Here is a 222,910-nt window from a genome sequence, read left to right as displayed (position 1 = left end):
AGTAGTTTCAAAACGTGGCTCACCCGTCGCGTGACGCCGCCGGCGAACTGCTGGACGCTGATCCGCCACGGCGTTCGCTTCCCTTCGACGGTCGTCCGGCCGTCGGCGATCGCCTCGAGGATGGCGTCGGCGGAGCGCTCGTCGGCGTCGACCCGGGTGACCGCCTGCCCGACCATCTCGCTGATGTGGGCGTCGCTGCCCGCGGTCATCGGTAGGTCGCGGGATTTGGCGTACCGTTCGGCCTGACGGTTCGCCCGGCCGGTGAACAGCCGGGAGTTGTAGACCTCGATCGCGTCGCCCAGCGCGAGCTGATCGCGGGTAATGCGGGCCATCACGCCGTGGCGCGACTCCTGAAAGGGATGGGGAACCACGGCCAGCCCGCCCTGGTCGTGGATCGCCTCGAGCGTCGATTCGAACGAGAGTCCCGGCGGGACGGCCTCCTCGAGCCCGAGCCCGAGCACGTGCCCCGCCTTGCTCGAGATCTCCATCCCGGGAATCCCGACCAGCCCGTAGTCGGGGGCGCGCTCGACGGCCTCGAGGCTCGCGTCGATCTCGTCGTGGTCCGTCACCGCGATCGCGTCGAGGCCGACGGCCTCGGCCTGCTCGAGGATGAGCTCGATCGGGTCCCGGCCGTCGTAGGACAGCGACGAATGCGTGTGAAGTTCGACCGACAGCACGAGCGCACGTTTAGGCGGCCTGATCAAAAACGACTCGGTCCGCATGCCGGGGGTGCGACGTCGCGGTTTGAGTCCCCTCGAGAGGCATTACTGTTGATCCGTCCAGGGATCGTCCGAGTGGCTGTCTATCTCGTACGTCTCCGTCGCCCGTTCCCGTCGAATCCGTTCGTCGACCAGGTCCGGTCGGAGGTCGTTCTGGTCGATTTCGAAACGCCACCCGGCGAAGAGGACGAAACCGGCAGCGAGTCCACCGAGAAGTCCGCTTCCGGTCAGGATGCCGTATCCCACCACGACGGCCACTACGATTCCAAGCAGCAGCCGTCGCATCTGCCGCCGCTTGCGGAACTCGTCCTCGTGAACGGCGACAATCTGCTTTCCGTCTCCCGCCGGAACCGATCGATAGCTGGGACCGTCCGCGGTCTCGTATCGAAGCACGTCGACCAGTTCCGGGTATTCGACGCTGTCGTCGACCATTCGTCCCTCGGGTCACACTGCGCGATAGTAAACGTTTCCGACAGGACTGTCGCGTCGTCTCGCGACGGCGAGCACCGGCGATCAATGCACGACCGTGTATATGGAAACCCCTTTACTGTCCGACTTCCACCACCGACATGAATGAGTCTTGCCGATTCGGACCGCGAACTCGTCGTCTCCGAGCTGGACCGGGAACCGACTCGAGCGGAGGCGGCGCTGTTCGAGAACCTCTGGAGCGAGCACTGCGCGTACCGCTCCTCGCGACCGCTGTTGTCGGCCTTCGACAGCGAGGGCGAGCAGGTCGTCGTCGGGCCGGGCGACGACGCGGCGGTCGTCGCGCTGGACGATGAGACGTATATTACGATGGGGATCGAGAGCCACAACCACCCCTCCTACGTGGATCCGTTCGACGGCGCTGCGACGGGCGTGGGCGGCATCGTCCGGGACACGCTCTCGATGGGCGCCTACCCGGTCGCGCTCGCGGACTCGCTGTACTTCGGCGAGTTCGACGACGAGCACTCGAAGTACCTCTTCGAGGGCGTCGTCGAGGGAATCAGCCACTACGGGAACTGTATCGGCGTCCCCACGGTCGCGGGGAGCGTCGACTTCCACCCGGATTACGAGGGGAATCCGCTAGTCAACGTCGCCTGCGTCGGTCTGACGAACGAGGACCGCCTCGTCACCGCCGAGGCTCAGGAACCCGGCAACAAACTCGTGCTGGTCGGGAACGGCACGGGTCGAGACGGACTCGGCGGCGCGAGCTTCGCCAGCGAGGACCTCGCGGAGGACGCCGAGACCGAGGACCGACCGGCGGTCCAGGTGGGCGATCCCTACGCCGAGAAGCTCCTCATCGAGGCCAACGAGCAACTCGTCGACGAGGGACTGATCGAATCGGCGCGGGACCTCGGTGCCGCCGGCCTCGGCGGTGCCTCGAGCGAGATGGTCGCCAAGGCCGACCTCGGGGCACACATCGAACTCGAGCGGGTCCACCAGCGCGAGCCGAACATGAACGCGCTCGAGATCCTCCTCGCGGAATCCCAGGAGCGGATGTGTTACGAGGTCGAGCCGGACAACGTCGACCGCGTGCGCGAGATCGTCGAGCGGTTCGATCTCGGCTGTTCGGTCATCGGCGAGGTCACGGACGGGAACTACGTCTGCACCTTTGATGGTGAATCCGTCGTCGACGTCGACGCCTACTTCCTCGGGGAAGGCGCGCCGATGAACGACCTCGCGTCCGAGGAGCCCGCCCAGCCCGAGACTGACCTCCCCGAAGTCGATCTCCAGGAGGCGTTCGAAACGATCGTCTCGAGTCCGAACACCGCCTCGAAGCGCTGGGTCTACCGGCAGTACGACCACGAGGTCGGCGTGCGCACGAGCGTCGGACCCGGCGACGACGCGGCCATCATCGCGGTTCGGGAGGCCGAACAGGGTCTCGCCCTCTCCTCCGGTGCCGCACCGAACTGGACCGACGTCGCACCGTACGAGGGCGCTCGCGCGATCGCGCTCGAGAACGCGACGAACATCGCGGCAAAGGGCGCGACCCCGCTCGCCGCAGTCGATTGTCTCAACGGCGGGAACCCGGAAAAGCCGGACGTGTACGGCGGGTTCGAGGGGATCGTCGACGGACTCGCCGAGATGTGCGAAACCCTCTCGACGCCGGTCGTCGGCGGGAACGTTTCCCTGTACAACGACTCCGTCGCGGGACCGATCCCGCCGACGCCGACGCTGGCGATGGTCGGTTCGAAGGACGGCTACGACGCGCCGCCGCTGTCCGTCGAACCTGACGGTGCTCTCCTCCTCGTCGGTGATCTCGGACTCGAAACTGGCTCTCCTCGCCTCGGCGGTTCCGAGTACCTCGCCCGGTTCGACGGCAGCGACGCCTTCCCCGAACTACCGGCGGATCCGGCGGCCGTTGTCGAGACCCTCGCTGCGGTCGCGAACGACGACGCGACGCTCGCGGTTCACGACGTCAGCCACGGCGGGCTCGCCGTCTCGCTCGCCGAAATGGTCACCGAGGACGCCGGTCTCGAGGTGGCGATTCCGAGCGACGATCCGGCGGGCGCGCTGTTCCACGAACAGCCGGGGCGCGCGCTCGTCCAGACGGAGTCGCCCGAAGCGGTCCGCGAGGCGTTCGACGGCGTCGCACCGGTCGTCGAACTCGGCTCGGGGACTGACGACGGCCGGCTCACGATCGACGGCGGTCGGACGCTGACGGCCGATGCAGCCGAGATCCGCGAGCGTCGCGCGACGATCGAACGGGAACTCGAGTAACTGTGAGATTCGTTCGGAGTAGTGTCGTCCGGACCGCAGTCGGGGTCGACCGGCCTAGTGGTTCATCAGTGTGTCTCGAACCGGACCGGTCCCGGCACGCGGTTCTCGAGCGACTGTCCGGTATATTGATATACGACGGGGCTAATTCGTCCAACGAACAGACACCCCTGGAGGAAGTTCGATGACTACCGACACCCCGTCCGTCCTGATCGTCGAAGACGAGCCCGACCTCGCGAACCTGTACGCCGCCTGGCTCGATGACGAATGCGACGTCGAGACGGCCTACGACGGCAACGAAGCGCTGGACGCTATCGACGAAACGATCGACGTCGTCCTCCTCGATCGGCGGATGCCGGGCCTCTCGGGGGATACCGTTCTCGATACGATTCGAGACCGGGCGCTCGACTGCCGGGTTGCGATGGTGACGGCCGTCGAACCCGATTTCGACATCATCGAAATGGGATTCGACGATTACCTCGTCAAACCGGTCTCGAACGACGAATTGGTCGAAATTATCGACCAACTGCTCCTTCGGGGGACGTACGACGAACAGTTACAGGAATTCTTCGCGCTCGCGTCGAAGAAGGCGTTGCTGGACGATCAGAAAACCGAACCCGAGCGCAAGTCGAGTCAGGAGTACGCCGAACTCAAGGATCGGCTGGCCGTCCTCCGCGTGCAGGTCAACGACACGATCCAGGAACTCCTGGAGCAGGACGGCTATCGACAACTGTGTCGAGATATTACGAGCGAGTCGGTCCTTCAGGAGTGACTATCCCGTCCGATGCTGTGACGGGTAGCTAGCGGAGGCCCACGACTTCAGCCGTGGGAAGAAAGTAAACCCCCCGCAACTGGTGTCGCGTGATCGTCCGGGAGGACGCTGCGGGTTGCAGTTACGAAACCCGGCCTCGTAGAGATCAGACAGGAACGCGACGTGTTTCGAGGACACCGACACCGACAGACGGTTTCCCCCTGTTCGGTGAGCGGTCGAACCTCCGTAGCGGACGAGCGGTCCGTGACATGGTATGGAACCCTTTCATTTTCGAACAAATGTTGAACTGAAGACGTTTCTATAGCGCGCATATCGATTTAATAATCGAGAGTATAGAGTGCATCAGGCCCGATTTCTTCCGGTAATTGCATTTCTTGCCAGAACGGTTATGTCGATCGAGCCGATATATAAAGTAATGGAAGATCCCGTTCGGGTCCTTTTCGTCGCTCCCGAAGGGACTCTCGCTGACGAGGCCGCAACCGTTCTCGAGCGTGACGGTGACGGATTCGTCGTCGAAACGGCGGTCAACGCGCGTAACGGTCTCGAGTACCTCGCGGCGCACGAGGTCGACTGCATCCTCTCGGGCGACCACCTATCCGACCGGACCGGTGTCGAATTCCTCGAGGCCGTCCGCGCGGACCATCCGAGTCTCCCGTTTATTCTGTACCCGGACGACGGGTCCGAGCGGATGGCCAGCGACGCGATATCGGCGGGCGTCACCGACTATCTCGGGTCGGAAAGCGACGCCGAGGGGTACGAGTTCGTGGCGGACCGGATCCGAGCGGCGGTCGACCGATCGCGGACGCGAACGGAGTCGAAACCGCGTGCCGAGGCGAGAACATCCTCGAGCGACGGTGTCGCAACTACCGACGGGGACGGCCGAAACCGGACGGCGGGTGAGCTCGATGCCCTCTTCGAACACTCGCCGGACATGATCGACATTCACGACGCCGACGGCACGATTCTCGACGTCAACGAACGACTCTGCGAGGTGTTAAATCAGTCCTCGGACGACCTCGTCGGAACGCGCGTCTGGGACATCGACGAGACGTACGAACCGACCGAACTCCGGGATATCTGGAACCGGACCGAGGTCGGCGAGCGACTGCGGTTCGAAACCGAATACCGTCGGGCCGACGGTTCGACGCTCCCCGTCGAGGTGCACGTCGTCCGACTCGATATCGACCACGAGGATCGCTTCGTCGCGATCTCGCGAGACATCTCCGATCGCAAGGAACGCGAGGCCGAGTTCCGACGCAACGCGCGAGCGATGGACGAAGCGCCCGTCGGGATTACGATCAGTGAGCCCGCCCAGAAGGACAACGAGCTGATATACATCAACGAGAAATTCGAGGAGATAACGGGGTACACCGAAGCGGAGGCGATCGGTGAAAACTGTCGGTTCCTCCAGGGAGCGGACACGCGCGAGGAGCCGGTGGCCGAGATGCGAGCGGCCATCGACGAGCAGGAGCCGGTCTCCGTCGAACTCAGGAACTACCGAAACGACGGGACGATGTTCTGGAATCGCGTCACGATCGCGCCCGTCGAGGACGAGAGCGGCACGATCACCAACTGGGTCGGCTTTCAGGAGGACATCACCGACCGGAAGGAGCAGGAGCGGAAACTCCGGCGGCAGAACGACCAGCTCGAGGAGTTCGCGTCCGTCGTCAGTCACGATTTGCGGAATCCGCTCAACGTCGCGGAGGGGAGACTCGAACTCCTCCGCGAGGAGTGTGAGAGCGAGTACCTCGACGACATCGCGTGGGCCCACCGGCGTATGAACGACCTGATCGACGATCTCCTGACGCTGGCACGGGAGGGGGAACGGATTCGTCACCCCGAACGGGTCGATCTCGCGGCGCTCGCGCGGGACTGCTGGCGGAACGTCGAGGCGACTCGCGCGACGATCAGTACCGATCTCGCCCGGCCGATCCGGGCTGATCGGCGGCGACTCCAGCAACTGCTCGAGAACCTCATGCGGAACGCCGTGGAGCACGGCGGCGAGGACGTGAGCATCACTATCGGTGAACTGGCCGACGGCTTCTACGTGGCGGACGACGGCCCGGGCATCCCGGAACGCGAGCGCGAGGAGGTGTTCGATATGGGCTACTCTACCTCGACGGACGGAACCGGCTTCGGGCTCGCGATCGTCGAACAGATCGCCGACGCCCACGACTGGGCGATTCGAGTGACCGACGGTGATCGCGGCGGCGCACGGTTCGAGATCCGAAACGTCACGTTCGCCGACAACTGATCGGCTGCGAGCCATCGGTCGTCGGTACTGGGCGCTGGGACCGTCGCGGGCTCGACTCGTCGATTATCCCCCGAGTCGACGCTCGAGCGTCGTCACGTCCCGAATTTCGATCCGCGTGCCGCCGTTCTCGCCGTTCGTAACGGTACAGTCCCAGTCGTGGGCCTCGGCGATCGCTCGAACGAGTGCGAGTCCGAGACCGTCGATCGCGGTGTCGTCGTCGGCGGTCGGGTCGAGCACGCGGTCGTGTGCGTTCGGGGGAATCTCTTCGGCGTCGTCGAGCACGAAGATGCCTCGATCCCCGTCGTCGTCGAACCCGACCAGACCGATTTGGACCGTGACGTCGGTATCTCCCCGGGCGACGGCGCTATCGAAGGCCGTCTGGAGGAGGTGAGCGAAGCGATCGGGATCGGCCCGGAGCGCGGCCGCCCCCTCGACGATGACGGCGTCCTCCGCGAGCCGGGACTGGCTGACCGCATCGGTAACCGCCTCCTCGAGGTGGAGCCGACTCCTGGTACCGACGGCTGTCCCGTTGCGAGCGAATTCGCGGACGTCGTCGACGAGCCGCTCGGCCCGATCGAGGGTCGTTTCGACCGTATCCTCCGCGAGCGGGAACTCCCATTCTTCGGCCGCGTCCTCCTCGAGGGCGTCGGCAACGCTTTCCAGTTGCCGTTTCAGATCGTTCGAGAGGACGTCGGCGACGGCCTCGAGGCGTTCAGTCTGGCGCTCGAGCTCGTCCGTCCGCTCCCGAAGGACTCGCTCTCGGTCAGCCCGATCGAGTGCAGCCCGGGTGTTCTCGACGAGCGTCGAGATGAGGTCGACGTCCGTCTCGTCGAATCGATGGGGGTCGAGCGCTCCCGTCATGAGGACCCCGCGTGTGCCGATCGGTGCGATGATCTCCGATCGGAGCGGGGTGTCCGGGTTGTAGAGTTCGTCGACCGTCTCGAGGTCGTCGAATAGCTCAACTTCGCCGCCTTCGAAGACGTCCCAGACGAGGCCTTCGCCGGGGTTGAACCGCGGGAGACCGCCGAACTCGTCGTGGGCGCCGGCGGTGCCCGCGACTGGTTCGAGATACCCCTGTTCCTCCTCGAGCAGCCAGATCCCACTGATGGGGAGATCGAGCAGATCGCTGCCCGCGTGGACGGCGATCGCACAGATCTCTTCGGGATCGTCGGACTCGAGGAGCCACCGCGTGATCTCGTGGAGGGATTCGACGACGCGGTCGTACTCGTGTTGATCGGTGACGTCCCGGACGACGGCCGCGACGGTCGCAGTGTTGTCCTCGATCGGGACGAAGCGGAATTCGCCCATCCGGTCGTCGCCGTTCGGACCGACGTAGGGCACCTCGAGTTGGCGGCGATCCGCGTTGCCGATGTCGACGTCGGTGATCGCCTGTCCGATATCGACGGCGTGTCTGTCGTCGATCCCCGCCAGCGTGGTCAGCGTCTCGACGTGCTCGCCGACGAGCGTCGATCGATCGGTGTCAAGGATCGCTTCGGTCGCACCGTTTACCGTGACGATTTCGCGGTTTCGGTCGAGGGTGACGACGGCGTCGTGAACCGCTTCGACGACGGCGGCGTGCTGGGCCAGCGTCCGCTCCTGTGCTTTGCGCTCGGTCACGTCGCGCATGTACACCGACAGGCCTGTTTCGGAGGGATACGCCCGGGCTTCGAACCACGTCTCGAGTTCCGTATGGTAGATTTCGAAGGAGACCGGTACCTGTTCGTCCATCGCGCGGTGGAAGCCGTCGGGGAACTGCGTCTCGACGGTCTGCGGGAACTCGTCCCACATAACCCGACCGATCAGCTCGCTGCGGGTGCGCTCGAGCAACGTTTCGGCCCGTTCGTTGAGGTACGTGAAGCGAAACCCCGTATCGAGTGCGAAGAAGGGGTCGGTCACGCGGTCGACGGTCGGGATGGATCGCATCGTCACGACGCTCCACCCCGTCCCCCGCCGGGCGACGGATTCGATCCCCTCTTCCGCTCGAGGCTATCGCCTCTCACAGCCGTTGTGCTCATCGACAGATAGTCAGGGTATTGTTAGTGAAACCCCTATTTCAGTGTCGTGGCCGAGCGATCGACTGTGACTCTGTCACACGGTGTTCAGAGGGAGATCGTCGTTCCCGATCCGACCTCTCGAGCGCGTTCGAAGACGAATTCTGCGGCTGCAGCGTCCAATACTGCGGTCCCAACGCTTTTGCAAACGATGATCTCCGACGGCGCCGCGCGTCCTCGCTGGCCGGCGATCACGTCACCGAACGGGTGAACCGCGAGTCCAGCGTGATCGCGGAGATCGCCGGTCTCGCGCGCTTCGCTCGGCACGTCCGCGAAGACGCGGTCCGCACGGTTTATCGTCGCGTCGTCCAGTTCACGCATCGCCGGCGTGTACGCGCCGACGGCGATCACGAGCGTCCCGTCAGCTAGCGCGTCCCCGGGGAATACCGGCTCCGTACTCGTAGTCGCTGTGACGACGACGGTCGCACCGTCCACGGCGTCGCGCGGACTCGAGACCGGCGTGGCGGGCACGCCGAGTTCCGCGTCGAGATCGCTGGCACAGGCCGTTCGGGAGTCGCTGGGCGAGTAGACGCGGATCGACTCGAGGCGGTCGGTCGCAGCGGCGATGGCCCGCGTTTGCCAGCGAGCCTGCGTGCCGGCACCGATCACGGCCAGGTCGATCGGCTCGTCGATCGCGAGTTCGCGGGCCGCGAGGCCGCCGATACACCCGGTCCGCGCGCTGGTGATTCGATTTCCAGCGAGGTAGCCGGCCGGCTGGCCGGTTTCGGCGTCGGCGAGTGCGATCTGTGCGGTAACGGTCGGGAGTCCGCGCTCGGGGTTGTCCTCGACGACCGTCACGAGCTTCGTCGCCGCGTACGCCGCGCCGTGAACGTACGCCGGCATGCAGAGGCCCGTTCCCGTCGGTTCCCCGGGTGCGTCCGGATCGGTCCCCATCCCGATCGGGTAGTGTGGTCGCTCCGGTCGTTCGACCGCGCCCGCTCGCTGCTTTTCGAACGCGTCGGCGACGACCGGCAGGAGAGCTTCGAGCTCGAGTACGGACGCGACGTCGTCGTCGGAGAGCATGCGAACCATACGGGCACATCGACGGATGGCCACTTCAGTCGTGATGTCAGTCGTCTGGCGGTCGATTCGGCGATCGAGTGGACAGGTAGTTGTTTGATGTCTGGTGTGGTACCAGCGCGCATGGACATCGTCATCGTTGGCGGCGGGATCATCGGAACGGCGATCGCGGCCCGCCTCAGCGACACCGATCACGACGTCACGCTCCTCGAGCGCTCGCGGATCGGCGGCGAAACGACGGCGGCCTCCGCTGGCATCCTGATGGAAACCATCGTCGCACCGACGCCCTTCGACCTGCGATTCCGTGCGCGCTCCCGATCAGTCTACCGACGACTGTTCGACCGCGGGCCGCTCGAATCGGAGCGGATCGGGACGCTCTACGTCGCCGAAACGACGGCGTTCGCGGAGCGGCTCGAAGAATCCGCGGAGATCCTTCGCGACCACGGCGTCGAGGCCTCATTCCTGTCGGCGGCGGAGCTCGAGCGGCTCGGTATCGACTCCGACGGATTCGTCGGGGGACTTCACACGCCGAACGACCGCATCTGTGATGCGACCGACGTCGCGTCCTGGTTCGCGACGTGCGCTCGACGGAACGGTGCCGAGATTCGAACCGGTGTGACCGTGACTGACATGATCGCGCGCGACCGCGACGCGTCCATCTCGGGCATCGAAACAGACGGGGGTCGACTGCAGGCCGACCGCGTCATCAACGCGACCGGTCCGTGGGCTCCGAAACTGAACGACATGGTCGGCGTCTCGCTCCCGCTCGGGCACACGCTGGGACCGATGGTCGAACTCGAGGCGACCGAACCGATCGACGGTCCGGTGACGATCCTCGAGTCCAAGCGGTACGTTCGACCCACCGGCGGGACCGACGGGACCGGGGCGTGGGTCGGCGAGTACCGAACGGAATACACCGACGGCCAGCGCTACGATCCGGACCGGTGTACCGTTTCGGACGACTTCCGCGAGACAGCGACCGACGTTGCGAGCGTCGTTCCCGCACTCGAGGGCGCGACGGTCGTCGACGAGTGGATCGGCCTCCGAACCGTCACCCCGGACGGTCGACCCATCGTCGGCGAGACGAGCGTCGACGGGTTCGTCGTCGCCTGCGGCATGTCGGGTCAGGGAGTGACGCTCGCGCCCGCCGTCGCGGACGTCGTCTACGACGTACTCGAGGGGACCGTTGACGAAGACCACCAGATGTACCTCTCAACCGATCGCTTCTGACGGCGGCCCGCCGCTGCGGTCGTCGCTCCGGCCGGACGAATCGCTCCCGTTTCGACCCCATTCTCAAGCGAATCCTTTTCGCTCGGTTTGTCGTTAGGTACCGTATGACGGTACTCGTGATCGGCGGCGGCATCGTCGGCCTCTCGAGCGCATACGAACTCGCTACCCGCGGCGTCGACGTCGTCGTCTGCGAGCAGGGGTCGATCGGCAACGGCAGCACCGAGCGGGCCGCGGGCGGCATCCGCGCGCAGTTCTCGACGCCGGTCAACGTCACCATGTCGCTCGAGAGCATGCGCGTCTGGGACTCCTTCGAGGAGCGCTTCGGAACCGATATCGACTACCGCCGGACGGGGTATCTCTTTCTGGCTCGGAGCGAGGCTACCGCCGCGCAGTTCGAGGAGACCGTCGCCATGCAGAACGACCGGGGCGTTCCGAGCGAAGTTCTCGACCCCGACGCGGCGGCGGACTACTGTCCGGGAATCGACCCCGAGGAGTTCGCCGCGGCCACGTACTCCGTGACGGATGGCTTCGCCGATCCGCATCTCGCGTTGCAAGGATACGCGCGAGCGGCGGCCGACGCCGGCGTCGACGTCCGGACGAATACGCCGGTCACGGACGTGCTCCGGGGAGCCTCCGACAGTCGCGAGGGGGGCCGAGTAACGGGTATCGAGACCGCGGACGGCAGTCTCGAGGCCGAGTTCGTCGTCAACGCCGCGGGGCCGTGGGCGGGCGAGGTCGCGGCGATGGCAGATTGCTCGCTGCCGATCACCCCGAAGCGACGCCAGATCGCCGTCGTCGAACCCGAGCATCCGGTCCCCGAGAGTCATCCCCTGACGATCGATCTCGAGAGCGGATCGTACTTCCGGCCGGACCGCGGCGGCGACGCGCTGATCGGCGGGCACTTCGGCGAGTCCGATTCGGTCGCCGAGCCCGACGCCTACGATCGGTCTATCGACTTCTCGTGGGCCGCCGACGCCCTCGAGACCGTCTCCGAGTGGACCTCCTACTTCGGCCCCGAATCGGTGCTCAAGCGCGGCTGGGCGGGGCTCTACGCGGTGACACCGGACGATACCGCGATCGTCGAAGAGACGGTTCCCGGCTTCGTCACCGCGGCCGGCTTTTCGGGCCACGGGTTCCAGCACGCACCCGCGACCGGACGGCTCGTCGCCGAACTCGTCACCGAAGGGACGGCCTCGCTCGTCGACATCGAACCGCTCTCGAGCGACCGGTTCGAAACCGGGACGACGCGCGCGGAGACGAACGTCGTTTGAGACGACGCCGCGGGTGCGCCCGGAGAGGGGCCCGCGAACGTGCGGGCGCTCGATCTCAGAAGAACTCGCCGAGATAGACATCGGTTTCCGGAAAGAGCTCCGCGAGCGTCGCCACCGCGCCCGATCCCTTCGCCTCGAGCCGCCCGGTCCGCTCGAGGGCGGTCGCAGACCGAGCGCCGACGGCGAGTTGCGAGAGTGCGGCGATATCTAGGGAAACGTCGGTCCCGTTCGAGTCGGCCGCGTCGTCCAGACGCTCGCACGCTCCGTTCCCGTCCGACACCTCGAGCGCGAACGGTCCCTCGTTCCAGTCGACCAGCGGATCGTCGACGGCGATCGTGAGGGCACCATCGCGGTCCGGATACGAAAGTACGGAGAGGGTCTCCGCCACGTCGACGAGGCGAACCATCGGGCCATCCGCGACGCCGGTGTCGATTTCGTCGGGGTCTCGAGCGAGATCTCGAATCGGAACGTCGACAGGGACTTCGAGACGCACCCGCTCGACCTGCGACTCGTGATCGTAACAGAACGAGAGCAGGGCCAGGAGGGCGTCGTGGTCGACGAACGCCAGTTCGGAGACGGCCATCGTCGGTCCGTCCGAATCGTCGTCGATCGTGTAGACGAGATATCCCTGTACCTGCCCGTCACGCTCGTAAGCGTAGACGAACGGATCTCGATCGCCGCCGGCGAAGACGCGATGGCGCCACCAGTCCTCGTCGCGCTCGAGTGCGAGACCATACCGGTCGGCATGGACGTCGTATGCGGGCTCGAGGGTCTCGTACTCGTCGGCCTCGAGTCGACGGAACGACCCTGACTCCCGATCGATGGCGTCTGAAGCGAACGAGAGTACCGCCGGGTCGCACTCGTGGGTGACGATGCGGTTAGACGTGTCCCAGCCGTACTGGCGGTAGAACCGGTAGCGGAACGGCCACAGCACCGAGAACCGGACGTCGTGGTCGCGATACTCCGCGAGGGAACGGGCGAGCAACTGTCTGACGTACCCCCGGCGGCGGTACTCCGGCGGCGTCGCGACCGACGCCAACCCCGTGGTCCGATGAATGTCGCCGCGGACGCGGGACTCGAGCCAGTAGTGGCGGGAGACGCAGCGCGGCTCGGCGTCGTCGGTCGCATCGGTTTCGTACAGCCCGCGACGGGAGCCGAGCGTCGACCGCGGCGTTTCGTGTTCGTCGGGATCGTACGCCGGCACCCCTTCTTCCGCCCTGAACGCGTAGCTGCTGTACTCGTGGAAGACGTCCCGCTCGTCCGGAATGGGGCGATAGTCGACCATGCAAACGAGAGTGCGGGCGACCGAGAAAACTGTTCGTGGTCGCGATATTCCGACCCGATACGCGGGTCGACGGACGGGCTACGGGACGGGTCTTCAGGCGTGTTCTTCGACGAACGCCTCGATTCGGTTGAGCGCTTGCCGGAGATCGCCGAGTCCGGTCGCGTAGGACACGCGCAGATGTCCCTCGCCGACGTCGCCGAAGACGTCACCGGGGACGACGGCGACGCCCTGCTCGCGGAGGACCTCCTCGGCGAACTCCTCCGCGGTGAAGCCATCGGGAACCTCGGGGAAGCAGTAGAAGGCCCCCTTGGCCTCGAAGACGTCCATCCCGATCTCGCGGAACCGCGAGAGGACGAACTGGCGTCGACGGTCGTACTCCTCGACCATCTCCCGGACGTCGTTGTCGCAGGTGTCGAGCGCCTCGAGGGCGGCGTACTGGGGCGTGGTCGGCGCTGAGAGCATCGTGTACTGGTGGATCTTGTTCATCGCGGCGATGGCGTCGGCTGGTCCGAGCGCGTACCCCAGCCGGAGGCCGGTCATCGCGTAGGCCTTCGAGAAGCCGTTGAAGACGATGGTCCGCTCGCGCATCCCCTCGAAGCTCGCGATCGAGGTGTGCTCGCCGTCGTAGGTCAACTCGGCGTAGATCTCGTCCGAGAGGACCGTCAGGTCGTGCTCGCGGGCGAACTCCGCGATCGGTTCGAGGTCCTCAGCGGGCATGATCGCGCCAGTCGGATTGTTGGGATAGCAGATGACCAGCATGTCCGCGTCGGCCGCCCCGGCCTGCTCGAGACTCTCCACGGTGAGCCGGAAGTCGTCTTCCTCGGTCGTCGGGACGGGCAACACCTCGCCGCCGGCGAAGGTGACGCCGGGTTCGTAGGAGATGTAGCAGGGCTGGGCGACCGCGACCGTGTCACCGGGGTTGACGAACGCCCGGAAGGCGAGATCGACCGCCTCGCTCGCGCCAGTAGTTACGATAATCTCCTCGTCGGGGTCATACCCCAGATCGAACCGGTCGGCGACGTAGTCGGCGATCGATTCGCGGAGTTCGCGCTTGCCCCGGTTGGCCGTATAGGAGGTCTTTCCCTGCTCGAGGGAGGCGATCGCGGCGTCGCGGGCGGCCCACGGCGTCGCGAAGTCGGGCTCGCCCACGCCCAGCGAGATGACCTCGTCGCGTTCCTCGGCGATCTCGAAGAAGCGCCTGATTCCCGACGGCGGGACCGCCTGCACGCGGTCTGACAGTTCGAACGTCATGGTCAGGGTGAGTACGAGAGGCGGTCGTCGTCCTCGCCGTCGCCGAGTTCGATCCCGTTCTCCTTGTAGGAGGTCATCACGTAGTGAGTGACCGTCTGCGTGATCTCGGGGACTGGCGCGACCTTTTCGCTGATGAACTGGGAGACCTCGCGAATGGAGTCGCCCTCGACCTCCATGTCGAAGTCGTAGTCGCCGCTGATCAGTCGCAGGGCCTTGACCTGCGGGAACCGTGCGAGGCGCTCCGCGATATCGTCGTAGCCGGTTTCGCGGTCGAGCGTGACGTTCAACTCGACCTCGGCCCGGACGCGCTCGTCTTCCAGTTTGTCCCAGTCGACGACCGCCTGGTACCCCCGGACGACGCCCGCCGCCTCGAGTTCCTCGACGGTCGCCTCGACCTCGCTCTCCTCGAGGTCAGTCATTCGCGCGATATCCGCCGTGGAGTAGCGCGCGTTCTCACGGAGCAACTCGAGCACCTCGCGTTCGCTCATACCGCTTGCAAACGCGAGCGCGAGTAAAGGTCTAACGTTGTTCGTCGCGGCAGCGGGATCGATGCCCAACGGTATCTTCGCTCGGTCGATCCGGGCGAAGGATAGCGAGGTGTGCTGAGAAGGGTGTGCGAGCGAAGCCGACGGGGAAGGCGAGACCACTCCGTGCAGACACGGAGGCCCAACGCGTCCCTCGTATTCGGACTCCAGGGACCGGTCGACCGAAATACGCGATTTTTGCTCTATCGATAATTCTTGAACAACAGCGCCCGAACGTCGTCTTTCGTCTGGACCTGCTCGGTCGAGCCGTCGGGGAGATCCACGGTGTACCGGTAATCCGCGGAATCCGACTCGGACCACTTGTCGTCGTGGGTCTCGAGCAGGCTCATCATCTCGTCTAGCATGTCGTCGTCGTCGGCGGAGCCGTCCCCGTCGTCGCCGTCGCCCAGGTCTCCGGCGGGTCCGCCGTCGTCAGCTGACGCCTCGGTCGAGCCGTCGGGATCCGGTTCGTCCGATCCGGGATCGACGCCGTCCGTCTCCTCGCTTTCGTCGTAGCTGACTGCCTCGGGCTCGTTGGGGTCTGCCGCTCCGTCGATGGCCGCCCCGACGGACGCGGCGACGTCGTCGGCCGCGGTCGAGCCGAACTCGCCGCTGGTCTCGAGTTCGACGTCCTCGTCGAAATTGTCGATCAGGAACTGGACGGCGTCCTGTTCGCGGACGAACCCGTACTTGCCGACGACCGATTCGGCGACTTCCTCGCGGAGGTGCTGGATGAACGCGTACTGCTCGTCGGTGACCTCGAGCGTCTTCATACCCTGTGGATGTAGGTCGGGGTACTAATATGTAAGTCGTCGCGACTCCGGTAGCGAATCGGTCTCGGTACGAACCGGGCTGGAATGAAGCGATCCCAGCGATCGGATCGCTCGCGGCGCTGTTCGAAGAGATCGACTCGTCACTGTCATTGGTCGACCCGCAGACGAGCGAACCGACTACCCCGAACGTGACGATTAAGGACGAACGAACCGAATCGTTCGACATGGTTCTCACAGAGTCCGAGTCGGAACTCGAGGCGGGCGACGCTGCACCGGCGTTCGAACTCGAGGGCGTCGACGGCGAGACGTACACGCTCGAGTCCTTCGCGGACGACGAGGCGCTGTTGGTCGTGTTCACGTGCAATCACTGTCCGTACGCCCAGGCGAAGTTCGATTTGCTGAACGAACTCGCGGACGAGTACGGCGACGTCTCGGTGGTCGGAATCAATCCGAACGACGCCGAGGAATACCCCGACGATTCCTTCGAGCGGATGCGGGAGTTCGTCGACGCGGGAAAAGTAGCGTACGACGCCTATCTCCGCGACGAGAGTCAGGGGGTCGCCCGAGAGTACGGTGCAGTTTGCACCCCTGATCCCTTCCTCTTCGAGCGCGAAGACGGTGCGTTTCGGCTGGCCTACCACGGCCGGCTCGACGACGCACCCAATCCCGACGACGAGCCGAGCCGATTCCAGATCCGCGAGGCGATCGACGCCGTACTGGCTGACGAGCCGGTCGACCTCGAGTGGCAGCCCTCTCGGGGCTGTTCGATCAAGTGGAAAGACGACTGAAGCCGGGTAGAACCGTTCCAGAATCGGAACCCGCGTCGTTCGGCCCCAGACTTTAGTCGCCAGCGGGTGTGCCTACCGGCCGTATGAGCCAGCACCCCCGAGGGAACGCGCTCCGCGAGACGCTCGAGGCCGGCGAGGTCGCGCTCGGCGTCCTCGAGAACACGTACAGTCCGACTGTCGTCGAACTCTACGCGGCGCTGGGCGCGGACTTCGTCTGGATCGATCTCGAGCACGGCGGGCCGAGCCCGCGGGACGCGGGCCGGCTGGAGGAACTGCTGCGCGCAGTGGACGGCACCGACACGGAGCTGCTGGTGCGGCTTCCTGACACCGATCCGTCGCTGGTTCGGAAGGCCCTCGACGCCGGCGTTCGAAACGTCTTCCTCCCGCGAGTCGGGAGTAGCGAGGAACTCAGAGCGGCGGTCCGGGCTGGCCGGTTCGAGTACGACGGCGAGCCGGGCCGGCGCGGCATGGCCAGCCCTCGAGCGGGCCGTTGGGGGCTGACGGACGACTACGTGGGCACCGAAGACGACTCCGTCGTCGTCGGCGTCACGGTCGAGACCCAGTCGGCGCTGGACGAGCTCGACGAGATACTCGCGGTCCCCGAACTCGGGTTCGTCTTCATCGGCCCGCTCGATCTCTCGGTTTCGCTGGGCCATCCGGGCGAGTTCGATCATCCGGACGTGGAGGAGGCCGTCGAGACGATCCGATCGGCCGCCGTCGAGGCGGACGTTCCGGTCGGCGGGCTCGGATTCGGCATGGACGACGTCAACGAAAAGGCGCAGAACGGCTACCAGCTGTTGAATATCGGCACGACGACCGGCGCGTTGCGGTCGTCCGTCACGGGCTGGCTCGAGGACTACGACGACGAGTAACCGCAGCGCCGACGCGCGGCGGACCTGACCGCGCTACCGCTGGACCGCTCGCCGGTACTGGACCGGCCACTGCTCCGCGACTTCGTCCGGATCGCGCTCGAGGTCGCCGGTCGCCCGGAGGCCGAAGTACGGATCGCGGAGGAACTCCCGCCCGACGAGCACGAGGTCGGCGCGGTCGTTGCGGATCAGCGCGTCGGCCTGCTCGGGTTCGGTGACACCGCCGACCGTGCCAACGGCGACGTCGGCACCCTCGCGAACCTTCTCGGCCAGCGGGACCTGGAAGTTCGGCCCGCCGGGAACCGCTTGCTCGGGGTGGAGCCCGCCCGAACTGACGTCGATCAGATCGACGCCGAGATCGGCGAGATCGTCCGCCAGTCGCACTGACTGTTCGATATCCCACGATTCACGGTCGTCGAGCCAGTCGGTCCCGGAGATGCGAACGAAGAGCGGCTTGTCGTCCGGCCAGACCTCGCGAACGGCACTGACGATCTCCCGGGTCAGGCGCGTTCGGTTCTCGAAGCTCCCACCGTAATCGTCTTCGCGGTGGTTCGTCGCCGGCGAGAGGAACTCGTGGAGCAGGTAGCCGTGGGCCGCGTGGACCTCGGCGATCTCGAATCCGGCCTCGAGCGAGCGCTCGGCCGCGGCGCGGTAGGCGTCGATGACGCCCTCGATATCGCCCTGATCGGCCTTCTTCATCGCCGGGCGGTCGCCGTCGAACGGCGGGTACGCCTCGGGGGACGGCGTGAGGACTTCCCATCCGGATGCCCCGCTGGGACCGGTCCCGTCGGGCTGGATCGGGACGTGGCCCTCCCACGGTCGCTCCTTGCTCGCTTTGTGGCCCGCGTGGGCGAGCTGGATCCCGGGCACCCCACCCTGGTCGCGGATGAACTCGGTGGTCGGCTCGAGCGCGGACGCGTGCTCGTCGCTCCAGATCCCGAGGTCGTGAGGCGTGATCCGGCCAGCCGGGTCCACCGCCGTGGCCTCGGTCATCACGATCCCCGCGCCGCCGACGGCTCGGCTCCCGAGGTGGACGCGGTGCCACTCGGTCGCGAGCCCGTCCGGCTCACAGGAGTACTGACACATCGGTGAGACGGCGATTCGATTCTCGGTCTCGAGATCGCGCAACGGTAACGGAGAGAGTAAGTCAGTCATCGCAGGAACGTTACGACGGTGGCGAGAAAACAGCCGTGGAGGGAGAGGGGATTGCCGGATCGCGGACGAACGACATGAACGCCGACGCCGTTGGCAAGGAGCGCCCACACGAACTTATCCCGCTCGCGGTCCCAGCACCGATATGATAGCAGGCAGCACCCTCGGAGACCGGTTCGAGGTCGACCGTCCGATCGTCGGCATGGTTCATCTCCCGTCGCTCCCCGGCGCACCGGATTTCGACGGTGACCGCGAGGCCGTCCGAGCCCGCGCCCTCGAGGATGCACGGCGTCTCGAGGCCGGCGGGGTCGATGGACTCGTCCTCGAGAACTTCGGCGATGCGCCGTTCTACCCGGACGACGTGCCGAACCACGTCGTCGCGGAGATGACCGCTATCGCGACGGCCCTGACCGACGCCGTCGACGTGCCGGTCGGCGTCAACGTGCTCCGCAACGACGCGGCGGCAGCGCTGTCGATCGCCGCGGCCGCCGACGCCGAGTTCGTCCGCGTCAACGTCCACGTCGGCACCGCCGCGACCGATCAGGGAATCCTCGAGGGACGCGCCCACGAGACGCTTCGACTTCGCGACCGACTCGAGGCCGACGTGTCGATCCTGGCGGACGTCCACGTCAAACACGCCGCGCCGATCGGTGCGCAGGATATCGAACGCGCGGCGCGCGAAACGGTTGGACGCGGCAGGGCCGACGGGCTGATCGTCTCCGGTCCCGGGACGGGTGTCGAAACGGCGCTGGCGGATATCGAGCGCGTCGCCGACGCAGCGGCGGACGAGAGCGGGGACGCTGACCGCGTGCCGGTGTTCGTCGGCAGCGGCGTGACGAGCGACACCGTCTCCGACTGTTTCGAAGCGGGTGCGGACGGCGTCATCGTCGGCACGGCACTCAAAACGGACGGCGTGACGACGAACCCGGTTTCGAAAGAACGGGTCGAGAAACTCGTGACCGCGGCTCGAGCGGCGGGCTCGAGCGACTGAAGAGGGAAGTGTCGTTCAGAGTCCCAGCATCAGCGGTCCGATCAGAACGCCCATCAGGTGGACGCGACGACACCGCAATCGAACCGGGACCATGCCGATGGCGGTCGCGACGACGAAAATCCCGATGCCGAGCCCACCGGTAAACAGATACGAGAGCCCGAGCAGGACCACGAGGATCGCAGCCGAGAGTTTCCAGTACGTGAGTCGGCCGACGAGTTCGAGGTAGGCGTCCCCGACGACGATCACGAAGACGAACCCGATTAATCCAGCGAGAACGACGGCCCCGAGCAGGATCGGGAGCTCGAGGGGTGCGGCCGTGCCATCGAACGCTACCAGGACCCCGGTTCTGGGCTGGCCGATCGCTACCAGCGCGAAGAGCGCGAAGACCGCGTTCGCCGTGTCGACGCCGCTGGTCGCGACGATATAACCGCGGTCGCTGGCTCCATTGGGGACGATCGCCAACACCGCGACTGCAGCGATGGCCGCCGAAATGCCAGGGACGTAGCCGACGATCGCACCGGCCAGCGTGCCCGCGATCGCTGTGGTGCCGACGAACCGTCGCGACGTCTCGATCCCGGTCCCCGACTGCCGGGGAATCCCACTCCCCCGAATCGCGTCGATCAACACCGGCGCACCGAAGAGGCCGGCGAAGAGGGGCGCGAGCGTGCCACCCGCCTCGAGGGGCGCGTCGGTCGAGAGATCCAACGTGAGCGCGCCGAGGCCAGTTGCGAGGGCGAACGACAGGACGCCACCGAGCCGGCCCCGCCACGTGCGTTCGGATGCGATCAACGCGACTGCGACCATCGCGAGGACGAGCGGAAGATGGGCACGGATCGTCGGATAGGCCGCCGTCACTGCCCACGTGACAGGGACGGCGAGCGGGACCGCCGCGAGCACGGCGAGGATACTGCCGAGCGCGGAGAGCCGAATCGCTTCGTACCCCCGGCCCTCGAGCACCATTCGATGACCCGGCAGCGCGGTGACGGCCATCTCGGCGTCGGGAACGCCGAGCGCCATCGCGGGAACGGCGTTGCAGAACGTGTGGACGACACCGGCCGCGAGCATCGCACAGCCGACGAACAGCGGCGGACCGGGGACTATCGGCACGACGCCAGCCAGGAGAAAGGCGAAGTTGTTCGCGTGCACTCCCGGGACGAGCCCGCTGCAACAGCCGAGCAGCGAGCCGGCGAGGGTCCACGCGAGCACCTGGAACGCCACCGCCGGCTCGAGACCGAGTTCGACTGGTGCGGGCATCGCTGATGCTGGCCGCGTCTTCCGATATATACTCACGGATCACAGCCGCGTCGCTGGAGGCGATCGTCGAACAAAAAATCGGGATTGCAACTCGTCGGAACCGAACCGACGTGGACGTTATCCGAAGAGTTCGCCGAGGCCCTCGCCGTCGGCCTCGTCGTCGTCATCGTCGTCGTCCGTCGTGTCCGGCACGTCGCTGGTCTCTTCGACCTCTTCGTCCTCGTCGTCGCCCTCGTCGGCAGCGGGCTCGGCAGCCGCGCCGCCTGCGGCGCCACCGGCAGCGGGGACGGCGGCGGCCTCGGAGACTGCCTCGTCGATGTCGACGTCCTCGAGTGCGGCAACGAGTGCCTTCACGCGGGACTCTTCGACGTCGACGCCGGCAGCGTCGAGGACGTTCGTCAGGTTGTCTTCGTTGATCTCTTCGCCCGATTCGTTCAGGATGAGTGCAGCGTATACGTATTCCATTGTTGGATCCTCCTAGTCGTTATCCGAACATCTCGCCGAGACCGGCCGCGCCGTCGCCGTCGTCTTCGTCGTCGTCATCGTCGGCGTCGGTATCTTCGGTCTCAGCCTCGTCTTCAGTCTGGTCGTCCGCCGATTCGTCTTCGTCGTCGGCTGCCGCCGGTTCGGCGGCCGCCTCGACGTCCTGGAGTTCGTCAGGAAGTGCCTCCTCGTCGTCGACCTGTGCTGCGAGTGCACGCAGCTGCGCGTCGGCCTTGCTGACGAGATCGGGCATCAGGTCTTCGTCCTCGATCGCGGCCTGCAGGCCGAGGCTCTTGGCCTCGCCCGTGGCCTTCGCGATGAGCGTCGGGGCCGTCGTCGCAGTCGGGAAGCTCGCGTTGAGTGCGAGGTTCCGAGCGCGGGCGGCGGCCGTCGACACGTCGCTCTCGTAGGCCTCGACGTCGATATCGAGGTCCTCGGGGCTGAAGAGCACGCCGTCGGCGATGACGGCTCGAAGGTCGAGACCGACCTCCTTGGGCTCGATGCCGAGCTCGTTCAGGACGTTCGCCAGATCGACGGAGACTTCCTCGCCGGCCTCGAGGACCGTCGAGTCTTCCATGACCTGGATCGACCCTTCTTCGATGCGCGCGTTCGCGCCGATACCCTGGAGTTCGCCGACGAACGGCCCGGGATCGACACCGGTGTCCCCTTCGGGGATGACGATGTCGTTCGGGGCGACTTCCCCCTCGTTGATCGGAGCGGGCGTCTTCGACGCCTCGAGCTCCTTGTACAGCGAGAACGGGTTCTCGTCGGTCGCGATGATCCCGACCTGTCCCCCGATGTGCTCGACGAGGTCGCCGAGTCCGGCGTCCTCGAGGGCACGCGTCTGCAGGGTGTTGCGGCTGACGCGAAGCACGGCGGTGCCGTGCAGGTCGCGACGCATGTCCTGGAGCTGCTTCGAGGGAATGCCGGCGATGCCGACGACGCCGACGCTGTCGTACTCGTCGATGATCTCGGCGAGGTCGGCGACTTCCTCTTTCTTCCACTGGGGAAGGTTCTCGGTTTTGCGTTCAGCCTGTGCGCTCATATTAGGCCACCTCCACGGACGGGCCCATCGTCGTCTTTACGTAGACGGCGTCGATGTTCTGGGGCCCCTTCTCGAGGTCGGCGTGCAGGCGACGCAGGATGACGTCGATGTTGTCGCCGATGTCCTCGGCGTCCATGTCTTCGGCGCCGACGAGCGTGTGGAACGTTCGTCGGTCGCCGGAGCGAAGCTGCACGGTGTTTTTGAGCCGGTTGACGGTTTCGACGACGTCGTCGTCGGGCGAGAGCGGGTCCGGCATCTTCCCTCGGGGACCGAGAATGGTACCCAAGTGCCGGGCGATGTCTTGCATCATCGCCTCTTCGGCGATGAAGAAGTCCGTCTCGTCGGCCATGTCTTTGGCCTCGTCGTCGTCCAGATCGGCCACATCGTCCACCGAAAGGACCTCATCCGCGGCCTCCTCGGCGCGGACTGCGGTCTCTCCTTCGGCGATGACGACGATGCGGGTCTCCTGGCCGGTTCCGGCCGGCAGGACGATCGACTCGTCAACGCGGTTCGACGGTTCGTTCAGGTCTAAGTCGCGCAGATTAATCGCGAGGTCTACCGTCTCGGTAAAGTTCCGGTCCGGTGAGTCCTCGAGTGCGCGGGCTACTGCTGTTTCAATATCCGAATCTGCCATCGTTCACCTCCGTAGTACGCAGGGTGTGCTCCTACGGGTCAGTGAAACAGGCGATGCCTGTCTCCCTTGAACCAAGTGTCATCCCGAACTTAAACCCGTCGAACTGCCTGTACGGTCGTCTCGCAGTCGCACTGGGCTCTCGAAGGGTGTACACTATCGTAGAGTCGGCGGCTGTATCGTTCGGTGACTGCCCTCGTCCACTGTGATCCCGAGTACTCGTGACCGGCATGTGAATATGGGGTTCGTTTCACCATATCTTTCGATATATATTGGTCAAATGTATATTCACTAATCGAAAAATCTATAATACGTGATAGTGTAGCACGGATATATGTGGCCAGTAGATTTTTACGTTATCGCCGGGGGGTTGCTGCTCGACTCCGTCGCCGCGCTGGCGGGACACGGCGAGGGTCTCGAGCTGTATCGGTCGCTCGAGCCGATCGTTCGGGCCGGTATCCAGTTCGTCGGGACTGCCCTCGTCGCGATGATCGTGCTCGGATTGCTTCAGCAATACGGGACAACTGCGGTGGCGAAATCACGCGGCAGTCCGATTATTTCGTTCTGTATCGGTGTGCCCATCCTCCTCATCGTCGGCGGGGTCACGAGTACGGGGATAATTATCGTGGATTCGAGTATCGGGGCGTTCTTCGGGATTCCGATGGTCGTCATCGGTGCCGCAATTCTGCCGGTCGCGACGGCGGTCGGTTTCGTCGCGATCGGGCGCACCGTCGCTTCCCGATTCGGTAGCGATCGACTCAGTACCGGCCTGTTCGTTGGTGCACTTCTCAGCGGCGTGTCCGGGCTCGCGTTTCCGGCAACCGTGGGAGTCGTCGGAGTCGCCGCGGCGCTTGGCACCGGCGCGACCGTCCGCGTTCTGTTCGGTGCGTCCGGGACCGGGAACCCCAACGAACGGACCGTTCCGCCCGCGAACAAAATATAGGTCGACGGTCGTCCGACCGACGTCCCCTCTCACGACAGCGTTCGGACCCGACGAATTCGATCCCGTCACTCCATTCCTCGAGTCCCGACGAAATCAGGATTAGTGACCCGGAACGAACCGGCAGATTCCGATCGGGTCGCGGCCGACAAGTAACACTGCGCGAGTCTTCCTCGAATGATCGGCGTACACACCGGTCAGAGCGGGAGAGAACGAAGAAACACTCGTTCTGTTCGCGCTTCGAGCGCTTCCGGACTACGCCGCCGCTCCGTCCGCAAGCACGTCGTCGTACTCGCCGTCGTCGACTCGCTGCTTGAACTCGCGAGCGTCGTTGCCCTCGATGGTGACGCCCATCGAGGCGCAGGTGCCGACGACTTCCTTCGCGGCGTTGATCGTATCGTAGGCGAGCAGGTCGGGATGTTTCTGCTCGGCGATTTTCTTTACCTGCTCGACGGAGAGGTCCGCGACGAAATCCTTCTGGGGTTCGCCGCTGCCGGTTTCGAAATCGGCCTCGTCTTTGATCAGCGCCGCCGTCGGTGGGACACCGACGTCGATCTCGAAGGAGCCGTCGTCCTCGTAGTCGACCGTGACGGGGACTTCGGTGCCGTCGAACGCTTCGGTCTGATCGTTGATTTCCTGTACGACAGCCTGCACGTCGACGGGAGTCGGTCCGAGCTCGGGACCGAGCGGTGGGCCAGGGTTGGCCTGGCCACCCGGAACGAGCACTTCGATGGTTCCAGCCATACCCGTCACAACCCGTGCGCGAGTTTTAAGGGTTGCTAATTCGGGCAGTCATCGTCTGTGACCGTCTGACGTGATCGTCCGGGCCGCGCTACTGCCCCGCGACGCTGTCCGCACGCCAGTCCGCGAACGACTCGAGGACGTCGCTCTCGTCGAATCGCTCGATACAGGGGACGTCGTAGGGATGGACCTCCCGAACCCGCGTCACGAGGTCATCGTAGACTTCCTCCGTCGTTTTCGCGAGCAACACTGCCTCCTCGTCCTGCTGAATCTCGCCGTCCCAGCGGTAGGTCGACGTCGTCGACAGCCGATTGACGCAGGCGGCGAGTCGGTCCCCGACCAGGGTTTCAGCGAGCTCGTCGGCCGCGTCCGGTGGGGCCGTAATGTAGACAGTCGGCATGGGGGATACTACGCTCGAGTCCGGGAAAAGAGCACGCTCACCGAGGGTTGCGGGCTGGAGAGAAGAGGCCCCGATCAGTTATCGGCTTCGTCGACCGGTCTGAACGTCCCGGTGATGTCCCACTCGTGAATGCAGTGGGGGCTGCCGACCTGTTTCTCGCCGTCGTCGCGGGCGATCTGCCAGGCCTCGAGATCCTCGTCCCACCGTTCGCCTCGACCGCACGCTTCGCAGATTCTCGCGGTCGGTTTTCGTACCCGTGCGCTCATTGTCCGACCATGAGAACTCGACACATATAACAGTGGCCGTGACCGGCAATTGCTGCCAGACCGTGTGAGGAGCGTGATCTGTCTGAAAACCGGAACTGTTGCTCCCCGGTGCAATCGGCGTCAGTAGACGGCGTCCGTGATCTCCTCGCGAAGCTCGTCGAACTCGGCGAGGTAGTCACGACGGTCGGCACGCAGGTCCGCGAGCGCATCGTCGTAGTCGTCGACGTGGTCGGGAACGTAATAGTCCTCGATGTCGAGCCCGGGGACGGAGTCGGGGATCGTCAGCTCCATCCGCTCGTCGCGGGTCCACTCGATGGTGCCGCGGGCGGCCTCGGTGAGGATCGTCACGGACTCGGTAACGCCGATGTCTTTCGATTTCTGGCCGAGATAGCCCGTGTTGATGACGTAGCAGTCGATGTCGAGAATGTTGATGAGTTCGTGGAAGATGTTCCCCTCTTCTCCCTCGGAGCCGATGATGAAGGGGTTCGTCCCGACGACGCGGATCGATTCGCCGGCTCGCGAGGGGTCGCCCGCGCTGGTCTCGATCGACTCTCCGAGCATGAAGGCGACGGCGGCCTGCTCCTCGTCGAGTTTGGCGACCGGCGGCATCAGCGGGTTTCGGGTGATGAAAAAGACCTGATCCATCCGGTCGAGGTCGATCTCCTCGTCCGCGCTCTCGAGTTCGTCGCGCTGGATGATCGCCCGAGAGTTGGCGGTGTATCGGTCCTCCTCGAAGTGAACGGTACCGTCGTCGTCGACCGCGACGTTCTCGAGGATCGCCGATTCGGCGGTCGCGGCCTCGTAGAGTTCCGGCTGCTCCGCCTCGTCGAGTCCGATGGTCTTGATGAACAGTCCTTCGCCCTCGCTGCCGGCGACGGAGCCGTCCGAGAGGAGGCCGCAGACGTCGTCCTGCAGCATGGACGCGTCTTCGGGGTCCTCGAGCCAGCAGCCGTGGGACGTCAGGGTCGATTTCCCGGTGGCGGAGAGGCCCATGAAGACCTGACCGACGGTTCGAAGCTCGCCGTCGTCGTCGCGGACGCGAACCCGTTTGCTGCCCGCGTGGAGTCCGAGGCCGCCCTGCTGCTTGATTCGATACATGAACAGCCGCAGGAACGACTTCTTGGCTTCGCCGGTGTAGTCGCTGCCGAGGACGGCGGTGAAACCGGTGTCGGGACGGATGCGGATCGCAGTCTCGTCGTGGTCGGGGAGCTGGACGGTGTAGAGATCGGGATCCTGTCCGTCGGCCGGCTCGAACAGGCTCGCCCACGCGTAAGCGATTCGAGCGTGGTCGACGGGAACGAAGAGGCGACAGCAGAAGGTCGCCTCCGGGTGGCGGCCCATCAGGCGGTCGACACAGAGCAATTCGGTGTCATTCGTGGCGTCGACGGCGGTGTCGATCAGGTCGTGATCGCGGTCGTCGAACTCGTGGTCGACGGCGTTTTTCGTCCGATCCGAACTCCGGGAGCGGAACTCGCTCACGTAGGACGCCGACCCGAATTCGGTCGTCGTCTCGTCGGGTCCGGCGAGTTCGCGCAGTTCCTCGAGCGACGGGTTGTACCGGATGTTCGACGCTGTCGTTGGATCCGGAAGCTGACGGACCAGTGGACGGGACTCCGTCCCGGTTTCAGACATACACGTAACCCACCACTGTCCTGATGCATAAACATGAAGGATTTTGATCTTCGTATGTCATGATTTACCAATAGCGTAGTTACGTATGGCATATTCCGAATTTATAATAGCGTAATTAATGGATCCCTGTTCTCCCAGATAAATATACGATATCAGAGAGGTATGGATAAGAACTCGAGTGAGAAATAATTCTACTCGAACGGAACTGCCGGTCGGGAAGACCGTTCGGAATCGGCCCACGAGGATCGGCTCTGGATTAGGGATTCGATAGCAACGAGTGGGCGCATTCGAACTGCTGAGTGGCCCCGATTTTCACATCTGGTACTGTGGGGCAAACAGCCAATAGGGTCGTTCGAATTTGCGGGGACATGAATTACGGTCTCGATATCGGACCGGAAGCGATCAGGGCCGTCACTGACGCGGGCGACGGCCCGATGATCGAATCGGTCCCGCCGGTCGTGCTACCGGTCGACGACGATGCGCTCGATGCGGCCGGACTCTCCGGGGAGGGACGGACGATCGAGGCGGACGGAACCACGTACGCAGTCGGCGGGGACGCTCGAGCGGTTGCGGCGGAAACGGACGAAGAGCCGGAGCCGCTGTTCGCTGACGGCGTTCTCGCGACTGACACAGCGGCGCACGCGACGGCCGCGCTGGATCTGCTCGTCGGAGACGTGATCGAGGACGCCACGGATGGCCGACTCTGTTATACGACGCCGGGAACGCTCGTGGATACAGCAGCGCCGACCGACAGACACCGCGACACCGTCCAGTCGGTACTGACGACGCGCGGACTCGACGCGACGCCGATCAGCACCGGATTCGCGGTCATTTACGACCTCCTCGAGGCCGACAACTACACCGGCCTCGGGGTCTGCATCGGTTCGCAGACGACGAGTGCCACTCTCGCGTACTACGGCGTGCCGGCACTGACGGTCTCCCTCGCCAAGGGACGAGAGTGGATCGTGGAGCGCGCGGCCGGCGAAACCGGTCACGCGCCGGCGCAGGTCGCCGGCGTGCTCGAGGAGTTCGCGCTCGATCCCGACGCTGCGGCAGGTGGAATCGAGAGCGCGCTCGCACAGGCTTACGACGCACTGATAGGCGAGTTGATCGACGCGATCCGAGCGGAGGCCGACGAGAGCGACGTCCAGCAGGGGCTGTCGGTTCCGATCTCGATCGCCGGCGAGGGCGCGATCGAGGGCGTCGAGTTCCTGGTCGGCGGTCGGTTCGACGCGGCACCCCTCCCGTTCTCGGTCCGCGGCGTGCGACTGGCGGACGACCCCGCGACGAGCGCTGCCAGCGGTGCGCTCGCGGCCGCTCGGGACGACGTCGAGGCCTACGAAGCGGTCACCTGGTCCGAATCCGACTCCGGCACCGAAACCGACGCTACGCACGACTCCTCGAGCGCGGACGAGACGGCCGACGCGAACGGAGCGACCGAACTCGCGTTCGACGGGTCGGCAGCGGCCGACGCGACGACCGACCGCAGCGACGACGCCATCGACCAGTTGTTCGATCGGCTCGCGGACCGCGACGACGAGATCGAGTCCCTCCGGGAGGAGCTCGAATACGTCGAGGACCGAACGGCTGCGTCCGATGCCGTCGACGAACTCGACGATCGTCTCGAATCGATCGCGGACGACCTCGCACGCCTCGAGGCCGATGCCGAAGCGCACGCGAGCGACGACGACGTCGCCAGCCTCGAGAGTGACATCGAGCGCGTCGACGACGAGCTCGACGAGCTGTCGGCGGCGCTCGCGGACCGTGCGGACGATATCGGCGAACTCGGCGACGACCTTGGGGCTGTGGAAACCGCCGCGGCCGACGACCGGGAGCGGCTCGAAGCGGAACTCACCGCGCTAACGGCCGATCTCGAGACCGTCGAAGACCGGACGGAAACCGTCGATACGGACCTCGATGCGCTGTCGGAGACGGTCACGGACCTCGCGGACGATGTCGGCACGCTCGACGACGAGATCGAAACCATTGAGACGACTGCAGCCGGCGAGCGGGAGGATCTCGAGGAGCAAGTCACCGAACTGACGAGCGATCTCGAAGCCGTTGCCGACCGCACCGAAACCGTCGATGCGGATCTCGAGACCCTTCGAACTGACCTCGACGATCTCGAGACGACCGCGGCAACCGAAGCGGGACTCGAGGCCGTAGACGACCGCGTCTCGCAGCTGGTCGACGACCTCGAGGCCCTCGAGGACGATATCGATCAAACAGGGACGCGTATCGACAGTGTCTCGGAACGGGTCGAAGAAGTGACCACTCGAATCGACGGCGTTTCGGGCCGGCTCGAGGAGCACTCCGAGCGGACCGACGCGCGCTTCGACACCGTCGAAGCGACGATCGACGAGGAGATCGCGGCCGTCGACGACGAGGTGACTGCCGTTCGAGAGACGGTCGACGACCGGATCGCGACGCTCGAAACCGATGTCGATACCGTTCGGGAGACGATCGGCGACCTCGAGGCGACCGCCGCGGACGAGGAACGGGTCGACGCCGTTCTGGACGACCTGGAAACCCTCGAGAAGGCGGTTGCAGATCTCGAAGACACGGTATCGGGCGCGTCGAGCGCGCTGGACGACCTCGAAGCGCGGGCCGCCAGTAGGGACGCGGTCGGCGGACTCGCGGACGACCTCGAGACGGTCGACGAAGACGTCCGGGCGCTCGAATCGAAGCTGGAATCGACCGCGGACGCGCTCGAAACGCAGATCGAGGAGACGGTCACGGACGTCGAGGCACAGATCGCGACGGCGACCGAGGACCTCGAGGACGATCTCGCGGGGCTCGAGGCGACCGTCGAGCGAATCGACGCCGAAACGGTGACCGACGACGTGGACTCGATCGCGACGGATCTCGAGGCACTGGAGGGAAGCGTCGACGAACTGGACGGCGAACTCGAAGACCGAGTCTCCGACGTTCGAACGACGCTCGACAGCCGGGTAGAAGAGGTTCAAACGACGCTCGACGGTCGAGTGGACGACGTTCGGACGGCACTCGAGGCGGACATCACTGCTCTCGAGACCGATCTCGAGGACGAAACCGAGTCCCTCGGCGAAACCCTCTCCGAGACCGCTGGGCGAGCCGAGGACAACGAACAGCGGCTAGCCGATCACGAAGCGCGCTTGGAGGCAATAGAGTCGACACTCGAGGGGCTCGAGGCCGATATCGATGCCGTCAGCGGCGAGCTCGAGTCCGTCACCGATCAGGTCGACGGAACGGCCGACTCGGACCTGAGCGACGAGGATATCGCGACGATCCGGGACGAGGTTTCAGCTATCGAGGACCGCCTCGACTCGCTGCGATCGGACCACGACGGCTTCGCCAGAAGCATCGGCTCAGTTGCAGACAAATCGGCGGTACAGACGCTCGATCGCGATGTCGATTCGTTGGACGACCGGCTGGGAACGGTCACCGAGCGGCTTTCCGGCCTCGAGCAACGCATCGACGCGGTCGATGCACAGCTCGCCGAGCGCGAGAATACGGAGAGCCAGCGCGACGAGATCGAGGCGATCCGGGCCGATCTCGAGAGCATGGAGGACGGAATGGCCGCCGAGCCGATGCTTTCGGCCTCGGTCGTCGCCGGTGGCGGAGGTGCGGGTGTCGTCGCCGGAAGTATCGCTGCGCTCACTGGGGATGCCGTGATCGGCGGCGGCGCGGCCATGGTCGGACTCGTCCTGATCGGTCTGGCAGTCGGACTCGCCCGCTGAGGAGGGCTCGAAGTGGGGAGGAGAGTGGAGAAACCCGAGTCGCAGTGCAGGCAATCGGCGGCACCGCTCGAGGGGGTCCGTTTGCTCCGAGGATCGGCGCTGCTTCCGACTAGTCAGCGATCAGCTCGACGTTTCGCATTTCGCCTCCGCACTGCTGACAGGTACTGAGGAGTGCGTCGCTGACCGTTTCCCGCCGGCCACACTGGACGCAAACGTACTCGCGTTGCTCCTCGAGTGTCATGATATGACATACACAGCGTACTGTGTTAACTCTTTCCACGGATACGATCGCTGGAGGGTAATCGCGGGCGGTCGTAGCGCTGATTTCGGCCACGAGACGTGGGTCATGGGGTGAACTGATGGCGGAAATCGGTCGTACTACGCCGGTTCGAAGGCCAGGAGCAGACAGCCGAGGGTCGTTGCACCGACGATCGTCGTTGCGAGCAGCCAGAACGCGGCGCTGAAACCGGCGGTCTCCGAGATCGTCCCGACGATTGCGGGTGCAACCGCACCGGCACCCATCAACAGCGTTCGGACGACGCCCAGGCCGCCGCCGGCCACGTCGTCCGGAACGGCCGACATCAGGTACGCTCCCCTGACCGGACGGAAGCCGTGTGACCCGATTCCGACGGTGACGAGTAACCCGCCGAGCAGGAGCGGGCTGCCCGTCCCAGTGAACGTAACGAACGCGACCAGCGAGACGGAAGCGAACCCGAGCGTCGCGACGATTATCGGTAACCGTCCGACCCTGTCGCTGAGGTTTCCGGTCACTAGCTGGACCAGACTCGCAGCGAAGAGCCCACTGTAGAGCACGCTCGCGGTCGCCGTCGTGAGTTCCGCTTCCACCGTGAGGTATCGTGGCGCGAACGCGACCAGCCCGTTGTAGGTAAACGAGAACAGGACCGTCAACAGAGCGAACGTCGAGAACCGCCAGTCCCGAAAGAGCGAGACGTATCGGGCGATCTCGCCGCCGTGGCTGCTCGAGCCCGCGTCGCCGTCCCCCGAGTCGTCTGGAACCCGTTTCGGCACCCGAATCCGGAACGTCACCGCGAGCGCCAGCACGACGACGCCGGCGACCAGAAAGAGCAGGTGCCAATCCGCGATCGGACCGATCGCGAGGGATGCGACCGCGACGACTGCGGCGGGGGCGACGACACCGCTGAGCGCACCGGTCGTGTCGAGCACGCCGAGTGCTCGCCCCGTCCGAGCGGGATAGGCTCGAGCCAGGAGCCGGACAGCGACGGTCTTGTGAGCGCCGGTGCCCGCACCGATCGCGAGCATCGCGCCGACAAGGACGGGAAACGACGAGTCGGCGACCAACACGAGCGCGGCGGCGGCCGCGACGACTGCCCCCGTTGCGATGACCGTGACCGAGCCGACCCGATCGGCCAGGGCGCCCGAGGGAAACTGCATCGCGGCGTAGACGAGCATAAGTCCCGAAAACGCGGTTCCGAGGACGGCGTCCGAAACGCCGTAGCTCGCCCCGAACGAATCGAAGAGCGGCGGAAAGACGTATCGGAGAAACTTCGCGAGAAACCAGATTGCAGCCGTCAGTACGAGGGCGTCGTACCTCGCGAGCCGTCCGGCCGCTCGTCGAAGCGACATGCGTTCTCGCCGGGACTCGCGACCGAACGGCCGAGTATCCTCCGATTCTGCCCCCAGTCACTCTACGACGAGATGCTACTGCCGTTTCGTTCTCGACGAGGGGCTGGTTGGCGACTCGTCCCGATCGCGTGCATCGGTTCGGACGAGCAGCATCGAACTGGCGGATCGTATCTTATTGGCATTATATGACATACAAATTGTAATAGATCCTAACGGACGAGACTTATATGATAGTTCGTGATAGATCTCGGCACCGATGACAGCGAACACGACGAGAGACTGGGTCAACCCGGTCACGTGTCCCTTCTGCGGAGACGAACTCGCATCGCCGGGTGCCGGATTCGTGGATCACATTCACGACAACGACGACTGTCAGGACGGATTCGATCACTGGCGGGAGAACATCGCCGGCGATCTCGCCGGAGAATGGGCAGGCTAGCGATTCGATGGGATCGGCGCTCGAGGAGTAGGTTTCGAATTTTCGCAGCCGCTCGGTGTCCATCGACCGAGTGGCGACCGCGTCGCTCGATCACGGGTCCCGTCGCTCGGCTCCGAGATCGGTGGGCGAACACAACGCGGAAGGTGAGAGACCGCACACTACCAGTATGGGATTTCATACGTATCCGGTCGACCGGGCGGATGCACTCGAGGACCCCGGGCGCTACCGGTACTGTTCCCGCGAGGAACTGCTCGCGATGCTCGAGCCGACCGCCGACAGCATCGTGGCGGATCTCGGCTCCGGGACGGGATTCTACGCGGACGACGTCGCACCGTTCGTCGACACGCTGTACGCAGTCGACGTGCAGACGGCGATGCACGACCGCTATCGGGAGAAGGGCGTCCCCGAGGCCGTCGAGTTCGTCACGGCCGAGGTATCGTCCCTGCCGTTCAATGACGATCAGCTGGATCGCGCGTACTCGACGATGACCCATCACGAATACGCGCCGACCGACACAGACGACACGGGCTCAGAAAGGAAGAATGACGGCGCGCTCGCCGAACTCGCTCGAGTACTCCGTCCGGGCGGCCGACTGATCACGGTCGACTGGTCGGCCGACGGCACTGGAGATGCCGGACCGCCGCTCGAGGAACGATTCAGTCTCGCAGACGCGACGAGCCAGCTCGAGGACGCGGGGTTCGAGATCGAATCGGCCGTCGATCGACCGGAGACGATCGCGGTCGTCGCGACGCGATAACCGTCGAAATGGTGGACGAATGTCCAGATATTATACGCATTTAGCCGATTAGAATTGTATGAATGCCCACACAACCACTCCAACACAACACTTTTCCATGGTATGGTGTATCGCATACCATGGTCTACACGGACCCGTACACGCCCGACCGATCGTACTACGAGTGCCGAGACTGTGGGTACCGGGAAGCGACCGACACGCTCGGAACCTGTCCGGAGTGTGGTGGCCGTCCCCGGAACCTCGCGGTTCCGCGGGACTGATCGGTAGCGGACGTCGGTAACTGCGAAGGCATCGCTTCCGGGAGACGCGGCTGACTCGAGCGGCGCGTCGGTACGGAGAGAGCGAACACGAGCGAGACGCAGGTGTGACCCGTCGCTCAGTCGAAATCCGGCAGGTCCTCCGGCGGTTCGTACTGGGCCTCCCAGTCGACGTACTCCTCTTTGAGCGTGACCGAAACGATCTGTCCGAACTCCGTGAGCTCGGCGTTGATCGAGGAGACCGTCCCCCAGGTGTCGAGTTCGGGGTGGTACTCTCGCGCCTGCCAGTCCTCCGGAATGCCGGGCGCGTGATAGCCGACGCGGTCGGCGAAGTCGTCCCAGAAGAAATCGAAGCCCGCGAAGAGATCGAGATCGCGGGCGATCTCGTACTCGCGCTCCTCGAGATCGGTGTCAGCCCGCCACTCGTCGAACGCTTCCTCCCAGGCACCTTCCTCGAGGAAGCCCTGGAGTTCCTCGCGGCGGTAATCGATCTCCTCGGCGCTGTCGGCGCTGATGGTGGCGTCGTCGTACTCGTTCGGATCGACGAACTCCAGTTCCGGCGGCTCGGGGGGGTCGACTGCGAGTGTCATAGCCGGACGTAGGTCGGGTTCTCGGATAAGAATTCCCACCACGGGATGATCGCCACCGGGTGCACCTGGCGGACGGTGAGCGCGCTCACTCGAGCGACCGTTCGGGCCCCGTTCGCGGTATCACTCCCACGTATACCCGAACTCCTCTCCGTCGCGGTGGATGTAATCGGTTTCGAGCACTTCGCTCACGATCAACCCGAGCGAGTCGAGTTCCTCCTCGATGTCTTCGACGTCGTGCTCGTCGAGGTCGTCCCGAGTGCCGACGGAATCCGCGGGAACCGTCGGTGCACGATAGCCGACGTCCTCGGCGGACTGATTCCAGTAGAAGTCGAACTCGTCGATCAATCCGAGCTCGACGACGGCCCGAAACTCCGTTTCGGTGAGATACGTGTCATTGGCCCACTGGTCGAAGGCGTCCTCCCACGCACCCGCCTCGAGAAAGTCGGCCAGCGCCTCGCGGCGAACGGTGTCTCCCGTCCGCTCGTCGGGTTCGTCCACGGCGTCGAAGTCGCCGACGTTCTGTGACCCGTGGAGCGTCGGCGGATCCGGAATCTCGACATCGAGTGTCATGGTCTCACGTTCGGTCGGCAGCGGTATGGTGTTTTCCCAGCAACGGATTTCCCGCGATCACGCCGCACCAATTTCGCCGGCGCTTGCCGACGAGACCTCGCCTGCTAACTCGGTTTCGCAGTCCCCCACAGTTATTTCAGCTGACCCACAACTAGCGCACATGGCCACCGGGAACACCGGCGGACGGGAGTACTCTCTCGTCGAGCTGTTCGCGATCAAGTTCGTCCTGGCCGACGTGCTGATCATCGCGTTGCTCCTGTTAGCCGGTCCGGTGTACGCGATCGCAGCCACCGCTCTGATCGTGGTCGGCGGACTCCTGCTGTGGTATCTCGCCGGACGGACTGGCAGCGACGAAGCGCCCGATCCCGGTCCGGACCGTGCGCTCGAGGATCCCGAGACGACTGCCAGCGAGAGCGATCCCGTGACGACGTTACAGGAACGATACGCCGCCGGCGAACTGTCGGAGGCGGAGTTCGAGGCGAAGCTGGATCGACTGATCGAGTCGAACGAGCGAGCCGATTCCGCGGGCGTCGAAACCGACGACCTCTCCCTCGAGCGCCGAGGCTAACCTGGAACCGCCGCTCTCACCGAGTACGAGCCGCTCCGCAGGTCGATTGCGCATCCAAACACTCAATCGCCGGCCGGCCGTACCCTCGGGCGATGACTGACTACGAGGCGGTGATCCTCGACGTCGACGGCACGATCGTCCGGGGTGAGGAACTACTGCCGGGCGCGACCGACGGCCTGCGCGCCCTCGAGGCGGCGGGCTGTTCGCGGCTGCTCTTCTCGAACAACCCGACGCGCGGGGCCGATCACTACGGCGAGAAGCTCGCGCCCCACGGAATCGACGTCGATCCCGGTACCGTCCTCACCTCGGCGACCGTCTCGGCGGAGTATCTCGCAGCGACCCATCCCGACGAGGCGGTCTACCTCGTCGGCGGCGAGCGACTCGAGGGAATCCTCGAGGACGCGGCCGTCGAGCTGACGAGCGACCCCGACGCGGCCGAGGTCGTCCTCGGCTCGTTCGACAGCGACTTCTCCTTTGGCACGCTCTGGGAGTCGCTACGGGCGCTCGAGGGCGACGTGCCCTTCTACGGCACCGACCCGGACGCGACGATCCCGATCGACGACGGCGAGATTCCCGGCACGGGGGCGATCCTCGCCGCGATGGAAACCGTCGCCGGTCGCGAGGCGGACGCGATCCTCGGCAAACCGTCCTCGATCGCTGCGGCTGCGGCGATGGGCCGGTTGGACGCCGACCCGCGGAACGTCCTGGTCGTTGGCGACCGACTCAACACCGACATCGAACTCGGCAATCGCGCGGGCATGGAGACGGCGCTCGTCCTCACCGGCGTCACCGATCGCGCGGATCTCGCGGCCGTCGATCCGGACAGCGAGCCCGACCACGTCCTCGAGTCGCTCGCCGCCGTCGAGACGCTGCTGTGAGGAGTCGATCACGACCACACGGGCGATAGCAGGGTAGGCGGCGAGCGATTTGCCACGGACTCGAGAGGTATACTTATCCGTCACAGTCACCAAGGACGATACATGAGAGAACGTATATCAGCAGTGCTACTCCGAGCACGATACGCAGCACTCGGCGCGGGAATCGGCGCAGCGATCGGCGGACTGTTCAGCCGCAACGCGGCCAGCACCGGCGGCGCGATCGGCGGGCTCGTCGGCGCAACCGTCGCCGACACCCGCGGCACCGTCGACGCCCTCCTCGAGGACGTCAAAGAGCGCGATCCGCGGTCCGAGACGAGCGACGCGGAGTAACAGCGGGCCACCGACCGCCCGACGACGAGTTCGTCGCGGATCATTTTTCGGAACTGTGCGCGAGTCCGACAGCAAAGCCGAGCAGCCCACTTGCGGCGACACGTCTTTCGATCCCGTCAGTCGGCTCTCCCCATCTCGTCCTCGAGCGCCTCCCGTCGAAGCCGCTTGCCCTCGTCGGTGCTGACCGTTAACTCGGGAACCGTCGTCGGCGTATTGTTTTCGTCGATCGCGACGTAGACGAAGTACGACTCCGTCGTCCGTTCGCGCTCGCGAGTCCGGAGGTTCTCGCGCTCGGTGATCAGCCTGACCTTCACGCTCGAGGTGCCGGCGTCGTAGACGTAGGCGGTGATGTAGGCCGTGTCACCGACCGGAATCGGCCGTTCGAAGTTCATCTGATTGACTCTGGCGGTGACGCACATCTCGCCGGAGAATCGCATGGCGCTCATCGCTCCGACCTCGTCCATCCACTTCATCACGTTTCCGCCGTGAGCGACGTCGAGGGTGTTGGCGTGGTTGGGCTGAACCATCTCCCGGTTCTCGACTACCGTCTCCCGAAGGTCCGTCATTGGTCCGTGTTTTTCGACGGCGGGGATTAGTCTTGCTTTCACTGAGTCGTCGGGGACGAGTCAGTCCACGTGACAGTTCGATCGGTTCGACAGTGCGATCGTGCGGATATTTTGCACTCCTTCGCGGTCCGATACTGGTAAAAGTCGCCGCCGAGTTGAGCCAGTAATGAGCGATGCAGGCGAGGCTGACGTGCCGGAGCCGCCAGCACCACCCGACCGCGAGCGTGGGTCCGTGGAGGTTCTCGGGACGGCACACGTCTCGCAAGCGAGCGTCGACGAGGTGCGTGAAACGATCGATCGGGAGGATCCCGACGTCGTCGCGGTGGAACTCGACGAGGGGCGCTACCGCCAGATGCAGGGCGGCACGCCCGACGACATCGAAGCGGAGGACCTCCTCTCGGGCAACACCGTCTTCCAGTTTCTGGCCTACTGGATGCTGTCGTACGTCCAGTCCCGGCTCGGCGAACAGTTCGACATCGAACCCGGTGCCGACATGCGAGCCGCCATCGAGGCCGCCGAAGCGAACGGGAACGGCGTCGCCCTCGTCGACCGCGACATTCAGGTGACGATCCAGCGGTTCTGGAGCCGCCTCTCGTTCACCGAGAAGCTGAAGATGGTCGGCGGTCTCGCGCTCGGGATCACGGACCCCCGAACGATCGGGCTTACGTTCGGCGCCATCGGTGGCGCGTTCCTCGGATTCATCGTCGCCGCGTTTCTGGCCCCGCTGCTCGGGTTCGGAGACGTGTTGCTGGTCGGCATCACCGACCCGACGACGTTACAGTACATCGGCGGCGGCGCGCTCGGAGCGCTCGTCGGTGCGTTCGTCGGGCTCCTCTTTCTCCCGCCGCTCGACTCGGCCGGAGAATACACCGGTGGCTACCTCTCGGGGTTCTCCATACGAGTTCTTGCAGGGGTAGTTCTGGGAACCGCGGGCTGTCTCGCACTGGTCGCCACCGGGACGTTCGTCGGCCCGTTCTCGACCGCGACCGTCGAGAGCGCCGGGGTTTATGCGGTTCGGGGGACGGCCGGGATACTGGCCGGCCTCGGCGTCGGCGTCACCCTCGGTGCCGTCCTCGGACTCGGGCTCGACGCCCTCAGCGCCGACGTCGACGAGATCGACGAGATCGACATCGAGGAAATGACCGACGGCAACGTCGTCGACGCCATGATGGAGGAGTTCCGTCAGTTCAGCCCCCGCGGCGCGAACGCGTTGATCGACGAACGCGACGCCTACATCGCGAACAACCTCCACGACCTCCGCGAACAGGGGTACGACGTCCTCGCCGTCGTCGGTGCCGGCCACAAAACCGGCATCGAACGCCACCTGCAGAACCCCGAGGGGATCCCTACGCTCGAGTCGCTGTCCGGAACCGCCTCGAGTCGCCGGTTCTCGCCGATGAAGATCGTCGGCTACCTGATCATGGTCGGCTTCCTCGGATTCTTCTTCCTGTTGATCATGGCGGGGGTCAGAAACACGTTCCTGCTAAAGCTGTTCGCGGCCTGGTTCCTGTTCAACGGGATCTTCGCGTTCACGCTGGCGCGGTTGGCCGGCGCGCGGTGGACTAGCGCCGGCGTCGGCGGCGCAGTCGCCTGGCTGACGAGCATCAATCCGCTGCTCGCGCCGGGCTGGTTCGCCGGCTACGTCGAACTCAAACACCGACCGGTCAACGTCCGAGACATTCAGACGTTGAACGAGATCGTCGGCGACACGGAGCGGCCACTGGGTGAGGCCGTCGAAGACATGTTCAACGTTCCGCTGTTCCGATTGATCATGATCGTCGCGCTGACCAACATCGGCAGCATGATCGCGACGGGCCTGTTCCCGTTCGTCGTGTTGCCGTGGCTGGCACCCGATGTCGGCGGCGTCGACGCACTCATGGGGCTGTTGCTGGAAGGAGCACGGAACAGCCTCGAACTGATTCGGGGGCTACTATGAGCTATCGCACGGAACGCAAATCCGATCGGAACCTGACGTTCAGCAACACGGAACTGCGCGACCTCGCCATCGCGTGGATCACGCTCAGCGTCGCGTTCGCGTTGTTGTTCGCGCCGGTCCACCGCGGTGGAGACGTCGGCACGTTCGTCACGATGGTCGGGTTGAGTTTCGTGACCGTCGGCGTCGGCTTCCTCCTCCACGAGATCGCACACAAGGTGGTCGCGATCGAACACGGGCAGATCGCCGAGTTCCGAGCCGACTATCAGATGCTCTTCCTGGCGATCATGGGCGCGCTCGTCGGCTTCCTCTTCGCTGCACCGGGTGCCGTCTACCACCGCGGCAGGGTAAGCCAGCGCGAAAACGGGCTGATCGCGCTTGCGGGACCGGTCACGAACCTCCTGCTCGCCCTGCTCTTCCTCCCGTTGATGATCGCACCCGGCCTCCTCGGCGAGATCGGCCAGATGGGCATCTGGATCAACCTCTTCCTGGCCGCGTTCAACATGATTCCCTTCGGCCCGCTGGACGGGAAGTCCGTCCTCGAGTGGCACAAGGGGATCTTCGCGCTCGTCTTCGTTCCGAGCGTCCTGCTCGCGGGATTCGTGATCTTCCGCGTCGGGCTGTTCTGATGCGCCGTCGACCACCGAACTCTTCGGCGGACCGGTGACCTTTTGCTCGCGCCGGGAGGTCGTTCGAGTATGACCGATAGCGACGACGAGGGAAGCGATGCGGAGCCGGATGGACTCACCTACGCCGACACCGGCGTCGATATCGACGCCAGCGAGGACGCGACGGCGGCGCTGCTCGAGGCCTTCGGCAGCGACCTGACGACCGAGTACGCCGGCCTGCTCGACATCGGCGACCGCTATCTCGCGCTGGCGACCGACGGCGTCGGGACGAAACTGCTCGTCGCCGAAGCGATCGGAGACTTCTCGACGATCGGAATCGACTGCATCGCGATGAACGTCAACGACCTCGTCGCGGCGGGCGTCGAGCCGGTCGCGTTCGTCGACTACCTCGCGATCGACGAGCCCGACGAGGGGCTGACGAATCAGATCGGCGAAGGGCTTGCAGTGGGCCTCGAGCAGGCCGATCTCACCATGCTCGGCGGCGAGACGGCAGTCATGCCCGAGGTCGTCAACGGCTTCGATCTCGCAGGGACGTGTGCCGGCCTCGCCGGGAAAGACGAAATTTTCGACGGTGAGGCGCAGGTCGGCGACGCGCTCGTCGGCTTCCCCTCCAACGGAATCCACTCGAACGGGCTGACCCTCGCCCGCGAGGCCGTCACCCGCGAGCACGAGTACACCGACGCGTTCCCGCCGAACCCGGAGCGAACGATCGGGGAGGAGTTACTGCGGCCCACGCGGATCTATACGGACCTGCTCGAGGCGATGCGCGACCACGAGGTCCACGCGGCGGCCCACGTTACCGGTGGCGGCTGGACGAACCTGCTGCGAATGGGCGACCACGAGTACGTCGTCGACGATCCGTGCCCGGCCCAGCCGGTCTTCGAGTTCGTCCAGACCGAAGGAAACGTGACCGACGACGAGATGCACCGAACGTTCAACATGGGAACCGGGTTCGTCGTCGCGCTCCCCGACGGCCGTGCCGAAGAACTGGCTGGAAAAACGGACGGGCAGGTTATCGGCCACGTCGCCGACGGTAACGCCGTCGATATTCACGGTCTTTCGCTGTCCTGAAACCGTCGGATAACAGTCCCCTCTCGCTCTGGAAGTTGCAGCTGACTGCGTACGAGCCGTTCGATCCGTCCCGACCCCTCCACGGACGGATAGTGTAGCAATGTGTATTAACGAAAGCGGTATGTTATCATACCTCATATTAGTTCGATAGCGGCGATGCATCGAACGAAAGAGCCAGAACGGGACGTCGAAGGGTAACTATGAGAGGGGTTCGCTGTCCGAACTGTACGGGAAGTGCCGGAACCGAAGTCGGTGGTGAACTGCTGGGACCGGAAGTGAAGCGAACGTTCGAATGTGAGAACTGTGGGCACACCTGGGAGACGGTCGTCTAAACGGGCCGTACCGAGCGTCCGCGACCACCTATATCGGCCACGAAGAGCGGTCTCTCACGTGCTCCCATGTCCCGGCACGACGCTGTGCTCCGAGCATCGACTTCGGCACCGTCCCGACCGAATTCGTCTCCGGCCCCGTCACCGATCCGTCCCGCCTGAGCCAGTGTCGATTATTCGGTTTCGCCGGTCGCCGCCCGAATCTCGTCGTACTCGTCGCCGCTGTAGGCGATGAACCGGACGTCCTCGAGCGTCTCCGGCTCGTACGCCTCGAGTTCCGACCCGATGATCTCGGCACCGGTCGCCAGATCGAAGCCGGCGACGCCACACCCCAGTGCCGGAATCACGAGCGACCGGCAGCCGAGGTCGTCGGCTCGCTCGAGGGCGTTCCGGGTCGCGTCGCTGATGCTTTCGGCAGTGGCTTCGCCGTCGCCGTAATGGGGCATCGCGGCCGCGTGAATGACGTACTCGGCGTCCAGATCGTAGGCGTCGGTGACGGCGACTTCGCCGAGTTCGACGGGTCCCTCCGCCATCGCCGCTTCGTTGATCTCTTCGCCCGCCCCCCGGCGGAGCGCACCGGCGACGCCGGACCCCATCCGGAGGCTCGTTCCGGCAGCGTTGACGAGCGCGTCGGCCGACTCTGCGGCGATGTCGCCCTGAACGACGTCGTACTCCATATACGAGGGTTCCGGACGGAACGCAAAGAAACTGGTCCCGGTGGACCGATTCGCCCCGAACGGGTGGCGGCTAGTCCGTTCGAACCCAGTCGTCCCGAACCGGCTGGGCACTGACGTCGGGGGTCGCGAGGCCGTAAAACTTCTCGCGGCCGACCGGCGTCCGCAGTCGCAAAACCCGGGTGTAGTCAGCTACCTCGAACGCGGTCACCGTTCGGGTGGACCGTCGATGAGCGAACCGAAAGAGGCAGGGCGCGTTTGCTTCGACAGTGACGCGATTACCGAGCGGCCAGCTCAGCGACTCGACGCGCTCGAGATCGACGTCGAACAGGTGAGCGATCAGATTCCGACCGCGCCGACCCAGTGTTCCCTGTGACCGGTTCTCGTGTGAACGCATGTACTAACCGTTTCGCCGAGCCCCGAAAAAAGATACTATCTCCGTGTGGACGCCTTTCGCAGAGTGAACGCGTATTCGAACGGGAACCGATACGAGATGTTTCCTCAGCCATTGTGGCGTGCTGTTGGCTGGCATCGGTGGCGACAGTGGAGTGCGAGCCCCGCCGATTCCAGTCGTTCATTCACCCGCGCCGATCCCAGGATCTTAGGCGGACCAAAACCTTTTTAGATTTAGGCCCACCTAACTCAGCGTGATGGACGTACCCGCCCGAAGGGAGGACCCCGAACTCGACGAGGAACTCGAGGAGCCGGCGGCGGTTGTAACGTGTCACGAAACCCGCCCCGGAAAGATCGTCTTTACCGAACGGAACAACTGCGACGGCTGGATCGCGACGGATCTCGCCGTCGATCTCGAACCCTAACCTCGTCATCGCTCGGGACGAGCGGTTCCTGATCTAGTATCGACTTCGAACGACGACTGACTGCGGCATCGAAAAAACTATCCTCGCTGTTCGGCCCTCCGTCTCCGGTTCTCGTCGACGTGCTACCGGTGCGTTCGACTTCCTGCGCCAGTTGCTCGGGGAGTTTAGTGAGTCGCGTCCTCGAGCACCAGCGTGTCGTCCTCGAGGTAGTGCTCGAAGTGGTGCCCGTCTTCCTCGAGCGTCACGAGGATCTCGCGCAGGATTTCGGAGGTCGCGTGATCGCCGAGGTTTTCGGCGAGTTCGATGCTGTCGCGCATCGACTCGATGATGTCCCCGTAGATCTCGAGGTCGTTTTCGAACATCGTGCGGACGTCGTAGACGTCCTCGCCCTCGAACTCGACGGTCGCGCGTTCTTCCTGGTTCGACGGTCCCGACACCGGGACGCCGCCCAGTGCCTGCGCGCGCTCGGCGATGACGTCTGCTCCCTCCTCGACGTGTTCGTACGCCTCCTCGAGGAACTCGTGGAGTGGCAGGAACTCGGCGCCCTCGACGACCCAGTGGTGTTTCTTCAGCTGGTGGTAGAGCACGTACGAGTTCGCAAGCTCCGTGTTCAGCGCATCGACGATCTGCTCGGCTTTGTCCTGCTCGAGGCGAAGCGCGTTCTCCTCGACGGTGTCGGCCGATTGGCGGACGGTTTCTTGGGTGCTCATCCTATCCATCGATACGGTCGCATCACACTTAAAGACTTCCCATGAGAGAACATTTCTTTGGGAAACCTAAAAACATCTTCCCAATCTTCTGCCCTATACTTGATTCGTCTCTGGAATATGAGAATCTAAGAACAATATCATCAAAGTACACGTTGTTTTTTCAGCCCTGAGTAAACATTTTCAGTGAGGGGGTCCAAGGGACGTGTATGGCAACGAGAGTCGCACAACGGCGGGAGCGGATATACGTCGACGGCGAGTGGCTCGAGACCGAAACCGCGCTGTCGGTCTCTGATCTCGCCGAAGGCGGGACCTTCGCACAAGTAGCTGCCGCGGGGCCGGAGGAGGCTCGAGCCGCGCTGGCAGCTGCCCACGAGATCAAGCCGGCGCTCCGCGAGACGACCGTGGTCGAGCGCGCGAAGTGGTGTGAATCGATCGCCGAAGCGCTCCGCGAGCGCGAGGAAGAACTCGCGGAGGTCATCGTCCGCGAGGCGGGCAAACCGATCTCCTCGGCTCGCGGCGAGGTCGGGCAGGCGGCCGAGCGCTTCGACCGGGCGGCCGAGGAAGCGCGCAACATCGTCAGCAAGGGCGAGTACCGCGAGGGCTCGACCGAGGGCCACGAGGGCTGGCAGGCGATCGTCAAGCACGAACCGATCGGGGCCGTTCTCTGTATCACTCCCTACAATTACCCGCTCGCGACGACGGCCCTGCAGGTCGCACCCGCGCTCGCGGCCGGCAACAGCGTCCTGCTCAAGCCGGCGACCAAGACACCCATCTCGGCGGCGATCCTCGCCGACGTCATCGCCGACGTCGACGGGATTCCGGACGGCGCGTTCAACTTCGTTCCCGGCGAGGCGAGCGAGATCGGCGACGTCCTCTCCGGCGACGATCGCGTCAACGCGATCGCCATGACCGGCTCCTCGGGCGCTGGGAAGCACGTCGCCAGCGAAAGCGGCATGGTCAACCTGCACATGGAACTCGGCGGCAACGCGCCGGCGGTCGTCTTCGACGATGCCGACATCACCGACGTCGCGGAAAACTGCGTCAAAGGCTCGTTCAAGTACGCCGGCCAGCGCTGCTCGGCCGTCTCTCGCGTCCTCGCTCAGGAGTCGGTCCACGACGAGGTCGTCGACACGATCGAGGGCCAGATGGACACCTGGAACGCCGGTGACCTCTTCGACGAGGACACCGCCTTCGGCCCGCTCATCAGCGAAGATCAGGCCGACTGGGTCGAAGAACTCGTCGACGACGCCGTCGAGAAGGGCGCGGAGATCGTCCGCGGCGGAGAACGGCGCGCACCGGAGGGCGTCCCCGACGAACTCGCCGACCAGTTCTTCGAGCCGACGCTGCTCGCGAACGTCCCGCAGGACGCCCGCATCGTCGACGAAGAACAGTTCGGCCCCATCGCCGCCGTCACCACCTTCGAGGACGAGGCCGAGGCGCTCGAGATCGCGAACGGCTCCGACCTCGCGCTCGACGCGGCCGTCTTTACGGCCGACTACAAGCGTGCGATGCGGATGGCCGAACGCATCGACGCCGGTGCGGTCCGGATCAACGGCGCACCGAGCCACGGGATGGGCGACATTCCCTTCGGCGGGAACAAGGATTCGGGGATCGGTCGCGAAGGGCTCGACGCCTCGATCCACGCGATGATGCGCAAGAAGAGCATCATTCTGTAGGACGGCCGCTAGTATCGGACGTCACGACAGTTTTCTCTCCTCTCAGCGATCGAGACGATGATTCTATTTCAAAACGAAAACGATTGTCTGCCAACGACCACCCGGTTCCGTCGGCCGCATCGGGATCGAACGGTCCGTTGACGGTCTGCTGTCGATAGAACTACCCTCATCGACGGGCGAGGCATCGGTATGCCCCACGACGTACTCGTCGCCGGTGAAACGCTGATCGACTGCATTCCCGAGCGACCCGGGCCGCTCGAGGATGTGGCGGGCTTCGAGCGCCGTCCCGGCGGTGCGCCGGCGAACGTCGCCGTCGCGCTCTCGCGACTCGAGGAGCCGCCGCTGTTCTGGACCCGCGTCGGGGAGGACCCGTTCGGTCGGTACCTCGAGCGGACGCTCGCCGATCGCGGGCTTCCGGACGAGTTCGTCGACCGCGACCCCGATGCGAAGACCTCGCTCGCCTTTGTCACCCACGACGAGACCGGCGACCGCGAGTTCACGTTCTATCGCGACGGCACCGCCGACACCCGCCTTGAGCCCGGCCGAATCGACGACGAGACGCTGTCGGAGTGCGAGTGGGTTCACGCCGGCGGGGTGACGCTCGCGAGCGGGTCCTCGCGCGCGGCGACGATGGATTTGCTCGAGCGAGCAGCGGCCGCGGACTGTACGGTGTCCTTCGATCCGAACCTGCGACCCGAGCTGTGGCCGGACACGGAGACGTTCGCGAGCGTCGTTCGCGACGCGCTCGCGTGCGTAGACGTCTGTGTCGCGACGGTCGAGGAACTCGAAGCACTCGGGTTCGCGGGCGACACGCCGACGGCGATCGCGAGCGCAGCCGTCGAGCGCGGTCCGATCCATACCGTCCTCGTGACGCGAGGGGACGAGGGCGCCATCGCCGTTGCAGACGACGACGCGCCGTGGGGCGCGGCGACGGTCGATCATCCCGGATTTTCGGTCGAGACGGTCGATACGACCGGGGCCGGCGACGCCTTCGTCGGCGGCGCGATTTCCGCCCTGCGTGCCAGCCGACGGCTCGAGGGGACAGTTGCCTTCGCGAACGCAGTCGCCGCGACGGCGACCACCGCACCGGGGGCGATGACGGCGCTGCCGACTCGCGACGCGGTGACATCGTTGCTCGAGCGGGAGTAGGCGAACGGCGGCGGTGAGTCGTCTGTGGGCAGCGACGACTTCGTCCGTGTGGTTGCAAGCCGGGTCGCTATCCCGCGCTGTGGCAGAGACGATATATGGGTAGCAACGTCCGCGGCGCGCTCCCGTTCGCGAAGTCGGTCGTGACCGGGATTCAGGAGAAGAACGTGACGTTCATGGCTGCGAGCATCGCGTATCAGGCCTTCATTTCGCTGATTCCGCTTCTCGTGCTCGTCTTCTTCCTCGTCTCGTTCCTCGGGAACGAGGGGCTCGCCACGCAGGTGTCGGCGGCGACCGAAGGGTTCCTCCCCGAGAGCGGCCAGATCATCCTCGAGGACGGGATCGAGGGGTCGACCGGAAGCGTGGGAACGTCGGTCATCGGGCTCCTCGTCCTCCTGTGGGGGTCGCTGAAGATCTTCCGGGGGCTGGACACCGCGTTCTCCGAAATCTACGCGTCGACCGAGGAAAACTCGCTGGTCGACCAGTTGCGCGACGGGATCGTCGTCTTCGGAACCATCGGCGTCGCGCTCGTGGCGGCCGGGGCGACCAGTATCGTCTTCGCGTTCTTCCCGAACAGTCTCTTCATCGGCCTGTTGAACCCGATACTGCTCGTGGTCGGGTTGACGATTGCCTTCCTGCCGATGTACTACCACTTCCCCGACGTCGACGTCTCGGTCCGGGAGGTACTGCCGGGCGTCGTCGTCGCCGCCGTCGGCTGGGCCGCCCTTCAGTCGCTCTTTCAGGTATACGTCGCCCTCTCGAGTAGTTCCGAGTCGGCGGGGCCGATCGGCGCGATCCTCCTCCTGTTGACCTGGCTGTACTTCGGCGGGTTGATACTGCTCGTCGGCGGCGTCGTCAACGCTACCCGCTCGGGACACATCGATATCGAGTCCGAAGCGGCGGGGGACGAATCGCTCGAGGGGGTCCCCGAGGACGCGGACCGCGGCCCCTTCGTCGATTCCGACGAGCGTGAACGCGAGCACCTCGAGGAGCGACTCGTGACGCTCCGGCGGGAGCGCGATCAACTGCGAAACGACCACGACGCGCAACAGTCGCGGCGCTACCGGCTCGAGGATCGCGTCGATGAGCTCGCGGAACAGATCGAGCGACTCGAGACGGAAAACCGCGAGCTCGAGGACGAAAACGAGCGACTTCGCCGCGAAATCGCTTCACAGCAGGGATCGTCGTGGCGACGGCGGGCGCGCGGCGTGCTGGCGCGGCTTCGGACGCTGAACGTCTTCGTCGTCGAGGATCGGCGCGAGTGACGGCCGGATGGCACGTCGCGGTCCGTCGACGGATGAAAGATACGTTCGGGTCGAAGTCGGAGTTTCTTAGTGAGTTCCCGTCAGACTGGAACTCGTGTCCCATCCAGTCCGGGCTGCCCGACGTCGAATTCAGTCGGAACACGTGTCGGTCGTCGATGGGATCGACGCCTGTGCCGACGCGATCGCCGATCCCTGGGATACCTCCCGAACGACCGATCGCGAGGCCGTCGTCGACGGTCTCGATCGAACCCTCGGAGAGACCGGGATCCTCGAGGCGCTCCCGGCGGTGCTGGCCGACGCAGTCGACGCGACGGGGTACGACCTTCAGGCTCCCCCCGTTCCGGGGCCGCCCTACGTCGTCGTGACGAGTCGAGGCCCGGTTCTCCGAGCGACAATCGACCCGGGTCGACTCGTGATCCGATTCGATGCGTTCGACGTCGTTCGCAATTCTGGCCCCGAACGGCGGCCTGCCTACCGACGAAGCGACGGAATCGGAGTCGCGGTTTCGCTCGAGTGAGCAGTCCGCGTGCAATCGGAAAACTGTCGCCACGGCCGGATCGACGCCCCGCCGATTCCGATAACAACTCGTCTCGCTATATCGACGAATATTATTAACAAAGCGGATCCTCAACGACGGGAGTTAATAAAACCACCCCCAAGGATAACAACCCTTATACTGCGATAGGGCTAGTTCCGGATATGGACGTTACACGACGAGCGCTGGTGAAGACGGGTGCCGGCGCAGTCGCGACTGGCGCCCTCGCCGGTTGCCTCGACGACGTCGGCAGTGCCAGCGCGGGATTCGAGGACGGGTACGCCGCCTTCTTTACCCTGTGGGACTGGGCCGAGCAGGTTAGCGGCGACGCTGTCGCGTTCGAGAACCCCGTGGGAACTGGCGAAGCGGGACACGGCTGGTCTCCCGGTGGAGACCTCACTCGAGAGATTGCCAGTGCCGGGGCGTTCGTCTACCTCGATACGCCCGAGTTCTCCTGGGCCCAGGATATCGCGTCGACACTCGAGACCGACTACGACTCCGTCACCGTGATCGACGGCCTCGAAGGTCTCGACGACGAGCTGCTCGGCTGGGATCACGAGGTCGATGCCGGCGGCCACGACGATGGCCACGAGGACGAGCACAACGAGTCGCACGAAGACGGCAACGAATCGCACGAGGACGATCACAACGAGTCACACGAGGGCGGTCACGACCACGACGAAACGTCGATCGACCCCCACGTCTGGCTCGATCCCGTGCTCGCTCAGGACGTCGTCACCACTATCGCGACCGGCCTCGCCGACGCCGATCCGGATAACGCCGAAACGTACGAGGATAACGCCGCCGAGTACGTCGCCGAGCTCGAGGACCTCGATCAGCAGTTCGAAGACCTGATCGACGCGGCCGACCGGCGGGTCGCCGTCTTCGCCGGCCACGATTCGTTCACCTACCTGCAGGAGCGATACGGGTTCGAGATCCACACGCCCGTCGGCGTCTCCGCGCAGGATCAGGCTACCACCGAGGATATGGCCGCAACGATCGACCTCGTCGACGAAGAGGGGATCGAGACCATCCTCTACAACCCGTTCAAGGCGACCGACGGATCGTATCAGATGGTGGAGAACATCCTCGAGGGAAGCAACGCCACGGACGCGATGCCGATCACGCACCTGTCCGGGACGCTCGGGCAATGGCAGGAGAAGGGATGGGGGTACCGCGACCAAATGGAAGAAATAAACCTGCCCGCGTTCAGAGAGGTACTAGACGCACAGTGACCGTCGTCGATCTCGAGAACGTATCGTTCGCCTACGGCGAGCAGCCGGCCGTCAGTAACGTCTCGCTGACGGTCGAGGAAGGCGACTTTCTCGGGTTGATCGGCCCGAACGGCTCGGGCAAGACGACCCTCTTGCATCTCATGCTCGGGCTTCGCAGTCCCGACAGCGGTTCGATCGAGCTCTTCGGCGAGCCCGTCGCCGAGTTCGACGACGGCGAGCGGATCGGCTACGTCTCTCAACAGGCGACGAGCGGCGGCGGCTCGATGCCGGTTACCGTCCGCGAGGCCGTCACCATGGGCCGATTCGCCCACGCGGGCCACGGGCGGCTCTCCGACGCGGACCGCGCGGCCGTCGACGACGCCCTCGAGACGGTCGGCATCGCAGAACTGGCCGACCGACAGGTCAACGAGCTCTCGGGCGGCCAGCGCCAGCGGGCCTACATTGCACGCGCGCTGGCCTCCGAGGCGGACCTGTTGGCTCTCGACGAGCCGACCGTCGGCGTCGACGCCGAGTCCCGCGACGCGTTCTACCAGTTGCTCGAGTTGCTCAACGACTCGGGAATCACGATCATCCTGATCGAACACGACATCGGCGTCGTCACGGATCGGGCGAACCGAATCGCCTGCATCAACACGGAACTCTACCATCACGGAGACACGGAATCGTTCGTCGAAAGCGACGCCCTGACCGAGGCCTACGGCGCGACGGGCCAGGTCGTCCATCACCATCACTGATGAGTCAGTCCAGATCTCTCCGACGACGACTCGAACTGGTCGGTATCGGTCTGACCGCGATCCTCGCGGTCGCGATGCTCGGCGTGTTAGCGGTCGACGCGTTGCGGTCGTACCCCGTCTTCGGTGGGTTGTACGACCAGACGCGGATCGCGGGTCGGTTGCTGGATAGCGTTCTCGGGACGAACGTGTTCTCCCATCCGTTCATCTGGCGGTCAGTCGCGACGGGAGTTCTGATCGGGATCGTCGCACCGCTGGTCGGGACCTACCTCGTCCACCGCGAGATGGCCCTCATCGGCGAGACGCTGGCGCACACGGCGTTCGCCGGGGTCGCGATCGGGCTTCTCGTGAACGCGACGACCGGCTGGGACGGCCCGCTGATGGTCGTCGCGCTGGTTGTGGGCGTTCTCGGTGCCCTCGGCGTTCAGTGGCTGATCGAGCGGACCGACACCTACGGCGACGTGCCGATCGCGATCATGCTGACCGGCAGTTTCGCGATCGGGACGCTCATCATCAGTCTGGATCGAACGACCGGAATCGACGTCAGGGACTACCTCTTCGGCAATATCTCCGTCGTCACCCCGTCCGGGGCGCAGCTGATGGCCGTCATCAGCGTCCTCGTCGTCGTCACCGTCGTCGCGACCTACAAGCAACTGCTCTTCATCACCTTCGACGAGCAAGCCGCCCGGGTCGCTCGACTCAACGTCACCTGGTACAACACGCTGCTGATCGTGATGACCGCCGTCGTCGTCGTCGGCGCGATCCAGATTCTCGGCGTGATCCTCGTCGCCGCGATGCTCGTCGTTCCCGTCGCAACTGCCACGCAGCTCGCCTACAGCTTCCGGGAAACCCTGTACCTCTCGATACTGTTCGGGCAGATAGCAGTTATCGGTGGCTTCGTCGTCTCGATCTCGCAGGGACTCCCAACCGGCGGCTCGATCGTCGTCGTCGCCATCGCCTGTTACCTCCTCGCAATCCTCGCCTCGAGCCGGTCGACGGCCGCCATTTCGACGCACTAGCACGATCAGTTCCTCTCCCTCCTTTGCCACCATTTGGCGGGAACATGCCATACCCTTAACACAGTACTCCGCCAACCCTCGAGCGATGGGACGGTTATCCGCACTCTTCGATCCCGAGAGCGTCGCCGTGGTCGGCGCGACCGACCGCGAGGGCGCTGTCGGACGGGCGATTCTCGAGAACCTGCGAGACGGGTTCGACGGCGAGATCGTCCCGATCAACCCCTCGCGCGAGGAGGTGCTCGGGCTCGAGTGCTATCAGGATGCGAAGAGCGCACCGCCGATCGATCTGGCGGTGGTCGTCGTACCGCCCGCGATCGTCATCGACTCGATTCGCGACCTCGCCGAGGCGGGGACCGACGACGTCGTCGTCATTACCGCCGGGTTCTCCGAGACGGGGAGCGAGGGAGCCAACCGGGAACGGCAGCTCCGCGACATTGCGACGGAGCACGACCTCAACGTCGTCGGCCCGAACAGCCTCGGTATCATGGCCACGGCCGCCGGCGTGAACGCCACGTTCGGGCCCGAGGACGCCCTCGAGGGGTCGATCTCCTTCATGAGCCAGTCGGGCGCGTTCATCACCGCCGTCCTCGACTGGGCCAACGAGCAGGGGATCGGCTTCCGAGACGTCGTCTCGCTGGGGAACAAGACAGTGCTGGACGAGACTGATTTCGTCCGCGAGTGGGGCGACGATCCGGACACCGACGTCATCATCGGCTACCTCGAGGACATCGACGACGGACAGGGGTTCATCGAGGCAGCCCGCGAGGTCACGGACGATACCCCGATCGTCCTCGTCAAGTCCGGCCGGACGGACGCCGGCGCGCAGGCGGCCTCGTCCCATACCGGCGCGATCGCGGGCAGTGAACGGGCCTACGAGGCCGGCCTCGAGCAGGCGGGCGTCATCCGCGCCCGCTCGGTGCAGGAACTGTTCGATTACGCGCGGGCGCTCGCAGGCCTGCCGGAACCCGAATCGGACGGGGTCGCCGTCGTCACCAACGCGGGCGGGCCCGGCGTGCTCACGACAGACGCCGTCGGCGATTCGGCCCTCGAGATGGCCAACTTCACAGACGAGACGATCGCGGCGCTGAGCGACGCAATGCCCGACGAGGCCAACGTCTACAATCCGATCGACGCGATCGGCGACGCCGACGTCGAGCGCTTCGGCGAGGCCCTCGAGATCGCACTCGAGGATCCGAACGTCGGGAGTGCGGTCGTCGTGGCCGCGCCGACCGCGGTGCTGTCCTACGACGACCTCGCCGAGGCGGTGATCGAGAAGCTCGAGGCACACGAGACGCCGGTCGTCGCCTGCTTCATGGGCGGCAGACGGGCTCGCGAGGCCGAGGAGACGCTGCGCGAGTCGGGGATCCCGAACTACTTCGATCCCTCGCGGGCGGTCTCAGGTCTCGACGCGCTCGCACGCTTCCGAGACGTTCGCGAACGATCGGTCGACGGGCCCGAGCGGTTCGACGTCGACCGCGAGCGTGCCCGCGAGATCCTCGAGCGCGCTCGCGGACGGACCGACAACCGTCTCGGCGTCGAGTCGATGGAGCTACTCGATGCCTACGGAATCCCGACCCCGCAGGGCGAGATCGTCGACGACCCTGACCGCGCTCGCGAGGTCGCCGAGGCGATCGAGGGCGACGTCGTGATGAAGATCGTCAGCCCCGACATCTCCCACAAGTCCGACATCGGCGGCGTCAAAGTCGGCATCGCGAACGAAGACGTCTACGACGCGTACGAAGACATCGTCTCCCGGGCTCGAAACTATCAGCCCGACGCGACCATCATCGGCGTCCAGATCCAGGAACTGCTCGATCTCGAGGCGTCGACCGAGACCATCGTCGGCATGAACCGCGACCCGCAGTTCGGCCCGCTGTTGCTGTTCGGACTCGGCGGGATCTTCGTCGAGATCCTCGAGGACACGTCCGTTCGCGTGGCCCCGATCGGTGAAGGCGAGGCCCGCGAAATGGTCGACGAGATCAAGGCCGCGCCGCTGTTGCGCGGTGCCCGCGGTCGCGAGCCCGCGGACGTCGAGCAGGTCGTGGAGACGATCCAGCGACTCTCGCAGCTGGTGACGGACTTCCCGTCGATCCTCGAACTCGATATCAACCCGCTCGTGGCGGGCCCCGATGGCGTACAGGCGATCGATCTGCGACTCACCGTCGACACCGAGGACCTATGACCGACTCAGCACCCGAATCCACCGACACCGACAGCACGTCCGGCAGCAGCGCCGTCGAGACCCTCCTCGTCAGTTCGCTCGAGGAGAGCACCGGCAAAACCGCGATCACGCTGGCGCTCGCCCGACTTGCGGCGGCCGAGGGCGACAGCGTCGGCTACATGAAACCGAAGGGGACCCGCCTGCAGAGCAACGTCGGGAAGACCCTGGACGAGGATCCGCTGCTCGCCCGCGACCTGCTCGGTCTCGAGGCCGAGATGCACGACCTGGAGCCCGTCGTCTACTCGCCGACGTTCGTCGAGCAGGCGATCCGCGGTCGCGAAGATCCCGCGGAGCTCCGCGAGCGCGTCGCGGAGGCGTTCGATACGCTCGCTGCCGACCACGACCGGATGTTCGTCGAGGGCGGCGGCCGATACGACGTCGGCGGGATCGTCGATCTCGCGGACCCCGACATCGCGGCACTGCTGGACGCCCGCGTGCTGCTCGTCGCACCGTACGAAATCCCGGCGGACGTCGACGACGTACTCGCCGCCGCCGACGCGTTCGGCGACCGACTCGCCGGCGTCGTCTTCAACGACGTCCCCGACGCGGCCTACGATCAGCTCGAGACGGACGTCGTCCCGTTCCTCGAGGGGCGCGGGGTTCCGGTCCACGGCGTCCTCCCGAGCGAACGGGAGCTATCCGGCGTGACCGTCGCCGACCTCGCGGACGAACTCGGGGCGGCGACGCTCGTCGAAGAGGGGCAGGACAGCTACGTCGAGCGTTTTACAGTCGGCGCGATGGGGCCCGACAGCGCCCTGCGACACTTCCGGCGAACGAAAGACGCCGCCGTCATCACGGGTGGCGACCGGGCCGAGATCCACACCGCCGCGCTCGAGGCCCCCGGCGTCCGCTGTCTCATCCTCACCGGCGGCCACCGGCCCTCCGGCGCGATCGTGGGACAGGCCAGCGAGAAGGGCGTCCCCATCCTGTCGGTCCAGACGGACACGCTCACTACCGTCGAGCGCGCGGAAGATATCGTTCGCAGCGGGCGCACTCGAGACGCCGATACCGTCGATCGAATGGAACGGCTGTTGGCCGATCACGCGGCCGTCGACGCGATTCTGGGATAGGCCTCGAGTGGGGGTATTCCCGTCGAGTTTGCACCGGTGACTGTCACGTCTGACCAAGAATTAAGAGTCCACCACGCATGGGGCAACGTATGGACGATATTCCCCAGGAAATCACGTCTCTCGTCGGCCGCGAGGTGTACTCGAACAACGGCATCTTCGTCGGCGAAGTCGAGGATCTGCGACTGAACGTCGACAACGAAGCCGTCACCGGATTAGCGCTCTCGAACCTGAACGGCGAACTGTTCGCGCAGGAAGCCCGCAGCGGACAGGGAATCATCGTTCCCTACCGCTGGGTCCGCTCCGTGGGGGACATCATTCTCATCAACGACGTGGTCGAACGCGTTCGCGAGCCCGACGAAGAAGAAGAGGACCTCCTCGCGTAACCGTCTCAACTTCCGTTCGATCCTTCGCTGCTGCTCCCTTCGACGCCCATCGCGTCGAACAGCGTTCGCTTGACGGCTTCTTCGGTCAAATCGAGCAAGGTGTCGCGCGTATCCTCCGAAATCTCGATTCCCGTGAAGATCCCCAGCGGAATCTCTGCGCTGGCTTGCGTCGAGTGGCCGGCCGTCTCGCCGATTTCACCGTAGGCGTCGTCGAGCACCTTGCCGATGTTGATCCTGATGTCCTTCGAGCGCCCGGCGAGGAAGATCATCTCATCAGCGATGCCGAAGACCGCGGTCGTGGTCACGCCCTCGAGGTTCAGGAGATGGCTGGCCGCCTGCGTGAGGGCTTCGCGGTCGCGGACGAAGCCGGCGTTGGAGACGAGGTGACTCCCCTGAACGTCGCGGTTGGTGATGGCCTCCGCGAGCACGTCCAGGGTTTCCGGGGACATCGACGGCGACTCCACCTGCTCTAACGTGTCGTGGTTCGCGAAGGGATAGAGGTAGGCGGCGGCGGTGAGATCCGCGGGGGTCGTGTCGCGTTTGAAATCCAGGGTTTCCGCCCGGATGCCGTAGAGCAGGGCCGTGGCCACCTCCTCGGAGACGTTCATGTCGAACTCCTGGATGTACTTCGTCATGATCGTCGACGTCGATGACATGTTCGGCCGAATATCGACGAATTCGGGTTCGTACTCCGATTCCGTCTCGCTGTGATCGATGACGATATCGACCGGGAGCTCCATGTCGCTCGAAGTCGCGTGGTCGACCAGGGCGACGGTATCGTAGACGGAGTGGTCCTCGATCTCGTCCCACTGAACGAGATCGATCCCGAGCAGGTTGACGAACGCGCGATTCTCCTGGTGACCGACGTCACCCAGGTAGATGATGTCGGATTCGATGCCGAGGTGCGTCGCGATCGCCTGGAGGGCCGCTGCGCTGGCGATCGAGTCCGGGTCCGGACTGTCCTGGGTGATGATCGCCAGCCGCGTCGACGTCTCCTCGACCAGTTGGGCCAGCTTGCCCGCGTTGTACTCGAGTTCACCGGACTCGAGGGCGCGCAGGGCGGATTCGGCGATGACCGACGAAGGGTTGATGACGATGTCGGCTCCCAGATCCGAGAGCTCGTCGCCGGAGACGGGATCGCTCGCGCGGGCGACGATGAACTGGTCGGTGCCGCTGTTGCGAATGTGCTCGACGGCGCGTTTGTTCGATTCGACGTCCGAGGCGAGAATGAGGACGACGTCGCGGTCGGCCACCAGCTCGGCGATCTCCGATTCGCGAATGTCAGCCGTCTGGGCGTCCAGATCCTGATCCCGGAGCGATTCGACGCGGCTCTCGTCGCGGTCGATGATGGAGACGTCTTTCCCTTGCTCGACGAGTTCCTCCGCGACGGCGTAGCCCACGCTGCCACAGCCCAAGATAGCGTAGTCAGAAATCGACGAAATCGTAACCCCCGTACTCATATGCCCGAGTGGTCGGACCGGTCGCACTTAACGCTCCCGAAGAGTGGTACGTCCTGAAAGTCCGAACTCGAGGGCTCGCGGCCGATACCCGTCGCGCGTGGGTCACTGCCACGCTGCCTGCCAAGGGAAACGTATTTGAACGACCGAGGGAAAGTCGGAGGTACAGGGCCGGTAGCTCAGTTCGGCAGAGCGTCTGACTCTTAATCAGACGGTCGCGTGTTCAAATCGCGCCCGGCCCGCTGTTCTTCTGCGAACAAATTCGTGACAAGCAACGCGGCAACCGCGATTTGAGGTAACGAAATCCGTGACTCGAGGCGCCGAACCAGAACCCGGCGGACGATATCGGCGTCCCGAAAGTAGATAACCGAACCCTCTCGCACACCGACCGAACCGACTTATAAGACGACTCGTATCGTACCCTCGAGCCACAATGCCAGTCGATTACGAAGGGATCACGTTCGAACGGCTCGGCCACGCAAGCATCCGTCTCGAGACGGCGGACGGAACCGTCATTTACGTCGACCCGTGGGGGGACGTCCTCGAGAGCGAACCGAACGACGGGGATGTCGTATTCGTCACACACGACGACATGGATCACTACGACGCGGACGCGATCGAGGCGGTCGCGGGACCAGACGCGACTGTCGCTGTCTACGAGGCCGTCGACACCAGTGATCTCGCGTTCGACGTGATCGACCTGCCCCACGAGGGCGAGGCGACCGTCGAGGGAATCGACGTGCGGACGGTGCCCGCCTACAACGATCCCGACGGGGATCACGTCGATGACGACGGGGAGCCGTTCCACGCCGAGGGCGAGGTGATCGGGCTGGTGCTGACCCTCGAGGGAACGACCGTCTTTTTCCCGTCGGATACGGACTTCCTCGACCACCACGAATCGATTTCGGCGGACGTGTTCGTCCCGCCCATCGGCGGCCACTTCACGATGGACCGTCACGAGGCGGCGGAGTTCGCGCGGAGCGTCGACCCCGAGCTGGTGCTTCCGGAGCACTACGACACCTTCGAGCCGATCGAGACTGACGCCGAGGCGTTCGCCGAGGACCTCGAGAGCGACGGGATCCGCGTTGAGTTGTTCTGATCGGGATCGCCGCGGACGTCCACACCGAACTCATCAGTCGGCGAGCAACGCGCGCGTTCGACGGTGTCGGTACCACAGCATACCCGCGAGAAACGGCGTGGCCAACGGACGCTCGCCGCCACCGGGCACCCGGTACTCGATCCGGTCGTGGATCAGCGTCTCGTCGCCGAGGTCCACGAATCGGTGGGTGTGCCGCCACGCCTCGAAGGGGCCGCGATCGCCGACCTGTTCGTCGACGAACGACGCGCGATTCTCGCTCACCTCGCGGTCGACGATCTCGACGACCCACTCGGTCGCCGTGAACAGATCGAGCGGCCGCGTCTCGAGGTGAATCTCCGTGCCGACGAGATAGCCGTCGGGGTCGGGCTGGCCGTCGGGTCCGATCACTCGAGGGACGCGGAGTCCCATCCAGTCGGGCGTCAGTATGGGGAGCTCGTCGACGGTATCGTAGAATTCCCAGACGGTCTCGAAATCGGCGTCGATAATCGAACTCCGTCTATACGTCGGCATACCGAAGCAGAGGAGATCCCCGTATAAATTTCGCGCCTCGATCCCGGGATACTGGGACCGATCCGCGATGGAGAGATCGTTATGAGCGAAGGTATCTCCCCCCATATAAACACCCACTATTCAGAGGATTCTGGCGGTAGCGTCCCCAACGCGTGGGAACGGGCGGTTTCGGTTAAAGAATGGAGTGGCAACCCCGTCGTGTATGCTACCGAAACGCTCCGCCACACGAGGTGGTCGGCGATGAGTCTCTCGCGACGCGATTTCCTGGCGGCGGCCGGGACGGGGGCTGTCGGGTCCCTCATCGGCTCCGCGTGGGGAGCGACGCAAACTGTCGACCCGATCACGCAGGTCGACAACCCGCTCAAATCGTATCCGAATCGGGACTGGGAGCAAGTCTATCACGACATCTACTCGTACGACAGGGTCGACTGGACGGTCTGTCACCCCAACTGTACGCAGTCGTGTGCGCTGAACTTCTACATGAAAAACGGCGTGCCGATCCGCGCCGAGCAGATTTACCACGAGGAAGAGGGGAGTCCCGGGCCGGGCAGTCCCGGCGGATACGAGGAAGCGGGCGTCAGCCGCCACTGGAACCCCCGCGGCTGTATGAAGGGACTGACCCTCCACCGCCGAACGTTCGAACCGAGCCGGATCAAGTATCCCATGGTTCGCAAGGGGTGGAGTCCAGACGATCCAAACCCCGAGGGCCGCGGCGAGGACGAGTTCGAGCGCGTCTCCTGGGACGAAGCCATCGACCTGATCGCCGAAAAGATGGCGAGTCTCGAGGACGAGAAGCGATTCCACATTTTCAACGCGATCAAGTCGGACGGACTGATCACCCGGCACGGGGCCGGACGGCGACTAGCCTCGATTTTCGGCGGCTGCGAGTGGACCGAGTACGACTGGTACGCCGATCTGCCGCCGGGTCACGTCATCACGACGGGCTATCAGACCAGCGACGCCGACGCGTCGGCCTGGCGGGCCGCCGACTACACGATCATCCAGGGGAAGAACCTGATCCACAACAAGCTCGCGGACAACCACTTCCTGCAGGAGACTCGTGAGCGCGGCGGGAAGATGGTCGGCGTCTACCCCGATTACTCGCCGACGGTCCAGAAGTGCGACCGCTGGCTTCCGGTCCGCCCCGGGAGCGACCCCGCGTTCGCGCTGGGAATTGCCAACGTCATCATCGACGAGGAACTCTACGACGCGGAGTTCATGCGGAAGTTCACGACCCTGCCGCTGTTGATCCGGCAGGATAACGGGAAGTACCTCCGCGCCCACGAGGTGTTCTCGGACCACGAGCCGCCCGCCGAGGACAGCAAACAGCGCCACGAGGAGAACGACTGGGGCGACTTCGTCGCCCTCGACGAGAACGGTGATCCCGTTCCCGTTACCCGCGAAGAAGTCGGCGACGAAATGGCTGTCACGCCCCGACTCGAGGTCGATTCCGAGATCGAGTTGGCCGACGGTGGGTCGGTCGGCGTTCATACCGACTTCACCCGGCAGAAGGCGAACATCATGGAAAACTACGATCCGGAGACGGTCGAGGAGATCACGACGATCCCGGCCGACGCGCTCCGGACGACTGCTCGGGAGTTCGCCGCGGCCGACAAGGGGCAGTGGTTCACGGGCGAGGGGATCAACCACTGGTTCCACTCCAACGACTCGCTCCAGCGGACGATCTTCTTCGTCCAGTCGATGCTTGGCAACATCGGCGAGCGAGGGGCCGGCTACTACAACTACTCCGGTCAGTACAAAATCGAGTTGCTCGACGGCTACCCCGAATACGTCAACCCCGACGGCAACGCGGCCCACGGGATGTATCCCGGCTACGCGTTCGCGTTCTTCGGGGGCGAGCAGCTAGACGCCCACGACATCCGCGGCGACTTCGACCGCGAACTCGACCTCGTGCCACAGGGCGACGCCGAGGAGCCGGTGGTGCCGACGAACGCCGAGTCGTACACGATGTCCAAGCCGACGATCCTGTGGACGATGAACTGCAACCTCCTGAACCAGACCAAACATCAGGAGCACGTCATCGAGAACTTCGTTAAACACCCCGACACGAGCAACGAGCTCTCGATCGTCTCGGACATGCACATGACCTACTCCGCGCGCCACGCGGACATCGTGCTCCCGGTTCCCTCCTGGCTCGAGTGTGATTACCCCGACATCACCGTCGGGCCGGAGAACCCGTTCATCCACATGGACCACGGGGTCATGGACTCGATCTACGATACGAAACAGGACGGCGAGGCGGTCGCGCTCGTCGCCGAGAAGCTCGACGAGAAGATCCCGCCCGAAGAGCGCAACGTCGACTCCTACCGGGCGTACTTCGACAAGTTCCTCGACGACGACAAGGACGTCCGCGACTACATCCAGCAGACGCTGGACGCGGGGATGACGACCCGCGATATCGACGTCGAGGACATCGAGGACGGCCCGGAACGGCTCCAGCTCAAGACGTATCCGCGGATCTCCTTCTATTCCCAGATCAACGAGGACCGGCCGTTCTACACCAAGACCGGCCGCATGGAGTTCCACAAGGAGGAAGACCGCTTCCTCGAGCTCGGCCGGGCCGATCTGGACCACATCGAGAGCCCCGAGGGGACGCCATACGGGGTGAACAAGAAGTGGGACGAGGCGAAAGACGAGGAGAACCCGCTGTATCACGACGAGGAGTATCAGTTCTACTTCAACACGCCTCACCCGAAGTACCGCACGCACTCCTCGTGGGGGATGACGGACTGGAACCTGATCTGGGCGTCGCGCGACTTCGGATCGACCAACGCCGATCCCGAGGGAACCGAACGGCTGGTCGACGACTTCTCGTTCCCGCAAGGGGAGGGCGAGACGGAGGAGACGCCCCCGCTCGGCGAAGCCTTCGTCGAGATGCACCCCGAAGACGCCGCGGACATCGACGTCGAGAACGGCGACTACGTTCGGATCAGCGGCAAGCGCGGCGATCTCGTCGTGCGCGTGATGATTAGCGAACGCCAGCGGCCGCGTTCAGCCGGCGACATGGGCCAACTGACCATCTGGCACGGCTGGTGGCCCCAGCACTTCCCGGACGACGAGGAGAACGAGGACAGCGTCAAGGGGTACAACGTCACGACGAACATCTGGCTCGATCCCGCCCAGGAGACAGACGACCTCGTCCACAAGGCCGTCTTCGGCGATCCGAACATCTCCGAGGAGGTCGAGGACGACATCGTCTGGAAGGGGGCCGAACTCGAGCACGGCTACGAGGAAACCGTCTGGGCACCGACCGGCACGAACCGGGACGACCTCGTGGAAGTCGAGAAGTACGAGGAGGCGGACTGGTGGCCCGGCGACGCGCGGAAGGACGAACTATTCCAGGACTACGTGAGCGGCTCGCTGCAGGGAGGTGACAGCTGATGCCGGAAACCTACAATCCACAACTCGGGCGCGAGCACAGCTACCCCTACGAACACCGCGAGGAGGAGCGCGACTGGCACTGGGGGATGATCATCAACATCAATCGGTGTATCAACTGCAACACCTGCTCGTTCGCCTGCAAGTCCACGTGGACGAGCGGGAAGGGCGAGGAGTACATGTGGTGGATGAACGTCGAGACCGAGCCCTACGGCGGCTATCCGATGGGCTGGGACATGCGGCTCCTCGACGACCTCGGTGACGACGAGACGATCTTCGAGGCCGCCGACGACGGCGAGAAAGTCAAAGGCTACATCGCCCAGAAAGAGGAGTGGGAGTACCCCGCGCTGGGCGACGACCAGGTTCACGGCGAGTACCCCACCGGCGACGTCGTGGAGAGCGACCTCGAGAACGACGAGTACCACGACATGTGGCAGTTCTACCTGCCGCGGCTCTGTAACCACTGCAAGAACCCGGCCTGCCTCGCCGCGTGTCCGCGGAAGGCGATCTACAAGCGCGAGGAGGACGGGATCGTCCTGCTCGATCAGGAGCGGTGCCGGGGCTACCGGAAGTGTGTGAAGTCCTGTCCGTACCACAAGCCGATGTACAACCCCGAAACCGGCGTCTCGGAGAAGCCGGTCGGCTGTTTCCCGCGCATCGAGGAGGGCAACGTTCCACGCTGCGTCTCCTCGTGTATCGGGAAGACGCGCCTGCACGGCAACATCAATCGCGGTCCCGACGCCGGCCACCCGGGCGGAAACACCTCCGCTGCAGCCGGTCGGAGTCCGGTGAACTACCTCGCCAAGAGCGACGAGAAGATCGCGCTGCCGCTGTACCCGCAGTTCGGGACGCGGCCGCAGGTGTTCTACATGCCGCCCTACCACGTGCCGCCGGAGTTCCTCACCCAGATGTTCACGCCGAACACCGAGGACAAGCAAAACGAGTGGCCCGGCAGCACCTTCGAGGAATCGATCAAGATCGTGCAGGATCGCGTCCGAAATCCGAGCCACCACACCCTCGGGATCCTCCAGCTGTTCGGCGCGACCACCCGCCTCATCGAGACCTACAACGTCAAAGAGAACCGCGTGAAGGGGTGGGATCGCAAGGGGAACAAGGTCGTCGACATGCCCTTCGAGGAAGAGATGGAGGTCCGCGAGGGCGAGATGTGGACCAACCAGCCCTGACAGACCCATGACACCGACACACACCACTCCGGATCCCGAGTATCACGCCGCGCGGGCCACGCTGTACTGCGCCGCCGCCGCGGCGTTTACCTACCCGACAGAGGACACCGTTCGCGAACTGCTCGACCCCGAGGCCCGAGCGGGGATCGAACGGGCCGCCGAGGAGCTCACCGTCTCCGAGGAGGCGACCGCGCTGCTCGAGGCCCTCGAGTCGACCGACCTCGAGGACCTGCAAACGGCGTACAATCAACTGTTCGGCCTCCCCAGCGACGACGGGACCTACGCCGTGATCCCCTACGAGGCCCATTACACGACCCGCGACGAGATCAGCAGCGAGCAGCGTCGGATCGCGACCGTCGTCGGGCTGATGGAGGAGTTTGGCCTCGAGCCCAGCGACGATTTCGCGGAACGGCAGGACCACGTCGCCGCCGAACTCGAGTTGGCGCAGGTACTGGCCGGCCAGCGGGCCGTCGCGCTCGAGTCGGGCGAACCCGCGGCCGCCGAGCGCGTCGGGCAGGCCGAGTCGACGGTGCTCGCCGACCACCTCGTCGAGTTCGTGCCGGCGCTCGCACACGATCTCCGTCGGGCGACGGACGAACCGGTCTACGAGGCCGCGGCGGACCTCGTCGAGGAACTGGTGACCTACGACAACGGGAAACACCCGGATCCGAGCGTGTCGGCCGACGCGGCGAACGGGGGTGAGACGCCGTGAGTTCTGACCCCGTCGAGATCGGCCCGCTCTCGATCGACCGCACCGCCGCGCGCCACGCGACGAAGCTGGCCGCAATCGTATTGTGTCTGGTAATGATCGTGCAGGTGCTGGCGGTCGCCGTCCTCACGGGCGGTCCGCTGCCGCTCCTGTCGGTCAACGAGGTGCCGGCGGAGCCGGACGCCGAGGCGTGGGAAGACGCGCCGACCGAGACCGTCTCGCTCCAGAACCAGCAGATGATTCCACCCTACGGCGGCGGGAGCGTCGACAACGTGACGGTTCAGTCCGTGACGAACGACACGCACGTCGCCTTCCGCATGGAGTGGGAGGACCCGACGATGGACACGGAGATCAACGAGCCGAACGCCTACAGCGACGCCGCAGCGATTATGCTCCGGAGCGGGGAGGAGCCGCCGATCACCATGGGTGCGAACGGGAATCCGGTTAACATCTGGTACTGGCGCTCGAGCTGGCAGTTCTCGGAGTCCGACCCCGGCGGCGACATGTACACCTATCCGCATCCGGACAACCGGACGAAACCGGGACAGGCTGCCGGCAACCCGCTCTCGCAGTCCTCGTATAACCGCTACGGCCAGAACTACTACGCGATGGGCTACGGCTCGCTGACTCACGCGGAGACCCAGCCCGTCGCGGCGAACGGCGAGCGGACCGACGACGGCTGGGCCGTCGTGTTCCAGCGCGAACACGACGCGAGCGGCGAATACGATGCGTCGTTCGAGGACGGCGAGCGGATGTACCTCTCGTACGCCGTCTGGAACGGGAGCGCCGACGAGGCGAACGGACAGAAGTCGCTGTCCTACGAGTTCCTCACGCTCAATACGGAGGACGGAACGCTCACCACGGCCGACTCCGGTGGGAACGGCGACGGCAGCGAGGCCGAAAGCGCCGACGGCGGTGCCGGGGCCAGCGCGACCGAATCCGCGAGCTGGCTCGTCGGTGCCGCGACGAACTGGCCCGCCGCGATCGTCCTCGCGACGGTCGCCGCGTGGCTCGTCAGCTACTGGAGGAAACTCGAATGACCGACTACGCGAACCGAAGTGCCCGCGGTCGGGCACCCGACGACGACGAGGCAACGCTCCGCACGCGGCTCGAGGCCGATCGCGAACGCGATCGGCGCCGCGCCGCGCTCGGATTGATCGATCTGGCGGACGACGGCGGATTGACACCGGCGACGATCGGAGGGCTCACCGAGCTGGTGCTCGCGGACGACTCCCCGGACGTGCGGCAGTTCGCGGTCGAGGCGCTCGGCCTCGCCGCGGGTGCTGACGGCGGAGACGCAGCCGGCGACGCGATTCGGGCGGCGCTGAACGACGACCACGAGTGGGTCCGCGCCGAGGCGGTCGTCGCCCAGTCGCGGGCCGAGCCCGGAAACGACGGGCGGCTGCGCGAGGCGCTCGAAGACGACAGCGGCTGGGTGCGGCGCAACGCCGTCATCGCGCTGTCGAAGACGGGTGCAGCGTCCCAGGAGCTGCTGATCGAGCAACTCAAACACGATCCCCACTCCGGCGTGCGGGAGTACGCCGCCGACTACCTGCGGGAGTACGCCGATGACGTGAGCGAAACCGTCCGGATCCTCGCGGCGGTGCTGGCTCGGGATCCGGAGGCGTTCGTCCGGGCGAAGGCCGCGACCAGTCTCGGCGACCTCGGGACGGACCGCGCCGAGGAGGTCCTCGAGCGCCACGGCCTGAACGATCGAAGCGACGACGTACGACGGTCGGCGAAGCGAGCGCTCGCGACGGCACGCGGCGTCGACCCGGAGCAGATCGACGCCGGACTGGACGACGATGCCGCACCCGGCGGCGGGCCGGGATCGCGGCGGGAACAGGAACGACAGGGCCCGGGCCCGGGACAGGGGCCGGCCGGCTCGATCGACGGGCTAACGCAGGGACAGCGTGATCGACGATGACCTACGAACTCGACAGCACACCCACGGACGAGCCACGGAGCGCAGACGAATCGCACGCGAACCACGACCCGGACGCGGGCTGTACGACGGACAGTAGCGCTGCGGGATCGACCATCGAGGAATCGCTCGGCGTCACGATTCCCGACGACCACGTCGGTGCCTTCGTCGCGCAGGCGTTCGAGGACGTCGAACGGTCGACGGAGTGGACCGAAGCCGTCGACGCCGTCGTCGCGGAGGACGCCCGCAGCGCCTGGCAATCGCTCACCCCGAAGAAACAGGTCGTCGAACTGTTGACAATGGCCGATGGGTTCGACGAGCGGGCAACCGAGTTGCTCGAGGGAATCCCCCTCGATCGGGGCGGACTCGACGACAATATGCGCGAGCAGTTCGACGAGGCGACGCGGCTGCGCCGGAACGCCGACGTCCTCCGCGACGGCATCGCCGCGGGCTACGCCGAGGGACGGGTGAGCGACGACGAACTGGTCGACGCCGTCGAGGCCTTCGAGTTCGATACCGCGACGATCGCCGAGCGGGAGGACGCGCTGGAGACGGTCGCCAACACGTACGACCTCGACTACCGTCCCTACGGCGGGACGCTGATGACCGAGCGCGAACCCGACGAGGACGCCGACGAATTCGAGGCCTGGTAACATGGCGAAACACGATATCGTTCCCGACGACGTCCCGACCGACGACCTCGCCGACCGCGTCCGGAACGGCCTGCGAGACGTCGAAGACCCGGATCTGGGCGGCGACGTGCTCGAGTCCGGGCTAGTCACTGACGTCTCGGCCGACGAGGGGACCGTTCGGATCGCCGCGGACCTCGCCGGATTCGACGAACCGACCGCAGAAGACGTCACCGAGGCGATCCGCCGACGGGCCCTGGCAACGCCCGGCGTCGAGCGTGCGACGGTCGAAGGCGACGCGCCCGATGCGGCCACGGACGACGAGATCGACGGTCCCGCGGGCGTCGACACCGTGATCGCCGTCGCGAGCGCCAAGGGCGGCGTCGGTAAGACGACCGTCTCGACGCAGCTCGCCAGGGCGCTGGCGGCCGATTCCGATCGGGACGTCGGCATCTTCGACGCCGACCTCTACGGGCCGAACGTGCCGGAACTACTGGACCTCGAGGGCCCGGTCTCCGCCAACGCGGAAGGGAACGCCGAACCGATCGACGCTGGCGACCTCACCGCGATGAGCGTCGGCCTCATCGCGAACGACGAACCGTTGGCCTGGCGCGGTGCGATGGCTCACGAGGCCGTCAGCGAGCTGTTCGAGGACACCGCGTGGGGCGATCTCGATACCCTCGTCGTCGACCTGCCGCCGGGGACCGGCGACATCGTCCTGACAGCGCTGCAGTCGCTGCCGATCGACGGCGCGGTGTTGGTCAGCACGCCCCACCCGACCAGCGTGGACGACACGTCGCGCAGCGCCACGCTGTTCGAGGAAAACGGCGTCCCGCTGCTGGGAACCGTCGTCAACATGCGCGGGTTCACCTGCGAGTGCGGCCGCGAGCACGACCTCTTCCCGGACACGGACGTCGAGCGGGAACTCGACCAGCCGGTACTGTGCGAACTGCCCTTCGACGAGCGCGTTCGGGACTTCGGCGACGACGTGCCAGCCGAGACGATCGATCTCGCCGACGCCGTCCGCGAGCGACTCGAGGACGTCGGCGATCTCTCGGTGCCCGATCACGCGCTCGATCTGCGCGGGCTGCCGAAGCCGATCCGCCACGAGCAGGCCACCGAGGAGTTCCGGGCGACCGAGCCCGGCGAGACGTTCTACCTGATCAACGACCACGATCCGTCGCCGCTCGCGGCGGAGCTCGTCGCAGCGGTCGGTCGAGACGGATCGCCCGGTGACGCCTTCGAAGAGTACGAGGTCCGCCGGCGAGGGCCGGACGAGTGGGTGATGGCCGTCTCGCGATAGTCACGGAGCGACGAAGCAAACGCGATCCGGAACTCCCTCGTTCATCGACCGTTCGAACGGGTCTTGTAGCCTTACACCGAGATAAGAGCCATGCGTCAAGATTCGACTCTCCGTGCCGTCTGTCTGGCGGGACCGAGCGATTCCGGCAAGACGTCGCTCGTCGAGGAACTCGTGTCCCGACTGGGCGCGGAGGGCCGCGTCGCGACCGTCAAGTCGATCCATCACGACGTCGAGATCGATACCCCGGGCAGCGACACGTACCGCCACCGGACCGCGGGTGCCGAAACCGTCATCGGGATAACGCCCGAACTGACCTTCGACATCGCGACGCGAGGGAAACGGGATCCGCCCGATCCCGACGGTGACGCCCTTCTGGAGTCGGATGACCCCGAAATTCGGGCGCTCTCGAGGGGCCTCGAGCGACTCGCCCGTCGGGGGTACGACACCGTGCTCGTCGAAGGCTTCGCACAGGCACCCCTTCCGACGATCCTCTTCGGGGAGAGAGATCCGTCCGCCGTCTGCGGCCCCGTGGTCGGACGCGGCGACGATTCTATCGACGACCTCGTCGGGGCGATCCGTTCGCTCAAGGGGCTCGAGTTCTCTCACGCTGGCGGACCGAGCGACGAAACGGACTGTTGAACGGACCCAGCGGTCGGGAACGAACCGATTCTGTCCGCCATCGCGACCGGAGCCGGTCAGTTGACGTAACCATAATCAGTTGTGTTCCCACAATATAGGAACCGAAACCAGTTGTATTTGTACTGTCGATCCAACGGGACGTATGCACAGTCGCGACGGCTGCGCTGGGTCTACCTCGAAGAGCCGTCGGAGCGTCCTCGCCGCGGCGGGCGCGCTCTCGGCGGGGCTGGTCGGGACCGCGGGTTGTCTCGGTAGTACGGACAGCGTTCGCGTGCTCGCCGCGGGTAGCCTGGCCGTCGCCCTCGAGAACGGCGTCGGTCCGGCCTTCGAGGCCGACTCCGGGCTGGGATACCAGGGCGAGTACTACGGAACCAACGCTGCGTTGCGGCTGGTCGAGGACGGAACGAAGTATCCGGACGTCGTGATCGGTGCCGACGTCGACCTCCTGCGAGAGCGACTCTATCCCGACCACGCCGACTGGGACGTCGAGTTCGCAGCCAACGAGGTCGTGATCGGTTACGCGCCGGAGACCGAACCGGGACGACGACTCGCGGAGGGCGAGCCGTGGTACGAGGTGTTCGCCGACGCCGACGAGGACGCGATCGCGATCGGCGATCCCGACCTCGATCCGCTGGGGTATCGCGCCCTTCTCCTCTTCGAACTCGCCGAGCGCGAGCACGGACTCGAGGGATTCCGCGACGCGATGGCCGACAAGGTCGCCCACGTTCCCGACGAACCACAGTTGCTCGCCGGCGTCGAAAGCGGAAACCGAGCCTGTGCGGTCGCCTACGCCAACATGGCTGCCGAGCGCGACGTCGCCGTCCGCGAGCTCGACGACGCCTACAACTTCGGTGATCCCGGGTCCGCAGACCGGTATGCGCAGGCGAGCTACACCACCGAGAGCGGTCACACGGTCGAGGGATCGCCGGTCGTCTACACCGCCACGGTTCGACGCGGCGCGGACGATCCGGACGCGGGACGGACGCTCGTCGACTACCTCCTCGAAAACGATGAACTGCTGGTCGAACACGGCCTGCGAGTCGATAACTCTCTCCCCCGATTCCACGGCGACCCGCCGGAGGCGATCGAAGCGTGAGTCGCATCGAGCGGAACTCGAGCGGCGAGCCATCGGATACGAACCGGGGCGCGTCCAGGTTCGATGCGAGCCTCGAGTGGCTCCCGAGCGGGCTCGTCGTCCCAGCGCTGCTCGGGTCGGTGTTGCTCGCGTACTTCGTCGTCCCGTTCGCGGTCTTTCTGTCCCGAACCCGGGAGGTCGACGTCCTCGCAGAACTCGCGGATCCGACTGTTCAAGACGCGATCGGGACGTCGCTGGTGACGGCACCGATCTCGACGGCGATCGCGACCGTCTTCGGCGTCCCGCTCGCGTACGTCCTCTCCCGGGCCTCGTTTCGCGGCAAGCGGCTAGTCGAGGCCCTCGTCTTGCTCCCGCTGGTCGTCCCGCCGATCGTGGGCGGGGTCATGCTGTTGACCGTCGTCGGTCGATACACGCCGATCGGCGCGGCCGCCGCCGCGCTCGGGATGCCACTGACGGGAAGCCGTGCCGGCGTCGTTCTCGCACAGACGTTCGTCGCCGCGCCGTTTCTCGTCGTCACCGCTCGCGCGGGCTTCGACGGCGTCGATCCGCGCCTCGAGGAGGCGGCCAGAACGTTGGGCTACGGACGACTCCGGACCGTGCGATCGGTTTCGCTACCGCTCGCACGCAACGCCATCGCCGCCGGCATCGTGCTCACGTTCGTGCGGGCGATCGGCGAGTTCGGCGCGACGATGATGGTCGCGTACGCGCCGCGAACCATGCCGACCCAGATACGCGTCTCGTTTATCGCAAGCGGTATCGATGCGATCGTCCCGATCGCACTCGCTCTGCTCGCGATCGCAGTGACCGTCGTCCTCGCCGTGCAATTACTGATCGGAACGCCTCGCCGACACTGAGTTGCCGTCTCCGCGACGCTATCGATCCTCTCGCTCTCGACCGATCAGAACGAGTGAAAGTCGCGCTACCCGGTTCTAAGTGCTTTGGAAGTGGGGTTATGGACGTCGTCGTTCTATCCACGGGTGAGACTCATGACATCCATCGCAGACATCGAGATCCCGGCCGACGGAACCGGAACCGGCGAGCTGTTCGAGGCAGTCCCTTCGCTTACGTGCGAGATGGAACGGGTCATCGCCTCGAGCGGCCACGGACTCTGGCTGTCGGGGCCCTCGCAGTCGGAGATCGAGACGGCCCTCGACGAGACCGGCTCGATCGGCGCCTACTCCCAGATCAGTAGCGACGAGGACCGCTGGCTGTACGACATCCAGTTCGAACCCGACACCGTCGACCCGTTCGAGATCGTCCTCGAGGAGGGCGGTACCGTACTGAGCGCCTCGGCCTCGAACGGCAAGTGGTTGCTCAGCGTCCGCGTCGTCGACCGGGACAGCGTGAGCTCGCTGTACGACCGCCTCGACGACAACGACGCCACGCCGACGATCGTCCGGCTGTTCGATCTGGCAGAGGAGACCCACTCCCAGTGTGGCCTCACGACGCGCCAGTACGAGACGCTGGTCGCGGCGATCGATCACGGCTACTTCGAGATTCCCCGCGAGGTCTCGATGCAGGAACTGTCCGAGGAGCTCGGCATCTCTCATCAGGCCCTCTCCGAGCGACTGCGCCGGGCCTACCGCGCGCTCGTCACGTCCGAACTCAACGTGACGGAAGAGGAGACCGCTGCCCCACAGATTCCGTCGAACTGACCCTCCCGGAGTGACGCCGAGTCCGTCGCACCCGCCTCGATGCTTTTCGCGGCTGCCCCACTGTCCGAAAGTGGTGACACCGCCTCGATTCGCGGATCGCCTATCGTTAAGATCATGGCGCCGAGCCTAGAGGTATGGAGATCGACAGCGACGACGACGTCTTACGGCTGACCTTCGACCGACCCGAGGCGCTCAACGCGATGACGATGGAAACGGCCGACGAACTCGCCGACGCGATCGAAGGCGCCACGCCGGCGGAATACGGTGCGATCGTCATCACCGGGGCGGGCGACGCGTTCAGCGCCGGCGGCGACCTCGAGTCGATGGCGGAAACGCCCGAGTCGTCCCAAGAGGCCTACGAACGGGTCACCGAGACCTTTGGCCGCGTCGTGGAAGCGATGCTCGAGTGTCCGGTGCCGATCGTCGCGAAGGTAAACGGCGACGCCATCGGTGCGGGCCTCTCGATCGTCGCGCTCGCGGACATCGCCTACGCCGCCGCAGACGCGACGTTTTCCTGTGCGTTCGTCAGAGTCGGCCTGATCCCCGACACCGGCGGCACCGTGATGCTCCCGCACATCGTCGGGCTGCGGGCCGCAAAGCAACTCGCGTTCACCGGCGAGTTTTTCGACGCCGAGCGCGCGGCCGACCTCGAGCTCGTCAACGAGACGGTCCCCGCCGAGGAGCTCGACGACCGCGTCGCCGACGCCGTCGACGGGCTCGTCGACGGCCCGACGGCAACGATCGGCATGATGAAACGGGCGATGCACGAGAACATGGGACGGTCCTGGGGCGAGGCGCTGGACTACGAGAACCTGCTTCAGGCGCAGGCTCGCACCTCGGACGCACACGTGGAGGGCGTTACCGCGTTCCTCGAGGATCGGGAGCCGGAGTTCGAGTAATCGGAGACGCCTCCGAATCGACGCGGAGCCGAGTCCGTGTGACCGGTCGCAAGCGTCCGCAAGCACCACGACCTTGCGCGAATCGACTCTCAATAGGAGTGCAATGTCTCCACGGATTACCGACGACGACATCGGCACGCGCGTCGTCAACGCCAACGGTGACGAGATCGGGATGGTCGCGGACGTCGAACACGGGACCGCCCACGTCGAACCGGACCCCGGAATCACGGACTCGGTCAAGGCGACACTCGGCTGGAGCGACAGCGGCGAGGACACGTACCCGCTTCAGGACGAGGCTGTCGATCACGTGACCGACGACGAGATCCGCCTGGAGAGTGAGATCTCCGGTCGCGAAACCGGAGGGACCGGCGGGGGTGCTGGCACGAGCAGAGACACCGAAACCGGAACGGGGAACCGTGGTATCGATCGGGACGACGACGATATCAGCGGTCGCGACGACGAGAGTGTGATCCGCGACGATGACGACGATCAACTCATCGGCGACGACGATGACGACGACCGTATCGGCGACGATCGCGGACGGTAATACGGTTTCTCACGGTCCACGAACCGGTCAACGGGGTCTCGGTTCCGAATTAGGGTTTTCGTTCGACGCTGCTGAGACTGGCGCGTTCCACGTTGAGAACTCCCGTGAGCGACGGGGAAGCGCGTGTTCCGAGAGGGTGGGTTACTCCTCCTCGGACTCGTGGTCCTCCTCGCCGTCGCCCTCCGAGGAGAGGTCCATCTCGTCGGTTTCGCTACTTCTCTCCGTCTCACCGCGGTCGTGTTCCCCTTCGTCGGTCAGGTCCGCTTCGGGGCCGCGCGGAGACGACTGTCCGCGCTGGTGCTGCTGATCCCGCTGCCCCTGCTCCTGCCGGTCGGTATCGATTCGCTGTGAATACTGGTCTCGTAATCGACCCTGACCGGTCTGCATCGCCGAGTGCCCCCGTTGGGTCGGCTGTCCGTGTTCTCCGCCGCGTCGTCCCTGCTCACGCGGCTCACCGTGTTGGCTGTGTCCCTGGCCCTGTTGTGATCCAGTTCGCGGCTGTGATTCTTGTGGCGAGCGATCTTGCTGGTACCCCTGTTCGAACTGCCCCGACGAACCCGATCGCTCGGATCCTGGCTGTCGCCGGGTGCCGGAGGCACCGGCCGATTCGCCGGCGTACTCCTGTGGCGTGACCCACTCGCCGGTTTGTGACTGCTGGGTGGGCTGACCGCGCGACCGGCCGCTCGCTTCCTGCTGCCCGCCCATCTGTGGCTGGCTCCCCATCTGCTGGCCCTCCATTCGGCCGCTCGTTCCCTGCTGACTCGGTCCCCGTTGCTGGCTCTGTCCGTGCATCCCTCCACCGCCCATCCGGCTGCCCATCCCCTCCATTTGCCCGCCCATCTGTTGCATCCCCTCCATTTGCGGCTGTGCGGCGGCCCGCATACCCTGTTCCATCGCCTGCTCCATCTCCGGCATGATCGCCTCCATGCCTCGCAGGTAACTCTCCATCATCGACTCGGTGAACTGCGGCGCGGGAGCGCTCTCGAACATCGACTTCGTCATCTCGAGACTCTGCTTCTGGACGCTTTCCTGCCACCTGAGTACGCTCAGCGTCATGCGAGCCATGTCGCGCTGGAGCTCGATCAGCTGCTCCATGGTCTGTTTCCCCTGGTTCATCGTCGATTCAGCCATCCGCTCCGTGTCCATGTCCGTCGACTGCTGTGTCTGGTGGTTTCTCATAGATTTCACCTGAGGATCCGCGGCCGCCGTCGATCCTCGGTCACGATTGCGGGCAATCGAGACGCAAATAAAGGCAGTCGTCGGTTCCAATCGGACCGGTGGCTCAATCATACGTAACCGGCCCGTCGCGGTCGTGCTCGGGGTACGGCGAGCACTCCCTCGCGACGAGATAATCCGATGAAAGTCGCGCTGAACGGTTCCCTAATCGCATCTTAGGAGCGACGAAACGAACGCGTCGCGGTCGAGCCGCCGTCAGGTATCGCCGTCGGTACTCGGTTCGCCGTGCGTCATTCCCTCTCGCTCGTCGGCCTGCATCCGGCGCAGCGCTGCACGACCCTTGCTCGCCTCGTAGCCGAAGAAGACCCCGTTGGCGTACTCCTGGGCGACTTCGGTCGCGTGAATCAGGTTGTCGACGTCGACGTTTACGCCGTACAATTCGACATTAAACGGCGTTTCGAGTGCGCTCTCGAACCCTTTCGCGATCGTCTCGAGCCAGTAGGTCGTGCCGTAGGCGGTGTCGTACAGCGGGACGACGAACTCGTCGACGTGCTCCTCGATGGCCGCGAGGTCGATGCCAGCGCGCTCGTAGAGGTGGCCGGGGTAGGGATCCGGGTAAAGCGTCATGTAGACCGTTCCCGGAATCCGGTCGGCTGCCTCATCGACGAACTCGGTGACGACGCTGGCCCGCCACTCCATGCGGTCGTCGTACTCGCTTTCGTCGAACGCCTGTTCGCAGACGCCGCAGCGACAGTACTCCGCGCGCGGGAAGCCGATATCGTCGAGGCGAACGTCCTCGTTTTCGGCGACGCAGTCGTCGATGATATCGAACAGGCCCTGTCGATAGTCGTCTCGAGAGGGACAGATGTACGCCCAGTCGAAGTAGGATCGTTCCCGGTCGGCCGGCCGTCCCATATCGTCGACGGGAACGAGCGACGGATCGGCGTCTGCGGCGGCGTTGTCGCCGAAACAGGAAACCATGTTCACCCCGTCGGCGATCGGTTCGGCGGACCGGCCGGTCACGTCTTTGACTTCGTAGAAGCCGCGGTCGAACTCCGGCCACCGTACTTCTTCGGCGTTCCGAGTGACGACGCCGTACATACGAGAGGGTACGACGCCGTCACCGTAAGCCGTTCGGAATCGGGTGCTATTCTTGGGTCGGTTCGTAGTCGACTTCGACGTCCGACGAGCCGCCGAAGGCGGCTTTGTAGAGGACGGCGATGACGAACAGGGCGAGCACGATTTTGACGGTACGTGACATGTACGTCTAGAAAGTCGGCGGGGAATCACTTAGCTATTCTGGATAGTCGTCCGCCAGTGAAAGAAGCGCTCTGCCGACCGAGACGCTCAGGTGTCGATCAGTGCCGCGATCTCGTCGCGGACGATCGTCTCGCAGTACGAACAGCGAACCCCGTCCTCGAGGACCGAGAACCGCGACGTGACCGGTTCGTCGCCGGTCGTGATACAGCCGGCGTTGGGACAGGAGAGCACGCCCTCGACGACGTCGGGTCGTTCGACGCGGTGCTTCTCGACGACGTCGTAGTCCCGGACGATGTTGATCGTGGCGTCCGGCGCGATCAGCGATAGCACGTCGACCTCGTCCTGGCTCAGTTCGCGCCCTTCGACCTTGACGATGTCCTTGCGCGCGAGGCGATCGGACGGGACGTTCATTCCGACCGAGACCTCCTCGCCGTTGCTCCCGTCGATGCCCAGGATCGCGAGGACGTTCAGCGCCTGCCCGCCGTGAACGTGATCGATGACGGTTCCATCGCGGATCTTGCTCACCCGCAGTTCGTGGGCGTCGTTGCCGTCGTGATGATCGTGATCGTTACTCATCGGTTCCACCTCCGATCCCTTTGTCGTCGCTCAAGAGCAGATCTAGCAGCGCCATCCGGACCGGGACGCCGTTGTGCGCCTGTTCGAAGTAGGCTGCGTGGTCCGTCTCGTCGATCTCGGGTGCGATCTCGTCGACCCGCGGCAGCGGATGCATCACGGTCAGGTCGTCGCTCGCTGCCTCGAGCGTGTCGCCGTCGATCTGGTACTCGCCGGCGACCTTCTGATACTCGTTCTCGTCGGGGAACCGCTCGCGCTGGATCCGTGTGACGTAGAGCACGTCCAGCGAGGGGAGGACGTCCTCGAGGGAGTCGTGTTCTTTGATCCCCGTGCCGTCCTGTCGCTGGTGGAGGTCGTAGACGACTTCGCGGGGCAACTGCAGGCTCTCCGGGCTGATGAAGTGCTGGCGCGTGTCGAAGTTCGTCAAGGCGTAGGCCAGCGAGTGGACGGTGCGGCCGTACTTCAGGTCGCCCATGATGCCGATTGTCAGGTCGTCCAGGCCGGCGTTCTCCCGGATCGTGTAGAGATCGAGCATCGTCTGCGTCGGATGGTGGCCCGCGCCGTCTCCCGCGTTCACCAGCGGCACGTCGACGAACTCGCTGGCCATCGTCGCCGCGCCCTGTTTCGGATGTCGCAAGACGAGCGCGTCGGTGTACCCTTCGATGACCCGAACCGTGTCGGCGAGGGTTTCGCCTTTGGTCACGCTCGAGGACTCGACCGATCCCATGTCGACGACGTCGCCGCCGAGCCGCTTCATGGCGGTTTCGAAGCTCATCTTCGTCCGCGTGCTCGGCTCGAAAAAGAGCAGCCCGAGCAGCGTCCCCGCGTGACGGTCGGCAACGGCCGACGGATCGTCGTCGATCTCGGCCGCATAGTCGAGGACGGTCTCGATGTCTCCCCGAGAGAGTTGTTTGCTCGTGATGAGGTGATCGTGGCGCATTCGTTCGTGTAGGCTGTGGCATGCCCCTTGAATCTCTCCATTCGGCTCGCGAGTGGGAGTCGCCACCCTTCGATTCAGGAGACGGTGTACCAAGGCAAAGAGTTATACACGCACTGTAGTAATTGGTTAACCTGTATGGTCGGCCGGCTGGACACTGGAATCGACGTACTCGACCGAAAGCTCGACGGTGGACTCCCGCCGGGGTGCATCGTCGCCTACACCGCCGAGCCGGCTAGCCAATCCGAACTTCTGCTCTACGAGCTTACGGCCGCCCGCGGAACGCTCTATCTGACGACCGAGCGCTCCGACGACGCCGTCCGGCACGCGATCGAAGCCTCGCCGTCGTCCGTCGGGAGCCCGACGGTCAGACACGTTAGCAGCAACACGCCGCTCGAGGAGGCGACCCGTCTCATCGGCGCCCTCCCCGACGGCGCCAACCTCATCATCGACACGATGGACGTCCTCGAGCGGTGCGACACCGACGAGTACGTCACTTTCCTCAACGACCTCAAAGCCAAGATGCTCGAGACGGGGAGCATCGCCGTCCTCCACTGCCTGAAGGGGGACACGGTTCCGACGAACCGATCCCGGACCTTCCACGCGGTGGACGCCGTCTTCGATCTTCGGACCGAGATCGCCGGCACGGAACTCGAGAACCACCTGACGATCCCCAAGTTCCGCGGCGGCAGTCAGCCGACCGATGCGATCAAGCTCGAGCTCACGGAGGAAGTGGCGATCGACACGAGCCGCGACATCGCGTGATACAGCCAGCTTCGCATCAGGCCTCCTGTTCCGGCGTCGTAAACGGCGTGACCGCAGCGGTCCGTTGCGTGACCGTCGCCGTGCGCAGGATGTACGCGAACAGAACCATGAGGGGGAGTACACCGGCCGCAACGGCGATCGGAAAGATAACCGCACGGACCGACCGCGCGAAGGGCGGGCCTGCCCCGGCGGTCAGAACGAACAGCGCCGCGATGGCGGTGCCGACCGCGAGGACGCCCGTATAGAGCAAGTACCGCGAGAGCCGGGAGAGTTCGACCTGCAGGTACATCGCCTTGAAGTACTGGCGAGCGATGTCCATCTCCCGCAACCGGTCGCGGACGTTTCCGATCGCCTCGTCGACGTCCGCGGGGATGTCGTCTCCGTGAGTTCGCTGAATCTCCTCGAGCCGCTGAATCTCGCGCGCGAAGTTCGTCTCGAGCATCAGCGAGAGCGTGCTGAAGATGCCGGCGTCCGACCGCTCGATGTGATCGTCGATTCGATCGAACTCGTCGGTGATACTTGTCACGACCTCGTCGATCTCGTCCAGGGCGTCCGTCGGTACGGTCCCGGCGGCCAGTCCGCCGAGCCGCTGGGCCTCCTGGCGCGTACTCTCGACGACGAGCCGGAGGAAGCCGGCTGGCTCGGCCGGTGCGGTTCGGTTCGTGACCGCCTCGACCTGCTCGCGGTAGTCGGACGTCTGCTCGATCTCCGACTCGAGTTCGCCCGGCGTCCGCAGTTCGCGGGAGAGCACTAGTTGATTGATCGAGACGACGACGGTGATCAGCGTGAAGTTCCCCGATATCAGTCCGCTGAACGCGTAGAGCAGTGGTCGCGTGTCCGCGAGGGGGGCGACGTTCGCGATCGACAGTCCCAGATAGGCCAGTCCGAACGCGCTCGAGAGGGCCGCAGCGATCACGAACCGATTGCCGGTGAGCAGGATCCACCGCGTGGCCCGTCTAGTTCCGCCGCCGGACGGCCGTTCTCCACCGCCGTCACTCGTCGATTCGTCCATCGTGGCCACTCGGCCTACGTTTTCGCGGACGAAAAAGTCGATCCGCGCAGGTTCGTGGTCGTCGACGGCTGACGGAACGATCGACGACTCTCGTGTGTCGTTATTCCTCGGCGCCTTCGAGCTCGTCGACGATCTCGTCGGCGTCGACGTCGGCGTCCTCGAGGGCCTCCTCGATGTCGCCGCCGCCCATACCGCCCATGCCGCCCATCATACCGCCCATGCCCATGCCGCCCATGCCGTCGATGACTTCCTGGACGATGACGCGGTCGACGCCGATCTTGTCGATGATGTCCTGGCCGATCTGCTGTTTGCCCATCATCCACTGCTGGTTCATGGTCATCTGGGGCGTGGCCTCGAGGTAGAGCGTTTCCTTCTCGACCGTCTCGGTTTCGAATTCGGGCTCGGCGTCCTCGTCGTCATCCTCGTCGGGTTCGACGGGGACCTCTTCCTTGACCTCGTCCGTCTCGATCCAGAGCTCGGGCTCCATGCCGAGGTACATCTCGAACAGGCCGGCGGCCTGCTGCTCGCGGTCGTCGACCTCGTCGGCGATCGTGTACTCGTACTCGACGTCCTCACCGGCCAGCGGGTGGTTGAAGTCGACGCGGGCGCGGCCGCCGATGATCGTGCTGATGTAGCCCTGCTGGCCGTCGATCTGCACGTTTGCGCCAGGATAGCGGTCGTCCTCGTCGATCTTCTCCGCGCTGACGGTCTGGACGTCGTCCGGGTCGTACTCGCCGAAGGCGTCCTCGGCGGGGACGGTCACGGTGCCGGAATCGCCGGGTTCGGAGCCGACGATCGCGTCCTCGACGGCCTCGAAGATGTGGCCCTCGCCGACGACGATCGTCCGCGGCTTGAACTCCTGGCCCTGGTCGTCGACGCCCTCTTCCTCGGCGACCTCGGGGTCGGTCGTATCGACCAGCTGATCGTCCTCGACGGTGTACGCGGTGTACTCGAGTTCGACGAAGTCGCCGTCCTGCAGTCCCTCGGCTTCCTCGGTGTCTTCGTCGGCTACTTCTTCATCGACGTCATCGGCCTGCTCATCTAGCTCGGCCTCTTGTTCCTCGGTCATACGTTGTACGTCCGGCCGTCTACATTTAAGTACGACGCTTTGCGCCGAGAGCGACCGATACTTACGACCGCTGTGCGTTCTCACGGCCATGTACGAGGTCGAAGCGAAGGTGCCCGCCGCTCTCGAGGCGGTCCGTGACCGCCTCGAGGACCATGGAGCGACGCCGCTGGGAAACGTCGTCCAGGTCGATACGTACTACGACGCGCCCCACCGCGAGTTCGCCGAGACGGACGAGGCCCTTCGGATTCGGTCGGAGCGTCTCGAAGACGAGTCCGCCGAAACCCGCGTCACCTACAAGGGGCCGCTCCTCGACGACGAATCCAAGACCCGCGAGGAGGTCGAAACTGCCGTGGCGGACCGTGAGACGTTCGCAGCGATCCTGACGAACCTCGGCTTCGAACCCGCTGCGACCGTCCGAAAGGAACGCGAGCGGTTCGCGATCGAGGGGTACACGATCACGCTCGACTCGGTCGAGGACGTCGGCCAGTACGTCGAGGTCGAGACAGAAGTCGAGAGCGAATCCGATCTCGAGGTGGCCCGCGAGGGGGCCTACGACGTGCTCGAGCGACTGGGACTCGATCCCGACGATCAGATTCGGACCTCGTATCTCGGGTTGTTGCTCGAGGGCGAGTCGACTGCCCGTTGACAGCTACATAACCCGAGGGCATTTTCTGGACGGTATCTGTTTCCGCAAGTTATACGAACTCGCTCCGTCAAGAACCGACAATGAGCGAGCGGAACATCCGGATCGAGTCTATCGACCGGCAAGCGGTCGAGGATCAGGAGGTCGAAATCGTCGAACGAAAGGGAATCGGACACCCCGACTCCATCTGTGACGGCATCGCCGAGAGCGTCGCCGGGGCGCTCGCACGCGAGTATCTCGATCGCGTCGGCGAAGTACTTCACTTCAACACCGACGAGACGCAACTCGTCGCCGGCGAGGCCGCGCCCGCGTTCGGCGGCGGCGAGGTCGTCGACCCCATCTACCTGCTGATCGTCGGCCGCGCGACCAAACACTACGAGGGCCAGACCATCCCCGCCGAGACCATCGCGCTGCGGGCCGCGCGGGAGTACCTCGAGACGAACATTCCCCAGCTGACCGTCGGCGAGGACATCGTCGTCGACGTCAAGCTCGGGGAGGGAAGCGGCGATCTGCAGGAGGTCTTCGGAGAGGACGAAGTCAGCGTGCCGATGGCCAACGACACGAGCTTCGGCGTCGGCCACGCGCCGCTGACGGAGACGGAACAGATCGTCCTCGAGACCGAACGCCGGCTGAACGGGGAGTACGCCGAGGAAAACCCCGAACTCGGTCCGGACGTGAAGATCATGGGCAAGCGCGAGGGCGACGAGATCGACGTCACCGTCGCGGCGGCGATGGTCGACGAGTACATCGCGGACATGGACGAGTACATCGAGGCAGTCGAGTCGGTCCGCGAGTTCGCCGACGGCGTCGCGCGCGAGTACACCGACCGCGCGGTCGACGTCCACGTCAACACGGCCGACGACTACGACGAGGGGTCGATCTATCTCACGGTCACTGGTACCTCCGCCGAGCAGGGCGACGACGGTTCCGTCGGGCGAGGCAACCGCGCGAATGGGCTCATCACGCCCAACCGCTCGATGTCGATGGAAGCGACGAGCGGGAAGAACCCGGTCAACCACATCGGGAAGATCTACAACCTGCTCTCGACGGAGATCGCCGAGGGCGTGGTCGGCGAGGTCGACGGGATCCGCGACCTCCGCGTCCGACTTCTGAGCCAGATCGGCCGGCCGATCGATCAGCCCCACGTCGCCGACGTCCAGGTCGTCACTGACGATAGCGTCTCGGTGTCGGACGTCGAAGACGACGTCGAGGCGATCGTCGATCGGGAACTCGCGGCCGTCACCGAAATCACCCGCAGCGTGATCGAGGGCGAACTGTCGACGTTCTAACCGCCCGAACCGTACGCTACGGCCAGAACAGGTTCCAGTAGCGGAACAGCCAGAGCAACACCACGAGCGCGCAGACCACTGCAGTGTAGTGGACGCGGACAGTGAGGCTCCAGAACCCCTCGAGCCACGCCTGAACGACGTAGCCCACGGCCACGAGCGTCGCGGCGGCACCGGCGATCGGCAGCACGAACAGCAGCCCGAATCCGCGGGGCGGGCGCTGGAGCAGCGAGGGAGCGTCGAGGGCCGACACGAGTGCGAAGGCGACGACGACCGCGACGACGAACCCGAACAGGAGTCCGCCGGCGCCACCCGCGGCCAGCCGCGCACGTCGAGGCGATCCCGACCGTGACTGCGGCGGCCCGCGGTATCGGCGCACGGCTGCGGCGAGGGGCCATCCCAGACTACCCGAGAGCACGACGAGGGACGCTCCGAGCGCGAGTCCGGCCTGGACGGACAGGTCATCGAGCCGCGTGATCGGCACGGACGCCCACGGCATCCCGTCGCTCGAGAGCGCCGTGACGTCGCTCCCTTCCTCGTGGAAGACGAGCGTCCGCTGGCCGTCGACCCGACGAAAGACGAGCGGTTCGATCTCGACCCAGCGGCTGGTACTCCCGGTGTCCGTGACCAGCGTGCCGTCGTCTTCGATCCGAACCTCCACGTCGCCGGTGTACGCCGAGAGCAGCAATTTCCCGTACGTCGTGTGCTCGTGGATCGGAAACGGTCGGTAGCTGCCCTCGAGCTCGTCGGCCCGTTCCGGGCGTCCGTCCGGCGTCAACGCCGCGTCGGTGGTCGGTACGTATCGATCGAGAAACTCGTCTTTGAACGACCCTGCCGCTGTGCCCGTCTGACTGCCCTGAAACGAGACGAACAGGCCGAGCTCGAGCTCCGGAATAAGAACGAGTTGGCTCCCGTAGCTGGGCCCCGAGCCGCCGTGGGAGAGGAGCCGAACGTCGTCTCTGGTCCGTTCGAAGAAGCCGAACGCCATCCCGTCGAGTTCATCGTGAGGAGAGAACCACTGGCTGTGCATCTTTTCCGTCGCCTCCCTGGAGAGGACTCGCCCCGCATCGGTGCGACCGGCCTGGAGATGCGCCAGCATGAACTGTGCCATGTCTGCTCCCGTCGACCACAGTCCGGACGCCGGCGGCACGTTGGAGTGCCAGGGAAGCGCATCCACGAGCGCGTCGCGGCCGTCCCCGTCGAGGTGATCGGGAACGGGCGCGAACGTGCTTCGGTCCATCTCGAGCGGGGCGAATATCTCCCGCTGGGCGTACTCCTCGAACGACGATCCGTCGACGTCGGCGACGAGCTGTCCCGTCACCGCGGCAGCGTAGTTCGTGTACCCCATGAGCTCGCCCGGCGGACGAACCCGTGCCGGTCGGTAGGTACTGATCGACGTCGAAAGCGACTGTCGGTGAGCGAGGTCGCCGACCGTATCGTTTCGCGATCGGATTTCGAACCCAGGGGTGTGCGTCGCCAAATGAGCGAGCGTGAGCGGGTCCTCGGCGTCCGGAATCGACACCGACTCGAGGGAGTCGGTCACGTCGCTGCGAGGGTCGATCTCGCCGCGATCGACGAGTTGCATCGCCGCGGTGAAGGTGACGAGTTTCGAGATAGATCCCGTCTGGACCGGCGTCTCGGTCGCAGTCACGTCCGTACCGTCGAACGTGGTCTCTCCGTATCCCTTCGCGAGCGCGACCGAGCCGTCGTGAACGACCGACACGACGGCTCCCGAAGCGTCGGTCTCCGCGAGTTCCGACTCGATCGCGTCGTCCACGAACGCCTCGAGGTCGTCGTGATCGGCCGGATCGGAATCGCTATCCGTCGACTGCGCGCAGCCCGGGACGCTGCCGGTAGCCAGTGCAGCGCCCGCGCCGGCACTACCCGCGAGAAAACGCCGACGGTTGAGGGTAGTGGACATTATGTACTACAATCGAAACGTAACACAAATGTTTTCTGATCCACATTAATCGACCAATAGCAAGCGGCCCCGCCGACTTTCGACGGCCTCGGTTCGTCCGGTCAGCTATCGCCCGGTGGGGCCTTGCCGATGGTGACTGCGTAGTGTGGGGTACCGGCAGCGCGCGAATCCATCGCAACATCCAAATCTGACCGCAGTCTGCGTCCGTGTGTCGACCCCAGATAGCCGGAGTCGATACCAGTGTCACCGCCATCGACCCGTTCGGATCGCGTCGTCTACGCCGTCGTCGCGAGTACCTTCTTCGTCGGTTTCGGCGGCGGGGTCGTCTTCCCGATCCTGCCGAATCTCGGCGAGGTGCTGGGGATTTCCGCGTTCATGGTCGGCGTCATTCTCTCGGCGAACCGCTGGACGCGACTGGTGGCGAACGGGCCGGCCGGCGTGTTGGTCGACCGGATCGGGACTCGAACGCCGTTCGTCGTCGGGTTGGCGGTCGAGGGACTGGCGACGTTCGGTTACGTGATCGCGATCAGGTCCGCGACGCCGGAGCTCTGGTTCGTCGTCGCGCGGGTCACCTGGGGGATCGGGAGCGCGCTCGTGTTCGCGACGGCGTACACGATCACCGCCGACGTCAGCGAAGCCAGCTCGCGGGGAACGAGCATGGGCATCGTCCGGGCCGGAATCACCTTCGGCTTCCCCGCGGGCATGGTGCTGGGCGGCATCGTCAGCGAGGTCTACTCCAACGTCTGGGCGTTCGCCCTGGCGGCCTCGTTCGCCGGTCTCGCGAGCGTCATCGCGTTCTTCATCGTTCCCGAAACCCACGTCGAATCGACCGACTCGTCGATCAAACCCTGGGACTTCGAGACGACCCTGCCCGCGCTCACCGTCGGGCTGGTCAACTTCGGCCTCTACTTCGCGTACATCGGGGTACTCTTCTCGACGCTGGTGCTGTACCTCGAGGTCGAATCGCTCACGCTCTCGGTCGAACTCGCGGGCTACGGCATCGACTACGGGGAACAGGGGACTTCCGGACTGCTGATGGCGGTGTCCGCACTCTCAGGAGCGGTCTTTACGATCTCCGGCGGCAAGATCAGCGACGCCGTCGGCGCTCGGATGCCCGTCCTGATCGCCTTCCTCGCGACGAGCTGTGCCGGGTTCGTCGTGCTCACGCTCGCGCCGTCGTTGGGCGCCGTCGTACTCGGCTGTATCCTCATCGGCGCGGGACAGGGCGGCGTCGGCGGTCCACTTACGGCGCTGCTCGCAGATCTCACACCGGAGGATCGGATGGGCAGGGCGATGGGCACTAACAATATCTTCGGCGACGTCGGCGGCGGTCTCGGACCCTTGCTCTCGCTTCCGTTCGCCACCGCCGTCGGCTACGACGTGCTGTACGCCCTCAGCGCGATAATCCCGCTGATCGCCGGTGCCGTTCTCGTCGCCGGAATCTACTCGTACACCGGCAGCCTGAGCCCGACGGTCGAGGAGTCGATCGTGTGACCGACGGTGGCCTCCTCGATGGCGACCCCGACCTCGTAACCCCCTTATAGCCCGAACCGTCTATCACAGTCCATGCACCCCCCGGGAGCCGACACCGTCCTCGTTCGTCACGGGGACCTCAACACCAAGAGCAACACGGTCAAGCGGTACATGGAGGACCGCCTCGCGGAGAACCTCGAGGCCCTCCTCGCGGACCGGTCGATTCCCGGCGAGGTCGAGCGCCGGTGGAACCGGCCGCTCGTTCACACGAGCGCGGACGCCATCGAGGCCGCGACCGACGCCGCGACGGACACTTTCGGCGTCGTCTCCGCGAGCCCCGCCCTGACCGTCAGTCCCGAAAAGGAACGCATCCTCGAGGCGGTCGAAGAGGCCGCACTCGAGCACTACGACGGCGGCACGTTCGCGGTCGACGCCCGTCGAGCGGACAAGAGCCTCCCCTACGACAGCGAAGACCTGGCTCGCGAGGCCGGCACGGCCGTCTGGGAGGCCGTGGAGGACGAGTTCGAACCCGAAGTCGACCTCGACGATCCCGATCTCACGTTCGGCGTCGAAGTGCGCGAGGACGTGGCGTTCGTCTACCTCGAGATGATCGATGGGCCGGGCGGGCTCCCGCTCGGATCGCAGGAACCGGTCATCGCCCTGGTCAGCGGCGGGATCGACTCGCCCGTCGCGGCCTACGAGATGATGAAACGCGGCAGCCCGGTCGTCCCCGCCTACGTCGACCTCGGCGACTACGGCGGGATCGACCACGAGGCGCGCGCCATGGAAACGGTCCGAATCCTCTCGGAGTACGCGCCGAACTTCGACATGCAGGTCTACCGGATCCCCGGCGGCGAGACGGTCGATCTGCTGGTTCGGGAGATGGAACAGGGCCGGATGCTCTCCCTGCGCCGGTTCTTCTATCGTGCCGCGGAGACGCTGGCCGAACGCATTAACGCGGATGGAATCGTCACCGGCGAGGCCGCCGGCCAGAAGTCCAGTCAGACGATCCGGAACCTCGGCGTCACCAGCCGTGCGACGCGGTTGCCGATCCACCGGCCGCTGCTGACCCGTGACAAACAGTACATCGTCGCCCAGGCCCGCGAGATCGGTACGTTCACCGACTCGACCATGAACGCCGGCTGCAACCGCGTCACCCCCGATCAGGTCGAGACCAACGCTCGGCTAAAACCGCTGCTGCGGGCCGAACCGGACGACCTGCTCGAGCGCGCCGAGGAAGCGGCGAAGAACGCGGAACTGGTCGAACCCTGAATCGGCATCACAGATTTCGTTTTCACCCTGCTCGTAGGTGATGCAGCGAGCCACCGCTTGGGTGGGACTGAAAGGGGCTGCTCCGATCGACGAAGACGGACGACGCAAGCACTACAGAGGTGAGTGAAGCGAACCTTGAAGCGCGCAGCGAGTCCATCGAGTCGATCGGAGCAGGGGCTTTCACTACGGTCGCGGTCCCGGATCGATTCGTGTTACGACAGAAGCCTGACCTACCGGGGAACCCATCTAGAAGCCGAAACCGACATTACACCGTCGCTCCGACCACACAGTAGTGACCCGCGTCTGTCTCATCGGCGAGGCCGGGACCAACCTCCAGTACGAGCTACTCTCCCGCGAAACGGCTCGCGAAGCGCTGGCGACCTACGATCTGGAGCGGCCGTTCGAGAACTCCCTCGCCGTCCGGACGGTGAGCATCGGCGCTGCCGTCTCGCTGCTGAACGACCTCAACTGGTATCTCACCCGGTTCGTCAACGAGGTCCTCGTCCAGGAACCGAGCATCAGCGACGACGAGTGGCTCTCGCGGCCGCTGGCGACGCAGCTCCGAAACGGCGACGTCGAGCCCGACGAAACCGACGAATTCTGCAAGCTGTACGGACTCGAGCGAGTTGACCCGGAGCCCAACACCCCTGCCGGAGCCGTCGACTCGAATCGGGGGCCGGACGACGACCCGAGCGGGACGACCGACTCCGCGGGGGACGGCGAACCGTCGGCGGGCGCGGACGACTCGAGCGACGCCGACCGGCCGGGCGTCGCCGAGCCGACGCATCGGCTCGTCGAACCGCTGTACGTGCGCCGAACCGACGGCGAACTTCCCGAATACGATCTCCGAGACGTCGAGGAAACGCTCATCGTCCGCCTCACTGAATCCGAATATACTCCCTGACGCGGCTCCCGATCGGGGGCGATCGCACGAACACCGGCGATCGAGACGGAGGACCGATTCGCAGTTGCCGGTTACTCCTCGCTATCGCTCGCGCTCGCAGATGTGCTGTCGCTCGCGATTCCGATCCCGTGGCTCTGACCGTTTCTGTCGACGATACTCGCGGACACCGTCGTTAGTCGCTCGGATTCGAACGTCGCTCGAACGAGGCGGCCGACGGTCACCTCCTGCGTGATACAGGCCTCGTCATCGTCCGATTCCTCTCGAACCGCGGCCTCGAGGGCGAGCGCGTCGTCCCCGTCCTCGTTCTCGTCGACGTCGATCGATTCGAGGGCCAGCTCGTGGCAGGGGTTGGGCGCGCCGGCCTCGAGGGACACCAGGACCGACGTCTCGAAGTCGGTTGCCTCGACGAATTCGGACAGTGCGTCCGGTGTTTCTTCCCGCTTGTCGAGCCAATCTTCGGCGCCGGTGCGCTCGATAAACAGGGACGCCGCCGGCGATTCCGACCGGTCCGGAGACTGGAACGCGTGGGTTTCGTGCCCCGCCAGTTTCTCGGGCGGAGTCGATTCCGCATCGGTGTCGTCACCGTCGGTCGATCCCTCGTCACTATCGCCGTTGCCGCCGCCGTTTCCGTCCGAATCGCCGTTTCCGTTACCGTTCGATCCGTTGTTAGTGTCGTCTGAGAGACAGCCTGCCGAGAGCGCGAGTATGGACCCGGCTCCGCTCAGCACCGTTCGTCTGGAGGGACATGTCATCCCGATTCACGATACGATGCGATGATTAAAGTGTATTCTGGAAGGTAAAAGAGTCGTTTTCGTTAGGGAGATCCGGAACCGATTCTCCGCATGGAGCGAATAGAACGGGCGATAACGGCCGATAGAACGTCGAAAACGAAGTCCGATCAGTCGAAGAGCCCGGTCGAGAGATACCGTTCGCCGCTGTCCCAGAAGACGGTGACGACCAGCGGGCAATCGTCGGCCGCCTGTCCACCGTCGGTCTCGGGCGAGGCCGACTGTCGTCCCTCGTCGAACGCGGTCGGCACCTCGGGGCACGTGACGTCGGGGTCGGCGATCTCTCGTGCGATCCGCTGGGAGACGAGACTCGTTGCGCCGCTGGACTGGCCGACGAGAATTCCCTCCTCGCGTGCGAGGCGGCGACACTCCTCCTCGGCGTCCTCGAGTTTGACCGTCTCGACGCGATCAAGCAAGTCGAGATCGAGGTTGTCGCTGATGAAGCCGGGGCCCATCCCCTGGAACTCGTCGTGACCCGCTTCGCCAGTCGAGAGGACGGCGTTTCTGGCCGGCTCGACGGCGGCGATCTCGATGTCGGGAAACTCCTCCCGGAGACGCCGCCCGATTCCGGATATCGTGCCGCCGGTCCCGACGCCGGCGACGAGGGCATCGACCTCGCGGTCGCCGACCTGTTCGACGATCTCCTCGCCGGTCGTCTGATAGTGCGCCTGCGGGTTCGCGGGGTTCTCGAACTGGCCGAGCTGGACTGCACCCTCCTCCTCGAGTTCCTCGGCGCGAGCGCGGGCGTCTGCCATCTCGCCGTCGACCAGTTCGAGATCGGCCCCGTAGGCCGACATGATCTGCTGGCGTTCCTTGGATTTCGAGGCGGGCATGACGATGGTCAGATCGTAGTCGCGGGCGGCGGCGACGAGCGCGAGGCCGATTCCGGTGTTCCCGCTGGTCGGTTCGACGAGCCAGTCGCCGGGTTCGATCAGCCCGTCGCGTTCGGCGGCCCGGATCATCTCGCGGGCCGGCCGGTCCTTGGCCGATCCGCCGGGGTTGAACGATTCGACTTTCGCGGCGACAGTCGCTCCCTCCGGCGAGTCGACCTGGACGAGCGGCGAGCCGATGGTGTCCAGGATGCTCCCTTTCATTGGCCCGCTGTAGGTGTTCGAGACGTAAACCCGTGCGGGACCTCGGCAGGACGTGCCGGTGTGTCGGACCGAATCATGGGGGTACCGTCAGCGTCACTGATCGAGCCGAACGCGATACCCGTTTGAAGTTTTTTGACCCTGTGCCGCAACCAGCCGGTATGGACGGAATCGTGTTCTTTCGGACGGAGCGCCACGACGACGTGATCGACTTTTACCGCTCGCTCGGAGCCGAGGTCTGGCTCGAGCAGCCGGATTGTACCATCCTCGAGGCGGGCGCGTTTCGGTTCGGATTCTGCGACAGGGATTGCGCGGATACCGAGGGGATCGTCACGTTCGTCTTCGACGATCGCGATGGCGTCGACGAACGGTACGAACAGCTGGCCGATCGGGCCGACGGCGAACCGCAGTTCAACGACACGTACGACATCTACCAGTTTTTCGCGTCAGATCCCGAAGGACGGACGGTCGAATTTCAGACGTTCGAGTGAGCCTCCGTTCGCCTCGATGGCTCGATCTCCCTCGAGCCCCGTCGAGTCGCACCCGCTCTCGAAGCACCGCGGTTAAGCCGTCCGATGCCCAACCTGGGTGTATGAGTCTCGAGACCATGCGGCCGAACCCCACGTGGGACGCCGCGTCCTACGAGGAAGCGGTCGACACGCTCGCAGCGCGCGGCGGCGAACTGGTGTACAAGATTTGGGCCGGCGACTGGTGCAAGGACTGTCGTGCTCTGTTGCCCGACTTCGGTGCGGCACTCGAGGCGGCCGACGTTCCCGACGACCGAATCCAGGAGTTCAGTCTGGATCAGGACAAGCAGGGTCCGGGCGTTGAGGAGTACGGCATCGAGTACATTCCGACGATCGTCGTCGAAAACGACGAGGGCGCGGAGATCACCCGCTTCGTCGAGGAAGAGGACGTGCCGCCGGCGGTCTGGTTGGCTGAGGAAATCGAAGCGGAACTGTCGTAATTCGTCGATTCGAACCGACTCTCTCGAGTCGTTCCGACACACTGGTTACTCATCGAGGCCGTTCTCGGATGATTCGGATAGCTGTTCCCGCATCGTTGCTGCAGTTTCGGCGGAGAGGATTCCGCTGACCGCGTCGGGGTTTGGACCGCCGATGAGCCGTCGGAGCGTCTCCTCTATTGATTCGTCATCGCGGTTGTGAGACGCGATATGCTGATAGAACGCGTCGGAGAACTGAATCGATTTGCTCATCGAGTACTGTCCACTCACAAGCCCAGCGTAATCAATGTCCGACCCGTCTCTGAACGGCAGAGCTTTCGCTACGACATATCGTCTCGAGAGGGAAATTCCGACCGCTGACGCTAGAACGGACTCCCCGATTCGTCTATCGTCTCGCTCGAGCCGACGGAGCCGCCGTTCTCACCGAGCCACTCGAGGGCCTCCTCGACGTCGTGGGTCGGCGGGGAACACGTCCGATCGCGGCAGACGTACAGCGTCGGTTCGTCGTCGCGCGCCTCTCGGCCAGCCCAAATCGCGGGCGCATCCTCGAGCTCCAGCTGATCGAGCCAGCTCTCGAGCCCGTCTTCGGTCGGCGGGCGCAGCGCGAAGAGTCGGTCGGGCAGATACTGCGACGCGAACCGATCGCGCCACTCGTCGGGGAGGTCGTCGGAGGCAACCGTCACTTCGAGCGCGCCGGCCGCGAGTCGATCGGCGGCGAGACAGAGCGTCGCGTGCTCGATCGCGCTCGCCTCGATAGTGTTCGCGTGGGTCTCGAGGACGGTAGCGGCGATTTCCTCGAAGTCATCGGCAGCGAAGGCGTCGAGCGCGAGCAGCGTTTCGACCGCCACGCCGGTCGCGGAGGGCGTCGACTGGTCCCCCAGTTCCTGCGGGCGCGTCACGAGCGACTCGCCGCTCTCCGGCGTGAAGTAGAGCGTCCCCTGGTCCGGGTCCCAGAACTCGGCCTCGATGACGCGTGCCAATTCGAGGGCGAACGCGAGGTGGTCGACCTCGCCGGTGGCCTGATAGCAATCGAGCGCACCGCGTGCGAGGAAGGCGTAGTCCTCGAGGTAGCCGTCGACCTTGACGTCCCCATCCTTGTATCGCCGCGAGAGCCGCTGTTCGTCGTCGTCCCAGAGGCGGTCGCGAACGAACTCGAGGGCGTCGACGGCGGTCTCGGCGTACTCGTCCTCGCCGAGTACCAGCGCGGCCTCGGCGTACGTGGAGATCATCAGGCCGTTCCAGCCGGCGAGCACCTTCTCGTCGCGGTCGGGCCGCGGACGTTCCTCGCGGGCTTCGAACAGCTGCTGGCGGGCGGAGTCGAGTCGCTTCAGGATCTCGCTCTCCTCGAGATCGAACTGGGCGGCGAGTTCCGACACCCGGGCCACGCGGTTGGGCTGATTCCGACCCTCGAAGTTGCCCGACTCGGAAATGTCGTAGCGCGCGCCGAAGAGGCTCGCGTCGGTCTCGTTCTCGAGGACCTCGCGTACTTCGTCGGGCGTCCAGACGTAGAAAGCCCCCTCCTCGCGCTCGCCGGTCTCGGGTGACTCGCTCTGAGCGTCGAGGGTACTGAAGAAGCCGCCCTCGTCGTGGGTCAGCTCCCGGTCGACGAATGCGAGGGTCTCCGAGACGACCGTCGCGTAGCGATCCTGACCCGTCAGCTGGTAGCCCGACAGGAAGGCTCGCGGGATCTCGGCGTTGTCGTACAGCATCTTCTCGAAGTGGGGCACGGTCCAGTCCCGGTCGACGCAGTAGCGGTGGAAACCGCCGCCGACGTGGTCGTAGAGTCCGCCCGCGGCCATCGCGTCGAGGGCCTCCTCGAACACCTCGAGACACTCCTCTCGACCGGTTCGATCGTACGCTCTGGCGAGCACGCGCAGACGAGAGGGCTGCGGGAACTTCGGTCCACCCGACCCGAAGCCGCCGTACTGGCGGTCGGCACTGCGGAGAATCGCGTCCGCGGCCGTCTCGAGGACGTCGCTCGAGGGCGGGCCCGCAGACCCGGGAGCATCGACCTCCGCTGCGTCCGGCGTCTCCTCGAGCCGGTCTTTCGCGGCGTCGGTCCACTGCTCGGCGCGGGTCTCCATCTCGGGGCGGTCCTCGTCGCTCCCCCAGGAGTCGCTGATGCGCTCACAGAGGTCGAGAAAGCCGGGCTGGCCGCGTTTCCCCTCGGGCGGGAAGTAGGTCCCGATGAAGAAGGGCTTGCCCTCGGGGGTGAGCCACGCCGAGAGCGGCCAGCCGCCCTGCCCAGTCACGAGCTGGCAGACGGTCATGTAGATGCTGTCGACGTCCGGGCGCTCCTCGCGGTCGACCTTGATCGGGACGAAGTTCTCGTTGAGCACGTCGGCGACCGCTTCGTCTTCGAAGCTCTCCTCCTCCATGACGTGACACCAGTGACACGCCGAGTAGCCGATCGAGAGGAAAATCGGCACGTCGCGTTCCTTGGCAGCGTCGAGGGCCTGTTCGTCCCATGGCTGCCAGTTGACCGGGTTGTCCGCGTGCTGGCGCAGATACGGGCTCTCTTCTTCCTCGAGCCGGTTGCGCTGCGTTGGGGAATCCATGTCGGAGCCTATGGCTGCGGTCGGTAAAAGACACGGGCTCACCGGACGCGACGGTCAGATCGCTCTCGAATCGGACGGTCGATCGCAGTCCGTCGCTATAGTAGCAACCGAAACGATTCACACACAAATCGCGACGGAGTCGTGCGAGTAGGTGTGCATTGACTTTCAGTTGCTACTACACTCGCCGTCGTTCCCGTCGGGTGCCGAATCGGTCGAGCCGATGCGACGGGCCGTCGTCTCAAAGAGGTACAATTGCGTGCTGAACACCTGCGCACCGACGTCGAACGCGTAGCACGCACCGCTCTCCAGCGAATCACGCGTAAATACGATCACCGTCGACCAGACTTGCGTTCCACCGGGTTCGGATCGGACGACATAGCCGGTGTATTCGTCAGGTCGCGTCAGGACGGGAACGGTTTCGTCGTTCGGGAGTTCGAGGAGTTCGACGACGATCGGCGCCGGTAACCGATCGACTACGCGGACTGTCATCCCCGGCCGATACCCGTCCATCGGTATCAGCACGGATCGTTCCGATGCGTCGCCGTCGTCCGGTGGCCCTCCTTCGGACGAGCATGCGTCGGCGGCGTCGTTTGAGCGGGGCAGTTCGGACGAATTACGATCGGCTGCGCCGGTGGTGTCCGACCGCCGATTCGTCGCAGCAGTCGTCGGATCGGTCCGTGGGCCGTCAGATCCGGTCGATCCGCTCCTCTCTTGGCTTGATTTCATGTATCGATGATGTATCGGCGTGCAGGTTCGCTGCCCTCGCATCGGCGGTCGCGACTCCGTTCGTCCCCGATCGTCCTCGCGTCGCTACCAGTACGGCGTTCGATCCGTTGCAACCGTGGCAAGCGTCATCGGTCTCTGTCGCTAAAAATGGGAGAGCAGCTCTAATCCAACGGCGTTGCGATGAGATTCAGTTCAGTGCTGAAGATCTGCGCATCTTCGCCAAGCGTCCCGGTATCACCGCTATCGAACGTTGCATCACGGCTGAACATGAGGACCGTCGGTCCCTGTGGTCCGTCGTCGACTTGGTATCGAATGACGTAACCATTGTATTCGTCCGGCTGAGAGATTTCAGAGACGGTTTCTTCTTCGGCGGTCTGCAGAGCCCGCACCGTCGTAGACGTCTCGAGCTCCGAGACGACGTCGAAGCTCTCGCCGGCTTCGAAATTGTACGTGTACACCAGGACAGTTCCATCATCTTGAACCATTGTTATTCACCTCCGTTCTCGTCAGTCGTCACATTCACGTCCACACCGTTATCGTCCGTCTCTTCCGTCTCTTCCGTCTCGTTCATCTCGTCCGTCTCGTCCGTCTCGTCCGTCTCAACGTCATCACCGTTCAGTGACGTGTTTATGAGATTCAGATCGGGACTTAGCACCGATGCGTCCGAGGCGATCGTTCCACTATCACCGGCACTCAAGCTCCCACCGCGCACGAACATGAACGTCGTGATTCCCGATTCCGATCCGATTTCGTATCGGATGATATGCCCGGTCCACTCGTCGGGTTGGGAAATCTCGTCAACTGTTTCCCCTTCTAACTGTAACACCTCGACTGTCGTGCTCGTTTGGAGCTCGTCGAGAACGGTGAACTCCGCGCCGGGGAAGAAACCCGACGCGAAGACCGCTACTTCGTTCTCCTGTGCACCGACCGTAGCTGTCCCGAAGGCACCCGTTCCGAGCGTCAGTGCGCCTGTCGCGAGGGCGCCCTTCGCCATGAACGACCGCCTCGAGTCGCCTGTCGTGTCTTGTTCACTCATTTTTCTCTCAAACCCCTGTTGGGGTGAACGGACGTTAGTCGAGTTGTCGAATAAACGCCGCCGACCGTTTCTTTCCGTATCAATTAATTTAATCAGTCTGGGAGGATCTTGGAGTGCTGGCATTCGAAAGACGTTCGTGACGCCCGATTCGATGTTTTTAGGTAGACACGGTTACTGACAGTTTCACCCTCTAAAAATCGTATTCGCGGCGGTCTATCACGGCCCCAGTAGTATCAGAAACAGGGTCAATGCGGTTCGGAACGAGGAACAGCGAATTATGTCGTTTGTACCGCGGAATAATAGCTCTGGCAGCTAGCCGCCGTGTATCGGCGGAAGCCGTGCCTGTACGTCCGTCGGAACTGAGTAGAAGACGGATATGCACATGGCAACAGTCCGTAAAAGAGTCTGTAGTCGTGTACGATCAACCGGCGCGACCCCGGCCGGTTCCGTCGCTCGTATCGGCCGACGAACTAGTTGGCTGGAACGTTGTGATCGGTCCGTACAATTGCCACATTCCGAGCGAACGGACCGAACGTGACAGCACCGGATGAAACCGCAACCGGAACGCGAGTTCCTGGGACAGTCAGGCAGTATGAGAGACGAATTACGGTAGCAACGACGTATCCGTAAAATCGAATTCGTCTGGTAGCAACCGTTCCCCAACCGATACCCTACCCGATGGAATGGACCGAACCGACTCAGGATCATCGTATTTCCAGCATCTCTCCGGGAGACGGCCCCACGAATCCGATATCTGCTGGTTCCCATATCGGAACGCGACACGGCGTTCGATGGTCGAGGAAAGTAGATATTTGAGGCAGTAACCGACGGTATATCGAGTTGCCTCCGGAAGCAACAGCGTGATACGTCACAAACGAAAGCGGACTCTATTCGCTCATTGCGACGGCCCGGCGAGTAGTTATCGTACTGGATCAGTCTCCCGTTCGTACTCCACGAACGCGAACCCGTCGCGGTCGTCCCGCTCGAGTTCGCGCCACTCCTCGCGGTCCCAGTTGGGGAAAGAGGTGTCACCGTCGGGCTCCTCGTGGATTTCGGTCACGATCAATCGATCGACTGCGGGCAGGAACTGCTCGTAGACCGTCGCCCCGCCGGCGACGAAGATTCGGTCGGCGTCGTCGTGGCGCTCCCGCGCAGCCGTCTCGGCCGCTTCGAGGGCGTCCTCGAGTCCGTGTGCCACCACGGCGTTCTCGGGCGTCTCGAGGTCTCGGCTCGTTAGCACGACAGTCGTCCGGCCGGGCAGCGGCCCGCCCAGCATCTCGAGGATCCCCTCGTAGGTCACCCGGCCCATGATGACCGGGTGGTCCATCGTCGTCACCTTGAAATGCTGGAGGTCGGCCGGAATGTGCCAGGGCATGTCGCCGTCCCGCCCGATGACGCCGTTGTCCGCGACGGCGACGATCGCGACGAGCTCGCGGTCGGTCTCGAGTGCTCGCGTCGCGTCCCTCGGCGCGTCCCGATCCTCGCTCATTCGGCCACCGAGAACTCGATCCCGTCGTGGGACTCGTAGTCTCGAAGCTCGACATCCTCGTATTCCAGTTCGTCGATCGAGACGTCCGCCACCTCGAGCGTCGGGCGGTCCAGTGGCTCCCGCGAGAGCTGCTCGAGCAGGCCGGGGACGTGATCGAGTCGTTGGTCGCCCGCAGCCTCGGGCGGCGCTTCGGACTCGAGCCACGCCTTGATGTCCAGATAGTCTCCCTTCTCGTCGGCGTCGGCCAGTCTGGATTGGAGGGCCTCGAGGTTCTCCGCGTACCAGTCCCCGCGCGCGCCGCGGCCGCAGTAGACGTGCGTGTCGACGACGGTATGAGCGAAGGTTCCGGGCTCGAAGCCTGTCTGCTGGGCGATGACCTTCGTCAGAAGCGCGTAGGCCGCAATGTTGAACGGGATGCCGAGGGCAGTGTCGCCCGACCGCTGCGTGAGATGGCAGTTCAGCCGGTCGCCTTGCACGTTGAAGACGAACGAGTAGTGACAGGGCGGCAGCGTCGAGACGGCCGCGTTGGCCGGATGCCACGCGTTGACCACGAGCCGCCGGGAGTTCGGGGAGTCCGAGAGCGTATCGATCACGTATTGCAGTTGGTCGAAGGTCCGCCGGCCGTCCGCCTCCTCGGTCACCCACTGGTGGCTCTCGTCCGGCCAGGACTCGCCCTCGAGTCGGGCGTCGTCTTCCGGAACCGGAAACCGTCGCCAGAAGCGGCCGTACGCCGTATCCAGCCGCCCCTTGTCGTCGGCCCAGGCGTCCCAGATCTTGGTCTCCTCGCGGAGATCGCGGATGTGTTCCTCGCCGGAGAGATACCAGCAGACCTCGTGAAGCATCGAGTTCCAGCGATAGCCGTCCATCTCCTTGGTCGTGAGCAGGGGGTACCCCTCCTGTAAGTCGACCTCGTAGTGCTCGCTGAACGACGAAATGGTGTCGACGCCGGTCCGGTTGGGCTTGTGCGTCCCCGTCGAGAGGACCGTGTCGACGAGCTCGAGGTACTGTCGCATTGAGCGTGACGTTCAAACCGTGCGAATTTATCGGTATCGGTCCGGGGACCGAACCGGTCGAGACGGACGTGCGATCGACGCGGTCGATCTCCGCGATTGAGAGGGACGGTGCCGGCTCGTCTCCGCTGAAAGCGTGGTTCGGATTTTTGTGTCGCCGTACCGTCCTAGCAGGTAGTGACGCTCGAGGGACTCGTCCACGACGAGCGGACGAACGCCGTCATCGGATGGGTACTGCTCGGGATCGTCGCGCTCGACGGGATCGACGGTCTGCTGCGGGACGTCCCGCTATGGGGTGCCTTCGAACTGATTGTCGTGGCCGTCGCATCGATACCGGCGCTGGCGACCCGCGACTGGACGGCGATGGTTTCCTGGCCGCTCCTGTCGGTCGCCGCGATCGCAGTCGTCGCCAGAGTGGTCGGCTTTCCGCTCGAAGCGACGGCGTATCTCGCGATCGCGACGCTCGCAATCATCGTCGTCGTCGAGCTCATTGCGTTCACGTCGGTCGAACTGAGCCATCGGTTCGCGGTCGTCTTCGCGGTCCTGACGACGGTCGCGCTGCAGGCGCTCTGGACGGTCGCCCAGTTCTACTCGGACCAGTGGCTCGGGACCGAATTCCTGCGATCGCAGACCGAACTCCAGTGGGACTTCGTCATCGTCACCGCAGTCGGACTCGTTCTGGGCGGGATCTTCCAGTGGTACTTCGTCCGGTTCGAACCCGTCGGTGCCGTCGGTCGACCGACGAGCGACTCGAGGTCACCATGAGACTCGGCGAGACGCTTGCGCTGTCGGATTCCCAGGAACGGGGTATCGTGCGCGCGCTGCAGCTCGTCCTTCTCGGGCTCGTCGGATACGGAGCGGCGACGGGCCGGTACAGCATAGCCGTTACGGCGGGTCTCGCGCTCGGTATCACGCTGTTGCCGGCAGCGTTGCGCCGGGAGTACGGGTACTCGATGGACGCCGGCCTCACCCTCTGGATCACGGGGGCGGTCGTCCTCCACACCGTCGGGTCGCTCGGTCTCTACGAGTGGTTTCAGTGGTACGACGAGATCACGCACACGGTTTCGGCGAGCGTGATCGCAGGGCTGGGATACGCTTCGTTCCGGGCGTTCGAACTCCACTCCGACGAGATCGACGTGCCGCCGAAATTTCGGTCGGTATTCATCGTCGTGTTCGTCCTGGCAGTCGGGGTCTTCTGGGAGGTACTGGAGTTCGCCTTCGGCGGACTCGTCACCGTCTACGGGATCGACGACATCGTTACCGACTTCGTGTTCAACGCCGTCGGTGCGGTGATCGTAGCGGTCTGGGGGACGGGAGCCGTCGGCGAACTCGTGGGCTTTTTCAGGCAGCGACTGCGCTCCGATTCGAACGGGTAGCCGCCGTCGCGGTCTTCAGACCACTGGTCGCGCGGTACCGCTGCCGAACGGCTGCAAGAGCCAGCACGAGTACTATCCTGTACTGGAGCAAACGGCCCCATACCCGAGAGGGACACTCGATTCACCATGACTGACCAGCCGATCCAGCAGTCACGGCGCCGGTTCGTGAAGCGGAGCACAGTCGCCTCGGCCGCGCTGGGACTCGGTGCGACCGGGAGCGTCGCGGGAGGGGAAGCGACGGCACAGAACGAGAACGGGGGTACGAACGGGGAATTTCGGGAGGGAATCGCGACTCGAGCGGCGTACTTTTCGGGTGCCGTCTTTCGGGTCGTCTCACCGCCGCTGGAAGACTCCCCCGTCGTGGGCGACCTGGACGTGCTGCAAAATTACGACGCGCGCGTCATCGAGCATTTCAACACCAACGATCAGGGGTATCTCTTCGTTCCGGCGGACACCGCCGTCACGGAAGGAGAGGTGTACGTGTTCGACGACAGATTGTCGGACCGGGCCGACGACGCGCTGGCGGTTGAAAACCTCCTTCGCGTCCAGTATCGACCGCTCACCGACGCCGATCTCCCCTTCCAGATCGAGGAGGGGGAGGACTTCGAGATCCTGGAGGGGGCCGGCGGTGAAGCGGCCGTTCGTCCCGATGACTTCTACTCGAAGGCCCTGTTCGAAATCACCTCGGGGCCACAGGGCTGGATCCCGCAGGACATCGAACAGAGCGGCCTGTTCACCGACTACAACACCGTCCACGCCCAGTACCTCGGTACGAACCAGCGGTTCCTCTTCTTCCCCCAGGAGGGCGCGCAAACGGAGGTCGACCGGCTGTACGCGATGCGAGACGAGGCCGAAATCTTCGATCCGGCGGGTAACCTGGTCGCCGCCGAGTTCACGCCCGTCGACGAGGGGAGCCTCACCTTCGACGACGAATTCCTCCAACGGTAGTCGGTTTTCGTCGGTCCGAGAGCGTTCCGGCCGCCGACTCGGTGGACGTCGTCGACCGAGTGGTCGAAAATGTATCCACGGTCGTGGATACTTCCAGCCGAGGAAAGAGCAACGCTTACAGGTTCGTGCGTTCCGCTTTCGACCATGCGAGAGAACGTTCTGTTGATCGGGGGTGGCGGCCGCGAGCACGCCATCGCCCGCGCGCTCGAGGACAGCGAGGCCGACCTGTACGCCTGTGCCGGTAACCGAAATCCCGGCATCGCCCGCATCGCGTCCGGGTTCGAAACGCTCGAGACGACCGAATCGGAGGCCGTCGTCGACTACGCCGAGGAAGTCGACGCGACCATCGCCGTCATCGGCCCCGAAGCGTATCTCGAGGCCGGCGTCGCGGACGCGCTCGAGGCCGCGGGTGTGTACCCGTTCGGTCCGAAGGAAGCGGAGGCCCGAATCGAGACGGACAAAGCCTTCCAGCGGGAGTTTATGCAGGAAAACGACATTCCGGGCTGTCCGGACTTCGAAACGTTCGACGACATGGAAGCCGCGTGTGACTTTATCGACGAGTACGACGGCGATCTCGCGATCAAGCCCGTCGGCCTCACCGGCGGCAAGGGCGTGAAGGTCATCGGCGATCAGGTCACCGCCGAGGAAGGCAAGGAGTACATCCGCGATTCCGACTACGACCGGATCGTCCTCGAGGAGCGGCTGATCGGCGAGGAGTTCACGGTCCAGGCGTTCGTCGCCAACGGCGAGTTCCGAACCGCGCCGGCGGTGCAGGACCACAAGCGCGCTTACGAGGGCGACGAGGGGCCCAACACCGGCGGCATGGGCAGCTACTCCGACGCGACCGACGAACTGCCGTTCATGATGGAAGCGGAGTACGACGAGGCCGTCTCGATCATCGAGGCGACCGTCGACGCCCTCGACGACTACCGGGGCATCCTCTACGGCCAGTTCATGCTGACCACCACCGGCCCGCGCGTCGTCGAGTTCAACGCCCGCTTTGGCGACCCCGAGGCGATGAACACGCTTCCCGTGCTCGAGACCGACTTCCTCGACGTGCTCACCGCCGCTCGCGACGGCGAGTCGCTGCCGGAACTCGACTTCGCTACCCAGGCGACGGTCTGCAAGTACGCCGTACCGGAGGGGTACCCGACCGATCCCGAAGCCGGGGCGAAGGTTCAGGTCGACGAGGAAAGCGCCGGTGACGCGCTGTTGTACTACGCCAGCGTGGACGAACGCGACGACGGCATCTACACGACTACCTCCCGATCGTTCGCGCTGGTCGGCGTCGCCGACTCGATAACCGAGGCCGAGGAAATCGCGGAAGACGCGCTCGCAGTCGCCGGCGAAGAGGGGCTGCGCGTCCGCCACGACATCGGGAAAGCCGATCTCATTCAGCGTCGAATCGACCACATGAACGAGCTTCGCGGGGAGTAACAGTTACTCCCTCTCCGAATAACGGACTACTCGAACGGATTGGCCACCGTCGTCATCCGACTGATGCCGTCGACGGCATCGAACCCGTCGTCGAACGAGTAGAGATACTCGAGTTCTCGCCGTTGCATCGAAGCTGCGATGACGGCATCCGTCAGTGAAAGCGAGTCGTATTTCCGGAACAGCGACCGTCCACTATCGATATCGCGTTTCGGCGTGTGGATGATTTCGAACCCACTGCTCTCGATGAGCGCATCGAGTGTCCGAACGGCGACATCGTGAGTACTCCTCGCTTGGAGGTAATTGATGATCTCTTCGAGGACGTCACTCAGAACGTATGCGGTCGGAAGGTCGCCTCGATCGAACGCTTCCGAGATAGCAACACCGCGGTCGTGATTCTGATCGCGTGATAACCGAGCCGCGATGAGGACGTTCGCATCGACGACAGCACGGCCCATCACGAGTCACCGGCGATGAGGTCGTGGTCGTCGGCCGCGTTCGTCTCGTCACCGATATCGACCGGCTCCAGTTCGGAAAACGCACCGTACCGTTGCGTGACGACTTCGACGGAGAGGGAACCGCCTTCGTCGACACACCAGCGGATTTTGTCCCCCGCTTCGATGTCGAGTTCACGCCGGACCGCTGCCGGAACCGTTACCGAATAGCTGTCGTTTACCGTCGTTTCGTCCTCGACCCGGTGTGACATATTCGACGGTACGTACTCCGCTGTGAAATAATTTGCCGCCTAATTTGCGGAACGGCGTACCCTTCTCGCAGACGATCGTCGTCCGATCGAACGAGGAGCAATCAGGGCGCTTTTTGCAACTCTCGCTCCACGTCCGCGATCGACTCGAGCAACAGCCTCGTCCCCAGTTCGATCTCCCGTTCGGTCACGTCCAACGGCGGCAGCAACCGAAGCGTCTTGTAGCCACACCCGAGGGTCAGTAGGCCGCGGTGGAACGCACTCTCGAGGACTGCGTCGCGGCGCTCTTTCGTATCGAACTCGACGGCGAGCATCAGTCCGCGGCCGCGGACGTCGATCATACCGGGCGCGTTACCATCGTCAATGGCGTCCTCGAGGTGCATCCGCAACTGTTCGCCTCGTTCGCGGACGTTCGCGAGCAGGTTCTCCTCGTGGATGGTATCGATCGTGAGCACGCCCTGCATGGCGGCGATGAGATCGCCTGCCCCCCACGTCGAGGAGAGCCGGCCCGTTTGCTCGGGAAACACGTCCGAGCGGGAGATCGTCGCGCCGACGCGGAGCCCTTTCGCGCTGGTGATGACGTCCGGCGTGAGATCGAGGTGATCGACGGCCCACAGCTCGCCCGTGCGCCCCAGTCCGGACTGGATCTCGTCGGCGACGATCCGGAGGCCGTACCGATCGCGGAGCGCCTCGAGGTCGCGGGCGAACTCGGGGTGGGCGACCCGGTAGCCGCCCTCGCCCTGGATCGGCTCGAGGATGAGGTAGGCGACTTCGTCGGGGTGGACGACGCCGCGTTCGGGGTGGAGCGCGTCCGCGACGACGTTGCCGCCGGGGCCGTCCGTTCGCCATCGGGTCTCGTACTCTTCGTCAGTGGCGGGATAGGGAACGCTGACGACGCCCGGAATTTCCGGGAAGCCGCTTCGATGGACGGCTTTCGAACGGTTGAGTGAGAGCGCACCCAACGTCCGGCCGTGGAAGGCGCCATCGAAAGTGAACGCGCGGTGACCGCCGGCGGCGTAGCAGATCTTGATCGCGTTCTCGACCGCTTCCGCACCCGAATTCGAGAGGAACACCCGGTCCATGTCGTAGTGATCGGTCATCGCGATCAACCGGTCCATCAGCTGCGTCGGACCGGGGAAGTCGGGGTCGGTGGGCGAGCCGCCGCCGCTGACGTAGAAATCCTGTCCCGCGATCTTCAGTGGGTCGACGACGTCGAATTCGCGGAGCTTCTCCCGTATCGTCGGGTTGTTGTAGCCGAGCGGCGCGGCCGCGACGTGACTCGTGAAGTCCAACAGGACGTTACCGTCGACGTCGGTACAGAACGGGCCGACCGCCTCGCCGCCCGCGTCCCAGACGAACTCGTAGACGTACGTGCTCGGCGCGGCGAACTGGTGGTGGTACTGGACCCACTCGCTGGCGCGTTCGCCGGGGATCGAGTCGACCTGCGGTTCGACCGTTGCTCGGTCCATACAATATCTACGCCAACCGTTAAATAAAAGTAATGTGTTCGGCCCGCCAAACCGGCTCTACACGACGACGATGACTGCGGCGGCCAATCCGCCACCGACCAGTAAAACCGTGCTGTAGGCCGCGATCCGGTTCCGGAACCCGTCGTTCGTCGACGTCGCCGCCAGCAGCGCCTTGACGACGATGCTCGAGACCGTCGCGAGCAAGATCGCGATCGTCGCCTCCGGTGCCCCCAGCTGGCCGCCGCGATAGAGGACGACCGCGGACGTGGTTGCACCGGCGCTCGAGACGAACCCGCTGGCCACGGCGGTCGCGTAGAAGCCGAGCGTCCCGAACCACGTCTCGGCCAGCGATCCGAAGACGAGGACGGCGAGGAAGACGGCCCCGAAGGCGAGGGCGTTCTTGAGCGAGAACGGGCTCTCGAGTTCCATCGGCCCGGATTCGCTCCAGTCTGCCGTGAGGGCCGCGACCGCGAAGGCCAGCAAGATGACGGTACCCAGCGGGACGATCGCTTCGACCAGGATGTCGGTGCCACCGCCCGCCGTGAATCCGACCGCGATCGCGAGGTTCCGGGCCGCCATGGCGGCGTTCGCGAGCAGGATCGCGGCGACGGCGTAGGAAGCCGCTTCGGGCCGCTGGTTGACGTGATCGAGCATCGTCCCGACGACGGCCGTCGAGGAGGCCAGGCCGCCGAAAAAGCCGGTGATCGCGATGCCGCGGCCGCCGTAGGTCGAGACGATCGCGTAGTTTACGATTCCGATCCCCGCCACGGCAACGACCATCAGCCAGATGACCTGGGGCTCGAGCGGGATGGTGATACCGGCGATGTCGAACTCGTATCTGGCCGGGAGGATCGGGTAAATGACGAAGGCGAGAATGGCGAACTCCGTGGTCGAGCGCATCTCCTGTCGAGAGAGGCCCCAGGCGAACTCGTGGAGCTCCCGTTTGAGCACCAACAGCAGCGACGAGAGAACGGCGACGGTGACGCCCTCGAGGATGAATCCGACGGCCACGAGCACGCCGATGCCGTAGGCGACGAGCATCGACACCGACGTCGTCAACGAGAGGCCGGTATCGGCCGGATCGTCCTCGGTGAGCCCCTGCACGGCGAGCAAGATGCCCTGGACGACGACGAGCACTCCGCCCAGAACGAGGAGCCCCTCGCCGATATCGCTCTCGAGAACGAGGACGGTAAAGACCGCACCGAGCAGGCTGATCAGCGAAAATGTCCGGATCCCGGCGGACTTCTGGGACCACTCGCGCTCGAGTCCGAGGAACATTCCAAGCGCGCTTGCCAGTGCGAGTCGGACGACCGTCTCCTCGAGGGGCGCGTCGGCGATCTGCAGTACGACCTCACTCACTGCTGATCGTTTGCCACGACCGTACATAAGCGACGCGCCGGCGCCGAGCTATGAAGGGACCGGTAGCGTAGCCACTCGGTGGAACGGAGCGACCCCTGACGGAATCGAACGACGTCCGAAAGCTACAGATCGACGTACTGTGTCTCCCAATCGCGGCGTGCCTCGAGTTCGCGGCGGCCGCGGCGGGTGAGCGTGTAGAAGTTCGTCCGACGGTCGCGCCGGCCCTTTTCGACGAGTCCCTTGTCGACGAGGGTGTCGAGGTTGGGATAGAGTCGTCCGTGGTGGATCTCTTTCTCGTAATACTGTTCGAGTTCCTCTTTGATCGCCAGTCCGTGGGGTTCGTCCTCGCCAGCGATGACGTAGAGCAAGTCACGCTGAAATCCTGTCAGGTCGTACATTGGGAAAGTACCAATCTTACTTACTGTCGAATTTTAATAAGGCTATCGGGTTGTTACGACCGAAAGGGGCCTATTACCAGTGAGCAGTCTCGTTTTCAGCTCGGTGGATTCATAACACCCGTGACGAATCGACCGCTAAACCACACATAATGAGCAATTCATGTTTACTGTTCATGAATTGTATTTCGGTACTATTATATATCTGTACGATGGATTAATGACTTCTGAGATATAAATAATACAGCGACGCTGTCGACACTGCGAGAGTGGTGGTATCGAAACAGGAAAGCAGATCGCGTGACGGAAAAGTGTCACGCGATCGCTTGCCGCCCTGAATTGGTCCCCGCTGACGCTTCGGCCCTCCAAGCGAAGCGTCACGTGGACGATGCTGTGGAGAGTACTTAAATGTAACGACACGGTGTGGAGTAGTGGCCGACGAGAAGTGGCCCCGCTACGCTCGGCCGCGATCAGATGTGTTCTTCCTCGAGTACCCACCCGATCGCGCGCTTGTAGTACGTGAACATCTCCTCGACGCCGTCGTGTCGCATCTCGTCGCTCTCCAGGTGTTCTTTGAGGAATTCGTACTGCTCTCGGATTTCTTCTTCGTCGCGCATACCGGTGACTTTCGGCCGGGGACGCAAAAAAGCCGTCACGCTGACGGTCGGTGGTGCCCGGGAGTGGGGGACCTCGCGCTCCGTTTCCGTCGGGAAGGACGGAGTTTCGGTCCTGAAACGATTCTCAATGGTCGTCCGGCAGTCGAACACCGACGAAGCACCGGTTCCGTGTGGTCGTCTGGGAAGAGCGATCCAAGACGGAACTCGGCCTGCAGGAACCGATCGTGAGTTATCCGTCGCTCTCGTTTTCCGACGTGGCCTGCGCTAACTACCCGATAATACTGTATTGAACGACGCCGAACGATCGATGATTGTCACCGTGCTCGCATCTTCACAGGGCGGGATGTGTCTCGAGAAAGGGGACAGCAGCTCTCAGATCGCACGGCTAACTCGAGCCGTCGTGAGAATCACTCCGTGGACCGACCGCGATCCGTCACTACCGCGTAATGGGTCCGGTGGGACTTTTGGTGTCCCGACCGTAGCGACGTCCATGAAGATCCGGGGTGAGCGCGAATGCAAGGAGTGTGGGACGCGCTGGTCGTACTACGAGACCGGGAGCGTCGGATGTCCGGCCTGTGGCAGCCTCCGAAGCGTCGGCGTCGACGAACGCACCGAACACACCGATCTCGAGGTCGCGTTCGATCTCACCCCCGTCCGAAACGCGATCGACGAGACGTCGACCGACGACCTCGCCGAACGGGCCCGAGACCGGTGTCGCGAGTACGTACGCCGCCGAGGGTTCGTCAACGCCGGCAGCCTCCGCGAACTCGACGACGACTACCTCGCCGCGATCGAACTGCTCCACGTTGCGGACATCGTCGCCCGCGAAATCACGCTCGAGGAGCGTGAGGAGCTCTACTTCCTCTCCCTGCTCCGAGACGCCGACGGAGGCACGCGACCCCCCGTGGAGGAGGTTCCGAAATCGCTCCGGGCCGCTCGCGGACTCGCGTACGCGAACGCAGTTCGGGAGTACCGCCGCGACGTCCGGACCTGGACGGAAGACAGGGAACTGACCGCGAGCGAACGGACCGCCCTCGAGACCCTCGGTGAGCACGTCAAACGGATTCGAATGCTCGACGGCGACGTCGACCCGCGGGTCGCAGAGCGACTCGTCGGCGCGACCCGCGACCTGGCGAACGGATTGCGCGGCGACGAGGTCGCACTTTCCCAGGCCGAGGAACGGCTTGACGCGCTCGAATTCGGGTCGATCGACTGACGGAATCGAACGAGCGATTTGGACGACCGACTGCAAAACTATCCGCAGAGACGACTTGCGAACGCGTTTCCGGTTGGAGTTCAGGGAAGCTCGACGTCGACGTCTTCCTGCAGGCTCGCGGCCTTGACCGTGTTGTAAAGCAACATCGCGCGCGTCATCGGGCCGACGCCGCCGGGGACGGGGGTGATCGCGCTCGCTTTCTCTTTCGCGCTCTCGAACTCGACGTCGCCGACGAGTTCGTAGCCCTTGTCGGTGTCGGCGTCGACGCGGTTGACGCCCACGTCGATGACGACCGTCCCGACCGAGAGCATCGAGCCGTCGACGAGTTCCGGGACGCCAGCGGCGGCGACGACGATGTCCGCGCTCCGGGTCTTCGCTGCGAGGTCGTCGGTCCGCGAGTGACAGACGGTCACCGTCGCGTTGCCGTCGTCGGCTTTCTGGATCAGCAGATTGGCGAGCGGCTTGCCGACGATATCCGAACGGCCGACGATGGTCACGTCCTTGCCCTCCGTTTCGATGTCCGCCGACTCGAGCAGTTTCTGTACGCCGTGAGGAGTGCAGGGCCGGAACCGGGCGTCGCCGGCGACGAGCCGACCGACGTTCTCGGGGTGGAACCCGTCGACGTCTTTGATCGGGTCGATCCGCCGGATCACGTCGCGGTAGTCGACGTGGTCCGGGACCGGGGCCTGGACGATGTATCCGTGAACCTCGGGGTCCTCGTTGAGGTCCGCGATCGCATCGTACAGCTCCTCGGGCGGGGCATCGCCGTCGACGTCGACGTGGTGGCTCTCGATGCCGACCTCCTCGCAGTCGCGCTGTTTCATGTTCACGTAGGTCTGGCTCGCGGGGTCGTCGCCCATGAGCACGGTCGCCAGTCCCGGTCGCGAACCCGCGTCGGCCAGCGTCTCGATCGCGTCCGTCAGATCGTCGCGAATCTCGCTCGCGACGGCGTTGCCGTCGATGATCTCTGTCATTACTCGAGTGGGCGGCCGCGAGGCTCATTAATCCCCGGGTTCGTGCTCAGAACAGCGCCATATCTGGCCAGAATATACACGTTCGTGGACATGCCATCTCAGAATCGCTCGTCGAGGAACGATCTGATCGCGTCGGTGGCGGGTTCCGGATTTTCGAGGTTCGACGTGTGACCGGCCTCGGGAATCAGTTCCATCTCGGCGTCGGGGAGTTCATCGAGCATCGGCTCGGCTCTCGAGGGATCGATCGAGGGATCCTCCTCGCCGTGGACGATCAGGACCGGAACGTCGATCTCCGAGAGCCGATCGGTCACGTCCGGCCGGTCGAGCCAGGAGTGCAACTCGTTGTAGACCGCCGCGCCGGGATAGGTCGCCCAGCGGTCGACCCACGCCTCGACCAGTTCGGGGTTCTCCTCGCGGGTCGTCTCGCCGAAGAGGTACCCCGTCACGCCTTCCGCCAGGTCCCGTGGGTTCGAATCGGTCGACCCCTCGAGCGGCTCGACGAGCTCGCCGTAGACCTCCTGCTCTTCAGCGGTGTGCGGCGCTGCCATCGAGTCGATCAAGACGAGCCCGTCGACGCGCTCGGGGTACTCGAGCGCGAACCGAAGGCCCATGAACCCGCCCATCGACATCCCGGCGATGACGGCGCTGTCCTCGCCGATTCCGTCCAACAGCGCATCGCAGTCGTCGGCCAGATCCCGCAGATCGTAGCCCGGCGCGTATCGGTCCGTACGCGCGCGTAGATCATATGCTATGGCTCGGTACTCGTCTTTCAGGGCCTCGAGTTGCGGTGCGAACATCGTTCGGTCCATCAGCGTCCCGTGAGCGAAGACGATCGGCTGCCCGTCACCGACGTCGGTCGTCAGCGCATCGGGTCTGGCTCGATACATGTCGCTTGTCGGACTCTCAGTCATGGCAAGAGATAACGTAATACATGTAGAAAAAGCTACGTCATCTGGAACGACACGAGAAGCGGCGACCGATACCCCCTGACGAATCAGTTCGTCTCGCTTCGATCGGCGGTACCCGGTTCCGAAACGTCCCACTCGGCGGTGTCGCGCGCATCGGTCACTACCGGTGCGTACTCGTCCTCGAGCCCCCGATACTCGGTCGCGCCTGCCGCGTCGATGAGCGCGCTGGCCTGGCGCTCGTGAACCGTCCGCGCGACGGCCAGTGCGTCGGGATCGACGTCGACGTCGTTCGCTTCGAGTTCGGGGCCCAACCGATCCGTCCAGACGTCGTCCTCGAGGAGGCAGACTGCCCGGTGATCGGCGGAGAGCGGCGGGACGCCAGCGACGTGGTCACCCGTCCCGACGAGATCGAGGCGCTCGATCGCCTCGAGGACTCCGACGACGTCGGTTTCGCTGACATCGTGGTCGGGCTCCGCGAGGGTCGACTCGAACACCTCCGGATCGATGGGTGCACTCATCGTCTCGGGACGGGGTGTCGGATCGCCGCGGTCTTCGTGGTCGATGACTTCCTCCGCGACGGGGTCGCTGTCGTCCGCGACTCCCGGTAGCGGTTCGGCGCGATACGTCCGACCCTCGTCGAACCGGACTGGAACGAGCCCGATCGTTTCGCCGGCGGTGATGGCGTCGAACAGCAACGGGTCGTCGGCGTCGTACGCCTCGATCTCGAGGCCGAGTCCCGCGGGCGGCTCGGCACGAACCAGCGGGTCCGGAACCGGTGCCACGACCTCGCCGTTCTCCTCGCGGAGTTGCCGAGGATACGGCGCGTCGGCGGTGGCCGCGTCCTCGATTCCGGTAAACACGAGCATCGGCTCGTCCTCGTAGTCGTCGACGTCCCAGTCGATGTGGTCGCCCCTCGAGGCACCCATGTGGTCGGCCACTGGCGTCACTTCGACCGCTAGCGCCGAGGCCGTCGTCGCCGTCGTCTCTCGGAGCGCGAGCAACCGATCGCCGTCCAGAATCGTCCCCGTCGGGCGTGTGGACATGGCGGCGGTACGGTGACTCTGTTGAAAAACCGCGTGCCGGCGAGTGACAGGGACCGCTCCCCCGAACGAGAACAGGGCCGATACGCCTCCGGCTCTCGGTGGGGCGTAGAGAGAAACAGTCGAATCGAGAATCCTCGCGCTTCGGCGCGGGGAGGACGTTACTCGTACAGCGGGTTCTCCTCACACAGCGTCGCAACCTCCGAACGGACGTCCTCGAGGACGGCCTCGTCCTCGGGAGCGTCGACGACGCGAGCGATCAGGTCGCCGACCGTCCGGCAGTCGTCCTCGTCGAAACCGCGCGTGGTCAGCGCCGGCGTCCCGGCGCGAATACCGCTCGGATTGAACGGCGAGCGCGTCTCGCCGGGCACCGTGTTCCCGTTGAGGACGATGCCGGCTTCCTCGAGCGCCTCTTCGGCGTCGCCGCCTGAGGTGTCCGGATGGCTCTCGCGGAGGTCGACGAGAACCAGATGGTTGTCCGTGCCCTCGGAGACGAGCGAGAGACCGTTCTCCGAGAGGGACTCGCCGAGCGCTTTCGCGTTCGCGACCGTCTGCTCGGCGTAGTCCTCGAACTCGGGCTCGAGGGCTTCCTTGAAGCCGACGGCCTTGCCGGCGATGTTGTGCATGAGCGGGCCGCCCTGTCCGCCGGGGAAGACCGCCGCGTCGATGTCGTCGGCGTACTCCTCGTCGCACATGACGATCCCGCCGCGACCGGCACGGATCGTCTTGTGGGTCGAACCGGTGACGAAGTCGGCGATGCCGACCGGCGAGGGGTGGACGCCGGCGGCGACGAGGCCGGTGATGTGGGCGATGTCCGCGAGGTGGAACGCGTCGACGTCGTCGGCGGCGGCCTGAACACGTTCCCACTCGATCTCGCGCGGGTAGGCGGAGTACCCCGAGACGATGATGTCGGGGTCGAACTCGGCGGCGTGATCCGCGAGATCGTCGTAGTCGATGTAGCCCGTTTCGGGGTCGACTTCGTACTGTTCGACCTCGTAGAGCTGCCCCGTGAAGTTCGCCGGATGGCCGTGACTGAGGTGGCCGCCGTGGTTCAGGTCCAGGGAGAGGATCTTGTCGCCTGGCTCGAGCATCGCGAAGTAGACTGCCTGATTGGCCTGTGTCCCCGCGTGGGGCTGGACGTTGACGTGCTCGGCACCGAACAGTTCCGTCGCGCGGTCGATCGCGAGGCCTTCGACCTCGTCGGCGTACTCGCAGCCGCCGTAGTATCGCTCGCCCGGGTAGCCCTCGGCGTACTTGTTCGTCAGCGCGCTCCCCTGCGCGTCGATGACGGCCTCGCTGGCGTGGTTCTCGCTGGCGATCATCTGTAGCGTCTCTCGCTGGCGGTCTACCTCGCCCTCGAGGGCGTCTGCGACGGCGGGATCGACGTCCCGAACCGTATCGTGGTTCATATCCGAAATGCGGTCTGGCGGCTGTATAAGTGTACCCTTCCCCGGCAAGTCGAGCCACTACCTGGTCGGGAATCCGTTCCGGTCGAACGTGGCTTCCCAGGAAATTCATCTCAGCCCGATACAACTAACTTGTCTCAGTGACATTCAGCCAACCGAATGATAGAGTGGGCGGTAGACGGCGACACCCTCCACGTCACCGACGCGGACAACGCCGAGCTAACGGTCAACGGTGACGAACTCGTCGTCGACGACTCCGGCGTCGACATCTCGCGTCCGGTCGACGATACGATCGTCCTGACGACGGACGAGCTCCGGTTCCCGCACGCGGTCGTCTACGCGTTCTCGCTCGGTCTCGAGGACCAGTACGAACTCGACCCCAGCGGGGACCCACTCACGCTGTCTCCCGGCGAGTACGTCGTCGACGTCGACACGGAGATCAAGGCCTATCTCCGATTTTCCGGCGGTGCAACGATTCAGAAGACCGACGACTACGAGTCGATCATCGTCTCCTTTCCCGACCGAACTCGCGTTATCCTCGGCGTCCGGTGCCGCCACGAGTTCCCCGCCGGCACCATCACCGTCCCCGACTCCCCGTCGGCGATCGCCGAGGCCGTCACCCACATGGCCGCCTCGCACAAAACCGACGGACCGGACCGGTCGTACCCGACCCTCCGTGGCCATCCCTCGCTGATCGAGCACGGCGATTCCCTCGAGGTCCCGGAATACATCCGGTCCGACACTCCCGATAACGGGATCGAACTGGTCGTCCCGCCGGACTACGAGTCGTTGTTCACGACTGCGCCGCTGGCGTACTACGTGCAGGCGACGGTGCGGACGACGGAGGAAGTGCTCGGGAACCGACCCAGGTCGGATCGCACCCGGCCACGACTCCGACTGCTCGATCACGCGATCGAGAAGGAGCTTTCACCGATGCCCGAGCTGGAGCGCGACGTCGAGCGGCTGCTCCGGAAGACGTTCTTCCTGGACTGCCTGGTGCGTAACGTCGGCCCCTACGGAACGAACCTTTCGGAGCGCAGCCTGCTGGATGCCCTCGGGCTCGATGCAGAAGCGCTGTACCACGCCTCGCTGCAGGATCGACTCGCTACGTATCTCGACATCCCGTACGCGGCGATCAAACACCGCCTCCCGGAGTGGCACCTGTCGACGTACGTGACGCCGACCTACGACAGCGTCGAAACGCTGCCGTTCCTGCTCGATCGGTTGAGTATGATTTACACCCCTCGAACCTCCGAACTCGAGGGGCAGGAACTGGTCGAACGCTCCCTCGAGGACTTCTATCGGGGTCAGGGACCCGTTCCCGGCGCAGGGGCCGGAGCCGGAACCAATCCCCGAACGGGCGCCAGTAGCGGAGGACCGATCGGTTCCTACAGGGCCAGCACCGGACAGGTCGCCTCGGTGGACATCGTCAAACCCGAACTCCGGGGCGGCCGAGCGCACGGCTGGCTCGCGGACGGCGTTCCGATCGACGTCTTCAAATCCGCACCCGAGGCCTACCACAACCGACTCGACTTCCTCGAGCGGGCGAGCGATTCGACCTCGATCTGCGTCGTGCTGAACGATCCCGAGATGGCCGGCGAACACGACGACGTCGCCGAAATATACCGCCAGCGATCGGAGGACCTCTCCATGGACGTGACCGTCGCGGAGTCCCTCGAAACCGATGCACTTGCCAGGATCTTCGAGGACGATCACGATTTCGTGCACTATATCGGCCACTGCGAGACCAGTGGACTCCGGTGTCCCGACGGGACGCTCGCGACCTCGAGTCTCGACCGGTGCAACGCACAGACGTTCTTCCTCAACGCCTGTGGCTCCTATTACGAAGGGATGCAGTTGATCGAAAAGGGGATCGTCGCCGGTGCCGTGACGTTCACGAAAGTCCTGAACGACCACGCGGTCAAAGTCGGATCGACGTTCGCCAAACTGCTGGTCCACGGCTTCAGCATCGAGCGGGCGATGGGACTCGCCCGCAGGCGAATCATGATGGGCAAAGACTACGCCGTCGTCGGAGACGGCACCCACTCGCTCGTTCAGGGTGAAAACCAGCTTCCGACGACTGCGAAACTCGAGGAACTCGACGAAGCCGATGGCGAACGCCGGTACCTGCTGACGCTCGATTGTTACTCCACGCGGGTGACCGGCTCGTACTATTTCCCCCACACCGACGGTAACGAGTACGCCCACCTCTGCGGGAACGAATCGAGTTTCACCCTCACGGAGTCGGCGCTCGCAACCATGCTCGACGAAACGGCGGCGTCGGTGATCTACGACGGGGATATCTACTGGTCGAAAGAACTGAGTCGCCAGTTCGAACGCTGACTACGTTTACGGCCCGCCGTACGTACTGACGCGCTTCGCTCGTGCGGGAAACCGCCCCGTCGGACGATCGGTCTCTAGCATCGTTCGCGCTCCGTCGACCAGCTCCTGAACGACCCACCACGGTCGTACATGTCGAACACCCATACGATACCGACTAACACGCTTCCAATATATAGATATTGGTGATGCGGATACCAGTCAGACGATCGTCATACGCCGCGGCGATTGATCGAATTACCGACAGTGGCGTTCAACGTTCGTCGAGGCATGTAAGTGATAGCCATCATTCATCGGCGAACTAATGAATTATGGGACAAAAATTACCGGTACAGGCCCGAGAGGAGAAGTTCTGGTGTGCAAACGGCCACCAAAATTAAGTAGGCTGCTCTCGATTACTTCTGTATAGGCATGACCTCGAATTTACTAAACCACCAGATTGACGATATCCTCGAGTCCGTCCTCGAGGATGCGAGCGGTGACGTGTACATGGTTAACCCGTCGCGGGACGCCATCGAAGAGTTCGTTTCCGTCGCGACCGCGTTCGACGGGGACCTGCCGTCGGTACACATGCTCGCCGACGAGCGGACGCTGAAAGACGTCATGGACGATTTCATCGTCGCCTCGAACGCCGCCGACCTCATCAGCGAGGGTGCGCTTTCGCTGCGAACCCTCGACGAGGCACCCGAGAACTCGCTGCTCGTCAGCGAGGACCGCGTCATCGCACTCGTCCACGCTGGCGACCGCGTCGGCGGACTCATTACCGACGACGACAGCTTCGTCGAGGACACCTACGACACGTACGCCGGTCGCTGGGAGGACGCCGCCGACTTCAACCTCCGGACGCCGCCGATCACGAACGTCCGCGAAACCCTCTCCGACGAGATCAGTCCCGCCGCCGAGGAAGACTTCACCGCCATCCTCAACTCGCTCGAGACCGCTCGCGGCGACGGCGACGGCCTCGACGAAGTGACCATCTCGCTGCTCGTGGCAGCCAAGAACGAGGCCCTGCTCTACGACATCAGCAAATGGGGCGAGGACGTCGGGATCGCCTCCAAGGCGACGTTCTCCCGCACGAAGACCAAGCTCGAGGACATGGGCCTGATCGACACCGAGAAGGTTCCCATCGACGTCGGTCGTCCGCGGCTCCGCCTGAAAATCGGCGACGACCGCCTCAGCGAGGCCGACAACGGCCAGCTCGCGACGGTTGCACAGTCGATTCTCAACTAACAACCTTTTACTCTGCAGTCTATCGCGAGCGAAGCGCTCAGCGCTTCGCTCGCGATGTCCCTCGGTAAAAGGTTGATCAAAAGCACTCGCACCGACCTTTTTCCGCTCGGGTTCACTTCGTTCACCACTCGCGCAAAAAATCTTGACCAAAAAAGGCCGCTCGCTCACTTCGTTCGCTCGCGGTAGATTACGGGTAAGCGCCTGCCCTCCCCCGGGTCCCGCGCCCTCACAGTTCGTTCGGGCGCGGTCCCGGCCACAGCGTTCTACGATTGATTCGCTGTTCGGTTTCTATGGCGCAAACCCCAAGTCGACGCCGTGAGACGGGTCAAATATGTACGAGGCCGTCCACGCCCATCCCGACGGACAGAGCACGGTCGCCAGGCTCGCGAAGACGGCGGCCGACTACGGGTACGAGGGCGTGGTCGTGCGCAATCACGCCGACGCTCGAGCAGCGTACGACCCCGAAGCGATCCGCGAGGAGTACGGGATCGACGTCGTCGAGGGAGTGGAGATCCGGGCCGACGATCCCCAGCAGGCGAGCGGGTCGGTGGGGAACTACCGAACGTCGGAGACGATCGTCGGGATCCACGGGGGGACGACGGCGCTGAATCGCTTCGCCGTCGAACAGGCGAAGGTCGACGTGCTCGCCCACCCGATGACAGGGAACGGGGACGTCAATCACGTCCTGGCGAAAGCCGCCGTCGAGAACGGCGTTCGCCTCGAGTTCGACCTCTCGGGCGTGCTGCGAGAGAGCGGCGGTCGCCGCGTCCGCATCCTGCAATCGCTGCGAAAGCTCCGGGAGATCGTCGATCACTACGACGCGCCCTACGTCGTGAGCGCCGAGCCGACCTCGCACCTCGAGTTGCGGGCTCCCCGGGAACTGAAAGCGCTCGGCGAGCAGATCGGTTTTTCCGGCGAGTTCGTCGAGGAGGGTCTCGCAGAGTGGGGACGGCTGGCCGAGCGAAATCGACACGTCGACTCCGAGTCGTTCATTGAGCCGGGGGTCGAACGGGGGAGATATGAAGAAGAGCCTTGAGGAACACGCCGCCCGCTTCGACGAGAAGGCCGGCGAGTACGACGACTCGAAGTCCGACGAGTACCACGCCTGTGCGAACCTCGTCGTGGAACACGCCGCTCCCGAACCCGACGACGTCGTCCTCGACCTTGCGACAGGAACCGGCGCGATCGCGCTCGCGCTCGCCCCCGACGCGACACGCGTCGTCGGCCGGGACATCAGCGAGGGCATGCTCGAGGAAGCCGAACGGAAAGCCGCGGACGCGGGACTCGAGAACCTGTCGTTCGATACCGGCAGTTTCCGGGAGCCGAACTACGACGGCCCGGTCGACGTGGTCACCTCGAACTTCGCCCTGCACCACCTCTCGGACGAGGAAAAGCGCGAGGCGATCGCCGTCATCGCCGATCTCGAGCCCCGGAAATTCGTCCTCGGGGACGTGATGTTCTTCGGAGAGCCCAACCCGGACGAGCCGTTTTACTCGCCCGAGGTCGACGATCCGGCGACCGTCGGGGAACTCGCGGACGCCTTTACCGACGCCGGCTTCTCGCTGACGGCGGTCGAGCGCGTCCACGACCAGGTCGGCGTGCTGGTCGCGGAGCGAAGTTCGACCGCGGACGACGCGGCCGGGGAGGAATGAAACACCTCCCGAAGCACCTCCGTCCGCGCTGGCGTTATCTCGCGGTCGAACTCGAGACGTGGCCGGACGAGCGAATCGGAAGACGATCCTTTCAGCGGGAGCTGTGGTACGCGGGCCAGAACTTGCTCGGCGATCCGGGCAGTGCTGACGCCGAGCTGTCGGTCGTTCGGTTCGGGTTCGCCGACGGACGGGGGGAGGCGCTCGTCAAAGCCCGCCGCGGAGAGACCGAGCCGGCACGCGCGGCCCTCGCCTGTATCGACGAGATCGACGGTGCTGCGGTCGGCCTTCGGGTCCGCGGTATCAGTGGCACGATCCGGGCCGCTGAAGAAAACTATTTAGGACGCGACGGGCAAGATTCGGGAGAGAGAAACGTCGTGTTCGGGAACGAAGAGCGAGTCGCCGTCCTGCGGGACGGCGTTGGGGACGTGCGACTCGATGATGCGTTCGTGGGCGCGACAGACCTCGATTACGATTTAGTGTGATACTATGCAGGGACAACAACAACAGCAGGCATACGACCGCGGCATCACGATCTTCTCGCCCGACGGCCGACTCTACCAGGTCGAGTACGCTCGCGAGGCGGTCAAACGAGGCACGGCGAGTATCGGTGTCCGAACGAACGACGGCGTCGTCCTCGCCGTCGACAAGCGAGTTCCGTCACCGCTCCTCGAGGACTCGAGCGTCGAGAAGATCCACAAGGCCGACGACCACGTCGGGATCGCCAGCGCGGGCCACGTCGCTGACGCCCGCCAGCTGATCGACTTCGCGCGCCGCCAGACGCAGGTCAACCAGCTACGTTACGGCGAACCGATCGGCGTCGAGACGCTGACCAAGGAAGTCACCGACCACATCCAGCAGTACACCCAGGTCGGCGGCGCCCGACCGTTCGGCGTCGCGCTGATCGTCGGCGGCATCGACAACGGCGAACCGCGCCTGTTCGAGACCGACCCCTCGGGGACGCCCTACGAGTGGAAGGCGCTCGCCGTCGGCTCCGACCGCGGCGAACTCCAGACCTACCTCGAGGAGAACTACGACGACGAGGCCGACCTCGACGGCGGCATCCAGCTCGCCCTCGACGCGCTCGCGTCCGTCAACGACGGTTCCCTGCTCCCCAACGAAGTGGGGCTGGCGACCGTCGACGTCGAAACCGAATCCTTCGAACAGTTCGACCGCGACCGGATCCAGTCTCATCTCGAGGAGAACGACCTCCTCGATACGGGCGAGGACGAGGACGAAGCCGACGACGAACCGTCCGAGTAATCGAGGCGTCGATTCCGCGCTCCGACGGCCGTTTTCCCACGCTCGCCACGAAATCCCACAGCAAACCGCATATCACGATCGGCAGGCGGCTCGGTGAGGTAACGATCGGTCACAGTCCGACACGACACACTGGACATTGAGCCCGATCAGCGGATCGGGTCGGGAAACACTCTTTTCATTGGCGGAGGAATCGTCACGTATGATTTCGCTTGACGAGGCAGTGACGGCGCGACTCGAGTCACACGGGGCGCGCTTCGAAGTGCTCGTAGATCCGGACGCGGCGCTGGAGATCAAACGCGACGAGTTCGACGGCGACCTCGAGGACGTGATCGCCGCCGAGGACGTCTTCGAGGACGCCTCTCGCGGTGATCGGCCGGCGGAGGCCGATCTCGAGAAGGTCTTCGACACGACGGAACCCCTCGAGATCATCCCCGAAGTGATCAAACAGGGGGAGATACAGATCACGGCCGATCAGCGCCGCGAGATGCAAGAGCAAAAGCGCAAGCAGCTGATCGATACCATCACGCGCAACGCGGTCAATCCGCAGATGGACAACGCGCCGCATCCTCCCGAGCGGATCGAGAACGCCCTGGAGGAGGCCGGCTTCACTGTCGATCCGATGGAACCGGTTCAGGAGCAGGTCGACGACGCGCTGGACGCGTTGCGGCCGGTGATCCCGATCCGGTTCGAGGAGGTCACCGTCGCCGTGCAGGTGCCCGCCGATCACGCGGGCAGCGCACAGGCGAAGATCCGACAGTTCGGCGATCTCGAGCGCGAGGAGTGGCAAAACGACGGCTCGTGGATCGGCGTGCTCACGTTCCCAGCGGGGCTCCAAAACGAGTTTTACGACACGGTCAACGAACACACCAGCGGTAACGCGGAGACAGAGATCGTGAAGGACAAAGACGATCTGAAGACGCGATAGCGGAATCGCGCGCCGCTGGACCGGCTGTCGTCGCTATCCGCGCTTGAATCCGATCAGAAAACCGCCGGTGAAGCCCGCACCGATCGACAGCGTCGAGATCATCGACTGAATCCAGCTGATGTCCGCCGCGTCCTGTGCGCGCGCTTGCGTTTTCAGCAGGCCCGCGGACAGCCGGTTCCAGTCGACGATGAGGATTCCCTGCGACTCGAGGTAGCGAAAGACCATCAGCTGGACCCCGACGATGACCGCGAGGAGCTTCGCGAGCTTCTTCGTGGCGAACCCGATGAGGCCGCCGATGGCCGCGCCGCCCCCGAACTCCATACCGAGAGTCGTTGGGTCGAGATCTATCATTATACGATCCCTATCGAGTCAGTTCTTATGACTGTTGCGGTCGGATGCGTCTCAGGAGCGGTCCCCGAGTGAATCCGAAGGCGGTGGCGGGCGCGGGATTCAAGACGGTTCACCGCGTACGGATGCGTATGAATCACGTGCGTCCAACGGAGGTGCGCGACCGGCATCGTTGACGTAGTCCGGTCTACGCGGCAGCGCCCGCGATACCAGTGGAACCGGCGTGTGCGAGCGAGGAATCACACGGTCGACCAGCGACACCGCTCGGACCACGGCCGTCCGCGCCCGGGATACACACAGCCACTCGCATGAACACGATAGTCGTCAAACGCGTCGATTCAGGGACGGCCGACACGAGCGAGATCCGCGATCTGGCTCGCGCAGCGGGATACACCGTCGTCGGCGAGGTCACGCAGTCCAGACGTGCCGATCCGGCCCTCCAGATCGGAGAGGGGAAAGCCGAGGAGGTCGCCGAACTCGTCGAGGAGACTGAGGCGACGACCGTCATCTTCGACAACCGGCTCGGTCCGTACCAGACGTACAACCTCGGCCAGCTCTTCCCGTCGGGCGTCGAGGTTATCGACCGGTTCACGCTGATCCTCGAGATATTCGGCCAGCGCGCCCAGACGCGGAAGGCCCAGCTCCAGGTCGAGTTGGCCGAACTCCGGTACGAACTGCCCCGCGCGGAGGCGAAAACGAGCCTCGCCAAACGCGAGGAACACCCCGGCTTCATGGGCCTCGGTGAGTACGACGAGAGCCGCGAGCGTGACATCAAGGCCCAGATCAGCCGGATCAACGACGAACTCGAGCGGATCGAGCAGACCGAACAACATCGCCGGGAGCGCCGGCGCGATTCGGGGTTCGATCTCGTCGCGCTGGCCGGCTACACCAACGCGGGCAAGTCGACGCTGTTGCGCCAGCTCGCGACCGACCTCGAGGTCGAGGAGAACGAGGAGCTCCACCCCGATCTGGACCCGACGGCCGAGTCCCAGGACAAGCTGTTCACGACGCTGGGGACGACGACCCGGCGTGCGGCGATCGATCGGCGGGACGTGCTGGTGACCGACACCGTCGGGTTCATCAGCGACCTTCCCCACTGGCTGGTCGAGTCGTTCAAGTCGACGCTGGATTCGGTCTACCGGGCGGATCTGGTCTTGCTCGTGGTCGACGTCAGCGAGCCGGTCGACGAGATCCACGAGAAGCTAGTCACCTCTCACGACACGCTCTACGAGCGCAACGAGGCACCGATCGTGACGGTCCTGAACAAGATCGATCAGGTCAGCGACGAGGACCTCGCGGAGAAGCGCGAGGCCCTCTCGTCGCTCGCGCCGAACCCGGTCGCGGTCAGCGCCAAGGACGGACTCAACGTCGACCGCCTGCTCGAGCGGATCGACGACGAACTGCCCGACTGGGAAGAAGAGCGGCTGATGCTTCCGATGACCGACGACACGATGAGCGTCGTCTCGTGGATCCACGACAACGCGAACGTCGACGACGTCACCTACGGCGACGAGGACGTCGTCGTCTCCTTCGAGGCCCGACCGGCGGTCATCTCACAGGCGCGCTCGCGCGCGAGCGAGTTGCGGACGACGGCCGCGGAATCGGCATCGTAGCGGACCAGCCGGTTCGGTCGAGTAGTCAGTATCCATCGATTCTGGACCGCGCCGCAAGTGCGATCGCCGTCCCGACCCTCACTTATAAATTGTTGACCTGAGTCCGAGTAGGATATGGAACGTGTTGCGATTATCGGAGCCTCGATGACCCAGTTCGGGCAACGCGAGGGGGAGTGGATTCAGGACCTGCTCGCGGAGGCCGGCATCGAGTGTCTCGAGGACGCGGGTGTCGACGCTGACGACGTCGAGCACCTGTACGTCTCGAACATGGCGAGTGGCGAGTTCGAAGGACAGACCGGCGTGCCGAACGCGCTGGCACACGACCTCGACGCGATGCCGGCGTACACCCAGCGCGTCGACCAGACGAGTTCCAGCGGCGGTGCCGGGATCTTCGCCGCCTGGCAGTCGGTCGCCAGCGGAGCCAGTGACATGACGCTGCTCGTCGGCGGCGAGAAGATGACCCACAGGACGACCGGGGAAGCCACCGACGTCATCGCGTCGCTGACACACCCCGTCGAGTACAAAACCGGCGTCACGCTTCCATCGTTCGCCGGCCTCACCGCCCGCCACTACCTCGAGCGCTTCGACGCGCCTCGCGAGAGCCTCGGGAAGGTCGCGGTCAAGAACCACAAAAACGGCGTGGACAACCCCCACGCTCAATTTCAGAAAGAAGTCGATCTCGAGACGATCCTCGAGTCGCCCATCGTGGCCGATCCGCTGCGACTGTACGACTTCTGTCCGATCACGGACGGCTCGGCGGCGCTCATGCTCTGTCCCGAGTCGGTCGCACAGGAGTATACGGCCGACTACGTCGTGATTTCGGGGATCGACGGAGCGACGGACACCCACGTCGTCCACGAGCGCGAGGACCCGACCGTGATGGGCGGCGTCGTCGAGAGTGGCAACGGTGCCTACGAGATGAGCGGTCGGGGGCCCGAAGACATCGACGTGGCCGAACTCCACGACATGTTCACCATCCTCGAGTTCCTCCAGATGGAGGGGCTGGGCTTCGCCGAGCAGGGCGAGGCCTGGAAACTCGTCGAGGACGGCTACACGGACCGCGACGGCGAGCTCCCGATCAATACGTCGGGCGGGCTCAAATCGAAAGGACACCCCCTCGGCGCGAGCGGCGTGGCACAGGGCGTCGAGATTTACGAACAACTCGTCGGCGAGGCCGGCCCGCGACAGGTCGACGCGGACGTGGGGCTGTGCTGTAACGTCGGCGGCTTTGGCAACTGCGTGATCACTACTATCATGGAGGCTGCACGATGACGATGGAAGCGACGCGTTACGAGGACGGCTCGATCAGTTACCCCGGTCATCCGCGAGGGCCGGGCGGGACGGAACCGGTCGAGACGATCGATCTCAGCGAGTACACTGCGGAAGTCGTGACGTGGACGACCAGTACCGCGACGCCGCCCGGCGTCCGCGAGCCCAATCACCTCGCGATCGTCGAATTCGACGTGGATGGTGAGTCCGTCCGTGCGATCGGTCAGTTGACTACCGGCGACGTCGAGACGGGCGACGAGGTGCGACCAGTGTACGTCGACGAACTCCGCGAACCCGGTGCGGGTATCAGAGAGCCCGACAGTCAGGAGTGGGACGGCTACCGGTTCGAACCGGTGTAAGTGCGGAATTAGTGGCGTGTCTCGAGTTCTCCGTACTCGAGACGCGTCCGTGGATGGGATCGAAACGGATTCCTTGAACCCACCAACCAGCGCCCCTTCACCCGTGACTATCGCCAAAAAGGCTCCGACTGATTGTTGAGACACGTCTCCCGATCGAACTATGGCCCCCGTTCGGTGTGCGAAATTCGTCGAATGTCGTTCCCCCTTAATTTTAAATCACCGTTCGTGGTCAGCCATCGGCAGAGGGTTCACCAGATATGGAACGAGTTGCGATCATCGGCGCCTCGATGACTCAGTTCGGGCAACGCGAGGGCGAATGGATCATGGATCTCCTCGCGGAGGCCGGCATCGAGTGTCTCGAGGACGCGGGTGTCGATGCGGACGACGTCGACCACCTGTACGTCTCGAATATGACCAGCGGCGAGTTCGAGGGACAGACCGGCGTGATGAACGCGCTGGTACACGATCTCGGTGCGATGCCGGCGTACACCCAGCGCGTCGACCAGACGAGTGCGAGCGGTGGCGCGGGTATCTACGCCGCCTGGCAGTCGATCGAAAGCGGGGCCAGCGACATGACGTTGCTCGTCGGCGGCGAGAAGATGACCCACCGATCGACGCCCGAGACGACCGACATCATCGCATCGGTGACGCACCCAGCGGAGTACAAAGTCGGCGTCACGCTCCCGTCGTTCGCTGGCCTCACCGCCCGCCACTACCTCGAGCGGTTCGACGCGCCTCGCGAGAACCTCGGGAAAGTCGCGGTCAAGAACCACAAAAACGGCGTGGACAACCCCCACGCCCAGTTTCAGAAGGAAGTCGACCTCGAGACGATCCTCGAGTCGCCCATCGTGGCGGACCCGCTGCGGCTGTACGACTTCTGTCCGATCACGGACGGCTCGGCGGCGCTCATGTTCTGTCCCGAATCCGTCGCGAAGGAGTATACGGACGACTACGTGGTCGTTTCGGGGGTCGACGGGGCGACGGACACGCAGGTCGTCCACGAGCGCGAGGATCCGACGGTGATGGGCGGCGTCGTCGAGAGTGGCAAAGGCGCATACGAGATGAGTGGGCTCGGTCCCGAGGACATCGACGTGGCCGAACTCCACGACATGTTCACCATCCTCGAGTTCCTCCAGATGGAGGGGCTCGGATTCGCCGAGCAGGGCGAGGCCTGGAAACTCGTCGAGGAGGGATACACCGAGCGAGACACCGGCGAGCTGCCGACCAACACCTCGGGCGGGCTCAAGTCGAAAGGCCACCCGCTGGGAGCCAGCGGTGTGGCACAGGGCGTCGAGATCTACGAACAGCTCGTCGGCGAGGCCGGCCCGCGACAGGTCGATGCGGATGCGGGACTGTGTTGTAACGTCGGGGGCTTCGGCAACTGCGTGATTACGACCATCATGGAGGCTGCACAATGAGCATGGACGCGACGCGCTACGAGGACGGATCGATCAGTTACCCCGGTCACCCGCGCGGTCCGGGCGGGGCGGAACCGGTCGAGACGATCGACCTCAGCGAGTACACCGCCAAGGTCGTGACGTGGACGACGAGTACGGCCACGCCACCTGGTGTGCGCGAGCCCAATCACCTCGCGATCGTCGAATTCGACCTCAGCGAGGCGCGGAGCGCCTCGGATAATCGGACGGAGTCCGATGACGAGGGAGACTCGGTCCGCGCGATCGGTCAGCTGACCACCGGCGACATCGAGACGGGCGACGAGGTGCGGCCGGTGTACGTCGACGAGCTCCGCGAGCCCGGTGCGGGCATCAGAGAACCGGAGAGTCAAGAGTGGGACGGCTATCGGTTCGAGCCGGTCTAGCGATCAGTGCGTCTCACCGGTCATCGTTTCCGTTTTCAGCATCGTCGTCCTCAGCATCGGAGTCAGCAGCGCCTGCGCCATCATCGCTCGAGCTATCGTCCTCCTCCCCGTACTGATCCCGGAGCGTCTCGAGTTCGGCATCGACGTCGACGGCGGAGTCGTCCTCGTCGTCGCGGTCCGTCTCCATCTCGGGGTCGCTCGGCGGACCGTCCTCGATATCGATGCTGACGCCGTCCCCGGACTCCGATCGATCGAAATCGGACGAGTCCGACTCTCGCTCGGCGACGTCCCGAAGGCGGCTGTCGACGTCGTCGCGGAGTTCGCGGGCCTCCGCGAGGAGGTCGCGAGCCTCGTCGTCGGCGGGGAGTCCGCCGCCCGACGCGGCTCGCTGGAGTTCGGCCAGGACGGTATCGAGCTGCGAGAGCGTCGTCCGTCGGAAGGCACTCGCCCGCTCGCTCGTCGCCTCGGCGGCTTCCGACGTTCGATCTCGGGCCGTTCGCCCGGTCCGAACGACCTTCAGGCTCCGCTGGAACGCCTCGAGCGCGCGAACGCTGGTCTCGAGGACGGCCAGCGCGGCGGGAAGGGCGATTTCGTCCGTGAACCGGAGAATCTCCCGGGGCGTCGGTGGTCGGAGCGGCGGGCTACGGCGTGGGGCCGAGCCGTCGAGTTCCGTCCGGAGATCGTCGATCGTTCGCGTCAGTTCGCGAACCGCGTCGACGAGTTCGTCGTCGTGATCGGCCATAGCTGATTTAAGACCGCCGGTGTAAAAAACAGGACGGTCCAGGCGATCGCCACCGACCGGTAATTTCCGAACCTGTCATTTTTCAGAGTGGCCGTTGGCCACAATTTTTATACGCTCGCCGCGTGACTGATTCGATGGAATGGAAGACGAGCGAGGGGGAGTCGTGCCGGACCGTGCGTCGTTCACGCGGACCCTCGGTACGCTCAAGCAGGAGGGGAGCAATATTTTGCTCGTCGGTGCGGCGGCGGGTACACACGAGACGGCCTGTCACCAACTGCTCGGTGCAGACGAGCGGGACTCGCGATACCGACTCTTCGTGACGGCGGGGGACGATCGAACGACCGCAAGAGACGGGGACGACGTTGCGACCGACCGGGTTCGGACGATCGATTCGAGGGAAGTACTCGAGATCGGCACGGCGACGGACGAAACCGAGACCGATCGCCCGTCGCTGGGAACGCTCGGGATCGAGATCGTCGAGACGATCAACGACTTCGACGATTCGGCGGACGGATTTTCACCGTCGGAACTTCGCGTCTGTGTCGATTCGCTCGTTCCGTTGTTGCAGACGTACGACACCGAGACGGTGTTTCGTCTGCTGCACATGACGACTGCACGGGTCGATCAGGCGAACGGGATGGGACACTACCACCTCCCGCTTGATCCCGACCACGACGCCGTCAACCTCCTCGAGCCGATGTTCGACGCCGTCGTCACGGTTCGCTCCCGGAACGGGACAGACGAACAGCGGTGGTATCTCCGCGAGACCGATACGACGACGGACTGGCTCGAGCTATAGGTCGCGACGATAGCGTTCGACTTCTAATAACAGATCCGACAAGACCGCTGTCGTAACCATCGACTGCAATTCCGGGGTCGGAAGTAGAACGGCGTTCTCGTCCGTCTCCGGCCGATGTATCTCCAGTAGTATTGATGTTCCGCCACAAGTTCTATATATCGAACGAACTATCCGTTCAAAGAGTAGCATACATGGTCGACGCTAGTACTGAGCTTCTCGGCGGAGCCGCCGTAACTGTCTTCCTCGCACTCTTGTTCTTCGGCGTCGTCGTCCTCTGGGACGTCGCTCTCGCCCTCCGGAGCGTCGGTGACAAGATCGACAAGCTCGAGGACAATATCGACGACGATCTGACGGACATCGCACACAGTCTGGACAATATGTCGAACGCGCCCCGCGGTGGTGGCGGAACACAGCTTCACCTGAGCGGCGGCACGATCAGCTCCGGTGGCGACCCGAACCAACCCCAACAGGCCCAGCAGCCACAGCAGGCGGGCCAGCAACGGGCAGCGGGTCCACAGCAGGCTGCGGCCGGTCAGACGGGTTCACCCGGCGCTCCCGAGTCGGGGCCCCAGTCACAGACACAGTACCACCAGCAGCCTCGAGCAGCCGGCGAACGGGGCGAATCGAGGGAGGAACGGGCCTCGAACGAGCCGTCCGCAGACCCGGACGAGGATCCCTCGGACGAAGCGAAGGTCCGAGAACCCGCAGACGAGACGGACGAAGGGGATACCGAGGCCTCGGTGGAGGAGGCAGTTTCCGAGGACCCTTCGGCATCGGATGCGGAAGCGGATGCTGACGACGAACAGCCGCAACATCCGCGAGCCGAGCACAATCGCGGCCGATTCATCACGTCACCCGACCGAACCGCCTGGTACGCCACGCCGCTGGACCGTGACGCGATCGACGCGGCCGGTCCGACGATCGCCGGCGCACTCCCCGACGGCTCGGCGTCCGGGATCGACGAATCCGAAATCATCGCGGCGGGACCGGGTGACTCGAGCGAGTCGGATCCCTCCGACGAGGAGCAGACCGTGGCGACCCCCATGCCGGGCGCGGGGACGGAGGCGGCGGTCGACGAGGACGCCGATGTCGACGACTCGACGGAGGGTGAGCCCGTTGCTGACGACGAGCCGACGGACGATACGCAGGCCGATTCGGAACGCGACTCCGGCGAGAACCACGAGCCCGCGATCGACGGTGACGAAGACGCGGAAGAGAGTGACGAAGACGAGAGCGAAGTCGAGGCCGACGACACAGCCGACGGGACGGCCGACGACGAGATTCCGCAATCTCCCGACGAAATCGACGTTCTCTCGTTCGACGACGAAGCGGACGACGTCTCAGAGGACCAGTCGTCGGCCAACGCGAACGGAGAAAATCCGCCCGGCGATGCCGGACGTGAGACGGATCGGCAACCGGGTCCTCCCGACGAGGAGGAGTCCGGGACCGACGTTCCCGATACCGTCGACGAGCGGAGCGAAACCGACGTATCGACCCTCGAATCGACGACCGACTCGGAGACAGCCGGTGAACGGGAAACCGAGCCGACTGACTCCGAAGCCGAGAACGACGCCGGCGAACCGGCCGTGGACGACGGCGACGAACCGGCTGCGGATACGCTCTCGAGCTTCGAGTTCGAGGAGGGCCAGTTCGAGGCCGACGAGCCGGACGTGACCGTCGAGGAGGCCGTGGACACGATGAACGAGGACGCGCCGGCCCCGGAACTCTCGAGCCACCGATTCGACGTGCGGGCGGAGGAGACCGACGACGGCAGCGCGGTGCTGACCCTCGAGTTCGGCGCCGAGACGATCGATATCACCGGCTCGACGGAACGGTTACTCCAGTATCAGATGCAGAGCTTCGCGGAGAAAGACTCGACGCCCGACGCTGACGTCACCATCGGTCGGGACCGGATCGTGATCGAGATCCCCGACTCCGACGGTGCCGCCATCCAGCAGTGGGGCGAAGCGGCCGTCAGCATCATCGACCGGACGCTGTACCTCTCGGACAACAGCGACGACAGCTAAACCGTCGGGACCGCGTCGCGGCCGATCCAAGCGTTTTTATTCACACCGTTCCCCTGCACTGGTGTGCGAATCGAGAACAGTTTCATTCCCGTCCGCGGCGTCGGGGAAACCACCGAACGCCGCCTGTGGGAGAACGGCATCACCCACTGGGACGAGTTCGACGGCAGCGTCGTCGGGTCGACGCTGGCCGATCGGATCGAGACGTTTATCGACGACGGCTGGACCCACCTCGAGCGCGGGGACGTCTCCGTCTTCGCCGAGGCGCTCCCGGCGTCCAGTCGCTGGCGGTGTTACGAGAACGTCAGGTCCGAGACGTGTTTTCTGGACATCGAGACGACCGGACTCGACGCCTCGTGTAACGACGTGACGACCGTCAGCGTCCACCGCGGCGGCGAGACGAAGACCTTCGTCAAGGACCGCGACCTCACGAGCGAGCGCCTCGAGCGGGAGCTCGACGAGTCAGCGCTGCTGGTCACGTTCAACGGCCAGCGCTTCGACGTGCCCTTCCTCGAGACCTGTTTCGACGTCGACGTCGATGTCCCGCACGTCGATATCATGTACCCCTGCAAGAAGCTCGGGCTCGACGGCGGGCTGAAAGCGATCGAAAAAGATCTCGGCATCGACCGGGACATGCCGGACCTCAGCGGACGCGATGCGGTCCGTCTCTGGCACGAGTACGAACGCGGCGACGAGAGCTCCCTCGAGACGCTCGTCGAGTACAACCGAGCGGACACGCGCAATATGGAGCCGCTGATGGAGATCGTCGCGGATCGGCTCCACGAGAACGTCTTCGAGGCGGCGACGGCCGACGACTGAGCGCTCGCGGCGGTCTCCCTCCGCCGATCCGACGGCAATGGCGAGCAATCAACTATACGGCGGCCAGTGCCGTACCGTCCGGTGATGGACGATTACAGCTACGAGACGACCGTCGACGTTCGGCTCCGCGACATCGATTTCATGGGGCACGTCAACAACGCGACCTACGCGACGTACCTCGAACAGGCTCGCGAGGACTTCTTCCGTGACGTGCTCGATATCTCGCTGGTCGAGACGGACACGGTGTTAGTCCACCTCGAGATCGAGTACGTGAAACCGATCGAGGCCGACGACACCGTCACGGTTGCGCTTCGCGTCCCGGAACTCGGCGACTCGAGCATCCCGATCGAGTACGAAATCCGAGCGAACGGGTCGCAAGCGGCGACCGCACACACCGTTCAAGTGCTCGCTGATCCGGAAACTGGCGGGTCCCAGTCCGTTCCTCCGGAGTGGCGAACGCGAATCGAACGACACCGGTGACCGTGGATATCCAGGTGTGTTACTCGCGGTCGCCGTCGCGATCGGAGACGTCGACATCGCCGTCGTTCGTGACGACGACGTCGTAGCCACAGAAGTGGAATTCGACGCGTCCGGTCGGTCGTTCTTTGCCGTTTTCGCGAGTCGCAAAGAGCGAATCGAGCGCTTCCGGGTTGATTACGTCGTAGAGAGCGTCGTACTCCGGCGGCTCGAGTTCGACGGGATCGATCCCCTCCGCTTCGGCGACGGCAGCGATAACGTCGAAGCTGATAGACTGCCCGGCTGATGTGTCCGACTGATCGACTGAGAGTAGCATTGACCGGACCCTTTTGTCGGTCGGATATAAATCCTCTGGCCCCAACCCGAGCTTGGACTCCAAAAATATACAACATAGTACATATATGGTCATCAGAGAATTTATTTTAGGGAAAATAACTAATGATTTTATTTCATTAAAGGTATCTAAAACTATTCAGGGGGCGACAGTTATCACGCAATCACCGGTTGTAGATGTAAGAATCGCGGAATTCGCCGGATCTCGGACCGTACTGAGGACTACCGAACATATTCGCAACGAACTACTGGACGGTCCGCGACGAAGCACGTCGTACGATGAATCCCTTTTCGAGCGGACGATCGACGGACGGGGACAGTTTCGACGAGCCGGGGTCGTTCGTCGCCGGCCACATCCCGGAACCGGGGGAGTACCTCGAGGGGCACGACCTTCTCGAGGGCGACGAGCACGTCGCGTTCCACGATATCACGCGGGACCTGTTCGAAGAGCGTGGCGTCTACGACGCGACCTTCGGCTACAACCTGGCTCGGCTCAACCTCGATCGACGCCATCCCGACGCGGGATACCGGTACGCGGTCGACGCCGACGATCCGAGCATTCTTCGGGCGGAGTTCAGTCCGACCACGGAGTTCTGTCCGCAGGCCGACGCGCTCGTCAAGGGCTCGTTCCGCGCGTGGAACGGGCTGAGCGACCGCCACGAGTACGATCTCGTGCGTGTTCGCGTCCGCCCGACCCACCACCAGTCCGAATCGCTCAACGAGACGCTCGAGCGGATCGAAGCGCAGTACCGCGAGTCCGGCGAGGTCCCGAACGAACCGGTCGGCGGATCGGCGGAGAGTCCCATCGACCGGGGACGGGAGGAAGACGAGACGACCGTACAGTCGCCGTTCTAATCTCCGATGGTCTCGGAGGGCGGAACCGCGACCGCTACCGTCACGCGCTGGTCCCGTGCCTTCGTCGCGGCGGGTGTCGGCTTCTTCCTCGCGTGGCACGTCGCCGTCGCGATCGGCCTGCCGCGAACAGCGACGGTTCCGCTCGGCGTGTTCGGGTTCGTCCTCCACGTCGTCTTCGGCAAGGCCTACACGCTCGTCCCGTCGTACTTCGCCCGCGAACTGGCCGTTCCACACGCGCCGGCGGTCCATCTCCCGTTCGCACTATTCGGAACGGTCGCGACGTTCGCCGCGGCGACCGGAATCGGTCCGCCGACGCTCGCGGTCGTGGGTGCGACGAGCTGGTTCGTCGGCTGTCTCGTCTTCGTCGTCGTTCTCTGTTGGACCGTCCGAGATAACCCGACGGGGCGGGAGACCGGCACCGGCACGACCGATACCCACCGTGTGCGGGTCGACCGCCTCGCGAACGCGGCCGTTCCCGTCGTGCTCGCGTACCTTCTCGTCGGTTCCGCGCTCTCTCCGGCCGCCGAAATCGGCCTCGAGCTACCGGGTCTGCCGGCGAACGGAGCGGCGGCGACCCACGTGTTCGCGGCCGGAACGGCGGCTCTGCTCGTGTTCGCGATCGGCTTCCGGCTGTTACCGCGACTGCTCACAGCCTCGGCGAGGCCGCCGCTCGTCGCGATCGTCTTGCTCGCCGGCGTCGCCGGCCCGGCACTGCTCGCAGTCGATTTCCGGGGCGGATCACTCTTTCACGCGGGTGCCGGACTCCAGGCGACCGCACTCGTCGGCTTCGCCGTCGCAGTCGTGGACCTGTCCCGACGGAGCGACCGTCGGCGCGTCGGCCACTGGGCGATCGTCGCTGCGGGCGGTTGCGCCGCGCTGGTGGCAGCGCTGGGACTCGCGTTCGCCTTCGTCCCCGCCTCGACCCTCCCCGCGTCCGCGTTCGACGCCCACTACCGGCTCGCGGTCGGCGGCTTCGTGGGGTTGACGATCGTCGGCGTCACCTACCACTTCTACCCGCCGGCCGTCGCCGCCGCTCCGGGGATCGGCGACCGAACAGCGAGCGCGTCGATCGCGGCGCTCGTCGTCGGCCTGGGGCTCGAGGCTGGCGGGCTACTCGCGTCGGTCCCGCCGCTGGTAGCCCTCGGTCGCTTGCTCGCGGTCCTTGGGGCAGCCCTCTACGCCGCGGTCCTCTGGACGATCTTTCTCGAACGGGCGAGATAGCGAATCGGTGCCCGGGCTATTCCGCTCGCTTCTCGAGCCAGCGGACCGCGGGCGTCGCGGTGATCCCGTGGACGACGATCGACAGCAGGACGACGGCGCCGACGACGGCCCACAGTACGTCGGCGTCGGGGAACGCAGCCGCGTTGAGCGCGTACGCGAGATAGTAGAAGGAGCCGATTCCGCGCACGCCGAAGAACGCGATCGTCGCCCGTTCGACGGGGTCCCGATCGAATCCGAGGAATCCCACGACCCCGGCGAGCGGCCGAACGACGAACACGATCGCGATCACCGCGACGATCGCCTCGAGCGTGAGCGGCTGGAGGAGCCCGCCGACGATCGCCCCGCCGAAAAAGAGCATGATGAGGGCCATCATGACCTGTTCGGTGAACTCGCTGACTTCGTGGAGCGACCGGTTGTAGTCGTGCGATCGCTCGTAGTGGCGCACCATCAGCGCCGCGACGAAGACCGCGATGAAGCCGTATCCACCGACGAGTTCGGTCGCCCCGTAGACGAACAGAGTTCCCGCGATTGCCTCGAGTCCCCGGACCGATTCCGCCACGGGGGTCGTCGGCTCAGTCGCGAAGACGGCACGAGCGGTCAGGGAGCCGAGGACGACGCCAGCGATTACGCCGACGACGATTCGGTACCCGACGTCGACCAGGAGCCACTCGCCGAGCCAGTTGCCGGGCGCGAGCCCGACGAGCGCGATCGCGATCGCCAGATTGGTAAACGGGAAGGCGAGTCCGTCGTTCAATCCGGCCTCCGAGGTCAGCGCGAACCGGACCTCGTCCTCTCCCCCGGCCGCCTCTTCCACCCCTTCCGCTTCGGTCCCCATTCCCGGTCCGCGGACCTGTACTTCCGACGCCAGCACCGGGTCAGTCGGCGCGATGCAGGCACCCAGCAGGATCGCAGTCGGTATCACGAAACCGAGCCACCGCCCGAGGGCGGCTGCGCCGGCGATCGACAGCGGCATCGTGATCGCGAGCAGTCGCCAGGTCGATGCCCACGCACGCACTCCCGGAACCCGATCTATTTTCAGACCGACGCCCATCAGGGCGACGATGACGCCGAGTTCCGCGAAGTGTTCCGTCGTGGTCCCCTGCTCCAACGGGTCGGGCGGGGGAAGCCCGATCGGGAGGCCGAAGACGACCATCCCGAAGGCGACGAAGAAGATCGGCAGCGAGATCGCGCGGCCGGCGGCGAACCGCGGAAGGACGGCCACCCCGAACAGCGCGAGGCCGATGACGACCAGACCGACGGTGTACACGTCGAGAGCCATTGGCTGCACAACGCTACGTGAAATCGCGTCTTTATCTCGGTGCCGGCGTTTGCAGAACGAATCCATTTGCCCGGAGGCCTCGAGAGCGCGTGTATGGACCGGAGGTCGTCGAAAGCGAACAACGGGAGGATAACACGACGGCGGCTCCTGCAGGGTGGAGCAGTCGCCGCGCTCGTCGCAGCCGCCGGCTGCATCGAAGAGATGGGGACGGAGTTTCCGAAAAACGAGAAGTGGCCGATCTCGAGGTACACGCCCGACCTCCCCGTTGCAGAGCGATCGACCGTGTTCGAGGAACGGGTTCCGGAGCTGGCGAGTACCGAGATCACCGATCCGGACGGCCTCGCGTCGACGCTCGACGAGTACGAACTCGCGGTCGAATCGATCGAACGCGAGCGCGACGTCCTCACGGTCGAGTACGTCAACACCGACCGGTACGACGAGGGGAACGTCCACGACGTCGCGCTGATCGCGGGCGGCTACGCCGCGCTCGTCGGGAGCGGATACGACGCTACCGCGCTCGGAGCGACGATCCTCGACGACGCACCCGCGTCGTTCGGCTCGGCCACGGTCGAGACGGGCTGGGCGACGAAGTACAACGACGGGACCCTGACGGCGGCCGAGTACGGCGAACTGGTAGTGAGTACGATCGAGTCGCAGCGATACGAACCCGACGTCGACGTCTCGCCCGACGAGTAGCGCCGCCGAGGCGACGATACCGATCGCCTCCCGTTACTGATCCGGCGGCACGTCGACGTCGGGTTCTCCGCGGCTCGCTGCGGGCGTTTCGTCGTTCGACTCGAGCCGATTCGCGAGCACGCCGGCGATGCCGTCCGGGCCGTGTCGCTGGATAGTCAACAGCATATTCGCGACGAACAGTGCGACGCCGACCGCGGCGAGGACGCTGCTGGCCGTGATCGCGGCTGCCGGCAGCCCAGCGAGCGGAGCCACAGCGAGCCCACCGAATCCGCCGAGCGTCGCCCAGAAGTCGGCCCGCTCGAGGCGGTCGTCGTAGAGGTCGTCGATCATCGGCACCTGCTCGAAGCCCAGCCGATCGCTGTAGTGTTCGATCCAGATGATGAAGGGGACGATGTGGTAGAGCGAGCCGATGACGACGAAGCCGAAGACGCCGAAGAGCAGCAGGTCCCGCGCCTGCGGATGGCCGAACAGCGACTCGAACGCCAGCGGATCGGCCCACCACCTCGGCGCTGCGAGGGCGATCCACGCGAACAGTGCCGCCACGACGATCCAGTACCGAGCCAGCATCGGGGATCGCTCGACCGTCGCACCGGCCAGCAGTCGGGCCACGACGACCGCGAACGCGAGGAGGCCGACGAGGAGTCCCAACGCGCCGACTCGAGCGAGGGATTCAATAGCGAGTCCTCGTCCGAGGACGAGGGCGGCGAGCCCCGCCGGGAAACACAGTTGCTCGAGCGCGAGCAGCCCCTCGTCGAGCCGATCTGGCTCCGCTTGCGTGAACATCTTCGTCAGCTGGAAGAGCGCGCCGACGACCGTCGCGAGCAGGGCGCCGAACAGCGCGAGCGTCGCGTGGGAGAGGTGGATTCCGGCCCGAGTGAGCCCGATCGACTCGAACACCGGCGTCGTGAAGTCGATCGCCAGCGAGAGCCCGAGCGGCGCGACGAGCCCGAACGACGCGAGCGCGAGCGCGAAGTGACGTTCGGTGAAATCCAGCGGATGCGTGCGTGCGAGCGTTCGCCCCACGTTGTAGACGAACACCCAGATCCCGGCGAGCATGAGCGCACCGCCAACCGGGAGCCACGCGAGTACGCCGGCAAGCAGCGCCGCTGCGAAACCGGTCAGTCCGGCGATGAGGAACCACAGCTGCGCGATCGCCAGCCGTCTCGAGTGGATCGTCGCGCCGGACCAGACGGGGACGAACTGCGTCATCGCGCCCATGATCGTCACCCCGATCCAGCCCACGAGCAGGAGGTGCAGGTGCGCCAGCCCGGAGAGGCCGGGCAGCGTCGCGACGGCCGTCACGACCCCGCCACCGACGCCGACGACGAGGAACCCCAGCGCGAGCACGAAGTGCCGCAGCGGGATTGCCATCGGCGGCTGCTGATCGGTCCGGAGCCCGCCCGGTATTCCGTTCATAGATGCGAATAGGACCCAGACGGCCGTCCCCTTCCTCCCGAACACGTTCGGAACGGAGTGTTTGCTTGCTCGTCCCGTACCATCGATCGATCCATGGGAACCAATCAAGCCGCGACCGCCGCCGACCGACGATCGGACCGAACTGGCGACCGAGACCTCGACACGACGACCGTGACCGTCCGCTGTACCGGTCACGTCCGCACCGCCGTCGGCACGCACGAACTCGAGTTCACGTTCGAGGGAGATCGACTCCGGGACTTCCTCGAGGACTTCTTCGAGGAATACGACCTCGAGGACATGCTGATCGCCGAGACCGAAGCGGACGCGACCCACAGCGGCTGGGCGCCGGTGCCCGACGACCTGCCCGGAACCTGGCGCAAGAATCCGGAGGGCGACCAGACCAGGCCGTACGCGCGGGTGTGCATCAACGGCCGCTTCAACGAACACTGCGGCGGCTTCGAGGCGGAACTCACGGACGACGACCGCGTCGCGCTGATCTACCCGTTCATGTTCTGTTGTTGACCGCGCCGCGGACGATAGCGAGGGAACGAGCAGTTGGTCATGAGGCCGAACCGGTTCGGCTCAGACCTTAGGCCCGTCCGGGACCGAGTCACATCTATGAGCGAAACCGCCTCCGACGTCGAACCCGTCACGCGCCGCGACCACGAGGCGTCGTGGTCGGGGAACCTCGAAGGACCCGAACACGCCGCGAACCGAGAGCTCGTCGTCGAACAGGCGAAAGGCGCGATCGACGCGACGGCCACGGGCTTCCACGTCAACCTCGTCACCCACGGCGAACACGGCCACCCCGAATCGTATCTCTGGGACGAACTCGAGGCCGCGTTCGACGGAATTCGTTTCGAGTACGTCGATCGGTGTGGCTGTGGCGGGCACGTGACCCGCGTCCACGTCGACGACTGAAGGGGGCTAATCGAGGCACCTGCCGCGGTCCCTTGCGATCGTCAGGCGGAGGGCTATTTGTCGTCGTTCAGTAGAGCGCACGATGGGTACTCGAACACGGACGATCGACGAACCGGTTACCTGCCGGGCGTGTGGAACGGAGAACGAACACAGCTACACCTACTGCCGCCACTGTCTCGGACAACTTCCCGCGCGGCCCGATTCCAGCCGCTGAGCGAGCTGTCCGTCCGAAACCTGCGAATCGGCGCCGTCAATCCGCGGCACCGCCGACGACGGATCCCCCGCTCTCTCCGCGCACCTCGTCATCGTGCAGGTAACACTGCGGATCCGGCGCGAAGAGGTCCCCGGTCGTCGCCAGCGCCCGCAGCCGGGACGCCCCGCGACAGATCGACTGATACTGACAGTCCGCACACTTCCCCTTCAGGTGCTCCTCGCGGTTTCGCAGCGCCTCAAGCAGCGGGTTCGACTCGTCCTCCCAGATCTCGCCGAAGGGGCGGTCCCGGACGTTGCCCAGACTGTACCCCTGCCAGAACTGCGTGAGGTGGACGTTGCCCTGATAGTCGACGTCGGCGACCCGCTCGCCCGTCGGGTCGCCGCCGTTTCGCTCGAGGTAGTCGTATACCGCCCGCGCCTTCGCCTCGCCGAAGTTCTCGCGCGCGTACTCGACGAGGAAGGCGGCGTCGGCGTAGTTGCCCACGAGCAGGGTCTCGATCTCCTCGCCCCGGTCGTGATAGTCGAGGGTCAGGTCGGCCACCTGTTCGATCGCCTCCCGTTTCTCGACCGGCGAGAGATCGGCGTCGACGATCTCGGCACCGCGGCCGCCGTAATCGAGGTGGTAGAAACAGAACCGGTCGAGCCCCTTGTCCACGAGCAAGTCGACGACACCCTCGAGGTCCGGCGCGTTCGCCTCGGTGATCGTGTAGCGGAGGCCTGTCTTGAGACCGGCCTCGAGGCAGTTTTCGATACCGCGGACGGCGGCGTCGAACGCGCCGTCCTCGCCGCGGAAGCGGTCGTTTCGCTCGGGCAGGCCGTCGACGGAGATGCCGGCGTACTGGAGCCCCGCATCGCGTAATGCGTCGGCTTTCTCGCGAGTGAGCAACGTTCCGTTCGAGGACAGAACCGGCCGAAGTCCGCGATCGGCCGCGTAGGAGACGAGTTCGACCAGATCGTCGCGGACGAGCGGTTCGCCGCCGGAAAAGAGAATGACCGGCGCGCCGTACGCCGCGAGCTGGTCGAGGAATGACTTCGCCTCAGCAGTACTGAATTCGCCGGTCGCGGGTTCGGTCTCGGCAGCGGCGTAGCAGTGCGAACAGTACAGGTTACACCGGCGGGTCGTGTTCCAGACGACGACCGGTCGCCGCTGTTTCTCCTCGGTGATCTGTGGCTTGTCCGACCCCTCGGCCGCGTCGTAGCGCAGGCCGTCGCCCTCGGCGTCGAGGTCACAGAGCAGTTTGCTGATCGAGATCACAGGCTGTTCACCTCCGAGGCACCGGCGGTCTCCTTGTAGACGCGGGGTTCCTCGCTCTCGTCGTCTCCGTCGTCATCGTCGTTGCCTGCACCCTCGTCTTCGCGCTCCTCGGCCGTCTCCGCGAGGCCGCGCGTCGAGAACCGCTCGACCGCGTCGGCCGGACAGAGCCAGATATCGGCGGCATACCAGCCAAACAGTCGAGACGCGTGTTCGTGCGCCTCCGTCCCGCTCGCGGCCGCGACGCTGCCGACGTGGCGCATGGGATCGTCCTCCTCGTCGCGAACGAAGACTTCCCACTGCCGAGTCGGGTTCCCCCGCTCGTCGCTCTCGACCGCCGACCGGCGTGCTTTCTCGACCATATCCGAACGTTCGAGACGATACCCAAGGCCGTTCCGCGACCTCCCACCGCGCGGGAATACCGCGCCGATCGGTCGAACATCTTCCCGTCTTCCCGGGCCGCGGGAACGAGAGGGGCGTTTTCGGTCGTCCCGTTCCCAGTCTCCGCTATGCGCCCCGGCACTCTCGACACGTCCGAGCGACCGTTCGTTCTCATCTGGGAACTCACCCAGGCCTGCGGGCTCGCCTGCGATCACTGTCGGGCCGACGCCAAGCCCCAGCGCCACCCCGACGAACTCTCGACGGCTGAGGGAAAGGAACTGCTCGAGGAAGCGGCCCAGTTCGGCGACGGCCAGCTCGTCGTCCTCTCGGGCGGTGACCCGCTCGTTCGCGACGACGTCGAGGAACTGATCGCCTACGGCGACGATCTCGGTCTGCGGATGACGATCACGCCCAGCGGGACGGGGTCGCTTACCGCCGACCGCATCGAGTCGATGGCCGACGCCGGACTCAAGCGAATGGCGGTTAGTCTCGACGGCGCTTCGCCGGAGTCACACGACGCCTTTCGCGGTGAGGACGGCAGCTTCGAGGAGACGATCCGTGCCGTCGAGGACGCTCGAGCGGCCGGTCTCCCCGTCCAGGTCAACACGACGGTCTGTCGGCAAACCGTCGAAGAACTCCCCCCGATCCGCGACCTGCTGACCGAAATCGGGGCCGTCATGTGGAGCGTCTTCTTCCTCGTGCCCGTCGGTCGGGGGCGCATCCTCGAGCCGGTCGAGCCTGACCGGGCCGATGCGGTAATGGAGTGGCTGGCCGAGGTCAGCGAGACGGAACCGTTCGGCGTCAAGACGACCGAGGCCCCCCAGTACCGACGGGTCTCGATGCAGCGCGAAGCAGATGCGGACGGTGACGTGGGAACGAATCCCGGCGTCAAGCGCCGGACCGGTATCGTCGCGGGCGACGGCTTCGCCTTCGTCAGTCACACGGGCGAGGTGTTCCCCTCGGGGTTCCTCCTCGAATCGGCCGGCAACGTCCGCGATCGACCGGTCACCGAACTCTACCGCGAGTCGGAGCTGTTCCGGTCGCTTCGCGACCGCGATAACCTCTCCGGCAAGTGCGGCGCCTGTCCCTACCGCAACGTCTGTGGCGGGAGCCGTTCGCGCGCGTACGCCCACACCGGCGACCCGCTTGCGAGCGATCCGCTCTGCCCCTTCGTTCCCGAGGGGTACGACGGCCCGCTCCCTTGGGACGACGCGAACGGCGAGACGCGCGGCGTCTCGAGCGGCGACTGACATCGATTTCGGGCGCAACTCGAGTCGGAAAAGTTCGTGCGAGAGTCACGGTCGAGGCAATTCGCGCATCAGCCGTCCGACGGCTGTCCGATCGGCTGTGCGCTGATTCTCGAAAAAACCGGTTCGACGGCCGAGACCGCGTCGGGTGAGTAAACGACCACTACTGGAGGCACTGCCCCGCAAGTGGCACGGTCTCGGATCTCGTCGAGATGGCTCGGTGGAGTCGCTACACTGACACACGGGTTGTCGTAGCGACTGCGGTCGCCTGCACGCAGCAGCCGACGAGAACCCGGGTGGTGGATCGGGTTCGATGGAACGCGGGCATCCGTCGGTATCCATCGACCGCTCAGGGTCTTGGGCCGGTTACGCGTGCAGCTAATCGATGCTGGAGCACGTCCTTCGGCGTTGCTCCGAAGATGTTCGCAACGACAGGTAGAATCGACGCGAGGCCGGGGTTACTCGAGCACTACGAGCGTGTCGCCCATGTCCACGCTATCGCCTTCTGCGACGGCGATCTGCGTGACCGTCCCGCCACGGGACGCGACGATGTCGTTCTCCATCTTCATGGCCTCGAGGACGACCAGCACGTCGCCGGCCGCGACCTCATCGCCCTCTTCGACTTCGATGTCGAGGATCGTCCCCTGCATCTCGGCGTCGACGGTTTCGCCTTCGCCTTCGAGTTCGGCGCCACCGTCGCTGCTGGACCCCCCTGCCGGCTCCGGCCGGCTGGCCATCGATCCGCCGCCGTCGACCTCGCCGGTCGGGATCGCAGGTGCGCCGTGTTCCTCGAGTTCGACCTCGAAGCGCTTGCCGTTGACCTCTACGGTGAACTCGCGCTCGACGGCTTCCTCCTCGTCACCCGCGCCGCCGTCGCCGATGTCGCCGCCCCACTGCTCCTGGGCCTCTTCGATGCGACTCTCGTCGAGTTCCTCGTCGAGGTACTTCGTGGTGTGCGTACTCTGGACGAACTCCTCGTCGGTAAGCATCAGTCGGTGGAACGGGATGATCGTCGGGATGCCCGCGATCTCGTACTCGCGGAGCGCGCGGAGCGACCGCTCGATACACTCGTCGCGGTCCTCGCCCCAGACGACCAGCTTCGCGATCATGGAGTCGTAGTCGGTGACGAGCTCGTCGCCCTGCCGCAGGGCGTCGTCGAGTCTGACGCCGATCCCGCCTGGCGGGTCGTACGTTTCCAGCGTGCCACCGGTCGCGGGCGCGAAGTCGTTGGCCGCGTTCTCGGCGTTGATCCGGAACTCCATCGCGTGGCCGTCGATCTCGACGTCGTCCTGATCGAAGTCGATCTCCTCGCCGGCGGCGATCCGGATCTGTCGCTTGACGATGTCGATGCCGGTGATCTGCTCGGTGACCGTGTGCTCGACCTGGATCCGCGTGTTGACCTCGAGGAAGAAGAAGTTCGCGTCGGGACCCAGCGGGCCGTCGCGGCCGGGCTCTTCCTCGACGAGGAACTCGACGGTCCCCGCGTTGGTGTAGTCGGCGGCGGCGACGCCCCGACGGGCGGCCTCGCCGATCTTCTCGCGGAGTTCGTCGGTCAGCGCTGCGGAGGGCCCTTCCTCGATGACCTTCTGGTGACGGCGCTGCAGCGAGCAGTCGCGCTCGCCGAGGTGGCGCACGTTTCCGTGTTGATCCGCGACGATCTGGACCTCGATGTGGCGGGGCTTCTCGAGATAGCGCTCGAGGTAGACCGAGTCGTTGTCGAAGTAGGCCTCGCCCTCGCGTTTGGCGCTCTCGAGTTGGTCCTCGACTTCGCTCTCGTCCCAGACGACCTTCATCCCGCGGCCGCCGCCGCCACCTTCCGCTTTGATGGCGATCGGGTACCCGTGTTTCTCCCCGAACTCCTTGACCTCCTCGGGATCGGTGACTGGGTCGGTGGTCCCGGGGACGATCGGGACGTCGGCTTCCTGCATGATCTTGCGGGCCTTGGTCTTCTCGCCGAGCGACTCCATCGCACTGCTGGACGGACCGATCCAGGTGATTCCCTCCGCCTCCTGGACTTTGCCCGCGAACTCGGCGTTCTCGGCGAGGAACCCGTAGCCGGGGTGAATGGCGTCGGCGTCGGCCTTCCGCGCGGCCTCGATGACGGCTTCGTGATCGAGATAGGAGTCGGCCGCGCGGGCCGGCCCCACGTTGTACGCTTCGTCGGCGTAGCGCACGTGTCCCGAGTCCTTGTCCGCCTCGGAGTAGACGGCGACGGTCCCGATATTCAACTCTTCGCACGCCCGCATGACGCGGACCGCGATTTCCCCGCGGTTTGCCACGAGAACCTTCCTGAACATTCCTGTGGAAAACGTCGTCAGGGACCTACCTTACTTTTTCGCAACGGGTTCGACACTGCGACGGATCTCATCAGGCGACGACCGGCCTCCCGCGAACCGATCGGAACGCGCCCCATGGTAGTTATGGGCAAGCGTTATCCGATCTGAGGACCTGATACACACGATGTACGAGTTTCCACTCGGCCCGCTGCAGGCGCAATCCGTGCTCGAGGATCCCCTCCTGATCGTCGGGCTCGTCGGACTCCTGCTCGTCGTGATCACGGTCTGGCAGATGGTCGAGATCGTCGACGCCTACGACAGAGCGGCGCTGACGGTCTTCGGGGAGTACCGCAAGCTGCTCGAGCCGGGGCTGAACATCGTTCCACCGTTCGTCTCCCGAATATACACGTTCGACATGCGAACCCAGACGCTGGACGTGCCCCAGCAGGAAGCCATCACGCGCGATAACTCGCCGGTGACCGCGGACGCCGTCGTCTACATTCGCGTGATGAACGCCAAACGCGCGTTTCTCGAGGTCGACGACTACCAGCGCGCCGTCTCGAACCTGGCTCAGACCACGCTCCGCGCCGTGATCGGCGACATGGAACTCGACGATACGCTGAGCCGACGCGAGATGATCAACGAGCGAATCCGGACCGAACTCGACGAACCCACCGACGAGTGGGGCATTCGAGTGGAATCGGTCGAGGTCCGCGAAGTCACTCCCTCGGCTGGCGTCAAGGGCGCGATGGAGGAACAGACCTCCGCCGAGCGCCGCCGTCGGGCGATGATCCTCGAGGCGCAGGGTGAACGCCGCAGCGCCGTCGAGAAAGCGGAGGGGGACAAGCAGTCGAACATCATCCGCGCCCAGGGTGAAAAGCAGAGCCAGATCCTCGAGTCCCAGGGTGACGCGATCTCGACCGTCCTCCGGGCGCGCTCGGCGGAATCGATGGGCGAACGCGCGGTCATCGACAAGGGCATGGAGACGCTCGCGGAGATCGGTCAGGGCGAATCGACGACGTTCGTCATGCCCCAGGAGCTCACCTCGCTGGTCGGTCGCTACGGCAAGCATCTCTCCGGCAGCGACGTGACAGGCAACGGGGCGGAACTCGACAGCCTCGAGTTCGACGACGAGACCCGCGAGCTGATCGGATTAGACGACATCGCCGACATCATCGGCGAGATCGACGAGCAAGCCGAGATGGACGTCGAAGCGATGGAAGAACAGGCCCGTGCGATCAAGGAAGGACAGGACGTCGGAATGGAGGCCGAAGATCCGATCACGATGTCGGAGACTGCGGACGAGGCCGACGTGGAACCGGACGCCGACGCGGAGTAGACGCGGCCCTCGAGTGGGGATCTCCCGCCGTCAGCCGGCAGTGCTCGAATTCGCTCGTTCTTCGATCTCGTCGCGGCCCTCCTCGAGCCACGCCGGCTCGGTCGGTTCGACGGCCGTGATCTCCTGTGTGAACTCCTCCGTGACGAAATGCCGGTCTCCGTCGGTCGTCAGTTCGCCCTCGAGCGTGTAGGCCGTGAGATGGCCGTCCTCGGCGAGCGTGAGCGTGAACGAGACGTTCTCGTAGCGCCCGAGCCGGTCGGTGTGGCCCTCGAGGCGATACCGCTCGTCCGACCCGTTCTCGACCGTCACGGTTTCGACTGCGTCGTAGGCCTCTTCCAGTGGGATGGGCGGAGCCGGTTCGATGGCCCGCGTCGAATCCGGCGTGTACGTGACCGTTCCGGACTCGTTCGTTCGAACGATCGGCAGTTCGGGGTCGATCCAGTGGTCGTAGATCACCGTTTCGGTCCCGTTCCCGGAGACGGTTCGCTCGACGCGGGCGGGTGAACCGGTCGGCGCAGCGACTACCGTTTGCGTCTCGCGTTCGACGACCGTCCCCGTTTCGTCTCGCGTCACCGTCTCCCGGCTGTTTCGGTAGGATTTGTGGTCGAACGCGTCGTGGTGCGCGCTGAGGAGGAGATATCTGTCAGTCACTCCCTCCTCGGTGAGCCCCGGGAGGAGTTCGCTCTCGTTCGCGTCGTTGGTCGTGGAATCGGTCCTATCGTCCACGAGGCCGCCACAGCCCGCGGTCATCACGATGAGGACGACCAGCAGTGTGACGGTATGGGCACGCGTACTGTCAGGCATCCGTTTCAGTGTTCGAAAGCGGCAACGCGGGCAGTTGACGGGAACCTGGACCGATATTTCGCTCTCGAGGACCGAATCGAACGATTCCGGACCGTTCTATCGACCGATTCGCGGAGGGCGATCGTCCCATATCGTGTCAAATAATCTCCCAGAATATGGCTTTTCCGACCCATCCCACCGACTGCGATCGGTGTCTACGAGCGAGCGTCGAAAGACGGTATCGAGGGTCGGTATCGGTGGAGAAACCGCGGTCGACCGATTCGGAAACGCCGTCGAAACCGCCGCTAGAACTGCTTCGTTCGTCCCGCAGCGGACCACGGGTCGGTCGGCGCATCGCGCGGAACGCGGACCGTCCGGTGTTGCTGTGCGCGGACCCGTCCCGCGAAGGCCCAGCGCTCGTCGTCCCACGTCTCCTCGCCCTCGGCTGCCGCGGCGGCGGCCGCGAGCGCGTGATCGTGGAGATGGGCGCCGATCGCGGCCGCGATCGCCGCGGCTTCCTCGTCGTCCGCGTCGTCCGGGAGGTCGAGCGTGACGTCTCCGGGCAGGGCCACCTCGAGTCCGGCCGCCTCGCCATCGGCGGCGGCCGCTTCGTCCGTGGTCGGAGCCGCGCCGTCGGCAGTGGGCTGTTGTGAAGTCATCTGACTACAGCGGGATGTTGCCGTGTTTCTTGTCCGGGTTCTGTTGGCGCTTGGTCTCGAGCATCTCGAGGTCGCGGATCAGCCGCGGGCGGGTCTCGGTGGGGACGATGACGTCGTCGAGGAACCCTTTGTCCGTCGCGGTGTAGGGGTTCGCGAACTCCTCGCGGTACTCCTCGATGAGTTCGTCGCGGAGTTCGTCTGGGTTGTCGGCCTCCGCGAGTTCCTCGCGGTAGAGGATGTTGACCGCGCCCTGTGGCCCCATGACGGCGATCTCGGCGGTCGGCCAGGCGTAGTTGACGTCGGCGCCGAGGTTTTTGGAGGCCATGACGCAGTAGGCGCCGCCGTAGGCCTTCCGGGTGATGACCGTGAGGAGGGGCACGGTCGCCTCGGCGTAGGCGTACAGCAATTTCGCGCCGTGGCGGATGATCCCGCGGTGTTCCTGATCGGTCCCGGGCATGTAGCCGGGGACGTCGACGAAGGTAACGATCGGGATGTTGAACGAATCACAGAAGCGAACGAATCGCGACCCCTTCATCGAGGCGTCGACGGTCAGCGTGCCGGCGTTGACCCGGGGCTGGTTGGCGACGAGACCGACCGAACGCCCGTCCAGTCGGCCGAAGCCGACGACGATGTTCTGGGCGAAGTTGTCCGCGACCTCGAAGAACGAGCCCTCGTCGACGACCGAGTCGATGACGTTGGTCATGTCGTAGGGCTTCTGCGGGCTCGGCGGGACGATGTCTTTGAGCTGTTCGTCGCGCCGATCGGGATCGTCCCAGGGCTCGACGCGGGGCGGATCCTCCACGTTGTTCTGGGGGAGGTAAGAGAGGAGTCGCTTGATGTCATCGAGCGCCTGTTCCTCGCTCTCGCACGCGAACTGGGCGACGCCGGTCTTGTTGGCATGGGTCATCGCGCCGCCGAGTTCCTCGTGGGTGACCTCCTCACCGGTGACGGTCTTGGTAACGCCGGGACCGGTGATGTACATGTGGCTCGTGTCTTTCACCATGAAGATGAAGTCGGTGATCGACGGGGAGTAGACTGCTCCGCCCGCACACGGACCCATGATCCCGGATATCTGGGGGACGACGCCGCTTGCCTCCTGATTTCGCCGGAAGATTTCCGTGAAGCCGGCGAGGCTCTTGACGCCCTCCTGAATGCGGGCCCCTGCGGAGTCGTTGAGCCCGATGACCGGGGCACCGACCTCCATCGCCATGTCCATCACTTTGCAGACCTTTTCGGCGAAGACTTCGCCGAGCGAACCGCCGAAAACGGTGAAGTCGTGGGCGAAGACGAAGGTGGTCCGCCCGTTGACCTCGCCGTAACCCGTGACGACGCCGTCGCCGGGGATCTTCTTCTCCTCCATCCCGAACTGGCTCGTCTGGTGGGTCCGGAGCTGGTCGAACTCCGTGAACGTGCCGTCGTCGAGGAAGTAATCGATCCGCTCGCGGGCGGTCATCTTCCCCTTGTCGTGTTGCTTCTCGATTCGGGCTTCGCCACCACCTTTGCGGGCCTCTTCGCGGAGTTCCTCGAGTTCGTCGATGCGGTCTTCCATCGTCATAGGGAATCCCTCCCGTGCCAACTCATTGAGGGAGGCAACGGTCACGGGAATAAAAAGCGTTCTGTAACTCGTATTATTTCCCATGAGGGTTTGCGTGTTCTCATTCCACACGATCTCCCGCAGTCGTATCGAATCACGCTCGAGAGTATCGTTCGTCTATCGGGTTCGACCGTCGCGAACTGGCACTCTCACTACGTAAAAAGGACTATATACCAGAACTGTCCTTGTAAGCCCATAGCAATGCGATGTAATCGACGAAACGTGCTACGTGGGCTGGGTGCAGCAGGTATGGCTGGCGTCGCTGGATGTATTGGTGATGGGGTCGGCGACGGCGGTGACGACGCGGACGCGATGGTGGGCGTCCTCCAACCGGTCACGGGTGACCTCGGCAACCTCGGCGCGCCGATCCGGGACGCTGCGATCCTCCCCGGAACGCAACTCGAGGACAGCGACTACTCGATCGACATTCGCGAAGAGGACTCCGAATCGACGGCCGACGCCGGGATAAGCGGTGCCCAATCGCTCGTCGATGCAGGGTATCCGGCGATCACCGGTGCGGCGTCCTCGCAGGTAACGATCACGGTCGCGGAGGACGTTCTGATCCCGAACGAGGTCGTGGGGATCTCGCCGGCGAGTACCGCACCGACGATCACGAACCTCGAGGACGACGACTTCATCTTCAGGACCTGTCCGAGCGACGCCCTGCAGGGCGAAGTCATGGCGCAGGTCGCCTACGAGGAGCGCGGCCTCGAGTCCGCCGCGTCGTTCTATCTCAACAACGACTACGGCCAGCAACTGTCGGACGCGTTCGTCAGCGCTTTCGAAGAACTCGGCGGCACCGTCTCGAACACCGTCTCGTTCGAGGCCGAACAGCCGTCGTACACGTCGGCACTCGAGAGCGCGCTGGCGGACGATCCGGACATGATGATCGTCATCGGCTACCCGGCCAGCGGCGAACAGATCTTCCGGGACTACTACTCGGACTTCGACTCCGGGCAGACGATCATGGTGACCGACGGCCTCCGCGACGGCGACCTCCCCGGCAACGTCGACAACGAAATGGCGAACGTCGTCGGGACGGCCCCGCTCGCTGCCGGACCCCAGCAGGACGCGTTCACTGAACTCTATCAGGACGAATACGAGAGCGAACCCGGCGTATTCACCGCGCAGGCCTACGACGCGACGGCGGTCAACATCCTCGCGAGTATCGCCGCCGGCGAAACGAACGGCCCCGCGATCCGCGACAGCATTCGCGACGTGGCGAACCCCGACGGGCAGGAAGTCGGACCGAGCAACCTCGCCGAGGCCCTTCAGCTGGTCGACGACGGCGAGCCGGTCAACTACCAGGGTGCCTCGAGCAGCGTCAACTTCGACGACAACGGCGACATGCAGGCGGTCACCTACGAGATCTTCGAGTTCAGCGAGGACGGCGTCGAGACGGTCGAGGAGATCAACTTCGAAGCCTGATCGACTCGGTTCGACGCTCGCTCGGACGATTCTTTTTTGCAACGTAGATCCAGCGACCGGCTGGCGACCACGGACGGGAGCGATAGCGCTGTGATCTCGGGCGACAACGAATAGTGAGCGCGGTCGGCGTCTGGCCCCGTCCTAGCCGCCGAGGAAGTCCTGTCGAACCTGTTCGTCGGCGAGCAAGGCGTCGCCGCTGTCGACGTACCTGTTCTGACCCTGCACGAGCACGTAACCGCGATCACACCGACGTAACGCCTCTTTCGCGTTCTGCTCGACGAGGAGCACCGCCGTGCCGCCGTCGTTGATCTCGTCGATCCGATCGAACATGTCGTCGACCAGATCGGGTGCGAGCCCGGCACTGGGCTCGTCCAGCATGAGCAGATCGGGGTCGAGCATCAGTGCTCGCCCCATCGCGAGCATCTGCTGTTGCCCACCGCTCATCGTGCCCGCCTTCTGGGACTTGCGGTCCTCGAGGATGGGAAACCGGTCGTAGATCCGCCGAAGGCGCTCTTCGGGGACCTCGTCCAGAATGTACGCCCCCATCTCGAGGTTCTCTTTGACCGAGAGCGACGGAAAGACGTTGTCGTTCTGTGGCACGTAGCCGATTCCCGTCGAGATGATGTCCTCGGGTCGGTACGTGCTGATCTCCTCGCCGTCGAACTCGATCGAGCCGCCCATGTAGCTCGTCAGACCGAAGATCGACTTCATGACCGTCGACTTCCCCGCCCCGTTCGGACCGACGATCGTGACGTACTCGCCCGCGTCGACGGTCATGTCGACGCCCTCGAGGATCTGTAAGTCTCCATACCCCGCGTCGAGATCGGAAACCGTGAGCAGTCCCATCAGACGTCACCTCCGAGATAGGCCTCGACGACTTCCTCGTTCGCCTGGATTGCTTCGGCCGTCCCTTCGGCGAGAACCGACCCCTGGTGCATGACGATGACGTGTTCGCAGTGGTTCATAATAACGTCCATATCGTGCTCGACCAGGAGGAACGTGTACCCCTGCTCCTGGAGCTCGTGGATGTGCCCCAGAAGCTTCTTCTCGAGCGACGGGTTGACTCCCGCCATCGGCTCGTCTAGGAGGAGCATCTCCGGGTCCGTCAGCAGCGCTCGAGCGAGTTCGAGTAACTTCCGCTGCCCGCCCGAGAGGTTGCCGGCGTATTCGTGTGCGAGGTGGTCGATCTCGAAGAACTCGAGCATTTCCCACGCCCGCTCGCGCATCTCTTTTTCCTGTTCGACGACGTCCCCTCTGGCGATCGGGGTGACCGACCGCCACAGCGACTCGCCGAGTTGCCCCTTCGGCGCGAGCATCATGTTCTCGAGGACGGTCATCTCGGGGAACTCCCGAGCGATCTGGAACGTCCGAACGAGACCGCGGTTGGCGATCTGGTACGGTTCCCGTCCCGTGATGTCCTCGCCGTCGAAGATGACTGCACCCTCCTCCGGCGTGTGAACGCCGGTGATGCAGTTGAAGGTCGTCGACTTCCCGGCCCCGTTCGGGCCGATCAGGCCCGTAATCGTGCCCCGTTCGACCGCGAAGGTCGCGCCGTCGACGGCGGTGATCCCGCCGAAGTGCTTCTCGAGGTTCCGGAGCTCGAGTATCGAGGCATCGAGTTCCCTGCGTTCCGATTCGTCGATTCCCTGCTCCTCGTTCGTGGACCGTGGTTCGGTTTCGGCGTCACTCATTGGCCTCACCCCCGTCAGTTTCGGGAGACCGACGTGAGAGGTCGGTCGCGGCCGCGATCTCCTTTCGGTGGCCGAGCAGGCCGTCGGGACGCCAGATCATGAGTAGTATGAGCACGACGCCGATGAAAATGAACCGGAGCTCGTCGATACTGCCGATGAGGTAGCCCAGCAGCGGCAGCGGATCGCCCGAGCCCAGTGCGGCGAACGCGTCGACGATGGTCGGCGGTGCGCGGACGTCGAAGAGCGCTCTGACGATCGTCCGAATGAACCGGGGGCCCTGATAGAGAAACGCGGCGAAGGCGAAACCGCCGACGATGCTACCGGTGTTCGATCCGGAGCCGCCGACGATGAGCGCGACGAAGATGTAGAACGTCACGATCGGCATGAAGCTGTTCGGACTGATCTGGGTCCGGCTCCCCTGCCAGAGGATGCCGGCGAGTCCCATCAGCGCACAGCCGAGCATGAAGACCTTGATCTTCGCGCTGTTCGTGTCCTTGCCGAGCGAGCGGGCCGCGAGTTCGTCCTCGCGGATCGCCTTCAGGATCCGCCCGAACGGGGAGAACGCGATTCGGGTCAACAGGAGGTAGAAGGCGACGACGAATCCGATCAATACGAGCGTGTACGTCCCCTGAATGATGATCGAGTTCGTGACCCCCACTGCGTCTCCCAGTCCGAACAGGACGTTACCGAGGGCCGTCGGCTCGGCGGATCGATCGCTGCCCCCGAACAGCAGGTAGGTCGCGATGACGTCGGTCGACGGGGCGCGAATACCGCTGCCGCCGCCGGTCCCGAGGCTGACTCCGGCGATATCGAACTCCTGCAGCGACCGCGAGAGCAGGGCTCGACGGATGATTTCGGATAGTCCGAGCGTGACGATAGCGAAGTAGTCGGCTCGCACCCGCAGGGCCGGCAGGGCCGCGACGAATCCGACGAGGGCGGCGGCGATCATGCCGCCGACGACGCCGACGACCAACGGGAGCCCCAGACCGGGCGGCGATCCGTCCGGTGCGGCGGTCAGCATCCCCATCGTGTACGCGCCGACGGCCATGAATCCGGCGACGCCGATGTTGAACAGGCCGGTGTACCCCCAGTGGAGGTTCAACGCCAGCGCCGCGAGCCCGTAGACGGCCGCGAAGAACGTGATCCGCTGCAGTTGACTGACGATGAGATTGACGCTGACGCCGAACAGCAGTCCGATCGCGATGAAGAAGACGTACGTCGCCAGTACGACTCCCCCGATGAGCAGCAAATCGTTTTGCCACTGTGGTCGCTCCGAATCCGTTACCGCGTCTCTCAGTCCCTTCGAAAGCGATGTCATGCCGTTTCCACCCCGCTAAACAGCCCGTCGGGTCGGAAAATCAAGACGAGGATCATCAACGTGAACGCCGCGATCTCGTTCATGTCCGAGGGGATCCAGACGAGCGAGAGATTGATCGTGATGCCGATCACGAGCGAGCCCGCGATCGCGCCGTAAATCGAGCCGATACCGCCGAGGATGACGGCCGCGAAGATCAGGAGGAGAAGGAACCAGCCGAGGTTGATCGAGACCTGCCCGCGATCGAGGACGATGAGGTACCCGGCGGCACCAGCGAGACCGGCTCCGATCACCCAGGTCGCAAAGATCACGCGCTCAGTCGGAATACCGGTAATGAGCGCGAGGTCCTTGTTGTCCGACATCGCCCGCATCGACTTGCCGAGTTTCGTGTACTGCAAGAGTAAATGGACGCCGAGTATCAACGAGAGCGCCGAGACGACGAGGGTCATCTGGTGAAGATCGACGCCTGCCACATCCGGGGCCGACGCCACGACGCCTCGAGTTTCCGGCGTGTAGAACACGGCGAGGAGGTATCGTAGCGCGAGCGCGACACCGACGCTGGCGATGAGCACCGCGATGCCGTCTTCGTCACGCAGCCGCCGATAGACGAGCCGATCGATCGCCAGCGCGACGAGAACCGTCACGATCACGGCCGCGACGAGACCCAGAACGATCGCGACCGGTGCCGCGAGGATGTCCATCCCTATACGGCCGGGCTGTGCGCCGCCGCCCGCCCGAAGCAGGAGGCGACTGGTCAGGTCCGCGACGCCGATCCCGCCGATCAGATAGGCGACAGTCCACCCGGAGAACGCGCCGGTCGTAATGAGATCACCGTGCGAAAAGTTCGCGAAGCGGAGAATGCTGTAGGTCATCGAGAGGCCGATCGCCGCGAGACCGATATACAGCGAGTCGATGAATCCGGTCCAGAGGTACGATCCCAACCGAGCCAACGGCAACTCTCCAGTCAGGAGCAGGCGGAGCAGATCGAATACCAAAACGACGACCCCGAGAAGCAATCCCACCCCGACTAGTTCCTGTACGGTCATGTCTGACAGTGTTCCCCGTACGTTCCCTGTACTCATATCTATCCGAGTGTTACGCCGGGAGTTGAAATAGTTCACGACAGAGCGACTCCGACAGGCCATTCTCGCGAACGCCCCGGTCAAATGGCTCGAGTCGTCGTCTTCGGCTCGTCACCGAACGAGAACGACGCTTCTCCCGGAAGCCGCAATACCGAAGGTTTCGATCGATCACGACCGCTCGTCGATCGTCGGAACTACCTCGAGGCAGTCGTCTCGTCCCCTGTCGAAAGCACTCCCGCGGTCCGCGTCACAAGCCGGTCGTCCAGCAGCCCTGGTCGAGTCACGCTGTGGTAGCTGATCCACAGCGACTCGTTCATTGAGCCTCCATTAAGTATGATAGCAAGAAATTCAGTATAAATATGATTAGTACGCATAAAAATAGAAAAATAATGAATATAGTGTTCAAATGTAAGGTTTTAGGTGCGGGGTATCGTCGCTATCGGTATGGCACAGCGCGAATCATGGGCAACACGAACAGGCTTCATCCTCGCCGCAGTCGGGAGTGCGGTGGGGTTGGGAAACATCTGGCGGTTCCCGTATCAGGTCGGTGAATACGGCGGTGCAGCGTTCCTCGTCTTCTATCTCCTCCTGATCGCGTTCGTCGGCTTCCCGGTCATGTTGGCCGAGTTCACGATCGGCCGGTACACCGAACGAAACCCCGTCGGCGCGCTCAAGCAGATCGGACGAGGGATCGGCTCGAAGATCGGCTGGGTGTTCGTCGTCGCCGGATTCGTCATCCTGTCGTATTACAGCGTCGTCGCCGGCTGGATTCTCAAGTACATCGCCATCGGTCTGCAGGGCAATTACGCTGCCGGCGGTGCCGGCGCACAGTTCGCGGCGACCACCGGCGGGCTGACGTCAGTTCTCACACACGCGATCTTCATGGCCGCCGTTATCGGGATCGTCGCGTTCGGTATCAGGGACGGTATCGAGGCCTCGGTCAAGCTGATGGTACCGGCGATCATCGCGCTCCTGGTCGGACTGGCCGTCTACGCCGGGACGCTCTCCGGTGCCGGCGAGGCGTATGCGTACTATCTCTCGCCCGATCTGGGAACGATCGCAGCGAACTGGACCGAGATCCTTCCCGCGGCGGCCGCACAGGCGTTCTTCACGCTGTCGCTCGGGATGGGCGTCATGATCACCTACGCGTCCTACCTCGGCGAGGACCGGAACCTCGCCAAGGACGGCCTCATCATCGTCGGTCTCGACACGTTGATCGCGTTTACGGCCGGGCTGGTTGCGTTTCCGATCCTCTTCACCGCTAACTTACGAGAGACCACTGACGGGCCGGGCTTCATTTTCGTCAGCCTCTCGGAGGCGTTCAGTAACGTCCCGTTCGGCTGGCTCCTCGGCGCCGTCTTCTTCGCCACCGTCGCGATCGCCGCCCTCTCGAGTGCGATCAGTATCATGGAGGTCGTCGTCTCGTACCTGATCGACGAACACGGTATCGACCGAAAGCCGGCGGTGGCAGGCCTCGGAACCGCGATATTCCTCCTCGGCGTTCCCGTGGCATACGATCAGTCCTCGGCGCTGGTCTGGCTCACGGTGTACGACGGGCTCGCAAACCAGATCCTGCTCATCCTCGGCGGCCTGCTGTTGGCGATCTATGTCGGCTGGTTCAGGGCCGATCTCGGACTCGAGGAACTCGGCAAAGGGTTCCGAAACATCGGCTCCTGGGGACAGACTTGGATCTGGATGCTCCGGGTCCCAGTCATCGCGTTACTACTCGTGGTCCTCTGGTACAACGGAAGCGCGGTCTACGAGAGTCTCGCGAGCATCTTCGGGTAATCACGAAGCCGCGGACACAGAATTGACGCGTTTCTTTTCGCTTGAATCCCGACCTTTGAGGCGTCCCTCGTATCGCTACTCGTGTCGCGAGCGTCCGTTTTCTGCCGTTCCAGTGGTGTACCTAACTGATCACGCCTCACCGTACACCGGCACGGCAGCACCGCTGGTCACCGCAGCGCCGTCGCTACTCAGGAACGCCATCACGTCCGCGATCTCGCTCGGATCGACCCACTCGTCGTGATCCGCGTCGGGCATCATCTCCCGATTCATCGGGGTGTCGATCACGCTCGGCATGACGCAGTTGGCCCGTACCGTCCCGCGGTTCTCCTCCGCTAACGTCTCCGTTAGTAGCCGGATTCCCGCTTTCGTGATCCGGTACGGGCCGTCGCCCTCGCCGCCCTCGAGCGACGAGCGCGCACTGATACTCACGATCGATCCCTCCGTCTCTTGCAAATGGGGAACGGCGTGTTTCGACGCGAGGAAGGCCGTCTTCAGATTGACGTCCATGAGGAGTTCGTACTCCTCGAGATCGGTGTCCTCCACGTGATCGCCGCCGCGCCACGTGCCCGCGATGTTCAGCAGATGGTCGATGCGGCCGTGGTCGTCGACGACGGAATCCACCAACTCCGCGACGTCGTCCTCGTCGGTCAGGTCCGCCTCGTAAAACGCGAGGGCGGATTCTTCGGTGGGTGCATGCTCGAGCTGGCTGTCCTCGTCGTCCGGCGCGACGACGTCGACGGCACAGACCGTCGCACCTGCCTCGAGGAACCGGTCGACGGCGGCGCTGCCGAGCGCGCCGCTCGCACCGGTGATCACCGCGACGGTGCCGTCGAAATCGACGTCGAAATCCGTTCTCGCTGCCATACCATACGGTGTGTTGTCCGGTCGCATCAAAGCAGGGGTGTGGTGACGAGTATCCCATTCCGCACTCGATACGGCGGCTGCAATCGAGGGGACGACTGAAGCCGTCGGGACGCAATACACCACTGAATGCGTCTCATCGCCCATCGGGGGTTCGCCGCGAGCGCACCGGAAAATACGATCGGTGCCGTCCGAACTGCTGCCGAGCACGCCGACGGCGTGGAGGTCGACGTGCGACGCTGTGGCTCCGGCGAACTCGTCGTCGTCCACGACGAGACGATCGACCGCGTCACCGACGGTTCCGGCGCGGTCGCGGAGACCTCGCTTTCGGAACTCGCCGATCGCACCGTCCTCGAGTCCGGCGAGTCGATCCCGACACTTACCCGACTGCTCGAGGCCGCCCCGCCCTCCGTCGGGATCACGCTCGAACTCAAGGAACCGGGTATCGCCGCGGACGTCCTCGACACGCTCGACGACGTTGCCGTCGACAACCGCGTCCTCACGACCTCGTTCCTGCCGGCCGAGTTGCGGACGATTCGCGACGGCGACCCGAGCCAACCGATCGGACTACTGGTTAGCCGCCGCCTCGAGACGCCGGTCACGACGGCGATCGAACTCGACTGTGACGTCCTCGGCGCGAACTGGTGGCGTTGTCTGGCCACCGGGATCGTCCCGCGGGCGACCGAAATGGGACTCGAGGTTCACGCGTGGACGGTCGAGCGACGATCGATTGCGGCCCTGCTCGCCCGCCGCGGCGTCGATGGCGTAGTGGCAGACCGACCGATCGACCTGTCGTCTCCCGAGGCGAAATCGGTGACACCGTGATCGACGACGCTGGCTGGCTCCCGCTCAGTCCTCGAGGAGCCCGGCTCGCTCGAGTTCGTCCCGAACGATTTCTCGGACGTCGGCCTCGCTTCGACCGGTATCCGTTCGCGCGGCGGCCACTTCCTCGTTGAGCGCGGCCATGAGGTCGAAGACGTCCTCGAGTTGCTCGTAGGCGTTGTCGTGCTCGCTCTCGAACATCTCGGGGGAGAGCGCGGCGGTCTCGGGGTCGCCCTCGCGTTCGACGGCGACCGGCGTCAGCCGCCTGCTTCGAGTGACGCTTTCGACGCTGTTGACGTTCGTCGCGAGGTGGTTCCCGAGGTGTTCCTGTGCGTAGTCCGGGCCGTGGATCAGTGCGATCGTCTCCGGGTCGACCGTGCGGGCGAACTCGAGCAGGCCGTGCTGGGCGGCGTGACCGCTGAGCCCGCCGACCATCGTGACCCAGTCGGCCGGAATCGTCACTCGGGTGGTCGGTTCGTTCGAGCCCTCGGTCGTGATCCAGCTCACGTTGTCAGCGGCCGCCCAGTCCGTTCCGAACGGCGTGGCGCTGGTCGTGAACTGCACGTCGTCCGTCCCGGCGTCGACCTGGTTCTGGATCGTTCGCCCGATCGTCTGTTGTGCCTGATAGCCGGTGAGCAACACCGTCGCGGAGTGGAACCGGGACGCGAGCTCGACGAGATAGCGCGGGGAGTTCCCGCCGGTCAGCATCCCCGACGGCGAGACGATAATGGGTACCTTGCCGCCCGAGGAGGGATCCGCGTCCTCGAGAATCGCCCGCCGATCGGCGTCGTTCTCCGGGAACTCGACCTGCGGCGGCGAGAACGGGGTCGCATCGCCGCTCTCCCGCGCCCGGTTCGTGATCGCCTCGGACAGGTACATCTCGTCCGTGACGTACTCGTGATAGAGGGCCGTCGCCTCCTGTGCCATGCCGTCGACCACGAGCCGGACGCGGTCGCTGAGGTCGCCGGGGAGCGTGTGAAGTCGATCGGAAAACAGCAACTGGAGGGTCTGGGACCGGCCGACGGCGAAGGTCGGGATCAGGACGGGTTCGCGATCGTTCAATGCGCGCTCGACGGCCTCGTAGATCGTCGTCTGTGCGTCACCGAACGACGTGTGGCTATGGGTCGCGCCGTAGGTCGACTCGAGGAACAGAACGTCCGCCTGCGGCGGTGGTGTGATGTCCGGCAAGTGGCTGGCGCGACCCCCCAGATCGCCGGAGAACACGACGCGGTGGCCGCCCGTCTGAAGCATGAGCCACGCCGAGCCGAGCAGGTGGGCGGCGTTTCCGAGTTGATAGACTAACGGGTCTTGATCGACTGCGTCCGCGACCCCCTCGACCCGCCCGCCGCCGTAGTCGACGGGCTCGAAGCGGTCGAACACCGCCGAGACGTCCGCCCGGGTGAATTGCTGACTCTTCCCCTGTCGATTCGCCTCTCTGCGGTGGATCTTCAGCGAATCCTCGAGCAGGGTCTTCGCGAGGTCGATCGTCGGCCGCGTCGCGATGATCGGCGCGTCGTCGTCGAGGAAGCCCCGGGCCTCGAGTACCGGCAGTCCACCGCAGTGGTCGATGTGCGCGTGCGTCAGAAAGACCGCATCGACCGACCCGGGCCCGAGCCCGCGGAAGTCGGGATAGTCGTCTCCCTCCCCCTGGTTCAGGCCGCAGTCCACGAGGTAGGTTCCGTACTCGGTGTCGACCTGATAGCAACTCCGACCGACTTCGCGATCGCCGCCGCGCGGGGTGACGACGAGCGGCCGATCCGGGGACGGCTGGGCGTCGGCGTGCTCGAGGGGATCGAACGTCTGATCGGCATCGGCAGGGATCCACGGTGTTTCCGGATTTATTCCAGTCATTACCGTAATGTAAGTCCGGTCACACATGGGGTCTTCGGTTGCTCGAAGGAGTCAGATTCGGAGCGATGGAACCCACCGCCGGCTCGAAGCAGTGACCGTTCCCCCCAACGGTCGAACGGGCCGACAAGGGGACCGACCGGGCCGAAAAGGTCGCCGTCGGCTACGAACCCGTTTCGACGAGGTCCGCTTCCCCGTGCGTCTCGTCGACGCTGGTAACCCGGACGGTCGCCTCGATCGCCGAAACGTCCGCCTCGAGGAAGAGGACGAACCCGCTCTCGGTCTTGCAGACCAGCGTCCCGTCGGATTTCCGGTCGACGATGTCGACCGTCACGGTGTCGCCCGGTTCGGGTTTCCCGCCCAGTGACTCCCCGCATCGCCAGCAGTCGGTCTCGTACTCCGGAGCGCTTTCCGGCGCGTTGTTCGCCCCGCATCGAGGCGCGTCGCACTTGATGAACGAGTCGTGTTTCCCCGGTTGATAGCGTCCCACAGCGCTACCGAAGCTACTGGTCGATAAAAACGTGGCGCCGATGGGGCGCCGACGCGGGACCGAGCACGTCACGGGCCGCGTCTGTGACCCGTGCGTCGTCGGTCGCTGCTGCGAGCCGGACGAGTGCGTACCCGATCCCGCTTTCGAGCGACGACGAACGGATTATATCGACCATCTGGTATCGGAATTGTTATGTGATAAAAGAGTGAATCCCCGATATGTACGATCTTACTGGCTTCCAGCGAGACTTGCTGTACACGATCGCTGGTCAGGACGACCCGCACGGACTCGCGATCAAAGAGGAACTCGAGGACTACTACGAGAAGGAGATCCACCACGGACGGCTCTATCCGAACCTCGACGAGGTCGTCGACAAAAGCCTCGTCGAAAAAGGCGAACTCGACCAGCGAACGAATTACTACACGATCACCGCCCGCGGCCGCCGCGAACTCGAGGCTCGACGACGGTGGGAAGACGACTACGTCGACGAACTGTTCTCGGACTCGGAGTAACGTCGGCGACACCCCGTCTTTCGGCTACTCGGACGGCCGTCTCGAGGATTGATCCGGAGCGACTACGATAGCCGTCGCTCCGCGACAGGACCAGCTCCGATCCGCCCGCCTCGGGGCCCGCCATCCTCAACTTCCCGCCGGGCGTCCGTCTACGCGTGAACCACGACCGAATCCACGCTCGGAAACCGACGCACGATATCGAGCGCTGGTCCGTCGGGACGATCGAACGGATCGACGAGCGGGACGGACATCACGTCTTCGACGTGCAGACTGACGGGGGAGAGAGGGTCGAACTCGTCGTCACCGCCGCTATCCGGGAGTTGGTCGTCAGTAGACTCGACCTCGAGGAAGACGAGTCCCCGACCGGCGCTCGAGTCTGGTATCGGAAACGCGGCGGCTGAGACGTCGGGCCGGATCGCGAGCGGAGGAGGATCGACGCGAACCCTACTCGCCGACGGTCGTCACGGACAGCGTTCGGGTTCGCGGGCCGTCACACTCGACGAGCAACACCGACTGCCAGGTCCCCAGCGCCAACTCGCCGTCGTCGATCGGAATCGTCACGTCGGGGCCGACCAGCGCCGCTCGCAGGTGCGAGTCCGCATTCCCGTCCAGTTCGTCGTGTGCGTGGCCCTCGTCGGGAACGAGATCCCGCAGGAACGACTCGAGGTCACCGCGAAGCCGCGGTTCGTCCTCCTGAACGACGAGCCCGGCCGTCGTGTGTTCGACGAAGGCCGTGCAGGTCCCCGACTCGAGGTCGTCGGGCACCGCCGCGGCGATGCGATCGGTCACGTCGACGGTCGTCAGTCGGGACTCGGTCTCGACGGTCAGTTCCATACTCGAGCGCAGGACGGCGAGGAGAGAGTCGGTTTCGGTCTGGTCGAAAACGAACGCGACAGTGGCGTCAGGTGAGCCCCTTCAGCGCCCAGGTAGCGCGGTCGCGCACGTTCGGTTCCGGATCCTCGTTCGCGAGGTCCGCGAGTCGGTGTGCGGCCGCGTCTACCCGGCCGTGGCCCAGCGCGATGCAGGCGGTCGCTCGTACGTGTGGCTGGTCGTCCGTGAGTAAGTCGAGCAACTGCCCGCGAACAGGCTCGACCGCTGTGGAAATCTCCGCGGCGACGCGGGCGATCGTGACTGCGGCGACGGCCCTCGTGTCCGGATCGGGACACGAAAGCGCCGCCCCGAGATCAGTACAGAGCGGTTCGACCGCGGCGGAATCGCGGTGAGCGACGTCCCCGAGGCAGCCGATCGCCGCGTGTCGCAGCGTCCGGTCGTCGTGATCGGCGAGAGTGGCGGCGTGCGTGGCGAACTCGAGGGAGGACACGGTTCCGCCGGATCGCACCAGCCGACGGAGCGCCCGGAGCGTCGGGATCCCGTTTTCGACCGGATTCGCCTCGAGCGCGTCGGTGAGAACCGATACCGCCGGTTCGATCGCCGTCGGTTCCTCCGTCGAGACGGCGGCGATCGCCTCGAGCCCCCGCCGGTCGTACCCGGGTCGCCGCTCGAGGACGTCAGCGATCGCTTCGGTGTGGTCGGCGACGACGTCCGGCCGGTCGGCCGCGACGGCGGCGATACACCGGAGGAGTTCCCGCGCGACCGGTTGGTCGGCGTGCTCGACGGCGACGGCCACGATCGACCCCGTCGACGGTGCGACGTCGGTCGGTGCCCGGGCTGCCAGATCCGCGAGACAGGCCGCGATCTCGTCGTGAAAATCGAGCTCGGGGCGCTCGAGCAGCGTCCGGAGTTTCGGAACCGTCGGGGCACACGCGGCCGCGTGGTCGCCGTCGTCGATCGCGGTTCGAATCCGGTCGACTGCGGCTCGTTGTTCGCTCGGATCCCCGCTGTCGAGTCGTGCTAGGACAGACGGCAGGTCGACTCCGGTGGCCCCCCGGCCCCGGGGATCGACGGCCTCGTCCCCTTCCCCATCCATCGTGTCCCAGCATTCGACAAGTGAACTAAAAGCGTTCTGGCTAACGGTCGCTGAAACGTCGTTTATTCCGGCAGGAATCCGTCAGAAATGCCAGTTTCGGTTTCGAGAGGGGAGGGAGCCCGACCCCTCAGGCGAGCCACTCCTCGGGCTTGGTGTCGTAATCGACGTCGTCGGCCGCGAGGTGGTCGACCTCCTCCCAGGGGACGTCCTCAGTCGTCACCGTTTCGCCGTCGTACCGGATTAGCTTCCCCTGCTCTTCGGGTTCGGGCTCGCGGTTGCGGCGCTTGGCGACTTCGATGTCGTGTTCGTCGACCTCCTTGACGATCGTCAGCAGGTTCACCGGACGGCCCCACAGTTCGAAGATCCGCTTGAGCGTCTCCGTGGCCTGCCCCAGATCGAGCATGACGCCGTTGTATTGGTGTCCCAGCAGGAGCTCGTTCGCGTTGTTGTAGTTGCCGTCGTACACCGCGATCGTCGGCTTCCCAAAGTTAGTGAACTGCAACAGGAGCTTCTTCTTGACGTCCTCGGCCACGTCGCTGGCGACGTGGAACTGTCCCGTCGCCTGCGAGTGTTCGTAGGTGAAGTAGTTGTTCTCGGTGATGAACTCCTGCGTCAGGAACTCGTCCAGGAAGGTCACGTCGTTGTGACTCTCTCGAACGTCGAACATCCGGTCCCAGCCGGCGGCGAAGTCGACGTCTTCGAGCGCCTCCTCGACCGACGAATAGCGGGCGTCGTCGAACAGGTAGCGACCGATCCGCTCGAGTTCGCTCTGAGTCACTCGGCCGAGGAAGCCGCGGTTCTGGCGCTTGACCAACGAGTAGTGACGCCGCGCCAATCCCTCGTAGGTCAACACCTTCCAGGGGTACGCCTCGACGTCGATCTCGCCCTCGCGGGCCCGTTCGAGCGCCTCGTGATCGACCCACTCCTCGGGAACCGCCTCGAGCTGATCGAGCGTGTCGGTGGTGACGTTTTCGATCGCCTCGGGCGGCTCGAGTATCTCGAGGACGTCCTCGAAGTCGACGACGTCGATGAGGTTGCGCCAGGAGACGCCTTCGACGCGCAGCAGGGCCTCGAGGACCTCCTGGCGGTTCGTGGTGTTTTCGACGTACTCCCACAGCTCCATGCCGAGGCTGTAGGGGTTGAGGCCGCCGGAGGCGAGGACTTTCGCCATGTGATCGGCGTAGTTGAGGAACTCGTCGTCGCGGGCGAAGACCTCGTCGGTCATCATCGTCGACTCCCAGTAGGCGGCCCAACCCTCGTTCATCACCTTCGTCATCTTCTGGGCGGCGAAGTAGTAGGCCTCCGCGCGCATCATGTCGAGGATGTCCCGCTGCCACTCCGTCATCTCGACCGCGCGTTCGGCCTCGTCGTCGTACTGCTTACCGTGTTCGCGCACGAACGCCAGCACGTCCTTCTGGGGCTCCTCGGGGAAGGTCGGTGCGATGTCTTCCTCCTCGAGCTTCTCGACCCACTCCTCGTTGAAGACCTCGCCTTTGATCTCGTCGGAGAGCTCGAGCTCGTCCAACTTCTCGGCGAGGTCCTCGTCGATCTCCGCGCCGGCCGGCGCGTCGACGTCGAGGCGGCGGCTGAACACCTGGTGCTGGTCGATGTTGTCCTCGAGGGACAGGCAGTGGTCGATCCACTTCTCGACCTCGGCGCGGTCGATCTCGGGATCGGACATGTACTCGTCGATGGCCCGAGCGTGGCGCTCGAGCATGGCGGCCGCGTTGACCTGCTCCTCGTCGGCGCGCCCGCTGGTGAACAGGCCGAACCAGTCGTTGTTCGCGAAGAAGTCCGAGTGTGCCTCGACGTGGGTGATGACCGCTTTCTGGTCGGCGACCGTGTTCGACTCCTGCAGGAACGCGTGGGCGGGATTGTCGTTGTTGACGATCTCGAAGGCCTTCCCGCCGGCGTACTGGCCCTGTTTCTGTTGCTTATCGTACTGCATCCCCCACCGCCAGTGCGGGTAGCGACTCTGGAACCCGCCGTAGGCGATGAGTTCGTTCATCTCGTCGTAGTCGATGATCCAGTACTTCACCGGATACGGCTCGAGGCCGAGCTTCACCGCCAGGTTCCGGGCCTCGTCGACCGGCTCCTCGAGATCGCTGGCGATCGCCTGTTTGCGGAATCTGTCTGTATTACTCATCGGTCTCACTCTCCGTCGAGAGAATGTCGTAGATCGCGTCGGTCACGTCCGACTCGTCGTTGACGTAGGCCACCGCGGCGTCGTCCGCGTCGGTCCCGAAGTGGCGCTCGAGCTCCTCGGCGTGGGTGGCGTTGATCGCGTTGCCGCTGGGCTGGGTCTCCACGTAGGCGTGGAGGTTCGCCGGGATTTGTTCCATCATCGGAATCACGTGCTCTTCGGTGTCGTTGCTCGAGTTCTCGGAGTCGCCCGCCGCGAAGACGTAGCGGTTCCAGTCGGTCCAGGGGTACTCCTCTAACAGTTCGTTGGCGAGCTCGTACGCGCTCGAGATCTTCGTCCCGCCGCCCGAGCGAATGCCGAAGAACTCGTCGCGTTCGACCTGCCAGGCGTCGGCGTCGTGGGCGATGTACACGAACTCGGCGTTGTCGTACTTGCCCTGGAGGTACCAGTCTAGCGGCGTGAACGTCCGTTCGACGAGTTCGCGTTTCTTCTCGCGCATCGAGCCGGAGACGTCGCGGATGTTGACGACCACGACGTTCTTCTCCTTCTCCTCGATGATCTCGGGGTGGCGGTAGCGCTCGTCCTCGCGGCGGAAGGGGACGTGTTTGATTCCCTCGCGGCGGATCTTCTGCTGGACGCTCTCGCGCTCGACGTTCTCCTCGACCTCCTCGATCGAGGCCCATTTTCCGCGTTCGTCGTCGGGAACGTCGTCGTAGGCCTCCTGCACCCACGCCATCGACACCGGCAGGCTCTCGCCGCGAGCCCACTCGAAGACGTCGCGGGGGTCGATCCCCTCGACCTTGCAGAGTTCGCGCAGGAACTCCTCGTCGAAGTCCATCGCGAGCTTGCGCTTGAGCCCCTCCTTGAACATCCGCTCGAAGTCGAGCGTGCTGTTCGGACCGCTTCGCGTGAGATCGGTGAACGGTCCCTCCTTCTCCTCGACGACTTTCTTGCCCTTGGGATCGAGGTCGAGGCCGAGTTCCTCGTCGAGTTCCTCGGCGAACTCCTCGGGATCCATCTCGTAGTACTCGTGCTCGCCGCCTTCCTCGCCGGGGTCGCCGTCCTCGCCGTCGTCGTCGCCCGGCTGGGGCTGGGGCTGGCCGACTGGCTGACCCGTGTCTGGCGTGCCGTCCTCGCCCTGCCCGACGCCGCCCTTATCGCGCTGGTCGTACTCGAACTCCGGCAGCGAGACGATCTTCACCGGGATCTTGATCTCGCCCGGCCGGCTCTGGCCGAGGTCGCCGTACTGGATGAAGTCGGCGAGGTCCTCGCGGCGCTCCTCGCCGACTTCGCGGAATCGCTCGAGGTCGTCTCTCAGTCCCATCTGTAGCTCACCTGTCCCATGACGTGTCGGCTGGTCAGTTCGGCCGAGGCCTCGGAGTAGCCGAAGAGGTCGGCCATCGTTTCGATGGTGTTCTCCTTGACCGCGGCCGTCTCGGTCCCGCTGGGCGGGTCGCTCCACTGTCGCGGGTCGAAGTCCTCGAACGTCCGCTCGACGTCGTCCCAGTCGTGGCTCTCGAGGACGGTCTTGATCACCGGGATCGCGGTGAGGTCGACGTCCTCGACCGAGAAGTCCTCGTCGCGGTGCTCCCAGGCGTGGCGGTTCAGCGACGTGATGACCTTCTCGCGGCGGAAGTTCCGGACGCTCTCGCGGGGCTGGTTCCCCTCGTATTCGGCCTCGGAGAACCGGCCAAGGTGCTCGATCTCGAACAACTTCATCGTCAGCGGATCGGGCTCGACGCGCTCGCCCCGGTCGTTGTACAGCGGTTCCTCGGTCTCCCAGGCGTAGACGTGTTCGACGTATTCGGCGACGGTCTCCTCGTCGACGCGTTTGTCGTGCATGATGGCCTCGATGACGTCGCTCTCCTGCTGGTCGTAGATGTAGTTCTTCACGGGAACGACGCGGTTCTCGAACTCCGATCGCTCGCCCGTCGAGAACACCGGCGCGTCAATTAGCCCCTCGACCATGGCGTTCAACACGTCGCGGGGCATGACGACGTCCTCGACCGCGAGGTCGGCGTGGTGGCGGTCCCGGTCGGTCTGGAGCAACTCCGCGAGCGTGTCTCGCGTGTACGTGACGGGAATTCCGTGATCGCCGTCGTTGCCGTCGTCGTCGAAGTCGAACTCGTCCTTTTCGCGGCGGCTGTCGCCCTCCTGCAGGTAGCCCTGATCGTAGATCAAGGCCTTGTCGACGAGGTCCAGCCCGTTCGGGAGGTGCTCCTCGTCCAGTCGCGTGACGACCGCGTACAGCGCGGCCGCCTCGATCGCGTGGGGTGCGAACTCCTGAACGCGCGTCTCGCCGTCGCGATCCTTGACGGTCACCCTCACCGGGGCGCGGATCCGATCCGCGAGTTCGTCGTAGCTCTCGGCCTCCCAGACGTTCGTCTCGTTGGTCAGCTCGCGACGGATGAGCTCCGTCTCGAGGCTCAGGTTCGTCAGATAACCGAACCGGTGTTTGTCCAGCCGGCGCTTGAGCGCCTTCAGCGGGTCCATCCCGTTGCGATCCGCGTGCTGGTTGAGCTGGGCCTCGAGATCGGGGTTCGAGATGATCAGCATCTGGGAGTCGACGTCCATGCCGATCCCCTTGTCCAGCTTGACCGACTGCTCGTCCGGGACGTTCAGCAGCTTCTGGAGCAGGTCGGCGTGCTGGGCCGCGTCCTCGACGATGGTGAGGACGCCGTTCCCCTGCGAAAGGACGCCGTCGTAGCTAAAGGCCTGCGGGTTCTTTCGGCCCCGCGAGTCGAGCTCCTGGAGCATGCCGTGCATCCACGAGCCGACGAGTCGCTCCTTGGGCGGGCCGTCGTCCTCGGAGTGGAGGACGCCGACGCCCTGTCCCACGTCGACCACGTAGTTCTTCACTCGGAGGTGACTCTCGTCCGTGATCGCCGAGAAAAGCTCCTCCTCGCCCTCCCTGCGGTAGCGCTCCTCGAGGAAATCGTACGCCTCGCGGGAGAACGGGTCGAGTTGTGCATCGACCTGGATCGGGACGTGGTCGTCGAGTTGCCCGTTGAGTTCCTCGAGCAGGTCCTCGCGGACGTTCTCGGGGAACACCGTCAGCGGGTGGGCCTGCACAGGGCTTTCGTACCAGTCCTGGTCGTCGGGAGCGCTGACGTCGTCGCCGTAGCTCAGTCCGCGATCGCTGCCCTCGGCGGTCGAGATGTTCCACTCGACGGTGTATCGGCGGCCGTCGGGCGTCTTCGAGTACTCGCGGAGCCCGTTGACCAGACAGCGCTTGAGTTCGGACTTGCCGGTCGCGGTCGGCCCCTCGAACCAGATGATCTTCTCGTCTTTCGCCCGACCCGCGGCGATCGACCGCAGGTCGTCGACGAACCCGTTCAGTACCTCGGTGTTGCCGAGGATGGCGTGTTCCCCGTCGTTGTGGGGATCGTCGAAGAAGCGGTAGCGCTCCTTCTCCTCGCCCTCCTCGACCACCGTTCGCGTGCCGGCGGCCTCGATCGCCTCGAGCAAGTACTTCGAGGCGTGGGAGGCGATCGAGGGGTTCTCGAAGATCCGATCGACGTAGGCGGCGAGGCTCATCGGCTCCTCGTAGGTCTCCTCGAGCGCGCGATCGGCTTCGGTGACGTAGTCGTTGCCGGTCATGTTAGTCGACCTCGTGTTCGGTCATGTTAGTCGTCCATCTCGGCCTTGGCGACCTCCGCACCGGCGAACTCGAGCACCTCCTTGGCTCCGCCCTCGGAGTATCCCTGTTCCATCAGCGCGTCGATCCACGCGGAGCGCTCGTCGTCGTCGAACTCGTTGGCGCTGACCAGCGCGGAGAAGTTGATGTTGTGCTTCTTGTCCTCCCAGAGCTTGCGCTCGAGGGCGCGGCGCAGGCGCTCGTTGTCCTGCGGGTTGAACGCCTCGCCCTCTCGCGCGCGTCGCGAGACCCAATTGCTCACTTCCTGGCGGAAGTCTTCCTTGCGGTCTTCGGGAATGTCGAGTTTCTCTTCGACCGAGCGCAGGAAGGTCTCGTCGGGTTCCTGTTCGCGGCCCGTGAGTTCGTCCTCGATGGTATCGTCGTCGATGTAGGCCATCACGTGGTCCATGTACTTCTCGCCCTGGCGCTGGATCTCGTCGATGTCGTAGGCCAGCGCGTGGCGGACGTCCTCGATGGCGCGTTCCTTGTACTCCTCGCGGACCGTCTCGAGGTAGCGGTAGTACTTCTCGAAGTTGTCTTCGGGAATCGAGCCGTGGTGCTCGAGGTTCTCCTCGAAGAAGTTGAACACCGTCAGCGGCGAGAGGAACCCGCGCTGGCGGTGTTTGGAGTCCATGATCGCCTCGGCGATCTCGTCGCCGATGAAGCGGGGCGAGATGCCGACCATGCCCTCGCCGATCTCGGCTTTCGCCTCGGCTTCCTCCTGGAGCTTCTTGATGTCGATGTCGTCGCCCTCGTCGATCTCGCCGTTGTAGGCCTTGGCCTTCGAGAGGAGCCCGACGGTTTCGGTGTCGGGCTCTTCGATGCGCGTGAGGACCCCGAAGAGACCCGCCATCTCGAGGGTGTGTGGCTCGACGTTAATGTCGGGGACGTCGGCGTTGTTCAGCATCTTCTCGTAGATGCTGGCCTCGTCCTCGTAGCTGAGGACGTAGGGGAAGTCGATCCGCTTGGTGCGGTCGTTGAACGCCTCCATCTTCTCGTCGCCCTTCTTGTCCTTGTACTCGGGCATGTTCGTCCGGCCGACGATCACTTGGTCGATGTCGATCCGCGGGTTGTTCTTCGGCTTGATCGTCTGCTCCTGAGTCGCGTGGAGGAAGTCGTAGAGGAACTCCCGCTGGAGTTTGAGCAGCTCCTCGCCGGAGAAGATCCCGCGGTTCGCGTTACAGAAGGCCCCCGAGTAGTCGAACGCGCGCGGGTCGCTCTCCCCGTAGATCGCGATCTTCGAGTAGTTGACGTCGCCGGTGAGCTCCGTCTCGTCCTGATTCTTCTTGTCCTTCGGTTCGAACGTCTCCAGCCCCTGGCGTTTGTTCTCGTCGGCGACGAACCGGACGATCTCGACGTGGTTCTCGAGGACCTGCTTGAGGTCGTCGTCGTAATAGGCGAGCAGCCTGTCCATGTAGAACTCGCTCTCGGGGTCGAGCGCCTGCTCGTTCTGAATCGTGTACGGCGCGTCTAGGTTCTCGTTGAGGTCGTCGATGACTTTCTGGCGCTGTTCCAGTGGAAGCAACACGAGCGGGTCCTGATTCATCGGGGACCGGACGGTGTCATCGGCCGGGTCCTGATCCTGAATGACGTCACAGAGGTTCGTCCATCGGAAGGTGTACATCCGCCCGTCGTCGCGCAGCGTGTAGTCCCCGAAGTACTTGCGGACCTGCTTGTCGAAGTGGGACTTCCCGGAGCCGACCGGCCCGAGCAGCAGCTTGATCCGGCGCTCGGGACCCAGCCGACGGGCACCGGACTTGACCTTGTTGACGAACTCGTGAATCGACTGGTGAATCACGTTCCCGTAGAAGGTGTTCTCGCCGTCGCCCAGCGGATCCTCGCTCGCGAGCTGGTACTCGACCATCCCTTCGGTCTCGTCGTAGGTGGTGCCGTAGTAGTCGAACATGTCCGCGACGCGCTGGTGGGCGTTGCGGGCCACCTTCGGGTCCTCGTAGACCTCCTCCAGGTACCAGTCGAAGGACTTGGTCTCCCGGAGGTCCGCGGGCATCGATTCCTTGTAATCCGTACTGAGCTGCTCGAGTGTTTCGATGTCACCGGTCATGGTATCATTGCCAGTTTCGGGGGTTCCCCGTCTGCAGTGCGGTCGTCCGTAACGGGACGGAACGGGTGCGCTGACGTCGGTCGACCAGCCGTCGCATCGCGTGGCCGGACCGTCGGAATCCGTCGCCTCGCGTCACCGGACGTGAGCGCGTCGTGCTCGTCGGACTCCTCGAGTAGAGTCTCCTGGAGCGCAACCCTGCTGCGGGCGGCGTCGATCTGCCGTATCATGTCGTCAATCACCACCTCTCGTTGTGCGACGTCCCTCGCGGGCCTCACACAACGGCGCGCCGGGGACGGGCGCGGAGTGGATCGGTCCGGCAAACGGATACCGATAGTATTTAATGAGTGAGTAATCCAGCCACTTAACCTTAGCCCCAAAAGGTATTTATCAGGACTTTGTTTCGATCAAATATTGCCAGAATTATATTTTGGTAGTTGGTACCACAGCACATGTTCGATGGGGTGCGGCATAAGTCGTCGGCCTGCAGTCTCCGACTCGAGGCGCGCGCGATGACTCGTCGGAGCATTCGGGGGACCAAACGATTGCTCCGCTACCGATTCGGACGGTCGATCGCCCTGCGACGAGGATTTAGGCTCGGCAGTCCTAGCCGACGCCATGTCGGATTCGGAGACGGACGAGGAGCTGGACCGCTCGCGGCTACCGAACGCCTGGACCGTCTGGAGTCAGGGAGACCAGGGACGGCTCGTTCTCGCGTACCGACCGGACGTCTTCGACGCGGCGGATTTCCCTGCGGCCTGCCTGCCGACGCTGTATCTCACGCACGGCAAGCGGACCCGCCGCCCCGGCGTCAACCCCGCCGACACCGCAGATTCCGAGGACTGGTACGTCACGCTCTATCTCGAGCCGGACGTTTCGCTGAACGAGACGCTCAGATTTCCGACCAGAGAGGAGGCGCTCGAGCGAACGATCGAACTCGCCGCGGCGTTCGACGACGGCGAAATCGACTACCGCGAACTCTACCAGGTCCCTCGAGAGACGTACTTCGAGCGACTCGACGAACTCACCGGGCCCGACACTGACGACTGAGCGCCTCCGGATCCCGACTCAGGGCGGGTTCGTACCAGGCCGCTTCTCGCCCGGCCGGGACGTGACCCTTAACCGCCAGTGGCAACTACCACATTCTATGTCGACCGTTACGCTCATCGGCTCTCGGCTCGCCGAGCCGGGAACCGAGTTCGTCTACGAGGGGGAAGCCGACGGCTGTACCGGCTGCCCGTATCGCAGTCAGTGCCTCAATCTCGAGCCCGGCGCGAAGTACCGCGTCACCGCCATCCGCGAGAACGCCCAGACGCTCGAGTGTGCCATGCACGACAGCGGGGTTCGAGCCGTGGAAGTCGAACCCGCCACGACGCGAGCCAACATCGTTTCGAAGGGGGCCTTCGCCGGCAGCAAGACGAGTCTCCCCGGCACCTGTCCCTACGTGGAGTGTCCGAGCCACGAATACTGCGAACCCGACGGCGTCGACTTCGACGAGGAGTACCGCATCGCGGAGATCGTCGGCGAGCCGCCACACGACGTCTGCCACCTCGATCGCTCGCTCGAGCTGGTCGAACTCGAGACGGACGACTGACGGACCGGCAAACGAGTTGGACGTTTCGATAGGTCGAGACGGACGACCACGTGCCGTCTCTAGTGCAGTACCGCTTCGGATGGCCTCGGCCATCGAGCGCTCGATTCGGTCGATCGCGATTGTCGTAGTGTCTGACCCGCCCGAAACAGCAGCGAGCGCTATTCGGACTGCCCACCGGACGGCGAGCTATCGATAAAACCGTGGATCGTCAGAATATCGGATCGTACAGTCATTCGAAATTCGGAGTTCGTTCCGATACCGCAGAACGAGGTCGAGTGCCAGTCCCCGTCGTTCGAATCACGAACAGACGCGGTTTCTGGGCAGAGTCCCGTCTACTCCGCCTCGAGTTCGCTCTCTTCGAGCCACGAGCCCGCCCAGCACTCGATCTCGCTGAAGACCGGCTCGAGGGATCGGCCCTTGTCGGTGAGGCTGTAGAAGGTGGCGACGGGGGCGTCCTCCTCGATGCGGCGTTCGACGAAGCCCATCTCACCCAGATCGTCTAGCACGCGCGAGAGGGTTCGGGCGTTCGCGCCCGTCGACCGCTTGAGTTCGTTGAAGCGCTGCTCGCCGTCCAGCAGTTCGTGGAGCACGGCCAGTCGCCACTGGGAACCGATCTGCTCCAGGGACGTGATAACGGGACAGGCGTCGTCGTGTTGCTCGCGGGATTTCGTCTGGGGAGAGGACATGCGACAGCCTACGTCACGAACTGTTTTAGTAGTTCGCATCCAAACCGGGTATCACAATGTTAGCCCCTTGCGGCCGAGCGCGCGAGATTCCCCTGAGGACGGACCGGCTCCCGGAGGGCGTCCGATGAGTGACGACGGGTCGACGAGTAGCGACGAGAGCACCGCCCTCGAGATCGACGCGGACGACCACGACGGGTCGCTCTATCGGATCCTCTCGAGTGCGGTCGTCCCGCGGCCGATCGCGTGGGTGAGCACCCGGAGCGAGGACGGCGTCGACAACCTCGCGCCGTACAGTTTCTTCACCGTCGCGTCGGTCGACCCCCCGATCGTGCTCTTCGCGCCGGTCGACGGTGCCGAGGGGCTCAAGGATACTCCGCGGAACGCCCGCGACACCGGCGAGTTCGTCGTCAACCTCGTCACCGAGGACCTCGCCGAAGCGATGAACGAGACCAGCGCCACGCTGCCGCCGGGGGAAAGCGAGTTCGATCACGCCGACCTCGAGCGCGCCGACTCGGCCGCCGTCGCCCCGCCGCGGGTCGCCGGCGCGAAAGCCGCCTTCGAGTGTACCCTCCACGATCTCGTCGACGTCGGCGGGTCGACGCTCGTCCTCGGCGAGGTACGCCACGTCCACCTCGCAGAATCCGTTACCACCGACGGGAAAATCGACGTCACCGAAGTCGAGGCCGTCGGCCGCCTCGCGGGGAGTCTGTATACCCGAACTACCGACCGATTCTCGCTCGAGCGGCCGCCGTAGGCCCCGGTCCGTATCGGTGAGACGAAAATCCACGCACAGCAGTGTTTATCGCACTCTGAATCGGGTACCTTCGTGGGGTGGCGCGCGCTGAGTCGCGATGAGTCGAAGACGAATCGCGACTCGAAGCTGTGCGAGGGATGAGCGAGCGAACGTAGTGAGCGAGTGAATCGGTTGGGGAGGTCGTGGCGATTCCCTGTTGCCAGTACGAGCAGTACGCTCTGCTTTTTCTCAGTACTCGAGACAGGTTTCACAATGAGACAATCGGGACGGCGGTCGAACGGAGTGCGGCCCTAAACTGTCGTCTCCAAAACGCAACGAAATCAAAAAGAACCGCTCGAATCCCCGGCTCCGAGCCGACCGGCCGGCTACTCGTCGGGGCTCGAGCGGGCGTCCGATTGCTCGAGTGCGAGCCCCGGGCTACTCCTCGCCGATCTGATCGAACAGCTTCGGCGGTATGGAACAGCCACAGGGTTCGACAGTACCGGAGTCGGGACGTGTGACGACGGCGAACAGGACCGGATCACCGCACTGCGAGCAGTCGGGAAGCGGCGACGAAGACTTCTCGTTCAGTTCGCCACCGGCGCTCATTCGCACACCCTTCCAGTCCGTCGCGATCTCGAAACCGAACTCGAGGCTGGTCATGTCGGGCGATTCCACTGTCGTGTGGGGCGTTTATATCCCGGAAGAACGTACGGAATCATGCTTCGAAACCATCGTGGGTTTGGAAGCCGCTCTCGAGTGCCTGTACACCCGGGACGTTTCAGACCGTCCCCTGTGAAGACTAGCTTCCGTTCAACAAGTCAACCCGCCGGGGCCTATATCCAATGCAAATATGTTGGAATAGATGTGGAATCAGGCGCGAAATTTTCAGTCGATCGGAATCGAGTTGGTTATCCGCTGGTATCCCTGAGCCCGTATGTGACCACCCCTGAGTCCCGCTCTGACGAGGGCCGAACGCTGTCGAGTCGTGGGTACCGAATCACCGTCGACGACGGCCGCGACTCGTTTTACGCGATCTCGCTCGAGGACCCCGATAACGACGCGGCGTGGATCATGTCCGATACCGTCCGAACGCTAGACGAGATGCAGTAGTGTCGCAGTTCATCGTCACGAGCAGTGAGACGACTGCTCAGTCGGTGAGGTAGTTGCTGCGTAGCGTGTCGACGTACTGGCGGTCCCACCCTTTCGTTTCGAGATAGTACGTCAACGCGGCGTCCACATACCGTCTATCGAGGGCCCCGCGGTCGGCTAACAGGCACAGGACGTGTGGCGTCGTAAATAGTGCATTCCGGTCGTCGAGTGCCAGAGAAACGAAGAGATAGTTCGTGGAATTGAATCCGTCAGTAACGAACATCTCGGCATCGAGGTCGTTCGCCAGCCAGATGCCATGTGATTCGCCACGATCGAGTCCGAAGTCGAGCGGCTCGTCGATCTCGGCAGTTACGTCGTGAGTGGTTAGTTGGTGTGAGGCGTTCAAGACCAATTTCGAAGCAGCCGCGAGCAAATCCTCACCCCCCGTGGCCTCGCCCAGTTCACCGAGGACGCTCGATGGGACGTGGACGTCGTACGCGGCGAGTAGGGTCTTGAGCGGATCGTCACCCGTCGGAGCCCGATTTCGTCCATCGACGACCGGTGTTGCAAGGTTCAAGAGAACGTTCGTATCGACGACGATGACGGCAGTTTCAGCCATCGCTAGGCGTGCATCCCTGATCGTCATCGTCCGACTCCTCGTCCGGCATCCATTCGGGAACCTCTCCCTCGTAGAAGTCCTCGTCCGATGGCACGGAAGCGTCGAGTTGCGGTTCCGGCGGATCGCGGCTCAGCGATTCTCGGAGGAGTTTCATTCGCATCGCCTCTTCCGTGCCGAGAACTGATTCTACGACGTCGAATTCGATTTGATTCGCGTAATACGCTTCACCGATTCTGCGCTGGAACCCCTCATCAGCGGCGAGATCGTCGATTTCGTCCCGCAACGCATCGATAAGCAACTGCGTCCGAGAGACGTCGAGGAGATCAGCGATAGTGTCGGCTCGCTCTACGAGCGAGACAGGGGCGTTGAAATCGACCCGAGTTTTCTTTTCCGACATTACGTGTATGTGTAGACTCTACACATGAATAACAGTGGCGGTGAATCGTCACGGGTTCCGGACGGCGACTACTCGGAATGTTCCGATTGAAGCCGGGTACACTACTGGACAACTGATTCGTCTCCCTCGAGCAGCGACTCGAGGTTCTCCACCGCCCGCAGACAGACGGGGACGTACCCCGAAGCGAGCAGCGGGAGTTCGATGACGATCCGACAGCGCTCGTCGCCGAGCTCGTCGACCCGGTGTCCGGTTGCGGGGATCCCGGTGACGCGCCAGGTCCACCGGCGCTCGGTACACGAGGTGATCCGAAACGGAAGCCAGGCACCGGGAATCCGGATCCGCCCGGTCGTATCGGGTCGAATCCGGCGGTCCGTCGCTTCGACGCCGGTTATCAGCGGCGACCACTCCGGCCACTGCGTCGTATCGACGAGCGGGTCCCAGGCGTCGGCCGCGGGAACCTGTACGACCTGCGAAACCTCAAGGCGGCGGCCGTCGACCGTTCGTGCGGTCCGGACTCGAGTCATGGCTGAGACTACGCAGCGCTCGGCTATGGGGTTTGGGTGGCTCGCCAAACGATCGTATCGTCTTGACATTCCACAGCCGCTAGATTTTACTGAGGCGGCTCCCTCCGTCGCGGTAACGAATGGCGATACTCGAGGTAGACGACCTCCGGAAGGAGTACGGCGGATTCACCGCGGTCGAGGGGAGCTCCTTCGAAATCGAGCGCGGTGAGGTCTTCGGCGTCGTCGGCCCCAACGGCGCCGGCAAGACGACGACGCTGAAGATGCTGGCCGGATTGATCGAACCGACCGCCGGCACCGCCGTCGTCGCCGGTCACACGCCCGGTGAACCCGCGATGCAGCGACGACTCGGCTTTCTCCCCGAGGAGTCACCGCTCTACGAGGAGATGACAGCGATCGACTACCTCGAGTTCTTCGCCGACCTCTACGACGTCCCGGCGGACGTCGCCCACGAACGGATCCACGACTCGCTGGACCGCCTCGACCTCGAGCACCGCGACAGGCGGATCGGCAACATGTCGAAGGGAATGCAGCGGAAGGTCGCAATCGCGCGAGCGCTGGTGAACGACCCCGACGTGTTGATCTTCGACGAGCCGGCGTCGGGACTGGACCCGCTGACGACCAACTACATCATCGAGTTCACCCGCGAGCTGAGCGACGAAGGGAAGACGATCGTCTTCAGCGCGCACAACCTCTTCCACGTCGAGAGCATCTGCGACCGGATCGTCATCATGAACGACGGGCGAATCGTCGCCCGCGGCACGCTCGAAGAGATCCGGGACGCCCACGGCGGGACCGAGTACCACGTCTACGCGACGGGCGACGGCAGCGAGGGCGTCGACGACGGACACTCGCCGCTGGATGTGACACGCGAGAACGGGCAAGTTCGCCACGTCGTCGGCGATATGGCCGCCGTCGATGCGATTCGGGATACCGTCGAAGCGGACGGCGGCCGCGTGACCGACATCCAGACGAAGACGCCGAGCCTCGAGGAGATCTTCCTCGAGGTCGCACGCGAACCGACGGAGGAGGCCGAGGCGTGAGCGGCGGTCGCCTCCGCGGGATCGCCGCGTCCGCGCGCCGTCTCGCCAGGCAGCTCCGCGAGGTCGTCGCACGCACGAGCAGGATCGCCCGCTGGGAAGTTTCCCGAAGCGCCGGCACCGTCGATCGAAAGACGGTCCTGGCGCTCGTCGTGATGGCGCTGGCGATCGGGACCGCGGGAGTGTCGGTTTCGGACTCGGGACTCGGCCTCGAGCGCGAGATGTACGTCGCCGGCGTCGACGAGGAGAGCCGCTATTACGACGTCGCCGTCGAGAGCGAACAGTTCCGGGCAGTGCCCCTCGACGATATCGAAGCGGACGGCGGCGGAGATTCGACCGCCGAGACCACGACGATTCGAGGCGACGCGAACGTCGACGTCGTCGTGACTCGAGACGGTCGCGTCGGACACGTCGGCGACAACGGGGCCGCCGCCTACGACGCGTTTCGCACCGCCGTCGAGGACTACAATGCGAAATTGATGGACGACGAGGACGATCAGGCGGCCGCGTACCCGGTGCTCGTTTCGCTCGAGTACCAGGAACGCGACCCCGACGGGTCGACCGACTCCGGAGCGGATGACGGAAGCGATGCTGGGAGCGGGGACGGAACCGGCGGGAGCACCGACGGGGACGGCTCTGCGACTGGCGGCGGTGGCTCGAGCGGGACGGGTGACGGAGACGGTCGGATGCAGGTTCCCAACGTCGGTGACGGCGGTACGTCGACGTCGGCGGGGACGCCCGGTTCGATCGCGCCGCCGTTCCCGTTCGAATCGCTCGTCCTCGCGTTCCTGTTCGTCGTACCGATGAATTTCGTCATTCAGGCCTACGGAAGCACGATCATGGACGAGCGGGTCAAGCGGCGGGGCGAGCTACTGTTGGTGTCGCCGGCGTCGCGATACGAGATCGTCGGGGGCAAGACGCTGCCGTACCTGTTGGGGCTCGTCGGAATCGTCGCCGCGATAACGTACGCGATCGAGGGTGGACCGATCGCCGTCGCCGCGACGCTCCCGATCGCGCTGGTCTTCCTGGCGGCGACGTTCGCCGGCGCGATGCTGGCCCGCTCGTTCAAGGAACTGACGTTCGTGACGGTCACGATCAGCGTCGTCCTGACGACGTACACGTTCATTCCGGCGATCTTCACCGACGTGAACCCGATCGCGCTGATCTCGCCGTTGACGCTGGTCGTCATGGACCTCCAGAACGAGTCGGTTCGACTCGGAGAGTACCTGTTTTCGACCGCGCCGTTCTACCTCAGCGCGGTCGTCCTCTTCTTGCTGGGAATCGGCGTCTACCGTGAAGAGGACATGTTTGCCCAGAAGCCGATTCCGACGAAAGTCATCGACGCGATCGCGAGCCGCATTCACGGCCGGTGGAGCGTTCCCCTGCTGTCGATCCTCTTCATTCCCTTCATTTTCGCGGGTCAGTTGCTCGCCGTCTCCCTGTTGTTCGCCGTTCCGGAGGCGGTCGCGGTCCCGGTCATCATCGTCGTCGCCGCTGCGATCGAGGAGGTCGCGAAGAGCATTCACGTCTACGCCGGCTTCGCCCGCTCCCGATTCGACGCGACGCTGAAGACCGGTGGGGTGCTCGGCGTCCTCTCTGGAGCGGGCTTCTTCGTCGGCGAGAAAATCACCCACGTCGTCCAGTTCGTCGGCCTGCCCGAACTAACGGTCGGGGCCGCCGCGTTCGGCCCGGCTCCGACCGTCTCGAGCGAGCCGGTACTGTTCGTCGCGGTCTTGCTCGCACCGCTCGTCTTGCACGTCGTGACGGCTATCTGCTCGGCGATCGGGGCCAGCCGGGGTCGGAACGGCTATGCAGTCGGGTTCCTCGTCGCGACACTCGTTCACGCGAGCTACAACCTGGGGGTGCTCTCCCTTGTCGCGTGATCGCGATCGCGGTCGCGAGCGGGAGTCGATCCAGCGGGGTCCGAACCCCCCGGTTCGGCCCGACGGCGGTACCGAGTCGGGGTCGACCTGGGGTGCGCGCTGGGCGGTCGCTCGCCGGGAACTCGCCTCGCTGCGCTCGGAAAAGACGATCATTCTGGCGCTGTCGATCCAGCTGTTCATCGCCGCGTTCTCGTCCTTTCTGGTCGTCGGGCTCGTCTCGCTGTACGATCCCGGCTCGGTCGACGGCTACCAGACCGAGGTCGCCGTCACCGGCGACGACATCGATACGCTTCTGCGGGTCGCGAACGGACAAGACGGCGTCACGGCCGAGCGCTACGGTGACCGCGGGAGCGCCTATGACGCGTTCGACGACGGAAGGGTTTCCGCCGTCCTCGACGCCAATAGAAACGCCGACGGCCAGCTCAGCGTCAGGGCCACCGTCCCCGAAGAGGGGTTGCGGACGACGCTGCTCGTCGTCCAGATCCGAAATACGCTGGAGAACGTCGAACGCGTCGAGCGCCAGCAAAACGCCGATGAGGGTCGACTCGAGCGGTCGCCGATACCCGTTCCGACGTCGATCCAGTCGAGCCCCTACGTCGGCTTCACGTACACGATCTTGCTGCCGCTGTTGTGCTTCCTGCCGGTGTTCATCAGCGGCTCGATCGTCGTCGACTCGCTGATCGAGGAACGCCAGCGCGGAACCCTCGAACTCCTCCGGGTCGCGCCGCTCTCGCTCGCGGAGATCGTCGACGCGAAGCTGGTGGCGACGGCGGCACTGGCTCCGCTACAGGCGATCGCCTGGTTCCTCCTGCTGGCGGTCAACGGAACCGCGATCGCGGCGCCCGCCGCGCTGGTCGTCCTGGTGGCCGCGCTCTCGTTGCTCGTCGTCACCGTCGGGGTCGCGGTCGCGCTGTGGGCGCCCGATCGACGGCAGGCCCAGTTGCTCTACTCCATGGCCACCGTCGGCGGCCTGGTCGTCGCGACCGTCCTCCCCGAACACCCCGCGAACACCGTCGCGAAGTTCGCACTCGGCAACCCGACGACCGCGACGTGGGGCCTCCTCGCCGCGTACTGTCTGGTCGCGGTGGGTGCGTTCATCGCGCTCAGGGGAGGTATCGGGCGGCTCGAGCCGGATGCGCTGTAGTCGGATGGGGGCCCTTCGAACCGATCGCGACCCGCTATCGGGGACCCGTGATCACCACCGTACGAGATGCTAAACGATTAGTTCCTCTACGAACGCGTACCTGTTAATGAGTAATCCCAACCGACCGGATCAGGGGCGGACGGATCGAGATCCGCCCGACGCGGGGGGACAGGCTGCGCAGCGGCCGGAACAGGAACAGGTTCGAGAGGCCGTCGAGCGCTCCAGGAGCGGCGCGCCGGCTGTCGGCGCAGTCGTCCGGGATCGGTTCTCCTCCGACGAGATCTTCCAGCGGATCGTCGCCGCGGCCGACGAGGAGGTCACGTCCGGTGGACGCGAACTGTTCTTCAGCGGCCTCGCCGCCGGCTTCGCGATCACGATTACGTTCCTGCTGTACGCCACGTTGACGGCGTCGACGGACGGGCATCCGATCCTGAGCAAGGTGTTGTATCCGCTGGGATTTATCTACATCATCATCGGCGGCTACCAGCTCTACACCGAGAACACGCTGCCGCCGGTCGCGCTGACGCTGGAGCGACTGGCCAGCATCCCTGCACTGCTTCGCCACTGGACGATCGTCCTCGCAGGTAATTTCGCCGGCGGCGGGCTCGGTGCGATCGCACTGTATTACAGTCAGGTCTTCGACGACGAAACGGCAGTCGCCGCGATGGACCTCGCGAAAAAGGGCGTCGAGACGCCGTGGTGGACCCTGTTCTCCAAGGCGGCCTTCGCTGGACTCATCGTCGCCGGCGTCGTCTGGATCGTCTACGCCTCGCGGGACACGATCTCGCGGCTCGTCGTCGTCTATCTGGCCTTCCTCTCCATTCCGCTCGGCAACCTGTTCCACGTCGTCGTCTCGTTTACCGAAATGATCTACTACGTGCTCGGCGGCAATATCCACCCGTACATCGGCCTCACCCAGTTCGTCCTGCCGGTCTTGCTCGGGAACACCATCGGCGGTATCGTCCTCGTCACCGTCGTCAATTACTTCCAGACCAGCGAACACCGCCTCGAGTCCGCCCGCTTCGAGGGAGCCGATCGCCAGCTCTCGATCAAGGAGTGGCTGTTCGGCAGCTACGTGGGTCGGTCGTACGTTCCGTTGATCGACACCGCCGAAACCCACGCGAGCGACAACGGCAACTATCGCATTCTCGTCCCGATTTCGAACCCGCGAACCGAATCGACGATCGTCGACCTCGCCTGCAGACTGGCCAGCGGTCACGAACACGCGACGGTCCACGCCGTTCACATCGTCCAGATGCCGGGTCGCGCGTCCATGCGATACGGTGCCGGCCAGACCGAACGGATCGTCTCCGAGTCCGAGGAACGGATGGAGGTCATCGGTCAGCGAGCCCAGTCCTACGACGTCGACTTCGAGACGTCGACGGTCGTCTCCCACCGCTCGTTCGAGGACGTCTTCGACACCGCGGAACGCGAGAACGCCGATCTCGTGGTACTGGGCTGGGGCGAAGACCGACCGTGGGGTAAGAAGGGGCGCGCCGAAAGCCGGATCAACGAGCTGACGAGCAACCTCCCCTGTGACTTTCTCATCCTCAAGGATCGGGACCTGGACACCTCGCGCGTCCTCCTCCCGACCGCAGGTGGCCCGGACTCGGACCTGAGCGCCGAGGTCGCACGCACGCTGCGCGACCGCTCCGGTGCCGAAATCACGCTCCAGCACGTCGTCGCCGGCCCGGACGACCGCGAGCGAGGCGAAGAGTTCCTCGCCGAATGGGCCGCCCAACACGACCTTGAGGACGCCGACCTCGTCGTCGACGACTCCGGCGACGTCGAGAAAGCGATCTGCCGGCAGGCACAGGATCACTCGCTCGTCCTCATCGGGGCGACCGAGGAGGGGGTCATCTCGCGACTGATGAGCGACTCGCTGCACATGGACGTCGTCAACGAGGTCGACAGTTCGGTGCTGCTGGCCGAGCGACCGAGCGACCGAACCGTCGTCCAGCGGCTGTTCGGCCACTGGTAGCCGACCGACTGTCGACCACGGGATCGCCGAAAAATGGGCTATCGAACGGGACAGGTTCGGTCGGCGCGATTAGCTGCGGTCGAACACGTTCTTGATTCGCGAGACGATGCCGCCGTCGTCGCTGCGCTCCGCCTCTCGATCGTTGTGTTCGTCCGTCATATGCAGTCGGCTGTATTATACTGATTTTACTAAAAAATAACGCTGCCAGTTGTGTGGTATCGATTGCCGCACCACGTACTGTTTTCTTCCCGGTTTTCGTACTATCGCTATGGAGTACACGACTCTCGGTTCCACGGGGATGCAGGTGAGCCGCATCTGTCTCGGCTGCATGAGCTTCGGCTCGAGCGACTGGCGCGAATGGGTCCTCGAAGACGAAGAGAGCAAGAAGATCATCGACCGGGCGCTCGACCTCGGGATCAACTTCTTCGACACCGCGAACATGTACTCGCGAGGCGAATCCGAGCGGATCCTGGGCGAGGCCCTCGAGGGCCACCGCGAGGAGTCGGTCGTCGCCACGAAGGGCTTCTTCCGGATGCGCGACGACGACCCGAACTCGGGCGGACTCTCCCGGAAGGCGATCGAACAGGAACTGGCGGCCAGCCGCGAGCGACTCGGCATGGACACCATCGACCTCTACCAGCCCCACCGCTGGGACTACGAGACGCCGATCGAGACGACGTTGCGGGCACTCGACGACGCCGTTCGACGCGGACACGTCCGCTACATCGGTGCCTCCTCGATGTGGGCCCACCAGCTCGCCGACGCACTGCACACGAGCGACTCGCTGGGCCTCGAGCGATTCCAGACGATGCAGAACCACTACAACCTCGTCTATCGCGAGGAAGAGCGGGAGACGTTGCCGCTCTGTGAGAAAGAAAACATCGGCGTCGTTCCGTGGTCGCCCATGGCTCGGGGCTACCTGACGCGCCCCCACGAGGAGATCGACGCCACGACCCGCGGCGAGACCGAGGAGCACATGTACGAACACCCCTACCGCGAGGGCGGCGGCCAAGAAATCAACGAGCGCGTCGCCGACCTGGCCAACGATAAGAGCGCGACGATGGCCCAGATCGCGCTCTCGTGGCTGCTGCACAAGGACTGGGTCGACGCCCCGATCGTCGGCACGACCAGCGTCGAGCACCTAGAGCAGGCCGTCGAAGCGCTCGAGATCGAGTTATCGGACGACGATCTCGAGTACCTCGAGGAGCCCTACGAGCCGGTGCCGGTGTCCGGTCACAGCTAAGATCGGTTGTTCGTCCCGTCCGGCCGCGGTCGGCGGCGTCCCCGACGCAGTCGACGTGCTCTCGAAACCGTCGGCGAGACACAGGTCGCCCTCGAAAGCGTGCCCTGCTGGCTCGCCGCGGGAACGCCGGCGAACGACGCGTTGAGGACGGCGTCAGCGCACTCTCGTTCAAAAAAGATCGCTCCGTGTAGCTCGCGTCCACACCGTGTCGATCTATCCGCGATGGACTGTCCGTACGGCTAGTTTCAGCCGGATTGCCACCAGTCGTCGTGCTGGAGGATCGACTGCGCGACCTCGTCGCTGATGGGGTTCGCGTTGACGGTGATGAGTCGCTGGTTGTCACTGAACGGCGTCCACTCCTGGTTCATCTCGAACACCTGCGGCCAGTTCTGGCCCTCCTCCGGCTCCGGAATGTAGCCGAGATCTTCGTTGAACTGACCGAGGTTGGTGTCCTCTGAGATGAACAGCGGAACGATCTCGCCGCTGTTGAGCCACCGAATGTGGTAGGTGTTGTAATCCGTGAACCAACTGTCCTGTATGTCTCCGTAGTTAGGGGTCCACTCGACGACATCGGAGACGATGGCGAACCGCGCCTCGGGGTGGAAGTTGTTGGCGAAGATGAGCGCACCCCACGATTCGTCGGCACTGTCGAGGACACCGTCGTCCTGAGCGGTCGCGGTGCCCGCTCCCGCACCGACGAGCGCCATCCCGGCGGTCGCTGCAGCACTCTGTTTCATGAACTTCCGTCGCGTCGACTCCTCGCTATCCGTAGTCGGGAATGACTCGTGATCCATAGTAGTAGCCTCCACTCCCGACTAACGCCCCAGCCGTCCAATAAGGACAGAGATAGTTTCATCGAACACTCGAACATAGATACGGTTTCGGCTCGGACAGCCTCATGTTGAGGCCGCGAAGTAGCGGGCTGTGTCCGGTAATTCAGTTTTAGGACCGTCACAGATATCCGGTTGCGCGTTCGGCAATATGCGTCGACGGGGGATCGAAACGCCGCAAGTGCGTGTTCAACAGTCCGAAACGATGATACAAACGCTCGAGTCGGCCACTACGGGAGCGCCTCGACAGCCTCGACGAGGTCCGTCTCGGTCTCCCATCGGTGCAGTCGCCCCGCCGTCTCGAGCAACTCGAAGACGCCGTCCTGCATCCAGTCGTAGGACCGGTCCTCGTCCGGATAGTCCCGCTTGAGGACGTGCGTCTTTTCGAAGTACTCCTCGGTGCCCGCGAGCAGCCCCTGTTCGACGAGAAACCCGCTGGGCTCGCGCTCGGCGACCCCGACGACGTGCGTGACGAGATCCGCGACCAGACAGAACTTCTGGATACCGTTCTCCCACTCGCCGCGGACGTCGACCATCCGAAAGGCGTAGGCGTCCGATCGGCGGTTCAGCCGATCGACGACGAGGTTCAGTCGGCGGATCGGTTCGCGATCGTAGTTCCCGAGCACGAAGTACGACCGGTCGCTTTCGTACACCGGCCGTAACTCGCTCAGCGCGTGGAGGATCTCCTCGTTATCGGCGAGCGAGAGGTCCTCGGCCTCGAGTCGCTCCGATGCGCTCGTGAGGACTGCCTCGGGGACCGGTGGATCGTCGTCTGTCATACCCGGAGATTATCGTGAATTGCGGATAGTAGTTTCCGTGTGATTTCCGTTTCCGATAGTGTCCGACGGTGCCGGCAGATTACCGCAGAGTAATTTACTTCAGGGTAAACTACTTGGTGCTACGCTCCGTAGCTGACGGTATGAGCACTGACGTGGGGACTCCGGAGGGGGCGAACACGCGGGCACTCGTCCGGTTCGTGACCCAGGAAACGCGATTCGCACTGCTTTCCAATATTCTCCAACACCCCGACGAGCTGCCGTCGATGTACGAACTCGAACAGCTCAACCCCAGCGTGAGCGACGCGACGGTCTACAAGCACGTCCAGAAGCTGATCGACGCCGGGATCGTCGAGGCCGTCGAACTTCCGGACGACGAGCGTCGGCAGGGGTATCCATGGAAATTCTATCGGCTGACTGATGAGGGACGCGAATTCCTCGAGAACCACAACCTGCTCGCGGCCGAGGAGACACTTCAGCGGATCTACGAGACGATTTCCGATAAACCCGAGAAGATGGTCAAATACGAGAACGCGCCGCGTCCCGACCTCGAGTAGCGGTTCGGGTACCGATCGATCGAGACCGCCCGGAACCACAATCGCAACCCGAACTATCCTCGGCCGCCGGCCAACTTCTCCGATTCCGGCAGCGTTCGAAGCCTGAGCATGGCGAGCGTCCCGATCAGCGGTCCGATCGCGAGCGGGGCGAACGCCCACTGCCAGCCGACCACGCGTTGGACGATTGGGACGAGTTGGATCGACCCGATGGTGATCAGAAAGCCGACGGCCGTCTGGAGCGTCAGCGCGGAGCCGACGTAGCTGTCGTCCGCGAGTTCGGAAACCGCCGTCGAGAACTGTGCGGAGTCCGCGACGATGACGAAGCCCCAGACGAGCACGAAGGGGGACACCACGGCGAGACTGGAGCCGTAGACCACTCCCGCGAGGAGGCACGCCGCTCCGGAGACGATCATCGACGCGCTGGTGACGAGCGATCGACCGACGCGGTCGGCGGCCGATCCGGCGAGCCACGCCCCGACCCCGCCGATTGCGATCGTCCCGAACGCGAGCAGCGCCGCGCGCTGTTCGGGGTTCGCCGTCCCGCTGGCCTCGAAGCTGGCAAGGAGATAGACCGGGATCCACGTCCAGACCGCGTAGAGTTCCCACATGTGACCGAAGTACCCGGTGTTCGCGAGGACGACGCCGCGATCGGAGACGATGCGACGGATCGCGCTCGGGTCGAAGGGTGCCGTTTCCGGTTGATGCGGACCGTCCTCGTACGCCAGCGCGAGGAGCCCGCCTACCGTTGCGATGGCCGCCGTCCCGTACAATACGAGTCGGGGCTGTCCGATTCCGCCGATGGCCCGGAGGAGGTGTGGCGACGCCGAGCCGACGGTGAGCGCGCCGACGAGGACGCCGATGGCGAGCCCGCGGCCCCGGACGAACCACGAGGCCATCATCTTCATGCCGGTCGGATAGACTCCTGCTAGCGCGACGCCGGTGAGAAACCGAAGGACGATAGCCGGGAACCCGCTGTCGACGGCTCCCGCGATGAGGGCCGTCGACGCCGCGCCGGCGAACGCACAGCCGGCGAAGAGGGACCGCGGTCGGACGACGTCTGCGATGGTCAACGAGGCCGAAACGAGTGCGCCCACGACGAACCCGAGTTGGACGGCGTTGGTCAGCCAGGCCGTCTCGGCAGGCGTGAGGGCCCACATCTCGGCCAACTCCGGTCCCACCGCCGTCCCGCTGAACCATAGCGTCATCGCGAACAGTTCCGCGACCCCCACGAGGACGAGCGCACGCCACTTGGTCCCAGCAACTGCTGCCATTGCTCCGAGATGCAGCCATCGTCAAATAAAGCCCGTGGCCGATCGAATCCGTCTCTACCTGCCGTTCCATCGCGATGGAACGGCCGGCGTCGATTCGATCAGGACAGCCGCGCCGCGATATCGGCCTCGGTGATGATGCCGACGGTCTCGCCGGCTTCGGTGATCATCACGGCCTTGTAGTGCTCGAGGAGGTTGCTGATTTCGTCCAGGGTAGCGTCTTTCGAGACGGTCGGAAAGCTCTCGCTCATGTGTTCCTCGACGGGTTCGTCCCGGTCCGCCGAGTCGAGGTGGACGAGGTCGCCCTGACTGATCGATCCCACGGGAATGCCGTCCTGAATGACTGCCAGCTGCGAGTAGGCCTCTTCCTCCATCTTCTGGGCGGCCTGACTGACGGGATCGCCGGGGGCGACGCTGACAACGGCCTCGTTCATCAGATCGTCGGCGCGGATGACGTCGCTCTCGGCCTTCTCGAGGGCGTTGACGATCCGCCGGAGCGTCGACAGGCGCGGGTCGACGTCGCCGCCTTCGATGCGGGCGATCAGCGGCTGGGAGACGTCGGCCGTGTCGGCCAGTTCGCTCTGGGTGAGCCCGAGTTCGGTACGGCGCTGACGGAGATCCGCGGGCGTCGGGAGTTCCATACGCGTCCATAACCACGGGTTATAGAAAGTACTTTGGGTTGGATCTAACTCGCGTGACAGATCGGACGACGGACCGAGACCCCACTCACTTCCGGAACGGAGAGGAGAAGCCGAGCAGCGCCAGACCGCCACGGCTCGCGCACCCGTAGTGAATCCGATCGCTCGAGAAATGACTACCGGTCTCGGTCGGTTTCAGAGTACTGGCACGGCGTCGAAAGACGAATCGGGTACGCGGCGGTGCGGCCTTACTCGTCTTCCGTTTCCGTCTCGATGATATCGACGACCGACAGCGGCACGTCGCGCAGCGCGCCGCCGACCTCGCTCTTTGCGATTCGCGAGGCGTGTTCCTCTCCGTCGGCGTTGAAGACCTCCATCTCGAGTGCGAGGCCCACGAGCGCGGTGTCGGCCGCGATGAAGGCGGAGTCGAACGGTTCGCCACAGGCCGGACAGCCCGTCGCGCCGACCTCGACCTCGACGTAGTCCATGTCTTCGCTGTTGAGTCGCTTCCCGGCTTCGCTAACGGCGACGCCGATCGCGTCGTCGATCGCATCGACGTCACGAACGAGCCATGCCGCTTCCATCGCGACGAGATAATTGCCCATACGGGTTCGTCGGTCCGGGGGGTTTCCTGCTTTGCGGTTCGTCGGTGGTAATCGTTCCATCGAGCCATCGCGTGACACGCTCACTCGCGACGCACTGGCGCTCACGAGGTGCGTACGCGAATCAGATGATTCCCATAACTTACGCGAAATCACCCCATCGATTCCCCCCGCCATAGCCATAGATCGGTCTGGGTACGTCTCGAGTTGTTCCCATTGAAAGTGAGTTTGAATCGCATGCAAGCGGCGACCCGGTGGAACACGAACGACCATTATGAATGGGAGATCTGGGGGAAAGTTTATATATACCCTCCGTCTGGGCATCGGTGAACGTCGATGATATCCCGCGTGTACCACGCGACCCTGTTCGCACTGTACCAGCTGTGCATTATGCTCGGTATCGCCGCGATGCCACTCGCCATTGCCGCCCGGCAAGCCGGACTCACCATCCCGGTCCACCGCGTCCTCGCCAACGTCGAAGCGGCCTACGAGTCCGCACAGCACTGATCGAGCCGTAGACGCCGCCTGGTTTTGCCGTCCGTCGACCGACGAGCCGCCGGGCCGCCGAGCCGGTCGATCACGGACCGAACCGCCGAACCGGCGAGCCCCGGAACCGACCCGCAGCGCGTCGAACTGTCCGCCGCTCGAGCACCGATGGCTCGCCGTTCGACCCGTCTCGATTCCGGGTCCGCGGAAGCGGAAACGAGGGCGGTGACCGCCGGTGTTTTATACCGTCCCGGTCGTAACCTTCGATCAATGCATACGCCCACACACGACTCGGACTTCTCTCGGACGGTCGACAAGTTGGCCGACGATCCGAACCCCTACGAGCCGGAAGTCGGATCGATGCCGGAAAACGATATGAGCCGGGCCGATCTGGACAACGTCAACAAGACCGGAACGACGACGATCGGTATCTCCACCGCCGACGGCGTCATCATCGCGACGGACATGCGCGCCAGCCTCGGCGGCCGATTCGTCTCGAACAAGAACGTCCAGAAGGTCGAGCAGATCCACCCCACCGGCGCGCTCACTCTCGTCGGCAGCGTCGGCGGTGCCCAGTCGTTCATCTCGACGCTTCGCGCCGAAGTCAACCTCTACGAGGCCCGTCGCGGAGAGAACATGAGTATCGACGCGCTGGCGACGCTCGCAGGTAACTTCGCCCGCGGTGGCCCGTTCTTCGCCATCCACCCGATCCTCGGCGGCGTCGACGACGAGGGCAGCCACGTCTACAGCATCGATCCCGCCGGCGGGGTCATGGGCGACGACTACACCGTCACCGGCAGCGGGATGCAACTCGCCTACGGCCACCTCGAGCAGGCCTACGAGCCGGACATGTCCAACGAGGAAGCGAAGACCGTCGCGGCTCGCGGCATCAAGTCCGCCGTCGAGCGCGACACCGGCTCCGGGAACGGCGTCTTCCTCGCGGAGATCACCGGCGAGGGCGTCGACATCCACGGCCACCACGACTTCGACGACGTCCTCTAGATCGGGCGGCGAACGAAACGATCGGGTTTTGCGGTTTTCTCAGGACTCGACACCGGTAGGACTGGCAAGGCTCTCGCTCCGTCTCGGAATCCATCGCCGTTCCGTCGTGAGACATCGACACGAACAGCGCGACCGCTATCTCAACTGATCCCGATCCGTCACAGACGAGAACCGAACGCAAAAATATCGAGTCAGTCAGTCGAGCCGCGCCGCCTGCTCGAGTTGGGCCTCGCTGATACGGGAGTCAGCGAGCGTCGTCGCCCGGCCGGACTCGCTCGAGCGGTAGATCGCGTCGATGACGCGCTGGACCGTCAGCGCTTCCTCGACCGTGTTCGTTTCCGGGGCACCGGCCGTCGCGATCGCCTCGAGGAACTGTTCGTCCTGTTCGCCGTAGCCGGTCACAGCGGCGTCGCCGGTCATGTCGACGTTGGTGTAGTGATCGCAGCCGGCCGTTCCGGCTTCGAGGATCCGCAGGTCGGTGTCGCCGATGTCGAACTGGGCACCCGCCTCGGTGCCGCGCACGCGGAAATCCATGCTCTCCTCGCGATTGGTCGCCCACGCGGCCTCGAGCGAGATGGTCTGCCCGTCGGCACAGCGGATGAAGGCGCTGACGGAGTCGTCGACCTCGTAGGTCTCCGCCTCGGCGTCCCAGTTGTCGCCGAACCCGTCGGGGTCGGCGTACTCCTCGCTGGTGCCGAAGGTCGTCCGCGAGACGCCGCTCACTTCGACGATCTCGGGGAAGTCGAGCGCGTAGAGTGCGAGGTCGAGGGCGTGAACGCCGATGTCGAGCAGGGAGCCGCCGCCAGCGAGTTCGGGGTCGGTGAACCACGAGCCGGGGCCGGGAACGCCGCGCCGACGGACGTAGTTGGCTTCGACGTGTGTGAGGTCGCCGAAACGGCCGCGCGCGTGTTGCTCGTCGAACATGGCCATCGACGCGGCGTGTCGGTTGTGGAACCCGACCATACAGATCCCCGCCGATCGGGCCGCGGCCTCCGCGATCCGCTCGGCACTTTCCAACGTGTGCGCGAGCGGTTTCTCGACGAGAACGTCCAGATCTCGCTCGAGGGCTGCGGCCGCGATCGGTTCGTGGAACCGGTTGGGCGTCGTCACGATGACGGCGTCGACCGCGTCGTCGGCGACGAGCTCGTCGTGAGTCTCGTACGTCCGCGCGCCGTACTCCTCGGCGAAGCGGTCGCGTTGTTCCGGGACGAGGTCCGCGCCCGCGACGACGTTCGCGCCGAGTTCCGTCACGCTTCGCGCGTGGAGATTGCCCATGCCGCCCAACCCGACGATACCGACGCCGATTCCGTCGCCGATCATGTCCGGACCCTCGCTTTCGGTGTCGCAACAATGGGGAGGGAGTGAGAAACCAGCCATTTCGACATCATTTGTGTTCGATCCCGTTCCATAGAGAGTGGCAGTCGGGCGATCGAAATAAGGGTTGTGACCGATTAATCTGTACAATCATTTCATATTTCACGTATTACTATACCATTACGGAATCGAGTACCATATAGGGTGGATAAATACGGTGTTTTTTCGTGAATGGATTCTCGCGAATCGGCCCAGCTAAGGCTCCGGACGACGGACCGGACCGCCATGGTCGCAGTCACGATCTGGAACGAGTTCCGTCACGAACGCGAGGACGACGAGGTCGCAGCCGTCTATCCGAACGGAATCCACGAGACGCTCGCCGACGCGCTCGCGGACGACCACGCGGTCCGAACCGCGACGCTCGACGAGCCCGAGCACGGCCTCACCGACGAGGTCCTCGAGTCGACCGACGTGTTGCTGTGGTGGGGCCACGAGGCCCACGACGAGGTGAGCGACGCCGTCGTCGATCGGGTACAGGAGCGCGTGCTCGAGGGGATGGGACTGCTCCCCCTCCACTCGGCTCACTACTCGAAGCCGTTCAAACGGCTCATGGGAACGTCCTGCAGCCTGCAGTACCGCGAGGACGGCGGCACCGAACGACTCTGGGTCGTCGACCCCGGCCATCCGATCGCCGACGGGCTCGAGGAGTCGATCGAGCTCCCCGAAACGGAGATGTACGGCGAGCCGTTCGACGTTCCCGAGCCGGACCGGCAGGTGTTCGTCAGCTGGTTCGAGGGCGGCGAGGTGTTCCGTAGCGGCTGTTGTTACCGGCGCGGAAACGGTCGTATCTTCTACTTTCGTCCCGGTCACGAGACGTATCCCGTCTACGAGAACGAGGCGATTCGGCGGGTGCTTCACAACGCCGTCGAGTGGGCTGCCCCGACCGAGGGGTCGCCGCGGACGTTCGACCAACGGGAGTAGCCACTGAAAGTCAGTGTACAGCCAATCGAACGACGACGTTTCGATCAGTGTGTGAATCGTTTCAGTGGCTACGAGAGGTCAGGCCCGGCTCATCCGCTTCGCCGGGTCGCGACGAGTTCGACGACGACCACGAGATCGACGTTCGCAGCTGCTTCCAGCCGCTCCCGAACCGTATCCGCGAAATCGGCCGGCAAGCGCTCGCCCGGCGGTCGTTCGACGAGGACGGTCACGACGGGGGTTTCGTCGGCGTAGACGTCGACGAGTTCGTAGTCGACGGCAACCTCCTGGAACTGTAGATCGGGACCGTCGGCCGGTCGGTCCTCGCTCATCGCTTCGAGTTCGGTCTGAACGTCGTGTTCGACCGATGCAGTCTGATACGTGCCGTAGGTGACGCCACCGAGAACGACGGAGAGGACGGCGATCGCTACGAAGAGCACGATCACCCGAGAGCGAAGTCGATCGTAGACGCGCTCGATGTCCGCGGACCGGTGTGGCCTGTACCCGGACACCCACAACAGGAGCAACGCCGTGAGGTTGATCGAGAGTATATTTACGAGCACGAGCGTGCCGGCTGTGAGGACGACCTCCGAATTCCCCCAGGCGATACCGAGTCCAGCCGTGGCGGCGGGCGGAACGAGCGCGACGGCGATCGCCACGCCGACGAGCACCGAGCCGACGTTGCGAGTGAGGCTGACGACGGCAGCCACGCCGGATCCCAGAGCGAGGAACAGCGCGAGCACGTCCGGCGTGATTCGTTCCTCGATCTGGGGAACCGTCGTGATATCGAACCCCGGCGGAAGCAACACCGTTCCTCTGAGTAGCCAGCCGATTACTGCGGCTGTCGCGACTGCGACCACGAGTCCGGTTCCCTGAAGCACGACACCGCGCGTCGCGAGCGGCTCATCGTTCACGACGACGCCGACGCTCGCCGCGAGCGCAGGTCCCATCAACGGCGCGACGACCATCGCACCGATGATCGTCGCTGCGGAATCGAGCAACAGGCCGGCCGTCGCGATCGCCGTACTCACGACGAGCAGACTGAAATAGGTCGACGCCGCCGGTGCGAGATCGGCCGCTCGAGACTGGAGTTCCTCCCGGGAAATCCTGGTGCCCGAAAACCGTCCCGTCAGAGCATCGGTTCGACTCGAGACGATCGTTTCAGTCTCCGTCACGACCGTGTACGACCGGTCATCGAGGCCCGCACTTCGAAGGTCGGACAATAGCGGTTCGACGGTCGACGACGGAACGAGAACCGAAACCAGCGCTTCGAACTCACCGCGATCCGTGTCCCGCGAGACGGTGTAGTCGACGTCGGCCGAATCCGCGGTTTCGAGTACGAGGTCCAGTTCGCCCTGGGGAACGAACACCTGTACGAGGTGCATGCGTCCACTACCCCGAAGATCGCCATAATCTATTGTCACACGATATCGACTGTCAATCCCAGTCGGGGATCCGGTGGCTCTCGGCCGAAAAGGGGAACTACACCGGTCCCCGTTTAGAACTCCTGGCGACCTTCGTCCGTGATAACGCTCTCGAGCAGCTCGACCGGCGTCGCATCGTACGCGGGATTCTCGACGTCGAACCCGTCCGCAGGCTCGGGCATCACTTCGCTGCCCGGGCGGTACTCGTTCTCGAAGACGAACCCCTCGCTGACGATCTTCGAGGCCGAGCCCAGCACAGTGACCGGCACGTCCAGCTGAGCGGCCGTCGCCGCGATCGGGAAGGTTCCGACGCGGTTGTACAGCGTCCCGTCGACGATACAGTCCATGCCGACGATCACGCGATCACACTCCTCGAGATAGATCCCGTGTGCGCTGTCGGTGAGTAACGTCGGGTCGACGCCCTCGAGATCTGCGAGCGTCCGGGCGGTCTTGCGACCGATGTATCGGGGCCGGGCCTCGGTGACGTAGACGTCGAACGTCTTGCCGGCCTCGGTGGCCTGCTCGAGGGCCTCGATCACCGTCGAGGAGTAGTCGTGAGTCAACAGCGTCGCACCGTCCGAGAGGTGCTCCACGGCGTTTTCGGCGGCCAGTCGCTTGCCGGACTCGATCCGCGAGACGACCGCGTCGATCGTCTCACTGGTGAGCCGTCGGGCCTCCTCGACGCTGTCGGGGTCGGCGTCGGTCACGTCGTCGACGACCTCCCGAACGGCGTTCTGGAGCGAGGCGTGGGAGGGGTTCGCCCGCCGCAGCACGGAGCCGTTGCGCTCGAGCCCGCGGATATACTCCTCGACGGTGGCGAACTCCCGCTCGGTCAGCTCCTCGAGGGCCTGGGCGGCGCGTACGGCAACCACCGAGGAGCTGTGCGTCTGCATCTCGCGGATTTCCTCGGCCGTCTCGTCGATCATACCCGGATGGTTTTCGGTCAGCGCAAAAGGTGTTCCGGGACCTCGCAGCCGTCCCGTCGTGATCCCGTCACTGGCTCGCCCTCACGCGGTCTCATCGAACCCGAAGATCCGCCGCAGCTCGCGCTCGATCCGGTCGACGAACGTCTCGAGGACGGCCTCGAACTGTTCGTGCTCGGCCGCCGCTCCCGCTCGTTCTCTCGGGTTCTCGGGGAGTTCGACCCGGAACTCGCCGTCTCCTTCGTAGAACGGCTCGCTCTCGCTCAGTACCTGTCGGTCGATGGCGCGGAGCACCGCCGAATCGTACTGGCCGTGTAGCTGCTGGTAGGCCGCGGAGTATGCCTCCTCGAGTTCCTCGAAGTAATAGACGTACTTCTCCTCGAACTTCTCGGGATCGAACTCGGTCATAAACGTCTGTCGGCACGCTGTCGGATAACCCGTTCGGACCGATTCGGTGATCGAGCGGCCGAAATTCCGACCGGTGCCCGCAGGCTTACGTCCGCGAGCCCCCTAGACCCGCCGATGACCGTCACCGTCCGATACACCTGTCCCCACTGCAACGCCGTGGTCAGCCTCGAGCGGCCGCCGGATCTGGCGGACCGGTCGGTCACGAAGGTCGCGCAACCGGGCTGGGACTACGCGAGCCCGGACGATCCCGACCGCGAATCGGCCGACGGGATCGAATTCCTCTGCGGCGAGGACGGCACCGTCACCGACCTCGAGGGGGAGTCCACCGAGGGCTGTGGCCGCCCCTTCTATCTGAATTTCGTGCGGTACGAGCAGGGCGTCGAACTCGATCCAGATCCGCCGACGTACGGGGGGCCGCGGTTCGATTTCAACGGGTAGCGAGCGGCCGACTGTGCCTCTACACGCGAACACAACCCTTTTCGACGCTGGCAAGTACCTAGTGACATGGACGAAGCCGCCGTTCGCGACCGCCTTCGGGCGGTCGAGGATCCGGAACTCGGCGACGACATCGTTTCGCTCGGACTCGTCAACGACATCACCGTCGACGGCGACGAGGTCGATATCGATCTCGCACTCGGTGCTCCCTATTCACCGAGCGAGAGCGACATCGCCGCCGAGGTGCGCGAGGTACTCACCGCCGAGGGCCTCGAGCCGGACCTGACCGCGAGCGTTCCCGATCGCGACGATCTCACCAGCGAGGAACAGGTACTGCCGAACGTCAAGAACGTCATCGCCGTCGCCTCCGGAAAGGGCGGGGTTGGCAAGTCGACCGTCGCGGTCAACCTCGCCGCCGGGCTCTCGCAGCTGGGTGCCCGCGTCGGCCTCTTCGACGCCGACGTCTACGGGCCGAACGTCCCGCGGATGGTCGACGCCGACGAGCCGCCGATGGCCACCGAAGACGAGACCCTCGTGCCGCCCGAGAAGTACGGCGTGAAGCTGATGAGCATGGCCTTCCTCACCGGCGAGGACGACCCGGTCATCTGGCGCGGTCCGATGGTCCACAAGGTCATCACACAGCTAACTGAGGACGTCGAGTGGGGTCACCTCGATTACCTCGTCGTCGACCTCCCGCCGGGAACCGGCGACACCCAGCTGACGATGCTCCAGACCATGCCCGTCACCGGCGCGGTCATCGTCACGACCCCGCAGGACGTCGCGCTAGACGACGCCCGCAAAGGCCTCGAGATGTTCGCCAAACACGACACGGTCGTCCTGGGGATCGCCGAGAACATGTCGACGTTCGCCTGTCCGGACTGCGGCGGCGAGCACGATATCTTCGGCTCCGGCGGCGGCGAATCCTTCGCCGAGGAACACGAACTCCCCTTCCTCGGCTCGATCCCGCTCGACCCGGCCGTCCGCGAGGGCGGTGACGGCGGGAAGCCGACGGTCCTGAAAGACGGGGACGACACGAGCGACGCACTTCGGACCATCACCGAGAACGTCGCCAACAACACCGGGATCGTCCACCGACAGGGAATCTCTCAGAGCCGACGCAGTGAGGCCGCTTCTCCCGACCGATGAGCTCGAGCGGTGACGACGAGGAGGCTGGCACCGACTCGGATGACGGCTTCGAGCCCGATCCCGAACGCGTCGAACGCCTCCGCGAGATCGCCGACGACGTTCGCGGCGAGACCAGCGAGAGCAAACAGCTCGCGAACATCCTGTACCGGACCAGCGACCTCTACGACGACCGTGAGGAAACCTCTCCCGAAGAAATCGTCCGCAACGTGAAGTTCATTCTCGAGGTCAACGAGCGGGGCGGTCTCGAGCGCTGAGCGCTCGACTCGAAACCGCTCGATCGAATCTGTCGGTTCGACCGACTGCAGGCGTAGCTCTCTACCCGACAGATAATATGCGTAACTGATATGTTCGGCCGGTAAAACTGCTCTACCGTTCTCTTCCGTTCAAAAGTACCAGTAACAAACACTGTGTGTGTTTGACATACATTAAATTTGGCCGACAAGTTCTTACCTCATTCTCTTCGTTTGTCTCCTATGGACGATGGTTTGCAGACGGAGACAGGGGGACCGAACTACACTGTACAGTTCGGTGCGGCTCTCTTTGTTGCGGCAGTTGTCATGGCGGCGGCCGGACATTTCGGTGGCGTTCTCGGACTACTCGCTGGTGCGATAGTGGTCGGCGGGACGGGAACTGTCCTCGGTCGCCGTGTCGATAGCGAGCACGAGGACGTCGTTTCGAGCGTCGAAGCGGTGACCGACGAACCCGATCCGGCCGTCACTGACGGCGGGATTCGGGAACTGGACACTGCCTTCGAAAAGCGCGTCACGGAGAACCGGCAGCTCCGAACGCAACTCGACGAACTCGAGTCGGAGCTCGAGGACACTCGGCACCGAAACGAACGCATCGAGTCCCAGACCGAAGAGTTACAGGACGCGATGCAGCTGTGTGCTGCCGGCCAGCTCACGCATCGGATCGATTCGGACGAGGAATCTCCGATAGACGTCGCGGACGACTTCAACGAGATGATGGACGAACTCGAAGGGACGATGCGTCACCTCAAGGACTTCATCGCGCTCGTCGTCTCCTCGAGCAACGAAGTGATGTCCGGAACCGAAGAAGTCAGCGAAGCGAGCGACGAGATCAGCGCGACGATTCAGGAGATCGCGGAGGGTGCGACGGTCCAGTCCGAGCGCCTGCAGTCGGTCAACGGCGAGATGGAGAACCTCTCCTCGAGTATCGAGGAGATCGCCAGTCTCTCCGACGAGGTCGCGACGCTGTCCGAACGGACGACGGAAGTCGGTCGGCAGGGACAGAAGGCAGCGAAAACGGCGATCGACGGGTTGAACGAGATGGAGGATGGGTCGGCGGAGGCGGTCGAAGCGATCGAGACGCTGCAAACGGAGATGGAGGCGATCGACGAACTGGTCGAGTTCATCAGCGAAGTCGCCCGCGAGACGAACATGCTGGCGTTGAACGCCAACATCGAGGCGACTCGCAGCGATGGCGACGGCTCCGGCGAAGGGTTCGCCGCGGTCGCGACCGAAGTCAAGGAGCTCGCTGCGAAGAGCAAGGACGCCGCCGAAAACATCGAGAAGCGTATCGAGGACATTCACGAACAGACCGAGGTCGCGACGAACACCGTTCGAGAGACCGAAGATCGCGTCGCGGAACACACCGATTCGGTCGAAAACGCGCTCGAGGCACTCGGGGAAATCGCGGAGTACGCCGAGGAAACCAACCACGGCGTCCAGGAGATGCACATGGCCGCGGACGAACAGGCGAAGTCGACACAGCAGGTGGTCGCGCTCGTCGAGGAGACGGCGACGATCAGCGATCAGACCTCAGACCTGGCGGAAGACGTCACCGCCTCCGCAGAAGAACAGACGGCCGCGCTCACGGACGTCTCCGACAGCACCAAACAGCTCGCCGAAAACGCGAACTGGCTCAGTGACACTCTCGACATGTACAAAGCGCGCCAGGACGTGCCGGCGATGGATCGGCAGTCACCGACCGAACTCGCCGCCGGTTCTCCATCCGAGGGACAGGCGTCGACAGCCGGTGGTGACGTCGCTTCGGCATCGTCGACGACCGAAGCGACACCCGAAACGTCGTCCCGCTCCGAGACGACCTCGAGTTCGCCGGAGACGGCCGGCTCCGAGGAGTTCACGTTCGGGAACACGACCGAGACCGCCGGACTGCCGACGAAGTTCCAGACCGGGATGGCGACGGGTGACGATAGTTTCGACACGGGGCGTCGAGCAGCGACGATGGCATTCGACGACTTGGGTACCGACCGCGTCGACTTCTGTCAGGTCTTCTGTTCGCCCGAGTACGAGTACGCGGACGTTCTCGAGGGGATTCGCGACGTCATCGGATCGGACGCGAAGTTGATCGGGGCGTCGTCGTCGGGCGAATTTACCGAGAAGGCGGTGTCAGACGGAACCGTGACGGTTTCGCTCGTCGCCAGTGACACGATCAAGTTCTTCACGGGACTCGGCACCGATCTCTCCGATGGGGTCGCGGGTGCGGTGAACGAAGCGGTCGAAACGCTTCCCGCCTCGGTCGAGGGGTACCCGCACCTCTCGGCGATCAACCTCCACGATGGTTTGGCCGGGATCAGCGACCAGATCGCGGTCGTCACGCAGCGGAACCTCGGCCACGATGTCAGCTTCGCCGGCGGCTCCGCGGGTGACGACCTCGCGATGGAGGCGACGCACGTCTTCCACGACGACACCATCGCGAGCGATTCGGTCGTCATCGGCCTCATGGCCTCGAAAGAACCCGTGACGATTACGGTCGATCACGGTCACTCACCCATCTCCGAGCCGATGACGGTGACGAAGGCCGAGGGCGGAACGGTTCTCGAGATCGACGGGAAGCCGGCGTTCGAGGCGTGGCGCGAGGCGGTCGAGTCGTACCTCGCCGGAACGGACCGGCAGGTCGACTTCGATGCCGTCGAGAACGAGAGCATGGAACTGCTCGGGCTCCTGACGGAGTTCGAGTTCGGAATCGAGGAAGGTCACGGGGCGATCAGTGACGGGTACAAGATCCGCTGGCCCGGGCTACGGCTCTCGAAGGAGGGGCCGCTCGACTTCCCCGTCGGCGTTCCCGAAGGGACGGTGGTGCGCGTGATGCACAGCCCTGCGGACGAGCAGATCGTCTCCGCACGCGATACGGCCACTGCGGCGATTCAGGACGCACCCGGCAACGTCGCCGGCAGCTTCATTTACGACTGTGCGTGTCGTTCGATCATCCTCGGAGAGAACTTCGACGAGGCAGTGAACGCGATGGACGAGGAACTGGGAGTTCCCTTCAGCGGGTTCGAGACCTACGGCGAACTCTGCATGGAACGCGGACAGATGAGCGGCTATCACAACACGACCTCCGTCGTGATGTTGCTCCCAGAGTAAGTGTCGGTCTGGCGATACCGACACCGCCGAATCCGCGGCTCTTTGTTCTTCCTTTCTCGGTCGTATCCTGCGTGTTGAGTCAGTGGGAAGCGACTCACTCGAGACCATTCCTCAGCCCGTCCCGAGCAACGTGGGTCTATCTGCTATCGCGATGAGAGATGAAACGCGAAACTGCGACACGGCACCGTACCGAGACTTCATACCTTTCTGTGGTATCAAACACCCTCTAAAACCATTTAGGGGTGTGACTTATGCGTGTAGCCGCTGTCCGTCCGACTAGGAAACAGCGACGGGGCATCGATTCGTCTCGTCACTGGTACCACCAGCCATGACTGACACCACATCACCCATCGAACGCACGTTCGAAATGCAGCGCCAGTCGATCAAACAGAGCCAGCAGCTATTCCAGCAGGGACTCGCCTTCCAGGAGAACGCCGCCGAGACGTTCCTGCAGAACAGCATGGCGATGCAGCGAAGCGCCCAGCGTCAGGGAACCGAACTCGCCAGACAGCTCTTCGACGCCCAGCTCGAGGCTCTCGAGTCGGCCCTCGACGAGAACGGGTACGACATCCGGTCGACCATCGACGAGGGATTCGAAGAGGGAACGAAACAGACACAGCAGCTGCTCAACGAGGGATTCGAGCAGGGAACCGAAATGGTCCAGCAACTGATGCACGCACAGTTCAACGCGCTCGAGTCGGCGCTCGACGGAAACGGGTCGGACATTCGATCGACCGTCGATCGGCAGTTCGACGAGTTCGAGCGGAGTCAGGACCAGGTCTGGGACGAGTTCGAGACGGAATTCCTTCACGCGGTCGAGGATCTCACCGACCAGCAACAGCGGATGCTCGCGGAGTCGATCGATTCGGTCCTCGACGCACAGGAGGAGACCGAACAGCAGACGATCGAGATCGTCGACCGAGCCGAGGAAACCGTCGGAACGGTCCAGCGCCAGACCGAAGAGGTTGCCGAGAGCATTCAGCAGGGAACCGAAGCCACGATGCGGACGGCGCAGGACGAGGCCGAAGCGGTCGCCGAGACGACTCGAGAGAGCGCCCAGGAAACGATCGGTGACGCTGCCGACGCGACCGAGGAGCTTGCGGTCGACACAACGGACGCGATCGAAACCGCGTCCGAGCAGGGGGCAGACGCTGCGGAGCGGAACCTGCAAGCCATCGACGGCGTCGGCCAGACCTACGCCGACCGGCTCGCCGAGGCGGGCATCGAAACCCTCGCGGACCTCTCCAGGACGGAAGCGAACACCGTCGCCGAGGCCGCAGAGATCTCGCAGGCCCGTGCAGCCGACTGGATTCAGGCCGCCCAGTCCCACACGTAATCGAGCATCGAAGGCACCGGCCAGCGGGAGTCCGCACCCGGCAGTTCGGTTCGTGAGCCCATTTCGCCCGGCGCATCGTCGTCTGCCGACGCTGACGATCACCGACTTCGGTTCTGCGTGCCACCCGCCGGCCAGACGCGTTCCTTTTCTTTTCCGCTTCCGAAACGGGAGTGTGGACGCGAATCAACGGTCTCGAGCGAACCCCTACGGGATGGACGAGGAGTGTCGGAACTGCCCGGCGCTCTGTGAGACGCGCACGCAGGTCGTCCACGGCTACGGCGACGTCGGCGCGGACTTCCTGTTCGTCGGCGAGCGACCGACGGAGCGGGCGGATCGACTGGGCGTCCCGTTCGCCGGCGAGGGCGGCAGCGACGGCGACGGTGGGCTCCGACGGATGCTCGAGCGCCTCGGGCTCTGTGACGTCACGTCGCCGGCGGATGCGCCCGGGCTCGAGAACGTCTACCTGACGAATCTCACCCGCTGTCGCGATCCGGACCGGGAGCCGACCGACGAGGAGATCGACAACTGCGACCCGTATCTCAACGCAGAGATCAGGATGATCAACCCCGAAATTCTCGTCCCCGTCGGCGAGCGCGCGCTCCGGGAACTCGGCGTGGAGTACACGACGACGCCGGTCGACGACCTCGCGCTTCCCGACGACCACGCCACGCGAATCCGGGGTCGCGGGTTCGAGCTCGTTCCGATGATCGAGCCCAGCGAGCAGTCCGACGCGGAGACGCAGGCGTGGCTCGAGACTTTCGTCGAACTGATGGCTTCCGATTATCGACAGACGAAGGGACGGCAGGAACGGTAAGAATCAGCGGCAGCGAGAGCGACTACCAGTAGGGGTTCGCACGCCAGCGCTTCGAGCCGATACCCGAAGCGATCAGCGCGCCGACGGCGAGGACCGCGACGACGAGTGCGCCGATCGTCGGCGCGAAGAACGCGCCGGGAGAGTCGAGCAGGTAGGCGGTTCCGAATCCGTACGCGCCGAGGACTGCCAGCGCGGCGATGACGAGCGTTCCGAGCAGTCCGGCGATCGTTCGTTCGTCCATATCAGGGCCGAGGCGCTACACCACTATAATTCGTTATCATTTCGGTCCAGGGTCCGCCGCTCGAGCCCCGAAAGCGCCGCGTTCAAGGACCGCGCGCACGGAGTACGAGGCATGATCGTCGTCGTCCCGGTCGATCCGCCGCGAGCGGGGCTCGTTCTGTCCGCGCTCGTCGATGGATCACCGCTCACCGAAGCTGAAGCCGTCGCGCTCTACGAGGCTACCGTCGCCGACGTCCTGTGGGCCGTCTCCTCGAGCGGCGGCGACCTCCTGATCAACTACCGCGACGCGGAGACCCTCCCCGATGCGCACGCGGATGGCGACCCCGAAGCCGAAATCCGGGCGCTCGCGCTGGACGCGCTCGGCGAGGACGCCGAGGTCCGATTCGAACGGCAGGTCGGCTCGAGTCGCTCGGCCCGCGTCGGCAACACCGTCACGCACCTGCTCGAGCAGGAGGGTGCCCAAAGTGTGGGAATACTCGAGCCGACGGTGCCGCTGGTGGGCCGGACGGAGATCGACGGCGCGGCGATGTCGCTCCGGCGTCACGAGGTCGTGCTGGGACCGTCGACCGGCGGGGACGCGTACTTCGCGGGCTTTTCCGAACCGATCGATTTTGCGGACGCGTACGCGACGCCCGAACTGTCGACGCTGGCACGGCGCGGGGCCGATGCGGGACTGGGCGTCGGGTTCGCACCGATGCTCCCGACCGTGGCGACGCCGGCCGGGTTGCGGGAAACCGTCGCCGGACTCGAGGCCAGGCAGGCCGCCGGTCGGCCGGGTGCCGAGGCGACGGCGGCACTGGTGGACGAACTGGGGATTCGTGTGGGTGAGGGCGGCGGGCTCGAGCGCGAATAGACCGACAACCCTTTTTGAACGTGTGGCAAACGTGCAGGTGAGGTGGGGTGGCAGAGCGGCCCAACGCGCCTGCCTTGAGAGCAGGTGGCTGTCAAGCCTCATGGGTTCGAATCCCATCCCCACCGTTTTCCGCGAGAGAATACGACGAACGCAGTGCGGAGTCTCTGGAGCGGAAACGGAACGGTGGGATTTGAATCAGGGAGGAGCTTCGCTCCGACCGTGGTTCGAATCCCATCCCCCCCGTCTTCTCACGAGCACTACACGACGAGCACCGCGAGGTGTATCGCGAGTGAGAAGACGACACGTTGGGATTTGAATGAGACCAGTCGCGCGCAGCGAAGCGAGCACGTCTGGGCGTAGTTCGAATGTGAGACCCTAAACGAAAACAGCAGTCCTGCTATCGTGGCAACAGGGAATCGCCACGCCCTCCCCATCCGATTCGCTCGCTCCTGATAGTCGCTCTCTCATCCCTCGCACAGTGTTGACGGACGACTTCGCTGTGCTCACGGTTCCCTTCGGTCACCGTTCGCTTTCCGAGGCGCTTCACTCCGTTCGCGCCTCGCACCGCTCAGTCGTCCGACAGCGCGCGCCACCGCACATTGTGAGGTCGATTCGGGTGTCACAGAGGGTCATCGACATGCGCTGCTCTCCGTAACGAACCCATCGGAGAAAATTCGAAATCAGTCAATCGTTGAGTCTAGCGTCCGCTTGCGTCCCTTAGCGGTAAGACAACTCGAGCTCCCGCGCTCGGTCGAGCAGTTCAGCGTCGTAGTAGTCCTCGGTCTGTGCGGGTCGGATGTCGTCGATCGCGCGGACCTGCTGGACGGTGTTGCGGAAGTTCTTGAACGTGGCTTCGTCGACCATCTGGCCGTCGATCGTGACCGCGCCGGTGCCCTCGCGTTTGGCCTCGTTGAAGCGCTCGATCTTGTGGACGTCGCGCTCGAGTTCCTCGGGCGTGGGCATGTGGACGGTGTTGGCTTGGATCGTCTGCTTGGGGTACAGCGACCAGGAGCCGTCGAGGCCGAGTTGGGCCTCGTGTTCGACCTGATCGGCGTACTCGTCGGCGTTGTAGTAGGTCAGGCCGGCGCGCTCTTTGAACAGGTCGTCGAAGGGGCCGCCGATCGAGAGCAGGCCGCCGGCGCTGGCTTCGTTCGAGAGGGCCTCGAGGAGGCCGTCCCAGCGGGGCATGCCGTCGCCGAGGTCGCGGCCGCCGAGTTCAGCGGCGTAGTCGACGGGGCCGAAGACGAGCGCGGTGAGTCGGGAGTCCTCGCCGAACTTGGAAATTTCGCGCAGATCGGAGCGGGCGCGGCCAGTCTCGATGATGATCGAGAGGCCGATCGAGCCATCGTCGTAGCCGTGTTCGGCTTCCGCCTCGGCGACGACCTCGGCGGCGCGTTTCACGTCCTCGAGACGGCCGACCTTGGGGACGACGACGCCGTCGATCTCGTCGCCGATCTCGCCGACGAGGCGGTCGATCTGGTTGCGCCCCTTCTCGCAGTACTCCTCGTCCTCGTAGCTCCACTCGACGCGGGGCCAGATTTCGCCGGGGAAGTCGTACTGGGGAACCTTCTCGATCGTGTTCTCCAGTCCCTCGGCTTTCATGTCCGGTGCCGTCCCGTCTTCCATGTCGGGGACGAGCCAGTCGGGGGCTTGGAAGCCTTCAGCCTCGAGTGCGGAGGTCAGATACTTCGCCGAGTCGTCTTTCGGAACGGCGGCCGGTGCGGTCTGGAACGTGCGGCAGAGTCGAATGTCGTCAGTCATGTGTACGTGTCTGGGTTCGTAATTGTCCGCTGTCGATTATGATGTTCGATCGTGTCAGTTAGAACGCTTTCGAATCTCGGCGGTTCGCGTCCCCGAGTAGACGGGTTCGTCGTCCTGATTGAACGCGATGTGCTCGAAGGTCACCGTCCCCGCCTCGTCGCTCGAGGCGTCGTCGTCGGCCTCGATCACGCGCGTGAACGCGTAGACGGTGTCACCGACGGCGACGAACGTGTGGAAGGATTCGTCGTCGAAGCCGACCTCGCGCCAGGTCTGCTCGTCCGAGCGGGCGTGTCCCAGCGCGGTCGATCGGGTCACGTCACCGTAGGTGACGATGTTGCCCGACGGCGAATCGGCCATGACGTCGACGTTGTGGTGCTGCTTGGCCGTGTTGAGCGTCGCCAACGGCAGCGAAGCCACGGTCACGTCGTCCTGCGTGCGACCGCGCTCGTGACGGTAGGCGACGGCCGCGTCGCGATCCTCGGCCTCCTCGAGCGCCTCGACGAAGTCCTCGTAGTAACCCCCTTCGGGGGCGATGAACTCCTCGGGGAGTTCGGGGCCGTCGTCGTCTCCTTCGGCGGCCGCCGCGCCGCTTCCGTCGGTAGCCATCGGCTCCCGTCGCGGAATCATGTTCGTCCGCTCGTAGGAACAGAGTACGTCGCCGGTTGCTGCGTCTTTACCGCGGGTTCGCCAGGAGACGATGCCGTACTCGGGTCGGGAACTCGAGGTCGCGCAGTTGACGACCTCGCTCTCGACGTGGAGTTCGGTGCCCGCGTAGACGGGCGACTCGGGGAAGCGGACGTCGGTCCGGCCGAGGAAGTAGCCGCCCTTCTCGCTCAGGTCCTCGACGGTGATGCCGAGCGTCGCGGCGGTGAGGTAGTCCGGGTGAATCGGCGGTTCGTCGAACCCGCGCTCTTCGGCCGCGTCGCTCCGCCAGTAGGCGGGATCGTGGTTGAGCGTCTGGCTCATCCACTGCTCGTTGCCCCACTCGGTCAGCGTGAGCCCGGGGTCGTGCTCGATGAGGTCGCCTTCCTCGAAATCCTCGAAGCAGTTGCCCTTCTCCTTGGTCTCGACTTCCTCGAGCGCCTGTGCGAACGTGTCCGGATCGGTCCAATCAGTCATCTGCAGTCACCTCGTCAGTTCCGGTTCGCTGTCGGTCCCGCTCGCGGCGGGCGATCGTCCGTCGCATCTCGTTTTCGACGATCATGTACCCCTCGTCGAAGCCCATGCCGGGCTTGGCGAGCACCTGCGCGGCGTTCGTCGCGAGCGCGACGTGGGCGCAGGCCCGCGCGGAGGTTTCCGTCTCGTTGCAGGTGCCGCCGAGGTAGGCGCGGGTGTCGGTCCCGTCGCAGTAGCGGACCGCCTGTCCGCTCCGGTGGATGCCGCCCAGATCGGGCGTCTTCACCTGCACGAGGTCGGCCGCGCCCGCGTCGACGAACGCCTGCACGTCCTCGAAGGTGTTACACCACTCGTCGGCCACGATGTCGACGCCGACGTTGGCGTCGGCGAGCCCCTCGCGGAGCTCGACCATCGCGTCGATCTGGTCCGCGCGGTTCCCGACGTCCATCGGTCCCTCGATCTGAATCGGGTACGGCGCTGCGGCCTCCTCGAGCGCGGCGAAGTAGTCGACCACCTCGTCGCGGTCGTAGGGCGCGCCGAAGATCTCCCCGATCATCCCGTACACGTCGATGTGGAAGCGGGGTTCGTACCCTTCCGGGCCGAGTTCCTGGGAGCGTTCGGTGAGCCACTCCACGTACTCGAGGAGCGTCTCGCCGTTCTCGCCGATCTTCTCGACGCTGTTGATCAGGGCGTGGGGGAGCACGGGAACGCCCTTGACGAACATCTTTTCCGTATTATTGTAGCGGTCGTCGCCGGACTGCCCGAAGACGGGCACCGGCTCCGTCGCGGGCTCGGTCCCGAGCGCGTCGGCCATCACGTCCGTGCGCGTCGTGTTCTCGGCCTCGGCGGCTGCGGCCAGGAGCGCCTGCGAAACGCCGTATCGGATCGCCGTGTGGAGCCGGTCGCCATCGACTTGCAGCTCCTCGAGAAGCTCCGCGTTGGCGAGGAAGTCGGTCGCGTCGCGCCCCTCGAGCGCGTCGGCAACGGGGCCCTCGATGACGGGGGCGTACTCCTCGGCCTGGAAGAGCGGGTCGCGCCCGCCGGCACCGGAGTACTGAACCGCGGCGCAGTCGCCCCGCAGGACGGAGCCGTCCGCGAGTTCGATATCGACGATGAGCGTCTCGCCGGCCTGGCGAATCTCGTCGAAGCCGTCGGTGACCGGCTCGCCCTCGTAGGTGAAGCCGTCGTGTTCCGCTCCCTGCTTGATCGCGCGCTGGTCGTCGAAGAAGAACCCGGAGTAGCCGGGCGTGGCGTGTAATCCTGTAATCTCCATTTAGACGTCACCCTGCGGTCGGCCGATGAGTTTGCCGTCGCTGATCGCGTCGACGTCGTCCGCGACCATCCGGAACGACTGGTCGCGGCCCTCGGTCGTGGCGCGTTGTGAAAGTCGGGCCTTGTGAATTTCCTTGATGTCGTCGTCCATCTCGAGGTCGGCCCACTCGAAGATGCGGACGCGACCGTCGTCGTCCCGCGCGGGGAGGACGGCACCCTGTGCGCTGTCGCTGGGTGCGAACGGCACGTCGAGCGCACCGGAGTCGAACGCCTTGAGCGTGCCCTGGACGACGTCGCCGTCGCCGTGCTCGAAGATGGTGTCCATCAGACACCGTGTCTCGCGCTCGATGAGGTCCTGTTCCTCCTCGATGCCGTCGATGTCGATCTGCTGCTCGATCGCCATGTCGATGACCTGCCGCGTCGTGCGCAGGCCGGCCGAGTTGGCCTCCTTGGTCGGGACCCCCTGGAACTCCTGGGGCGACTTGGTGATGACCTTGTCCGGCTGGGCGATGGCGGCGGTCATGCCGCCGAGGCTGATGACGCCGTTGGCGCGGGCCTCATCCGGCGGGAAGCCGCCCATCCACTCGTGGAAGACGGTGGTGACGACGACCTCGTCGGGCAGGTACTCGTTGCCCAGCTTCTTGAGCGCGTTCAGCGCGGCCACGTCCTGGACGATGTTGCCGACCTGTCCGTAGCCGAGCGTGATCGATCGCACGCCCTGGGTCGCTGCCAGCTTGCCCTCGACGATCATGATCGCGATCGCGATCGAGGGCGGGACGAGCGTCCCCGTCAGCGGGCCGAACGGCTCGCGGTTGATCCGCACGCCGCGTTCGGTGTAGGCCCCCGCCAGCCGGTCGACGAACTGCCACTTCTCGATGGTTTCCTCGAGTCCGTGGCGCTTCGTATACGGAATGTTGTAGGAGATCGGGCCGCCCTCGAAGCTCTGGAAGCCGCCGGCGAAGGTGATCGCCGCGAGCAGCCGGGCGTCCGGCGTCCCGTGGCGGACCTCGATCGGCGCGTCGACCGCGTCGATCAGTTCGCGGCAGCCGTCGACCCCGTGATTGACGGCCGGAAAGCCGTTGAGGGTGTCGTCGCCCGTCTCGAGGGCCTTATCGAGCCCCTGCTGGGCCTTCTCGTACTCGTTGTCGCGCGTGTACGAGTCGATCGTCGTCGGCAGGAGATCTGCCTTCCCCTCCTCGAGGAGGTACTGTAAGAGTTCGATCTGATCGTCGAGCCGCGGAACGCCGGCTCGCGGCTGGAGGAGTGGTTTGTCCGCGGACTCGAGGACGTCGGCGAATCGCTTGTGGTCCGGAAGCGACTCGTGGTACTCGATGGCGTCCTCGAAGTCGACGCCCTCCCCCGTCGGCCAGTTCGATCGGATCTCTTCGTCGATACGCCGTAGCTCGTCGGATGGAATGCGTTCGTCTCGTATCATCTAGACATCTAGGAGGTAATAGTCGCTCGCTCCGACTCCGTCGGCGAGATCTGGAGGTCCTCGCGGAGCGCAGCGATCGCGTCCTCGGGATCCGTCTCGGAGTCGAAGACGCGGTCGAATCCGAGCTCCCGGAACGTCTTCCGGGTCTGCTCGAAGTCGTCCTGCCCGACGGCGAGGTTGCCGCCGATGTAGCTGACCGCGTCGACGCCCGCGTCCTCGAGGACGCTGTGGAATCCCTGGCAGTCCTGCTCGGCGTGGCCGTAGAGCGAAGAAACCAGTACAGCGTTCGCGTCGTGGGTTTTCGCCGCGTCGGCGAACTCCTCCTGGGAGGTCTGAACGCCGAGGTTCACGACATCGAAGCCGGCTGCACTGAAGGCTTGCTCTAAGATTGTGATGCCAACGACGTGGGCATCGGAGCCGATCACGCCGAGGACGACCGTTTGGGACATCGTATCCAAAACCATGAGGGACCACCGTATAAACCTAATGATCTTCCATGATAATACTCCTTAAACATCCTAACAGCGTCTCTATGTTGGATGTTCACACGACCGTTGGTATGCAGAGACAAAGTACATGATCGATGGTAAGGGTTTTGGTAGTGGTTTCGGAAGGGACGGACACAGATATGGGTGCACTCTCGAACCTTCGCGTGCTGGATCTAACCCAGGTGCTCGCCGGGCCGTACTGCACGATGTTGCTCGCGGACATGGGCGCGGACGTAGTCAAGATCGAGCGGCCGGGCGGCGACATGATCCGGTCGAACCCGCCGTTCGTCGACGACCCCGAGGCCGAAGCCTACGGGGGCTACTTCCAGAGCGTCAACCGGGGAAAGAAGAGCATCGAACTGAACCTCGGCGACGACGAGGATCGCGCCGATTTCCTCTCGCTGGTCGAAGAGGCCGATATCGTCGTCGAGAACTACCGCTCGGGGACGATGGAGAAGTACGACCTCGGCTACGAGACGCTCACGGAGTACAACGAGGACATCATCTACTCATCGATCCGCGGCTTCGGCGACCCGCGGACCGGCGAAACCGACCGGCAAGGCCAGCCCTCCTTCGACCTCATCGCGCAGGCGCTCGGCGGCGTCATGGAGACCACCGGTCAGCCCGACGGCCCGCCGACGAAGACCGGCCCCGGCGTCGGCGACCTCTTTACCGCGACGCTGAACTGCATCGGCATCCTCGCCGCGGTCAACCACCGCGAACAGACCGGCGAGGGCCAGTACGTCGACACCGGCATGTACGACTCGATGCTCAGCTTCACCGAACGCGCCATCTACCAGCAGTCCTACACCGGCGAGGCCCCCACCCGTCGGGGCAACTCTCACCCCACGCTGTTTCCCTACAACGCCTTCGAAACGGACGACGGGTACGCCGTCATCGCCGCCTTCAACAACAACCACTGGGCCGAACTCTGCGACGTAATGGACCGGGAGGACCTGGCCGAGGAGTACCCCACCACGCCGGATCGACTCGCGAACCGCGAGGATCTCCGCGAGGAGCTCGCCGACTGGGCCCTCGAGCAGACCAACGACGAACTCGTGGGCCTGCTCGAGGGCCGGGTCCCCGCCGCACCCGTCCAGAACACCGAGGAGATCTTCGAGGACCCACACGTCCACGCTCGAAACATGCTCGTCCCCGTCGAACAGCCCGGCGCGGACAGGGACGTCGAGATCGCCGGCACCCCGATCAAGATGACCGAGACGAACCCCGAACCCCGCGGCCGCGCGCCGCTGCTCGACGAGCACCGCGAGGAGATACTGGGCGAGACGTCCGACGCCGAAGCGGCCGACGACTGAGCGAGGCTAGTACCCGTTTTTGCCCTCCGAAATGATTCGGACGGCAATCCATTTGGAGATCGTTGGTCAGACCGATACTCGAGCGGTTCGCCATTCTGTTCGAGTTCGTTCTCATTGTAACGGAACCCCTTACACGAGCTATTTATACTTTATATTGAACCTGGGGGTCAATTCCTCAGGTCGGCGTGTATTCGACTGACTCGTAGTTACGATTCAAACTTCGAGCAGCCCTTTCCTACCAGTGCTTTCTTAGTGTGACAATTCGAGGTACCGCGTATCATGAATCAGGCGACGCTGTCGGACCGGCCGTATACGAATCCGAATCTTTTCTCCGGGCACTATCTCGACGAGCGAATTCAGGAACGAGACGAGTGGGACTGCGATGAGGCCGACTTGATCGAAGCCTTCGTCCCCGTCGCCGTCGACGAGGCCGGCGGCTTCGCGAATTTCCGTGAGACTGCCACCAAGGCCAACTCTCTAGTTGACCGCCTCCGGAAGCTCACGCTGCCCGCCGCCGACGACGTTCGCGACGGACTCGAGAGCTATCTCGAGACCAAAGAACGCGCGGAAGAACTCGAGGAAAAGATCGAGAAAACGGGCGAGTTGATCGACGAAATCGTCTACGAGTTGCACGGGTTGACCGACGAAGAAATCGAGATCGTCGAGGAGGCCGTCGGGGAATGACTGCTGAGAGTCCGAACATGGGACTCAACGCAGACACAGTTATCGCAGAACGGGTCCGTCAGCAGCTGACGGTCTTTCCCGGAAAGTTCCGGGAATTAGGTGAAGGTGGGGAGTTGCGTCGACTCTGCCGTACCACGAGGACCCTCTCTGGCCCAAAAGTCGAGCAAGCACCAGAGGATTTCACGGAGCAGTATCTTATCGAACCAATTCTCCATGGACTTGGGTATCGAAATCCGATCTCAGAGGATTACGTCGGAACCGGACCACACTTCGTCCGTCGACCGAGCACCTACCGAAATATCGAGATCAATCGGCCGGACTACCTACTCAAAAACGTCTCGCCGCAAACCGATTGCATTCTAGAAGCGAAAGCTGCCAACGAAGAACAGCTTACGGGAAGCAAGCGACGTGCGACTGCTGACATCGAGGAGTACGTAGAGTCGGACACGTTTGCAAAGTATCTCAAAACTATAGAGAAACGATATCTGGTCGCCATCGGGACAGATGGTCTCCGCTGGGTTCTCTGGGCAAAGGATGTCCGATCCCGAGAAACGAAAGAAGCAATCGCTGAAGTCGATCTATCGGACGCAATCGCTGCAATTGCTAAGCGAGACGCAGTTATCGAAGGTGAACCAAAGTCTACAAACGTCGACATACGGAAATTCCTCGCGGAAGAATTCATCCCACCGTTTGCTGCTTGTTCGATCGATGATTTCGTTGCCGACCAATTCGAGTAGGTAGCTGCACTCTACCGAGAACATCCGGACTCGAGCGCCCCGCTTCCGAGCCGACCGGCCGACGAATGGTCTCGACGGAGGTGGTGTGATGATCCCGAACGGATCGCCGACCGGCCGGCTGATCGTCGGGGGCTCGAGTGAGCACCCCGACCTAGTCGCGCTCGAGCAGGCCGGGCGGGACGGAGCAGCCGCAGGGACTGGCGGAGCCGGTGTGCGGACCGGTGACGGTGACGAAGGCGACGGGCTCGCCGCAGGTAGGGCAGTCGGGGAGCGGGGACGAATTCCGCTCGGGACTCGCGTCGACGTCGCTCTTCATCGAACCATCCCCATCGCTCGAGACCCCGAATTCGGAGGCGATAACGGTCGTGGCGGGTGAACCGGCTGTCGTGCGGGACGTTTATATCCCGGTGGTATGTATGGAATCATGCTTGCGAATCCCGGTCTGGGATTTGGAAGCAAGCCTCGGGTGGTTCCAGCACCTGGGCATTTCGATGTAGCCCTCTATGAGACTCGCTTCCAATTTAATCCCTAACCTGTTCAAATTTATAATTACCGATGAAAATTGGAATTTTCGATGGAGGCTCGAGCCCGATTGCCTCCGACTGCTCGAGCCATCGACGTTCCCGAGCGAGTCCGAGTGACCGGGACGGCTGTGGGCGGACTCGAGCCCGTCTCTCCGACGGATTCACTCCCTGCGAACCGACGGAGGGGTTATACGCGCCGGCCGCCAGTATCGTATACTCATGCCGAACGAAATTTTCACAGACCCTGAAACTCCGGCCGACGAGTGGGCGGATATTCGAATGACCGATCCGGAAGCCAACGAGTGGGACGTCGATTTCGTCGTCGCCGGCGGCGAAGTAGGCTACGTCGACCTTCAGATACGACCGGAACTCCTCGCCTCCTTTATCGGCTGTCTCCTCGACGACGTCGACGACGACCGGGCCGGTGCGATCCTGGCCGACGTCGCCGACCGCACCGACATCGACCTCCGCGATGGAATCGGTACGGAGTAACCGACTCCGAAACCCGGCCCCCTGTCGACGCGGTTCGGGGGTGCCTGCTCGAGCGCGTAGTCTTGAGACGTTGTCATCGATACGAACCTTTCTCGACCGACCTATCGGATTTGACGACTTCCGTTCGTGATTGTAATTCAGAAAAATCGACTAAACGTGGCTCATCTCCGGAAATTCGCTTCGGGTTGGCCCCAATCTATATGCTCGTCGTCCCGAGACAGACCCCATGAGCATCCGGGACGAATCTCTCCCGGGAAGCGTCTCGATGGACCCGATCCGCGTGCTGCACGTGGACGACGACGCGGAGTGTACGGCCACGGTCGCCGAGTTCCTCGAGCGAGCGGCTTCCCCGAGCGAACTACTGCACGCGACCACCGCGAGCGATGCGCTCGAGCGCCTCGAGACGACCGAGATCGATTGCATCGTCTCGGAGTACGCGCTCCCCGACGCGGACGGGCTGGCGTTTCTGGCGGCCGTCCGGGAGGCCCACGAGGACGTTCCGTTCGTTTTCTTTACCGGCTCGGGATCGGAATCCCTCGCGAGCGAGGCGACCGGGGCCGGCGCGACGGACTACGTGCCGAAAGGCGAGGACGACGAACAGTACGCGACGTTGGCCGAGAGAACGGTCAGCGCCGTCGAAACGTCGCGGGCCCATCTGCAGCGCGAGCGGAAGATTCAGGCCATCGAAACCGCACAGGAGGGTATCAGTCTGCTCGACGCCGACGGGCGGTTAGTGTACGTGAATCGAGCCTACGCCGACCTCTACGGCTACGAGCCCGCCGAGATGATCGGCGAGCACTGGGAGCTGCTCTATCCGGAGGACGAGGTCGAGACCGCCCACGAGGAGATCATTCCCGCGGTATTCGCGGAGGGGGACTGGCACGGCGAGACGATCGGCCGCCGGAAGGACGGCAGTACCTTCGTCGAATCCCACTCGCTTTCGACGACCGGCAACGGCGACATGATCTGTATGGTCCAGGACATCACGGACCGCAAGGAGCGCGAGCGCACCCTCGAGCGCTACGAGACGATTATCGACGCGCTGGGTGATCCCGTCTATACCGTCGATGCCGACGGGCGATACGAGTTCGTCAACGACGCCTACGCCGAGATGACCGGCTACGCGAAACACGAACTTGTCGGGCAGCACGTGTCCTTCCTGCTCGACGAGGCCTCCGTCGAGCGCGGCGAGGACTGCGTCCGCTCGCTGCTCTCCGAGGACACCACTGGGTACCAGGGGACCTACGAGATCACCGTCGAGACGAGCGCCGGCGAGCCGATTCGCTGCGAGGATCACGTCTCGTTGCTCCCGCTCGAGGACGGCCGCTACAGGGGCGTCGCCGGCGTCGTCCGCGATATCACCGAGCGCACGCGGCGCGAACGCGAACTCGAGCAGTACGAGACGATTCTCGAAACGATCCCGGACGAAGTGTACAGTCTGGACCCCGACGGCTACTTTACCCGGATCGTGCCGCCGATCAACGCAGACGTAACGACGACGGGGTACACCCCGGACGAACTGGTGGGCGAACACGTCTCGCGGCTCTTGGACGCAGAGGATATCGCCGAGGGAGAGGCGGAAATCGCCGCGTTGCTGAGCGCAGATGACCGCGAGCACGCGTCGTTCGAAATGGAGATCATTACGGTCGACGGGGAGCGGGTCCCCATCGAGAATCACATCGCGACCCTCCCGTCGGACGAGGACGGACGCTTTCAGAGTACCGTCGGCGTCCTGCGCAACATCACCGAACGCAAGGCGCGCGAGCGCGAACTGAAAGCACAGAACGAACGACTCGACCGCTTCGCCAGTATCGTCTCCCACGACCTCCGGAACCCGCTCAACGTCGCGCAGGGTCGGCTCGAGCAGGCCCGCGAGAACCCCGACTGTGACGGCGAGGACCTCGAGGCCGTCGCCTGGGCCCACGACCGAATGGAGGTTCTGATCGAAAACATCCTGGCGATCGCACAGGAGCGCGACCCGAGCCCGGAGATCGAACCGATCGAGCTCGCGCCGCTCGTCGAGGGGTGTTGGCAACACGTCGAGACGGCCAACGCGACGCTCCGGATCGAGACGGACGCCGTCGTTCGAGCCGATCGCCCTCGGCTGACGCAACTCCTCGAGAACCTGATCCGTAACGCCATCGAGCACGGCGGCCCCGAGGTCACGCTCACGGTCGGCGACTGCGCTGACGCGGACGGCGGTGGCGTTTTCGTCGCGGACGACGGTCCCGGTATCTCGCCTGCCGAACGCGAAACAGTATTCGAGAGCGGCTACTCGGGCGACGGCGGCGGGACCGGTCTCGGACTCGCGATCGTCGAACAGATCGCCGGCGCACACGGGTGGACGGTGACCGTCCAGAAGGGGGAACGCGGCGGTGCGCGGTTCGATATCACTGGGATCGACCTGATCGACCGGTGACGAGCTGACGCCGGTGAGGAGTAATCCTTTTGCGGGACCCCTACACACGTTTGAGTATGAGTACCGATTGGCCGGTCGATCCCGACGGCGAGGAGGGCAGCGAGGGCATGCGCAAGTTCGACATGCGGATCATCGCGGACAAGGTCGACGAGGAGGAGGACTTCCCGATGGTTCGCGACGAATTCGTCGAGGAGTACGGCGACTACCCGATCCGGATCAACTACAAGACGGTCGTGCCGCTCAGCGAGATCTTCGAGTACGTCGAGCCGGAGGAGTTCGAGACGATGCTCGACATGCACAAGGCCGTGGGCGCGGCGATGCGCGAGGGTGACTTTTGGGTGTACCACCCGAAGGGCAAAAATCCCGAAAAGAAACACGCCTGAGCCCCGCTCTCCGGCCCCATCACGAATCTGGATTACGTATCACTTATACGACGGCGTTCGAAAGAGTCGGCCACCGTGACTAACACGCAGGTTACGCTCGTTCAGATCGACAACTACGGGCCGTGGACAGTGACGCCGGAGCCACGGCGGGAAGCCGACCTGCAGACCATGCAGTCCCGTCTGTTCGCGGATATTTCGCAGTTCGTCGGCAACCGCGGCGGGTACGTCTTCTTCACCCGGTTCGACAACATGATCGCGGTCACGAACGGCTGCTCGCTCGAGGATCACGCTCTCCTCCAGGAGTCGGTCGGGAACCGCTATCCCGTGACGCTCAGCCTCGGCGTTGCGACCGGCACGAGCCCCGTTCAGGCCCTCTCGGACGCGACCGAACGCCTCCAAGACGCCGGCAGCGCACAGGACAAGGACCGCCGCGAGTGTCTCGAGGGCCGGGTCATCGACGACCCGCACCGAACCGACGACGACGTCCAGATCGCTCACTTCGACGTCGTCAACGCGACCGGCAACTACACGGACGAACTCAACGCGTTCGACACCTTCATCGAGATCGAACAGGGCTACGCCGAACTCATGCGACACATGCGGTACACCCACGACAGCCTCTCGTTTTTCGTCGGCGGCGACAACGTCATCGTCGTCTGTCCCGACCTCGAGGAGGCCGACTACGAGGAAGCGGTTTCCCACGTCGCGGAGGCCGTCGACGTGGAGATGCAGGTCGGCGTCGGCCGCGGAGCCAGCGCCCACGAGGCGGGCTTCGAGGCGAAACACGCCCTCGAAACCTGCCGGGCGGACGGCACCCGGGTCGAACTCGAGTGGGAAACGTCCTAACCACCGGAATTGGTAGACTTCGCCGCCGGTTCGCTTAAGTGTGACGGAGGTAGCTTTTAGCCCGTTCGTGGGATTCATTCACACATGGAATCGGAACTATCAGTCAGAGACGTCTTGACGACCGACTACGTCGGCGTCAGCGAGTCGGACTCAGTCCGCGGCGTCGTTCGACTCATGCGGGAAGAGCGAACGAGCTGTGCGCTGGTGGTTCGCGGCGCGGAACCGGTCGGCATCGTGACCGAGTGGGACGTGCTCGGGCTCGTCGCCGACGGCCACGATCCCGACGACACGACTGTCGGCGACGTGATGACGACGCCGGTTATCACGGCGGGTCCCGACCGGTCGCTTACCGACGTCGCCACCACGATGGCTCGCCAGAACATCCGCAACGTCGTCGTCGAAGACGAGACCGGGGTCGTCGGGCTGGTCACCCAGCGGGACGTCATCGCCGCTGCTGGTTCGTTCCAGGCGACGATGACGCCCGCTCGCTCGAGCGAACCGCCGATCGACCGCGATCGCGCGGTCGCCGACCCTGCGGCCGCTCCGCTGAACGACGAGGGCGAGACCGGCGTCCGTCCCAACGGCGGTGACGAGTACACGACCCAGGGCGTTTGCGAAGCCTGTGGCTCGCTCGCGGATGCGCTGTGGGACGCCAACGGGCAATTGGTCTGTTCTGACTGCCGGACGGTATGACCAGTTGACAGGCCGAAAAACGGCATGCAGCGTGTCAACAACCATCGGTCCATATCTCTCCGATAGAAAGACCTTTCGGGAGGCGCGGTGGACAGGTCGATAATGATCGAGACCCTCGACGACCTGACCGTCGAAGGGACTACCGTCGGTGTCCGCGTCGACGTCAATAGTCCGATCGACGACGACGGGACGCTCGCGGACGACGCTCGACTGCGCGCTCACGTCGATACGCTCTCAGAACTGCTCGACCGCGGCGGCCGCGTCGCCGTCCTGGCCCACCAGGGCCGCCCCGGCGGCGACGATTTCGTTTCCCTCGAGTCCCACGCCGATCGGCTCGCCGAACTGCTCGGCCAGCCCGTCGATTACGTCGACGCGACCTTCACCGAAGCCGCCCGGGAGGCCGTCAGGGGCCTCACGAACGGCGACTGCGTCGTCCTCGAGAACACGCGCTTCTACAGCGAGGAGTACATGGAGTTCGACCCGGAGCGGGCCGCCTGCACCCACCTCGTCGAGGGGCTCGAGCCGGTTCTCGACGCCTACGTCAACGACGCCTTCGCCGCGGCCCACCGCTCGCAGCCGTCGCTCGTCGGTCTCCCGACCGTCCTTCCCGGCTACGCCGGTCGCGTGATGGAAACCGAACTCGACGTGCTGGGATCGATCGAGGAGACCGACGAACCCCGTGTCTACGTCCTCGGCGGCGCGAAAGTGTCGGATTCGATCGACGTCGCCTGGTCCGTTCTCGAGAAGGGACTGGCCGACGACATCCTCACCGCGGGCGTCGTCGGTAACGTCTTCCTCGTCGCGGACGGCGTCGATCTCGGCGATGCGAGCTCGGATTTCATCTACGATCAGGGCTACTGGGACGAGATCGACCGCGCCGCCGACCTGCTCGACGCCTACGGTGACCGGATCGCGCTCCCCCGGGACGTCGCCGTCGACCGCGGCGAGGACCGTCACGAACTCGGCGTCAACGCCTTGCCACCCGGTGACGGCGAGGCGGCGATGGACATCGGCGAGTCCACGCTGGACTACTACCGACGGATCCTCGCGGACGCAGAGACGGTCATCCTCAACGGTCCCGCCGGGGTCTTCGAGGACGATCGGTTTCAGACGGGGACCCGACGACTCTACGAGGCCGCGACCGACATTCCGACGAGTATCGTCGGCGGCGGCGACACGGCCGCCGCCCTGCGCAGGCTCGGCGTCGACGGCTTTTCCCACGTTAGTACCGGCGGCGGGGCCGCGCTGCGGATGCTCACCGCCGAATCGCTTCCCGCCGTGACCGCACTCGAGAATGCACCCCAACGACCCGCAGCCGACGATTGAACCGGCCGCTCGGGACGACCTCGATCGACTCGCCGAACTCTGGGTTCGCCTCGCGCGGGACCAGCGCCAGTACGATGCGGCCGTTCGCGCCGATGCGAACCGGGAGACCATGCGCGAAACGCTCGCGGCGTATCAGGTCAACGACGGCCTGCTCGTCGCCCGAGCAGGCGAGACGATCGTCGGCTTCGCCTCCGTAACCGTCGAACACGGCTCGCTCGAGCTCGACACCGACCGCGGCCTACTCTCGAATATCTACGTGAAACCCGACTATCGCGATCGCGGGATCGGAACCGCGCTGCTCGAGGCCGCCGAAGAGTCCCTCGCCCGCCGGGGCGTCGACGTGATGCTCCTCGAAGTGATGGCCGACAACGAGTCGGCCCGTCGGTTCTACCGTCGCGAGGGGTACGACGAGTTCCGGGTAACCATGGGACGCTCGCTTACTGATCCGGAGGAAAACGATACACATTCAAAGGAGGACGGCTAACCAACGGCCTGCGCCAGGGGAGCATGGGCGGTTCATGCACTCGACTTGTAATCGAGACTTCGTGGGTTCAAATCCCACCCCTGGCTTAAATCCTTAGGTTCAAATCCCCTACCGACTGGTATCGCCAGTTTCCGGCGTTCGGAAGATGCCGGTAGTTCGAACCTAAGGTTCAAAGCCCATTCTACCTGCGGCAAGAATGGGGGTGTCGCGGCGTGAGACCGCGCTGCCCTACGTGCGGTCGGCCGGTCGATCCAGCCCTCCGACTAGACGGTACGCCGGCAGGATACGTCGAGTGTCGCAACTGTGGTGCGATCGCTGGCCACGTCGACTCGGATCCGCTGAGTCGTCGAGACACACTCTCGAGGGCGAAGAACCTATACGAACGTCTTCGGGAACTCGGCGAGCCGGTTCAGCTGGACCAGCTTAAGCACGCCGTCGGCCACCTGAAGTCCCTCGAGGAGTTCACCAGCAAGAACACCGAGGTCTTCGAGGCCGCGACGACGGTCTGCGTCCGACGCGCTCGAGGATGATCCATGGCGGTCCATCCGATCGACGAAGGCGTTTCGGTTGAGGTCCGCTTCGCCGGTCGCGCCGTCCAGGGCGTCGTCGACGAAGTCCGATGGCAACCGACCTGGGCGGACCAGCGTTCGGAGATCGTCGTTGCGAGGCTCTCGAGCGAGGCGAACTCATCGGCGAATAAGGCGGGGTCTTCAGGGAATTCAATACTCTCGTACTCTCGAGTCGCCGCGTAGAACGTCGACCACGACGCCGTGTAGTTTTCGTCGATCACATACTCGTCGACGCCCTCGAGCCAGCCGGGGAGTGCGTCCTCGGCCAGCATCGCGTTGGTCATGTCGATGATGTTCTCACTCGCGCCAGCGGTTCGACGGTCGGACCGTATCCGTGGCCCACTCACCGAGTTGCTCCCGTTCCGCTGCTGTGAGATACAGGTAATCAGAGCGAGGCCCGTCTCGAATTACCAGAGGATCACCTCGCTCGTCACGACAACGGACGTAGTGTACGCCGTCTCCCCACGCGGCTTGCAACGCCTGAAGTATGTCCTCTGTGGCAGTGATCTCTCCGGAGACGACGATTTCGTCTCGCGTCGCTCCTGCTAATTCTATCGCCTCCAGTGCATCGGGAGCCGTCCGTTGGAGTACCGCAGTGAGTCCACAGATTGAGACCGAGGACGGCGATCGATCTAGCTGCGAGACATCTCTCCACAGCGAGGACACCACCGGAGCCTGATCTGATTCTTCCCCCCAGACAGCGTATTCCGTCAGGCTCGTCTCAGCTGCCGGATTCGTTCCGTTCTTCGCACGAATCGCGTCGCACTCACTGCTGACTGGGAATAGTCGGGCGAGCTGGTCGGGTGATACAGCGTCAGCGAGGCGTCGATACTCCGGGATGTCGAGGTACACCGAGTCGGCGTCGCTGTCCGCTCGTGCAAACACAGGGTCACCTTTTTCGTCTCGGAACTCCGCGACCAGCAACGAGTCAGACAACAGTGCCACGACAGCATCCCGCACCGCCGGCGTCGCAGTGAGTTCACCTCGGAGCGTGTCGTCGTCGTCCGTCGCACCCGCCTCAACAAGGACGTCTACCGCCTCAGAGTCGACGTACTCAGATAGCAGCGAGTAGATCCCCATAACCTCTACCGTTTCTACCTCCCGCTGTGTCGTCCTCAGTACATTCTGTGCTACGATTCTAACGTCGCGATGGGGTTCGGTGCCGTAGTGTAGGATCGTAAATTTTCGCATGTTGTATTAAAAAAGGGCTGAGGTTGGTTGAGTGTTCTGTTACGGCGGCGGCGGCATGACGGGGACGACCCAGGCAGCGGCAATCACAGCCGCGATATTCGCCGGTCCAATGTACAGGATTGCGGCTGCGGCTGCTCCAGCGGCTACAGCTGCAGCCCCGCTATGGGTCGCCTCGTAGTCCTGAGCAGCGTCCGCGAGATCGTCAATCGAGTCTGAGACGAACGCAGAGATCTCTCCGACATCGGGATCCGTGTCGAAGCACTCTTCTTCACAGAACTTGAACGGCAGTTCCGTCTCGAACATGAACAGACAGAGGTCGTCGTGCTCGCGATAGGCGCCGCCGTGTAGGTTAAACACCTCGTCTCCATCTTTGTAGATCTTGATATTATAATGGGAGATGTCGGAGCGCTTTCGAATGTGTGACGGAACACAGAAGGCCCGGTTGGTGTCAAGTTCGTGGCTGTGGAGGAGCACGACGAGCTTATAGCCGCCGCCCATGTCCTGGTTGATGATCGGCATTTACCTGTCCCCCTCTGAAGCAACCCACGCGCTGATTTCATCGGCCAGCTCGTCACCAGTCGACGGATGCTCGGTCGCGTATTGGAGTTTGAATTCCGTGTCCTCGGCAGTTCGGCTGTTGAGGGTCTGTGGGGAATTTCCTCGCATTTCCTCGTGGGAAATCCGCTTGGTGTCGTCGCCGCGGAAGAAGACAATGTCGTTCTTCTCGAACTGTGGGAACACATCCCGGCCTGAGTCAGTCAGCTGGACGAACTCACCTTTCGGCTTATACATCCAGATGTCCCCGTCGAGCGACACTACGAGCCGATTCCCCTGCCGGTTCCACGCAGGGTGTAGCGGTGTCTGATCACCGACGTCCAGGACAGTCTCCTTGTTCTTGTTCTGGATCACTGCGAGCTCGGCACCGCCCTCTGCGGCGCGGATGACTGCCTTACGACCGCCCTGCGGAGGGGTGGCCGACGCGAGTACCGCGCTACTGTGGTCGTCGGTCCTGTTCGATTTCGCGGAGGTTGACATTGAGAGCCCACTCGTCGCTGTCGCGGCGAGCATTCCCTGGAGGATGCGTCTCCGGTTGAACGGTTGGCTATTTATATCCACACCGTCTTTCGTATCATTATCCTTCATCTTACTGCAATTTCATTAACTGGTACATATTTTTTAAATGTTTCTATATAGTATGAAGTTATTAAATATATTTTCTTAGTTGCAGATATCCTATTCTCAAATCCCCGCAGTCGCCTTCGGTAGATGAAATTCAATGCTGCTTGTCCATCGGTAACGGTGTGGATGGCGTTGTGGGATTGGTCATCGTAAAACGTCTCCTCAAGAAGGCGCCTGTCCCTCGGATTATCCTCAACTATCAACTGAGAGGATATCCGCTTCGGGGTGGTTGATGAGATTTATTCACAGATTGACGCGATCGCACGGCGCTCGTGTGACTTACTTCCAAAGCCGGACGTGGATTTGAACCAGGGAGTGGACCGAAGCGGAACGACCGTGGTTCGAATCCCACCCTGATTTTCTCTCGAGACCGAGCCAATGACTCCATCCGTGTAGCCAGCCGGAGCCCGATGAACCAGCGACTGTTCGAAAGGATTACATAATCGTGTGAGATATCCAACTATGGGGATCACTCCCTGCCCCCGGCGGAACAAAAGGCAGTCCGTAGCGATCGGAACCGAAAGGGCCGGTGGACGCACGCGACAAAGCCTCCCGCGGCCGAGGACACGGCCGTCACGGGCGACGTCCGTGTCGAAGCCCGTCGCTGATAGGGCCCGGTCGCCGGCCTGTCTCATCGAAAGCCCCCTGGGGGCGACGCGGGACGCCGAGGCCCGGCGATAACGCACCGCGCGGAAACCGGGTCGAAGAACTCCCGCGGAGCCGTCCGAACGCGTGCCGGTCAGGAATCTGCGACCGACTCGAATACGATAGGTCGCCTGATACCGATTGATTCCTCCCTCGCCCGAGGTCCGGGACGGAACGCGAACGTCGACTGACTGTGTATCGAAACTATTAATAGTGATTTCTAACAATAATTAATCGCCTCTGCATCCCCATCCAGAGGCCCCCCTCTCCCCACTCCATCTTCCGTTTTGTAACAACGAGTTCGAGAGTCCTATTTCGCGACGAGCCGTCGGTGACCACCGATTGAAACCGAAGCGGTCGCGTTGCGTTCGTCACAGCTCCGGGTCACGTGACACAGGAGAGTCTGCCGAAGAGACTACCCGGATAGTATCGCGAGCGAAAGCGACCAGTAGTGCGCGGTCAGTATGCTTGGGACGACGATTCGGAGGTCACCAAGCCGTTACCAGAATCCGAGTTGATTGCCGATGACGAGAAACGCGAAAAACAGAGCCGCTATCGACACCAGAGTCGCGGCCTCGGGCGAGCCGATTTGGTCGAGAAGCCGGTCTACCCACCCTCGGCTTGCGGTAGTTCTCCCCATCGAAGACAGTTGGTCCTCACTACTTGCCATACAGTACCATGCGAACACACTCACAAAAAGATACCTGTAGCGGAACTGTCCGTACGGAACTGATCCGATCTGGAACGAGAGCTGTCCCGAAAAGGTATCTCTCGTCCTGGGTCGGTTCCGTCGACCGATTCGACGCCCCCGGCGAGTCCAGACCCGCCTGTGTCCTCGAGGATAGCTGTCACCGCGAGTACGGTGCTGACCTCGACGGAATCGTTCGTCTCGGGAATCGACAGACTCAACCGGTGTCAGTCTCGAGAGCGGTGACGTCGACCTCCCAGAGGGACTCCGAGGTAAACCGCCCGTCCGCACAGATCACCCAGGCGATGATCGGGCACGTCTGACAGAGACCTTCCTCGACCGTCAGCGACGCCGTATCCGTGGCGCCGCTGATCTCGGACGTTCCGATGATCTGGTCCGCCTGGCCGAGCCACCAGACGACGCGCTCGAGGCCGCCGTCCGGATCGTCGACGTCGATCTCGAGGGCGGTCGGTTCCGCTCGATCGACGGGGAGTCTCCCGGGTTTCGGACGTGCGCCGTCGATCGTCGGGGACGATCGTCCACCGGGCGTAACGTTGACCGTCCAGTCGACCCGGTAGTTCCCGTCGTCGGTATCGATTCCGGCGATTATCTCGTCAGTTCCCACGGACTCGGCCGTGTACTGCCAGTAGTGGGCGTTTCGCTCCGCGTAGTAGATCGACTGCCACGCGGGCCCGACCATCGAGTCGCTGACGTGTTCTCCGTTCGCCCACCAACTGGTAAACTGCGACGCGTTCGGATCGGCGGCTCCCGCTTCGAAGAGAACCGTCGTTCCCGGCCGGACGGCGAGTTCGTCGGCCGGACGGCTCCGCTCGGTCTCGAGTTCGTCGACTCCCGATACCGTGACCGTTCGCTCGGCTGAATCGCCGGCGGCCGTAACTCGAAGCGAGACCTCGCGGTCCCGGGCTGCCGGTTCGACCCGGTAGCTCCCGGAAAACGGCTGCTCCGTCTCTCCCGGGTCGAGCGTGAGCGTGACGGTACCGACCGGCTCGCCGTCGACCGTGTACTCGACGGTCGGACGCACCGGCCGATCCGTCGCGTTCTCGAGTTCGGCGGTCCACTCGAGCGAGCCACCGCCGTCGATCGGGTCGGTTACGTCCGCGAGTCGGACGATCACGCCCGAGCCGTCAGCGATCGCCCGTCTCCCGTCGGACTGGGATCGGACTGTGCGAGACGAAACCGGACCGATGGTACTCGCCGCTGTACCTCGTAAGAGCGATCGCCGGTTCACGCTGTGTCCCTCATTCGTGACCGCCAACCGGGATCCCGACCAAAAAGCAGTCGCTTCGTTACGAGGGGACAACGGATCGTTTGCTCCGTGTCGGCCCTTCCCAACGGACGTTGTGTCTCCCTACTCCGCGGTTGGGTCGACGAACGCCCCCACCGCGTTCTGAAATCGTGATTGCGTCGGGTTCGCTTCGGGCGTGTGGTCGCTCGGCGTCGTGGACAGCCGTTACTCGGTTTCGGGTCCCGTCGCGACGCGTCCCTCGCTCGTGACGGCATCGACGTGGACGTGAAGTGGTCCCCTATCGGTCTCGAGGGGCACGATCCAGGAGGCGCTGGTCCGATGTGGATCCTCCAGAACGGTCACGTCGTCGTACCCCTCGCGTTCGGCCGTCTTTCGGGCGATATCTGCCGCCTCGTCGGAGTCTTCGATCCGGATATCCTCGGTCAGACGGACGGTCACGACCGGTACGTCGGCCATTCGGACGATCCGTTCGGTAACGCTGCCGACCAGCACGCGGTCGAGCCCGGTCCGGCCCTGCGTACCCATGACAATCATGTCGATCCCGTGATCGTCGGCGTATGCGAGGATTTCTTCGTGGGGAACACCCTGTTCGACCGCGGTGACGACGTCGACTCCCTCCCGGGTCGCTTCGGCCTCGACCCGCTCGACCGCCCGTTCCGCGGCCGGGATCGCCTCGTCGGTCTGCAGCGTACCCAGCGGCCCCTCCGGAACGACGGACAGCGCGTGAACCGTGGCGTCGAATCGACCCGCGATCGTCAGTCCGTGATTGAGCGATCGGCGAGTCCCGTCGCTCCCATCGGTCGGGATGAGGACGTCCTGATACATGATACGGGAAATTAGGAGTGCGGTCGTAAATACCCTCGAGTCCGTCCGTACGGGTACGGTCCCCCTCAGATAGTCAACCGAACGACAGGAATATATATTCCAGGCGAACAAGAGGAAATATGACAGGACGATTCAGACATGGATTCGACGCCGTTGATGCCAGCCTCGACGTGTTTCGAGCCCATCCCCGCCTCGCGATCCTCCCGCTGTTGAGCCTCGCCGTCGTCGGGAGCGCGTACGGGGCCATCGCCGTGGTGGTGCTCCACTACGGGCTCGCGACCGCCGTGTTTGCAAACAGCCTCGTGAAGTACGGGACGATGTTCGCGGCAATCGCCGTCGCCTCCGGGATCGGGGTCTTCTTCAACGCCGCAGTAGTCCACTGCGCGGCTCGACACTTCGCCGGGGAGGAGACGACCGCCCGCGACGGGCTGGCCGCCGCGTGGGACGTCCGCGGTCGGATTGCGAAGTGGAGTCTGCTGGCCGCGACTATCGGCACTGCCCTCTATATCGCCGAGGACAACGTCCCCGGAGTCGGGACGCTCACCCGGTCGGTCCTCGATCTCACCTGGGGGCTCCTGACGTTCTTCGTCGTTCCGGTGATCGTCACGGACCGCACCGACGCGCTCCGCTCGGACCTGCGTAAGAGCGGCGGGGCCTTCTCCCGAACGTGGGGCGAGAGCATCTCCGCCACCATCGGAATCGGGCTCGCCCTGCTTCCGGTGAGTCTGATCGGACTCGGCCTCCTCGGCGTCGCGTTCGTTTCACCCACGGGCATCGCGGCGTACGTGGTGGGAATCGCGGGCGGCGTCCTCCTCGTCGCGACGATCGTCGTCGCACAGGTTCTCGGCATGGTCGTTCGCACCGCACTCTATCGGTACGCGACCACAGGCGAACGGGTCGGTCCGCTCAAGGAGCTCGAACCGGACGGCGTCTTTCCCGAGAACTAACGCCAGCCCGACGGGTGGCGAACCATACGCCGAGTTCGATTCCCGGTTTCTGTCACTATCCGATACGTAGCAACGCCCTTATCGTTGGTAAGGAAAGTCGCCGCCGTCGTCGAACGATGTAAATCTTTTTTACGATACACGCAAACGTATGGCACGGACTATGACAAATCTTGTCACTAACGTCGCGGACGCCGTCGCGGACCACGGCGACAACACCGCGATCAGTTTTCGGGGGTCGGAGACGAACTACGAGGAGTTCTGGGGCCAAACGGGTGCCTTCGCGAACGCGCTCGAGGAACGAGGACTCGGCGAGGACGACCGCGTCGCACTCTATTTGCCCAACGTCCCGCCGTTTCTGATCGCCTTCCACGGGACCCTTCGCGCCGGCGGCGTCGTCGTCCCGATGAATCCCCAGTACAAGGCTCGGGAGATCGGCCATCTGCTCAGCGACAGCGAGGCGAAAGTCGTCGTCGCCCTGGCAGACCTCGTCCCCTTCGTCACCGAGGTCAAAGACGAGACGGACGTCGAGCACGTCGTCAGTATCGGCGGCGACGCCGAGGGTGCGACGCCGCTCGAGGAGTTCCTCGAGCCGGGCGATCCCGACATCGCGGATCGCGATGACGACGACGTCGCGGTCCAGCCGTACACGTCCGGGACGACCGGGCAGCCCAAGGGCGTCCAGCTCACCCACAGCAACCTCGCGTCGAACGCGAACTCGGCGTCGAAGCTCATTCCGGACGGGATTCGGCCGGACGACAAACAGCTCGGCGTGTTGCCGCTGTTCCACATCTACGGGATGACCGTCGTGATGAACACGGCGCTCTTCAACGGCGCCGCGTTCTACCCGATGGCGGAGTGGGACGCACAGGACGCCGTCTCGCTCATCGAAGAGGAGGAACTGACGATCATGCACGGCGTGCCGGCGATGTACAACGACGTCATCAACCAGCCCAACGCCGAGGAGTTCGACCTCTCGTCGGTGCGCCTCTGTGGCGTCGGCGGCTCCGGGATCCCGGTCGAGGTCTTGCGCCGGTTCGAGGAGCTCTACGAGCCGAAGGTCTACGAGGGATACGGCCTGACCGAGACCAGCCCGATCACCCACTTCAACAGCCCGCTCGAGGGCCGCCGCGTCGGCAGCGTGGGCAAGACGGTTCCCGACGTCGACTCGAAAGTCGTCGATGAGGACTTCGAGGAACTCCCACCGGTCGAAGAAGGACCGATCGACGAGGAGAACGCCGATCTCCGCGAGATCACCGGCGAGATCGTCGTCGCCGGGCCGAACGTGATGAAGGGGTACTACCGGCTGCCCGAGGCCAACGAGGAAGCCTTCACCGAGGAGGGCGGCCGGCGCTGGTTCCACACCGGCGACATCGGCTACCGAGACGAGGACGGCTTCTTCTACGTTGTCGACCGCGAGAAGCACATGATCGTCACCGGCGGCTACAACGTCTACCCGCGGGAAGTAGAAGAGTTGCTCTTCGAGCACGAGGACGTCGCCGACGCCGCCGTAGCTGGCATCCCCGACGACCGCCGCGGCGAGACCGTCAAGGCGTTCATCGTTCGCACCCCGGACGGCGACGTCACGGAGGAGGAGATCAAGGAGTACTGCCTGACCAACCTCGCGGAGTACAAACACCCCCGCGAAGTCGAGTTCGTCGAGGAACTCCCGCGAACGACGACCGGGAAAGTGCAGAAATTTAAGCTTCGCGAGCAGGAGGGGGGCGAATAATGGCGCTCGGCGACGACGTCCTCCTCGACATCGAAGACGAGGGGGTCGCGACGATTACGCTCAACCAGCCGGACCGACGCAATCCCCTCTCGGAGGGGATCAGTGCGGGGCTCACCGAAGCCCTCGACGAGATCGAAGACAGCGACGCCCGCTGCGTGGTCGTCGAGGGATCGGGCGGGTCGTTCTCCGCCGGCGGCGACATCGAATCGATGGTCGAGGGCAT

At 64.4% G+C, this 222,910-nt stretch carries 226 protein-coding genes, 3 tRNA genes and 1 pseudogene (2 of these 230 only partly in view); 123 read left to right on the top strand and 107 right to left on the bottom strand.

Translation table 11 applies throughout. The features are described 5' to 3' along the window. Nucleotides 1-677, bottom strand: partial view of a PHP domain-containing protein gene (locus LDB05_RS02870; protein ID WP_226006426.1) — the 5' portion only. It extends 7 nt beyond the left edge of the window; the window shows 677 of its 684 coding nt (coding positions 1-677); the start codon lies at nucleotides 675-677; the stop codon falls past the left edge of the window. 87 nt (nucleotides 678-764) lie between these two features. Beyond that, complete coding sequence (locus LDB05_RS02865) at nucleotides 765-1,151, bottom strand: hypothetical protein (protein WP_226006425.1); 387 nt, start codon at nucleotides 1,149-1,151, stop codon at nucleotides 765-767. A gap of 141 nt (nucleotides 1,152-1,292) precedes the next feature. Here LDB05_RS02865 and purL point away from each other — a divergent pair, with 141 nt between their 5' ends. The 3 genes from purL to LDB05_RS02850 all read left to right on the top strand — a co-directional run bounded on the left by purL (nucleotide 1,293) and on the right by LDB05_RS02850 (nucleotide 6,445). Continuing rightward, complete coding sequence (gene purL / locus LDB05_RS02860; RefSeq protein WP_226006424.1) at nucleotides 1,293-3,422, top strand: phosphoribosylformylglycinamidine synthase subunit PurL; 2,130 nt, start codon at nucleotides 1,293-1,295, stop codon at nucleotides 3,420-3,422. Between the two features lie 181 nt (nucleotides 3,423-3,603). Next, nucleotides 3,604-4,191 carry a HalX domain-containing protein gene (locus LDB05_RS02855; protein ID WP_226006423.1) on the top strand — a complete coding sequence of 196 codons (588 nt, stop codon included), beginning with the start codon at nucleotides 3,604-3,606 and terminating at the stop codon, nucleotides 4,189-4,191. 415 nt (nucleotides 4,192-4,606) lie between these two features. Beyond that, nucleotides 4,607-6,445: a PAS domain S-box protein gene (locus LDB05_RS02850; RefSeq protein ID WP_226006422.1), complete on the top strand. Its 1,839-nt coding sequence runs from the start codon at nucleotides 4,607-4,609 to the stop codon at nucleotides 6,443-6,445. A gap of 63 nt (nucleotides 6,446-6,508) precedes the next feature. On the opposite strand, the gene LDB05_RS02845 is transcribed toward LDB05_RS02850, so the two are convergent. Beyond that, on the bottom strand, nucleotides 6,509-8,368 hold the full coding sequence (locus LDB05_RS02845; protein WP_226007860.1) for a PAS domain-containing protein: 1,860 nt from the start codon (nucleotides 8,366-8,368) through the stop codon (nucleotides 6,509-6,511). A gap of 176 nt (nucleotides 8,369-8,544) precedes the next feature. Continuing rightward, a complete protein-coding gene (locus LDB05_RS02840) occupies nucleotides 8,545-9,528 on the bottom strand; it encodes an ornithine cyclodeaminase family protein (protein WP_226006421.1) in 984 nt (327 codons plus the stop codon). A gap of 111 nt (nucleotides 9,529-9,639) precedes the next feature. Here LDB05_RS02840 and LDB05_RS02835 point away from each other — a divergent pair, with 111 nt between their 5' ends. Together LDB05_RS02835 and LDB05_RS02830 are read left to right on the top strand one after the other, a co-directional pair. Then, the gene (locus LDB05_RS02835) at nucleotides 9,640-10,746 is read left to right on the top strand and encodes an NAD(P)/FAD-dependent oxidoreductase (RefSeq protein WP_226006420.1); all 1,107 of its coding nucleotides are present in this window, start codon (nucleotides 9,640-9,642) and stop codon (nucleotides 10,744-10,746) included. Nucleotides 10,747-10,850: 104 nt separating this feature from the next. Continuing rightward, nucleotides 10,851-12,017: an NAD(P)/FAD-dependent oxidoreductase gene (locus LDB05_RS02830; RefSeq protein WP_226006419.1), complete on the top strand. Its 1,167-nt coding sequence runs from the start codon at nucleotides 10,851-10,853 to the stop codon at nucleotides 12,015-12,017. Nucleotides 12,018-12,072: 55 nt separating this feature from the next. Here the strand turns inward: LDB05_RS02830 and LDB05_RS02825 are convergent, their stop codons facing one another. The 4 genes from LDB05_RS02825 to LDB05_RS02810 all read right to left on the bottom strand — a co-directional run bounded on the left by LDB05_RS02825 (nucleotide 12,073) and on the right by LDB05_RS02810 (nucleotide 15,850). Next, nucleotides 12,073-13,302 (bottom strand): GNAT family N-acetyltransferase, encoded by a 1,230-nt coding sequence (locus LDB05_RS02825; protein WP_226006418.1) that lies wholly within the window; start codon nucleotides 13,300-13,302, stop codon nucleotides 12,073-12,075. A gap of 93 nt (nucleotides 13,303-13,395) precedes the next feature. Beyond that, entirely contained in the window at nucleotides 13,396-14,553 is a 1,158-nt protein-coding gene (locus LDB05_RS02820; RefSeq protein ID WP_226006417.1) for a pyridoxal phosphate-dependent aminotransferase, read from the bottom strand. Nucleotides 14,554-14,555: 2 nt separating this feature from the next. Then, the gene (locus LDB05_RS02815; protein ID WP_226006416.1) at nucleotides 14,556-15,041 is read right to left on the bottom strand and encodes an Lrp/AsnC family transcriptional regulator; all 486 of its coding nucleotides are present in this window, start codon (nucleotides 15,039-15,041) and stop codon (nucleotides 14,556-14,558) included. A gap of 239 nt (nucleotides 15,042-15,280) precedes the next feature. Next, nucleotides 15,281-15,850: a hypothetical protein gene (locus LDB05_RS02810; protein ID WP_226006415.1), complete on the bottom strand. Its 570-nt coding sequence runs from the start codon at nucleotides 15,848-15,850 to the stop codon at nucleotides 15,281-15,283. A gap of 224 nt (nucleotides 15,851-16,074) precedes the next feature. On the opposite strand from LDB05_RS02810, the gene LDB05_RS02805 reads away from it, so the two are divergent. Next, nucleotides 16,075-16,638: a thioredoxin family protein gene (locus LDB05_RS02805; RefSeq protein WP_226006414.1), complete on the top strand. Its 564-nt coding sequence runs from the start codon at nucleotides 16,075-16,077 to the stop codon at nucleotides 16,636-16,638. A gap of 83 nt (nucleotides 16,639-16,721) precedes the next feature. Beyond that, nucleotides 16,722-17,510, top strand: coding sequence for an HpcH/HpaI aldolase family protein (locus tag LDB05_RS02800; protein ID WP_226006413.1), 789 nt, complete (start codon nucleotides 16,722-16,724; stop codon nucleotides 17,508-17,510). A 33-nt stretch (nucleotides 17,511-17,543) separates the two neighbouring features. On the opposite strand, the gene LDB05_RS02795 is transcribed toward LDB05_RS02800, so the two are convergent. Further along, nucleotides 17,544-18,662, bottom strand: coding sequence for an NADH:flavin oxidoreductase/NADH oxidase (locus LDB05_RS02795; protein WP_226006412.1), 1,119 nt, complete (start codon nucleotides 18,660-18,662; stop codon nucleotides 17,544-17,546). A gap of 142 nt (nucleotides 18,663-18,804) precedes the next feature. On the opposite strand from LDB05_RS02795, the gene LDB05_RS02790 reads away from it, so the two are divergent. Beyond that, entirely contained in the window at nucleotides 18,805-19,650 is an 846-nt protein-coding gene (locus tag LDB05_RS02790; protein WP_226006411.1) for a BtpA/SgcQ family protein, read from the top strand. A gap of 15 nt (nucleotides 19,651-19,665) precedes the next feature. On the opposite strand, the gene LDB05_RS02785 is transcribed toward LDB05_RS02790, so the two are convergent. The 4 genes from LDB05_RS02785 to LDB05_RS02770 all read right to left on the bottom strand — a co-directional run bounded on the left by LDB05_RS02785 (nucleotide 19,666) and on the right by LDB05_RS02770 (nucleotide 23,066). Then, nucleotides 19,666-20,904 carry a tripartite tricarboxylate transporter permease gene (locus LDB05_RS02785; protein ID WP_226006410.1) on the bottom strand — a complete coding sequence of 413 codons (1,239 nt, stop codon included), beginning with the start codon at nucleotides 20,902-20,904 and terminating at the stop codon, nucleotides 19,666-19,668. A 117-nt stretch (nucleotides 20,905-21,021) separates the two neighbouring features. After that, complete coding sequence (gene rpl12p, locus LDB05_RS02780; RefSeq protein WP_226006409.1) at nucleotides 21,022-21,369, bottom strand: 50S ribosomal protein P1; 348 nt, start codon at nucleotides 21,367-21,369, stop codon at nucleotides 21,022-21,024. 19 nt (nucleotides 21,370-21,388) lie between these two features. Continuing rightward, on the bottom strand, nucleotides 21,389-22,432 hold the full coding sequence (locus LDB05_RS02775) for a 50S ribosomal protein L10 (RefSeq protein ID WP_226006408.1): 1,044 nt from the start codon (nucleotides 22,430-22,432) through the stop codon (nucleotides 21,389-21,391). Nucleotide 22,433: 1 nt separating this feature from the next. Beyond that, nucleotides 22,434-23,066 carry a 50S ribosomal protein L1 gene (locus LDB05_RS02770; protein WP_226006407.1) on the bottom strand — a complete coding sequence of 211 codons (633 nt, stop codon included), beginning with the start codon at nucleotides 23,064-23,066 and terminating at the stop codon, nucleotides 22,434-22,436. Between the two features lie 331 nt (nucleotides 23,067-23,397). Between LDB05_RS02770 and LDB05_RS02765 the strand changes: the two genes are divergently transcribed. After that, nucleotides 23,398-24,006: a DUF8173 domain-containing protein gene (locus LDB05_RS02765; RefSeq protein ID WP_226006406.1), complete on the top strand. Its 609-nt coding sequence runs from the start codon at nucleotides 23,398-23,400 to the stop codon at nucleotides 24,004-24,006. Between the two features lie 252 nt (nucleotides 24,007-24,258). On the opposite strand, the gene LDB05_RS02760 is transcribed toward LDB05_RS02765, so the two are convergent. The 4 genes from LDB05_RS02760 to LDB05_RS02745 form a co-directional block, all read right to left on the bottom strand. Next, entirely contained in the window at nucleotides 24,259-24,747 is a 489-nt protein-coding gene (locus LDB05_RS02760; protein WP_226006405.1) for a 50S ribosomal protein L11, read from the bottom strand. A gap of 88 nt (nucleotides 24,748-24,835) precedes the next feature. Continuing rightward, a complete protein-coding gene (gene cutA / locus LDB05_RS02755) occupies nucleotides 24,836-25,144 on the bottom strand; it encodes a divalent-cation tolerance protein CutA (RefSeq protein WP_226006404.1) in 309 nt (102 codons plus the stop codon). 74 nt (nucleotides 25,145-25,218) lie between these two features. Then, nucleotides 25,219-25,410 carry an HEWD family protein gene (locus LDB05_RS02750; protein WP_226006403.1) on the bottom strand — a complete coding sequence of 64 codons (192 nt, stop codon included), beginning with the start codon at nucleotides 25,408-25,410 and terminating at the stop codon, nucleotides 25,219-25,221. A 120-nt stretch (nucleotides 25,411-25,530) separates the two neighbouring features. Then, nucleotides 25,531-27,042: a phosphoenolpyruvate carboxykinase (ATP) gene (locus LDB05_RS02745; protein ID WP_226006402.1), complete on the bottom strand. Its 1,512-nt coding sequence runs from the start codon at nucleotides 27,040-27,042 to the stop codon at nucleotides 25,531-25,533. Nucleotides 27,043-27,410: 368 nt separating this feature from the next. On the opposite strand from LDB05_RS02745, the gene LDB05_RS02740 reads away from it, so the two are divergent. Beyond that, the gene (locus tag LDB05_RS02740; RefSeq protein WP_226006401.1) at nucleotides 27,411-30,761 is read left to right on the top strand and encodes a disk-shape morphogenesis protein volactin; all 3,351 of its coding nucleotides are present in this window, start codon (nucleotides 27,411-27,413) and stop codon (nucleotides 30,759-30,761) included. Between the two features lie 109 nt (nucleotides 30,762-30,870). Here the strand turns inward: LDB05_RS02740 and LDB05_RS02735 are convergent, their stop codons facing one another. Then, the gene (locus LDB05_RS02735; RefSeq protein WP_226006400.1) at nucleotides 30,871-31,002 is read right to left on the bottom strand and encodes a rubrerythrin-like domain-containing protein; all 132 of its coding nucleotides are present in this window, start codon (nucleotides 31,000-31,002) and stop codon (nucleotides 30,871-30,873) included. Nucleotides 31,003-31,139: 137 nt separating this feature from the next. Continuing rightward, nucleotides 31,140-32,366 (bottom strand): MFS transporter, encoded by a 1,227-nt coding sequence (locus LDB05_RS02730; RefSeq protein WP_226006399.1) that lies wholly within the window; start codon nucleotides 32,364-32,366, stop codon nucleotides 31,140-31,142. 256 nt (nucleotides 32,367-32,622) lie between these two features. On the opposite strand from LDB05_RS02730, the gene LDB05_RS02725 reads away from it, so the two are divergent. From LDB05_RS02725 to LDB05_RS02715, 3 genes are all read left to right on the top strand, one after another. Beyond that, nucleotides 32,623-32,805 (top strand): DUF7501 family protein, encoded by a 183-nt coding sequence (locus LDB05_RS02725; RefSeq protein WP_226006398.1) that lies wholly within the window; start codon nucleotides 32,623-32,625, stop codon nucleotides 32,803-32,805. 166 nt (nucleotides 32,806-32,971) lie between these two features. Then, complete coding sequence (locus LDB05_RS02720; RefSeq protein WP_226006397.1) at nucleotides 32,972-33,562, top strand: class I SAM-dependent methyltransferase; 591 nt, start codon at nucleotides 32,972-32,974, stop codon at nucleotides 33,560-33,562. Between the two features lie 119 nt (nucleotides 33,563-33,681). Then, complete coding sequence (locus tag LDB05_RS02715) at nucleotides 33,682-33,822, top strand: rubrerythrin-like domain-containing protein (protein WP_226006396.1); 141 nt, start codon at nucleotides 33,682-33,684, stop codon at nucleotides 33,820-33,822. 116 nt (nucleotides 33,823-33,938) lie between these two features. Here LDB05_RS02715 and LDB05_RS02710 read toward each other — a convergent pair whose 3' ends face one another. Together LDB05_RS02710 and LDB05_RS02705 are read right to left on the bottom strand one after the other, a co-directional pair. Continuing rightward, nucleotides 33,939-34,409, bottom strand: a complete 471-nt coding sequence (locus tag LDB05_RS02710; RefSeq protein ID WP_226006395.1) for a DUF7992 family protein — start codon at nucleotides 34,407-34,409, stop codon at nucleotides 33,939-33,941. A gap of 120 nt (nucleotides 34,410-34,529) precedes the next feature. After that, nucleotides 34,530-34,979, bottom strand: coding sequence for a DUF7992 family protein (locus LDB05_RS02705; protein WP_226006394.1), 450 nt, complete (start codon nucleotides 34,977-34,979; stop codon nucleotides 34,530-34,532). 160 nt (nucleotides 34,980-35,139) lie between these two features. On the opposite strand from LDB05_RS02705, the gene LDB05_RS02700 reads away from it, so the two are divergent. The 3 genes from LDB05_RS02700 (at nucleotide 35,140) to LDB05_RS02690 (ending at nucleotide 36,755) form a co-directional block, all read left to right on the top strand. Further along, nucleotides 35,140-35,547, top strand: coding sequence for an SHOCT domain-containing protein (locus LDB05_RS02700; protein ID WP_226006393.1), 408 nt, complete (start codon nucleotides 35,140-35,142; stop codon nucleotides 35,545-35,547). 92 nt (nucleotides 35,548-35,639) lie between these two features. Then, nucleotides 35,640-36,425 (top strand): HAD-IIA family hydrolase, encoded by a 786-nt coding sequence (locus LDB05_RS02695; protein WP_226006392.1) that lies wholly within the window; start codon nucleotides 35,640-35,642, stop codon nucleotides 36,423-36,425. A 102-nt stretch (nucleotides 36,426-36,527) separates the two neighbouring features. Continuing rightward, nucleotides 36,528-36,755, top strand: coding sequence for a hypothetical protein (locus LDB05_RS02690; protein WP_226006391.1), 228 nt, complete (start codon nucleotides 36,528-36,530; stop codon nucleotides 36,753-36,755). A gap of 116 nt (nucleotides 36,756-36,871) precedes the next feature. Here the strand turns inward: LDB05_RS02690 and LDB05_RS02685 are convergent, their stop codons facing one another. Then, nucleotides 36,872-37,321, bottom strand: coding sequence for an acyl-CoA thioesterase (locus tag LDB05_RS02685; RefSeq protein ID WP_226006390.1), 450 nt, complete (start codon nucleotides 37,319-37,321; stop codon nucleotides 36,872-36,874). Nucleotides 37,322-37,487: 166 nt separating this feature from the next. Between LDB05_RS02685 and LDB05_RS02680 the strand changes: the two genes are divergently transcribed. From LDB05_RS02680 to LDB05_RS23365, 4 genes are all read left to right on the top strand, one after another. Then, a complete protein-coding gene (locus LDB05_RS02680) occupies nucleotides 37,488-39,257 on the top strand; it encodes a TraB/GumN family protein (protein ID WP_226006389.1) in 1,770 nt (589 codons plus the stop codon). Further along, on the top strand, nucleotides 39,254-39,883 hold the full coding sequence (locus LDB05_RS02675; RefSeq protein ID WP_226006388.1) for a zinc metalloprotease: 630 nt from the start codon (nucleotides 39,254-39,256) through the stop codon (nucleotides 39,881-39,883). Before LDB05_RS02680 ends, LDB05_RS02675 begins: the two co-directional genes overlap by 4 nt. A gap of 69 nt (nucleotides 39,884-39,952) precedes the next feature. Beyond that, nucleotides 39,953-40,954 carry a phosphoribosylformylglycinamidine cyclo-ligase gene (gene purM / locus LDB05_RS02670; RefSeq protein WP_226006387.1) on the top strand — a complete coding sequence of 334 codons (1,002 nt, stop codon included), beginning with the start codon at nucleotides 39,953-39,955 and terminating at the stop codon, nucleotides 40,952-40,954. 200 nt (nucleotides 40,955-41,154) lie between these two features. Then, nucleotides 41,155-41,286: a hypothetical protein gene (locus LDB05_RS23365; RefSeq protein WP_284145785.1), complete on the top strand. Its 132-nt coding sequence runs from the start codon at nucleotides 41,155-41,157 to the stop codon at nucleotides 41,284-41,286. Nucleotides 41,287-41,456: 170 nt separating this feature from the next. On the opposite strand, the gene LDB05_RS02665 is transcribed toward LDB05_RS23365, so the two are convergent. Both LDB05_RS02665 and LDB05_RS02660 read right to left on the bottom strand, forming a co-directional pair. Then, nucleotides 41,457-41,960 carry a macro domain-containing protein gene (locus tag LDB05_RS02665; RefSeq protein WP_226006386.1) on the bottom strand — a complete coding sequence of 168 codons (504 nt, stop codon included), beginning with the start codon at nucleotides 41,958-41,960 and terminating at the stop codon, nucleotides 41,457-41,459. Between the two features lie 70 nt (nucleotides 41,961-42,030). Further along, nucleotides 42,031-42,354, bottom strand: a complete 324-nt coding sequence (locus tag LDB05_RS02660; RefSeq protein ID WP_226006385.1) for a hypothetical protein — start codon at nucleotides 42,352-42,354, stop codon at nucleotides 42,031-42,033. Between the two features lie 253 nt (nucleotides 42,355-42,607). Here LDB05_RS02660 and LDB05_RS02655 point away from each other — a divergent pair, with 253 nt between their 5' ends. Beyond that, the gene (locus tag LDB05_RS02655; RefSeq protein WP_226006384.1) at nucleotides 42,608-42,775 is read left to right on the top strand and encodes a hypothetical protein; all 168 of its coding nucleotides are present in this window, start codon (nucleotides 42,608-42,610) and stop codon (nucleotides 42,773-42,775) included. 164 nt (nucleotides 42,776-42,939) lie between these two features. On the opposite strand, the gene dpsA is transcribed toward LDB05_RS02655, so the two are convergent. Beyond that, on the bottom strand, nucleotides 42,940-43,485 hold the full coding sequence (gene dpsA, locus LDB05_RS02650) for a DNA starvation/stationary phase protection protein DpsA (protein ID WP_226006383.1): 546 nt from the start codon (nucleotides 43,483-43,485) through the stop codon (nucleotides 42,940-42,942). Nucleotides 43,486-43,691: 206 nt separating this feature from the next. Here dpsA and LDB05_RS02645 point away from each other — a divergent pair, with 206 nt between their 5' ends. The 10 genes from LDB05_RS02645 (at nucleotide 43,692) to LDB05_RS02600 (ending at nucleotide 54,766) form a co-directional block, all read left to right on the top strand. Then, nucleotides 43,692-45,161, top strand: coding sequence for an aldehyde dehydrogenase family protein (locus LDB05_RS02645; protein WP_226006382.1), 1,470 nt, complete (start codon nucleotides 43,692-43,694; stop codon nucleotides 45,159-45,161). Nucleotides 45,162-45,350: 189 nt separating this feature from the next. After that, nucleotides 45,351-46,310: a carbohydrate kinase family protein gene (locus tag LDB05_RS02640; RefSeq protein WP_226006381.1), complete on the top strand. Its 960-nt coding sequence runs from the start codon at nucleotides 45,351-45,353 to the stop codon at nucleotides 46,308-46,310. Between the two features lie 95 nt (nucleotides 46,311-46,405). Then, nucleotides 46,406-47,572 carry a YhjD/YihY/BrkB family envelope integrity protein gene (locus LDB05_RS02635; RefSeq protein WP_226006380.1) on the top strand — a complete coding sequence of 389 codons (1,167 nt, stop codon included), beginning with the start codon at nucleotides 46,406-46,408 and terminating at the stop codon, nucleotides 47,570-47,572. A 94-nt stretch (nucleotides 47,573-47,666) separates the two neighbouring features. Next, a complete protein-coding gene (locus LDB05_RS02630) occupies nucleotides 47,667-48,089 on the top strand; it encodes a DUF7988 family protein (protein WP_226006379.1) in 423 nt (140 codons plus the stop codon). A 182-nt stretch (nucleotides 48,090-48,271) separates the two neighbouring features. After that, a complete protein-coding gene (locus tag LDB05_RS02625; RefSeq protein ID WP_226006378.1) occupies nucleotides 48,272-49,342 on the top strand; it encodes a metal ABC transporter substrate-binding protein in 1,071 nt (356 codons plus the stop codon). Beyond that, complete coding sequence (locus LDB05_RS02620) at nucleotides 49,339-50,076, top strand: metal ABC transporter ATP-binding protein (protein WP_226006377.1); 738 nt, start codon at nucleotides 49,339-49,341, stop codon at nucleotides 50,074-50,076. The genes LDB05_RS02625 and LDB05_RS02620 overlap by 4 nt, the downstream gene beginning before the upstream one ends. After that, the gene (locus LDB05_RS02615) at nucleotides 50,076-51,092 is read left to right on the top strand and encodes a metal ABC transporter permease (protein WP_226006376.1); all 1,017 of its coding nucleotides are present in this window, start codon (nucleotides 50,076-50,078) and stop codon (nucleotides 51,090-51,092) included. Before LDB05_RS02620 ends, LDB05_RS02615 begins: the two co-directional genes overlap by 1 nt. Nucleotides 51,093-51,177: 85 nt before the next feature. Next, a complete protein-coding gene (locus tag LDB05_RS02610) occupies nucleotides 51,178-53,274 on the top strand; it encodes an acetate--CoA ligase family protein (RefSeq protein ID WP_226006375.1) in 2,097 nt (698 codons plus the stop codon). Next, a complete protein-coding gene (locus tag LDB05_RS02605; RefSeq protein ID WP_226006374.1) occupies nucleotides 53,271-54,383 on the top strand; it encodes a phosphotransacetylase family protein in 1,113 nt (370 codons plus the stop codon). The genes LDB05_RS02610 and LDB05_RS02605 overlap by 4 nt, the downstream gene beginning before the upstream one ends. An 89-nt stretch (nucleotides 54,384-54,472) precedes the next feature. After that, nucleotides 54,473-54,766, top strand: coding sequence for a PRC-barrel domain-containing protein (locus LDB05_RS02600; RefSeq protein WP_226006373.1), 294 nt, complete (start codon nucleotides 54,473-54,475; stop codon nucleotides 54,764-54,766). A 5-nt stretch (nucleotides 54,767-54,771) separates the two neighbouring features. Here LDB05_RS02600 and LDB05_RS02595 read toward each other — a convergent pair whose 3' ends face one another. After that, complete coding sequence (locus LDB05_RS02595; protein ID WP_226006372.1) at nucleotides 54,772-56,226, bottom strand: DHH family phosphoesterase; 1,455 nt, start codon at nucleotides 56,224-56,226, stop codon at nucleotides 54,772-54,774. A gap of 165 nt (nucleotides 56,227-56,391) precedes the next feature. Here LDB05_RS02595 and LDB05_RS02590 point away from each other — a divergent pair. Further along, nucleotides 56,392-56,465: transfer RNA gene (locus LDB05_RS02590), tRNA-Lys, on the top strand. Between the two features lie 191 nt (nucleotides 56,466-56,656). Next, nucleotides 56,657-57,322 (top strand): MBL fold metallo-hydrolase, encoded by a 666-nt coding sequence (locus LDB05_RS02585; RefSeq protein ID WP_226006371.1) that lies wholly within the window; start codon nucleotides 56,657-56,659, stop codon nucleotides 57,320-57,322. 33 nt (nucleotides 57,323-57,355) lie between these two features. Here the strand turns inward: LDB05_RS02585 and LDB05_RS02580 are convergent, their stop codons facing one another. Beyond that, entirely contained in the window at nucleotides 57,356-57,832 is a 477-nt protein-coding gene (locus LDB05_RS02580) for an SRPBCC family protein (RefSeq protein ID WP_226006370.1), read from the bottom strand. Between the two features lie 240 nt (nucleotides 57,833-58,072). Here LDB05_RS02580 and LDB05_RS02575 point away from each other — a divergent pair, with 240 nt between their 5' ends. The 13 genes from LDB05_RS02575 (at nucleotide 58,073) to LDB05_RS02515 (ending at nucleotide 71,816) form a co-directional block, all read left to right on the top strand. Beyond that, nucleotides 58,073-61,234: a molybdopterin-containing oxidoreductase family protein gene (locus LDB05_RS02575; protein ID WP_226006369.1), complete on the top strand. Its 3,162-nt coding sequence runs from the start codon at nucleotides 58,073-58,075 to the stop codon at nucleotides 61,232-61,234. Further along, a complete protein-coding gene (locus LDB05_RS02570) occupies nucleotides 61,234-62,415 on the top strand; it encodes a 4Fe-4S dicluster domain-containing protein (RefSeq protein WP_226006368.1) in 1,182 nt (393 codons plus the stop codon). The genes LDB05_RS02575 and LDB05_RS02570 overlap by 1 nt, the downstream gene beginning before the upstream one ends. A 7-nt stretch (nucleotides 62,416-62,422) precedes the next feature. Next, nucleotides 62,423-63,127, top strand: coding sequence for a TorD/DmsD family molecular chaperone (locus LDB05_RS02565; protein WP_226006367.1), 705 nt, complete (start codon nucleotides 62,423-62,425; stop codon nucleotides 63,125-63,127). Beyond that, a complete protein-coding gene (locus LDB05_RS02560) occupies nucleotides 63,124-64,164 on the top strand; it encodes an ethylbenzene dehydrogenase-related protein (protein WP_226006366.1) in 1,041 nt (346 codons plus the stop codon). Before LDB05_RS02565 ends, LDB05_RS02560 begins: the two co-directional genes overlap by 4 nt. Beyond that, nucleotides 64,161-65,051: a HEAT repeat domain-containing protein gene (locus LDB05_RS02555; protein WP_226006365.1), complete on the top strand. Its 891-nt coding sequence runs from the start codon at nucleotides 64,161-64,163 to the stop codon at nucleotides 65,049-65,051. The genes LDB05_RS02560 and LDB05_RS02555 overlap by 4 nt, the downstream gene beginning before the upstream one ends. Continuing rightward, on the top strand, nucleotides 65,048-65,701 hold the full coding sequence (locus tag LDB05_RS02550) for a hypothetical protein (RefSeq protein ID WP_226006364.1): 654 nt from the start codon (nucleotides 65,048-65,050) through the stop codon (nucleotides 65,699-65,701). Before LDB05_RS02555 ends, LDB05_RS02550 begins: the two co-directional genes overlap by 4 nt. Nucleotide 65,702: 1 nt before the next feature. Next, on the top strand, nucleotides 65,703-66,980 hold the full coding sequence (locus LDB05_RS02545) for a P-loop NTPase (protein ID WP_226006363.1): 1,278 nt from the start codon (nucleotides 65,703-65,705) through the stop codon (nucleotides 66,978-66,980). 90 nt (nucleotides 66,981-67,070) lie between these two features. Then, complete coding sequence (gene mobB / locus LDB05_RS02540) at nucleotides 67,071-67,619, top strand: molybdopterin-guanine dinucleotide biosynthesis protein B (RefSeq protein WP_226006362.1); 549 nt, start codon at nucleotides 67,071-67,073, stop codon at nucleotides 67,617-67,619. A 142-nt stretch (nucleotides 67,620-67,761) separates the two neighbouring features. Continuing rightward, nucleotides 67,762-68,715 carry an extracellular solute-binding protein gene (locus LDB05_RS02535; RefSeq protein ID WP_226006361.1) on the top strand — a complete coding sequence of 318 codons (954 nt, stop codon included), beginning with the start codon at nucleotides 67,762-67,764 and terminating at the stop codon, nucleotides 68,713-68,715. A 5-nt stretch (nucleotides 68,716-68,720) separates the two neighbouring features. Then, nucleotides 68,721-69,569, top strand: a complete 849-nt coding sequence (locus LDB05_RS02530) for an ABC transporter permease (RefSeq protein ID WP_425498601.1) — start codon at nucleotides 68,721-68,723, stop codon at nucleotides 69,567-69,569. 132 nt (nucleotides 69,570-69,701) lie between these two features. Continuing rightward, complete coding sequence (locus tag LDB05_RS02525) at nucleotides 69,702-70,370, top strand: helix-turn-helix domain-containing protein (RefSeq protein WP_226006359.1); 669 nt, start codon at nucleotides 69,702-69,704, stop codon at nucleotides 70,368-70,370. 134 nt (nucleotides 70,371-70,504) lie between these two features. Then, nucleotides 70,505-71,269 (top strand): enoyl-CoA hydratase/isomerase family protein, encoded by a 765-nt coding sequence (locus LDB05_RS02520; RefSeq protein ID WP_226006358.1) that lies wholly within the window; start codon nucleotides 70,505-70,507, stop codon nucleotides 71,267-71,269. Nucleotides 71,270-71,372: 103 nt separating this feature from the next. Continuing rightward, the gene (locus tag LDB05_RS02515; RefSeq protein WP_226006357.1) at nucleotides 71,373-71,816 is read left to right on the top strand and encodes a hypothetical protein; all 444 of its coding nucleotides are present in this window, start codon (nucleotides 71,373-71,375) and stop codon (nucleotides 71,814-71,816) included. Nucleotides 71,817-71,957: 141 nt separating this feature from the next. On the opposite strand, the gene LDB05_RS02510 is transcribed toward LDB05_RS02515, so the two are convergent. The 4 genes from LDB05_RS02510 to pyrB form a co-directional block, all read right to left on the bottom strand. Beyond that, a complete protein-coding gene (locus LDB05_RS02510; protein WP_226006356.1) occupies nucleotides 71,958-72,995 on the bottom strand; it encodes a hypothetical protein in 1,038 nt (345 codons plus the stop codon). Nucleotides 72,996-73,247: 252 nt separating this feature from the next. Continuing rightward, nucleotides 73,248-74,093: a hypothetical protein gene (locus LDB05_RS02505; protein ID WP_226006355.1), complete on the bottom strand. Its 846-nt coding sequence runs from the start codon at nucleotides 74,091-74,093 to the stop codon at nucleotides 73,248-73,250. A 246-nt stretch (nucleotides 74,094-74,339) separates the two neighbouring features. Next, nucleotides 74,340-74,828 carry an aspartate carbamoyltransferase regulatory subunit gene (gene pyrI, locus LDB05_RS02500; RefSeq protein WP_226006354.1) on the bottom strand — a complete coding sequence of 163 codons (489 nt, stop codon included), beginning with the start codon at nucleotides 74,826-74,828 and terminating at the stop codon, nucleotides 74,340-74,342. Further along, nucleotides 74,821-75,765, bottom strand: coding sequence for an aspartate carbamoyltransferase (gene pyrB, locus LDB05_RS02495; RefSeq protein WP_226006353.1), 945 nt, complete (start codon nucleotides 75,763-75,765; stop codon nucleotides 74,821-74,823). The genes pyrI and pyrB overlap by 8 nt, the downstream gene beginning before the upstream one ends. 135 nt (nucleotides 75,766-75,900) lie before the next feature. On the opposite strand from pyrB, the gene LDB05_RS02490 reads away from it, so the two are divergent. Next, nucleotides 75,901-76,527, top strand: coding sequence for an RAD55 family ATPase (locus LDB05_RS02490; protein WP_226006352.1), 627 nt, complete (start codon nucleotides 75,901-75,903; stop codon nucleotides 76,525-76,527). 16 nt (nucleotides 76,528-76,543) lie between these two features. Here LDB05_RS02490 and LDB05_RS02485 read toward each other — a convergent pair whose 3' ends face one another. Continuing rightward, a complete protein-coding gene (locus LDB05_RS02485) occupies nucleotides 76,544-77,539 on the bottom strand; it encodes a DUF7972 family membrane protein (protein ID WP_226006351.1) in 996 nt (331 codons plus the stop codon). Between the two features lie 100 nt (nucleotides 77,540-77,639). Beyond that, complete coding sequence (locus tag LDB05_RS02480) at nucleotides 77,640-78,608, bottom strand: FKBP-type peptidyl-prolyl cis-trans isomerase (RefSeq protein WP_226006350.1); 969 nt, start codon at nucleotides 78,606-78,608, stop codon at nucleotides 77,640-77,642. 88 nt (nucleotides 78,609-78,696) lie between these two features. On the opposite strand from LDB05_RS02480, the gene cyaB reads away from it, so the two are divergent. Both cyaB and LDB05_RS02470 read left to right on the top strand, forming a co-directional pair. Beyond that, nucleotides 78,697-79,254: a class IV adenylate cyclase gene (gene cyaB, locus LDB05_RS02475; protein WP_226006349.1), complete on the top strand. Its 558-nt coding sequence runs from the start codon at nucleotides 78,697-78,699 to the stop codon at nucleotides 79,252-79,254. Between the two features lie 80 nt (nucleotides 79,255-79,334). After that, on the top strand, nucleotides 79,335-80,540 hold the full coding sequence (locus LDB05_RS02470) for a methionine adenosyltransferase (protein WP_226006348.1): 1,206 nt from the start codon (nucleotides 79,335-79,337) through the stop codon (nucleotides 80,538-80,540). Between the two features lie 16 nt (nucleotides 80,541-80,556). Here the strand turns inward: LDB05_RS02470 and LDB05_RS02465 are convergent, their stop codons facing one another. Next, the gene (locus LDB05_RS02465; RefSeq protein WP_226006347.1) at nucleotides 80,557-82,458 is read right to left on the bottom strand and encodes a serine hydrolase domain-containing protein; all 1,902 of its coding nucleotides are present in this window, start codon (nucleotides 82,456-82,458) and stop codon (nucleotides 80,557-80,559) included. Between the two features lie 240 nt (nucleotides 82,459-82,698). Here LDB05_RS02465 and LDB05_RS02460 point away from each other — a divergent pair, with 240 nt between their 5' ends. The 3 genes from LDB05_RS02460 (at nucleotide 82,699) to LDB05_RS02450 (ending at nucleotide 86,107) form a co-directional block, all read left to right on the top strand. Then, nucleotides 82,699-83,952, top strand: coding sequence for an MFS transporter (locus LDB05_RS02460; protein WP_226006346.1), 1,254 nt, complete (start codon nucleotides 82,699-82,701; stop codon nucleotides 83,950-83,952). Nucleotides 83,953-84,024: 72 nt separating this feature from the next. Further along, nucleotides 84,025-85,203 carry a tRNA sulfurtransferase gene (locus tag LDB05_RS02455; RefSeq protein WP_226006345.1) on the top strand — a complete coding sequence of 393 codons (1,179 nt, stop codon included), beginning with the start codon at nucleotides 84,025-84,027 and terminating at the stop codon, nucleotides 85,201-85,203. 292 nt (nucleotides 85,204-85,495) lie between these two features. After that, nucleotides 85,496-86,107, top strand: coding sequence for a DUF5804 family protein (locus tag LDB05_RS02450; protein ID WP_226006344.1), 612 nt, complete (start codon nucleotides 85,496-85,498; stop codon nucleotides 86,105-86,107). A gap of 71 nt (nucleotides 86,108-86,178) precedes the next feature. On the opposite strand, the gene LDB05_RS02445 is transcribed toward LDB05_RS02450, so the two are convergent. Both LDB05_RS02445 and LDB05_RS02440 read right to left on the bottom strand, forming a co-directional pair. Then, entirely contained in the window at nucleotides 86,179-86,859 is a 681-nt protein-coding gene (locus LDB05_RS02445; protein ID WP_226006343.1) for a hypothetical protein, read from the bottom strand. A gap of 146 nt (nucleotides 86,860-87,005) precedes the next feature. After that, entirely contained in the window at nucleotides 87,006-87,989 is a 984-nt protein-coding gene (locus LDB05_RS02440; protein ID WP_226006342.1) for a PLP-dependent cysteine synthase family protein, read from the bottom strand. Between the two features lie 158 nt (nucleotides 87,990-88,147). On the opposite strand from LDB05_RS02440, the gene LDB05_RS02435 reads away from it, so the two are divergent. After that, on the top strand, nucleotides 88,148-88,477 hold the full coding sequence (locus tag LDB05_RS02435) for a VOC family protein (RefSeq protein ID WP_226006341.1): 330 nt from the start codon (nucleotides 88,148-88,150) through the stop codon (nucleotides 88,475-88,477). A 101-nt stretch (nucleotides 88,478-88,578) separates the two neighbouring features. Continuing rightward, nucleotides 88,579-88,953, top strand: a complete 375-nt coding sequence (locus LDB05_RS02430) for a TlpA family protein disulfide reductase (protein ID WP_226006340.1) — start codon at nucleotides 88,579-88,581, stop codon at nucleotides 88,951-88,953. A 45-nt stretch (nucleotides 88,954-88,998) separates the two neighbouring features. Here LDB05_RS02430 and LDB05_RS02425 read toward each other — a convergent pair whose 3' ends face one another. From LDB05_RS02425 to thyA, 7 genes are all read right to left on the bottom strand, one after another. Then, entirely contained in the window at nucleotides 88,999-89,202 is a 204-nt protein-coding gene (locus LDB05_RS02425; protein WP_226006339.1) for a hypothetical protein, read from the bottom strand. Between the two features lie 110 nt (nucleotides 89,203-89,312). Continuing rightward, a complete protein-coding gene (locus tag LDB05_RS02420) occupies nucleotides 89,313-91,508 on the bottom strand; it encodes a thioredoxin domain-containing protein (RefSeq protein ID WP_226006338.1) in 2,196 nt (731 codons plus the stop codon). Nucleotides 91,509-91,673: 165 nt separating this feature from the next. Next, on the bottom strand, nucleotides 91,674-91,997 hold the full coding sequence (locus LDB05_RS02415) for a hypothetical protein (RefSeq protein ID WP_226006337.1): 324 nt from the start codon (nucleotides 91,995-91,997) through the stop codon (nucleotides 91,674-91,676). Between the two features lie 398 nt (nucleotides 91,998-92,395). After that, on the bottom strand, nucleotides 92,396-92,719 hold the full coding sequence (locus LDB05_RS02410) for a hypothetical protein (RefSeq protein ID WP_226006336.1): 324 nt from the start codon (nucleotides 92,717-92,719) through the stop codon (nucleotides 92,396-92,398). 2 nt (nucleotides 92,720-92,721) lie between these two features. After that, on the bottom strand, nucleotides 92,722-93,270 hold the full coding sequence (locus LDB05_RS02405; protein WP_226006335.1) for a calcium-binding protein: 549 nt from the start codon (nucleotides 93,268-93,270) through the stop codon (nucleotides 92,722-92,724). Nucleotides 93,271-94,189: 919 nt separating this feature from the next. Next, nucleotides 94,190-94,759 (bottom strand): dihydrofolate reductase, encoded by a 570-nt coding sequence (locus tag LDB05_RS02400; RefSeq protein WP_226006334.1) that lies wholly within the window; start codon nucleotides 94,757-94,759, stop codon nucleotides 94,190-94,192. Beyond that, entirely contained in the window at nucleotides 94,756-95,772 is a 1,017-nt protein-coding gene (thyA, locus tag LDB05_RS02395; protein WP_226006333.1) for a thymidylate synthase, read from the bottom strand. The genes LDB05_RS02400 and thyA overlap by 4 nt, the downstream gene beginning before the upstream one ends. A gap of 174 nt (nucleotides 95,773-95,946) precedes the next feature. On the opposite strand from thyA, the gene LDB05_RS02390 reads away from it, so the two are divergent. The 4 genes from LDB05_RS02390 (at nucleotide 95,947) to purD (ending at nucleotide 99,530) form a co-directional block, all read left to right on the top strand. Further along, nucleotides 95,947-96,534 (top strand): hypothetical protein, encoded by a 588-nt coding sequence (locus LDB05_RS02390; RefSeq protein WP_226006332.1) that lies wholly within the window; start codon nucleotides 95,947-95,949, stop codon nucleotides 96,532-96,534. Next, nucleotides 96,531-97,145 (top strand): DUF2238 domain-containing protein, encoded by a 615-nt coding sequence (locus LDB05_RS02385; RefSeq protein ID WP_226006331.1) that lies wholly within the window; start codon nucleotides 96,531-96,533, stop codon nucleotides 97,143-97,145. The genes LDB05_RS02390 and LDB05_RS02385 overlap by 4 nt, the downstream gene beginning before the upstream one ends. 126 nt (nucleotides 97,146-97,271) lie before the next feature. Beyond that, on the top strand, nucleotides 97,272-98,093 hold the full coding sequence (locus LDB05_RS02380) for a twin-arginine translocation signal domain-containing protein (RefSeq protein ID WP_226006330.1): 822 nt from the start codon (nucleotides 97,272-97,274) through the stop codon (nucleotides 98,091-98,093). A gap of 144 nt (nucleotides 98,094-98,237) precedes the next feature. Then, on the top strand, nucleotides 98,238-99,530 hold the full coding sequence (gene purD / locus LDB05_RS02375; RefSeq protein ID WP_226006329.1) for a phosphoribosylamine--glycine ligase: 1,293 nt from the start codon (nucleotides 98,238-98,240) through the stop codon (nucleotides 99,528-99,530). Between the two features lie 26 nt (nucleotides 99,531-99,556). Here purD and LDB05_RS02370 read toward each other — a convergent pair whose 3' ends face one another. From LDB05_RS02370 to LDB05_RS02345, 6 genes are all read right to left on the bottom strand, one after another. Continuing rightward, entirely contained in the window at nucleotides 99,557-99,985 is a 429-nt protein-coding gene (locus LDB05_RS02370; protein WP_226006328.1) for a type II toxin-antitoxin system VapC family toxin, read from the bottom strand. After that, complete coding sequence (locus tag LDB05_RS02365; RefSeq protein WP_226006327.1) at nucleotides 99,985-100,233, bottom strand: AbrB/MazE/SpoVT family DNA-binding domain-containing protein; 249 nt, start codon at nucleotides 100,231-100,233, stop codon at nucleotides 99,985-99,987. Before LDB05_RS02365 ends, LDB05_RS02370 begins: the two co-directional genes overlap by 1 nt. Nucleotides 100,234-100,334: 101 nt before the next feature. Further along, the gene (locus LDB05_RS02360; RefSeq protein WP_226006326.1) at nucleotides 100,335-101,699 is read right to left on the bottom strand and encodes an aminotransferase class III-fold pyridoxal phosphate-dependent enzyme; all 1,365 of its coding nucleotides are present in this window, start codon (nucleotides 101,697-101,699) and stop codon (nucleotides 100,335-100,337) included. Between the two features lie 57 nt (nucleotides 101,700-101,756). Next, on the bottom strand, nucleotides 101,757-103,058 hold the full coding sequence (locus LDB05_RS02355) for an MgtC/SapB family protein (protein ID WP_226006325.1): 1,302 nt from the start codon (nucleotides 103,056-103,058) through the stop codon (nucleotides 101,757-101,759). Between the two features lie 122 nt (nucleotides 103,059-103,180). Continuing rightward, the gene (locus LDB05_RS02350; protein ID WP_226006324.1) at nucleotides 103,181-103,456 is read right to left on the bottom strand and encodes a PadR family transcriptional regulator; all 276 of its coding nucleotides are present in this window, start codon (nucleotides 103,454-103,456) and stop codon (nucleotides 103,181-103,183) included. Nucleotides 103,457-103,923: 467 nt separating this feature from the next. Continuing rightward, nucleotides 103,924-104,070 (bottom strand): hypothetical protein, encoded by a 147-nt coding sequence (locus LDB05_RS02345; RefSeq protein ID WP_007142875.1) that lies wholly within the window; start codon nucleotides 104,068-104,070, stop codon nucleotides 103,924-103,926. Nucleotides 104,071-104,560: 490 nt separating this feature from the next. On the opposite strand from LDB05_RS02345, the gene LDB05_RS02340 reads away from it, so the two are divergent. Continuing rightward, complete coding sequence (locus tag LDB05_RS02340; protein ID WP_226006323.1) at nucleotides 104,561-105,286, top strand: DUF7117 family protein; 726 nt, start codon at nucleotides 104,561-104,563, stop codon at nucleotides 105,284-105,286. An 80-nt stretch (nucleotides 105,287-105,366) separates the two neighbouring features. Here the strand turns inward: LDB05_RS02340 and LDB05_RS02335 are convergent, their stop codons facing one another. The 4 genes from LDB05_RS02335 to glyA form a co-directional block, all read right to left on the bottom strand. Next, complete coding sequence (locus tag LDB05_RS02335) at nucleotides 105,367-106,260, bottom strand: bifunctional methylenetetrahydrofolate dehydrogenase/methenyltetrahydrofolate cyclohydrolase (protein WP_226006322.1); 894 nt, start codon at nucleotides 106,258-106,260, stop codon at nucleotides 105,367-105,369. A 98-nt stretch (nucleotides 106,261-106,358) separates the two neighbouring features. Beyond that, nucleotides 106,359-107,171 (bottom strand): alpha/beta fold hydrolase, encoded by an 813-nt coding sequence (locus LDB05_RS02330; RefSeq protein WP_226006321.1) that lies wholly within the window; start codon nucleotides 107,169-107,171, stop codon nucleotides 106,359-106,361. An 83-nt stretch (nucleotides 107,172-107,254) separates the two neighbouring features. Then, nucleotides 107,255-108,211, bottom strand: coding sequence for a hypothetical protein (locus tag LDB05_RS02325; RefSeq protein WP_226006320.1), 957 nt, complete (start codon nucleotides 108,209-108,211; stop codon nucleotides 107,255-107,257). Between the two features lie 158 nt (nucleotides 108,212-108,369). Further along, nucleotides 108,370-109,617 carry a serine hydroxymethyltransferase gene (gene glyA, locus LDB05_RS02320; RefSeq protein ID WP_226006319.1) on the bottom strand — a complete coding sequence of 416 codons (1,248 nt, stop codon included), beginning with the start codon at nucleotides 109,615-109,617 and terminating at the stop codon, nucleotides 108,370-108,372. 156 nt (nucleotides 109,618-109,773) lie between these two features. On the opposite strand from glyA, the gene LDB05_RS02315 reads away from it, so the two are divergent. The 7 genes from LDB05_RS02315 (at nucleotide 109,774) to LDB05_RS02285 (ending at nucleotide 117,021) form a co-directional block, all read left to right on the top strand. After that, the gene (locus LDB05_RS02315; RefSeq protein ID WP_226006318.1) at nucleotides 109,774-111,957 is read left to right on the top strand and encodes a hypothetical protein; all 2,184 of its coding nucleotides are present in this window, start codon (nucleotides 109,774-109,776) and stop codon (nucleotides 111,955-111,957) included. Nucleotides 111,958-112,365: 408 nt separating this feature from the next. Next, nucleotides 112,366-113,184 carry a transcriptional regulator TbsP gene (tbsP, locus tag LDB05_RS02310; protein ID WP_226006317.1) on the top strand — a complete coding sequence of 273 codons (819 nt, stop codon included), beginning with the start codon at nucleotides 112,366-112,368 and terminating at the stop codon, nucleotides 113,182-113,184. Nucleotides 113,185-113,515: 331 nt separating this feature from the next. Then, nucleotides 113,516-114,220, top strand: coding sequence for an RNase P subunit p30 family protein (locus LDB05_RS02305; protein ID WP_226006316.1), 705 nt, complete (start codon nucleotides 113,516-113,518; stop codon nucleotides 114,218-114,220). Beyond that, nucleotides 114,204-114,836: a class I SAM-dependent methyltransferase gene (locus LDB05_RS02300; RefSeq protein WP_226006315.1), complete on the top strand. Its 633-nt coding sequence runs from the start codon at nucleotides 114,204-114,206 to the stop codon at nucleotides 114,834-114,836. The genes LDB05_RS02305 and LDB05_RS02300 overlap by 17 nt, the downstream gene beginning before the upstream one ends. Next, a complete protein-coding gene (locus LDB05_RS02295; protein WP_226006314.1) occupies nucleotides 114,833-115,318 on the top strand; it encodes an Rpp14/Pop5 family protein in 486 nt (161 codons plus the stop codon). The genes LDB05_RS02300 and LDB05_RS02295 overlap by 4 nt, the downstream gene beginning before the upstream one ends. A gap of 4 nt (nucleotides 115,319-115,322) precedes the next feature. Further along, nucleotides 115,323-116,096 carry an archaeal proteasome endopeptidase complex subunit alpha gene (psmA, locus tag LDB05_RS02290; protein ID WP_226006313.1) on the top strand — a complete coding sequence of 258 codons (774 nt, stop codon included), beginning with the start codon at nucleotides 115,323-115,325 and terminating at the stop codon, nucleotides 116,094-116,096. Nucleotides 116,097-116,295: 199 nt separating this feature from the next. Then, nucleotides 116,296-117,021, top strand: coding sequence for a ribosome assembly factor SBDS (locus LDB05_RS02285; protein WP_226006312.1), 726 nt, complete (start codon nucleotides 116,296-116,298; stop codon nucleotides 117,019-117,021). A gap of 33 nt (nucleotides 117,022-117,054) precedes the next feature. Here the strand turns inward: LDB05_RS02285 and LDB05_RS02280 are convergent, their stop codons facing one another. Continuing rightward, the gene (locus LDB05_RS02280; RefSeq protein ID WP_226006311.1) at nucleotides 117,055-117,372 is read right to left on the bottom strand and encodes an FUN14 domain-containing protein; all 318 of its coding nucleotides are present in this window, start codon (nucleotides 117,370-117,372) and stop codon (nucleotides 117,055-117,057) included. Between the two features lie 305 nt (nucleotides 117,373-117,677). Between LDB05_RS02280 and hflX the strand changes: the two genes are divergently transcribed. The 5 genes from hflX to LDB05_RS02255 all read left to right on the top strand — a co-directional run bounded on the left by hflX (nucleotide 117,678) and on the right by LDB05_RS02255 (nucleotide 122,429). Then, a complete protein-coding gene (gene hflX / locus LDB05_RS02275) occupies nucleotides 117,678-118,982 on the top strand; it encodes a GTPase HflX (protein WP_226006310.1) in 1,305 nt (434 codons plus the stop codon). A 114-nt stretch (nucleotides 118,983-119,096) separates the two neighbouring features. Then, a complete protein-coding gene (locus tag LDB05_RS02270) occupies nucleotides 119,097-120,254 on the top strand; it encodes a thiolase family protein (RefSeq protein ID WP_226006309.1) in 1,158 nt (385 codons plus the stop codon). After that, nucleotides 120,251-120,610, top strand: coding sequence for an OB-fold domain-containing protein (locus LDB05_RS02265; RefSeq protein WP_226006308.1), 360 nt, complete (start codon nucleotides 120,251-120,253; stop codon nucleotides 120,608-120,610). The genes LDB05_RS02270 and LDB05_RS02265 overlap by 4 nt, the downstream gene beginning before the upstream one ends. Before the next feature lie 257 nt (nucleotides 120,611-120,867). Further along, on the top strand, nucleotides 120,868-122,028 hold the full coding sequence (locus tag LDB05_RS02260) for a thiolase family protein (RefSeq protein WP_226006307.1): 1,161 nt from the start codon (nucleotides 120,868-120,870) through the stop codon (nucleotides 122,026-122,028). Further along, a complete protein-coding gene (locus tag LDB05_RS02255; protein WP_226006306.1) occupies nucleotides 122,025-122,429 on the top strand; it encodes a nucleic acid-binding protein in 405 nt (134 codons plus the stop codon). The genes LDB05_RS02260 and LDB05_RS02255 overlap by 4 nt, the downstream gene beginning before the upstream one ends. 13 nt (nucleotides 122,430-122,442) lie before the next feature. Here the strand turns inward: LDB05_RS02255 and LDB05_RS02250 are convergent, their stop codons facing one another. Further along, nucleotides 122,443-123,171: a DUF7547 family protein gene (locus LDB05_RS02250; protein ID WP_226006305.1), complete on the bottom strand. Its 729-nt coding sequence runs from the start codon at nucleotides 123,169-123,171 to the stop codon at nucleotides 122,443-122,445. A 139-nt stretch (nucleotides 123,172-123,310) separates the two neighbouring features. Here LDB05_RS02250 and LDB05_RS02245 point away from each other — a divergent pair, with 139 nt between their 5' ends. The 4 genes from LDB05_RS02245 to LDB05_RS02230 all read left to right on the top strand — a co-directional run bounded on the left by LDB05_RS02245 (nucleotide 123,311) and on the right by LDB05_RS02230 (nucleotide 127,293). Beyond that, nucleotides 123,311-123,970, top strand: a complete 660-nt coding sequence (locus tag LDB05_RS02245; protein ID WP_226006304.1) for a DUF7504 family protein — start codon at nucleotides 123,311-123,313, stop codon at nucleotides 123,968-123,970. Nucleotides 123,971-124,161: 191 nt separating this feature from the next. Continuing rightward, entirely contained in the window at nucleotides 124,162-125,997 is a 1,836-nt protein-coding gene (locus tag LDB05_RS02240; protein ID WP_226006303.1) for an AAA family ATPase, read from the top strand. Nucleotides 125,998-126,060: 63 nt separating this feature from the next. Further along, nucleotides 126,061-126,813, top strand: coding sequence for a ribonuclease H-like domain-containing protein (locus tag LDB05_RS02235; RefSeq protein WP_226006302.1), 753 nt, complete (start codon nucleotides 126,061-126,063; stop codon nucleotides 126,811-126,813). A gap of 84 nt (nucleotides 126,814-126,897) precedes the next feature. Then, the gene (locus LDB05_RS02230; RefSeq protein WP_226006301.1) at nucleotides 126,898-127,293 is read left to right on the top strand and encodes an acyl-CoA thioesterase; all 396 of its coding nucleotides are present in this window, start codon (nucleotides 126,898-126,900) and stop codon (nucleotides 127,291-127,293) included. Nucleotides 127,294-127,312: 19 nt separating this feature from the next. Here the strand turns inward: LDB05_RS02230 and ddfA are convergent, their stop codons facing one another. Next, nucleotides 127,313-127,606 (bottom strand): DdfA family disk-determining factor, encoded by a 294-nt coding sequence (ddfA, locus tag LDB05_RS02225; protein ID WP_226006300.1) that lies wholly within the window; start codon nucleotides 127,604-127,606, stop codon nucleotides 127,313-127,315. Between the two features lie 248 nt (nucleotides 127,607-127,854). On the opposite strand from ddfA, the gene LDB05_RS02220 reads away from it, so the two are divergent. Next, the gene (locus LDB05_RS02220; protein ID WP_425498600.1) at nucleotides 127,855-128,478 is read left to right on the top strand and encodes a DUF7998 family protein; all 624 of its coding nucleotides are present in this window, start codon (nucleotides 127,855-127,857) and stop codon (nucleotides 128,476-128,478) included. Nucleotides 128,479-128,484: 6 nt separating this feature from the next. Then, complete coding sequence (locus tag LDB05_RS02215; protein WP_226006298.1) at nucleotides 128,485-129,699, top strand: hypothetical protein; 1,215 nt, start codon at nucleotides 128,485-128,487, stop codon at nucleotides 129,697-129,699. Between the two features lie 16 nt (nucleotides 129,700-129,715). On the opposite strand, the gene LDB05_RS02210 is transcribed toward LDB05_RS02215, so the two are convergent. Then, entirely contained in the window at nucleotides 129,716-130,978 is a 1,263-nt protein-coding gene (locus LDB05_RS02210) for a cation:proton antiporter (protein WP_226006297.1), read from the bottom strand. 93 nt (nucleotides 130,979-131,071) lie between these two features. On the opposite strand from LDB05_RS02210, the gene LDB05_RS02205 reads away from it, so the two are divergent. Beyond that, nucleotides 131,072-131,674 (top strand): DUF8159 domain-containing protein, encoded by a 603-nt coding sequence (locus LDB05_RS02205; RefSeq protein ID WP_226006296.1) that lies wholly within the window; start codon nucleotides 131,072-131,074, stop codon nucleotides 131,672-131,674. 33 nt (nucleotides 131,675-131,707) lie between these two features. On the opposite strand, the gene LDB05_RS02200 is transcribed toward LDB05_RS02205, so the two are convergent. Beyond that, the gene (locus tag LDB05_RS02200) at nucleotides 131,708-133,090 is read right to left on the bottom strand and encodes a hypothetical protein (protein WP_226006295.1); all 1,383 of its coding nucleotides are present in this window, start codon (nucleotides 133,088-133,090) and stop codon (nucleotides 131,708-131,710) included. Between the two features lie 93 nt (nucleotides 133,091-133,183). Here LDB05_RS02200 and LDB05_RS02195 point away from each other — a divergent pair, with 93 nt between their 5' ends. The 3 genes from LDB05_RS02195 to LDB05_RS23360 all read left to right on the top strand — a co-directional run bounded on the left by LDB05_RS02195 (nucleotide 133,184) and on the right by LDB05_RS23360 (nucleotide 134,225). Next, nucleotides 133,184-133,612 (top strand): pterin cluster protein, encoded by a 429-nt coding sequence (locus LDB05_RS02195; protein ID WP_226006294.1) that lies wholly within the window; start codon nucleotides 133,184-133,186, stop codon nucleotides 133,610-133,612. A 96-nt stretch (nucleotides 133,613-133,708) separates the two neighbouring features. Next, the gene (locus LDB05_RS02190) at nucleotides 133,709-134,011 is read left to right on the top strand and encodes a CGCGG family putative rSAM-modified RiPP protein (protein ID WP_226006293.1); all 303 of its coding nucleotides are present in this window, start codon (nucleotides 133,709-133,711) and stop codon (nucleotides 134,009-134,011) included. Nucleotides 134,012-134,093: 82 nt separating this feature from the next. Continuing rightward, a complete protein-coding gene (locus LDB05_RS23360) occupies nucleotides 134,094-134,225 on the top strand; it encodes a DUF7577 domain-containing protein (RefSeq protein WP_284145784.1) in 132 nt (43 codons plus the stop codon). Between the two features lie 36 nt (nucleotides 134,226-134,261). On the opposite strand, the gene LDB05_RS02185 is transcribed toward LDB05_RS23360, so the two are convergent. Both LDB05_RS02185 and LDB05_RS02180 read right to left on the bottom strand, forming a co-directional pair. Then, entirely contained in the window at nucleotides 134,262-135,479 is a 1,218-nt protein-coding gene (locus LDB05_RS02185) for a TIGR04347 family pseudo-SAM/SPASM protein (RefSeq protein WP_226006292.1), read from the bottom strand. Next, on the bottom strand, nucleotides 135,476-135,838 hold the full coding sequence (locus tag LDB05_RS02180) for an Htur_1727 family rSAM-partnered candidate RiPP (RefSeq protein WP_226006291.1): 363 nt from the start codon (nucleotides 135,836-135,838) through the stop codon (nucleotides 135,476-135,478). The genes LDB05_RS02185 and LDB05_RS02180 overlap by 4 nt, the downstream gene beginning before the upstream one ends. Before the next feature lie 147 nt (nucleotides 135,839-135,985). Between LDB05_RS02180 and LDB05_RS02175 the strand changes: the two genes are divergently transcribed. Further along, the gene (locus LDB05_RS02175) at nucleotides 135,986-137,107 is read left to right on the top strand and encodes a TIGR04053 family radical SAM/SPASM domain-containing protein (RefSeq protein ID WP_226006290.1); all 1,122 of its coding nucleotides are present in this window, start codon (nucleotides 135,986-135,988) and stop codon (nucleotides 137,105-137,107) included. Between the two features lie 455 nt (nucleotides 137,108-137,562). Here the strand turns inward: LDB05_RS02175 and LDB05_RS02170 are convergent, their stop codons facing one another. Continuing rightward, nucleotides 137,563-139,401: an acetyl-CoA carboxylase biotin carboxylase subunit gene (locus tag LDB05_RS02170; RefSeq protein WP_226006289.1), complete on the bottom strand. Its 1,839-nt coding sequence runs from the start codon at nucleotides 139,399-139,401 to the stop codon at nucleotides 137,563-137,565. Between the two features lie 163 nt (nucleotides 139,402-139,564). Here LDB05_RS02170 and LDB05_RS02165 point away from each other — a divergent pair, with 163 nt between their 5' ends. Continuing rightward, nucleotides 139,565-140,719 (top strand): SPFH domain-containing protein, encoded by a 1,155-nt coding sequence (locus tag LDB05_RS02165; RefSeq protein WP_226006288.1) that lies wholly within the window; start codon nucleotides 139,565-139,567, stop codon nucleotides 140,717-140,719. Between the two features lie 30 nt (nucleotides 140,720-140,749). Here LDB05_RS02165 and LDB05_RS02160 read toward each other — a convergent pair whose 3' ends face one another. From LDB05_RS02160 to LDB05_RS02150, 3 genes are all read right to left on the bottom strand, one after another. Beyond that, the gene (locus tag LDB05_RS02160) at nucleotides 140,750-141,523 is read right to left on the bottom strand and encodes a hypothetical protein (RefSeq protein WP_226006287.1); all 774 of its coding nucleotides are present in this window, start codon (nucleotides 141,521-141,523) and stop codon (nucleotides 140,750-140,752) included. A gap of 284 nt (nucleotides 141,524-141,807) precedes the next feature. Beyond that, nucleotides 141,808-142,161 (bottom strand): DUF8022 family protein, encoded by a 354-nt coding sequence (locus LDB05_RS02155; RefSeq protein ID WP_226006286.1) that lies wholly within the window; start codon nucleotides 142,159-142,161, stop codon nucleotides 141,808-141,810. A 4-nt stretch (nucleotides 142,162-142,165) separates the two neighbouring features. Then, nucleotides 142,166-143,710: an acyl-CoA carboxylase subunit beta gene (locus tag LDB05_RS02150; protein WP_226007859.1), complete on the bottom strand. Its 1,545-nt coding sequence runs from the start codon at nucleotides 143,708-143,710 to the stop codon at nucleotides 142,166-142,168. A 294-nt stretch (nucleotides 143,711-144,004) separates the two neighbouring features. Between LDB05_RS02150 and LDB05_RS02145 the strand changes: the two genes are divergently transcribed. Continuing rightward, complete coding sequence (locus tag LDB05_RS02145) at nucleotides 144,005-145,183, top strand: ABC transporter substrate-binding protein (protein WP_226006285.1); 1,179 nt, start codon at nucleotides 144,005-144,007, stop codon at nucleotides 145,181-145,183. Nucleotides 145,184-145,324: 141 nt separating this feature from the next. Here the strand turns inward: LDB05_RS02145 and LDB05_RS02140 are convergent, their stop codons facing one another. Genes LDB05_RS02140 through LDB05_RS02125 form a run of 4 tightly spaced genes read right to left on the bottom strand, consistent with a single transcriptional unit; the run spans nucleotide 145,325 to nucleotide 149,271 of the window. Beyond that, on the bottom strand, nucleotides 145,325-146,029 hold the full coding sequence (locus tag LDB05_RS02140; RefSeq protein ID WP_226006284.1) for an ABC transporter ATP-binding protein: 705 nt from the start codon (nucleotides 146,027-146,029) through the stop codon (nucleotides 145,325-145,327). Then, a complete protein-coding gene (locus LDB05_RS02135) occupies nucleotides 146,029-146,874 on the bottom strand; it encodes an ABC transporter ATP-binding protein (RefSeq protein ID WP_226006283.1) in 846 nt (281 codons plus the stop codon). Before LDB05_RS02135 ends, LDB05_RS02140 begins: the two co-directional genes overlap by 1 nt. Next, nucleotides 146,867-148,192 (bottom strand): branched-chain amino acid ABC transporter permease, encoded by a 1,326-nt coding sequence (locus LDB05_RS02130; RefSeq protein ID WP_226006282.1) that lies wholly within the window; start codon nucleotides 148,190-148,192, stop codon nucleotides 146,867-146,869. The genes LDB05_RS02135 and LDB05_RS02130 overlap by 8 nt, the downstream gene beginning before the upstream one ends. Continuing rightward, nucleotides 148,189-149,271, bottom strand: coding sequence for a branched-chain amino acid ABC transporter permease (locus LDB05_RS02125; protein WP_226006281.1), 1,083 nt, complete (start codon nucleotides 149,269-149,271; stop codon nucleotides 148,189-148,191). Before LDB05_RS02125 ends, LDB05_RS02130 begins: the two co-directional genes overlap by 4 nt. 444 nt (nucleotides 149,272-149,715) lie before the next feature. On the opposite strand from LDB05_RS02125, the gene LDB05_RS02120 reads away from it, so the two are divergent. Continuing rightward, complete coding sequence (locus LDB05_RS02120) at nucleotides 149,716-151,059, top strand: sodium-dependent transporter (protein WP_226006280.1); 1,344 nt, start codon at nucleotides 149,716-149,718, stop codon at nucleotides 151,057-151,059. A 129-nt stretch (nucleotides 151,060-151,188) separates the two neighbouring features. On the opposite strand, the gene LDB05_RS02115 is transcribed toward LDB05_RS02120, so the two are convergent. Beyond that, on the bottom strand, nucleotides 151,189-151,923 hold the full coding sequence (locus LDB05_RS02115) for an SDR family oxidoreductase (protein WP_226006279.1): 735 nt from the start codon (nucleotides 151,921-151,923) through the stop codon (nucleotides 151,189-151,191). 126 nt (nucleotides 151,924-152,049) lie between these two features. On the opposite strand from LDB05_RS02115, the gene LDB05_RS02110 reads away from it, so the two are divergent. Continuing rightward, nucleotides 152,050-152,745 carry a glycerophosphodiester phosphodiesterase gene (locus tag LDB05_RS02110; RefSeq protein WP_226006278.1) on the top strand — a complete coding sequence of 232 codons (696 nt, stop codon included), beginning with the start codon at nucleotides 152,050-152,052 and terminating at the stop codon, nucleotides 152,743-152,745. Between the two features lie 24 nt (nucleotides 152,746-152,769). Here the strand turns inward: LDB05_RS02110 and LDB05_RS02105 are convergent, their stop codons facing one another. From LDB05_RS02105 to LDB05_RS02095, 3 genes are all read right to left on the bottom strand, one after another. Continuing rightward, nucleotides 152,770-154,593 (bottom strand): MBL fold metallo-hydrolase, encoded by a 1,824-nt coding sequence (locus tag LDB05_RS02105; RefSeq protein WP_226006277.1) that lies wholly within the window; start codon nucleotides 154,591-154,593, stop codon nucleotides 152,770-152,772. A gap of 160 nt (nucleotides 154,594-154,753) precedes the next feature. Further along, nucleotides 154,754-155,080, bottom strand: coding sequence for a TRAM domain-containing protein (locus LDB05_RS02100; protein ID WP_226006276.1), 327 nt, complete (start codon nucleotides 155,078-155,080; stop codon nucleotides 154,754-154,756). A 13-nt stretch (nucleotides 155,081-155,093) separates the two neighbouring features. Continuing rightward, nucleotides 155,094-155,255 (bottom strand): hypothetical protein, encoded by a 162-nt coding sequence (locus LDB05_RS02095; RefSeq protein ID WP_226006275.1) that lies wholly within the window; start codon nucleotides 155,253-155,255, stop codon nucleotides 155,094-155,096. A 43-nt stretch (nucleotides 155,256-155,298) separates the two neighbouring features. Here LDB05_RS02095 and LDB05_RS02090 point away from each other — a divergent pair, with 43 nt between their 5' ends. Both LDB05_RS02090 and LDB05_RS02085 read left to right on the top strand, forming a co-directional pair. Then, nucleotides 155,299-155,592 (top strand): PadR family transcriptional regulator, encoded by a 294-nt coding sequence (locus tag LDB05_RS02090; RefSeq protein ID WP_226006274.1) that lies wholly within the window; start codon nucleotides 155,299-155,301, stop codon nucleotides 155,590-155,592. A gap of 155 nt (nucleotides 155,593-155,747) precedes the next feature. Beyond that, the gene (locus LDB05_RS02085; protein ID WP_226006273.1) at nucleotides 155,748-155,993 is read left to right on the top strand and encodes a DUF7861 family protein; all 246 of its coding nucleotides are present in this window, start codon (nucleotides 155,748-155,750) and stop codon (nucleotides 155,991-155,993) included. Between the two features lie 43 nt (nucleotides 155,994-156,036). On the opposite strand, the gene LDB05_RS02080 is transcribed toward LDB05_RS02085, so the two are convergent. The 7 genes from LDB05_RS02080 to LDB05_RS02050 all read right to left on the bottom strand — a co-directional run bounded on the left by LDB05_RS02080 (nucleotide 156,037) and on the right by LDB05_RS02050 (nucleotide 165,588). Then, nucleotides 156,037-156,426 carry a secondary thiamine-phosphate synthase enzyme YjbQ gene (locus LDB05_RS02080; RefSeq protein WP_226006272.1) on the bottom strand — a complete coding sequence of 130 codons (390 nt, stop codon included), beginning with the start codon at nucleotides 156,424-156,426 and terminating at the stop codon, nucleotides 156,037-156,039. A 67-nt stretch (nucleotides 156,427-156,493) separates the two neighbouring features. After that, nucleotides 156,494-157,519 (bottom strand): HEAT repeat domain-containing protein, encoded by a 1,026-nt coding sequence (locus tag LDB05_RS02075; RefSeq protein WP_226006271.1) that lies wholly within the window; start codon nucleotides 157,517-157,519, stop codon nucleotides 156,494-156,496. A 127-nt stretch (nucleotides 157,520-157,646) separates the two neighbouring features. After that, nucleotides 157,647-159,665, bottom strand: a complete 2,019-nt coding sequence (locus LDB05_RS02070; RefSeq protein WP_226006270.1) for a SpoVR family protein — start codon at nucleotides 159,663-159,665, stop codon at nucleotides 157,647-157,649. Next, nucleotides 159,658-160,986 (bottom strand): YeaH/YhbH family protein, encoded by a 1,329-nt coding sequence (locus tag LDB05_RS02065; protein ID WP_226006269.1) that lies wholly within the window; start codon nucleotides 160,984-160,986, stop codon nucleotides 159,658-159,660. Before LDB05_RS02065 ends, LDB05_RS02070 begins: the two co-directional genes overlap by 8 nt. Next, nucleotides 160,977-163,262 (bottom strand): PrkA family serine protein kinase, encoded by a 2,286-nt coding sequence (locus tag LDB05_RS02060; RefSeq protein WP_226006268.1) that lies wholly within the window; start codon nucleotides 163,260-163,262, stop codon nucleotides 160,977-160,979. Before LDB05_RS02060 ends, LDB05_RS02065 begins: the two co-directional genes overlap by 10 nt. Nucleotides 163,263-163,288: 26 nt before the next feature. After that, a complete protein-coding gene (locus LDB05_RS02055) occupies nucleotides 163,289-165,361 on the bottom strand; it encodes a PrkA family serine protein kinase (protein ID WP_226006267.1) in 2,073 nt (690 codons plus the stop codon). Then, nucleotides 165,358-165,588, bottom strand: coding sequence for a hypothetical protein (locus LDB05_RS02050; protein ID WP_226006266.1), 231 nt, complete (start codon nucleotides 165,586-165,588; stop codon nucleotides 165,358-165,360). Before LDB05_RS02050 ends, LDB05_RS02055 begins: the two co-directional genes overlap by 4 nt. A 388-nt stretch (nucleotides 165,589-165,976) precedes the next feature. Here LDB05_RS02050 and LDB05_RS02045 point away from each other — a divergent pair, with 388 nt between their 5' ends. Next, nucleotides 165,977-166,408, top strand: coding sequence for a DUF5820 family protein (locus tag LDB05_RS02045; protein WP_226006265.1), 432 nt, complete (start codon nucleotides 165,977-165,979; stop codon nucleotides 166,406-166,408). Between the two features lie 97 nt (nucleotides 166,409-166,505). Continuing rightward, a complete protein-coding gene (locus tag LDB05_RS02040) occupies nucleotides 166,506-166,952 on the top strand; it encodes a UPF0179 family protein (RefSeq protein WP_226006264.1) in 447 nt (148 codons plus the stop codon). A 332-nt stretch (nucleotides 166,953-167,284) separates the two neighbouring features. Here LDB05_RS02040 and LDB05_RS02035 read toward each other — a convergent pair whose 3' ends face one another. Beyond that, nucleotides 167,285-167,638, bottom strand: coding sequence for a winged helix-turn-helix transcriptional regulator (locus tag LDB05_RS02035; protein WP_226006263.1), 354 nt, complete (start codon nucleotides 167,636-167,638; stop codon nucleotides 167,285-167,287). Between the two features lie 124 nt (nucleotides 167,639-167,762). On the opposite strand from LDB05_RS02035, the gene LDB05_RS02030 reads away from it, so the two are divergent. Continuing rightward, nucleotides 167,763-168,392, top strand: coding sequence for a flavin reductase family protein (locus tag LDB05_RS02030; RefSeq protein WP_226006262.1), 630 nt, complete (start codon nucleotides 167,763-167,765; stop codon nucleotides 168,390-168,392). A 417-nt stretch (nucleotides 168,393-168,809) separates the two neighbouring features. On the opposite strand, the gene LDB05_RS02025 is transcribed toward LDB05_RS02030, so the two are convergent. Further along, nucleotides 168,810-169,049, bottom strand: coding sequence for a hypothetical protein (locus LDB05_RS02025; RefSeq protein WP_226006261.1), 240 nt, complete (start codon nucleotides 169,047-169,049; stop codon nucleotides 168,810-168,812). Nucleotides 169,050-169,310: 261 nt separating this feature from the next. Here LDB05_RS02025 and LDB05_RS02020 point away from each other — a divergent pair, with 261 nt between their 5' ends. Beyond that, entirely contained in the window at nucleotides 169,311-169,484 is a 174-nt protein-coding gene (locus LDB05_RS02020; RefSeq protein ID WP_226006260.1) for a hypothetical protein, read from the top strand. Between the two features lie 37 nt (nucleotides 169,485-169,521). Here the strand turns inward: LDB05_RS02020 and LDB05_RS02015 are convergent, their stop codons facing one another. From LDB05_RS02015 to LDB05_RS02005, 3 genes are all read right to left on the bottom strand, one after another. Further along, nucleotides 169,522-170,082, bottom strand: a complete 561-nt coding sequence (locus LDB05_RS02015; RefSeq protein WP_226006259.1) for a hypothetical protein — start codon at nucleotides 170,080-170,082, stop codon at nucleotides 169,522-169,524. Beyond that, nucleotides 170,075-170,479 carry a hypothetical protein gene (locus LDB05_RS02010; protein ID WP_226006258.1) on the bottom strand — a complete coding sequence of 135 codons (405 nt, stop codon included), beginning with the start codon at nucleotides 170,477-170,479 and terminating at the stop codon, nucleotides 170,075-170,077. The genes LDB05_RS02015 and LDB05_RS02010 overlap by 8 nt, the downstream gene beginning before the upstream one ends. Before the next feature lie 101 nt (nucleotides 170,480-170,580). Further along, nucleotides 170,581-171,003 carry an SRPBCC family protein gene (locus LDB05_RS02005; RefSeq protein WP_226006257.1) on the bottom strand — a complete coding sequence of 141 codons (423 nt, stop codon included), beginning with the start codon at nucleotides 171,001-171,003 and terminating at the stop codon, nucleotides 170,581-170,583. Between the two features lie 119 nt (nucleotides 171,004-171,122). On the opposite strand from LDB05_RS02005, the gene LDB05_RS02000 reads away from it, so the two are divergent. The 5 genes from LDB05_RS02000 to LDB05_RS01980 all read left to right on the top strand — a co-directional run bounded on the left by LDB05_RS02000 (nucleotide 171,123) and on the right by LDB05_RS01980 (nucleotide 178,291). Continuing rightward, nucleotides 171,123-172,043, top strand: coding sequence for an ABC transporter ATP-binding protein (locus LDB05_RS02000; RefSeq protein ID WP_226006256.1), 921 nt, complete (start codon nucleotides 171,123-171,125; stop codon nucleotides 172,041-172,043). Continuing rightward, on the top strand, nucleotides 172,040-173,923 hold the full coding sequence (locus LDB05_RS01995) for an ABC transporter permease family protein (RefSeq protein WP_226006255.1): 1,884 nt from the start codon (nucleotides 172,040-172,042) through the stop codon (nucleotides 173,921-173,923). Before LDB05_RS02000 ends, LDB05_RS01995 begins: the two co-directional genes overlap by 4 nt. Next, nucleotides 173,913-175,067, top strand: a complete 1,155-nt coding sequence (locus LDB05_RS01990) for an ABC transporter permease (protein WP_226006254.1) — start codon at nucleotides 173,913-173,915, stop codon at nucleotides 175,065-175,067. Before LDB05_RS01995 ends, LDB05_RS01990 begins: the two co-directional genes overlap by 11 nt. 106 nt (nucleotides 175,068-175,173) lie before the next feature. After that, the gene (locus tag LDB05_RS01985; RefSeq protein WP_226006253.1) at nucleotides 175,174-177,048 is read left to right on the top strand and encodes a formate/nitrite transporter family protein; all 1,875 of its coding nucleotides are present in this window, start codon (nucleotides 175,174-175,176) and stop codon (nucleotides 177,046-177,048) included. 268 nt (nucleotides 177,049-177,316) lie between these two features. After that, entirely contained in the window at nucleotides 177,317-178,291 is a 975-nt protein-coding gene (locus tag LDB05_RS01980) for an aldo/keto reductase (RefSeq protein ID WP_226006252.1), read from the top strand. Between the two features lie 245 nt (nucleotides 178,292-178,536). Here the strand turns inward: LDB05_RS01980 and LDB05_RS01975 are convergent, their stop codons facing one another. Both LDB05_RS01975 and LDB05_RS01970 read right to left on the bottom strand, forming a co-directional pair. Further along, nucleotides 178,537-179,085, bottom strand: coding sequence for a twin-arginine translocation signal domain-containing protein (locus LDB05_RS01975; RefSeq protein WP_226006251.1), 549 nt, complete (start codon nucleotides 179,083-179,085; stop codon nucleotides 178,537-178,539). 266 nt (nucleotides 179,086-179,351) lie between these two features. After that, nucleotides 179,352-179,900, bottom strand: a complete 549-nt coding sequence (locus LDB05_RS01970; RefSeq protein WP_226006250.1) for a DUF8170 family protein — start codon at nucleotides 179,898-179,900, stop codon at nucleotides 179,352-179,354. Nucleotides 179,901-180,040: 140 nt separating this feature from the next. Between LDB05_RS01970 and LDB05_RS01965 the strand changes: the two genes are divergently transcribed. Beyond that, entirely contained in the window at nucleotides 180,041-180,454 is a 414-nt protein-coding gene (locus LDB05_RS01965; RefSeq protein WP_226006249.1) for a PadR family transcriptional regulator, read from the top strand. A 53-nt stretch (nucleotides 180,455-180,507) separates the two neighbouring features. Here LDB05_RS01965 and LDB05_RS01960 read toward each other — a convergent pair whose 3' ends face one another. The 3 genes from LDB05_RS01960 to LDB05_RS01950 all read right to left on the bottom strand — a co-directional run bounded on the left by LDB05_RS01960 (nucleotide 180,508) and on the right by LDB05_RS01950 (nucleotide 182,965). Beyond that, nucleotides 180,508-181,725, bottom strand: a complete 1,218-nt coding sequence (locus tag LDB05_RS01960; protein ID WP_226006248.1) for an MFS transporter — start codon at nucleotides 181,723-181,725, stop codon at nucleotides 180,508-180,510. A gap of 98 nt (nucleotides 181,726-181,823) precedes the next feature. Then, complete coding sequence (locus tag LDB05_RS01955; RefSeq protein WP_226006247.1) at nucleotides 181,824-182,363, bottom strand: CBS domain-containing protein; 540 nt, start codon at nucleotides 182,361-182,363, stop codon at nucleotides 181,824-181,826. 245 nt (nucleotides 182,364-182,608) lie between these two features. Beyond that, on the bottom strand, nucleotides 182,609-182,965 hold the full coding sequence (locus tag LDB05_RS01950; protein WP_226006246.1) for a DUF555 domain-containing protein: 357 nt from the start codon (nucleotides 182,963-182,965) through the stop codon (nucleotides 182,609-182,611). 333 nt (nucleotides 182,966-183,298) lie between these two features. On the opposite strand from LDB05_RS01950, the gene LDB05_RS01945 reads away from it, so the two are divergent. Both LDB05_RS01945 and psmB read left to right on the top strand, forming a co-directional pair. Then, a complete protein-coding gene (locus LDB05_RS01945; protein WP_226006245.1) occupies nucleotides 183,299-183,469 on the top strand; it encodes a hypothetical protein in 171 nt (56 codons plus the stop codon). A gap of 249 nt (nucleotides 183,470-183,718) precedes the next feature. Continuing rightward, nucleotides 183,719-184,450, top strand: a complete 732-nt coding sequence (gene psmB, locus LDB05_RS01940) for an archaeal proteasome endopeptidase complex subunit beta (protein ID WP_226006244.1) — start codon at nucleotides 183,719-183,721, stop codon at nucleotides 184,448-184,450. Nucleotides 184,451-184,645: 195 nt separating this feature from the next. On the opposite strand, the gene LDB05_RS01935 is transcribed toward psmB, so the two are convergent. Continuing rightward, nucleotides 184,646-185,770: a Gfo/Idh/MocA family protein gene (locus tag LDB05_RS01935; protein ID WP_226006243.1), complete on the bottom strand. Its 1,125-nt coding sequence runs from the start codon at nucleotides 185,768-185,770 to the stop codon at nucleotides 184,646-184,648. Between the two features lie 279 nt (nucleotides 185,771-186,049). Here LDB05_RS01935 and LDB05_RS01930 point away from each other — a divergent pair, with 279 nt between their 5' ends. Next, complete coding sequence (locus LDB05_RS01930; protein ID WP_226007858.1) at nucleotides 186,050-186,745, top strand: ThuA domain-containing protein; 696 nt, start codon at nucleotides 186,050-186,052, stop codon at nucleotides 186,743-186,745. Nucleotides 186,746-186,834: 89 nt separating this feature from the next. Here LDB05_RS01930 and LDB05_RS01925 read toward each other — a convergent pair whose 3' ends face one another. From LDB05_RS01925 to LDB05_RS01915, 3 genes are all read right to left on the bottom strand, one after another. Then, a complete protein-coding gene (locus tag LDB05_RS01925; protein ID WP_226006242.1) occupies nucleotides 186,835-188,127 on the bottom strand; it encodes a TIGR00341 family protein in 1,293 nt (430 codons plus the stop codon). Between the two features lie 113 nt (nucleotides 188,128-188,240). Then, nucleotides 188,241-189,092: an eIF2B alpha/beta/delta subunit family protein gene (locus LDB05_RS01920; RefSeq protein ID WP_226006241.1), complete on the bottom strand. Its 852-nt coding sequence runs from the start codon at nucleotides 189,090-189,092 to the stop codon at nucleotides 188,241-188,243. An 81-nt stretch (nucleotides 189,093-189,173) separates the two neighbouring features. Continuing rightward, nucleotides 189,174-189,497, bottom strand: coding sequence for a DUF5783 family protein (locus LDB05_RS01915; protein WP_226006240.1), 324 nt, complete (start codon nucleotides 189,495-189,497; stop codon nucleotides 189,174-189,176). A gap of 114 nt (nucleotides 189,498-189,611) precedes the next feature. Between LDB05_RS01915 and LDB05_RS01910 the strand changes: the two genes are divergently transcribed. The 6 genes from LDB05_RS01910 (at nucleotide 189,612) to LDB05_RS01885 (ending at nucleotide 196,578) form a co-directional block, all read left to right on the top strand. Further along, on the top strand, nucleotides 189,612-189,935 hold the full coding sequence (locus tag LDB05_RS01910; protein ID WP_226006239.1) for a DUF7969 family protein: 324 nt from the start codon (nucleotides 189,612-189,614) through the stop codon (nucleotides 189,933-189,935). Between the two features lie 66 nt (nucleotides 189,936-190,001). Then, nucleotides 190,002-191,078, top strand: a complete 1,077-nt coding sequence (locus LDB05_RS01905; RefSeq protein WP_226006238.1) for an Mrp/NBP35 family ATP-binding protein — start codon at nucleotides 190,002-190,004, stop codon at nucleotides 191,076-191,078. Further along, a complete protein-coding gene (locus LDB05_RS01900; protein WP_226006237.1) occupies nucleotides 191,075-191,332 on the top strand; it encodes a DUF7976 family protein in 258 nt (85 codons plus the stop codon). Before LDB05_RS01905 ends, LDB05_RS01900 begins: the two co-directional genes overlap by 4 nt. 219 nt (nucleotides 191,333-191,551) lie before the next feature. Further along, nucleotides 191,552-194,428: an FIST N-terminal domain-containing protein gene (locus tag LDB05_RS01895; protein WP_226006236.1), complete on the top strand. Its 2,877-nt coding sequence runs from the start codon at nucleotides 191,552-191,554 to the stop codon at nucleotides 194,426-194,428. A 328-nt stretch (nucleotides 194,429-194,756) separates the two neighbouring features. Continuing rightward, nucleotides 194,757-195,764, top strand: a complete 1,008-nt coding sequence (locus LDB05_RS01890) for a helix-hairpin-helix domain-containing protein (RefSeq protein WP_226006235.1) — start codon at nucleotides 194,757-194,759, stop codon at nucleotides 195,762-195,764. Between the two features lie 211 nt (nucleotides 195,765-195,975). Next, nucleotides 195,976-196,578 carry a uracil-DNA glycosylase gene (locus LDB05_RS01885; RefSeq protein WP_226007857.1) on the top strand — a complete coding sequence of 201 codons (603 nt, stop codon included), beginning with the start codon at nucleotides 195,976-195,978 and terminating at the stop codon, nucleotides 196,576-196,578. Between the two features lie 22 nt (nucleotides 196,579-196,600). Here the strand turns inward: LDB05_RS01885 and LDB05_RS01880 are convergent, their stop codons facing one another. Next, nucleotides 196,601-196,819, bottom strand: a complete 219-nt coding sequence (locus LDB05_RS01880; RefSeq protein WP_226006234.1) for a hypothetical protein — start codon at nucleotides 196,817-196,819, stop codon at nucleotides 196,601-196,603. 111 nt (nucleotides 196,820-196,930) lie between these two features. On the opposite strand from LDB05_RS01880, the gene LDB05_RS01875 reads away from it, so the two are divergent. Further along, nucleotides 196,931-197,671: a hypothetical protein gene (locus LDB05_RS01875; RefSeq protein WP_226006233.1), complete on the top strand. Its 741-nt coding sequence runs from the start codon at nucleotides 196,931-196,933 to the stop codon at nucleotides 197,669-197,671. A 41-nt stretch (nucleotides 197,672-197,712) separates the two neighbouring features. Continuing rightward, nucleotides 197,713-197,796, top strand: a tRNA-Ser gene (locus LDB05_RS01870). A 592-nt stretch (nucleotides 197,797-198,388) separates the two neighbouring features. Here the strand turns inward: LDB05_RS01870 and citE are convergent. The 5 genes from citE to glmS are packed head-to-tail and all read right to left on the bottom strand — an operon-like array spanning nucleotide 198,389 to nucleotide 203,719. Beyond that, a complete protein-coding gene (gene citE / locus LDB05_RS01865; protein WP_226006232.1) occupies nucleotides 198,389-199,432 on the bottom strand; it encodes an L-malyl-CoA/beta-methylmalyl-CoA lyase in 1,044 nt (347 codons plus the stop codon). Nucleotides 199,433-199,486: 54 nt separating this feature from the next. Beyond that, nucleotides 199,487-200,551, bottom strand: a complete 1,065-nt coding sequence (mch, locus tag LDB05_RS01860) for a 2-methylfumaryl-CoA hydratase (RefSeq protein WP_226006231.1) — start codon at nucleotides 200,549-200,551, stop codon at nucleotides 199,487-199,489. Continuing rightward, the gene (locus LDB05_RS01855) at nucleotides 200,544-201,821 is read right to left on the bottom strand and encodes a methylaspartate ammonia-lyase (RefSeq protein WP_226006230.1); all 1,278 of its coding nucleotides are present in this window, start codon (nucleotides 201,819-201,821) and stop codon (nucleotides 200,544-200,546) included. Before LDB05_RS01855 ends, mch begins: the two co-directional genes overlap by 8 nt. Beyond that, nucleotides 201,822-203,255 (bottom strand): methylaspartate mutase subunit E, encoded by a 1,434-nt coding sequence (locus LDB05_RS01850; protein WP_226006229.1) that lies wholly within the window; start codon nucleotides 203,253-203,255, stop codon nucleotides 201,822-201,824. 8 nt (nucleotides 203,256-203,263) lie between these two features. Then, nucleotides 203,264-203,719: a methylaspartate mutase subunit S gene (glmS, locus tag LDB05_RS01845; RefSeq protein ID WP_226006228.1), complete on the bottom strand. Its 456-nt coding sequence runs from the start codon at nucleotides 203,717-203,719 to the stop codon at nucleotides 203,264-203,266. Nucleotides 203,720-203,883: 164 nt separating this feature from the next. Here glmS and mct point away from each other — a divergent pair, with 164 nt between their 5' ends. The 3 genes and pseudogenes from mct to LDB05_RS01830 all read left to right on the top strand — a co-directional run bounded on the left by mct (nucleotide 203,884) and on the right by LDB05_RS01830 (nucleotide 206,480). Then, nucleotides 203,884-205,059, top strand: coding sequence for a succinyl-CoA:mesaconate CoA-transferase (mct, locus tag LDB05_RS01840; RefSeq protein ID WP_226006227.1), 1,176 nt, complete (start codon nucleotides 203,884-203,886; stop codon nucleotides 205,057-205,059). A 384-nt stretch (nucleotides 205,060-205,443) separates the two neighbouring features. Then, nucleotides 205,444-205,743, top strand: a pseudogene (locus LDB05_RS01835) (restriction endonuclease); the annotation flags it as partial. Further along, complete coding sequence (locus tag LDB05_RS01830) at nucleotides 205,740-206,480, top strand: hypothetical protein (RefSeq protein ID WP_226006226.1); 741 nt, start codon at nucleotides 205,740-205,742, stop codon at nucleotides 206,478-206,480. The pseudogene LDB05_RS01835 and the gene LDB05_RS01830, both read left to right, overlap by 4 nt. Nucleotides 206,481-206,631: 151 nt before the next feature. Here the strand turns inward: LDB05_RS01830 and LDB05_RS01825 are convergent, their stop codons facing one another. Next, nucleotides 206,632-206,796, bottom strand: coding sequence for a hypothetical protein (locus tag LDB05_RS01825; protein ID WP_226006225.1), 165 nt, complete (start codon nucleotides 206,794-206,796; stop codon nucleotides 206,632-206,634). A gap of 427 nt (nucleotides 206,797-207,223) precedes the next feature. Between LDB05_RS01825 and LDB05_RS01820 the strand changes: the two genes are divergently transcribed. The 8 genes from LDB05_RS01820 to LDB05_RS01785 all read left to right on the top strand — a co-directional run bounded on the left by LDB05_RS01820 (nucleotide 207,224) and on the right by LDB05_RS01785 (nucleotide 213,733). Further along, nucleotides 207,224-207,496 carry a hypothetical protein gene (locus tag LDB05_RS01820; protein WP_226006224.1) on the top strand — a complete coding sequence of 91 codons (273 nt, stop codon included), beginning with the start codon at nucleotides 207,224-207,226 and terminating at the stop codon, nucleotides 207,494-207,496. A 226-nt stretch (nucleotides 207,497-207,722) separates the two neighbouring features. Next, complete coding sequence (locus LDB05_RS01815; RefSeq protein WP_226006223.1) at nucleotides 207,723-209,915, top strand: PAS domain S-box protein; 2,193 nt, start codon at nucleotides 207,723-207,725, stop codon at nucleotides 209,913-209,915. Nucleotides 209,916-209,971: 56 nt separating this feature from the next. After that, a complete protein-coding gene (locus LDB05_RS01810) occupies nucleotides 209,972-210,298 on the top strand; it encodes a DUF5785 family protein (protein ID WP_226006222.1) in 327 nt (108 codons plus the stop codon). Between the two features lie 75 nt (nucleotides 210,299-210,373). Beyond that, a complete protein-coding gene (locus LDB05_RS01805) occupies nucleotides 210,374-211,144 on the top strand; it encodes a GTP cyclohydrolase III (RefSeq protein WP_226006221.1) in 771 nt (256 codons plus the stop codon). A gap of 84 nt (nucleotides 211,145-211,228) precedes the next feature. Beyond that, nucleotides 211,229-211,837 (top strand): CBS domain-containing protein, encoded by a 609-nt coding sequence (locus LDB05_RS01800; protein WP_226006220.1) that lies wholly within the window; start codon nucleotides 211,229-211,231, stop codon nucleotides 211,835-211,837. Between the two features lie 102 nt (nucleotides 211,838-211,939). Then, nucleotides 211,940-213,163, top strand: coding sequence for a phosphoglycerate kinase (locus LDB05_RS01795; protein WP_226006219.1), 1,224 nt, complete (start codon nucleotides 211,940-211,942; stop codon nucleotides 213,161-213,163). After that, a complete protein-coding gene (locus LDB05_RS01790; RefSeq protein ID WP_226006218.1) occupies nucleotides 213,132-213,647 on the top strand; it encodes a GNAT family N-acetyltransferase in 516 nt (171 codons plus the stop codon). The genes LDB05_RS01795 and LDB05_RS01790 overlap by 32 nt, the downstream gene beginning before the upstream one ends. 12 nt (nucleotides 213,648-213,659) lie before the next feature. Then, nucleotides 213,660-213,733, top strand: a tRNA-Thr gene (locus LDB05_RS01785). A gap of 288 nt (nucleotides 213,734-214,021) precedes the next feature. Here the strand turns inward: LDB05_RS01785 and LDB05_RS01780 are convergent. The 7 genes from LDB05_RS01780 to LDB05_RS01750 form a co-directional block, all read right to left on the bottom strand. Then, nucleotides 214,022-214,273 (bottom strand): hypothetical protein, encoded by a 252-nt coding sequence (locus LDB05_RS01780; RefSeq protein ID WP_226006217.1) that lies wholly within the window; start codon nucleotides 214,271-214,273, stop codon nucleotides 214,022-214,024. Between the two features lie 240 nt (nucleotides 214,274-214,513). After that, a complete protein-coding gene (locus LDB05_RS01775; RefSeq protein WP_226006216.1) occupies nucleotides 214,514-215,407 on the bottom strand; it encodes a hypothetical protein in 894 nt (297 codons plus the stop codon). A 39-nt stretch (nucleotides 215,408-215,446) separates the two neighbouring features. Beyond that, the gene (locus tag LDB05_RS01770; RefSeq protein ID WP_226006215.1) at nucleotides 215,447-215,926 is read right to left on the bottom strand and encodes a hypothetical protein; all 480 of its coding nucleotides are present in this window, start codon (nucleotides 215,924-215,926) and stop codon (nucleotides 215,447-215,449) included. Next, nucleotides 215,927-216,550 (bottom strand): hypothetical protein, encoded by a 624-nt coding sequence (locus tag LDB05_RS01765; RefSeq protein ID WP_226006214.1) that lies wholly within the window; start codon nucleotides 216,548-216,550, stop codon nucleotides 215,927-215,929. Continuing rightward, nucleotides 216,547-216,789, bottom strand: a complete 243-nt coding sequence (locus LDB05_RS01760; protein ID WP_226006213.1) for a response regulator — start codon at nucleotides 216,787-216,789, stop codon at nucleotides 216,547-216,549. Before LDB05_RS01760 ends, LDB05_RS01765 begins: the two co-directional genes overlap by 4 nt. A gap of 1,347 nt (nucleotides 216,790-218,136) precedes the next feature. Further along, on the bottom strand, nucleotides 218,137-219,054 hold the full coding sequence (locus LDB05_RS01755) for a hypothetical protein (protein WP_226006212.1): 918 nt from the start codon (nucleotides 219,052-219,054) through the stop codon (nucleotides 218,137-218,139). 336 nt (nucleotides 219,055-219,390) lie between these two features. Continuing rightward, nucleotides 219,391-220,011 carry a universal stress protein gene (locus LDB05_RS01750; protein ID WP_226006211.1) on the bottom strand — a complete coding sequence of 207 codons (621 nt, stop codon included), beginning with the start codon at nucleotides 220,009-220,011 and terminating at the stop codon, nucleotides 219,391-219,393. A 119-nt stretch (nucleotides 220,012-220,130) separates the two neighbouring features. Between LDB05_RS01750 and LDB05_RS01745 the strand changes: the two genes are divergently transcribed. The 3 genes from LDB05_RS01745 to LDB05_RS01735 all read left to right on the top strand — a co-directional run. Next, nucleotides 220,131-220,958: a DUF6159 family protein gene (locus LDB05_RS01745; protein WP_226006210.1), complete on the top strand. Its 828-nt coding sequence runs from the start codon at nucleotides 220,131-220,133 to the stop codon at nucleotides 220,956-220,958. Between the two features lie 160 nt (nucleotides 220,959-221,118). Further along, the gene (locus tag LDB05_RS01740; protein WP_226006209.1) at nucleotides 221,119-222,687 is read left to right on the top strand and encodes a long-chain-fatty-acid--CoA ligase; all 1,569 of its coding nucleotides are present in this window, start codon (nucleotides 221,119-221,121) and stop codon (nucleotides 222,685-222,687) included. After that, nucleotides 222,687-222,910 carry the start of an enoyl-CoA hydratase/isomerase family protein gene (locus LDB05_RS01735; RefSeq protein ID WP_226006208.1) on the top strand. The gene runs 577 nt beyond the window's last position, so the window shows 224 of its 801 coding nt (coding positions 1-224); the start codon lies at nucleotides 222,687-222,689; its stop codon lies beyond the right edge, outside the window. Before LDB05_RS01740 ends, LDB05_RS01735 begins: the two co-directional genes overlap by 1 nt.

Origin of the sequence: Natrinema salinisoli (assembly GCF_020405205.1) — an archaeon.
GTDB lineage: Archaea > Halobacteriota > Halobacteria > Halobacteriales > Natrialbaceae > Natrinema > Natrinema salinisoli.
Note: the sequence above shows the minus strand (reverse complement) of the source record. Positions and strands in the feature narration are given on the sequence as shown.

Bases quoted from the DNA above. Each gene is read 5' to 3' on its own strand.
- LDB05_RS02790 (WP_226006411.1), top strand. From the start codon at position 18,805: ATGATAGCAGGCAGCACCCTCGGAGACCGGTTCGAGGTCGACCGTCCG.
- LDB05_RS02710 (WP_226006395.1), bottom strand. From the start codon at position 34,409: ATGACACTCGCAGTCGACCCCCCCGAGCCGCCGGAACTGGAGTTCGTC.
- LDB05_RS02125 (WP_226006281.1), bottom strand. From the start codon at position 149,271: ATGAGTACAGGGAACGTACGGGGAACACTGTCAGACATGACCGTACAG.
- LDB05_RS02720 (WP_226006397.1), top strand. From the start codon at position 32,972: ATGGGATTTCATACGTATCCGGTCGACCGGGCGGATGCACTCGAGGAC.
- LDB05_RS02855 (WP_226006423.1), top strand. From the start codon at position 3,604: ATGACTACCGACACCCCGTCCGTCCTGATCGTCGAAGACGAGCCCGAC.
- cutA (WP_226006404.1), bottom strand. From the start codon at position 25,144: ATGCCGACTGTCTACATTACGGCCCCACCGGACGCGGCCGACGAGCTC.
- LDB05_RS02040 (WP_226006264.1), top strand. From the start codon at position 166,506: ATGTCGACCGTTACGCTCATCGGCTCTCGGCTCGCCGAGCCGGGAACC.
- LDB05_RS02350 (WP_226006324.1), bottom strand. From the start codon at position 103,456: ATGTACGACCTGACAGGATTTCAGCGTGACTTGCTCTACGTCATCGCT.
- cyaB (WP_226006349.1), top strand. From the start codon at position 78,697: ATGTACGAGGTCGAAGCGAAGGTGCCCGCCGCTCTCGAGGCGGTCCGT.
- LDB05_RS02555 (WP_226006365.1), top strand. From the start codon at position 64,161: ATGACCGACTACGCGAACCGAAGTGCCCGCGGTCGGGCACCCGACGAC.
- LDB05_RS02295 (WP_226006314.1), top strand. From the start codon at position 114,833: ATGAAACACCTCCCGAAGCACCTCCGTCCGCGCTGGCGTTATCTCGCG.
- LDB05_RS02485 (WP_226006351.1), bottom strand. From the start codon at position 77,539: ATGGACGAATCGACGAGTGACGGCGGTGGAGAACGGCCGTCCGGCGGC.
- LDB05_RS01985 (WP_226006253.1), top strand. From the start codon at position 175,174: ATGAGTAATCCCAACCGACCGGATCAGGGGCGGACGGATCGAGATCCG.
- LDB05_RS02410 (WP_226006336.1), bottom strand. From the start codon at position 92,719: ATGGTTCAAGATGATGGAACTGTCCTGGTGTACACGTACAATTTCGAA.
- LDB05_RS02315 (WP_226006318.1), top strand. From the start codon at position 109,774: ATGATAGAGTGGGCGGTAGACGGCGACACCCTCCACGTCACCGACGCG.
- LDB05_RS02565 (WP_226006367.1), top strand. From the start codon at position 62,423: ATGACACCGACACACACCACTCCGGATCCCGAGTATCACGCCGCGCGG.
- LDB05_RS02000 (WP_226006256.1), top strand. From the start codon at position 171,123: ATGGCGATACTCGAGGTAGACGACCTCCGGAAGGAGTACGGCGGATTC.
- LDB05_RS02850 (WP_226006422.1), top strand. From the start codon at position 4,607: ATGGAAGATCCCGTTCGGGTCCTTTTCGTCGCTCCCGAAGGGACTCTC.
- LDB05_RS01945 (WP_226006245.1), top strand. From the start codon at position 183,299: ATGATATCCCGCGTGTACCACGCGACCCTGTTCGCACTGTACCAGCTG.
- LDB05_RS02550 (WP_226006364.1), top strand. From the start codon at position 65,048: ATGACCTACGAACTCGACAGCACACCCACGGACGAGCCACGGAGCGCA.
- LDB05_RS02145 (WP_226006285.1), top strand. From the start codon at position 144,005: ATGGCTGGCGTCGCTGGATGTATTGGTGATGGGGTCGGCGACGGCGGT.
- LDB05_RS02505 (WP_226006355.1), bottom strand. From the start codon at position 74,093: ATGTACGGCGTCGTCACTCGGAACGCCGAAGAAGTACGGTGGCCGGAG.
- LDB05_RS01825 (WP_226006225.1), bottom strand. From the start codon at position 206,796: ATGAAGAGCGACGTCGACGCGAGTCCCGAGCGGAATTCGTCCCCGCTC.
- LDB05_RS01770 (WP_226006215.1), bottom strand. From the start codon at position 215,926: ATGCCGATCATCAACCAGGACATGGGCGGCGGCTATAAGCTCGTCGTG.
- LDB05_RS02865 (WP_226006425.1), bottom strand. From the start codon at position 1,151: ATGGTCGACGACAGCGTCGAATACCCGGAACTGGTCGACGTGCTTCGA.
- LDB05_RS02005 (WP_226006257.1), bottom strand. From the start codon at position 171,003: ATGACTCGAGTCCGGACCGCACGAACGGTCGACGGCCGCCGCCTTGAG.
- LDB05_RS01955 (WP_226006247.1), bottom strand. From the start codon at position 182,363: ATGGAACTCCCGACGCCCGCGGATCTCCGTCAGCGCCGTACCGAACTC.
- LDB05_RS02430 (WP_226006340.1), top strand. From the start codon at position 88,579: ATGAGTCTCGAGACCATGCGGCCGAACCCCACGTGGGACGCCGCGTCC.
- LDB05_RS02750 (WP_226006403.1), bottom strand. From the start codon at position 25,410: ATGAGCGCACGGGTACGAAAACCGACCGCGAGAATCTGCGAAGCGTGC.
- LDB05_RS01775 (WP_226006216.1), bottom strand. From the start codon at position 215,407: ATGCGAAAATTTACGATCCTACACTACGGCACCGAACCCCATCGCGAC.
- LDB05_RS02160 (WP_226006287.1), bottom strand. From the start codon at position 141,523: ATGCCTGACAGTACGCGTGCCCATACCGTCACACTGCTGGTCGTCCTC.
- LDB05_RS02575 (WP_226006369.1), top strand. From the start codon at position 58,073: ATGAGTCTCTCGCGACGCGATTTCCTGGCGGCGGCCGGGACGGGGGCT.
- LDB05_RS02740 (WP_226006401.1), top strand. From the start codon at position 27,411: ATGAATTACGGTCTCGATATCGGACCGGAAGCGATCAGGGCCGTCACT.
- LDB05_RS02570 (WP_226006368.1), top strand. From the start codon at position 61,234: ATGCCGGAAACCTACAATCCACAACTCGGGCGCGAGCACAGCTACCCC.
- LDB05_RS02725 (WP_226006398.1), top strand. From the start codon at position 32,623: ATGACAGCGAACACGACGAGAGACTGGGTCAACCCGGTCACGTGTCCC.
- LDB05_RS02340 (WP_226006323.1), top strand. From the start codon at position 104,561: ATGAAGATCCGGGGTGAGCGCGAATGCAAGGAGTGTGGGACGCGCTGG.
- LDB05_RS02470 (WP_226006348.1), top strand. From the start codon at position 79,335: ATGAGCGAGCGGAACATCCGGATCGAGTCTATCGACCGGCAAGCGGTC.
- LDB05_RS02665 (WP_226006386.1), bottom strand. From the start codon at position 41,960: ATGGAGTACGACGTCGTTCAGGGCGACATCGCCGCAGAGTCGGCCGAC.
- LDB05_RS02255 (WP_226006306.1), top strand. From the start codon at position 122,025: ATGAGCATGGACGCGACGCGCTACGAGGACGGATCGATCAGTTACCCC.
- LDB05_RS02400 (WP_226006334.1), bottom strand. From the start codon at position 94,759: ATGAGCGAGGATCGGGACGCGCCGAGGGACGCGACGCGAGCACTCGAG.
- LDB05_RS02830 (WP_226006419.1), top strand. From the start codon at position 10,851: ATGACGGTACTCGTGATCGGCGGCGGCATCGTCGGCCTCTCGAGCGCA.
- LDB05_RS01815 (WP_226006223.1), top strand. From the start codon at position 207,723: ATGAGCATCCGGGACGAATCTCTCCCGGGAAGCGTCTCGATGGACCCG.
- tbsP (WP_226006317.1), top strand. From the start codon at position 112,366: ATGACCTCGAATTTACTAAACCACCAGATTGACGATATCCTCGAGTCC.
- LDB05_RS01895 (WP_226006236.1), top strand. From the start codon at position 191,552: ATGGACGATGGTTTGCAGACGGAGACAGGGGGACCGAACTACACTGTA.
- LDB05_RS02420 (WP_226006338.1), bottom strand. From the start codon at position 91,508: ATGGATTCCCCAACGCAGCGCAACCGGCTCGAGGAAGAAGAGAGCCCG.
- LDB05_RS02785 (WP_226006410.1), bottom strand. From the start codon at position 20,904: ATGCCCGCACCAGTCGAACTCGGTCTCGAGCCGGCGGTGGCGTTCCAG.
- citE (WP_226006232.1), bottom strand. From the start codon at position 199,432: ATGACTGACGACATTCGACTCTGCCGCACGTTCCAGACCGCACCGGCC.
- LDB05_RS02035 (WP_226006263.1), bottom strand. From the start codon at position 167,638: ATGTCCTCTCCCCAGACGAAATCCCGCGAGCAACACGACGACGCCTGT.
- glyA (WP_226006319.1), bottom strand. From the start codon at position 109,617: ATGAACCACGATACGGTTCGGGACGTCGATCCCGCCGTCGCAGACGCC.
- LDB05_RS02080 (WP_226006272.1), bottom strand. From the start codon at position 156,426: ATGGAACTGACCGTCGAGACCGAGTCCCGACTGACGACCGTCGACGTG.
- LDB05_RS02260 (WP_226006307.1), top strand. From the start codon at position 120,868: ATGGAACGAGTTGCGATCATCGGCGCCTCGATGACTCAGTTCGGGCAA.
- LDB05_RS02625 (WP_226006378.1), top strand. From the start codon at position 48,272: ATGGACGTTACACGACGAGCGCTGGTGAAGACGGGTGCCGGCGCAGTC.
- LDB05_RS01905 (WP_226006238.1), top strand. From the start codon at position 190,002: ATGGACGAAGCCGCCGTTCGCGACCGCCTTCGGGCGGTCGAGGATCCG.
- LDB05_RS02195 (WP_226006294.1), top strand. From the start codon at position 133,184: ATGGGAACCAATCAAGCCGCGACCGCCGCCGACCGACGATCGGACCGA.
- purL (WP_226006424.1), top strand. From the start codon at position 1,293: ATGAGTCTTGCCGATTCGGACCGCGAACTCGTCGTCTCCGAGCTGGAC.
- purM (WP_226006387.1), top strand. From the start codon at position 39,953: ATGACCGATAGCGACGACGAGGGAAGCGATGCGGAGCCGGATGGACTC.
- LDB05_RS02105 (WP_226006277.1), bottom strand. From the start codon at position 154,593: ATGACTGGAATAAATCCGGAAACACCGTGGATCCCTGCCGATGCCGAT.
- LDB05_RS02075 (WP_226006271.1), bottom strand. From the start codon at position 157,519: ATGGATGGGGAAGGGGACGAGGCCGTCGATCCCCGGGGCCGGGGGGCC.
- LDB05_RS02635 (WP_226006380.1), top strand. From the start codon at position 46,406: ATGGGTAGCAACGTCCGCGGCGCGCTCCCGTTCGCGAAGTCGGTCGTG.
- LDB05_RS02695 (WP_226006392.1), top strand. From the start codon at position 35,640: ATGACTGACTACGAGGCGGTGATCCTCGACGTCGACGGCACGATCGTC.
- LDB05_RS01855 (WP_226006230.1), bottom strand. From the start codon at position 201,821: ATGGAGATTACAGGATTACACGCCACGCCCGGCTACTCCGGGTTCTTC.
- LDB05_RS02010 (WP_226006258.1), bottom strand. From the start codon at position 170,479: ATGTCGGAAAAGAAAACTCGGGTCGATTTCAACGCCCCTGTCTCGCTC.
- LDB05_RS02840 (WP_226006421.1), bottom strand. From the start codon at position 9,528: ATGGTTCGCATGCTCTCCGACGACGACGTCGCGTCCGTACTCGAGCTC.
- LDB05_RS02335 (WP_226006322.1), bottom strand. From the start codon at position 106,260: ATGACAGAGATCATCGACGGCAACGCCGTCGCGAGCGAGATTCGCGAC.
- LDB05_RS02170 (WP_226006289.1), bottom strand. From the start codon at position 139,401: ATGTTCAGGAAGGTTCTCGTGGCAAACCGCGGGGAAATCGCGGTCCGC.
- LDB05_RS02305 (WP_226006316.1), top strand. From the start codon at position 113,516: ATGTACGAGGCCGTCCACGCCCATCCCGACGGACAGAGCACGGTCGCC.
- LDB05_RS02825 (WP_226006418.1), bottom strand. From the start codon at position 13,302: ATGGTCGACTATCGCCCCATTCCGGACGAGCGGGACGTCTTCCACGAG.
- LDB05_RS01765 (WP_226006214.1), bottom strand. From the start codon at position 216,550: ATGAAGGATAATGATACGAAAGACGGTGTGGATATAAATAGCCAACCG.
- LDB05_RS02810 (WP_226006415.1), bottom strand. From the start codon at position 15,850: ATGAAGACGCTCGAGGTCACCGACGAGCAGTACGCGTTCATCCAGCAC.
- LDB05_RS02065 (WP_226006269.1), bottom strand. From the start codon at position 160,986: ATGGGACTGAGAGACGACCTCGAGCGATTCCGCGAAGTCGGCGAGGAG.
- LDB05_RS02715 (WP_226006396.1), top strand. From the start codon at position 33,682: ATGGTCTACACGGACCCGTACACGCCCGACCGATCGTACTACGAGTGC.
- LDB05_RS02030 (WP_226006262.1), top strand. From the start codon at position 167,763: ATGAGTGACGACGGGTCGACGAGTAGCGACGAGAGCACCGCCCTCGAG.
- LDB05_RS02090 (WP_226006274.1), top strand. From the start codon at position 155,299: ATGTACGATCTTACTGGCTTCCAGCGAGACTTGCTGTACACGATCGCT.
- LDB05_RS01790 (WP_226006218.1), top strand. From the start codon at position 213,132: ATGCACCCCAACGACCCGCAGCCGACGATTGAACCGGCCGCTCGGGAC.
- LDB05_RS02330 (WP_226006321.1), bottom strand. From the start codon at position 107,171: ATGACTGAGAGTCCGACAAGCGACATGTATCGAGCCAGACCCGATGCG.
- LDB05_RS02795 (WP_226006412.1), bottom strand. From the start codon at position 18,662: ATGACTGACTTACTCTCTCCGTTACCGTTGCGCGATCTCGAGACCGAG.
- LDB05_RS02380 (WP_226006330.1), top strand. From the start codon at position 97,272: ATGACTGACCAGCCGATCCAGCAGTCACGGCGCCGGTTCGTGAAGCGG.
- LDB05_RS23360 (WP_284145784.1), top strand. From the start codon at position 134,094: ATGGGTACTCGAACACGGACGATCGACGAACCGGTTACCTGCCGGGCG.
- LDB05_RS02545 (WP_226006363.1), top strand. From the start codon at position 65,703: ATGGCGAAACACGATATCGTTCCCGACGACGTCCCGACCGACGACCTC.
- LDB05_RS02175 (WP_226006290.1), top strand. From the start codon at position 135,986: ATGCGCCCCGGCACTCTCGACACGTCCGAGCGACCGTTCGTTCTCATC.
- ddfA (WP_226006300.1), bottom strand. From the start codon at position 127,606: ATGCTACTCTCAGTCGATCAGTCGGACACATCAGCCGGGCAGTCTATC.
- LDB05_RS02110 (WP_226006278.1), top strand. From the start codon at position 152,050: ATGCGTCTCATCGCCCATCGGGGGTTCGCCGCGAGCGCACCGGAAAAT.
- LDB05_RS02150 (WP_226007859.1), bottom strand. From the start codon at position 143,710: ATGGAAGACCGCATCGACGAACTCGAGGAACTCCGCGAAGAGGCCCGC.
- LDB05_RS01950 (WP_226006246.1), bottom strand. From the start codon at position 182,965: ATGGGCAATTATCTCGTCGCGATGGAAGCGGCATGGCTCGTTCGTGAC.
- LDB05_RS01830 (WP_226006226.1), top strand. From the start codon at position 205,740: ATGACTGCTGAGAGTCCGAACATGGGACTCAACGCAGACACAGTTATC.
- LDB05_RS01875 (WP_226006233.1), top strand. From the start codon at position 196,931: ATGATCGTCGTCGTCCCGGTCGATCCGCCGCGAGCGGGGCTCGTTCTG.
- LDB05_RS01930 (WP_226007858.1), top strand. From the start codon at position 186,050: ATGGTCGCAGTCACGATCTGGAACGAGTTCCGTCACGAACGCGAGGAC.
- LDB05_RS02605 (WP_226006374.1), top strand. From the start codon at position 53,271: ATGACCGACTCAGCACCCGAATCCACCGACACCGACAGCACGTCCGGC.
- rpl12p (WP_226006409.1), bottom strand. From the start codon at position 21,369: ATGGAATACGTATACGCTGCACTCATCCTGAACGAATCGGGCGAAGAG.
- mct (WP_226006227.1), top strand. From the start codon at position 203,884: ATGGGTGCACTCTCGAACCTTCGCGTGCTGGATCTAACCCAGGTGCTC.
- pyrI (WP_226006354.1), bottom strand. From the start codon at position 74,828: ATGAGTAACGATCACGATCATCACGACGGCAACGACGCCCACGAACTG.
- LDB05_RS02510 (WP_226006356.1), bottom strand. From the start codon at position 72,995: ATGAGAAACCACCAGACACAGCAGTCGACGGACATGGACACGGAGCGG.
- LDB05_RS02520 (WP_226006358.1), top strand. From the start codon at position 70,505: ATGGAGATCGACAGCGACGACGACGTCTTACGGCTGACCTTCGACCGA.
- LDB05_RS01980 (WP_226006252.1), top strand. From the start codon at position 177,317: ATGGAGTACACGACTCTCGGTTCCACGGGGATGCAGGTGAGCCGCATC.
- LDB05_RS01890 (WP_226006235.1), top strand. From the start codon at position 194,757: ATGACTGACACCACATCACCCATCGAACGCACGTTCGAAATGCAGCGC.
- LDB05_RS02640 (WP_226006381.1), top strand. From the start codon at position 45,351: ATGCCCCACGACGTACTCGTCGCCGGTGAAACGCTGATCGACTGCATT.
- LDB05_RS02050 (WP_226006266.1), bottom strand. From the start codon at position 165,588: ATGATACGGCAGATCGACGCCGCCCGCAGCAGGGTTGCGCTCCAGGAG.
- LDB05_RS02250 (WP_226006305.1), bottom strand. From the start codon at position 123,171: ATGGCCGATCACGACGACGAACTCGTCGACGCGGTTCGCGAACTGACG.
- LDB05_RS01820 (WP_226006224.1), top strand. From the start codon at position 207,224: ATGCCGAACGAAATTTTCACAGACCCTGAAACTCCGGCCGACGAGTGG.
- LDB05_RS02685 (WP_226006390.1), bottom strand. From the start codon at position 37,321: ATGACGGACCTTCGGGAGACGGTAGTCGAGAACCGGGAGATGGTTCAG.
- LDB05_RS02265 (WP_226006308.1), top strand. From the start codon at position 120,251: ATGACGATGGAAGCGACGCGTTACGAGGACGGCTCGATCAGTTACCCC.
- LDB05_RS02525 (WP_226006359.1), top strand. From the start codon at position 69,702: ATGACATCCATCGCAGACATCGAGATCCCGGCCGACGGAACCGGAACC.
- LDB05_RS02775 (WP_226006408.1), bottom strand. From the start codon at position 22,432: ATGAGCGCACAGGCTGAACGCAAAACCGAGAACCTTCCCCAGTGGAAG.
- LDB05_RS02215 (WP_226006298.1), top strand. From the start codon at position 128,485: ATGGTCTCGGAGGGCGGAACCGCGACCGCTACCGTCACGCGCTGGTCC.
- LDB05_RS01915 (WP_226006240.1), bottom strand. From the start codon at position 189,497: ATGACCGAGTTCGATCCCGAGAAGTTCGAGGAGAAGTACGTCTATTAC.
- LDB05_RS02165 (WP_226006288.1), top strand. From the start codon at position 139,565: ATGTACGAGTTTCCACTCGGCCCGCTGCAGGCGCAATCCGTGCTCGAG.
- purD (WP_226006329.1), top strand. From the start codon at position 98,238: ATGCGAGAGAACGTTCTGTTGATCGGGGGTGGCGGCCGCGAGCACGCC.
- mch (WP_226006231.1), bottom strand. From the start codon at position 200,551: ATGACTGATTGGACCGATCCGGACACGTTCGCACAGGCGCTCGAGGAA.
- LDB05_RS01750 (WP_226006211.1), bottom strand. From the start codon at position 220,011: ATGTATCAGGACGTCCTCATCCCGACCGATGGGAGCGACGGGACTCGC.
- LDB05_RS02115 (WP_226006279.1), bottom strand. From the start codon at position 151,923: ATGGCAGCGAGAACGGATTTCGACGTCGATTTCGACGGCACCGTCGCG.
- LDB05_RS02490 (WP_226006352.1), top strand. From the start codon at position 75,901: ATGGTCGGCCGGCTGGACACTGGAATCGACGTACTCGACCGAAAGCTC.
- LDB05_RS01970 (WP_226006250.1), bottom strand. From the start codon at position 179,900: ATGACAGACGACGATCCACCGGTCCCCGAGGCAGTCCTCACGAGCGCA.
- dpsA (WP_226006383.1), bottom strand. From the start codon at position 43,485: ATGAGCACCCAAGAAACCGTCCGCCAATCGGCCGACACCGTCGAGGAG.
- LDB05_RS02245 (WP_226006304.1), top strand. From the start codon at position 123,311: ATGGAAGACGAGCGAGGGGGAGTCGTGCCGGACCGTGCGTCGTTCACG.
- LDB05_RS02805 (WP_226006414.1), top strand. From the start codon at position 16,075: ATGGTTCTCACAGAGTCCGAGTCGGAACTCGAGGCGGGCGACGCTGCA.
- LDB05_RS02480 (WP_226006350.1), bottom strand. From the start codon at position 78,608: ATGACCGAGGAACAAGAGGCCGAGCTAGATGAGCAGGCCGATGACGTC.
- LDB05_RS02210 (WP_226006297.1), bottom strand. From the start codon at position 130,978: ATGGCTCTCGACGTGTACACCGTCGGTCTGGTCGTCATCGGCCTCGCG.
- hflX (WP_226006310.1), top strand. From the start codon at position 117,678: ATGAACACGATAGTCGTCAAACGCGTCGATTCAGGGACGGCCGACACG.
- LDB05_RS02425 (WP_226006339.1), bottom strand. From the start codon at position 89,202: ATGAGCAAATCGATTCAGTTCTCCGACGCGTTCTATCAGCATATCGCG.
- psmA (WP_226006313.1), top strand. From the start codon at position 115,323: ATGCAGGGACAACAACAACAGCAGGCATACGACCGCGGCATCACGATC.
- LDB05_RS02095 (WP_226006275.1), bottom strand. From the start codon at position 155,255: ATGGTCGATATAATCCGTTCGTCGTCGCTCGAAAGCGGGATCGGGTAC.
- LDB05_RS02845 (WP_226007860.1), bottom strand. From the start codon at position 8,368: ATGCGATCCATCCCGACCGTCGACCGCGTGACCGACCCCTTCTTCGCA.
- LDB05_RS02270 (WP_226006309.1), top strand. From the start codon at position 119,097: ATGGAACGTGTTGCGATTATCGGAGCCTCGATGACCCAGTTCGGGCAA.
- LDB05_RS02155 (WP_226006286.1), bottom strand. From the start codon at position 142,161: ATGACTTCACAACAGCCCACTGCCGACGGCGCGGCTCCGACCACGGAC.
- LDB05_RS02595 (WP_226006372.1), bottom strand. From the start codon at position 56,226: ATGAGTACGGGGGTTACGATTTCGTCGATTTCTGACTACGCTATCTTG.
- LDB05_RS02655 (WP_226006384.1), top strand. From the start codon at position 42,608: ATGGACGTACCCGCCCGAAGGGAGGACCCCGAACTCGACGAGGAACTC.
- LDB05_RS01960 (WP_226006248.1), bottom strand. From the start codon at position 181,725: ATGGCAGCAGTTGCTGGGACCAAGTGGCGTGCGCTCGTCCTCGTGGGG.
- LDB05_RS02205 (WP_226006296.1), top strand. From the start codon at position 131,072: ATGGACCGGAGGTCGTCGAAAGCGAACAACGGGAGGATAACACGACGG.
- LDB05_RS02445 (WP_226006343.1), bottom strand. From the start codon at position 86,859: ATGACATGTCCCTCCAGACGAACGGTGCTGAGCGGAGCCGGGTCCATA.
- LDB05_RS01795 (WP_226006219.1), top strand. From the start codon at position 211,940: ATGATCGAGACCCTCGACGACCTGACCGTCGAAGGGACTACCGTCGGT.
- LDB05_RS01800 (WP_226006220.1), top strand. From the start codon at position 211,229: ATGGAATCGGAACTATCAGTCAGAGACGTCTTGACGACCGACTACGTC.
- LDB05_RS01910 (WP_226006239.1), top strand. From the start codon at position 189,612: ATGACCGTCACCGTCCGATACACCTGTCCCCACTGCAACGCCGTGGTC.
- LDB05_RS02440 (WP_226006342.1), bottom strand. From the start codon at position 87,989: ATGAAAGGGAGCATCCTGGACACCATCGGCTCGCCGCTCGTCCAGGTC.
- LDB05_RS02645 (WP_226006382.1), top strand. From the start codon at position 43,692: ATGGCAACGAGAGTCGCACAACGGCGGGAGCGGATATACGTCGACGGC.
- glmS (WP_226006228.1), bottom strand. From the start codon at position 203,719: ATGGTTTTGGATACGATGTCCCAAACGGTCGTCCTCGGCGTGATCGGC.
- LDB05_RS02600 (WP_226006373.1), top strand. From the start codon at position 54,473: ATGGACGATATTCCCCAGGAAATCACGTCTCTCGTCGGCCGCGAGGTG.
- LDB05_RS02370 (WP_226006328.1), bottom strand. From the start codon at position 99,985: ATGGGCCGTGCTGTCGTCGATGCGAACGTCCTCATCGCGGCTCGGTTA.
- LDB05_RS23365 (WP_284145785.1), top strand. From the start codon at position 41,155: ATGAGAGGGGTTCGCTGTCCGAACTGTACGGGAAGTGCCGGAACCGAA.
- LDB05_RS02735 (WP_226006400.1), bottom strand. From the start codon at position 31,002: ATGACACTCGAGGAGCAACGCGAGTACGTTTGCGTCCAGTGTGGCCGG.
- LDB05_RS02760 (WP_226006405.1), bottom strand. From the start codon at position 24,747: ATGGCTGGAACCATCGAAGTGCTCGTTCCGGGTGGCCAGGCCAACCCT.
- LDB05_RS02365 (WP_226006327.1), bottom strand. From the start codon at position 100,233: ATGTCACACCGGGTCGAGGACGAAACGACGGTAAACGACAGCTATTCG.
- LDB05_RS02745 (WP_226006402.1), bottom strand. From the start codon at position 27,042: ATGTCTGAAACCGGGACGGAGTCCCGTCCACTGGTCCGTCAGCTTCCG.
- LDB05_RS02820 (WP_226006417.1), bottom strand. From the start codon at position 14,553: ATGACGTTCGAACTGTCAGACCGCGTGCAGGCGGTCCCGCCGTCGGGA.
- LDB05_RS01745 (WP_226006210.1), top strand. From the start codon at position 220,131: ATGACAGGACGATTCAGACATGGATTCGACGCCGTTGATGCCAGCCTC.
- LDB05_RS02285 (WP_226006312.1), top strand. From the start codon at position 116,296: ATGATTTCGCTTGACGAGGCAGTGACGGCGCGACTCGAGTCACACGGG.
- LDB05_RS02190 (WP_226006293.1), top strand. From the start codon at position 133,709: ATGAGCGAAACCGCCTCCGACGTCGAACCCGTCACGCGCCGCGACCAC.
- LDB05_RS02535 (WP_226006361.1), top strand. From the start codon at position 67,762: ATGCACAGTCGCGACGGCTGCGCTGGGTCTACCTCGAAGAGCCGTCGG.
- LDB05_RS02325 (WP_226006320.1), bottom strand. From the start codon at position 108,211: ATGTCCACACGCCCGACGGGGACGATTCTGGACGGCGATCGGTTGCTC.
- LDB05_RS01920 (WP_226006241.1), bottom strand. From the start codon at position 189,092: ATGATCGACGAGACGGCCGAGGAAATCCGCGAGATGCAGACGCACAGC.
- LDB05_RS02240 (WP_226006303.1), top strand. From the start codon at position 124,162: ATGGTCGACGCTAGTACTGAGCTTCTCGGCGGAGCCGCCGTAACTGTC.
- LDB05_RS02765 (WP_226006406.1), top strand. From the start codon at position 23,398: ATGTGGCCAGTAGATTTTTACGTTATCGCCGGGGGGTTGCTGCTCGAC.
- LDB05_RS02455 (WP_226006345.1), top strand. From the start codon at position 84,025: ATGCACCCCCCGGGAGCCGACACCGTCCTCGTTCGTCACGGGGACCTC.
- LDB05_RS02680 (WP_226006389.1), top strand. From the start codon at position 37,488: ATGAGCGATGCAGGCGAGGCTGACGTGCCGGAGCCGCCAGCACCACCC.
- LDB05_RS02060 (WP_226006268.1), bottom strand. From the start codon at position 163,262: ATGACCGGCAACGACTACGTCACCGAAGCCGATCGCGCGCTCGAGGAG.
- LDB05_RS02770 (WP_226006407.1), bottom strand. From the start codon at position 23,066: ATGGCAGATTCGGATATTGAAACAGCAGTAGCCCGCGCACTCGAGGAC.
- LDB05_RS02135 (WP_226006283.1), bottom strand. From the start codon at position 146,874: ATGAGTGACGCCGAAACCGAACCACGGTCCACGAACGAGGAGCAGGGA.
- LDB05_RS02580 (WP_226006370.1), bottom strand. From the start codon at position 57,832: ATGCCGACGTATAGACGGAGTTCGATTATCGACGCCGATTTCGAGACC.
- LDB05_RS01975 (WP_226006251.1), bottom strand. From the start codon at position 179,085: ATGGATCACGAGTCATTCCCGACTACGGATAGCGAGGAGTCGACGCGA.
- LDB05_RS02465 (WP_226006347.1), bottom strand. From the start codon at position 82,458: ATGTCCACTACCCTCAACCGTCGGCGTTTTCTCGCGGGTAGTGCCGGC.
- LDB05_RS02120 (WP_226006280.1), top strand. From the start codon at position 149,716: ATGGCACAGCGCGAATCATGGGCAACACGAACAGGCTTCATCCTCGCC.
- LDB05_RS02140 (WP_226006284.1), bottom strand. From the start codon at position 146,029: ATGGGACTGCTCACGGTTTCCGATCTCGACGCGGGGTATGGAGACTTA.
- LDB05_RS02835 (WP_226006420.1), top strand. From the start codon at position 9,640: ATGGACATCGTCATCGTTGGCGGCGGGATCATCGGAACGGCGATCGCG.
- LDB05_RS01880 (WP_226006234.1), bottom strand. From the start codon at position 196,819: ATGGACGAACGAACGATCGCCGGACTGCTCGGAACGCTCGTCATCGCC.
- LDB05_RS02585 (WP_226006371.1), top strand. From the start codon at position 56,657: ATGCCAGTCGATTACGAAGGGATCACGTTCGAACGGCTCGGCCACGCA.
- LDB05_RS01850 (WP_226006229.1), bottom strand. From the start codon at position 203,255: ATGATACGAGACGAACGCATTCCATCCGACGAGCTACGGCGTATCGAC.
- LDB05_RS02615 (WP_226006376.1), top strand. From the start codon at position 50,076: ATGAGTCAGTCCAGATCTCTCCGACGACGACTCGAACTGGTCGGTATC.
- LDB05_RS01925 (WP_226006242.1), bottom strand. From the start codon at position 188,127: ATGCACCTCGTACAGGTGTTCGTTCCCCAGGGCGAACTGGACCTCGTA.
- LDB05_RS02015 (WP_226006259.1), bottom strand. From the start codon at position 170,082: ATGGCTGAAACTGCCGTCATCGTCGTCGATACGAACGTTCTCTTGAAC.
- LDB05_RS01740 (WP_226006209.1), top strand. From the start codon at position 221,119: ATGACAAATCTTGTCACTAACGTCGCGGACGCCGTCGCGGACCACGGC.
- LDB05_RS02415 (WP_226006337.1), bottom strand. From the start codon at position 91,997: ATGACAGTCCGCGTAGTCGATCGGTTACCGGCGCCGATCGTCGTCGAA.
- LDB05_RS02055 (WP_226006267.1), bottom strand. From the start codon at position 165,361: ATGACCGGTGACATCGAAACACTCGAGCAGCTCAGTACGGATTACAAG.
- LDB05_RS02300 (WP_226006315.1), top strand. From the start codon at position 114,204: ATGAAGAAGAGCCTTGAGGAACACGCCGCCCGCTTCGACGAGAAGGCC.
- LDB05_RS01935 (WP_226006243.1), bottom strand. From the start codon at position 185,770: ATGATCGGCGACGGAATCGGCGTCGGTATCGTCGGGTTGGGCGGCATG.
- LDB05_RS02700 (WP_226006393.1), top strand. From the start codon at position 35,140: ATGGCCACCGGGAACACCGGCGGACGGGAGTACTCTCTCGTCGAGCTG.
- LDB05_RS02730 (WP_226006399.1), bottom strand. From the start codon at position 32,366: ATGTCGCTTCGACGAGCGGCCGGACGGCTCGCGAGGTACGACGCCCTC.
- LDB05_RS01885 (WP_226007857.1), top strand. From the start codon at position 195,976: ATGGACGAGGAGTGTCGGAACTGCCCGGCGCTCTGTGAGACGCGCACG.
- LDB05_RS02360 (WP_226006326.1), bottom strand. From the start codon at position 101,699: ATGGACCGAGCAACGGTCGAACCGCAGGTCGACTCGATCCCCGGCGAA.
- LDB05_RS02815 (WP_226006416.1), bottom strand. From the start codon at position 15,041: ATGAGCGAACGCGAGGTGCTCGAGTTGCTCCGTGAGAACGCGCGCTAC.
- LDB05_RS02660 (WP_226006385.1), bottom strand. From the start codon at position 42,354: ATGCGTTCACACGAGAACCGGTCACAGGGAACACTGGGTCGGCGCGGT.
- LDB05_RS02610 (WP_226006375.1), top strand. From the start codon at position 51,178: ATGGGACGGTTATCCGCACTCTTCGATCCCGAGAGCGTCGCCGTGGTC.
- LDB05_RS02690 (WP_226006391.1), top strand. From the start codon at position 36,528: ATGAGAGAACGTATATCAGCAGTGCTACTCCGAGCACGATACGCAGCA.
- LDB05_RS02180 (WP_226006291.1), bottom strand. From the start codon at position 135,838: ATGGTCGAGAAAGCACGCCGGTCGGCGGTCGAGAGCGACGAGCGGGGG.
- LDB05_RS02435 (WP_226006341.1), top strand. From the start codon at position 88,148: ATGGACGGAATCGTGTTCTTTCGGACGGAGCGCCACGACGACGTGATC.
- thyA (WP_226006333.1), bottom strand. From the start codon at position 95,772: ATGCGACAGTACCTCGAGCTCGTCGACACGGTCCTCTCGACGGGGACG.
- LDB05_RS02675 (WP_226006388.1), top strand. From the start codon at position 39,254: ATGAGCTATCGCACGGAACGCAAATCCGATCGGAACCTGACGTTCAGC.
- LDB05_RS02130 (WP_226006282.1), bottom strand. From the start codon at position 148,192: ATGACATCGCTTTCGAAGGGACTGAGAGACGCGGTAACGGATTCGGAG.
- LDB05_RS01900 (WP_226006237.1), top strand. From the start codon at position 191,075: ATGAGCTCGAGCGGTGACGACGAGGAGGCTGGCACCGACTCGGATGAC.
- LDB05_RS02385 (WP_226006331.1), top strand. From the start codon at position 96,531: ATGAGACTCGGCGAGACGCTTGCGCTGTCGGATTCCCAGGAACGGGGT.
- LDB05_RS02800 (WP_226006413.1), top strand. From the start codon at position 16,722: ATGAGCCAGCACCCCCGAGGGAACGCGCTCCGCGAGACGCTCGAGGCC.
- LDB05_RS02515 (WP_226006357.1), top strand. From the start codon at position 71,373: ATGTCTCCACGGATTACCGACGACGACATCGGCACGCGCGTCGTCAAC.
- LDB05_RS02200 (WP_226006295.1), bottom strand. From the start codon at position 133,090: ATGAACGGAATACCGGGCGGGCTCCGGACCGATCAGCAGCCGCCGATG.
- LDB05_RS02405 (WP_226006335.1), bottom strand. From the start codon at position 93,270: ATGAGTGAACAAGACACGACAGGCGACTCGAGGCGGTCGTTCATGGCG.
- LDB05_RS02280 (WP_226006311.1), bottom strand. From the start codon at position 117,372: ATGATAGATCTCGACCCAACGACTCTCGGTATGGAGTTCGGGGGCGGC.
- pyrB (WP_226006353.1), bottom strand. From the start codon at position 75,765: ATGCGCCACGATCACCTCATCACGAGCAAACAACTCTCTCGGGGAGAC.
- LDB05_RS02345 (WP_007142875.1), bottom strand. From the start codon at position 104,070: ATGCGCGACGAAGAAGAAATCCGAGAGCAGTACGAATTCCTCAAAGAA.
- psmB (WP_226006244.1), top strand. From the start codon at position 183,719: ATGCATACGCCCACACACGACTCGGACTTCTCTCGGACGGTCGACAAG.
- LDB05_RS02045 (WP_226006265.1), top strand. From the start codon at position 165,977: ATGTCGGATTCGGAGACGGACGAGGAGCTGGACCGCTCGCGGCTACCG.
- LDB05_RS02230 (WP_226006301.1), top strand. From the start codon at position 126,898: ATGGACGATTACAGCTACGAGACGACCGTCGACGTTCGGCTCCGCGAC.
- mobB (WP_226006362.1), top strand. From the start codon at position 67,071: ATGCGTCAAGATTCGACTCTCCGTGCCGTCTGTCTGGCGGGACCGAGC.
- LDB05_RS02070 (WP_226006270.1), bottom strand. From the start codon at position 159,665: ATGAGTAATACAGACAGATTCCGCAAACAGGCGATCGCCAGCGATCTC.
- LDB05_RS01965 (WP_226006249.1), top strand. From the start codon at position 180,041: ATGAGCACTGACGTGGGGACTCCGGAGGGGGCGAACACGCGGGCACTC.
- LDB05_RS02705 (WP_226006394.1), bottom strand. From the start codon at position 34,979: ATGACACTCGATGTCGAGATTCCGGATCCGCCGACGCTCCACGGGTCA.
- LDB05_RS01810 (WP_226006222.1), top strand. From the start codon at position 209,972: ATGAGTACCGATTGGCCGGTCGATCCCGACGGCGAGGAGGGCAGCGAG.